The sequence below is a fragment of the Kocuria palustris genome (assembly GCF_016907795.1).
Lineage (GTDB): Bacteria > Actinomycetota > Actinomycetes > Actinomycetales > Micrococcaceae > Kocuria > Kocuria palustris.
The window spans coordinates 2,287,050-2,512,411 of record NZ_JAFBCR010000001.1 but is presented as its reverse complement, the minus strand read 5'-3'; the positions used below and the strand labels follow the sequence as shown (position 1 = coordinate 2,512,411).

Here is a 225,362-nt window from a genome sequence, read left to right as displayed (position 1 = left end):
CCGCAAGACGCTGGGCTATCTGACACCATCAGAGAAGCTCGCAGAGTTCCTTGCGCCCACCGCTTGAATCCGCCGATCCTCAAAGCCGCCTCAGCTTTTTTCGCCGCGGAACTCGACCGCCCCACGACGAGATGATCGCGTTCATCGCCAAGCATCGCGATCGCTTCGGGGTCGAGGCCATCTGCCGCACGCTGGCTGCGACAGACTGTGGGTTCATCACCTCCCGCGCCTACCGGGCCTCTAAGACCAGGCCTGCCTCGACTCGAGCCGTGCGTGACGAGATCCTGGTGGAGGAGCTCCAGCGGATCCACGCGGAGAACTACTCGGTCTACGGGGTGCGGAAGATGTGACACGCGATGCGCCACGCCGGGTGGAGCATCGGCCGCGATCAGGTCGCCCGCCTGATGAAACGGGCGGGGCTGCACGGCGCGCGGCGGGGCCGCAAGCCCGTGACCACCCGCCCCGCACACCAGGCGGATCATCGTCCAGATCTCGTCGAGCGCCAGTTCACCGCGGACGGCCCCAACCGCCTCTGGGTCGCAGACATCACCTACGTCCGGATTCTGGCCGGGTTCTGCTACCTCGCGTTCATCACCGACGTGTTCACCCGCCGAATCGTCGGCTGGGCGGTCTCGACCAGTCTGCACACTGACGCGTTGCCCTTACTGGCTCTCGAGCAGGCCCTCGCGGTCACCGGTGCTTCCCGCAGCCACGGCGGGCTGATCCACCACTCCGATCGCGGTTCTCAGTACGTGTCGTTGGCCTACACCGACGCGCTCGTGACCGCGGGAGTGACCGCGTCGGTCGGCACCGTCGGAGACTCCTACGACAACGCTCTCGCAGAGACCGTCAACGGGCTCTACAAGACCGAGCTGATCTACTCCCGGCCCGTCTGGGAGACGGCCAGCACGGTCGAACTCGCCACGATGGGCTGGGTCAACTGGTGGAACACCCAGCGCCTTCACGAGGCCCTCGACTACCGCACCCCCGCAGACATCGAGGCCGCCTACACTCACCCCACGACGACCGCACCCGCGACCGTCTGACCACGGAACGAAACCCAGGACGCTTCAACCGGGCCGTGGGGCAGACCCCGGTCCCGGGCCGGACCGAGTACCTGGCCACGGAGATCCTTGCCTGGGACGAAGCCTAGGCCGTCACCAAACCCTTCGCCGCGATCGGGGCGGTGCTGTTCGAACACTCCGAGGGCGTGATCACGGCCATCGATGGTGAGGACGATCGGGATGAGTACGAGATCGACCTCGTGGTCGGTAATGAGGTCGTCGAGACCAACGTGTTAGAGGACAGCACTGTCCGTGAGGAAGGCCGGGCCAGTAGCGATGAAGATGCCGTCCGGGAAGCGCAGCAGGCTCAGGTAAGCACCGAGGACGCCACCCGCACCGCCGTGGAGGGCCGCGACGGTCAAGTCCTGGACGAGGCCGAGTTGGACGAAGACGATGGCTCCTTGCACTGGGAGATCGAGCTTGACCAGGCCGAGGGCGGCGATGCCAATATCGACGAGACCATTCCGGGCTGAGCTGCCTAGTCCTGGGACGCGCGCAGCTGTCTCAGCCCAACCCAGACCAGCCCCTGGGGCTTGCGCACCGAGGAGATTGATCCGTCCGGCTCCAGCCTCCGGTCAGCGGCGGGCGCGGTTGTAGGATCGATGTGACTGATCAAATCAGCAGGCTGTCGTCCCGGTCGGGGCGGCGCTGAGAAGGAGGACCCATGAAGGCTCTGACATGGCAGGGGAAGCGCTCGGTGAGCGTGGAGGACGTCCCAGATCCGCGCATCCAGGAACCCACGGACGCGATCGTGCGCATCACCTCGTCCGCGATCTGCGGTTCGGACCTGCACCTGTACGAGGTGCTCACCCCGTTCATGGACAAGGGCGACATCATCGGCCACGAGCCCATGGGCATCGTGGAGGAGGTCGGCTCGGCCGTCACCCACATCAAGACCGGGGACCGGGTGGTGATCCCGTTCAACGTCTCCTGCGGCCACTGCTTCATGTGTACCCAGGGCCTGCAGTCCCAGTGCGAGGTCACCCAGGTGCGGGAGTACAACAACAATGCCCAGTTCCTGGGCTACTCCCGCCTCTACGGTTCGGTGCCCGGCGGGCAGGCCGAGTACCTGCGCGTGCCACACGCCGACTACGGGCCCATCAAGGTCCCGCACACCGGGGAGGACGAACGCTACCTGTTCCTCTCCGACGTGGTGCCCACCGCCTGGCAGGCCGTGAAGTACGCCGCGCCCCCGCAGGGCGGATCCCTGGCGGTGTTGGGCCTGGGCCCGGTCGGGCAGATGTCCGCCCGGATCGGCCGCCACCTGGGCTATGAGGTATTCGCGGTGGACCCGGTCCCCGAACGCCGGGCCATGGCCGAACGCCACGGCGTCCATACCCTGGACTCCGCCGAGGGCGTGGCTGAGCAGCTCAAGGACCTCACCGGCGGGCGCGGGCCGAACTCCGTGGTGGACGCGGTCGGGATGGAGGCCCACGGCTCCCCGGTGGCCGGGTTGGCCCACCAGGCGGTGGGGGCATTGCCGTCCGCGCTCGGACGGAAGGCGATGGAGACGGCCGGGGTGGACCGGCTCGATGCGCTGTACACCGCCATCGAGGCCGTCCGACGCGGCGGGACGATCTCGATCAGCGGGGTGTACGGCGGCATGAAGGACCCCCTGCCGCTGATGACGATGTTCGACAAGCAGCTCCAGCTGCGCATGGGCCAATGCAACGTGCGCCGGTGGACCGAGGACCTGATGCCGCTGGTTGATGACCCCTCGGACCCGCTGGGCGTGCTGGACCTCACCACGCACACCGCCCCCCTGGACCAGGCACCACAGATGTACGAGAAGTTCCAGAAGAAGGAAGACGGCTGCATCAAGGTTGTCCTCAAGCCCTGACTCCTACGCCCGTGTCACCGTCCGGCCCCGTCGGGACCGGACCGTGCCACAGGCGACGATCCAACCGCGCATCGCACCGGCACCAACAGCGCCACGCGTCAGGGGATTCAGGAGGCGACGGCACCGTCAGAAGGCATCCGCATGCCGCTCCAGCTGACTCAACAACCGTTCGTTTGATGCGAGGCGCGACCTGGGCAGAGGCCGTCCCCCAGTGCAACGATGCAGCTCTTGACCGGATCGAAGTAGCCTGCCCTGGGGCGGCATGAGCCGCCCTGGGACCGGGTGGAGAATCGGGGGTCCGAGGCCGCCGCGAGCGGCCCATGAGACCGTCACCGGTTTCCTGGACCCGTTCTTTACTTTGATTGGGTCTCCATCTTAGTGCCGTAGCGCGGCGAACATGCTGATCACTCCCGCCAGGGCAAGCCCGTCGGACCGAGAGCGAGACTGGGCGGACGGCCACGCTCCTGACCGGGCGGAGGCGGGGCAGGTCGTGTCATCCCTGCCTTGCGGAGGTCCGCGTACCGCACCGGCTCGCCGGCAACGGCCTGGCTCAACAGTCGGTAGAACAACAACCCGCGGCTGCGCGAGTTGCGCCGGTTGAACCGGAAGACCCACTCGTCGAGGTAGGCCTGCACGTGAGCCGGGCGCACGGCACCGTGGTGCGTTCCCATCAGCCACCGCTTGGCCATCCCGAAGACCGCGTGCACCGCAGGCAGGACCTCGTGGGCCTGCAGGCCCGATGCCGACACCGAGATCGGCTCGTGGTGGTACAGCCCCCGCGTCGCGGGCGGGTACGACGACCATCCGTCCGTGTGCACGGTGGCGCTGGGGGCGACATGGTCAGTCAGGAACCGGCGCAATGCGCCAGTGTCGGCCGAGTCGATGACGGCCAGCCGTGCACGGCCGAACCCATCACCCTCGCGCTCGACGGCACCGGCGATGAGGGTCTTGCCCAGCGCCCCGCGTCCCCGCACTCCGGGCTGGGGTCCGCCGAGGAAGGCTTCGTCCACCTCGACATCGCCGGTCAGCCGCTCGCGGCCGGGCCGCACCATCACCGAGCGGTAGCGGTGCAGCATCGTCCACGCGGTCTGATACGAGCCCAGCTGCATCTGCTCCTGGATCTCCACAGCCGAGACGCCGGTGCGAGAGCTGCACAACCGCCACGCGGTATCGAACCACACGGTCAGCGGTGTACGCGTGCGATGGAAGATCGTGCCCGCAGTCGCGGAGAACCTCCCGGCGCAGCCGGCACATCGCCACCGGCCGTCCGGGCCCCGCCACCCCCGGGCCGTGGCGCACTTCGGGCAGACGAACCCATCGGGCCAGCGCAGCCAGTCAAGATAATCCGCGCACTGCCAGTCCTGGCCGAACCAGGCCAGGAACTCAGCGTACGAGGCGGGGAAGTCCTTCCCCGCGCGTGCAGCAGGCATGCCCCGAGTCTACGGCACTAAGATGGAGACCCAATCACTTGAAATCCACGCCGGGCATCTCGTGACAGGCCTGATCAGCGCGCAGCGCCGACCACTTCAACGCGACACCCAGGGCCCTACTCCTCGGCCACCCGAGCATCTGCGGCACGCGATTCGATCGTCGCTGGGCACGGATCGGCTGCTGCTCCGCCATTTGGCTCGGCACGAGCCCGGCGAACTCGTCGGTATCTGAGAGAGGCCCTCCGAGCTGAGGAATCGGACAGCTTCGCGCGAATCCCGGCCCGCGTCCTCATGGTCGTGCCGCAGGCCACAGCACTGCGCCTCCGACAGATCGTGCGAGAACGCACGACATCGGGACTGCCGCACGATCAGGTGAAAGTTTGACCTGACCTATGGCTCGGTTTCCAGTTGACGTCGCAGTACCCCTGGATGTTCGCGCTTGACCACGACGACCGAGCTCGATGCGCTCAGGGTCTGATCGACGCCGCGCGAGCCTCCTTCTCCCCCTCGCAGCCGCACCTGGCGATCGGCAAGCTCACCTCGTGGCGCGAGACCGCTGAAGCCATCGCCGCGGGGCTGGGAGAGGAGGTCGTCGAGTGGCTTGACTCTGACGACGAGGACGGCGCGACCTTCATCGTCGAGCGGCCCTGAGCAGTGGGCAGGCACACCTCGGTACCGCAACCGACCAAGAAGTCCGAGTACACCCTGAGGTCCGGATCCTCGTCCGCGATGAAGATATTGCGCAGTTCTGGTTCTGCGTCGACGGGATGACCGTCCATCTCGAACAGGTCCATACGGCCTATCCGATGCAGACCCTGTATCCCGTTCCGGGAGTCGCCTGGGGAATCACGTCCCCAGGCTCTGCGCTACCCTCTGCACCAGGCCCTGGGCGTTCTCCAGGGTGCGCTGCGAGCGCTCCTCCAGGGAAAGGGTCTCCTCCATCTGCCGCACGCCGTCGGGCTTGCGCCGGCCCACGGTGTAGTCGCTGCAGGCGAGGTCCGTGCAGATGTAGGTGCCCACGCTGCTGTACCGGTCCTTGGCCGACTTCGAGCGCTGGATCGAGAACATGGATACCCCGGTGGAGGTGTGCAGGGTCAGGCACAGCTGGCACATCCGCGCCCCGCCGTTGCCCTTCAGCGTCGACTTCTCCATCACCAGCCCGCGCAGGCCGTCGTCGGTCTCGACCACCAGGTAAGCGGCCTTGGGCGACTTGGGATCGGTCCAGCCCAGGATGATCTGGGCGTCCCAGTCGATCTGGTCCAGGTCCTTCGGCACCGCCAGGCGCTGCGCGGCTCCCTTGGAGCAGTTCAGGAAGCTCTTGCGGATCTCGGACTCGGAGTGTGCGTGCACGGGGGTCGGCTCTCTGCGGAAGGAGGGACGGGTGCTCGGAGCACCCGCAGGGCGGCGGCGAACGTATCACAGCCCCTGCAGTTGTGACCGGGAGCACAGCGGACGATAGATTGCGCCCATGGCCGCCGTACCGCCGCTGTTCAGCGATCTCGCCGCCGCCGTCGACCTCGACCCGTCCCAGGCGGCCCCCATCCGCGGTCCGCGCCTGTGGTGGTGCGGACCCCTGGACGTGGAGGGCCTGGCCCTGGGCTCGGCACAGGCCGCCGCCACGGGACTGTCGCATCTCACCGGGCGGGACTTCTCGGTGGATGCCGAGACAGTGGCCGCCTCCTTCGCCTCGATCTCCCACCTGCGCGTCAACGGCCGTCGTCCGCAGACCGCGGGAGCGCTGTCCGGATTCCATGCCACCGCCGACGGCTGGGTGCGCCTGCACGGCAACTACCCGCACCACGCCCGCGCCATCGAACGCGCCCTCGGCGCCTCGGATCCGCAGCGCCTGACGGAGGTGCTGAGCCGTCGTCAGGCTCTGGAGGTCGAGCAGCGCGTGCGCGACGCCGGCGGGGTGGCCGCCGCCGTGCGCACCCCTGAAGCCTGGGCGCGCAGCGCACCGGGACGGGCCGCCGCGCAGGGCCCGTGGCTGCGCTTCCAGTCCTCCGGCATCCCGGTGCGCCGCTGGGCTCCGCCCGAGGACGGCGGCGACGCTCCCCTGAGGGGTCTGCGCGTCCTGGACCTCACCCGCGTGATCGCCGGCCCCAGCGCCTCCCGGCTGCTGGGCGCCCTGGGGGCGGATGTGCTGCGAGTGGACCCGCCGTCGATCCCCGAGCTGCGCGGGCAGCACCTGGACACGGGCTTCCACAAGCGCAGCGTCGTGCTCGATCTGCGCAATCGGCGCGGGCTGCAGACCCTGCAGCGCCTGCTCGACGACGCCCACGTCCTGCTGCTCGGCTACCGCGGCGGGGCGCTGTCCCGCTTCGGCGTGGAGGACGACCAGCCCGTGATCGAGCGCCCCGGGCTGCGCGTGGTCCGTCTGAGCGCCTGGGGCTCGGCCGGTCCGTGGGCGGGCAGGCGCGGCTTCGACAGCATCGTCCAGGCAGCCTCCGGGGTCGCCCACCTCTACCGCTGCCCCGACGGCGCACCCGGTGCCCTGCCCGTTCAGGCGCTGGACCACGCCACCGGCATGGGCGTGGTGGCCGCCGTGGGGGCCCTGCTGGCCTCGGATCACGCCGACGTCGCCCACCTGTCCCTGGCCCGCACCGCCGCACTGCTGCTGGAGCACCCGCAGACCACGGGGCCGCCGCGGCACACGCGCGTGCAGCTGCGCAGCATGCGCACCGAGGAGCACGGCCACCTCCAGTTCGTGCCGCCGGCGCTGCTGCTCGACGACCGCGGGGTGGAGTACACGCAGGGGCCGGGTCGATACGGCGGGTCCGAGGCCTGGTTCCTGGACCGGCCACCGGGTTCCTGACGGCAGCGAGTCCGCTCAGCCCATCGTCGTGCCGGGTTCGCCCAGTCCCGATCCCAGGGATTCGCGGATCGAGTCCATGTGCGTGCGCATGGCCGCCTCGGCGCGCTCGGGGTCTGCGGCGGTGATCGCCGCCAGGATCTCGCGATGCTCCCGCAGCTCGATCTCCTCGCTGAGGTGCCAGCGCAGCTGCGGCAGGACGTGGTGCGCCCGCACCATCTCGTGATGCAGGCCCTCGAGGATGCCGGACAGTCGATGGCTGCCGGAGGCCTGGGCGATGCTCGCGTGGAAGTCCCGGGCGCGCAGCGTCCGCTCGAGCGGCTCGAGTCCCAGCGCATCGCGCTGAGCCTCCCACCGCCGCGTGAGGTCCTCGACCTGCTCGGGATCCGCCCAGCGCGCGCAGCGGGCGGCTGCTCGGGATTCCAGGAGGGTGCGCAGCTCCAGGACCTCACCGAGATCCGTCAGCTCCATGCCCCGGATGCGGTAGCCCTTCTTGGGCAGCACCTCCACCAGGCCCTCGGCGACCAGCAGCTGCAGGGCCTCGCGCACCGGCGTCTTGGAGGCGCCGAAGCGCTGGGCCAGCTCGGGCTCGATCACGCGCTCCCCGGGGCCCGCCGCGCCGTGTTCGCCGCCGTCACCGGCACCCTGATCGAGTGGTACGACTACGCCCTCTACGGCGCGGCCGCAGGGCTGGTGATCGCTCCGCTGTTCTTCGCCGGCACGGACACCGGCGCCACCATGGCCGCCTTCCTGACCTTCGCCGTCGGGTTCATCGCACGCCCTGTGGGCGGACTGGTGATCGGGCATATCGGCGATGCCATGGGACGGCGTCCGGCCATGCTCATCACGATCATCCTCATGGGCATCGCGACCGTCAGCATCGGCGCGCTGCCGACTGCCCAGGCGATCGGCGCCCTGGCCCCCGTCCTGCTGGTGCTGCTGCGCCTGATCCAGGGCATGGGCGCCGGTGCCGAGCTGGCGGGTGCCATGACGATCGTCGCCGAGTTCGCACCGCCGAAGCGCAAGGGGCTCTACACCTCTCTCGTGCTGTCCACTCCCCCGGCCGGCATCGCCCTGGCCACCGCCGCCTTCCTGGCCGCAGCCAGCCTGGGCGATCAGGCCCTGCTCGGCTGGGCCTGGCGGCTGCCCTTCCTGGTCTCGGCCGTGCTGTTCCTGCTGGCGATCTTCATCCGCCGCAACCTGGAGGAGACCCCGGAGTACCGCGCCGCCGTTGAGGACGCGGAGCAGGGGCGCACCAAGCTGCCCGTCATGGAACTGCTGCGCCGCAGCCCGCGCGAGCTGCTCATCGGCTTCCTGGCCATGACCGGGCACAACTGCCTCAACTACGCCATGGCCGTGTTCGCCATCTCCCTGATGACCTCCCCGCAGGTGGGCCTGGAGCGCACCCCGGCACTGCTGGCAGTGACGCTCGGCAGCCTCGTCGGCGTCGTGGCCACGCCGTTCGGAGGCGCGGCCACCGACCGCTTCGGCGCCGCCAGGATCCTCGGACTCGGCTGCGCCATCGGCGCCGCCTACGCCTTCCCCCTGCTGCTCGGGCTCTCCAGCGGCAGCGCCGTCGTGGCCGCCGTGGCCATCGCCGGCGGCTACGGACTGGTCATCGCCCTCACCTCAGGCTCCCAAGGCGCCTTCCTGGCGCAGCTGTTCCCCGCCGCCGAGCGCTACAGCGGGATCGCGATCGCCCGAGAGGTCAACGGCGCGATCGTGGCCGGGCTGACGCCTGCAGCGCTCGTGTGGATCATCGACCTGGCCGGCGGACGCGTGCTGGCCGGTGCCGTCGCCGTCAGCGCCGCCTGCCTCATCTCGCTGCTCGCGGTGATCCTCGGATCCCGCCTCTCCCCCGACCCCCAGACCACAGGAGCCCACTGACATGAACCGCACCCGCCTCTCCCGCCAGGTCCCGCGCTGGTCCGAGCTGCGACCGCTGCTGTCCTTCGAGCGCCCCGGCCTGCCGGATCGGGCGCACCGGCTGCAGCGCGCCGCCGACATCGGCGACCTCCGGCGCATCGCACAGCGCCGTACGCCCAAGGCGGCCTTCGACTACGTCGACGGCGCCGCCCTGTCCGAGCAGACCGCCCGCGGGTCCCGCCGGGCCTTCGACGCGGTCGAGCTGACCCCACGGGTCCTGCGCGGGATCGGCGAGGTGGACCTGCGGGTGCGCATCGCCGGCGGTGAGTCGGCCCTGCCCGTGGGCATCGCGCCCACCGGCTTCACCCGCTTCATGCACAGCGAGGGCGAGGACGCCGGGGCGGCCGCCGCGAGGCGCTTCGACATCCCGTTCAGCCTCTCGACCATGGGCACCCGCTCGGTGGAGCAGGTCGCCGAGGTCTCCGGCGAGGGACGGCGCTGGTTCCAGCTCTACCTCTGGAAGGACCGCCGCGCCTCCGAGGAGCTGGTGCGCCGCGCCTGGGAGACCGGCTACGACACCCTGCTGGTCACTGCCGACACCCCCGTGGCCGGACTCCGCCTGCGCGACACCCGCAACGGCATGACCATCCCGCCCAAGCTGCGCCTGTCCACCGTGCTGGATGCCTCCTACCGCCCGGAATGGTGGCTGAACTTCTTGAGCACGGACCCCCTGAGCTTCGCCTCGCTCTCCGGCAGCGGCGCCTCCCTTCCCGAGGTCATCAACTCGATGTTCGAGCCGACCCTGGACTTCGAGGACCTCGAGTGGATCCGCTCGGTCTGGCCGGGGAAGCTCTTCCTCAAGGGCGTGCTCGGCGTCGAGGACGCCCAGCGGGCCGTGGCCGCCGGCGCCGACGGCGTCGTGGTCTCCAGCCACGGCGGCCGCCAGCTCGACCGCGTGGTCCAGCCGCTGCGTGCGCTGCCGCGCATCCGCGAGGCCCTCGGCCCGGACGCAGAGGTCATCTACGACTCGGGCATCCTCTCCGGCACGGACGCGATCATCGCCCTGGCCCTGGGGGCGGACTTCACGCTGATCGGCCGCGCCTATCTCTATGGGCTCATGGCCGGCGGGCAGGAGGGCGTGGAGCGCGCGCTCGAGCTGCTAGAGCAGGAGATGCGCGTGACCATGCACCTGCTGGGGGTGGCCACGGTCGACGAGCTGCACCCGGGTCTCATCACAGGGGCCTGAGGCTCGACCTCAGGAGACGATGAAGGGGGCCGGTCGGATGACCGGCCCCCTTCAGTGCGCCTGCACGACCCTCGTTCCTCACAGGCCCTTGGTCCGGCGCACCTTCGAGGGGTCGTCCAGATCTGCGGGGTCGTCGAGCTCGGGGTCGTACTCGGGCACGTAGGCCTCCCCGCGCTCGGCGGCCTCCTCGGCCGCCTTCTCCCGGTCCACGCGCTTCCAGTGCAGGCGGCGCTCCACGCGTTCGTTCTGCTCCCGCTGGACCTCCTCGACGGGGCGATCGCGCAGCATGGCCACTGCGCCCACGGAGGAGCCGTCGTACACGACCTTCCCGTGCTCGAGCACGATGCCGCGCTCGCAGATGTCCATGATGAGATCCAGGTCGTGGGAGACCACCACCAGGGTCTTGCCGCGGCGGACCAGATCCTTGATGCGGCGGATGCACTTCTTCTGGAACGGCTCATCGCCCACGGAGAGGATCTCGTCGACCAGGAAGACCTCCGGGTCGGTGTGGATCGCCACCGCGAAGGCCAGGCGCAGGTACATACCCGAGGAGTAGAACTTCACCTGCGTGTCGATGAACTCCCCGATCTCGGAGAAGGCCACGATCTCGTCGAACTTGGCGTCGATCTCCTCCTTGTCCATACCCAGGATCGCGCCGTTGAGATAGACGTTGTCGCGCCCCGACAGATCCGGGTGGAATCCGGCGCCGACCTCGATCAGGCCGGCCACCTTGCGACGGGTGCCCACGCTGCCGGAATCGGGGTGCATGACCCCGGAGATCATCTTCAGCGACGTCGACTTGCCCGAGCCGTTGAAGCCCAGCAGCGCCACGGTCTCACCGTCGTGGATGTCGAAGGTGATGTCGTCGAGGGCCTTGAACTTGTCCGAGAGGTCGTTCTTGCGCCCGCGCAGGATCCACAGCACGGCTTCCTTGATGGAGCGCGTGTGGCGCAGGGTGAACCACTTGACCACGTGATCCACGCGGATGGCCACGGAGTCCTCGGTGAAGACGGCACCGGGCTTCTTGAAGGGAAGAGCGGTCATGGGGATCAGAGCTCCTGGGCGAAGTTGCCCTCGTAGCGGCGGAAGATGCGATCGCCGACGAGCACGGCAGCCACGGACACCAGCAGGGCGAACGGGGTCCAGAACGTCATCAGGTGATCGGCCACGTGCCAGCGCGGCTGCTCGAGCTCCACTGAGGCGAACCAGAACCCGTAGTGGAACAGCTCGACGGCCACGGTCAGCGGGTTGGCGAAGTAGATGTAGTACACCCACTGCGGCAGCTTGTCCTGGACCATGGTGAAGGGGTAGAGCACCGGGGACGCCCACGTGGAGACCATGAGGATCAGGTCCACGAAGTTCTCCGCATCGCGGAAGAAGACGTTGAGCGTGGCGAAGATCAGTCCCAGGCCCAGGGCGAAGATCGCGACGATGAAGAATCCGGCGATCATGCACAGGAACTGCTTGGGCCCCGGGTGCCATCCTGCGGCCAGACATGCGATGAGCAGGATCAGCAGCTGCGGCAGGAAGTGCACCAGGGCCACGAAGAGATTGGCCACCGGGAAGAGCTGCCGCGGCAGGTAGATCTTCTTCAGCAGCCCGCCGTTGTCCGTCATGGACCGCGAGGCATTGCCGAAGATCTCCCCGAAGAGATTCATCAGCACGATCCCGGAGAACAGGTAGATCGCGAAGTTCTCCAGGCCCTTCTCGAGCTCCAGGAAGATGCCCATCGCGATGTAGTAGACGAAGAACTGCACGGCCGGCTTGAGATAGGACCACACCAGGCCCAGCACGGTCCCGCGATAGCGGACCTGGATCTCCTTGTCGACCAGCAGCCTCAGCAGATAGCGGTTCCGGAAGACGTCCAGCAGTCCGCGTCCCTTGCCGGGTGTCATCAGCTCCGGCGCTGTCGTGCTCATCCTTGCTCCTTGCGTCAGTGCGCGCACTGCGGCGCTGGGGCGGCCGTGCGCTGGGATCACGACGACGCCGGGCGCAGCGGCTGGGTGCGCCGCTGCGCCCATCGTCGTGGTGGATCGGTCATGCGCCGCGGATCAGCGCTGGACGTCCACCGGCGGGTTGTCCTCGAAGGTCTTCGCCCACGCCTCGGGCGAGGTGATCTCGCCCAGAGCCTCGCGGTACTGCTCGGACAGCGAGTCCCAGCGCGAGAGCAGCTCGGCGTGCAGCTTGGCGCTGCGGGCGGTGAGCTCGCGCACCGCCTTGGGGTCGCGCTTGTGCCAGGCCGCACCGGTGCCGTCGGCATTGGAGACCACGGCCGAGTCCAGGGTGGCCAGGTGGTACCACTTGCCGTCCTGGTGGGCGACCCACTCCTCGGGATGGCTCTGCGCCAGCTCGCGCACCGGCAGGACCGTCTGCTTGAGCAGGGTCTTGACCGCCCACGGCGGCAGCTGCCAGTAGGCCGGCGGCTTGGGCAGGCCTCGGCGCTTGGGCGGACGACGCCGCTTGGCCGCCGGGAACGCGCCCTGGTCCTGGCTGAACTGGGCGTCCGAGAACTCGGACTTCAGGGAGCGGATCTCCGGCATCCGGGTGCCGATCATCCCGTGCAGGCCCTCGGGGCCGCGCAGGACGTCCTCGATGGCCATCAGCACGCACGTTGCGGCGTAGTACTGCATGGAGACCGTGTGCTTGGTGTCCACGGCCAGGGACTCGCGCACCATGCGCCCGCCGCGCGGGAACGGCGAGTGCAGCAGGGCCGCGATCAGGCGGTTGCGCTCGTGGAAGTAGGCCTGCCAGTCGACGGCGTCGTCCTTGTCCATCCAGGACACGTGCCACACGGCCGCCCCGGGCAGGGAGACGGTCGGGTACCCGGCCTCGGCGGCGCGCAGCGAGTACTCGGAGTCGTCCCACTTGATGAACACCGGCAGCGACAGCCCGACGTCCTGCAGCACCTTGCGCGGGATCAGGCACATCCACCAGCCGTTGTAGTCGGCGTCCCAGCGGCGGTGCAGGTTCGGTCGCGAGCGCAGGCCCGCCTCCGAGAAGTCGATGCCGCCCAGATGCTCGATCGGGCCCCACAGGAAGCGGTAGCGGTCGACGACCTCGGCGTAGCCGTTGAGCACCGGGCGGTTGTACATGTCGAACATGTGCCCGCCCACGATCGTGGGAGTGCGGCAGAAGTCCGCGAAGGCGACGGCGCGCAGGACGCCCTCGGTCTCCAGGAGGATGTCGTCGTCGAGGATCAGGACGTAGTCGGAGGCCGAGCCGTCCGCGCGTCCCTGCACGACCTCGTACATGTTGCGGGAGAAGCCGCCCGAGCCGCCCAGATTGCCCTGGCGGATCATGCGCAGCTTCCCGCCCATGGCCTTCTCGGCCTCGGCGAAGTCGTCCTCGTCCTCCACGAGCCTGTTGCCCTGGTCCACGATGATCAGCTCGTCCAGGACGTCGTCGAAGCCGTCGGCCTCAGCGATCGTGCGGATCGTGTTCACGCAGTAGTCCGGGCGGTTGAACGTCGTGACGCCCAGGGTCACGGTCCCCTGGGGGGCCGTGTCCGGAACCGACCAGGCGGCCGAGTCGAGGACCATGCCCTCCTCATCGGCGATCAGGTCGAACCAGTACCAGCCGCCGTCGCCGAACGGAGCCAGGGTGAGGTCGAACTCGCTGGTCTGCGAGCCGCCGGGCAGCCGCACGTTCTCCACGCGCTGGGAGATGCCGCGGGCGTTCGAGCGGTAGACGATCAGGGAGCCGGCGCCGGTGGTGGCCACGGACAGCACGACCTTCTCGGCGACCGTCCAGCGGCGCCAGTACGACGCTGGGAACGCATTGAAGTACGAGCCGAAGGAGACGCGGCGCCCCGAGCGGATGCGCATGGAGCGCCGGCTCAGGATGTCGTCCGGGTGCTCGGCGACCTCGTCTGACGAGCCGGAGGAGCGCTCCTTCCTCAGCGGCCCGTCGACGTACAGCGGGAGTGCGTCGAGGTCCTTGGCCTCGGGCAGGACCACCCGGGCCACCTCGCGCAGGGAGCCCTGCGACGACGACGGCGCGTTGGTGATCCGGCCCAGGAAGCCCTGGGCGTCCTGCTCGGCGCCGGTGCTGCCGTTCTGCTCGCTCACGCGTCGATGCCTCCGCTCGTGATCCGATCCCCGCCCCGGAAGTGGGGGGCGATCCTGTTGTCCACCATGGACAGCGCCGACCCGATGGCCATGTGCATGTCCAGGTACTTGTAGGTGCCCAGCCGCCCTCCGAACAGGACCGAGGACTCGCCGGCGGCCAGGTCGCGGTAGGCGAGCAGCTTCTCGCGGTCCACCGTGGTGTTGACCGGGTAGTAGGGCTCATCGCCCTTCTCGGCGAAGCGCGAGAACTCGCGCATGATCACGGTCGCGTCCTTGGTGTAGTCCCGCTCCGGGTGGAAGTGGCGGAACTCGTGGATGCGGGTGAAGGGGACGTCGGCGTCCGGGTAGTTCATGACGGAGGTGCCCTGGAAGTCCTCGATCTCCAGGACCTCCTCCTCAAGATCGATCGTGCGCCAGGACAGATCGCCCTCGACGAAGTCGAAGTAGCGGTCCACCGGGCCGGTGTAGATCACAGGGACCTGGCCGACGAGCTTGGACTTCGAGAACTCGTGCGAGTCGTCGAAGAAGTCGGTGTCCAGCCGGACCTCGATGTTCGGATGATCCGCCATGCGCTCGAGCCAGGCGGTGTAGCCGTCGGTCGGCAGCCCCTCGTGGGTGTCGTTGAAGTAGCGGTTGTCGTACGTGTAGCGCACGGGCAGCCGCTTGATGATCTCTGCGGGCAGGTCCTCGGGGGCGGTCTGCCACTGCTTGGCCGTGTAGTGCTTGATGAACGCCTCGTAGAGGGGGCGTCCGATCAGCTGGATGCCCTTGTCGTTGAGGTTCTGCGGGTCGGTGCCCGCCAGCTCGCCGGCCTGCTCGCGGATCAGCTCCCTGGCCTCGCCCGGTGAGTAGGCCGAGCGGAAGAACTGGTTGATCGTGCCGAGATTGATCGGCATGGGGAACACCTCGCCGTTGTGGCGCGTGTACACCTTGTGCACGTAATCCGTGAACGTGGTGAACCGGTTCACGTACTCCCACACGCGCTCGTTCGAGGTGTGGAAGAGGTGAGCGCCGTAGCGGTGCACCTCGATCCCGGTGCGCTGCTCCTTCTCGGAGTAGGCGTTGCCTCCGATGTGCGAGCGGCGGTCCAGGATGACGACCTTCAGGCCCAGCTCATCCGCAGCGCGCTCGGCGACGGTGAGCCCGAACAGGCCCGATCCGACGACCACGAGGTCAGCATTCATGCAATCTCTCCCGTTCCGGTCCGCTTCCGAACCTGCTCGGGCAACGGACCACATCTCACCCGGCGCGACGCAGCGCGACCGGTCGGCGTGGCCCCCACGGTACCGGAGCGATCCTGGGAGCTCCTGTGGGACGCGCATGATGAGGCGCTTGCCACACCCGGCCGTGCGACCGGTCACGGACTGCTCACGGGCTGGGCGGGACGACGGAGACTGACCGTCAGCGCCGATCCGGCGCGACGTCCTGCGTGGTCCAGTCCACGACGTCCTGGCGGAAGAGGGACCCGCCCGCGACCAGGGCGGCCGCCGCCACGAGAAGGGCGAGCCACCGGCTCAGCGGCAGGAGGATCGCCACGGCGATGATCACCGCGAACAGCTGGAAGGTCAGCGCCGCGGCACGGGGCCAGCGCCTGCCAGCCCACAGCGCCATGGAGGTGCGCGCCACCCACAGCCCTCCGACTGCCAGCAGGACGGTGAGCATCAGCGTGGTGACCGCGGAGGCGGCGTGGCCCGTGAACAGCCCGGAGAGCATCCACAGCGCGCCGGCGAAGACCACCACCGACTCGGCGGCCACGATCATCACCAGGGGCACGAGGGCCTGGGGGCGCAGAGGCCGAGCGGCCTCGGCGGTGTCTCGGTGACCGGCGGATGCCACGGGCAGCTCCTGGAAGGGTCTTCGGGGCAGCCGCGGACTCGCGCGGCTCCTTGCCGCATCAGCGTATCGCCGCAGGGCACGGACCACGTCCACGAAGGCCGATCCCGCCCGAAGACCCGGCCGCGTGATCGGCGCTCGCAGCGGGCTTCAGGAAATCTTCGGGGATTCGGGAATTCACCCCCGAGATCCCCGGCCGGAAGGTGTGTGACGAATGTCCCAACCCCTTGTTCACGTGCCGTTCACATGGAAAAGTAGAGGAAATCTTGAACGGGTCGCTGACGACCTGTCACCCGCCCTCCAGGGCACCCCTCACCTCGCCGGGCATTGCCCCTGCCCGGCCGTCGCGTGCCTTCTGAAAGGAGTCGAATCGTCATGGATTGGCGTTCACACGCAGCCTGCCTCGAGAAGGACCCCGAGCTGTTCTTCCCCGTGGGCAACACCGGCCCGGCCCTGCTCCAGATCGAGGAAGCCAAGGCCGTGTGCCGAACCTGCGATGTCATGGACGAATGCCTCTCGTGGGCCATGTCCTCCGGCCAGGACGCCGGAGTCTGGGGCGGCATGAGCGAGGACGAGCGCCGCTCCCTCAAGCGCCGCAACGCCCGCGCTCGCCGCGCTTCCTGATCAGCTCATCGCCTCGTCACGACGAGGCCTCGTACACCGGCACGGTCATCTCGATGACCGTGCCGGTGTCGTCTCCGGGGCGCCAGCTCACCGATCCGTCGAGCTCCCCCAGCACCAGGCTGCGCACGATCCGGCTCCCCAGCCCCGCGGAGGGCATCGACGATCCCTCGGGCTCATCGGCCGACCATCGTCCGCTGCTCATGGAGGGTTCCATGCCCACGCCGTCGTCGGCGATCGTGACGACCAGCTCCGCGCACGGAACCGGACGGCCTTCGGCGCGAGCCTCCCGGCAGGTCGAGGGGTCCGGATCACGGCGCTGCGCGCTGACCTCGATCGTGCCGTCGCGACCGCTCAGCCCGTGCTCCACGGCATTGGTGAGCATCTCGTTGAGCACCAGGGCCATGGCCGTCACCTGCTGACCCGGCAGCCGGCCGAACCTCCCCGTGACGCGCGTGCGCACGGTCTGCCCGGTGGCGGCCAGCTCGGCGATCGCACGGATCTGGCGGCTGAAGTGCTCGTCGAAGTCCACCGAGCCCTCGGGAGTGTGCGACAGCGTCTCATGCACCGCCGAGACGGCCTCGAGCCGTCGCATGGCCTCCGACAGCCCGCGCCGGGCCTCCGGGCTGTCTGCGCGGCGCGACTGCATGCGCATCATGGCCGCCACGGCCTGCAGGCTGTTCTTCACGCGGTGGTGCGTCTCGCGGATGGCGGCGTCCTTGGAGGACAGCTCGCGCTCGCGCCGACGCAGCTCGGAGACATCGCGGCACAGCAGCAGCGCACCGACCCGCTGACCGTCCTCGGACAGTGGGACCGAGCGGAACATCACGACCACGCGGCCCCGGCGGACCTCCGCGTGGCTGGGGACCCGACCGCGCAGCACGCCCATCAGGCCCTCGTCGACCTGCTCCCCCGCGAAGGCTCCGGAGCCCAGCGCCTCCGTGAGCCGCTGCCCGAGCGCGGCCTCCCCGGCGCCCAGTCGGGCGACCGCGGAGACGGCATTGGGGGACATGAAGGAGACGCGGTCGTCCTGGTCCAGTCTGATGACGCCATCGCCCACGCGCGGATTGCCGCGCCGGGGCGACGGCTGGGTGCCGGCCTGAGGCCACTGCCCCGTCCCCGCCATGCGCATCAGCTGAGCGGCGACCTCGCGATAGCTCTGCTCCCCCGGAGAGGTCGTGGTCCCGATGCTGCGCTCCGAGATCAGCGACAGCAGCGCGATCGGCTGCCCGTCGAAGACGACGGTGGTCACTAAGGCCTGGACGTCGGCAGCCAGCCCCGGCAGCAGCCGCTGGCCCGTGTTGCGGTGGGAGCTCACACCGGCAGTGCCCCAGATCTCGCGCAGCAGAGCGCTGAGCGGGGGGCCGAGATGCTGGCCGATCTGGTCAGCAGGGAAAAGGGTCTGCGTGGTCCCCGGCCGGGCGTGATCGAGGATCAGGAAGTCCGTGTCGCGAGCCGGCAGGCGCATGGCGCCCGGAGCGGGCTCGAAGCTGCGATCGGGGAAGGTCAGGTGGACATCGCCGAAGCCCAGATCGGCGAGCATCTGCCACTCGCCCACGAGCAGATGGAGGTGCTCGACGGCCTCCTCGGAGAATCCATCGCGGCTGCTCAGCTCGACGAGGGACACGCGCTCGGGCTCCTTCCGCTGCAGCGGGCGGCATTGCCCGCACAGGATCGTGGCTTCGAGGCTATCACCGGCGCAGCCAGCCTCCCACGGCCCGTCCCAGACGGGTTCCGCGGACGTCCTCGATCTCCTCCGCATCCTGCTCAGGGCCCAGATCTCCGTCCAGGCGGCGCAGCACCGAGCCGGCCAGATCGCGCAGCTGCGCGCGCAGGCTCGACGACGGCGCGGATTCTGCCAGCACGGAGCCGGCAAGGGCCGCCGCATCCACGGTCTTCGGCTCCCAGGACAGGTGGGCGTCCCACTGCCCCGGTGCACCGATGGCCGCCCATGCCTCCTTCAGGGCGGCTCGGGGCGAGCTTCCGGCGGCAGAGCGTCGCACCCGGTTGGCCACGAGCATGACCGGGGCCGGCGTGAGCTCGAGCAGTCCCGGAAGCGCCCGGGCCGCACGCGGGATCCCGAGCACCTCGGCCGAGCAGACTGCCAGCACCAGGTCGGCCTCGGCCAGCGCGGCCGTGGTGGCCGCCGATCGCCGCGGCATCTCGATCTCCGAGACCAGCTCCTCGTCCTCCTCCAGGCTCGCCCCGACGTCGACCACGATCACCGGCGCTGGCCCGCGCGACGGGGCGGCACGGGAGCCGTCGGCGAGCTGAAGAGCCCGGGGCATGTGCTGGCAGGCGCGCAGCAGCCGGCGCACGCTGCCGGCGCGCAGCTCAGGCCAGCGCTCGGGGCGCGTGATTCCGGTCAGCACCATGAGCCGGCCGCGGCCCACCTGGACCTCCACGGCCGCCCGCTCGAGGGCCTCCGGGCTCAGCCGATCCCGGTCCGCGGCTCGACAGGCCAGGGCGACGCCGGCCGTCTCGTCGAGCAGCCCCAGCAGCGCCGCCGTGGACGGGCCCCAGGTGTCCAGGTCCACGAGGGTGGTCTCCACGCCCTGCTGGGCCAGCTCCGCCGCCAGGTTGATCGCCACCGTCGACCGACCCGGGGAGCCGTGCGGTCCCCAGACCACGACCACGCGCCCTCGAGGAGGCAGACCGCTCGAAGCGTCGAGGCCCACCGCCTGCTCGGGCTCCTCGAGCAGGCGGTGCCATGCGGCCTCTGCATCCTCATGATCGGGATCGAGCCGATTGCCGCTTCCCTCGGACTGCCCGGGCGCGGCCCTGCCAGGGTCGACGACGCCCACGACCTCGTCGCCGCCGAGCATCAACGGCGGATCGCCGGGGCGGAAGCGCGGCCCCTCAGCAGCCTCCAGGAGGCGCTGGGCGATCTGTCGCGCCGGAAGCTGGGCAGGGACCTCGAGCGCACCGAGGCGCTGCCAGTCGATGGCATCGGAGGCAGGATCGTGGGCGTCGTGGGCCAGGCGGTCATCCGGCGCGTCCTCTGCCTCCGCCCCGTCGAGCACGGCGACGAGCGGCTCGTGGACGACCACGGCCACCACGGCGCCGTCGCGGTGCAGCGCATCCAGGGCCGGTGCCGTCAGCTCGGGCTCATCGGCGTCCACCAGAACGGCCAGCGCCAGGCCCGAGCGCACCACGGCCAGCAGCTCGACCAGGTCCCCGCAGCGGCGCACGAGCGTCACCGGCCCGTGCAACCGGTCGACCTCCTGTCCGAGCAGATCCGCCTGCTGGCCGAGGCAGGCCAGCGGAAGGCTCATCGTCCGCCGCCCAGGTGCGGCACCAGCGTGATCCTGGATTCGCCGGACAGCGCCCCCACGACCGCCTCCACGTCCGCGGAGTCCACGAGCACCTGGGCGGTGGCGTCGTCGTCAGCGGCCAGCCCGCCGGCGGTTTCCTCCACGCCGGCGAGCTCCGCCCCCTCCAGGATCTGCACCGGTTCGTCCCACTGCCCGCCGGTCCGATCGCGCTGGGAGGCCCAGATGTCCACGTGGTCCCCGGGCTCGGTTCCCGAGGGAAGCGGAGTGGCCAGCGGGATCCCGATGGGACGACGGTCGATGTCCTCCTGCCGCCCCAGGGATTCCGTGGGGATCAGCTGCCCCTCCGGAACGCGCTGGAGCACGACCGAGCCCTCGTGCAGCTGCTGCGCCCCGGCCACATACTGCTCGCCCGTGGACTCCAGCCGCAGGTCGACGGTGCGCAGGTCCTCGGCCGTGACGGTCTGACCGACCTCCAGATCCCGATCGGCCACGGCGAAGGACTCCGTGGCATCGCCGTAGGTCACGGTGGCGGTCGTGGCGGCGATCGCCACCACGACGAGCCCCAGCCCGACCAGCAGCCGCGGCTCGCGCCAGCCGGGACGACGCAGCCGTCCGGCCGTCGCGGTGCTCGAGGCGCCCGAGGCGCTTCGGGATGTCGTGGTCGAACCGGATCTGAGCACGTTCGCCTCCTGGACTCGGCACAGCGCCGCGGGCCGTCCGTGGCGATGCGATCGGCCATGCGCGCTTGCGAGCGGACCGATCCGGTGCTCATCGTGACCCGGCGAGGGCCCGCCCGGGAGACCTCGACTGGAACTGTGGACGACTCGATGACTTCAACTGCGCTCAGACGGCACGAACTGCATGCCTCTCCATGGCAGTGCGCATCATCCGGGGGCGAACTGCCTCAAGGCGGCTCATCCACAGCCTCTGCCCACGTCAGCGCACTGGATGGCACAATGTCCACGGCCGCAGCCGGCCTCGGCCCCGACCCCGGAATCTCAGGAGATCACCATGGCAGAGCCGCAGTTCCTCACCCTGGCCGATGTCGCCGACATTCTGGCGATCTCGGCCTCCCAGGCCCGGGCCATGGTCCGCTCGGGCGAGCTGCCGGCCATCCAGATCGGCGGCCGCGGTCAATGGCGGGTCGAGAAGGCGCGCTTCGAGCAGTGGATCGAGAAGCGTCACCAGGAGACCGCTGAAGCCGTGCGCGCGGGCGCCTCCCTGGACTGAGGCCTCAGGCGCGCCCGGCCGCCGCGGCGTCCGAGACCACGCAGGCGATCGCCGAGAAGGGCACCGTCCGCGTGGCGCGCACCGCCCGACGACGCCGGAACTCGTCATCCGGGTGCATCGCCAGATCCAGGTGATCGCGCCCGGCCCGGTCGATCGTCCCCTCCAGCGCTGCGCCCGGCACGCCGTCGACCAGGATCACCCGCACCCCCGCCCTGGCCTGCGCCAGCGCCCGCACCGCCTGTCCCAGCCCGAGTCGGCTGCGGCGCTGCGGATCGCCGCGACGCCGATCCAGCCCCTCGACCCACAGCACCGACTCCAGCGGGATCAGCAGCTGGACCGCGGAGCCGTCGAGCATGACCCAGCCCATCCCGGCACCGGCCGCCTCGCCGCGCACCGACGAGCCCCCTCGCAGCCCCACGTGGACCGCTGCGCCCTCGCAGCCCAGGAATCGGTCCTGCAGCAGCGCCTCCGCGGTCTCGGCGCGAGTCAGCTCGGCCGCCTCCCGCTCCACGTCCCGGAAGCGCTCGGCCGCCAGCTGCGCTTCCATGTCCGCGAACAGCTCATCCCAGCGCATCGGCTCCCCCGTCTCCCGAACGCCCCGCCCGCGGCAGGCCACTGCGACCGGCCGTGGACCGACCTGCCCGGAGTCTACGAAAGACATCCCTTCACGGCGCTTCATATTGAGAATCATCGTTGATTGACACCTGACGCGCCCTACTGGAAGCTATGAGCATCAACAGTCACCAAATGGCATCAAATGACAGCATCCGAAAGGATCTGACGCTCCGGGCCTCCGGCTCGGGCGGGGTGCGCAGAGCAGGTGACCATGACGCCTGGAGGCAACCATGTCGGTGCAGTGCGCAGCCCGCTTCGCTCCCCCGCCGCCCGTCGAATCCACCGCCGGACTCAGCGCATCCGGCCGGCCTCACGGCTCGTCCGCCCGGCGCGGTCTGGGCACCGGGACCGTCCTGCTCCTGGCCGGCGGTGCCGCCGCGAGCGCCTGGGCGGCCCCCGCCTCCGCAGACGCGCAGGTCGAGGCCCCGGCACCTGACGAGCAGCGCGAGAGCGCCAGCGATCTGCCGGTCCAGAGCCCCCGCACCGCGGTCGGCTCGCCGGTGAGCCCCTTGTGGAGCGCTGCGACGATGCCCGGCGCCCTCGACGCAGCACCCACCGGAGCCGCGACCGCAGAGTCCGCACCCATCGTGCATGCGTCTCCGCCGCAGACCTCGCCGGAGCGGATCCAGGACCGCCTGGCCCAGGCCACGCTGGTCCTGCGCAGCGGAGAGAGCCTGTGGTCGCTGACCGGTCAGCTGCTGGGGCCCCATGCCTCGGCGGCGGAGATCGCCCGGTCCTGGCCTCTGCTGTGGGAGGCCAACGCCGATCAGATCCGGGACCCGGATCAGGTGGCCGCCGGGACCGTCCTGCAGGTCCCGCCGCAGCTGCTGCCCGAGCAGTGAGACCGGCCGGCCCGGTCCGCTCGAGACGCTGTCACCGGCCCGGCCCCGCCCCGCTGCCGTCTCTTCCACCCGCCCTTCCGTCCCTGACTGCCCCAGGAGTCCGCCATGCCCATCACCTCGCACCGCCCGCCGACCCCGCGCACCGGGGATCGCACCGCCGCACCAGGCACGGCCCGCCCGTACGTCTGGCGTCAGCAGCAGCGCACAGCTCCGCGACCGAGCGCCCCTGGCACCGAGCGCGAGCGCGCCACGGCTCTGATCCGAGCCGTCGCCGTCGCTGCCGTCGAGGTCCTGGCCGGCGCCCGGCCCGCCAGGCAGCTCGCCCGCTGGGCCGAGCCGGAGATCGTGGATCGTCTTCATCGCCGAGCCGTCCTCCTGCAGAGGCGCAGAGCTCTGGAACCCGCTGAGGCGCCCGTGCACCGCGTCCATCAGCACTCGGAGGTCCGCAGCCAGCGCGTGTGCGCGGTGGACGCCGGAATCTACGAGGCAGCCCTGGTCATCTGCGACGACGCCCGCTCCCGCGCGGTCGTGGTGCGGGCCGAGCGGCAGGAGGAGGCCTGGCGCATCACGGTCCTGGAGGTCGGCTGAACCATCCCTGCGGGGCCGCCCGAGCACGGAAGAGGGGCCGGGCGGAGGCACTCGCCTCCGCCCGGCCCCTCCGACCTGCCCGGACCGTCCCTCATGGGCGCAACGTCCTCAGTCCTCGGACGACGCCCGCTTCTTGGCCTCGCGCGCGGCCTTGGCCTCCGCGGCACGGCGCTCGGCGCGCGATCGCGGCTGGGCCGGGGCCTCGCCGCCGGAGGCCGCCGGATCCGAGACCGACGACGCGGTCGGAGCCGAGGCCTCTGCCGATCCCCGGGAGGAGGCCTCGGAGGACTTCGCGCCGCTGCGCTCGGTGCGCACCTGGGTGCGTCCGCTCTCACTGGGTGCGGAGTACTGGAGGAACTTGGGCTGCTTCGGCAGCCCGGCCCCCAGCGGTCCGCCGCCGGCGTTGGCGCGCTGCGAGCTGAGATCCACCGAGAAGAGGTAGGTCACCGTCTCCTCGCGGATGCCGTCCATCAGGTTCTGGTACATGATGTGGCCCTCGCGCTGGTACTCGACCAGCGGATCGCGCTGAGCCATGGCGCGCAGCCCGATGCCGTCCTTGAGATAGTCCATCTCGTAGAGGTGCTCCGGCCACTTGCGGCCCAGCACGGAGAGCACCACTCGGCGCTCGAGGTTGCGCATGGCCTCGGAGCCGATCTGCTCCTCGCGCTCCTCGTAGACGACCTCGGCGTCCGAGACCAGCTGCTCCCGCAGGAACTCGGTGCTGAGCTTGTCGCGCCCGCCCGCTTCCTCGATCAGCTCGTCCTGGGAGACCGAGACCGGGTAGACCGTGCGCAGGGCCTCCCACAGCGCGTCAAGGTCCCAGTCCTCGGGGTGCCCCGAGCTGGTCTTCTCGACCACGATCGAGCCCACGACCTCCCGGAGGAACTGCTGCACCTGATCCTGGAGGTCGTGGCCCTCGAGGATCCGGCGGCGGTCGGCGTAGATCGCGGTGCGCTGGCGGTTCAGGACGTCGTCGTACTTCAGGACGTTCTTGCGCTGCTCGGCATTGCGGCCCTCGACCATGTTCTGCGCCGAGGCGATCGCCCGGGAGACGATCCGGAACTCCAGTGCGGTGTCCTCCGCGGCGTTGGCCATCAGGCGAGAGGCGCCGCCGGCGTTGAACAGGCGCATGAGGTCGTCGTTCAGGGACAGGTAGAAGCGCGACTCGCCGGGGTCGCCCTGACGGCCGGCGCGCCCGCGCAGCTGGTTGTCGATGCGACGGGACTCGTGGCGCTCCGTGCCCAGCACGTACAGCCCGCCGAGCTCCTTGACCGTCTCGTGCTCGTCGCCGATCTCCTGCTCCGCGGCCTCCAGGATCTCGGGCCACTTCTGCTCGTAGCCCTCCGGGTCCCGGTCCGGGTCCAGGCCGAGCTCCTTCATGCGCTCCATGGCGATGGCCTCGGCATTGCCGCCCAGGATGATGTCCGTGCCGCGACCGGCCATGTTGGTCGCCACCGTGACGGAGCCCTTGCGCCCGGCCTGGGCCACGATGGCGGCCTCGCGCTCGTTGTTCTTGGCGTTGAGGACCTCGTGCCGGATGCCCCGCTTGGACAGCAGCTTGGAGAGGTACTCGGACTTCTCCACCGACGTGGTGCCCACCAGGATGGGCTGGCCCGTCTCATGGCGCTGCTCGATGTCCTGGACCACGGCCGCGAACTTCACGACCTCGTTCTTGTAGACCAGATCCTCCCGGTCCTCGCGGACCATGGGCCGGTTGGTCTCGATGGCCACCACGCCGAGCTCGTAGGTGTTCATGAACTCGGCCGCCTCGGTCTCGGCGGTGCCGGTCATGCCGCCGAGCTTGTCGTAGAGGCGGAAGTAGTTCTGCAGGGTGATGGTCGCCATGGTCTGGTTCTCGGGCTTGACCTTCACCTTCTCCTTGGCCTCGATCGCCTGGTGCTGGCCCTCGTTGTACCGACGGCCCTTCAGGATGCGTCCGGTGTGCTCGTCGACGATCTGGACCTCGCCCTTGACCACGACGTAGTCCTTGTCTCGGGCGAAGAGCTCCTTGGCCTTCAGGGCGTTGTTCAGGAAACCGATCAGCGGCGTGTTGGAGGTGTCGTAGAGGTTCTCGATGCCCAGCCAGTCCTCGACCTTGTCGATGCCGGGCTCCAGCACGGAGACCGTGCGCTTCTTCTCGTCGGCCTCGTAGTCCTCGTCCAGCTCCAGCCGCTCGACGAGCGAGGCGAAGACCGAGTACCAGCGGTTGGCCTCGCCGGAGGCCGGACCGGAGATGATCAGCGGGGTGCGGGCCTCGTCGATGAGGATCGAGTCGACCTCGTCGACGATCGCGAAGTTGTGCCCGCGCTGCACCAGCTCGTCGACCGACCAGGCCATGTTGTCGCGCAGGTAGTCGAAGCCGAACTCGTTGTTCGTGCCGTAGGTGATGTCCGCGGCGTACTGCTTGCGGCGGACATCCGGGGACTGGCCCGCCAGGATCGTGCCGGTCTCCATGCCCAGGAAGCGGTAGACGCGGCCCATCTGCTCCGCCTGGGAGGAGGCCAGATAGTCGTTGACCGTGATGACGTGGACGCCCTTGCCGGACAGCGCATTGAGGTAGGCGGGCGCGGTGGCCACCAGGGTTTTGCCCTCGCCGGTCTTCATCTCGGCGATGTTGCCCAGGTGCAGCGCGGCCCCGCCCATGAGCTGGACGTCGTAATGGCGCTTGCCCAGCACGCGGTGCGACGCCTCGCGGACCACGGCGAAGGCCTCTGGGAGCATGCGGTCCAGGGACTCGCCGTCCTCGAGGCGCTGGCGGAATGCGTCCGTCTCCGCACGCAGCTCGGCGTCGGTGAACTTTCTGAAGCCGTCCTCGAGCGTGTTGATCGCATCGGCATAGGACCGCAGGCGGCGCAGGACCTTCTTGTCGCCGGTCCGGAGCACCTTCTCCAGGATGGACGCCACTGGCACACGCTCCTTGATCGTGGGGGCTGCGTCGCCGTGGTCGATCCGAGGCACGGCACGGGACCTCCCGCGACGAGCTCCCCGGTCCGAGGCCGTGGGGTCGGCCGGCGACTCAGGACAGTCTACGGCAGGGCGCATGAGCGCAGACGCGACCGGGAGTCCTCCGGTCGCGTCTGCGGTGCGCTGAGCGCGAAGTCCGCACGAGCGGCTTCCAGGCCGAGCCCGCGGCCCGGCGGGGGGGGGTTCCGCTCAGCTGGCCTGGTAGGCCCTCTCCTCCACGGTCTCCGGCTCGGCGACGGAGGCGCTGAGGGAGATCACACCGTATTCCCAGCCCTTTCGGCGGTAGGCCACGGAGGGCTCGTCCGTGGCCGAGTCGATGTAGAGGAAGAAGTCGTGCCCGACGAGCTCCATGCGGTCGATGGCCTGGTCCGCGCTCATCCGCTCTGCCGGAAAGCTCTTGCGGCGGATCTCGACGGGCGGGACGTCCTCGCTCAGCGCGTACTCGGTGTCGAAGGCCTCGGACTCCGCCGCCGAGAGCTCCTCCGGGGACGCGTAGGGGCGGTCGCTGATCGGCAGGACCGGAAGGGCGGCGGTGGCCTCGTGGACGGCGGTGGGGCGGTGGTTGCCGCGGTGGATCTTGCGGCGATCGCGCGCGCGGCGCAGCTGCTCGATGAGCTTGGCGTAGGCGGAGTCGAAGGCCGCCTGCTTGTCATCGCCGCGGGCCTCGGCGCGCACCACGGGTCCGCGGCCGATGACGGTGGCCTCGACACGCATGCCGTCGTGGCCGGGCTGGGGGTTCTCCTTGAGGACCTTGATCTCGATCCGCTGGACCTTGTCGCCCAGCTCCTCGAACCTCGTCACCTTGGTCTCGACGTATTCGCGGAAGCGATCGGAGATGGTGACGTTCCGGCCCTGGATGGTGAGTTCCATGATGTCCTCCCAGTCAGCGGACCGGCTCCCGCAGGACGGGGGACAGTCCGTGGTAGACCCTGCGGAGGCCGACGAGGGCGACCCCCACCCGGGACGAGGGGTCCCGGTAACAGGATATTACCCGGCTCACACCTGCGATTCATCCACCGGCCTCCGGAGATTCGCGCGCCGACCTTGCGGTCTGCGCTGAGGGCGCGCCCACCGCGCCCAGCACGACGGCGCCCCGCACCTCGATGCCGCCCGCCTCGAGCCGGCGCGCCGCCCGGCGCAGTGTGGAGCCCGTGGTGAGGACGTCGTCGACGAGCACCGCCGAGACCGGCACCGGCGAGCGCAGCCGCCGCCCCGGGCGCTGCAGCACGAACGGGTCCTCGGCACGTGCGCGTCCGGCGGCGTCGCGGGTCTTCTGCGACCCCGTCCACGGCGCGGGCCCGAGGTGCAGAGCGGCCCCTGCCGTGCGCGATCGGTGGGCGAGCCACGGCTCGATCCGCGCGCCTGCCGGCAGCAGGCCCTCGCGCCCCGCCCTTGCCAGCAGCTCGCCCACCGGATCGGACCACCGGCGCCGCAGCGCTCGAGCGGACGTGGGGATCGGCACGAGGACCTGATCCGCAGAGTCCTCCCCGAGCCCGGCGCGCACGGCGCGAGCGAGGATCGGTGCGAGCACGGGAAGCAGATCGGACCGCCCGCCGTCCTTGAAGGCCATCAGGCACACCGCCAGCTCGAACTCGTACGACCCAGCGGCCACGACCGGCAGCCCGCCGAGCTGAGCGGCGCCGGTCTCCACCCGGCGCGGTCGCGAGCAGCTTCGGTGCAGCAGGCGACGACAGGGACGGCACACCGACTCCCCCGGCTCCCGGCACACCGCGCACTGGACCGGCACGAGAGGCTCGATCCCTCGAAGGGCGACCTGGCCCGCCCGGGCCAGGCGCAGCCCCAGGGACTTCCCAGAGGCCGCGCTGCTGCTGCGCCCGGACCGGGCTCGACGACTCACGGGCTGGCTCACGGCGGCAGGATCTCTGATCGGCAGAGGACCCGGACCGCCTTCGTGGCGCCCCGCGACTCCCGCGGCCCGCGCAGCGGAGGCGAAACGGCCTGTGGAGCCCGGACGACCCGGCGGCGGCTCAGCCGGCGTAGGCGACGTCCGAGACCTCGTCGGTCTGCGGCGACCAGGCCTCGCCGGTGAGCAGGCGCAGCTCGCCGTCGCTCTCCACGTAGATCTCGCCTTCGCCGTCGCCGCCGGCGATGTTCTGCACGCCGTCGACCACGGTCGGCAGGCTGCGGTGGCGACCCGAGACGTCATAGACCTCCGGCGTGCTGCTGGAGTCCCGCTCGGCTGCCACGACGAAGGCCGAATCGCTGATCCAGGCGGCGTAGGCCGGAGGCTCGACGGCGTCCAGATCCACCAGCTGCGGGTCGTTGAGCCGCACGGGCTCGCCATCGCCGCGGCGGATGATGCCGGCCAACAGGATCCGGGAGTCGTCGCCCTCGTCGGTGAGGATGAGGGCACGGGTGCCTCCGCGGGAGACTCGCAGGCTGGCGATCGGGACGCCCTCCAGCGAATCCGCCTGCACCTGCAGGGCCGGGCGGCCGGGCTCGTCGATGCTCGCGGTGCTGATCGCTCCCTCGTCGTCGGCGGTCCAGGCCCAGCCGTGCTGATCCACGGACGGATCCGTGAGCCCGGAGCCGCTGACGCGGTCCACCGGCCGGGGAGCGGCCGAGGAAAACGTCACCATGGTCTCGGCGTCGTCGGCCAGCGCCGCGAACTGATCCATCTCCCGGCTCATGGCCGGCGCGGCGGGCGAGCGCCCCTCGAGGGCATCAGCGAGCTCGGGCACCGGGCTGATCTGCCCGCCCTGGTGGAACACGAGCTCCTCGTCGCGCAGGGCGATCTGTCGCCCGGGCACGGAGGCGACGGTGGAAGGCAGGTCGGCGGCCTCATCGGGTGCCAGCTCCACGACGGAGTCGTTGACGGACATCGCGACGCTGTCGACCGACTCGAGGTCCTGGAGCGTGAGCATGATCTGCCCGTAGATGCCCTGCGTGGTCTCCAGATCAGCGGTGCTGAAGTCCGGGATGGTCATCTCGACCGAGGCCTCCCCGTCCTGGATGGGCACCGTGGAGCCCTCTGCGAGCTCGGCTCCCTCCGGGATGTGGGAGCGCACGGCACCGTCCAGGTAGGGAGCCGGGCCGTTGATCAGCGCGCGCATCAGCTGCGTGGAGACCACGGGCCGATCCGGGAACCAGCGGGGGTCCGGCACGGCGTATTCGCCGCCCGGCTCCATGAAGTACAGGTTGTAGGGCTGATAGACGTCGTCCAGGTTCGTGGCCGGGATGAGCACGGCGTCCGGGGCCGAGGAGATGCGCCATTCGCCGTCGACCTGGGTGAGCTCGAGATCGAACTCATCGGTCGAGCCGGGCTCCTGCCGGTTCATGATCCCGTTGACGTCGATCTGGGCGCGGGTGTCCACGCTCACGCGGACCTGGTCGTCCTCGAGCCCCTGCTGGATCCCCGCCTCTCCGGAGAACACATAGGTCTGCTGCCCGGGGCGCCAGCTGTCGGCCAGCTCCGGAGCCAGGTACCGGCGAGCCGCGGCGTAGTCCTCCGCGGCGCCCTGTCCGGCTGCCAGGAAGTCGGTCACGATCTGCTCGGGACTCGCCCCGGGGGCAGGAGCAGCGAACTCCGGCTCGGCGGACTCGGTGGTCGAGGACGTTGGCGGCTCGGCCACGTGCACGGGACCGGACGTGGGGATCGACGCGCAGCCGCCCAGCACCAGGGAGCCGACGACGCCCATGGACAGCGCCAGGCGAGCGCGCGAGCCGCGCGCACCTGCTGCCCGCGGATCGGGGATGTCCTGGCTCATGACGAGCTCCTTCCATCGGCGTCGTCGTCATGGGGGCCCTCCGGATCGGCCGGCTCGGAGCCGCGGCGCTCGGGATCGGGCAGCTGCTCCGGCAGCTCGCGGAAGGCCGGGAGCTCGCCGGTGTCATCCGGGAACAGGTCCTCGTAGGACTCGTCCAGGTCGTCCTCCTCGAAGTAGGCGGGCGGCTGATCGGGAGCCGGAGCATCGCGGAAGGCCGTGCCGCCGATCGGCTCATCAGGCAGAGGGGCGCTGCGTCCGCCGTCGAGCGCGCCGCTGCGCATGCCTGAGCCGTCGCCGTGCCCGCCTGTCGGATCGCTCGGCGCGCCGGAGGCCTCGGACCCCACGGGCGTGAAGCGCGGGCCGCCCTCCGAGCGACCGGCCGCCGAGGCCCCCACGAACGTCCCGCCGATCGACTCGTGCGCCGCCCCCGAAGGCGCCGGTCCGGAAGCCTGCGCCCCGTCCTGCTCCGGAGTCCGGGACGCCTCGGGAGCGGTCTGCTCCTCCTCGTCCTCGGCCTCATCGGCCGCGCGACGGATCTGCGCGAGCTGCAGCTGCCCGGTGGAGCGCGAGACCACCGAGTCCTGGTCCAGCGGGATGACGACCATGGTCCCGGTGTCCGTCACCACGCCGACGACCGGCATGGACTCCGGATCCGGCGGCAGCTCGACGGGCGGCTCGTCGTCCTCGGACAGCGGGCGCGACTGCAGCAGCGGCAGGGACAGCCGGAAGCAGGCGCCCTGTCCGGGCGAGCCCCAGGCGTCGAGCCAGCCGCCGTGCAGACGAGTGTCCTCGGCGGCGATCGACAGCCCCAGCCCCGTGCCGCCCGTGGTGCGGGCGCGCGCCGGGTCCGCACGCCAGAAGCGGTCGAAGACCTTGGCCGTCTGCTCCTCGGTGAGCCCGATGCCGTGATCGCGCACCGCCACGGACACCGCGGTGCCCGAGGCGCGCACGACGATGTCGATCGGGCGGCCCTCGCCGTGCTCGATCGCGTTGACCACCAGGTTGCGCAGGATCCGCTCGATGCGGCGCTGATCCATCTGCACCAGGATCCGCTGGCGGTCGGCGTGCACGCGGATCACCGTGTCGGCATTGGCGGCCAGGGGGGCGGCGGTCTCGAGCACCCCGGTGATCTGCTGGATGATGTTGACCCCGGTGATCTCCAGGCGCGCCGCACCGGCGTCGAAGCGGGAGATCTCGAGCAGGTCGGCGAGCAGGACGTCGAAGCGGTCGACCTGGTGGTACAGCAGCTCCGCGGAGCGCCGGTTGACGGGGTCGAAGTCGTCGCGCGCATTGTGCAGGACCTCGGCGGCCATGCGGACCGTGGTCAGCGGCGTGCGCAGCTCGTGGGAGACGTCCGAGACGAAGGTCTGCTGCATGGACGAGAGCTGCTCGAGGCGGGTGATCTGATCCGCGAGGTTGTCGGCCATGCGGTTGAACGATCGGCCCAGCCGGGCGACCTCGTGCGAGCCGTGGACCTCCATGCGGGCATCGAGGTTGCCGTCGGCCAGCGACTCGGAGGACCGGGCCGTGTAGGTCACCGGGCGCACGATCTCGCGGGTCACGTACCAGACCACGCCCGAGACCAGCAGCGCCTGGACCAGCGTGGCCAGAACCAGCACCGCGTGCATGGCATCCAGGGTGCGCTGGGGCTGGGAGAAGTCGTGGACGAAGTAGAGCCCGTACGGCGAGCCCTGCCTCGGCTCCACGACCTGGCCGACGATCACGACGGGCACGGAGGGTCCGTTCTCGTCGATCTGCGCCGAGCCGGACTGCCAGTACATGCCCTCGTCCACGCCCACGCTGTCGGCGACCTCCTCCTGCAGCTCCGCCGGGATGGTCTGCTCGCCCAGCCACGGCTTCTCCGACTGGGGCGGGAGCGAGTCGTCGCCGCTGTCGTCCTCGTCGTGCAGCGGCAGCAGCACCCAGCGGCTGCGCGCCCGGTCGCTGCCGGAGTCCAGCCCGCTCAGGGTGGAGGACACGAGGGTCTGCAGCTGCTCCTGGTCGCCGCCCTCGGAGGCATCGAAGCTGGCCTGCACGCTGCGGTAGTCGGCCTCGGACTGGCTCAGCGCCTGGCCCAGGGTGTCGTTGAACAGCCGCTCGGAGATCTGGTGCGAGAGGAAGCTGCCCGTGACCAGGAAGACGATCAGCGCCCCGACCAGCGCGATCGACACGGCACGGAACTGCAGGGAGTGCCGCCAGCGCCGCAGCACCAGCCGAAGGCGCAGGCGCGCCCCGCCGATGGGTCCGCGGTACCGGCGCCGCCGCCTGCGTGCGGCGCGGGGGTCGGTATGGACGACCGTCTCCTGTCCGGGGACATCGACGACTCCCACAGGAAGCGTGGGTCCCGCCGAGCCCGCCACGGACTCGTCGTCCGGGCGCGCGCCGGCGACCGCGGACGAGCCGTGGGCGCCGGTGGAGGAGGGGTCGGTCATGACGAGGGGGTTCTGGGAGGTTCTCAGCGGTGCTCGTGCCCGGCCCGGTAGCCGACGCCGCGCACGGTGACGATGATCTGCGGGTTCTCGGGGTCGCGCTCGACCTTGGAGCGCAACCGCTGGACGTGGACGTTGACCAGGCGGGTGTCGGCGGCGTTGTGGTAGCCCCACACCTGGCGCAGCAGCATGTCGCGGGTGAAGACCTGCTCGGGCGAGCGCGCCAGGGTAGCCAGCAGCTCGAACTCGAGCGGGGTCAGGGCGATCTCCTCCTGTCCGCGCAGCACGCGGTGGCCGGTGATGTCCACGGTGACGTCGCCGACCACGAGCTCGGTCGAGGTGGCGCGCGAGCCCGGGCGCAGCCGGGCCTTCACGCGGGCCAGCAGCTCGGCGGGCTTGAAGGGCTTGGGGATGTAGTCGTCGGCCCCGGCCTCCAGGCCGCGCACGACGTCGTCGGTGTCCGACTTGGCGGTCAGCATCACGATCGAGGTGTCCGAGAACTCCCGGATCTCGCCGCAGATCTGGATGCCGTCCTTGCCGGGCAGCATCAGGTCGAGCAGCACCACATCCGGCTCGGCCTGGCGGAAGGCCTCCACGGCCTCGGCTCCGTCGGCGCAGAAGATCGTCTCGTAGTCCTCGGCGTTGAGGATGATGCCGATCATCTCCGCCAGTGCTGCGTCATCATCCACCACGAGGATTTTTGCCTTGGCCACCGGATCGCCTCTCTGCTTCGCGACATCTGCCCGGATCCCTGCGGCAGCGCGGCGTGCTGGTCGTGCGAGGGTGGGCTCCCGTCCATCATGTCAGCTCTGCCGCCCGCAGGCGGGCACCCCAGCCGCGGAAGCGTGGCCGATGCGGATCCGCCCGACGACGCGCCCGCTCGAGCTCACGCCTCCCGGGCGGTGTCCTCGAGCCCTCGGGCGATGTCCGCGACGCGGCCGAGCACGGACTGCAGCCGGTCGGGGGCCAGCTCCTCGAGCCCTGGGCCGACCGCGACCATCAGCCGCGACAGCTCCTTCAGCGGCATGCCGACCTCGCTGATCGGCCGGACGATCGCCTCGACCTCGCGCGAGGTCGACGACGGCCGGGACAGGCCCTCGACCAGGTGCGGCAGCAGCAGGCACAGGTCCGTGCCCGAGTCCTGGATCTCGGCCAGCGGCTCCCAGTCGCGAGCGCTGGGACCGGGGGCGGACACCACGATCCGGTCCGCGCCGACTCCCAGGGCCCGCGCCGGCTCCAGGCCCTCCGGAAGCTGCAGCTCGACGCTGAGCGCCCCGGCGGACCGCGCGGCTTCGACCACGCGCTCGAGCCCCTCGCGGACCTCCGACCACGGCACGGCCCGCAGGGTCTGATAGCCGCTGGCGGTGGGGATCCGACCCTCGAGCACGCGCAGCAGCTCGGGCTCGGCCAGGCGCACGACGATCCCCCGCGGGCCGATCGACTGGCGCAGCGCTGAGAGGTGCTCGCCGAGGCCGTCTGCCAGCGAGTCGACCAGGTCCCGGCGAGCGCCGTGATCGCGCAGCACTCGCTCGCCGCCGTGCAGGTGCAGACGGGCGGCCAGGGCGGTCGGGCCCAGCAGCTGCGTGGTGACCGGCTCCAGGTCGCCGTCGGACTCGGCGCCGATGACATCGGCCAGCACATTGAGGTCGCTGGCCAGCAGGGATCGGGCGGCCCGGGATTCCTTGGAGTCGTGGCGCTGCAGGCGCCAGCCGTGCGGCTGCAGGTCGCACCACAGCTCGGTGAGCACGGCGACCGTGCGCGGCAGGTCATCGGCCACGTCCGAGCGCTGGGGCAGCGGCAGCAGCCCGCTGCGATGCGGCGCCCCGAGCTCGCCGCGCATGACCGTGAAGGCCTCCACCGCGCTGGTGCCGGGCAGTCCGCCCACGACCGTGGCGCGCGTGCGCGTCGGCTCCTGAGGCAGGACGGCCGTCTCGGAGGATCGTGCGCTCACCGCTCGGTTCCCGCGCGGTGCTCCTCCGCGATGCGCTCGTGATGGCGGATGACCTCGCTGATGATGAAGCTGAGGATCTTCTGCGCGAACTCCGGATCCAGCTCGGCGTCCTGGGCCAGACGGCGCAGCCGCTCGATCTGCTGGGACTCGCGCTCGGGGTCCCCTGCCGGAAGGTCGTTGGCCGCCTTGAGCTCTCCCACGCGCTGGGTGGCCTTGAAGCGCTCGGCCAGGACGTTGACGAGCACGGCGTCGAGGTTGTCGATGGTGCCGCGCATGGCCCGCAGCTGGGCGAGGACCTCTTCGGTGCCGAGGGACTCGGCCGGGCGCGGGGCGCTGGCGGTCTGATCGTCGGAGCTCATGGTCTCGATCCTAGGTCAGCGGGCGGGCGAGGAGGCCCGGGAAGCGGCCTGGGCGGAGGCGATCGTGGCCTGCCCGAGCACGCGGGTGCCCTGGTAGACGACGGCCGACTGCCCCGGGGCCACCGCGCTCAGGGGCTCGTCGAGCTCGAGCACCAGCTCGGTGCGCAGCTGCCCGTCGTCCTCGGCGTCCTCGAGCCGAGCCCGGCCGGGCAGGGCCTCGCCGTGGGCCCGCACCTGGACCTGGACCTCGATTTCCTCGGAGACCCGGCCCGCGCTGGTCCGGGCATCCTGCTGGAAGCGCTCGAACTCGGGCACGGGGCGACCGGCCCAGGACAGGCGGATGCCCCGGATCTCGTCGACCGCCAGGTGCTCCCGCGGGCCCACCACGACCTCGTCGGTCTTGGGCCGGATCTCCAGGACGAAGCGGGGCTTGCCGTCGGGGGCCGGAGTGCCCAGGTGCAGGCCCCTGCGCTGGCCGACGGTGTAGGCCAGCGCGCCGTCGTGGCTGCCGAGCTGCCGGCCGTCGTCGTCGACGATCGCCCCGGGACGCATCTCGACCCGTTCGGCCAGCCAGCCGCGGGTGTCGCCGTCGGGGATGAAGCAGATGTCGTGCGAATCCGGCTTGGCGGCCACCGACAGTCCGCGGCGCTGCGCCTCCTCGCGCACGAGCGCCTTGGAGGGAGTGGGCGCCAGCGGGAAGAGGCAGTGGCGCAGCTGCTGCTCGTCGAGCACGCCCAGCACGTAGGACTGGTCCTTCGCGTCCTCGGCGGCCCGGTGCAGCTCGGGGCGGCCGTCGACCTCGATCACGGACGCGTAGTGGCCGGTGCACACGGCGTCGAAGCCCAGTGCCATGGCCTTGTCGAGCAGGGCCTCGAACTTGATCTTCTCATTGCAGCGCAGGCAGGGGTTCGGGGTGCGCCCGGCGGCGTACTCGCTGATGAAGTCGTCCACCACATCGGCCTGGAAGCGCTCGGAGAAGTCCCACACGTAGAACGGGATGCCCAGCTTCTCGGCCGCCCGCCAGGCATCGTTCGAGTCCTCCACGGTGCAGCACCCGCGCGAACCGGTGCGCAGCGTGCCGGGCATGCGGTTCAGGGCCAGGTGCACGCCGGTGACGTCGTGCCCGGCCTCGACGGCGCGCGCCGCCGCGACGGCGGAGTCCACTCCCCCGGACATGGCTGCCAGGACGCGCATGGGGATCTCCTCACAGTGCTTCGGGGTGCTCGATGACCGGCGGGTCCGCCGGATCGCCCCTCCAGGGTAGCGGTGCGACGGCAGCCGTGTCCGCCCGGAGCCGCAGCGGGCTGCCCGACGACGGTCGGGCGCCGGCTCAGGCGCCGGAGAGCCCTGCGGCCAGGGCGCGCGCGTGAATCTGCGGCAGGGCCGCGACCAGGGCGTCGACGTCGGCCTCGGTGCTGCCTCGCCCCAGGGTGAAGCGCTGGGCGCCTCGGGCCGTGCGCTCATCCAGTCCCATGGCCAGCAGCACCCGCGACGGACGCGGCACGCCGGCGGTGCAGGCAGACCCGGTCGAGGTGGCGAATCCGGCCGCATCCAGCAGGAAGAGCAGGGAGTCGCCCTCGCAGCCGGGGAAGGTGAAATGGACATTGCCGGGAAGGCGCAGCCCGGAGTGAGGCCGATCCAGCGGTCCCCGCAGCACGGCCTGGGGCACGGCCGCCCGGATGCCGTCGATGAGGCGGTCGCGCAGCTGCGCCAGACGCCGCGCCTGCTCCGGCAGATCAGCCGTGGCCTCCCGCACCGCCGCCGCGAACCCGGCCGCACCGGCAGCATCCAGGGTCCCGGGGCGCAGCCCGCGCTGCTGTCCGCCGCCGTGCAGCAGCGGGCGGATCTGCGCTGCGCGCCCCACCACGAGCGCGCCGCTTCCGACCGGGGCGCCGATCTTGTGCCCGGAGACCGCGATCGTGGTCAGCCCGGGCAGCCGCGAGCTGATCGGCAGGGCCCCCAGCGCCTGGACGGCATCCACGTGCAGCGGGACCTGGAACTCGGCGCAGACCTCCGCCAGCTCGGCGATCGGCTGGACGGTGCCGACCTCGTTGTTCGCCCACATCACGGCCACCAGGGCCACCGATCCCGGATCGCGGGCGAGCATCGCCTTCAGCTGGGCGGGGTCCGTGCGGCCGAGCTCATCGACCTCCAGCACCTCGAGCTGCGCGCCGCAGTGCTGGGAGAGATGCTCGGCTGGCTCCTGGACCGCAGGATGCTCGATGCTCGAGACGATCACCCGGCGTCGGCTCGGGTCCTGCGCGGTCCGGGCCTCCCACAGCCCCTTCACGGCCAGGTTGTCGGCCTCGGTGCCGCCCGAGGTCAGGATGACCTCGACCGGATCGGCCTCCAGGGCTGCCGCGATCGCGTCCCGGGACTCCTCCAGCACGCGGCGGGCGGCGCGCCCGGAGCCGTGCAGCGAGGACGGGTTGCCGCCGCGCAGCAGCTGCTCTTGCACGGCACGGGCCGCCGCCGGCAGGACCGGGTGCGTGGCGGCGTGATCGAGGTAGACGGGCCCGGCGGGCTGGGCGGGGGGCTGCGGATCGGACACGCGGCCAGTGTAGGGAGCCGCCCCGACGGGCTACCGTGACCGATGTGACCTCCGCACCTAGCTCCGTGCCCCCGAACCCCGCCGACGGGGTGCCCGCCCTGCGGCATCCGGTGCGCAGCCTGGCCGGGCGGCGGATCGACTTCCGCCGCGACCTGCTGGTCATGGGCATCGTCAACCGCACCCCCGACTCGTTCTACGACCGGGGCCGGACCTTCGGGCTCGAGGCCGCCGTGGCCGCCGGGGAGCGCCACGCGCAGGACGGCGCGGACTGGGTCGACGTCGGCGGCGTGCCCTTCGCCCCGGGCGAGGCCCTGGATCCGAGGGTCGAGGCCGATCGCGTGGTCCCGGTGATCGAGCAGCTGGCGCAGCTGCGCCCCGGTCTGATCCTCTCGGTCGACACCTTCCACGCGTCGGTGGCCGACGCCTGCCTGGCCGCCGGCGCGCACGTGGTCAACGACACCACCGGGCTCTCCGATCCCGAGATGGCCGAGGCGGTCCGCGACCACGACGCCCACGTGATCGTCACCCACTCCCTGAGCGGTCCCGGCGGCCCCCGGACACCGGTGCCGAATCCGCGCTACGACGACGTGGTCGCCGAGGTGCGCGAGTTCCTGGCCCGGCGGATCGACCACGCGCTGCAGCACGGCATCGCGGCGGACCGGCTGATCATCGATCCCGGCCACGACCTGCACAAGACCACCGTCCACTCGCTCGAGCTGACCCGGCGCCTGGGCGAGATCACGAGCCTGGGCCATCCCACGCTGGCGGCGGTGTCGAACAAGGACTTCGTGGGCGAATCCCTGGGCCTGCCGCGCGAGCAGCGCCTCGAGGGCTCGCTGGCGGCAGCGGTGGTCTGCGCCCTGAACGGCGCCCGGATCTTCCGCATGCACGAGCCCGCCCAGGCACGACGGGCGCTGGACATGGCGGCCACGATCATGGGCCTGCGCGAACCCGTCGAGGCCCGGCACAACATGGAAGGACCACGATGACGCATCCCGATGCGCCGGAGGATATCCGCGGACTCGAGCGGATCTGGCCCGAGCCCGGCTTCCTGAGCCTCGACGAGCTGCGCGAGGACTATGCGCGTACCTGGCCCGATGTCTCCGAGGGCTCCGGGGCCATGATGATCAGCTCGCTCGACGGCTCGGCGGTGCTCGGCGCGGTCTCCGGCGGACTGTCCTCGCCCGCCGATCAGAAGCTCATGGATGTGCAGCGCGGCGTCGTCGACGCCGTGGTGATCGGCGCAGGGACCCTGCGCGAGGAGGGCTACGGGGGCCTGCAGGTCCACGACGATTCCGCCGCCTGGCGCCGAGCCCGCGGCATGAGCGAGCACCCCGTGCTCGTGGTGGTCTCCCGCAGCCTGGACCTCGACCCGGCCTCGGACTTCCTGGCCGAGGCTCCCGTGCGGCCGCTGATCCTGACCGGTGCCGCGTCCTCCGCGCAGCGCAGGAAGGCCCTCGAGCAGGTGGCCGACGTCGAGGTGATCGACGACGGCACCGGCGGCGTGGATCCGCAGGCCGCCCATGAGCTCTTCGCCCGGCGCGGCTGGCAGCGGATCCACAGCGAGGGCGGTCCGACGGTGCTGGCGGCGTGGATGGCTGCGGGGCGGATCGCCGAGCTGCACCTGAGCCTGTCCCCCGTGCTCGCCGGCCGGACCCGGGCTGGCCTGCTGGGCGAGGCGATCGACCCGCAGCGCCTCGAGCTGGCCCAGGTGCTGCGCGACGGCTCGATGCTGCTCACGCGCTACCGGGTCCGGAAGGCCGCGCAGCGCCCGTAGACTCTGGGCCCATGGTGCGCATGCTTCTGGTGGAACCCGAGATCCCCGGCAACACGGGCAACGTCATCCGCCTCTCGGCGGTGACGGGTGCCGAGCTGCACCTGGTCGAGCCGCTGGGCTTCGACTTCGACGACGCCAAGCTGCGCCGCGCCGGACTGGACTACCACGACCTCGCGGGCATGCACGTCCACGCCGATCTCGAAGCCGCGTGGGAGGCGCTGCGACCGCAGCGCGTCTTCGCCTTCACCACCACCGGCACGTCCTCCCACACCGCCGTGCAGTGGCGCGACGACGACGTCATGATGTTCGGACGCGAGTCGGTGGGGCTGTCCGAGCAGCACAAGGCGGACCCACACGTGACGCAGGAGATCCGCATCCCCATGCTGCCGGCTCGCCGCTCGCTCAACCTGGCCAACAGCGTCTCGATCGCCGTCTACGAGGCCTGGCGCCAGAACGGCTTCGACGGCGCCGTGTGAGACGGCGAGCCGCCGCTCAGCACCCGAGCGGCGGCTCCGGCGCACCGACCCGGACGAGCGCTGACCTGCCCGGGGCCGGTGCCGCAGATCAGTCGGCGTCCGCCGCGTTGCCGACCGTGACCTCGACGGTCTTCTCCTGGCCGTCGCGCTCGTAGACCAGCTCGCCCTTCCCGCCTGCCGGGACCTCCCGCACCGCGGCGGTGAGCTCATCGGCATCGAGGGTGGTGTGGCCGTTGAAGCTGCGGATGATGTCGCCCTCCTGCAGGCCGGCGTCATCGGCCGGCGAGCCGTCCTCGACGGAGCGCACGAGCGCGCCCTCCGAGAAGGTCCGGCTCTCGCCGTCGTCGGCCGCGGCCGCCGAGACCCCGGCGCCCAGGTAGCCGTGGGTGGCCTCGCCGGTGTCGATGATCTCCTGGGCGATGCGCTCGGCCTGATCGATCGGGATGGCGAAGCCGACGCCGATGCTGCCTGCACCGGCGGATTCCTCGCCCGAGGCCGAGGCGATCGCCACGTTGATGCCGACGACCTTCCCGTCCACGTCGACCAGCGCGCCGCCGGAGTTGCCCGGGTTGATGGAGGCGTCGGTCTGGATCACGTTGAGGAACACCGATTCCGTCTGGCCCTGCGAGGAGTCGCCCTGGCCGTAGTCGAAGAAGAAGTCCTGCCAGCCGCCCCCGCCCTGGTCCTCCTCCGAGCTCTCGCCCTCGTCTGGGGTCTCGGGCACGGCGGAGGAGGCCACGGCGATCGTGCGATCGGTGGTGGAGATGATGCCGTCGGTGACCGTGCCGGACAGCCCCAGCGGAGCGCCGATCGCGATCGCGGTATCCCCCACGTTCAGATCGGACGAGCTGCCGAGCTCGGCGGGCACGAGCCCGTCCTCGTCGATCTTGATGACGGCCAGATCGGACAGCGGATCCGTCCCGACGACCTCGGCGGTGGTCACCGTGCCGTCCGAGAGCTGGACCTCGATCGACGGGTCGCTGGACTGCCCGTCCATGGTCACCACGTGGGTGTTGGTGAGGATGTGGCCCTCCTCGTCCAGGATGATCCCCGAACCGGAGCCTGCGCTCTGGCCGTCCGACGAGGAGATCGTCACGACCGAGGGCGAGGCCTTGGCCGCGGCGCCGGTGATCTCCGTGACGGAGTCGGTGTCGTTGACGATCAGCTCGCGCGAGGCCGCCGCTGTGGAGGCGGCGTCCGAGCCGGCGACCGTGTCCACGGCCGCGTAGGTCCCCGCCCCCACCAGGGCGGAGAGGATCAGACCGCCGGCGATCAGACCGGCACCGCCGCGGCGGCGGGTCCGCGCATCGGTGCCGCCGGCCTGGTGCCCCGGGCCGAATCCGGAGCCGGCCTGAGAGCCCGCTGCCTGCGGCTGCTGCGAGTACGGGCTGTGCGGCTCCGGCTGTCCGTACGGGCCTGCCGAGGACGCCTCCGCCTGGGGTCGCGTCGACGAGCCGGAATCCTGCGAGCCGGACGAGTACGGCCCTGCCGTCTGCCGCTGATCGCTCCCCTGCTGCTCAGGGTGCTGCTGCCCGGCGCGGGGATCCTGCCCGACGATCGGCTGCGGGGCCGTGCGCGGGGCGTCGCCGTCGGAGCCGGGGACCGGCTCGTGGGGCTGATGCCCCGGCTGCCATCCGGTGCCGCCGTCTCGGCGGTCGTCCGGACGGGGGGTGTCGGCGCCGTTGCTCAAGCCAGTGCTCCTCATGCGAAGTTCTCGTCGATGGATGCGCCCGGACTGTCCGGGAGCTGCTCCGGATCGGGCCGCGCAGGCCGGGCCCGCGCACGCGCATCGCGGCCCACAGTATCCAGCGTATGCCTGGAACACCGCTGGGTGTCGGGACGAGACCCCTGGGAGCCGCCTGTCCGAGCTCTGTGCGTCGACTGCCCTGCCCTCGGGGCGTCGCACCGGGCACCTATACTCGCCGGTGAGTGACCGACACCACGTCGCGGATCCCCTCGTCCATCGGATGCTCCGGTGCGCGCCGCACGCGACCGACCCCACGGAGACCATGCCTCAGCACAGCAGCAGGGCCAGCCGCCGATCCGGTGCCGCACAGCGCAGCATCGTCTGCGCCCTCGGGGCCGTCGCTGTGCTCAGCGCGGCCTCCCCGGCCTGGGCGGAGCCGCCGGTCGACCTGCCCAGCGACGAGCGCATCGTCGACGACTCGGGCGTCCTCCAGGATCCCGCCGGGCTCGAGGAGCAGATCGACGAGCTCACCCAGGATGAGGGCATCACGCTCAGCGTCGTGATCGTCGACGAGTTCACAGATGCCGCCTCCGCCGACGAATGGGTCGAGCAGACCTGGCTCGCCAGCGGGATGGGCAGCTCGGATGCCCTGCTGGCGGTGGCCTCCGAAGATCGGGAGGCGCGCTTCCTGGCCGGCGACGGCGGCGGCATCAGCCTCGACGAGCAGGACAGCATCTATCAGGACGAGATCGTCCCCGAGCTGTCCGACGACGACTGGGACGGGGCGGTGGCCGGTGCCGTCGAGGGCCTCGACCAGGCCGCAGGGGGCACCAGCGGCTCCTCCGACAGCGGCGACGGGGGCCTGTCCTTCAGCCCCGTGCTGCTGGTCCTGCTGATCGGCCTGGCCGCGATCTTCGTCCCGTTCGTCCTTCGCGTGGCCCGGCGAGTGAACAGGCAGCGCGCCGGCCAGCGTCAGCAGCAGGGCGAGGCCCGCCAATCGCGCTACGGCGAGTTCGCCGATGTCCCGATCAAGGAGCTGCGCGTGCGCGCCGGGGAGCAGATCGTCGCCGCCGACAACGCGATCCAGCACTCGGAGCAGGAGCTCGAGTTCGCCCGTCTGCAGTACAGCCAGGCGCAGGTCGCCCCCTTCGAGGAGGCGATCCGGCAGGCCAAGGAGCACATGCGGGCCTGCTTCGCGCTGCAGCAGCAGCTCGACGACCACATCCCGGACACCGAGGACGACCAGCGCTCCTGGCTCACGGAGATCATCGGCCGCACGCGGGATGCGCAGCGGCCTCTCGAGGAGCAGAAGGAGGCCTTCGCCGGGCTGCGGCAGCTGGAGACCCGTCTTCCCGAGGCCCTCGCCCAGCTGAAGGAGGAATCGCAGCGCGTCCGTCCGGAGCTCGACGCCGCCGCCGCCCACATCGACCAGCTCAGCACCCGCTACGCGGACTCGGCGCTGCAGCCGCTGCGCGAGGACCTCGGCCAGGCCCGCGAGCGCCTGCGCTTCGCGGACGACATGGCGGCAGCGGCAGAGGAGGCCGCCCACGGCGACGACCGCTCGAGCGCCGTCGTGCGGCTGCGCGCCGGCGAGGAGGGCGCCGGCCAGGCCGCCGGACTGCTGCGCTCGATCCGGGAGGCCGCGGACGGGCTGAGCGCGGCGGAGACCGGTCTGCGCGATGCCATGGCCCTTGCCCAGCGCGACATCGCCGAGGCCGAGTCCTATGCGGGCGATGGCTCCCGGCCGGATCTGGCGGCCGCCGCGGCCGGGGTGCGCTCCGTACTCGGGACCATCGACCAGCAGCTGAAGGACCAGCGCATCGACCCCGTCGAGCTGCAGCACCGCCTGGATCTCTCCCGGGATCAGCTCGATCGCACGCTGGGAGGGCTGCGCACCGCCGCCGAGCAGGACCGAGCGCTTCGCCGGCGGCTCGACCAGGCCATCGACTCGGCCCGAACCAGAGTGCAGGCCGCCGAGCGCTACATCTGGGGCAACCGCGGCGGCATCGGCCACGAGGCCCGCACCCGGCTCGCCAACGCCCAGAGCTATCTGGAGCGCGCGCAGGAGCTCGCCCAGTCCGATGCGCAGGCCGCTCTCGAGGCGGCGCAGCAGGCCGAGCACCACGCCCAGCAGGCCCTGGACGGCGCCCACACCGACTCTCTCGACTTCTCCCACCGCCGCTCCCCCGGATCCGGCAGCTACGGAGGGGCCGCGCTTGGCGGCATCCTCCTGGGCTCGATCCTCGACGAGGTCATGGACGGCTCGCGCCGCGGCTCCGGCGGATTCAGCGGCGGAGGCTTCAACGGCGGGTTCAGCGGAGGCTTCGGCGGAGGAGGGTTCGGCGGCGGGTCCTTCGGAGGCGGAGGGGGACGACGCCGTTCGAGCGGGGGCTCCTTCGGAGGCGGCGGGCGCCGCTCCGGCGGAGGCGGCGGACGTCGCAGCTCTGGCGGGAGGTTCTGAGGGCTCCGCCCGAACTCTCAGACAGACTCCCTCTCAGCACTGTTGACCAGCAGGCCGCACCGACCATCAGATTCCCAGCACCATCAGCTCCCCATCCACAGGAGGAACCGACATGTCCAAGCAGTCCATCTTCGGGCGCATCGCCCAGCTCACCCGCGCCAACATCAATGCGCTGATCGACCAGGCCGAGGATCCGCAGAAGATGCTCGATCAGATGGTGCGCGACTACACGGAGAACATCCGCGAGGCGGAGGCCGCCGTCGCCCAGACCATCGGACAGCTGCGGATGCTGGAGCAGGATCACGACGAGGACGTGCGCGAGGCCCAGGAGTGGGGCTCCAAGGCCCTGGCGGCCTCGAGCCGGGCGGATCAGTTCCGCAGCAGCGGCCAGAGCGGCGAGGCCGAGAAGTTCGACAACCTGACCAAGGTCGCCATCCAGCGCCAGATGCAGCACGAGTCCGAGGCGCGCGCGGCCGAGCCGCAGATCCAGGCGCAGACAGAGGTCGTCAACCGCCTCAAGGACGGTCTGAACAAGATGCGCGGCAAGCTCCAGGAGCTGTCGAACAAGCGCGATGAGCTCAATGCCCGGCAGAAGACCGTGCAGGCGCAGTCGCAGGTCCAGGATGCACTCAAGGCCTTCGACGTCATGGATCCCACGTCCGAGGTCTCGCGCTTCGAGGACAAGATCCGCCGTGAGGAGGCCCGCGTGATGGGCCAGCAGGAGCTCGCCGCCTCCAGCCTGGACGCCCAGTTCGAGTCACTGGAGGATCTCAGCCAGGAGTCCGAGGTCGAGGCCCGGTTCGCCGCCCTCAAGGCCGGGCGCACCACCGATCACCTCTCCAGCCTGCCCGCGCCCCAGCAGATCGGCGAGATCGAGCACTGAGCCCGCTGGACCCGACGGCCGGCCCGCTCCCCCGAGACACGGGGCAGCGGACCGGCCGTCGGTCTGTCCGCGGCCGATCGGCGCGCGAGGGCCACTGACGAGGGGCCCTTTCGCCGAGCCGAGCCCCCTGACGGGCAGGCCCCGCTCTCTCCTGCCGTCCGCGGCAGCGAGGAGTCGCTTGTGCAGGGCATCGGCAGGATCAAGCCCTGCACAAGCGACCCCTCGCTGCCGATGCGAGTCTCAAGGTGGGTCCATGCGGGGTTCAAGGTGGGCACAGGGTCCGGGCACAGCAGAAGACCCCCGGAACCGACGGTTCCGGGGGTCTTCTTCACTACGTGGTTGCGGGGGCAAGATTTGAACTTGCGACCTCTGGGTTATGAGCCCAGCGAGCTACCGAACTGCTCCACCCCGCGGCGACAGAGAAAGACTATACGCACTTCCCCGAGCCTTCGCAAACCGAGGGTCGCCCGGCGTTCACGGCCCGTCCACCAGCCCGTCGCCGACTGCCTCGCCCGCAGACGCAGGAAGGCCCCGTCGGGGTCGTGCGGTGCACGCCTTCCCGACGGGGCCCTCCTGCGCCTCAGCAGCCGACCGGCTGCCCGATCACTGATCTGCGTTCGGATCCGTGGGACCCGGCGAGGCGCTGGGGTCGATGCCCTCGGCCGTCATGGCCCGCCCCAGGGCGTCGTCGAGACGGTCCTGAGCCTCGCCGTAGGCGGCCCAGTCGCCCTCCTCCATGGCCGTCTGCGAGTCCTCCATGGCATCGGCCGCATCCGACAGCGCCGAGTCCAGGTCGGTGCCGCCGCTCGGAGCGGTGGTCTCGCCATCGGCGGGCTGCTCCTCCTCGGCCGGCTGCTCGCCGTCCTGGCCCTCCGCCGCCTCGGCGGCCTCGGCCTCGGTGACGCCCGCGCCGTCGGTCGTCTGAGCGCCCGAGTCGCCGCCGAAGACCTGGTCCAGGGCCTCGTCGAGCGTGGGAGCGAATCCGACCTCCTCGCCGAAGCTGACCAGCACGCGCCGCAGAGTGGGATAGCCGGACTCGCCCGAGGAGCGGACGTAGACGGGCTGGATGTACATCATGCCGTCGTTGACCGGCAGGGCCAGCATGTTGCCGTTGATCACCTCGGAGCCGCCCTGGCGCAGCAGGTTCAGGGCGGAGGAGACCTCGGTGTTCGAGTTGAAGTTGTTCTGCGCCTGGCCCGGTCCCGGGACCACGGAGCTGCGGGGCAGCTCGAGCAGCTTCAGGTCTCCGTACTCGTCCGACTTCACGCCGTCCTCGCCGGTGCCGGCATCGCCGTTGGCGGCCAGGTAGCCGTAGAGCACGTTGCGGGAGTTCTCCCCCTCGTTCTGCTGCGGGATGAACGGGGTGGTCAGCTGGAAGCTGGCCTCCGACTCCTCCGGCATCTGCATGGAGAGGTAGTACGGCGGGATGGCCGTGGAGGCGTCGGTCGTGGGGTCGTTCGGGATCGACCAGACGTCGTCGCCGGCGTAGAACGAGCCCGCATCGGTGACGTGGTACCGGTTGAGCAGCTCGCGCTGGACCTTGAAGATGTCCTCCGGGTAGCGCACGTGCTCCATCAGCTCGGCCGACATCTCCGAGTACGGCTTGTACGAGGTCGGGAAGATGCCCTGCCAGGCCTTCAGCACGGGATCCTCCTCGTCCCAGGCGTACAGGTCCACGGAGCCGTCGTACGCATCGACGGTCGCCTTGACCGAGTTGCGCATGTAGTTCGCCTGCTCGCTGGGCAGCGCCGCGGAGGCGCCCTCGGCGGTCGCGGTGTCCTCGGTCGCGTCGTCGAGCTCCATGGGCGTGGAGTACGGGTAGGCGTCCGAGGTCGTGTAGGCGTCCACGATCCACTTGACGCGCCCGTCCACGATGGCCGGGTAGGGGTTGCCGTCGACCGTGAGGTACGGGGCGACCTTCTCGACGCGCTCGCGCGGGGTGCGATCGAACAGGACCTGCGAATCGGGCCGCACGGCATCCGAGAACATCAGGTCCGTGGACTGGAACTTGATGGCGTAGGACAGCCGGTTCAGGGGGTTGCCCACGTTGGGGCCGCCCTCGCCGGAGAACGTGGTGCGGACGTCGTCCTCCTCGTCGTCCGAGGTCGACGGGCGATCCAGCTCGAGGTTCGGGTCCTCCTCCGCACCGCCGACGATCGAGTACTCGGGAGACTGCTCGCCGAAGTAGATCCGCGGCTCGTAGTCCTCCGAGATCTCGCCGCCGGCCATGATGCCGCCCTGGATGAACGACGGGGAGCCGTCGGCCTCCACGCGGTCGCCGAAGGCTGCGATCAGGCCGTAGCCGTGCGTGTAGACGACGTGCTGGTTGTACCAGCCGTCGGTCTCACCCTGGTTGAGCTCGCGGGCGGCCAGAACGGTGTCCTGGACCTGGCCGTCGATCTCGTAGCGGTCCACGTTCAGGGTGGAGGGGAAGGAGTAGTACGGGCGGAACTGCTGCAGCTGCGCGAAGGCCGGGGAGACGACGTTCGGGTCGAGCAGACGGATGTTGGACGTGGTCTCCTCGTAGTCGGCCAGCGCGCCCTCCTGCGTCTGCGTGGTCGCGTCATAGGCCTGGGTCTCGGTCTGATCCAGGCCGAAGGCGGCGCGAGTGCCGTCGATGTTGCGCTGGATGTACTCGTCCTCCATCTGCTGCTCGGAGGGCAGGACCTGGAAGCGCTGCACGAGCGACGGGTAGATCCCGCCTGCGACCACGGCGACGATCACGAGCATGGCCGTGCCGATCATGGGCAGGCGCCAGCGGCCCATGACGGCCGAGGCGACGAACAGCGCGGCGACGACAAGCGCAGCAGCGGCCAGGATCCCGCGCACCGGGATCACGGCGTTGACGTCCGTGTACATGGCGCCGGTCCAGCTGCCGCCGGTGTTGTTCAGGGTGGCGTAGCGGTCCAGCCAGAAGTTCACGCCCTGCAGGACCAGGAAGGCGGCGGCCGTGACGGCCAGCTGCACGCGGGCCGCGCGGCTGAAGCTCAGTCCGCGCTCGGAGAGGCGGATGGCGCCGTAGAGGTAGTGGACCAGCAGCGCCGCGATGCCGCACAGCAGCAGCGTGGAGGTCAGGAAGCCGATCAGCAGCTGCAGGAACGGCAGGGTGAAGACCCAGAAGGCCAGGTCCATGCCGAATTCGGGGTCGTCCTGCCCGAAGGGGATCTGGTGGAAGAACAGCAGCACGGTCTCCCACTGGGAGGCGATCGTGGAGGCCGTGAACAGCCCGAACAGCACGGGCACCGCGATCATGGCGATCCGGCGCACGGGCTCGAAGGCCTGCTGGTAGCGCCGCAGGTTGTCATCCGTGGCGTCGGCCGCGGTGATCGGCCGGCTGCGGTAGGCCACGCGCATGGAGATCCACAGCAGAGCAGCCACCAGCGCCGCGGCCACCAGGAACAGCCCCGCGCGGGCGATGTTCTGCGTGGCGAACACGTTCAGGTACCCGAGCTGGTCGAACCACAGGATCTCCGTGTACACCTGCGTGAACGCGACGAACGCGGCGATCAGCGCCACCACGATGATGACGGTCGGCAGCAGGGCTCCGTTGCGCCGGGACTGACGAGCCGCGGGCCCGTCTCCAGCGGGAGTGCTGCCTGCGGGGCCCTTCGGCGGGCGGGGCGGTTCTGCCGGTCCAGCGGTCACGAGATCCTGGGCCTTCCCTGGGGGTAGGAGCGTTCGAGCCGGTCCCGGATGACGCGCTGGTCAGCGCAGCTCGAGCGGGATGGTCGAAGATGTCAGGCGCTCCGACGACAGACGGGGCACCGCCTCCATTGTCAGGCCTGACGAGCACATGGGCAAAGTCGGTGAATCCTCTGGGAACCGGAAGAGCTGCCCGTGCTCAGTCCTGCGCGTCCCCGCAACTGGGCAGGGCGGACAGATCGCCGTCATCGGCCAGGACGGCCAGGGCCTCCTCGGCCTCGTCGAGGGTGTCCACGGCGACGACGGGCAGGCCGTCCGGGGTGTGGCCGCGCACCTCGTCGCAGTTCTCGACCGGCGCCAGGAAGAGATCCGCCCCGGCCTGCGAGGCCCCGATCATCTTCTGCCGGATGCCGCCGATCGGGCCGACGTCGCCCTCGGCGTCGATGGTCCCGGTGCCGACCACGTGGTGGTCTCCTGCCAGCGAGCCCTCGGTGAGCTGGTCGATCAGGCTCAGCGAGAGCATCATCCCGGCGCTCGGACCGCCCACGTCCTCCAGGCCGAAGTCGACCTCGAAGGGGAAGTCGAACTCGCGGTCCAGGTAGACGCCGAGCTGACGGCCGTGGCCCTCGTCGATCGTCTCGACGGAGACGTCGGTGCGGGTGCCGTCGCGCAGCACCGTGAGCTGGGCCGTGTCATCCGGCATGGCCAGGAGGTCGTCGCGCAGGGACTCGAACGAGGCGATGGGCTCGCCGTCGAGCTCGAGCAGCTGGTCGCCGACCCGCAGGGACGACTCCGCGGGCACTCCGGGCTCGATCGCGGAAACGCTCAGGGAGGTCTCGTAGTCGTAATCGAGGTCGTTGAGCCCGGCGGCGATCGCCATGTCCTGTGAGGACTCCATGGCTGCGGTGCCGGAGTCGGTGACCTCCTCCTGCGTGGTCGCCGGCGGGTACATGACCTCCAGCGGCACGACCGCCATCCCCGGATCCGCCCACGAGATCATGGTCTCGAGCACCCGGGGGCTCGAGCCCGGCCCGCCGACCACGTAGACGGTCGAGAAGTCGAGCTGCGAGTCGGTGGGAAAGGTCTCGGCCCCGTCGATCGTCATGATCGGCTGCTCGCCGACCTCGCCGGCGATGTCGAATGTGGGCCCCGGCCGCTCGACCACGTACGGGGTGGGGGTCCAGGCGCACACGATCAGCAGCGCACCAGCCGCGATCAGCGATCCGCCTTCCAGGCCGGGGCGGAGTCGGGGGCGGGACACGGGGATCAGGACCTCGGGATCTTCTCGGGCACCGGCGGGACGGGGCTGCTCGCACTCGACGAGCGGCACCGACCGATCCTAGTCCGACGCGCCCCGACATGCTTCCAGCGAACGGCGGGCCGCGGCCGAGTCGGCGTCGCTACCCTGGGACCACGACGCCCGCGTGCCCAGCGCACGAGGGCCCGCAGCAGACCGCCGGACGCAGCCCGACCAGGGCGGCGCCGACGCCGCACACGCAGCCATCGATCTTCAGAACAGGACCAGGACCATGAGCTCCCAGTCACCGAACGGCGACGACGACCGCGAGGGTCAGGGCCAGGACCCCTTCCAGCAGATGTTCCAGCAGTTCCTGGGGCAGTCCGGGATGTCCCAGGAGGACCTGCAGAAGATGGGCATGCCGACCGATCCCGCCGCCATGCAGGCCATGTTCGCGCAGGTGCAGTCCATGTTCTCGGGCGCTGGCCAGGACGGCCCCGTCAACTGGCAGGCCGCCAAGGACCATGCCCGCCGGGTCGTCTCGGCCGGCGGGGATCCGTCCGTGACCGATGCCCAGCGCAAGGTCGTCGACGACGCCGTCCAGCTCGCGCAGCTGTGGGTCGAGGACCACACGAGCTTCGGGCAGGCTCCGCTGCAGCCGGCTGCGTGGTCGCGCTCCGAGTGGGTCGAGGGCACGTTCGAGACCTGGCGGGAGATCACCGGCCCCGTGGCCGAGTCGATCACCAAGGCGCTGACGGACACCCTCACCCAGCAGCTGCCGGAGGAGGTCTCCCAGATGATGGGCGGGGCCTCGAACATGCTCGCCGGTGCCGGCGGGATGATGTTCGCCATGCAGCTGGGCCAGGCCCTCGGCGGCCTGGCCGCCGAGGTCGTCTCGTCCTCGGACATCGGCCTGCCGCTGGGCGGGGACCGTCCGGCCATGCTCCCGCGCAACGTCGAGGAGTTCGGCGAGGGCCTGGACATCCCCGCTCAGGAGGTCGTGATCTACCTCGCCGTCCGCGAGGTCGTGCACACGCGCCTCTTCCACGCCTCGCCCTGGCTGCGCCCCCACCTCATCGATCTGATCACCCGGTTCTCCCGCGAGATCCACATCGACATGGAGCGCATCGAGGGCCTGGCCGCGGACATCGATCCCTCGGATCCCTCCGCCGTGCAGGAGGCCCTGGGCTCCGGGGTCTTCGTGCCCGAGCAGTCCGCCGAGCAGAAGGCCGTGCTGGGCCGCCTCGAGACGCTGCTGGCGCTGATCGAGGGCTGGGTCGACGTCGTGACGGTGCGCGCGACCGCCAACCTGCCTTCGTCGGCTGCGCTGTCGGAGACCATCCGCCGTCGTCGCGCCTCGGGCGGGCCGGCCGAGCACGCCTTCGCGTCCCTGATCGGGCTCGAGCTGCGCCCGCGCCGCATGCGCGACGCCGCCGCCTTCTGGGAGCGCGTCGAGCAGCGCCGCGGCCTCGAGGACCGCGACGGCCTCTGGGAGTCCGCCGAGCTGCTGCCCACCGACGAGGATCTCGACGATCCGGAGGGCTACGAGTCCCGTCGCGGGCTGCTCACGGCCTCCGAGGACGAGCTCGACGCCGCCCTGCGCAGCCTCCTGGACAGCGAGTCGATGTCCGAGGACGACGCACAGGACTCCGGCTCCTCCGCGGATCAGGATCCCGAGTCGGGCCCCGGCCCGGACTCCGATCCGGACTCGGGAGACAGCGGACGCTGATCCGGCTCCCCCAGGGCCCAGGCCGCTCCCTCGAGGAAGGCCTGGGCCCTGTCCATGTCCGGGTGCAGCGCCTCCAGACGACGGAACTGCGGACCGTGGCCGGCCTCCAGCAGGTGGCACAGCTCGTGGTGCAGCACGGTGTCGAGCACCCATTCGGGGGCGCTGCGCAGGCGATCCGAGACGCGGATCCGACCGGTGGCCGGCGTGGCCGAGGCCCAGCGCGCGGTCTGCCGGGACGTCCACACCACGTCCGTCGGCTGCGCCCGGCCCCCGAGAAGGCGCTCGGAGAGCTCCCGAGCACGGCCCATCAGGTACTCGTCGCGCCCGCGCGCGTTCGAGGCGGCTCGGGTGCGCTCGCGCTGGTCGACCAGGCGGGTGGTCATCTGCTCGGCCCATCGCGCGACCTCGCGGGACGACATCATCGCGGGGACCTGCAGGATGATCCGCTCCCCCGACCAGTGCGCGGAGACCGTGCGGCGGCGGCGCTGCGAGCGCCGGACCTCGACCTCGGGCTCCTCGCGGGTCTCGGCGGAGGCGCCTGCAGCGGCAGCGCTGTCCGGACGATCGGCGGAGTGCTGGCGGGGGCGACGGGCGGCAGGCATGGACCGAAGGCTACCCATCCTCGCCTGTGGACAGCGCTCGAGACTGCTCGAGGCCGCGCAGACTGCAGGCCCGGGGCGCTTCCCGGATCCGCTCGGTGCGCCATCGAGCGCGCTGCCGCCTGCTGAGAGGACTCCCATGCTGCCCACAGCCCCCGTTCCCGCCGCACCGGCACGGCTCGACCCGCTGCTCATGCCCCGCTCCAGCACCACGCACCTGCGTCTGGGCGCGGCCGTGTGCGACGTGCGCGTGCTGCTGCTGGGCCTGAGCCCCCTCACGGCGGCCGCGGCCGTGATGCTGGCCGGGTGCGGGGTGCGCGGCTTCACCGTGGCCGACGACGGCTGGGTCACGTGGGCGGATGCCCGCGCAGGCTCCTTCGACTCGACCGAGGTGGGACTGCCCCGGGACCTGTGCACGCGCCGGCGCATCCGGGCGGCCAACGCGCTGGCGGCCCCGGTGACCTGGACCGATGATGTCCTCACCGACGCCCGACCCGGCCGTGTGGTGCTGCGGGCCTCCCGGCTGCGCGCTGCCGCGCAGGAGGGGCTCCGGCTCGAGGTGCCCGGCGACCATCTGAGGCTGCCGGACGGGGTGCCCCTGGTGGAGGTGCTGCAGCTGCCCGAGCTCGCGGGGCTCAGCGCCGCGGTCCTTGAACAGACCGGCGCCTGGCACCGGCGCCCCTGCCAGCAGTGCCTGCAGCGGATCGCCGAGCACGCCCACCAGGACGGCGCGCAGCAGCTGGACCGGCCTGGGCCGCTGATGGCCATGCGCGCAGCGGCGCCCGCTCATACGGCGTGGGCAGCGGGAATGGTCGTCCAGGCGGTGCTGGCCGCCGCCCTGGAGCCCGAGGAGCCGCACCAGAAGTCGCCGCGGCGGTGGCTGCTCGGTCCCGGGCACCCCTTCAGCACCCGCACCGCCGTGTCCGAGCCGCCCGGATCCGCCTGCGACCTGTGCCGCGTGTGAACTGCGCCCGGCGGATCGGCTGCCGGACGCGGCTCAGCGGGTGAGCAGGAGGTCCTTCAGGAAGCGCGACGGGCGCCGGTTGGCGCGTCCGCCCGGGGTCCGCGAGGCTGAGCACGAGAGCATCAGCTGCTCGCGGGCACGGGTGATGCCGACGTAGAGCAGTCGGCGCTCCTCGTCGATCTCGTCCGAGGTCTCGGCGAACGTGATCGGCATGAGCCCCTCCGACAGCCCCGTCAGGAAGACCGCGTCCCACTCCAGGCCCTTGGCCGAGTGCAGGGAGGCCAGGGTGACCCCCTCGACCGGGGGCGCGTCCTGGGCCACGGCCCGACGACCCAGCTCCTCGGCCACGTGCCGCAGGGTGAACGGGCCGGGGCCCTCCGTCCCGGCGCGCTGAGCGGCCTGGAGCGATTCGGTGTGCGCGGCGGCCAGGCGGTCCGTCATGTCCACCAGCGCCGCCATGGACTCCCACTTCTCCCGCGTGCTGCCCACGGTGCGCGGGGCGTGCTGCGACCAGCCCAGCGAGCGCAGCATGTCCCGGACCTGCTGGGCCACGGCGCCGGTTCCGGACTCCGCCTCGGCCCTTGCCGCGGAGCGGATCTGCACCATGGCCTGGCGCACCTCCGGACGGCGGAAGAACTGCTCGGTGCCGCGCAGCCGGAAGCCGATGCCGGCATCGGCCAGTGCGGTCTCGAAGGCCTGGGCCTGCCCGTTGGTGCGGTAGAGCACGGCGATCTCGGTGGCCGGGACGCCGTCCTGGAGCAGGTCCTGGATGCGCACAGCGGTGCCCTGGGCCTCGGCCTGATCGTCCTGGTACTCGTGCCAGTCCGGGACGGGACCGGCGGCGCGCTGCCCCACCAGGCGCAGGGGCTCGGCCCACAGCCCCTCGGTCGAATCCGGGCCGGCACGACGCGCACTGAGCAGGCGATTGGCCGTGTCCACGATCTGCGGGGTGGAGCGGTAGTCGCGCACCAGGCGGATCACCCGGGCGGATTCGTAGCGCGCCGGGAACTCGAGCAGGTGCCGAGACGTGGCGCCCGTGAACGAGTAGATGGTCTGGGAGGCATCGCCCACCACGCACAGGTCGTCGCGCGGGCCGAGCCAGGCGTCCAGGAGGCGCTGCTGCAGCGGCGAGACGTCCTGGTACTCGTCGACCACGAAGTGCTGGTACTGCGCCCGCACAGCCGCCGCGATCCGCTGGTCCTCCTCGAGGATGCCGGTCATGATGGCCAGCACGTCCTCGAAGTCGATCAGGTTCCGGTCGGTCTTGAGATCCTCGTAGGTCTGCCACAGCCGCTGGATCGTGGTGGCGCTGTGCCCGCCGGGCAGATCCCGGACGGAGCCGGCCGCGGCCTCTCGGGCGATGGCATCCGGGTACATGTCCGGCACGAGCAGCAGCGCCCGGGCGCGCTCGATCTCCCCCGACAGGTCGCGGATCGCCGCGCGGTCGCTGCTCAGGCGCATGGAGCCGGCCGCCTCCGCGATCAGCCGCGCCTTGTGCGTGACCAGGTCCGGGATGGAGCCGCCGACGGCCTGGGGCCAGAAGTACTGCAGCTGGCGCAGGGCCGCCGAGTGGAACGTCCGGGCCTGCACGCCCTCCGCGCCCAGCAGACGCAGGCGATCGCGCATCTCGTGGGCGGCCCGGGCCGTGAAGGTCAGGGCCAGGACCTTCTGGGGGGTGTAGACCCCCGTGGCGATCCCGTAGGCGATCCGGTGGGTGATGGCCCGGGTCTTGCCGGTGCCCGCGCCGGCCAGCAGGCACACCGGTCCGCGCAGGGCCGTGGCGGCCTCGCGCTGCTCGGGATCCAGGCCTTCGAGGATGCGCTCCTCGAGAGGAAGCTGCTCGGTCCCCGGCAGCGCGAACAGTGCCGCGGAGGCGGCGTCCGGGACGATCTCGCGCTCGAGGTGCTCCAGGCTCACCATTCGGCCCCCGTCAGAGGGCTGCCGTTCCAGTGCTCGATCAGGGAGCGGGCGATGGAGATCCGCCCGGGCAGAAGCAGCTCACCGACCTCCGAGGTGCGGCGCAGCTGCTCGCGGGTCACCCAGCGCAGCTCGGCGATCTCCTCGCCGTCCGGGGCGACCTGCCCGCCCTGCAGGCGCGCGGTGCAGCCGATCATCAGCGATCGCGGGAAGGGCCACGGCTGGGAGCCCAGGATGCGGACATCGCCCACGTCCGCCCCGGACTCCTCCTGGATCTCGCGGCGCACCGCCTGATCGATCGACTCCCCCGGTTCCACGAACCCAGCCAGCGTGGAGAAGCGGCCCTCCGGCCAGGCCGCCGCGCGGCCCAGCAGCAGGCGCTCCTGGTCGCTTCCGGGCTCGCCGTCGGTGACGGCCACGATGATCGCGGGATCGGTGCGGGGGAAGTGCAGGGAGGAGTCCTGCGGGCAGACGCGTATCCAGCCCGAGCGCGCGACCTCCGTGACCTCGCCGCAGCGCGGGCAGCGGGGGTGGTCCAGATGCCAGGCCATGGCGGCCTGAGCAGCCACCGCCAGCGCCTCGTCCTCCGGGGACCGGCCGATCATGGACAGGGCCGCCTGACGCAGCCCCTGCCACTGATGTCCCGGGGCAGCGGTGTCGAGCTGAGCCTGGACGGCCGCGATCTGCTGGCCGAGCTCGTCGACCACGCCGTGGGTGGTGTCCTGCAGAGCGGACTGGGAATCGTCCAGGACGCGCACAGTGACTCCCACGCGCTGCTGCGGATCATGCTCCTCGTCCGGCAGCACGGCGGCGGCGGCTACCTCTCCCAGAAAGACCTCCGGCCGGGCGGGATCCGCCGGAAGCTCCGGCAGCTGCGAGCGCTCCAGCAGCACCAGGCGGTCCCCGCGCAGGGGAAGCCGCCCGCCGAGCAGCACGAGCACGAGCCGGGCGCCGCGGCGCAGATCCGTGCGCTCGCGCTCGACCGCGCGCCGGTCCAGCGCCTCCGTGGAGAGCATGGACGAGGGGTCCAGACGATCGAAGCCCGGCCCCGAGGAGGTGCCGGGCGCCTGGTGATCGTGGGCGGAAGGTGCATTGCGGGTCTGGTCTGTAGGCACGCGACCACTGTAGAGCCCGCAGCTGACGACGCATCGCGGCCCGTCGCGTGCCCCGATGCCCCACCGGCAAGCGGTGAAGATCGCCCGGGCCCCGCTGAGCAGGAGGGCGCTGTGGAGCGAGGCGGGACGCGGTCGTCGTGCGCGGGAAGCGACCAGGATGCGCTTGTAGGGTTGCCTGCATGACATCGTCTCTGGAGCACCTCGCGGCCGCGGCGGCCGCGGCCGTCCCCGGGCTGCGCCCTGCGGGTGTGGCCCCCTCCCCCGACGACGACGCCGACTTCCGCTCCGCCGTGGTCGTCGATGCCTCGCAGCGCCGGTGGCGCGTGCGCAGCTCGCTGACCGATGAGGCCTCCATGCGCCTGGCCTCCGAGCACGCCGTTCTCAGTTCGTTCAGCCCGGCGCTGCGCGCCAAGCTGCCGTTCCACATGCCCACCGTCGTGGGCTCGGTCGAGGACCGCGGACGGCGCCTGTTCGTGTACTCGCACCTTCCCGGTGGCCCGGTGCCGATCGACGACCTCATGGACCTGGCCGACGCTCCGCCGGCGCGACCGCAGCCCCCGAGCGCCGAGCCCGTGCCGCAAGCCGCCGCGCAGCTGGGCCAGCTGATCGCCGCGATCCACTCGCTGCCGCGCGCCATGGTCATGGACGCCGATCTGCCCGCCTACAGCTCGGAGCAGTGCCGCCGGCGCCGGCTCAGCGAGCTCGACCAGGCAGCGACCACCGGACGCATCCCCGCGGCTCTGCTGCGGCGCTGGGAGGATGCGCTGGAGGACCGCACGCTGTGGCGCTTCTCCACCCATGTGATCCACGGCGACCTCCACGAGGACAACCTGACCGTGGAGGGCAACCGGATCACGGCCGTCACCGGCTGGTCGGACGTGCACGTGGGCGATCCCGCCGACGACTTCGCCTGGCTGATCGGGGCCAGCGACCCGTCGTTCGCCGCCGCCGTGGTCGCGGAGTACTCGCGGCACACCCCCGCCGAGCCGGACCCGCACCTGCTGCGCCGCGCGCATCTGGAGGCCGAGTTCGCCCTGGCCCGCTGGCTCGTGCGGGGCGTCTCACGGGATCTGCCAGAGCTGGTCGCCGACGCCGAGTCCATGCTGCGCATCCTGGAGAAGGACGTGGAGGCCTACGACCGGGAGCTCTCGGCCGCACGCGGAGCCGAGGCCGAGCAGTCGGTCGAGGCCCGCACCGAGCATGCCCGCACCTCCCGGCAGCGCGCCGAGGAGGCCTCCTTCACGGCCACCGGCCTCCACGGCCTGAACCGGGACTCGCTGTTCTCGGATCCCGCCGACGACGCAGGAGCCGGCGCGGCCGAGCCTCTGGCGGACGACGACTCCCCTGAGCCTTCCGGCGCGAAGGACGAGGGTCCCGCCGCCGACCCGCACACCGGGGCCACCGTGACCCCGCTGCGCCGACCCGGCCCCGGGACGTCGCAGGACTGAGATCCAGGGCCGAGACCGCGGCGGCGTCGGCGTCGGCCACCGCGGAGGACCATGACTGCGGGTTCCGCGCGGCCCGAGGGGCTGCGACCCGGGGCGAGGTCCTCAGCCGAAGGCCCGGCTCACCATCCGCTCGAGCTGCTGCTCATCCGCCAGGTCGTGCGGGCGGATGGTCCGGTCCTCGGAGACGAAGTAGAACGCCGCCGAGACGTCCTCGATCGGCACGCCCTGCAGTCGTGACCAGCCGAGGCGGTAGACGGCCAGCTGCACGGCTCGACGCGCCAGCTCACTCTGGGCCGGCACGGCTCCGGTCTTCCAGTCCACGAGCTCCCAGCGGCCGTCCTCGGTGCGGAAGACGGCGTCGATCCGACCGCGGATGGTGACTCCGGAGATCGGCGTCTCGATGGGGTGCTCGACCGACCACGGCTGCCGGTTTCCCCACTCACCTGCCCGGAAGGTCTCGGCCAGGCGCGGGAGATCGTAGGACTCGTCCACGAAGTCGTCCTCCGCGGGGACCTCGTCCAGGTCGAAGATCGCCGAGGACTGGAAGTGGTCCTCGACCCACGAGTGGAAGGCCGTTCCGGCGCGCGCGGCCATGCCTGGGCGACGCGGCATGGGTCGGCGGAACTGCGCGGCGACCGCCTGCGGGTCACGGCCCAGCTCGACCACCGTGGAGGCCGACAGGTGCGAGGGCAGGGCCAGCTCCTGGACCTCGCTGCGGGTCTCGTGGGCGGCCAGCAGGATGCGCGCCTCCTCGAACCAGCGCTGGATCTGCGGATCCCGGCGGCTCTGCTCGGCCTCCAGGCGCTCGACCTCCGCGTGGTCGGTCTCGGACTGCTCGCTCACCCGGTGAGCGGCGGCCTCCACCCGGGCGCGTCGCCCGGCCTGCGGGGCCGGTTGCCTCTGCACGCCGGGCTGATCCGGGTCGAGGGGAGCCTGGGCCTGCTCGCCGCGCGTCTCCAGGACCTCAGGGCCCTCGAGGGGGTCGTACGGCCAGGCCGCCCACAGGCGACGCGACTGCTCGGGGTTCTTCTCGTCCGCGGCGACATCCTCCCAGCCGACGAGCTCGATGCCGTCGATGCTCCGGTGCTGGTCGTCCTGGGGCAGCTCGACCGACGCGGAGTCGAAGGCCTTCTCCTGGGCGGCCTCCCGCGCGATCTCCAGACCCTGCTGACCGCTCAGCGGCAAAAGCTCCAGGAGGAAGCGCGACGGCGTCCGCCGCGTGGCGGCCGAGCCGGAGAATGCGTTCGAGGACAGGTGCAGGCGGCTCCTGGCACGGGTGAAGGCCACGTAGGCCAGGCGGCGCTCCTCGGCCTCGGCATGCTGGGCGGCGTCCTCCTGGAACTGCGCCAGGGAGTCGCTGAGGGCGTCGAGATCCGAGGTGTCCTCGCTCCACTGCGGAAGGAATGCCCGGTCCCCGCGCAGCGGCCAGGGGACGTCCGAGGGGTTCTTGGTCCAGCGGGTGTCCCGGGTCATGGGGAAGTGCGACTGGTTCATGCCCGGCACGTGCACGTGATCCCATTCCAGCCCCTTGGAGGCGTGGACGGTCAGCAGCTGCACCGCACCCCGAGCAGGCTCTGGCGGGGCGGTGTCGAGCTTCTCCTCGCGGGAGGCGATGTCCAGCCACGCCAGGAACGCCCCGACGTCCTGCGTGGCGCTGGCCGAGCTGAACGACGCCGCCAGGTCCAGGAAGGCGTCCAGGTCGCGGCGGCCCTGCGCGGCTCGAGCGTCCGGGCGGGCGGCGACCTCGATGTCCAGACCGAGGGTCCGCTCGATCACCGAGATGATGGTGGCCAGGTCCTCGGAGAGCCAGGTCCGCAGCTCGGCCAGCTCCTCGGCGAAGGCGATGAGTCGCTGACGGCCGGTCTCGCTGAGGCTGCGTCCGGCTCCGGAGATCCAGTCCGGGCGCGGCAGGGTCTCCACGGCCTCCACGAGGGAGGCGGCGTCTACCCGGTCCGGTTCGACCAGGACGTCCTCCTGGGGCGATCCCTGCACCGCGTCCCCAGGGTCGCCTGGCGAGTCGATGTCCTCGATCAGGCCCATGTCCGCCGCAGCGCTGCGGCGCCGCTCGAGGTGTCCGGCCCAGTCGCCGAGAGCGGCGAGGTCGTGGGCGCCCAGCCGCCAGCGGGCTCCGGTCAGCAGTCGGGCCAGGGAGTCCGAGCGACCGGGATCGGTGAGCACCCGCAGCGTGGCCACGATGTCGACGACCTCCGGGACCTGCAGCAGACCGCCGATCCCGACGACCTCCACCGGGATCCCCCGTGCGATCAGCTCGCGGCGCACGGGCTCGAACTGGGAGCGGCGGCGGCACAGCACCGCCGTGGTGGGAAGCTCCTGGTCCTCGCGGACCCGGGCGCGCGCGGCCAGGATGTCGTCCGCGATGGCGACGGCCTCGTCCTGATCCGAGCGGTGCCGGGACAGCAGGACCTGCCCGCGATCTGCCTCGGGGCGCGGGTCCAGGCCGGGGACCTTCTTCAGCCCCTGTCCGGCGCTGCCGGTGCTCCACGGGGGCGGAGTGCGCAGGGGCTCGGCAGCGCTGTTGGCGACGTCGAGGATCGCGGTGTCGTTCCGCCAGGCGGTGGTCAGGAAGGAGACGGCTTCCTGGGGATCGCCGGGGGCCGGGAAATGGTCGCTGAAGCCGAAGAGCTGTCCGGCAGAGGCTCCGCGGAAGCCGTAGATCGACTGCTGGGGGTCCCCGACCGCCATCACGGAATGGCCCTGGCCGAAGAGCTCGGCGAAGATCTTCATCTGCGCGTGCGAGGTGTCCTGGAACTCGTCGAGCAGCACCACGCGGTAGCGCTCCCGCTCCGAGGCGCCGCAGGTCCGATCCTCCTGGGCAAGACGCGCCGCGTGGCTGAGCAGATCGCCGAAGTCCATGACCTCGGCCTCCTGCTTGGCCTGCTGATAGCGCTGCGCCATGCGGCACAGCACGCCGGTGCGCAGCAGGCGGCCCGCGGCTTCCTGGGTGTCCTTGGTGACCTTCTTCTTCTTGCCCCCCGGTCGCGGCGGGGTCTCGAGCATGGCCTGCCCGAGCCGAGCCGTGTGCCGCCGGATCTCGTCGAGGTCCAGCAGGTGCTCCGCGGCGCCCGAGGACAGCGCGAGGACCTGCTCGACCGCCGTGGACATCTTCAGATCGGACGGGACCTCACCGTCCCAGGACTCCACGACCCGCGAGGCGATCTGCCAGGCCTGGGCCGGGCCGAGCAGCGCGGTCTCCGGCTCCAGGCCGATCCGCAGCCCGTAGGTGCGCACGAGCGCGCTGGCATACGAGTGGTAGGTCAGCACCGTGGGCTCGAGCACGGGCGCGGTGTCCCCCTGGCCGGCGGGGGCGCCGCGGTCCGCGTCGGCCGCTGAGAGCTCGGAGGGGTCCTCCGGTCCGGGCACGACGAGGCCCTGGGAGCGCAGCACACCCAGTCGGCCCCGCACGCGGTCGCGCAGCTCACCGGCGGCCTTGCGGGTGAAGGTCACGCCCAGCACCTGATCCGCGCGCACGATGCCGTTGGCCACGAGCCACACGACCCGGTCGACCATGGTGGCGGTCTTGCCCGAGCCGGCACCGGCGACCACGAGCCGCGGGGTCAGCGGCGCGGCGATCACCTCCGCCTGCTGCTCGGTGGGCCTGTTGCCGCCCAGCGCCTCCGCCAGCTCCTGGGGGCTCCAGCGCGGCTCGACGCCCAGGTACGGGTGCGGGGATCCATCGCCCTTCATCGCCCCGGGTCCTGCAGCGCAGACCGCGGGCTCCGACGCCCCAGCGGGCGAGGACGACGCTGCGGACTCCGGTTCGCCTGACCACGACGCATCCTCGGATGACGACGTCTGGGGGCGGGAGTCGTGCTCGGAGGCCATGCCGGGCTCCTTCTGGGTCTGGTCGTGGTTCGGCTCGTGCGGCGAGCGGCCGCTGGAGGCAGCGGACACGCTCATTCGGTGACCTGCCGTCCCTCGGCGCACAGCGGGCAGATCTCCGGGAGGCTGCAGCCGATCCCGCCGTGGCCCGTGTTCGACCCTGCGGTGTGGCTGGCCAGGAAGCGGTCCCCTGCCACCAGATCCGCAGCGGCCGAGACCAGCTCGCGGACCTGCACGCCGCCTTCCTCGGTGAGCCCGTCCTGCAGCTGCGTGCTGACGTTGACCCTGTCCACGCCCAGCTGGACCAGCAGCGCACCGCCGGGCAGATGCTGAAGGGGCCCTTCCCGCAGCACCAGGGGCTCGCTCGGCTCCGGCTTCTGCCCTTCCGCATCCGTGCTCTGCCGGATGCCGCGCTGCTGCTCCTCGACCATGGCCTGACCGGCACCGGCCGCCAGCGCCGCCTGATAGGCCAGCAGCTGAGGATGCTCGGGCAGATCCTTGGTGGCAGGTGCGCTGCGCCCCGTCTTGAGGTCGACCACCACGAAACGGCCCTGGTCATCGATTTCCAGGCGATCCACCCGACCGCGCAGCAGGGCATCGCGGGCGCGGCCGTGGATGAGGACCTGGAAGCCCCCCTCCACGAGGGCCAGGCGGCGGTGCTCGTCCTTGCGAGCCTGGATCACGTACTGGGCGAATCTGCGAAGCATGGTCTCGGCCCGCTCCTTGAGCAGGTCTGATTCCCAGGTCTCCGGCAGCCCGAGCTCCCTCCACCGGCGGTGGATCTGCGCCGCGAGCTGATCGCCGGTGCCTTCTGGGGACTGCTCTGCGATCGAGTGGACCAGGGTGCCGACCGAGCGCGCCGCATCCGAGGCCTCCTCGGCACGAGCCGTGGCCACATACCAGTCCAGCGGCGAGCGCTGGATGGTCTCGAGGCGCGAAGGAGACAGCGGAACCGGCTGCTGCGGGTCCAGGACCTCCTGCGTGGACGACAGCGGCAGCAGGCCCCACCACTGGTGCGGGGCCGCCCCGTCCACGGGCTCGGGCGAGGAGGCGAAGCGGTGCAGCAGCTGTGCCGCCGCCTCCCTCTGCTCCTGCGAGGCCGTCCCCTGCTGGAGCACCCGGCGCAGCTCGGCGGTCAGGGCCCGCAGCGTGGGAGGACGCGGCGCGGTGTGCACGGGACGTGCCCGGTGGGCGGCCTCCGGGTGCAGCGAGGGATCCCACGGATCCACGATGTCCAGGAACTCCGAGGGGTTCTCCTCCTCGGAAGACACGGCCGTGGCGATCAGCTCGCGCGAGGCACGGGAGACGGCTGTGGCGAACTGCCTCAGCTCGTCGTGGCGGACCTCCGGGAGCCGGGCGGCGGGGCTGGCCTGAGCGGCGACCTCCACGCCGAGCTCGACGGCGTCCGAGAGGCGCTGGGCTCCCAGCAGCTGCCCGCGAAGCGTCGTGTTGGGCCACCTGCCCTCCTGGAGGCCCGCGATGAACACGACCGGCCAGCCGCGACCGGCTGCGGTGGCCGGAGTCATGATCTCCACGGAGGCCCCCGTGGGGGCGCGGGCGGCGAGGGTGTCCATGGGCAGGTCCTGATGCTCCAAGAAGTCCAGGAACTCCTGCGGCCCGGCTCCCGGGCGGTGATCGGCGAAGCGCTCGGCCGTGCCGAACAGCGCGACCACGGCATCGAGATCGCGATCGGCCCGCTGGCCCTCCGGACCGCCGGCCAGGGCGGTGCGCTGCCAGCGTCCTGCCACTCCGGAGGCCTCCCACAGCGCCCAGAGGACCGTCTCGGCGGTGGCCCCGTCGGCACGCAGCGCGGTGCGCCCGGCTTGGAGCATCCGGGCGACACGACGCGCCGGGGCGGCCCTGACGCCTGCATCCTCCATGACGGTGGGGTCCAGCAGCGCCTCCACGAGCAGCTGGTCCGAGCTGCGTCCTCCGCCGCTGCGCAGCTCGTGGGCTCGCAGGCGCTGGCGCAGGCGGCGCAGGTCCATGGCCGAAGCGCCTCCGATCCGGGAGCTGAGCAGCTCGACGGCCTCGTGCGCCTCCAGCACGGCGCTGCTCTGCGCGGTCCCCTCTCCCGTCTCCGAGGCCCGCGGCGCTTCCGGGGCATCGGATCGCAGCGATTCGGGGTCCGGCTGCTCGCGCTCCAGCTCCTGATCGTGCTGGGCCGCCGAGCGCTCCGCCACGATCAGCCGCAGCGCGGACAGCAGGGGACGCACCGCGGACTCGTCCCGGACGGGAGTCTCGGCTGCCGAAGTGGTCACCGGCACTCCGAGAGCCGTGAGGTGGCGCTGCAGGGACTGCAGGCGATCGCTCGAGCGCACGATCACGGCGATGTCCTGCAGCGCCACGCCCTGCAGCAGATGGCGCTCGAGGATGGAGTGGCCGATCCAGCGCGCCTCCTGCGCGGCCGAGCCGAGCAGGACCGCCTGCGGCAGCTCTTCCGCCTCCGGATCGCCCCCCGGCGGCACGGGACGAGGACGGCGGGCCCCCAGGGCGGTCTCGAGAGCGGGGATCCGCTGAGCCGCGCGCTGCCAAGCCAGCTGGATGGCCGGGGGCATGCGGTGCCCGGTGCCCAGGACGCGGCGCGTGAGGGGCCGCTGCGGGGTGCCCAGGCGGTCGTCGAGTCCGCGCAGCAGGTCCGGGCGAGCACCGCGGAACCCCTGCACGACGGTGTCCGGCGACGCCGCGATCACGACGTCCCGGCCCCGGCACAGCACCTCCAGCAGACGGTGGATCGACGGCGTGGCCTCCTGGAGGTCGTCGATCACCACGAGCTCGAGCCGCTGCTGCTCCCGGTGGAGGAAGTCGGGGTGCTCCACGAGGACCCGGCAGGCCTCGCTCACCAGGGCCGCGGGGTCGAAGGCCTCCGGCATGCGCAGGCGGCGCACGCGCAGGTACTCCCGGCGCAGCACGGAGGCGGCGATCCAGTCCGGTCGCTGCATCTGGTGCCCCAGCTGCTCGAGGTCCTCCGGGGACAGCCCGTGCTCGCACACGCGGTCGAAGAGATCGCGGACCTCCTGGCGGAAGCCGCGCGTGCCGACGGCCTCCGAGAGATCCGGCGGCCACACGACGGCGGCGCCGTGGCCGCTGCGGTGACCGGCCATCAGCTCCTTGAGCAGGACGTCCTGCTCCGGTCCCGACAGCAGCTGGGGCGGCTGCTCGACTCCCGGCAGCAGTCCTTCCGCCTGAGCCCGGCGCAGGAGGTCGAAGGCGTAGGCCTGCCACGCCCGCACCGGCGGAGAGGTCATGGTGGTGGCCGCGGTGGCGGTCAGCGTGTCCCTGGCGCGGGCGGCCGCGGCGCGCGACGGGGTGAGCACGAGCAGCCGGTCAGCGGGCAGGCCCTCGCGCAGCCTGCGGGCGGCCAGCGAGAGCAGGGCCGTGGTCCGGCCCGTGCCCGGCGCCCCCAGCACGAGCTGCGGGCCGCAGCCGCCGGCCAGCTCGGCGATCTCCCGCTGATCGCGATCCAGGGCCGAGAGCTCCGGGAGCACGAGCGAGCTGCGCTCGGCCGGGACCAGGCGCCAGGCCGAGCGCGACGCGGAGAGATCGACGACGGGCTCGGGGGGATGCGACGGCCGCTGCTGGGACATGGCCACATCGCACCACAGCGCTCTGACAGCACAAGGCCATCTCGGGCGGCAGGTGCGCCGCGGCCCCCGAGGCCCCGACCTCAGCGGCATCGGCATCGCCATCGGCCGCATCGCGCCGGAACAAGCCGCCGGCCCAGTGCTGTCTGAGCGGCTCCGTACGGTGTCGGCATGGCCAGCAGACCCGATCCGTCCGAGCAGACCGATCCGCTCTTCGATCTCCCGACCCCGTCGGGCAGCAGCCCGGCGAGCCCCTCGCCGCCCGAGGCCCAGGAGGCCCAGCTGTCGCTGTTCGACACCCCCGCGGCATCGACCGGTGCCGGGGATCGGCCGAGCGCACCCGCCGCGAGCGCGGCGCCCGCCGATGCTGTGGCGCCGCGATCCGACCACAAGGCACCGGCCCCGCAGGACCCTGGCACCCCCTGGACCGAGCTGCCGCGAGCGGCTTTCGACCTGGAGACCACGGGCAAGGACGCCCACGAGTGCCGCATCGTGACCGCCTCGCTGCTGCTGATCGATGCCCGGGGCGAGATCCTCCAGCGCTGGGACTGGCTCGCAGATCCCGGCGTGGAGATTCCGGAGGGCGCTGCGGCCGTGCACGGCATCTCGACCGAGCACGCTCGCGAGCACGGCCGTCCGGCGGCGGAGGTGGTCCCGGAGATCGTGGCCGCCGTCGCCGATCTGCTGGAGCGCGGCATCCCCGTGCTGGCCTTCAACGCGTCCTACGACTTCACGGTCCTGGCCGCCGAGGCCCGACGCCACGGGCTGCAGGCCCCGGAGGCCTTCCCGGTGCTGGACCCCTACGTGATGCACAAGCACGTGCGGGTGAGATGGCGCGGCAAGCGCACGCTGGTGGCTCTGTCCGAGGCCTATGAGGTGGACCTGGAGGAGGCGCACACCTCCGGGGCGGACGCCGTGGCCGCCGAGCAGGTCGGGCGTCGTCTGGCCGAGGAGTTCGCCGAGCTGCGCGTGGGCGCCCCGCAGATCCACCGGCAGCAGATCGAATGGTCCGCCGAGCAGGCCGCCGACTTCCAGGAGTTCCTGCGCAGCCGTCGTCAGGACCCCAGCATCGTCATCGACGGCACCTGGCCGGTGCGCGACCTGCAGGGATGATCCCAGCAGGACTGCCGCAGGTCGGGTTCCCGCAGTAGACTTCGGATTCCCCGTCGGCCTTCCGGTCGACAGCAGAGCACAGGAGGTTCCCATGGGACTCGGTGACAAGATCAGCAACAAGGCCGAGGAAGCCTCGGGCCAGGCCAAGCAGAAGCTCGGCGAGGCCACCGGCGATGAGCGCCTGCAGGGCGCCGGCGAGCAGCAGGAGAACTCCTCGAACCTGAAGCAGGCCGGCGAGAACCTGAAGGACGCCAAGGACAACGTCCTGGGCGACAAGAACTGACGCGTCGCCGACGCACAGCGCCCCGGTCCGCTCCGCGATGCGGAAGGGACCGGGGCGCTGTCATGTCCGTGAAGCTGGGCCCGGAGCCGATCAGCCCTGGACGGGCTGCGCCTGGGCGGCAGCCTCGGCTGCCTTGGGCAGCGCGTCGATGATCCGCTGCATGGCGGTCTCGTCGTGCGCTGCGGAGAGGAACCAGGCCTCGAACACCGACGGCGGCAGGTACACGCCCTGCTCCAGCATGGCGCGGAAGAACGGCGCCCAGCGGAAGACCTCCTGGGACTTGGCATCCGCGTAGGTGCGCACCGGGCGGTCCGAGGTCCCGAAGGTCACCGAGAACAGCGAACCGGCGTTCTGGATCGAGTGGTCGACTCCTGCGGCAGACAGCGCCGAGGAGACTTCGCCGCGCAGCTGCTCGGAGAGACGGTCGATCGTCCGGTAGCAGTCGTCGTCGGCCAGCTGCAGCGTGGCCAGCCCGGCGGCCATGGCCACCGGGTTCCCGGACAGCGTCCCGGCCTGGTAGACGGGGCCGGTGGGGGCCAGGTGCTCCATGATCTCGCGGCGCCCGCCCAGTGCCGCCACCGGCAGACCGCCCCCTATGACCTTGCCGAACGTGAAGATGTCCGGCTCCCAGCCGCCCTCCTGCGGCGAGGTCAGGCCCCAGTAGCCAGCGGGGTCCACGCGGAATCCGGTGAGGACCTCGTCGAAGATCATCAGGGCCCCGTTGGCCCGGGTGATCTCCCGCAGGCCCGCGTTGAATCCCGGATCCGGCGGGACCACGCCCATGTTGGCCGGGGAGGCCTCGGTGATCACGGCGGCGATGCGCCCCTCGTGGGCGGCGAAAGCCTCGCGCACGGCCTCGAGGTCGTTGTACGGGAGTACGAGGGTCTCGGCCGCCGTGGCCTCGGTGACGCCGGCCGAACCGGGCAGCGACAGGGTGGCCACACCGGAGCCGGCCTCCGAGAGCAGCGAGTCCACATGGCCGTGGTAGCAGCCGGCGAACTTGATCACGAGGTCGCGTCCGGTCACGCCGCGGGCCAGGCGCAGTGCGGTCATGGTGGCCTCCGTGCCGGTCGAGACCATGCGGATCTCATCCAGCGCCGGGACGCGCTGCACCAGGTGCTCGGCCAGCTCGGTCTCACCGCGCGTGGAGGCGCCGAAGGACAGGCCCTTCTCGACGGCGGCGTGCACGGCCTCCAGCACGACCGGGTGCGCGTGGCCGACCAGCGCCGGTCCCCACGACCCCACGAGATCGACGAACTCGCGGCCATCGGCATCGGTCAGGTACGGCCCGCGAGCCGCCGAGATGTACGGCGGGGTCCCCCCGACGGAGGCGAACGCGCGCACGGGCGAGTTCACCCCTCCGGGGATCACGCGGCGGGAGCGCTCGAAGAGCTCTTCGGAGACGGTCATGGGGTCCTTTCGGAAGCGATGTCTCGAAAGCCGGCGGCGGCGCGGCAGGGCGCGGCCGATGGCTTCCGCTGTGGTCGTCGTGTCGTCTGGGGGCCTGTCAGCTCAGGCCGTTGTCCTCGCGCCACCAGCGGGCCAGGTCGGTTGCGAAATAGGTCAGCACGGTATCGGCGCCGGCGCGGATGATCGAGAGCACCGACTCCTGGGCCGCACCGCGGCGGTCGATCCAGCCGTTGGCCGAGGCCGCCTGGATCATCGCGTACTCCCCGGAGATCTGGTAGGCGGACACCGGCACCGTCGACTGGTCGGCGACCTCCCTCAGGATATCGAGGTAGGACATGGCCGGCTTGACAATGACCATGTCCGCACCCTCGGCCAGGTCCAGCTCGAGCTCCCGGAAGGCCTCGCGCCGGTTGGCGGAATCCATCTGGTAGGTCTTGCGATCGCCGGTCAGCGCCGAGTCGACGGCCTCGCGGAACGGGCCGTAGAACGCCGAGGAGTACTTCACGGCGTAGGACAGCACCACGGTGTCCTGATGACCGGCGGCATCCAGGGCGTCGCGGATGACGCCCACCTGCCCGTCCATCATCCCGGACGGGGCCAGCACGTGGGCCCCGGCCCGGGCCTGGGCCACGGCGGCCTGCGCGTAGATCTCGAGGGTCGCATCGTTGTCGACACGGCCCTGGTCGTCCAGCACGCCGCAGTGCCCGTGGTCGGTGAACTCGTCAAGGCACAGGTCGGCCATCACCAGGAGGTCGTCGCCGACCTCGTCGCGGACCTCGCCCAGCGCACGGTTGAGGATCCCCTCGGGATCGATGAGGCCCGAGCCCCGGGCGTCCAGGATGGCCGGGACGCCGAAGATCATGATGCCGCCGAGCCCGAGCTCGACCGCCTCGGCGGCCGCACGGCGCAGCGAGTCCATGCTGTGCTGCACCACCCCGGGCATGGAGGCGATCTCGACCGGCTCCTGCAGCCCCTCCTTCACGAAGACCGGCAGGATCAGCTGCGACGGGTGCAGGCGGGTCTCGCGCACGTGGCGACGCATGGTCTCGGACTGGCGCAGGCGCCGCGGGCGGTGCGGCAGATCGACGCTGAAGCGGCGGCTCCGCGGAGCCTCGGCTGCTGCGCTGGGATCGATGCGATCGTTCATGTCATTCCTCCTGTGCTGATGGGGCGATGTCCTGGGGTGGGGCGGGCCGCCGGCGCCCCGGCGGAGCGGCCACGGCCCGCTCGAGTGCTTCGATGAGCCCGGACGGCGCCGTGGACTCGGCCACGACCGCCTCGAGGCCCAGTGCGACGACGGCGGTGTGCGTGGGCTCCCCGATGGCCGCCAGCGCGGGCGACGGAGCCCGCACGAGTCCGTCTGCCAGCGCACGGACGGTCGACGGGGCGGTGAGGATCACGCCGTCGATCGCGCCGGCTGCCAGCTCCGAGCGGGCCTGCTCGACGGTGCGCACCGGATCGTGCTGCCCCACGGGTGCTGCGACCAGGGGATCCTCGGCCGGCCACGGGGCCATCCGGTAGGCGTCGCGGCGCCGCACCTGCCAGCCGAGCTCCTGCAGCCCGCGCGTCAGCTCGGGCGAGGCCGCCGCCGATTGGGGCAGCAGCACGGTGCCGGGGCGCACCGGGGCGAGGGCCGCGTCCGGGCCCTCCGGCCGCGCCCAGGTCTCGAGCAGCCCGGCGGCCGAGGCCGTGCCATGGGGCTGCAGATGAACGGGCACGGCATGGCTCTCGAGCTCGGCCGCGGTGGCCGGTCCGACGGCTGCCACGCGCAGCCCGCGCTCGATGCCGGGCTCCAGCAGCTCCCCGAGGCCGCGCCCGTGCGTCTCGAGCGCCAGACGATGCAGGGCGCGCACGGTGTTGGCCGAGGTCACCACGAGCCACAGCGGCTCGGCCCGGTCCGGGGATCCATGGGAACCTGTGGCCGGTGCCGACGAGCGGCCCTCCGTCCAGCTGCCGGGGGGCACTGCTGGCCTCGGCCCCTGCGCCGCCGCCTCGAGCAGCTCGTACAGGTCCTGGCGCTGCTGGCCGGTGACCGGCTGCGCCTCCTGGACGGGCACGAGCACGGGCTCGGCTCCGCGCTCGCGCAGCAGCTCGAGCAGCTCCGCCGCCCGATCCGGGGTGCGAGTCACCAGCACGGACCGGCCCCGCAGCGGGCTGTCTCCGCAGCCGGCCGGGTGCTCCTGCCCCTGCCCCGCCGGCCCGGGCCGGCCCGGGCGCGGTCCCGAGCCTGCCGCCCCGGACGCAGGGGGCCGCGCGCAGGCTCCCGCGCTCGGCGCGCTGAACCGCGCCGAGTCCCGGGACGGGGAGGCCGTGGGCACCGTGCTCAGGCCAGCCCCGCCAGTCGGGCCGCGCCGTCGGCGAGCAGGCCGTCGCCCACGCGGCGCCCGAGCTCCCGGGCGGCGGCCGTGGACAGCTCGTGCGAGGCCTCGGTGCGGCGCATGACCTCGGCCCCGTCCGGGGAGGCCACGGCGACCCGCAGGGTGAGCATGCCGTTCTCGACCGTGGCCAGCGTGCCCACCGGTGCGGCGCACCCGGCCTCGAGCCGTGCCAGCAGCGCGCGCTCGGCGGTCACGGCCCAGCGGGTCTCCAGGTGGTTGATCCGCGCCAGGCCCTGCAGCAGGTCGCTGTCGAGCGCGTCCTGCCCGGGGCGGGCACGCTGCGCGGCGACGGCGTCCTGTGAGGAGCCGGAAGCCTGCTCGGCGAGCTCTGGATCCCTCTCGAGCACCTCTGTGCGGATCTCGAGGGCCAGCGCCCCCTGTCCGGGAGCGGGCAGCACGACCGACGGGTCCAGCGCCTCCGTGATGTGCGCCTGCAGCCCCAGTCGGCGCAGGCCGGAGGAGGCCAGGACCACGGCGTCGAGATCGCCGGGGCCCTCGGGATCCAGCCCGGCAACGCGCGCCAGGCGGGTGGGGACGTTGCCCCGGATGTCCACGATCTGCAGGTCCGGGCGGGCCAGCAGCAGCTGAGCGGCCCGTCGGGGCGAGCCGGTGCCGACCTTCGCGCCGTCGGGCAGCTGCTCGAGGCGCAGGCCGTCGCGGGCGCACAGGGCGTCGCGGGGGTCCTCGCGCTCGGGCACCGCGCCGATGGACAGGCCAGGGGTGGGTGCCGTGGGAAGGTCCTTGAGCGAGTGCACGGCCATGTCCACGCGATCCTCGAGCAGCGCCACGCGCAGAGCCGCCGCGAACACGCCGGTCCCGCCCAGGGTCGCCAGCGACCCTGTGAGGACATCGCCCTCGGTGCGGATGATCTCCAGCTCGTGGGAGACCCCGGCGGCCTCGGCCACCCGGTCCGCCGCCCAGGTGGTCTGGGTGCGGGCCAGCGCGGAACCGCGCGTGCCCACCCTCAGCACGGCGGCCGGCTGCCGCTGGTCCTCGGTGCGCTCCGCCTCGCTCATGTCCTGGCCTACCTGATCGGTCTCGTGGGGCTGCCCGCTCATGCGCGCACCACCTGGCCCGTCTCGTCGAGACCGACCGGGATCGGCTCTCCCTCGGGCCTCTGCGCGATCGTGGGTCGCGGCTCGGTGCTGCCGCGCAGGATCTTGACGCAGCAGTCGGCGGGGCAGTCGTCGAACCAGGTGCCGTCGCTGCACGCGGAGGACCTGGGCTCGCCTGAGCGCCCGGCCATGCGCTGCTCGATCAGGTCCGCGAGTCCGGACACGAACGCCGGATGGGTCCCCGGAGTCGGTGTGCGCGCAAAGCCCAGGCCGCGCTCCTGCGCGGTCTCGCGGGCCTCGGTGTCGAGGTCCCAGAGCACCTCCATGTGATCGGACACGAAGCCGATCGGAACCACGATCACGGAGCCTGCGCCGTCATCCGCCGCCTGCTCGACGGCATCGTTGATATCCGGCTCGAGCCACGGCATGGACGGCGGACCCGAACGCGACTGGAACACCAGATCCCAGCTCAGCGACTCGGGCAGCGACAGCCCCTCGTCCTGCAGCCGCGCCCGAGTGCGCTCCATGACCTTCCGCGAGGCCGCGAGCAGCTGATCCGCGTAGGCCGAGCCGGTCGCGAAGCCCTCCCGCATGGTCTCGGGGCCGGCGGCCAGGGCGTCGGTGTCCGGCACGGAGTGGGCGGCGAACAGGATCCTGAGGGGACCGCGCTCGGCACGCTGGAGCAGGGCCTCGCGCAGCCCGTCGACGAACGGCTCCAGGAACCCGGCCATGTCGAAGTACTGGCGGATCTTGCCCACGACCATCTGCTCGCCGAGCCCGGTCTGCTCGAGGGCCACTCCCCAGTCCTCGCGGTACTGCCGGCAGGACGAGTAGCCGGAGAACGCGGAGGTGGCCAGCACCAGGACCCGACGGCTGCCCTGGTCGTGCAGGGACTGCAGGACATCGGCGACGTAGGGCTCCCAGTTGCGATTGGCCCACGTGATGGGGGTGTCGATCCCGCGCTCGCGCAGCTCCTGCTCGAGCGCGCCCAGCAGCGCGCGGTTCTGCGCGTTGATCGGCGAGACCCCGCCGTTGGCGCGGTAGTGCCCTGCCACGGCCTCGAGCCGGTCATCGGGGATGCCGCGGCCCCGGGTGACGTTGCGCAGGAAGGGGATGACGTCGTCCTGGCCCTCCGGGCCGCCGAACGACGAGAGCACGATCGCATCCCAGTCCGCGGGCTCCTGCGCTCGGGCCCGGGAGAGCTGCGGCGCCTGGGCCGGGTGCGGCCAGGAGTCCACGGCGCGACCGCTGGGGATCGTCACCGCCGACGGCGCGAGCTCCGGCTCCTGCGGCACCGGGGCGCCTCCGGGCGCGGTCATCGCAGCACCTCGGCCAGGTCCGCGGTGCTCACTCGCCGACCGGTGTAGAACGGGGTCTCCTCGCGCACGTGCAGTCGGGCCTCGGTGTTGCGGAAGTGGCGCATGACATCCACCAGGTCCACCAGCTCGGGGGCCTCCAGGGCAAGCATCCACTCGAAATCGTTGAGCCCGAAGCAGGCGATCGTGTTGGCCAGCACCTGCGGGTAGTCGCGGGCCTTCATGCCGTGGTTGCGCAGCATGCGCGAGCGGTCCTCGGAATCCATCCAGTACCAGTCGTACGAGCGCACGAACGGGTAGACGCAGACCCAGGCCTCCGGGGCGACGCCCCGGGCGTAGGACGGCGAGTGGTTGGCCGTGAACTCGGCCTCGCGGTGGACGCCCATGGCGGCCCAGACCTGGTGGGTGCCGGCCAGCAGCGCGGTGCGGCGAGCGCGGCGCAGGGCCAGCTGCAGGGCCGCGGGGTCCTGGCCGTGCAGCCACAGCATGATGTCGGCGTCCTCGCGCTGACCGGAGACGTCGTAGGTGCCGCGGACCACGATGCCCTCGGCCGCCAGCTGCTCGACGAGGGCGTCGAACTCCTGGACGGCGGCCGTCTCCTGCTCGTGGGTCGGCACGGTGCGGTCGTTGTCGCGGGCGTAGACGGACCAGACGGCCCAGTGCTGGGTCCCCTGCTGCTCGACGTCCTGGGACTGCTCGGTGCTCTGAGCGGACATGTGCGTTGCTCCTCTCGTCGGGCTCCGATCGGAATCGCCCGATCGGCGTGCTGTGCTGTGGTGCGCGGGGCTCAGACCCCGTGCGCTGCTGCCTCTGCGGGCGGCGGCTCGGTGACCCCGTGCTCCTGCAGCACGCGGGAGATCTCCCGGCGGGTGTCCGCCACGACGGCGACCAGCCCGGTGCCGGAGAGCCACGAGCCGACCGCTGCGACGTCCTGCATCTGCGCCACGGCCTGGCGGAAGGCTGCGACCTTCTCGGCGTGCCCGGCCGACGGGCGGGCCATGGCCTGCTCCCAGCGCACGACGTCGCCGTCGACCAGGCAGGAGTGCGGCAGCTCGACGCCCAGCAGGTGCGAGGCATCGCGCATGGCCAGGGTCAGCAGCTGGTCGTCCTTGAGCTGCAGCTCCGGCGAGGCCGTGCGCCCCGAGCTGTCGACCCGCCCGTAGGACAGGCGCAGGACATGGCGTCCGTCCGGGAGGGACTCGCGGACCCAGCCCCATTTGGCGCTCACGTGCGTGAGTGCCTTGGCGCGGACGTGCGGGACGCCCTCGGAGACCAGGATGCCTGTGCCGCGGGGCGCGGCATCCAGCTCGGGCTTGTCCACGACCAGCGTGGCCAGGGCGATCTGGGGGCCCAGCTTGGGCTGGAACTCGGAGATCTCCCGGGACTGTGCCCCGAGCAGGCGCACGGCCGTGGGGCCGTCGGAGGCCAGGACCAGCAGCTCGCCGCGGGCGATAGCGGACTTGTCCCCGAATTCCGGCTGGCGCTGCAGGACCATCCAGCCGGGACGGCGCGGATCCCGGTCCACTGCCAGGACGTCGTAGCCGAGCACGAGCTTGACCTCGCGCTGCTTGAGGTCCTCCACGAGGGCCTCAGCCAGAGTGTTCATGCCTCCGCGCAGACCCGCGACGTTGCCTCCCGGAGGTGCTGCCCGGCGCAGGGAGGCCGCCGCGCCGCTGAGGCTGCCGTGCTCGCGCAGGGCCTGGCGCATCCCCGGCGAGACGGTGTCCAGGTCCAGGGCGTCCGGGTGGGCGGAGTGCACCCCCATGGTGAAGGGGGCGACCATCCTCTCCAGCACGGCGGTGCCCATGCGCTGGCGCACGAGCTCCCCGAGGGTGCGCGCCTGCGCCCCGACCCTCGCCGGGCGCTTGAGGTCCGCGCGCGCCCGCCACAGCCCGAAGCGCCCCAGGGTCTCGGCCAGGCCGGGCTCCGAGAGGTCGCCGGGGATGCCCAGGATGCCCGTGCGCTGCGAGGGCCGGGGGCCGTCCGGCAGGGCCGTCCAGGAGCCCAGGGGCTCAGGGGAGATGATCCGATCCCCCAGCCCGAGCTCCCGGGCCAGCTCGGCGACGGCCTCCGAGCGGGTCGCGAAGGAATCCGCGCCGGAGTCCAGCACGAGGTTCTCGACCAGGTGGGAGCCGACGGAGCCGCCGAACTGGGGGCGGGCCTCCACCAGGGTGACGCGCAGCCCGGCCGCGGCGAGATCCCGCGCGGCGCACAGGCCCGCGATGCCTCCGCCGACCACGAGCGCGGAGCGCAGCGGTCCTCGCGCGCGCTGCTGGCCCGAGAGCCCCGACACGGTCTGCTCCACCGCTGCACGTCCTTCCTGCACTGGTGCGCCTGCGCCCAGGCGCCTGCTGATCCGAGTTCCGCTGCGGGGACCGGCCGGTCCGCGGATCGACGACCGCCGGCCCTCATCTGCTTCCAGGATGCCACTGCGCACCGACAACGCAGCCGCCGGGCGGCCACCGCCTGCAACCGGCCCCCTGCTCAGCCGTCGGCGGGCCTGGGCGCCGGCTGCTGGTCGTGGATGTAGGAGACCAGGTCCGTGAGCACCTGGGGATCGGTGCTCGGCGGGACGCCGTGGCCCAGGTTGACCACGTGGCCTGCGGCCTCCGCCCCGGCCGCCAGCACCTCGTCCACGTGGCGGTGCAGCACCTCCGCGGGGGCCGGAAGCAGGGCCGGGTCGATGTTGCCCTGCAGGACCGTGCCGTGCCCGACCCGGCGCACGGCCTCGCTCAGGCTCAGGCGGTGGTCCACGCCGACGGCCTCGGCCCCTGCATCGCGCATGGCGGCCAGCAGATCCCCGGTGCCCGTGCCGAAGTGGATCCGCGGGACCGGCAGGTCCGCCACGGACTCCAGGGCCGCCGCCGAATGCGGGGCCACGTGCTCCTGGTAGTCCCGCAGCGACAGCGATCCGGCCCACGAGTCGAAGAGCTGGACGGCCGAGGCGCCGGCCTCGACCTGGGCGCGCAGGAAGGCGCCCGAGGCGCGCGCCGCCCACGCCGCCAGCGCCTGCCAGGCCCCGGGATCGGCATGCATCATGGTGCGCGGGCGCAGATGATCCCGCGACGGCCCGCCCTCGACCATGTAGGCCGCCACGGTGAAGGGCGCCCCCGCGAAGCCGATCAGCGGGGTCGCTCCGAGCTCGGCGGTCGTCAGCCGCACCGCCTCGCGGATGGGCTCGAGGGCCTCGTCGTCCATCTCGGGCAGGGCATCGATCTCCGCAGCGGTGCGCACCGGGTGCTCGAGCACCGGGCCCTTGCCGGGGACGATGTCCACGCCCACACCAGCCAGGCGCAGCGGGACCACGATGTCCGAGAAGAAGATGCCGGCGTCCACGCGGTGGCGGCGCACGGGCTGCAGCGTGATCTCCGCGGCGAGATCGGGCCGCAGGCAGGCGTCGAGCATGGCGGTGCCCTCGCGGACCTGCTTGTACTCGGGCAGCGAGCGTCCGGCCTGTCGCATGAACCAGACGGGGTGCGAGGCAGCGCGGCGCCCGGTCAGCTGCCGCAGCAGCGCCGAGTCATGGGTGCCGGCGCTGCGCAGCGGGTGCTCCGGGGCAAGGCGCTCGAACCCTCCGCGGAAGCCGTCGGGGGCCGTCTCGTCCGTGATGGGCCGGATCGCTGCAGTCTCAGCTCCGGAGGTCTGTGCTGCGTGGGTCATGGCTCCCATTGTGCCCTCCGTCAGCATGCTGGTTTGGCGACGAGACGTCTGCACGGCCCCCGCAGGCAGGAGGTGGTCCGCGCCACCGGTGCGAGCTTGCGACGTCGCGGTAGGATGAGGGGATTGTGGTCCTGTTCTCCTTGGTGGCATCCCACCGCACCGTTGATCTGAGCACCGTCGCGCGTCTGGCCGACGGTGCTGCCAGCGCTCCCCTGGAGCTCGGCCCCACGGCCGGGCTGAGCGGCTCCGTCTCGCTGTCCACCTGCAATCGCCTGGAGATCTACGGCGAGCTCGACGACAGCACCGGCGCCGCCGGCATCGGCCCCGCTCGCGAGGCCCTCGCCCGGCTGCTGGCCGAGCGCTCCGGAGTGGCCCTCGAGGACGTCCTGGAGTCCATGGACCTGCACGTCGACGAGGACGCCGCCCATCACCTCTTCACCGTCGTCTCGGGGCTCGAGTCGGCCGTCGTGGGCGAGCGCGAGATCACCGGGCAGGTGCGCCGCGCGCTGATCGATGCCCAGCGAGGCGGCACCGCCTCCGGCGGGCTCGTGCGCCTGTTCGAGGAGGCCGCCAAGACCGCCCGAGAGGTCGGCACCAGCACGAGCCTGGGCGAGCGCGGCCGCTCGATCGTCTCGGTGGCACTGGACCTGGCCGACGACGTCACCGACGGCCGCTGGCCCGAGCGCCGCGCGCTGGTCTTCGGCACCGGCGCCTACGCCGGGGCCACCATGGCCGCGCTGCGCGACCGCGGCTGCGCCGACATCGAGGTCCATTCCGCCTCGGGACGAGCAGAGGCCTTCACCGCCAACCGCGGCGGAGCCCCGGTTCCCGTGGACGGCCTGCGCGAAGCCCTCGAGCGCGCGGACGTCGTGATCGGCTGCTCCGGAGGATCCGAGCCGCTGTCGGCCGATCAGCTTCCCGAGGGCCCGCTCACGGTGGTCGACCTGGCCCTGTCGCGGGACTTCGATCCCTCGGTCGTGGACCTGGACGGCGTCGAGCTGATCACGCTCGAGTCGGTCAAGCTCGCGGCCCCCGAGGCCACCGAGGAGTCCGTGGCCTCCGCCCGCCGCATCGTCGCCGAGGCCGCCAAGCGCTTCCGCGACCGCCGGTCCGAACGGGACATGGACGCTGCGATCGTGGCGCTGCGCAAGCACACCATGTCCGTGCTGGACACCGAGCTGGAGAAGGTCCGCCGCCAGCACGGCTGCACCGCCGCCGCCGAGGAGGTCGAGTTCGCCATGCGCCGTATGGTGAAGTCCCTGCTCCACGAGCCCACGGTCCGCGCCCGCCGCATGGCCAAGGAGGGCCGCGCAGAGGACTACCTGACCGGGCTCGAAGCCCTGTTCGGCCTGTCCGTCGATCTTCCCGAGCAGGCGGCGCCCGTGCGCGCCGAGCCCCTCGAGACCCCTGCCCCCACCGGTCCCGGATCCTCCCGCAGCGACGCGACAGGGACCACGGACCCCACCCACTGCGGCCGCGGCCGCACCGATCAGCGAGCCGAGCCGACCCCCGGGCCCCGCACGCACCACGACGCGGCCGACGGCCACAGGCAGCTGCCCCGCGCCGCTGGCTGAGCCCAGGAGCCCCATGCCCACATCCCGTCCTCGCACCACCCGTCTGCCCAAGGAGCAGCGGCGCCGCCAGCTGCTGCAGGTCGCCCTCACCGTCTTCTCGGAGCGCGGCTACCACGGCGCCTCCATGGAGGAGATCGCCGATGCCGCCGGCGTCTCCAAGCCCGTGCTGTACCAGCACTTCCCCGGCAAGCACGAGCTCTACCTGGCGCTCGTGGAGCACAGCCTGGAGCGCCTCGGCGGCGACCTGCTCCAGGCCCTGCAAGGCGCACAGGCCCGCGAGGGGATCACGGTCAACCGCGCGCGCGTCGAGGAGATGCTGCGCGTGTACTTCGACTTCGTGGACTACGACCCGCAGTCCTACAAGCTGATCTTCGAATCGGACCTCATGGCGGATCCGCAGATCGGCGAGCGCTTCGAGGACTTCCACATGCGCGTCGCCGAGGGCGTGGGCAGCGTCCTGGGCCCGAACACCGGAATGAGCCAGGACGCGGCCGTCATGCTCTCGCGCTCGCTGACCGACATGGTCCAGACGGGTGCCGGCTACTGGTCGCGCCACCGCGACCTCATCTCCCGCGAGGAGGCCCAGCTGCTGGTCTTGCGTTTAGCCTGGGGCGGAATCGGAGTGCTCGACGAGGACTGGAAGTGACCCGCTCCTAGACTCGTCAACCAGCAGGAGTCCGGCCGCAGCCCTCGCGGCCCGCAGATCATTCAGGAGGAACCGTGGAGATCAAGATCGGGATGCAGCACGTCGGACGGGAGATCGTCGTCGACTCCCCGCTGGGCGCGCAGGAGGCCACTGACCTGGTCAGCGCCGCCCTGAACGAGGGCACCGTCCTGTCCCTGAAGGATTCCAAGGACAACCTGACGCTGGTGCCGGCCTCCGGGATCGCCTACGTCGAGATCGGCGCGGAGACCAAGCGCCGCGTGGGCTTCATGCCCGGCGTCAGCGCCAGCTGAGCCGCAGCTCGCAGCCAGCGCGCGAGCGCACCCGGGCCGCGTCGCGCTCGCCTCGACCGAGGCAGCGCGCCGCGGCCCCTTCCATGCCCGGGCACACGGCCGAGTACAGTGGTCCCGCAACCGGATGCCCGATCGTCGATGACGAGATCACCCGAAGACCTGCACGATCGGCTCCCACCCCTGGCACGTCCTCCCCTTCCGCCCCGGCCCCGCAAGCGGCCGCGAGCCCCGGAAGCGGTCGCAGCGGCGTGCCCCGTCGCACCTTCGCGCCGCGGACCGCGGCCGCGCGAGCGCGCACGGATGACCACGGGAAGGACCCGAACATGAGCCAGACCGAATCCCCCGAGACCGAGCAGTCTCCCGAGACCGCCCCGGACCAGGGCGAGGCCCAGCTGGAGGCCATCGCCGAGGAGTCCGTGGAGGTGGAGCCCCAGGCCCCCGTCGAGACCCGCACCTTCGCCGACTTCGGCGTCCGGGAGGACATCGCCGAGGCCCTGGCGGAGGCCGGGATCGTCCACCCGTTCCCCATCCAGTCCATGACGCTGCCGATCGCGCTGAGCGGGCAGGACATCATCGGGCAGGCCAAGACCGGCACGGGCAAGACCCTCGGCTTCGGCATCCCGGCGGTTCAGAACGTCGTGGGCCGCGACGACGACGGCTGGGACCGCCTGGAGCGCCCGGGCGCACCGCAGGCTCTGATCGTGGTCCCCACCCGCGAGCTCGCGGTGCAGGTGGGCTCGGACCTGTCCATCGCGGCCAAGACCCGCAACGCGCGCGTGCTGACGATCTACGGCGGCCGCGCCTACGAGCCGCAGATCGAGGCCCTGGAGAAGGGCGTCGAGGTCGTGGTGGGCACCCCCGGGCGCCTGATCGACCTGAACCGCCAGCATCACCTGGACCTGTCCCAGGTCAAGACGGTCGTGCTGGACGAGGCCGACGAGATGCTCGATCTCGGCTTCCTCCCGGACGTCGAGAAGCTGCTCTCGGCGGTGCCGCGCGTGCGCCACACCATGCTGTTCTCCGCGACCATGCCCGGCCCCGTCGTGGCCATGGCACGCCGGTACATGTCCAAGCCCATGCACATCCGCGCCGCCGCCCCGGACGAGGGCTCGACCAAGGCGGACATCCGCCAGGTCGTCTACCGCGCGCACAACCTGGACAAGCCCGAGATGCTGGGCCGCATCCTGCAGGCCGACGGCCGCGGCCGGTGCATCATCTTCACTCGCACCAAGCGCACCGCCGCCAAGGTCGCCGACGAGCTGATCGAGCGCGGCTTCGCCGCCGCCCCGCTGCACGGCGATCTGGGGCAGGGCGCCCGCGAGCAGGCGCTGCGCGCGTTCCGCTCGTCCAAGGTGGACATCCTGGTGGCCACCGATGTCGCCGCCCGCGGCATCGACGTCGACGACGTCACCCACGTGATCAACTACCAGTGCCCCGAGGACGAGAAGACCTACCTGCACCGCACGGGCCGCACGGGTCGTGCCGGGCGCAAGGGCACCGCGATCACGTTCGTGGACTGGGATGACATCCCCCGCTGGCGCCTGATCGACAAGGCGCTCGAGCTCGGGATCCCCGAGCCGGTCGAGACCTACTCCTCCTCGGCCCACCTGTTCGAGGACCTCGGCATCCCCAAGGGCACCAAGGGGAAGCTGCCGCGCTCCAAGCAGACCCACGCCGGTCTGGGCGCGGAGAAGCTCGAGGACCTGGGCGGCCCGGATTCCCGCGGCGACAAGGGCGATTCCCGCTCCTCGCGCGGCGGCTCGAGCGGCCGCGAGGGCTCCCGCAGCGCTCGCTCCGGCGGATCCGGCTCGGGCGAGCGCGAGTCCGGCTCGGGTCGAGGCGGCTCCGGCCGCTCGCGCAGCCGCTCCCGCGGCGGGCGCTCGGAGGACACCGCACGCTCGAACCGCACGGAGCGCTCCGGCGAGGGCTCGCACGACGGGCAGCGCAGCGGCGGCTCCCGCGATGCGGCCAAGGGCGGCTCCTCGGACGAAGGCCGCTCCCAGCGCGGCGGGCGCCGTCGTGGCTCAGAGACGGGCGAGTCCTCGCGCAGCCCTCGAGAGGGCCGCAGCGCAGAGCGCACCCGCGGCTCCGAGACGGCAGCTCCGAACACCGGTGAGGACCGCGCCACGGCGAACGCGCGCCGTCGGCGCCGCCGCCGCTCCAGCGGCGAGCAGCTGACGGGCTCCCCGGCTCGCCTGGTCGACGGCCAGGACTGATCCTCCGGAGCTGATCCGCTCGCGCCGCCTCGGCGCGAGCACCCCTGAGGCGGGCTCTTCAGGGACGCACGACCTGCGTCCCGGAGCCCGCCTCCGCCATGATCCGGCGCAGGGACTGCTCCGAGGTGAGGTTCTCGCCCAGCTCATTCGGCTTGCCGGAGCCGTGGTAGTCGGAGGAGCCGGTGACGATCAGATCGTGCTCGGCCGCCATCTGCGACAGCACCGCCCGAGCTTCGGGCGGATTGTCCCGGTGAGCGATCTCCAGGCCCGCCAGGCCCGCCTCGATCATGGCGTCGAAGACCTCCTGCCCGACCGTCCGCCCCCGCACGCCGGCCAGCGGATGGGCCATGACCGGCACACCTCCGGCCTGGCGCACCAGCCGCACCGCGGTGACCGGATCCGGGGCGTAGTGGCCCACGTAGTAGCCCGAGCGCGGGTGCAGGACCGTGCTGAAGGCCTCGGAGCGGGTCTGCGCGATCCCGGCGGCCACGAGGGCGTCGGCGAGGTGCGGCCGACCCACGGTGGCATCCCCGACGACCTGGTCCAGGACCTGCTCCCAGCTGATGGGATAGTCCTCGGCGATCATCTCCACCATCCGCTCGGCGCGCGTGCGCCGCGAGCGCCGAGCCCTCTGCATGACCTCGTCCAGCGCCCGGTCCTGCGGGTCCTGCAGGTAGGACAGCAGGTGCACCGAGATGCCGTCGTCGGTCTGGCACGAGACCTCGGTCCCGGGCACGAAGGCCACTGCGTGCTCGCGCGCCGCCTCCGCGGCCTCCTCCCACCCGGCGGTCGTGTCGTGATCCGTGAGGGCCACGACGTCCAGACCCGCCTCCGCCGCGCTGCGGATGACCTCTCCCGGCAGCTGGGTGCCGTCGGAGGCCGAGGAGTGGGTGTGCAGATCGATCTTCATGGCCCCATCGTGGCACGGCCCGCAGACGCCGCCATCCCGCTCGGCGGGCGGGCTCAGATCGCCTCGACCCCACCCCCGTCGGAGCCCGGTGGCACCATGGCAGGACGAAGACCGCGCAGCTTCAGGTAACGGCTGCGCCCCGAGCAGCCGGTCCCGGACCGGCAGGACGGAGCGAGCATGACGGATCAGCCCTCGGAGACCACCCCCGCAGCCGCCCGCGAGGCGAGCGCCGGCGCACCGGCAGACACCGGCGCAGAGCCCGGCTCGCAGCCGCTGTCCGAGCGAGTGGACAACAGGACCCACTCCCCCGAGTCCTCGGCCTTCGCCGAGTTCATGGCCTCGCAGTGGGCCCCGGCAGCGGAGAAGGACCTGCCGCGGGAGGAGGTCGCCGATCATGCCGCCCAGCGGCGGCTGCGGATCTCGAAGGAGCACACCGGTCAGCGCCTGGTGATCCCTGCGGGGGCGCCCAAGGTCCGCTCCAACGACACCGACTACCGCTTCCGCCCCCACTCGGCCTTCGCCCACCTCACCGGGCTGGGCGTGGACCACGAGCCGAACGCGGTGCTCGTGCTCGAGCCGGTCGAGCCGGGCAGCGGGGACGACGCCGGTGATCACACCGCGGTGCTGTATTTCCATCCCATGGCCGGGCGGGACACCCGCGAGTTCTACGCCGATGCCCGCAACGGTCAGTTCTGGGTGGGCGACCGGCCCACGCTGCGCGAGATCTCCACCGCCTACGGCCTGCGGACGCGGGATCTGTCGGAGCTGGAGGCCGCGCTGAGCAAGGACGTCGGGGCGGACGGCGTCCAGCTCCGTCTGGTCCGCGCGCAGGACGCGGCCGTGGACGGCATCGTCGACTCGGCCCGGCAGGCGGGCGGCGTGGAGCTGGAGCAGGCTCACCTGCAGGACGACCAGCTCGTGGAGCGGCTCTCCGAGCTGCGGCTGATCAAGGACGAGCACGAGATCGCGCAGCTGCGCGAGTCGGTGGACATGACCGTCCGGGGCTTCGAGGACGTCGTGCGGGCCCTGCCCCACGCCATCGCCAAGCCGCGCGGCGAGCGGCTTGTGGAGGGGGCGTTCTTCGCCCGCGCCCGAGCTGAGGGCAACGACCTCGGCTACGACACCATCGCGGCCTCCGGGGACAACGCGACCGTGCTGCACTGGATCCGCAACACGGGAGAGATCCGCCCGCAGGACATGATCCTGCTGGATGCCGGTGTGGAGGCCGAGTCGCTCTACACGGCGGACATCACCCGCACCCTGCCGGTCACCGGCGAGTTCTCCGAGATCCAGCGCCAGATCTACCAGGCCGTGCTCGATGCCGCCGATCACGCGTTCACGGTCGCGGTGCCCGGCAACCGGTTCCGCGACGTCCACGACGCCGCCATGTCGGTGCTGGCCGCCCGGCTGGAGGAATGGGGCCTGCTCCCGGTCTCCGCCGAGGTCTCGCTCTCGGAGCGCGGCCAGCACCATCGCCGGTGGATGCCGCACGGGACCAGCCACCACCTGGGCCTGGACGTCCACGACTGCGCCCAGGCGCGCCGCGAGCTCTACCAGGACGCGGTGATCGAGCCGGGCATGGTCTTCACGATCGAGCCGGGCCTGTACTTCAAGGCCGAGGACCTGGCCGTCCCGGAGCAGTACCGGGGCATCGGCGTGCGGATCGAGGACGACGTCCTGATCACCGCCGACGGCAATGAGAACCTCTCGGCCGCTCTGCCGCGTCATCCGGACGATGTCGAGTCCTGGATGCAGGGCCTGTTCGAGTCCTCCGAGGCGTCCTCGACCGCGCACTGATCAGCCGACGGTCGCGGGGCCGGTCGCAGCTCCGGCCCCGCGACGGGCGGCCGCCTCCGCAGGCGGACGGCCGTCCGACAGCAGGTCATCTGCCTGCAGAAGCTCAGCTGCGCGGCGCGCCGCCGCTCCACGGGCCGTCGGTCTGGGCGTCCCCACCGGGGGCAGCCTGGTCCGGGCCCTGGCCCTGCTCCTGGCCCTCGGGGTGCCCCCGGTGCGCCTCCTGCTCCTGCGGGGAGACGCGCACGCCGTAGAGCGGGCGGCCGTCCGGGGTCTCATCGGGGCGCGAGACCGGAGCCGACTGCTCCTGCGGCTGCCCGTCGGGGGCGGCGCCCAGATCGCCGACCGGCCCGGCGGCTCCGGGAGCCGGCGAAGCGGGCGCCGCCGCGCGCGGGGCCCTGCCTTGCAGACCGGCCCCCTGGAGCATGCGCTCGGCCTGATCGGCCACATCCGGTCGGGCCAGGACGTCGTAGCGCGTGGCCACGATCGTGGACATGGAGGTGAAGTCGCGGCGTCCGCGCTGGGCGGCGTAGGAGACCACGCCGAGCAGCATCCAGAACGCCGCGCCCAGGGCCACGGTCAACAGGATGGCCAGGGGCCCGCCGCCCCCGAACAGGCTGAGGATCAGCCCGAAGAACAGGCCGAAGAACGCGCCCTGACCCGCGGCCATGAGGGCCACGCGGGGATACGTCAGCCGGCCGGTGACCTTCTCCAGGGTCGCGAGGTCGTGCCCGACGATCGACAGCGCCGAGACCTCGAGCTCCTCGTCCGAGAGGTGGTCCACGGCCCGCTGCGCGTCCGCGTACTTGGTGAAAGAGGCGATCACCCTGCCCTCCGGCAGTCCTGCCCCGGAGATCTGACGTGCCTTCTGCGCTGAGCTGCTCATGGGCTCAAGACTCCCCCATGCAGCTGACCGGAGCCTTGAGACGCAGGTCTCGATCGCGTCCGGCTGAATCCGTGCAGCGACTACCCTGGTGCGGTGAGCAGTTCACTCGAGAAGATCTTCATCGCGCGCCTCATCGGCCTGGACGTGTTCGACCCCCTGGGCGACCGCGTGGGGCGAGTGCGCGACCTCGTCATGATCAGGCGCGACAGCGCCGGTTCGGCCAAGCAGCCGGTGGTCGTGGGCCTGGTGGTGGAGGTCCTGGGCAAGCGCCGCGTGTTCCTGCCCATGACCCGGGTGACGTCCATGGACTCCGAGCAGGTCCTGTGCACCGGCCTGGTGAACCTGCGCCGCTTCGAGCAGCGCGGCTCCGAGATCCTGGTGGTCGGCGAGATGTTCGACCGCACCGTCACCCTGCGCGACGGCAGCGGCACCGCCACCATCATCGACGTCGGCATGGAGCTGGCCCGCTCTGGCGACTGGCAGGTCACGCAGCTGTTCGTGCGCCGCGCCCCCGTCGGCGGCGGCATCATGCGCCGTCGCAGCGGCGAGACGCTCGTCATCGACTGGAACGAGGCCACCGACCAGGAAGCCGTCGGCCATCAGCCGGCGACGCAGTGGGTGAGCTCGCACGAGGACGACAAGCCCGCGGACCTGGCCGACGAGCTGCGCGAGCTGCCCCGCAAGCGCATCCTGGAGATCACCACCGAGCTGCGCGACGACCGCCTGGCCGATGTCCTGCAGGAGATGACCGAGGAGGATCAGGTCTTCGTCCTGACCCACCTGGAGGTCGAGCGCGCCGCCGACGTCCTGGAGGAGATGGAGCCGGACGACGCCGCGGACCTGCTCAACGAGCTGCCGGACCCGGATGCCGAGTCGCTGCTGGGGCTGATGCAGCCCGAGGACGCCGACGACGTCCGCCGCCTGCTCGAGTACGAGGAGGGCACCGCCGGCTCGATGATGACCCCGGTGCCGATCATCCTGGCCCCGGAGACCACGGTGGCCGAGGCGCTGGCCGCGATCCGCCAGGAGGAGGTCTCCCCGGCCATGGCCGCGGCCGTGTTCGTGTGCCGTCCGCCGCTGGAGACGCCCACCGGGCGGTACCTGGGCATGGTGCACATGCAGGAGCTGCTGCGCGTGCCGCCGCCCGAGCCGATCGGCAGCCTGATCGACTCGGCGATCGATCCCGTGGAGGACCTCTCCCCCATCTCGGACGTGGCCCGCGAGCTGGCCACCTACGACCTGACGATCATTCCTGTGATTAACGAGCACCGCCGCCTGGTGGGAGCGGTCACGATCGACGATGTGCTCGATGACCTGCTGCCGGACGACTGGCGGACCTGGGACGACGGAACCCCAGTGAGGAAGGTGGGACGACGCTATGACTGAGAGCCGCACCGAGCGCCGCACTGCCGGCCTGGACACCCCCACCGGCCTGCGCCACGGGATGTGGAACCGGCTGCGTCCCAACCCGGACGCCTTCGGCCAGCTCACGGAGGGCTTCGCCCGGTTCATGGGCACCCCGCAGTTCCTGCTGTGGATGTCCGTCTTCGTGTTCATCTGGCTGGGCTGGAACACGTTCATGCCCGAGGACATGCAGTTCGACCCGCGCGCGCTGAACTACACCTTGCTCACGCTCATGCTGTCCCTGCAGGCCTCCTATGCGGCCCCCCTGCTCCTGCTGGCCCAGAACCGCCAGGACGACCGCGACAAGGTCGTGGCCGAGCGCGACCGCCAGCGCACGCAGGAGAACCTGGCCGACACCGAGTACCTGACCCGCGAGATCGCCGCCCTGCGCATGTCCATGCGAGAGGTCGCCACCCGCGACTACGTCCGCTCCGAGCTGCGCGACCTGTTCGAGGAGCTGCTCGAGGAGCTGAACGAGCCTGAGGGCGCCGACGACGCAGACCCCGAGCCCTCCAGCCGCAAGCGCAAGGGCCGCAAGAAGCAGCGCTCCGGCGAGACCGTGGCCGCCCGCTCGGCCGGTCTCGAGCAACCGAGCGCCCAGCAGCACAGCGCCCAGCAGACGTCGGCCGTGGCGTCGGCGGCGGAGGATCCCGAGAGACCTCGGAGCACAGGTGACCATGACTGAGCAGGACCCCATCGATCCCCGCCTGGCCGCGGCCCTGTCCTCCGTGGAGGACCCCGAGCTGCGCCGCCCGCTGATCGATCTGGGCATGCTGCGCGCAGCCCGGCTCGACCCGGACGGCACCGCGGTCGTCGAGGTCCTGCTCACGATCTCCGGCTGCCCGCTGCGCTCCACGATCGAGACCGACGTCGCGGAGGCCGTGCGCGGGGTCGACGGCGTGCATCGCACCGTGGTGGAGCTGGACGTCATGACCCCGCAGCAGCGCGAGGAGCTCAAGGACAGGCTCGGGCACACGCGCACCATCCCGTTCGCGGACCCGACGTCGCTGACCCGAGTGCACTCGGTGACCTCCGGCAAGGGCGGTGTCGGCAAGTCCACGGTGACCGCCAATCTGGCCGCGGCCCTGGCCGCGCGCGGACGCTCGGTGGGCGTCGTCGACGCCGATATCCACGGCTTCTCGATCCCGGGCCTGTTCGGCATCACCGCCGGGCCCACGAAGGTCGACGAGATGATCCTGCCGCCCGTCGTCGAGGTCCCTGACTCCGCCGCGTCGGAGGACGGAGCCTCCCGCGCCGCCGACGGGCACCGTCGCGGCAGCGTCCGGGCCATCTCGATCGGCATGTTCACGGATCCGGCGAACCCGGTGGTGTGGCGCGGACCGCTGCTGGACCGAGCGGTCGAGCAGTTCCTGGCCGACGTCCACTTCGGCGATCTGGACCACCTGCTGCTGGATCTGCCGCCCGGCACCGGCGACGTCGCGATCGCGGTGGCCCAGAAGCTGCCCGGCTCGGGGGTCCTGGTGGTCTCCACGCCGCAGCAGGCCGCAGCGGGTATCGCCGAGCGCTCCGGGGCCCTGGCGGCCATGACCGATCAGACGGTCTCCGGGGTCATCGAGAACATGTCCGCCATGGTCATGCCCGACGGCTCGTCCTTCGATCTCTTCGGCAGCGGCGGCGGCGAGCAGATCGCCGACTCCCTCACCCGCCGCATGGGCTACGACGTCCCCCTGCTGGGGTCGATCCCCCTGGACATCGCCCTGCGGCAGGCCGGCGACGCCGGAATGCCGCTCGTGTGGTCCGACCCGGAGGCACCGGCCTCCCAGGTCCTGCGCGGTGTGGCCGCACGTCTGGACGGCCCTCGCGGCCTGGAGGGACGCTCCCTGGGGATCACCCCGCGCTGAGCGCTCAGGTGCCCTCCCCACGACGAAGGTCTGCGTCTCAGGTGGCCTCGGGATCGAACGGGGCCTGCTGGGAATCGCCCAAGCGCATGAACGGCTGGGCCTGCGCCGGGAGGTCCTCGCCGGCGGCCGCCGCCTCCTCCTCCCGCCGGCGCTTGCGCTCGGCGCGCGCGGCCTCGCGCTCCTCGCGCTCGCGCTTGCGCTTCTCGGCGGAGTCCTCCTGATCGGCCTCCAGCAGGGCATCGCGCACGATCGTGCGAGGGTCGTACTGGCGCGGGTCGAGCTTGCGCCAGTCGAGGTCGCCGATCTCCGGGCCGAGGGTCTCGCGCAGGTCCTCCTTGGCGCCGCTTGCGTAGCGGCGCGCCCGCTTGACCAGGTCTCGGAGGTTCTCGGCGTACTCCGGAAGCCTCTCCGGACCCAGGACGAGCAGGATCAGGACGATGAGGACGATGGCTTCCCAGCCGCTGATGCCTAACACGTCGTCGAGATTATCAGGGCGTGCACCGGCTCAGGCCCCGATCCCGAGCATGCGCCGCCAGCCGCTGAGCACGGTCTCCCCCGGCGAGGAGGTCTCCTCCGGACGCTGCACCAGCGTGGCCCGGTCCGCGGCCTCGGTGTGGTGCATCAGGCGCACCATCTCCGCGGCCGAGGACTCGCTCTGCAGCGTGTAGACCACGTCGTCGTGGACGATCTGCGCGCGCCACGGGCTGCCCTCGCGCACCCGCACCGGGGTGCCGCTCAGGACCGCCGGGTCCAGACCCGTGGTCGTGGACGGCAGACCCGCGATGCCGTCGGTGGGGTGGTACTGATCGATCCTGCCGCGCTGCTCGGTGATCTGGACATCGCGGCCCTGCGCGTCCTGCAGCTGCATGCGCACAGCGGGCTGACCGGCGATCGTGTCCTCGCTCAGCGAGAGCACCTCGTAGCCGGGCATCCCGGCCAGCGGCAGCGTCCAGCCCTGTGAGCGCAGGACGTCGAGGTCGGAGACCTCCGAGATCAGCAGCCCCGAGGACTGAGCCCACGGCGAGCCCTGCGCCGCGGTGGCGCCCGGAGTCGAGGGCACGCTCGAGCGCGATCCGGCGAACCACCCCAGCAGCAGGATGCCGAGCAGCAGCAGGAGGATCACCGAGACCACGGCCGTGACGAGCCGAGCCCTGGAGAGGAACGTCGGCAGAGCCGTGGAGCTCATGGTCCTCCCCTGGGGCGCTCGCGTCGGATCGAGCGCAGGTCGCGCTCGTGCAGGCCAAGGATCCGAGACGGACCTTGACGGATCCTGTGTGCGCTCTCGCCCTCGACGCCGCTGCCGGCCCGTTCGAGGCGCCGACCCCCGCGTCGCAGGCGGACGGGGGCCGACGGGTAGGATGACCCGAAGTGCACTGCGCAGCCGGTGCCGCCGCGCCCTGATCACGGGCCGCGCGGAATCGGCGGCGCGAAGGCAGCAGGGCAGGACCGAGCAGAGGAACGGGCGGGTGGCGATGAGCAGCGGCAAGGCGACCAGCTGGGCCTACGCCGAGGCCTATCCGCAGGAGGACGACGTTCTGCTGCGGGCCCGCGAGCGCTCCATGGCCCTGCGACTGCGTCCGGTCACCCCCGCGGTGGCCGCCACGCTCACGGTCCTGGCCGCCGCCGGTCAGCCCCGGGCGGCCGTCGAGGTCGGCACGGGAGCCGGCGTCTCGGGTGCCGCGCTGCTGCGCGGCATGCCGGAGGATTCGGTGCTCACCACCATCGACACGGACATCCGGGCCCTGCGCGCGGCCCGCGAGACCTTCCGCGAGATCGGCACGCAGCCGCGCGTGCGCACCATCTCCGGGCGCGCCTCGCTCGTGCTGCCGCGGCTGAGCTCCGCGTCCTACGATCTGGTCTTCCTCGACGCGGAGCCGTCGAACACCCTGCTCTACGTGGACGAGGCCGTGCGCCTGCTGCGCCGCGGCGGCACCCTGATCGTCCAGGACGCCCTCGATCAGGACCGCGTGCCGGATCCCGTGCAGCGCCAGGACTCCACCCGCGTGCACCGCGAGATCCACCGCATGCTGCGCGAGGACGAGCGCTTCGTGTCCGCCATCCTCACTCCGGGATCCGGGCTGTTCGTGGCCGTGCGCCGCTGAGGCGGGCCCCCATGGGAAGGACCCCCGCACCCTGGTTGGGTGCGGGGGTCCTTGTCGATGCTCGTGGGGTTGTCAGCCGGTGACGCCTTCGAGGCAGCCCTTCAGCTCTGCGGCCTCATCGGCCTTGAGCTCGACGACGAGACGACCGCCGCCTTCCAGGGGCACGCGCATGATGAGGCTGCGACCCTCCTTGGTGACCTCCATAGGGCCATCACCGGTCCTGGGCTTCATAGCCGCCATGGAACTCGATCTCCTGTCCGTCGGCACGTTCTTCCAGCATCCATCATATCGGATGCGTCACACGAGGCGTGGCGGGGGTCTCCAGGGGTCCCCGATCACGGCGGATAGTCGCCGCCCTGCGGCAGCGGCGACCACTGCCACAGCACCCCGACCCACACGATCTGCGACAGCGCGCAGACCACCACCAGGCCCCACCGGTAGGCCCTCGACTCGCTCACCGCGACCAGCGGCGCGGCCAGCACGAACAGCGGCAGCAGCAGGCGCGGCGTGGAGGACTGGGGGTGCAGGAAGAGCAGGAGGTAGACGGCATAGGCGTGGACCCACACCTGCAGGCCCAGCGGCAGGGTGCGGCGCACCGCGGTCGTGGTCATCAGCAGCACCCACAGCACCACCAGGACCAGCACGAACAGCCACCCCCAGCCCTCCCCGAGCAGCTGAGCGCCCAAGACCGCCCAGGGCTCGAGCGGCACCAGCGAGGTGCCGCGCCATGCGGTCTCGGTGTCCGTGTACGCGCGCGGCTCCCCCGTGGCCAGCCACGCGATCGCCGGCCAGGCCAGCGCGCAGGCACAGGCCCACAGGGCCAGCCAGAACCAGCGGTCCAGGACCTGGCCGAGCCCGCCCGGCCCCCGTTCCGTCAGCACGCGCACGGCGCGGAGGGCCCAGACGATGCCGAGCGCCGCGGCGAAAGGCACCCCGGCCGGACGCGAGAGGCACATGACCAGGATGGCGACGGCGGCCAGGGCGCTGCGCCTCTGCAGCACGAGCAGCAGCGACAGCGCCAGCAGCGCCAGATGCAGCGACTCCGCGTAGGCCGTCTGCAGGATCGGCGAGACGGCGCACAGGCCCACCACCGCCAGCGCCCATAGGGCATCGCGCTGCCCGAGCAGACGACGGAACAGCGCCGCGATCGTCAGGGCCGCGGCGAAGCTCGCGGCCAAGGAGACCAGGGGCGCGACGATCGACCACGACGCCCCCGTCAGGTTCGTGATCCCGCGGACCAGCAGGGGGAACACCGGGTAGAAGGCCCAGGCGTTCTCCTCGGCGCTGCCGGTCCGGTCGCGAGGGATCTGCGTGGGATAACCGTCGTCGTGGATGCGCTGGTACCACTCGCCGTCCCAGATACCGGCCGTGGCGAAGTAGCCCAGCGGAGTCTCGCCCCACGGACCGTCCGGGGCCTGCCGGTCGATCACGATCAGCACGAGAGCCGACCAGGCTCGGGCCACCGCCCAGAGCAGAAGGACCTGCAGCCACAGCGGCTGACGAGCCAGCCGAGCACCGGCCTCGCCGGCCCAGCCGGCCAGGGCCGAGTGGACCCGCGTGGGACGGACGTCGGCGGCGGCAGTCCCCGCAGCGGAACCGCCCTGTGCAGCGGTGCTGCGCACAGTGCCGCGCATCGACTCGCGACCTGGTCCGTGCTCCGAGCTGTTCTGCGGGCCGGAGGCCTCCGGCCCCGCCGAGTTCACCGGTATACCCCGGGGACGCGCGCCGCGCCGGCTGACCGCCCGGATCGCGGCCCGCCGGAGGTGCGAGCCGCTCGCGCCCGTGCCGGTGCCCAGACCTCGCTGCGGCCTCGGCGCGTCCAGTGCACGGGCGCTGCGGCCGAGGGACCGGAAGAGGGCTCAGCGACCCCCGAACGCCCCAGCTGCCGCACCGCCGCGGCGGTTCCCGCCGCGACGAGCAGGAGGCTGAGCACCATCGCCATGACCGGAGCGCTCACCAGCGACCCGCTCGGCCGTCGTCGTCGAAGTCCCCGAAGGGCGCCTGGTCGTAGCCGCCCAGATCGGCGCGGTGCTCTGCCTCGCGGGTGAAGCGGTCGTGCGCCTCGCGCATGATCCGCACCGCCTCCTCGGCAGAATCGGTCAGGCGCACCAGATCCGGATCATCCGGGGAGACCATCCCCTGTTCCACGAGCGAGCCGCGGATCCACTCGAGCAGCGGTGTCCAGAACGCGACGCCCATGAGCACCACCGGGAAGCGGGTCACCTTGCCGGTCTGGACCAGGGTCAGGCACTCGAAGAGCTCGTCCAGGGTCCCGAAGCCGCCGGGCAGGGCGATGAAGCCGTGGCTGTACTTGGCGAACATGGTCTTGCGCACGAAGAAGTACCGGAAGTTGATGCCCAGGTCGATGTAGGGGTTCAGGCTCTGCTCGTGCGGCAGCTCGATCCCCAGGCCCACGGACGGGGCCTCGACGTCGTGCGCGCCGCGGTTGGCTGCCTCCATGATGCCGGGACCGCCGCCGGTGATCACGGTGTAACCGGCGCGGCCCAGCGCCCGGCCGACCTCACGGGCCAGGTCGTAGTCGGCGGCGCCCTCGGGCACGCGCGCCGAGCCGAAGACGGTCACCGCCGGCCCCAGCCTGGCCAGGGTGTCGAAGCCGTCGACGAACTCCGACTGGATCCGCATGATCCGCCAGGGGTCCGTGCGGGTGAAGTCGTCGTCGTGACCGAAGTCCTGGGGTCCGCCCTGCTCCAGCAGCCGCTGATCCGAGGTGCGACGGTGGGCCTCGCGGCCGCGCAGGACGATGGGCCCCTTGAAGCGCGAGGGTCTGGTGGCGGGGCGCTCGGCCGAGGAGGAGACGGGCTGGTCCTCGCCCGGGAGGTCCTGTGCGGACTCGCGGCGGTCGCTGGCGCGGGGGTCGCTGTGACTCATGACCCCAGGCTATGCCCTAGGACAGCCAGCTCAGCAGGACCCGGCGGCACTGACGGATCGCCTCGGCCGAGACATGCTCGTCGTCCGTGTGGGCCAGCAGGGCGTCTCCGGGGCCGAAGTTCACGGCCGGCACGCCCATGGCCGAGAAGCGGGCCACGTCGGTCCAGCCGTATTTGGGCTTGGGCTCCTGCCCGACGGCTGCCACGAAAGCCGCCGCGGACGCCCGGTCCAGCCCGGGGCGTGCCGCCGGGGAGAGGTCCACGAACTCCAGCTCATGGCCCGGGAACAGCTCCCGGCAGTGCTGCTGGGCCTGCTCGAGGGTCTTGTCCGGGGCAAAGCGGTAGTTGATCTCGACCGAGGCCGCGTCCGGGATCACATTGCCCGCGGTGCCCCCGCTGATGCGGATCGCGTTGAGCCCCTCCCGGTACGCCAGCCCCTCGACCTCGATCGTGGCCGGCTCGTAGTCGGCCAGCACGGACAGCACGTCGGCGAGCTTGTGGATCGCGTTGTCCCCGCGCCAGGCCCGGCCCGAGTGCGCGGCCAGTCCCTGCGGGGCGATCACGAAGCGCAGCGTGCCGTTGCAGCCGCCCTCGACCGTGCCGTCGGTGGGCTCGAGCAGCACCGCGAAGTCCGCCTGCAGCAGGTCCGGGACGCTGCGCTCCAGACGGGCCAGCCCGGACTTGGCCGAGTCGACCTCCTCGTGGTCGTAGAAGACGTAGGTGATGTCCCGGCTCGGCTCCGTGAGCTCGGCTGCCAGGCCGAGCTGCACGGCCACCCCGCCCTTCATGTCGGTGGCGCCGCGGCCGTAGAGCGTGAGATCGCCGTCGTGGTCCTCCCAGCTCGAGGGCACCGTCCCGCGCGAACCCGCGGCGGTGGGCAGCGGCACCGTGTCCAGGTGACCTGCCAACACGACGCGTTCGGCCCGGCCCAGCTCGGTGCGGGCGATGATCGCATCGCCGTCGCGATGCACGCTCAGGTGCTCCAGGCCGCGCAGGGCATTCTCGACCAGGTCCGCCAGCGGCGTCTCGTGATCGGAGACGGACTCGACGTCGATCAGCGCGGCCGTCAGCTCGGCGGGATCGGCGCGCAGGTCCAGGCCGGAGGGGGTGCGGTCGGTGGAGGGCGATTCGGAGCTCGACATGACCTCCACCCTATCCAGGGGCCCGAGCGGCGCCCGGATCGTAGGATGGAGCCATGACTTCCGAGACCACTGCCTCCAGCACCACCACCGAACGACACGCCGCCGGCATCGGCCTGGCCAGCGTCGTCGCCGAGGGCCCCCGCGCCGGGACGATCCTGGACGTCTGGTACCCGGCCCCCGTCCTGGGCCAGGAGCCCGACCGCTCGCTCGATGGCGACCTCCGCCGTTCCGCGCTGCCGGATGCCGATCGCAATGTCACGGTCGAGGTCGTGGACCGCGTGATCGACCTGGATGCCGCTCCGGTCGATGCCGCCGACGTCTACCTGCGCCTGCACCTGCTCTCCCACCGCCTGGTGCAGCCCCACTCGATCAACCTGGACGGCGTGTTCGGCCTGCTGGCCAACGTGGCCTGGACCGACCGTGGCCCCGTGCTGGCCGAGGAGCTGAACCTGGCCCGCCTGCGCATGCGCTCCACCGGTCACGTCAGCGTGCTATCCGTGGACAAGTTCCCGCGCATGGTCGACTACGTCGTGCCCTCCGGCGTGCGCATCGGCGACGCCGACCGCGTGCGCCTGGGCGCCCACCTGGCCGAGGGCACCACCGTCATGCATGAGGGCTTCGTGAACTTCAACGCCGGCACGCTCGGCTCCGCCATGGTCGAGGGCCGCATCTCCGCCGGCGTGGTCGTGGGGGATCACACCGACATCGGCGGCGGCGCCTCGATCATGGGCACGCTCTCCGGCGGCGGCAAGCAGCGCATCCGCCTGGGCGAGCGCGTGCTGCTCGGCGCCAATGCCGGCGTGGGCATCTCCCTGGGCGATGACTGCATCGTCGAGGCCGGCCTCTACCTCACCGCCGGAACGCGCGTGCAGGTGCTCGAGGACAGCCCGCAGGAGGCCCGCACCGTGAAGGCGCTCGACTTGTCCGGGGTGTCGAACCTGCTCTTCCGACGCAACTCCACCAGCGGCGCCGTCGAGGCCCTGCCGCGCGGGGGCCGCACGGTGGAGCTGAACGACGCCCTGCACAAGAACTGATCTGCGCGCGCCGGAGCCGGGCTGGCTCCGGCGCGCTCCACCGCGCCCTGTTCATCGGGGGCTGGGCGCAACGCATCCAGCTGAAGGAGAAACATCCGCATGCGCATCCTTGTCACCGGGGGGACCGGGTACATCGGCTCGCACACCGTCCTGGCACTGCTCCAGGCCGAGCACGACGTCATCGTGCTCGACAACCTGGCCAACTCGTCGAAGACGAGCCTCGAGCGCGTCCACCAGCTCGCCGGCCGGGAAGTGCTGGGCTTCGAGGAGGTCGACCTGCTCGATCAGCCGGGGCTGCACCGCGTATTCGAGCAGTGGAAGCCGGAGGCCGTCATCCACTTCGCCGGTCTGAAGGCCGTGGGCGAGTCCAATGAGAAGCCGCTGTGGTACTACTCCAACAACGTGGGCGGCACGCTGAACCTGCTGCACGCCATGGAGGACAGCGACTGCCGCACCATCGTCTTCTCCTCCTCCGCGACCGTCTACGGCGACGTCGAGACCATGCCCCTGACCGAGAAGGTCGACAAGGACGCGACCAACCCGTACGGGCGCACCAAGGAGCAGATCGAGGACATCCTCGCGGACATCGCCGCCTCCGACGATCGCTGGAACGTGGCGCTGCTGCGCTACTTCAACCCGGTGGGCGCCCACGAGTCCGGGATCATCGGCGAGGACCCCACGGGCATTCCCAACAATCTCATGCCGTTCGTCGCCCAGGTGGCGGTCGGACGCCGTGAGAAGCTCATGGTCTTCGGCGGCGACTACCCCACCCCGGACGGCACCGGCGTGCGCGACTACATCCACGTGGTCGACCTGGCCGACGGCCACGTCCGCGCCCTCGAATGGCTGGCATGCAACGGCGGCGCCAAGATCTGGAACCTCGGCACGGGCCGCGGCTACTCCGTGCTCGAGGTCCGCGAGGCCTTCGAGAAGGCCTCCGGGGTCGAGATCCCCTACGAGATCGTCGACCGCCGCCCCGGCGATGTGGCGATCAACTATGCCGACCCCGCCTCCGCCCTGGCGGATCTGGGCTGGTCCGCCGATCGCGACATGGACACCATGTGCCGCGACCACTGGAACTGGCAGAAGAACAACCCCATGGGCTACGCCTCCTGAAGCCACCCCGCCCGGTGCGCGCGAGCGGGCACGACGACGGCGGGCCGCCTCCCAGCTCGGGAGGCGGCCCGCCGTCGTCTCAAGGACCTGCTCGGTGAGCGGCGCGGGCCCGGGAGCCTCAGCAGCCCGGGCCCGCGCGTCCGATCACTTGGTGGGGTAGTCGCGCGCGCCCTCGCCCACGTAGAGCTGGCGCGGACGCCCGATCTTGGTCTCGGGGTCCTGGACCATCTCGCGCCACTGGGCGATCCAGCCCGGCAGGCGCCCGATCGCGAACAGCACCGTGAACATGCGCTCCGGGAAGCCCATGGCCTTGTAGATGAGGCCGGTGTAGAAGTCGACGTTCGGGTAGAGCTTGCGCTCCACGAAGTAGTCGTCCGCCAGGGCCTTCTCCTCCAGGCGCATGGCGATGTCGAGCATCTCGTTGTCGCCGCCCAGGCGCTCCAGGATGTCGTGGGCGTAGCCCTTGATGATCTTGGCGCGGGGATCGTAGTTCTTGTAGACGCGGTGCCCGAAGCCCATGAGCTTCACACCGTCTTCCTTGTTCTTGACCTTCTCCATGAAGTCCTCGGGCGACAGGCCCTGGTTCTGGATCTGGTCGAGCATGGCCAGCACGGCCTCGTTGGCGCCGCCGTGCAGCGGGCCGTAGAGGGCGTTGATGCCCGCGGAGACCGAGGCGAACATGTTGGCCTCGGAGGAGCCCACCAGGCGCACGGTGGAGGTCGAGCAGTTCTGCTCGTGATCCGCGTGCAGCATCAGCAGGATATCCAGGGACTTGGCCAGCGCGGGGTCGATCTCGAGGTCCTCGGCCGGGACGCCGAAGCACATGCGCAGGAAGTTCTCCGCGTAGGACAGCTCGTTGCGCGGGTAGAGCATGGGCTCGCCGATGGACTTCTTGTAGGCGTAGGCGGCCAGCGTGGGCACCTTGGCCAGAAGCCGGATCGTGGAGATCTCGACCTGCTCGGGATCATGCGGGTCCAGCGAGTCGTGGTAGAAGGTGGACAGCGCCGAGACCGCCGAGGACAGCACCGGCATGGGATGGGCCGAGCGTGGGAACCCGTTGAAGAACATCTTCAGGTCCTCGTGGACCATGGTGTGGGTGGTGACCCGGTGCACGAAGTCCTCGTACTGCTCCTGCGTGGGCAGCTCGCCGTAGATCAGCAGGTAGGCGGTCTCCAGGAAGTTGGAGTGCTCCGCGAGCTGCTCGATCGGGTAGCCGCGGTAGCGCAGCACACCGTTCTCGCCGTCGATGTAGGTGACCGCCGAACGCGCGTTCGCGGTGTTCATGAAGCCGGGGTCATAGGTGACCGCACCGGTCTCCTTGCGCAGGGCGCCGATCCCGATGCCCTCGTTGCCCTCGGTGGCACCCAGGACGGGCAGCTCGAGGGGCGCGCCCTCGGAGATGCTCAGCTGGGCCGTGCGGCCGTCCTTGCCGGACTCGGTCATGGGTCTCCTCCATAGTCTGTGAGCCCATGGGGCTCACCTGGTCCCGTCGCGCACCGGTCAGCTGCCGGGGCGTCGGGTCATGGGAGCCGGCGACGTCGCTGTCGCGCGGCGGAAGGTCACGGAGCGTGTGCAGACACGCCATCGAGTGCCAATCTACTCGCACGGCGCCTGCCCCCGCCAATCTGGGGCGCGCCCTGCCAGCCCTCGGCGGGATCGAGCCGCAGCTCAGCCGGAGGCGGCCTGCAGCCGGGCGACGGCGGCGTCGATCCGCTCGTCCGAGGCCGTCAGCGCGATCCGGATGAAGCCTGCCGCGGCATCGCCGTAGAAGACCCCGGGGCCCACCACGATGCCCAGCTCGGCGAACTCGCGGACCAGGTCCCAGGTGTCCTGCGCCGAGCAGCCGTCGCGCCGGCACCACAGGTAGAGTCCGGCCTCCGAGTGCTCGATGCTCAGCCCGAAGGCCTCGACGGCGCTGCGCAGACGCTCCCGACGAGCCCGGTAGAGCGCCTTCTGCGCGACCACATGGGCGTCGTCGTCGAGCGCGGCGCGCATGGCCGCCTGCACGGGGGCCGGCACGATCATGCCCGCGTGCTTGCGGGAATTCACGAGCCCGGCGACGATCTGGGCGTCGCCGGCCACGAAGGCCGCGCGGTAGCCCGCGAGGTTCGACTGCTTGGACAGCGAGTAGACGGACAGCAGCCCCGTGAGGTCTCCCCCGGACACGCGCGGATCCAGCACCGAGGGCACAGCCTGGCCGCCCTCCTCGCGATCCCACTCGCCCCAGCCCAGCTCGGCATAGCACTCGTCCGAGGCCACGACCGCGCCCAGCTCGCGAGCCCTCTCCACCGTGGCGCGCATGGCCTCGACGTCGGCGACCGCGCCCGTGGGATTGCCCGGCGAGTTCAGCCAGATCAGGCGGACCCGCTCCAGCACGTCCTGCGGCAGCTCGTCCAGGTCCTCTGCGGCCACGTGCTCCGCACCGGCCAGCTGCGCCCCGATGTCGTAGGTGGGGTAGGCGGCCGAGGGACGCACGACGACGTCCCCGGCGCGCAGTCCCAGCAGCAGGGGCAACCAGGCCACGAGCTCCTTGGAGCCGACCGTGGGCATGATCTGCTCGGGGTCCAGTCCGGGCACGCCGCGACGGCGGTCGTACCAGCGGGCGATGGCCTCGCGCAGCGCGGGGGTGCCGTGGGTGGTCGGGTAGCCGGGGGCGTCGGAGGCCGCGGCCAGCGCGTCCTGGACCACCAGCGGCGTGGGGTCCACGGGCGTGCCGATCGACAGATCGACGGTCCCCTCCGAGTGCTCGGCGGCGATCCGCCGGTACGGCGCCACCGACTCCCAGGGGTACTCCGGCAGATCCAGGCCGAAGGCGCGGGGCTGCAGCGTCATGGCCAGCTCAGTCCTGGTTCTGCGGGGGCAGGGCGGCGATGCCCGGGTGGTCCTTGCCGGTGTTGCCCAGGCGCGCGGCTCCGCCGGGCGAGCCGAGGTCGTCGAAGAACTCGACGTTGTACTTGTAGTACTCGGCCCACTCGTCCGGGGTGTCGTCCTCGTAGTAGATGGCCTCGACGGGGCACACGGGCTCGCAGGCTCCGCAGTCCACGCACTCGTCGGGGTGGATGTAGAGGCTGCGCTCGCCCTCGTAGATGCAGTCGACGGGGCACTCTTCCACGCAGGCCTTGTCCTTGACATCGACACAGGGCTGAGCGATCACATACGTCATGGTGGCGACGGTCCTTTCTCGCGGAGTTCTCCGCCCATTCTACGGGCGAGCGCCCGGTGGTCCGCCCCGCGCGTCATACGCCGATACTGTGAGGCCCATGACGTCCCAGCCTCAGCAGGACCCCGCACGGAGCATCGCCCTGAGCCGCTTGGCCGGCGCAGCGCTCGGCACCCGGTTCAGTGTGCGCTATGCGCTGCCAACCGGGGACCCGTCCGGCAAGGGACGCACGGACGCGATCGGCACGCTCGTCTCCCGGCACGACGATCCCCCCGCCGTGACCCTGCAGACCCGCAGCGGGCCCGTGCGGATCCCGCTCGAGCTGGTCAGGCTCGCCCGCGAGGTCCCGCCCCCGGTGCCGCGCCGACGGCCCCGCTGACGTCCTCAGGGCTGACGAGCGGCTCGGCGTCGAAGGCCTCCGCCGCGTGCGCGGCCAGTGCCCGGCGCACCTCCGCACGACGCCGGCGCCACCAGCGGCCGACCAGGACCACCGACAGCAGCGTCACCACCAGGATGCCGCCGAACCACAGCAGCCCGGCCAGCCCGATCGCCGAGGTGGTCGACAGGACCACGAGCGGCGAGTCCTGACGGCCGAAGGCCAGCACGAAGGCGGCTGCGTAGGCCACGATCCCGGGCACCGCGGCGGCCCAGATGCGCCGCGTGGTGGTCCCCGACCACACCGACAGGCTCAGCAGGAGGGCCAGCGCCAGCGGGGCGCCCCACGGGATCCACACGCCGTCGCCGAAGCGGGCGATGTTGCCGTGCACCGCCGTGCCGACCACGCCCGCCAGCATGCCGCTGACGATCGCGATGGTCGCCGAGACCGGCACGGACGCCTGATCCACCGACGAACGGCCGCGTCTGCGGCCCTGCTCATCCCATTCGCCGTTCATCGAGCAGGCTCCCGCGGCGCGAGCCTGGCGGCGTCGCCCCCGATGAGACGGAAGGTCTCGGCCTGCGGCATGGTCTGCGGCACCCGGTTCGAGAGCTCGTAGCGCGGATCCGCCGGATCATCGCCCGTCTCGATCTGGGTGGCATGGGCGCGCATGGCCGCGTGGCGGGCCGCGCGCGAGGCCTCGTCGGCGTGCACCACAGCCTGCGGGCGCTCATCCTGCGGATCCGGTTGGCCCTCGATCGCCCAGGCCAGAGGCCTCAGGGCCGGCTCAGCGCCGGACTCGTCCTCGACCACCTCGAGCGCTCGTACCAGCACTCGCGCGGTGCGCACGTGATCGGGGTGGCCGTAGCCGCCGTCGTCGTCATAGCTCAGGACCGCATGCGGGCGGATCTCGCGCAGGGCCGCTGCCACGTGGGCGGCGGCCTGATCCACGCCGGCCGCCGTGAGCGCCTTCGGCGAGACGTCCTCGGCGGGCTGGGCCCGGCCCTCGGGGCTCCAGGACATGCCGGAGTCCATGAAGCGGTCCCCGCCGCCCGGGAAGCCCGTCTGGGCGTCCAGGGCGGGCGACTGGCCCGCGTAGACGTGGTGCTCCACGCCCAGGGCACGGCAGGCCGCGGCCAGCTCGCCCTCGCGATAGGCGCCCAGGGCGGTGCCGTCGTCGTGGTTGTCCGGGTGCCCGACCTCCAGGTGGGCCAACTCCGGGATCATCACCTCGCCGCGCTCCCCGCGGGTCATGGTGATCAGGTGGACCTGCGCCCCGGCCTGGGCCAGCGAGGCCAGGGCCAGCCCGGAGGCCAGCGTCTCGTCGTCGGGATGCGCGTGCACCGCCACCACGCGGGCCTGCTCGGGGGCCGTGCCGCGCGGCAGCAGCGAGTCCACGGCATCCGGGCGGATCAGCGTGCCGGGCTCCGGGTACGACGGCGGCGCCGAGGTCTCCCCCGGCGCCGGCGTGTCGTGGTGCTGATCAGGCACGGTTGCGCTGGCGCGCCTGGCGCACGCGCTCGTTGGACTCCAGGATCACCTTGCGGATGCGGATGGCCTCCGGGGTGACCTCCACGCACTCGTCCTCGCGGGCGAACTCGAGGCACTCCTCCAGCGTCATCTGGCGCGGCGGGGTGAGGTTCTCGAAGTTGTCGGCCGCGGCCGAGCGCATGTTGGTGAGCTTCTTCTCCTTGGTGATGTTCACCTCCATGTCATCGGCGCGCGCGTTCTCGCCGATGACCATGCCCTCGTAGACCTCCTCGGTCGGCTTCACGAAGATCGTGCCGCGCTCCTGGAGGTTGATCATGGCGAACGGAGTGGCCACACCGGCGCGGTCCGAGATCATGGAGCCGTTGGTGCGGTACTCGATGGGGCCGAACCAGGGCTCGTAGCCGTCCGAGTAGGAAGCGGCGATGCCGGCGCCGCGGGTCTCCGTCATGAAGGTCGTGCGGAACCCGATCAGACCGCGGGCGGGCACCACGAACTCCATGCGCACCCAACCGGTGCCGTGGTTCGTCATGGTCTCCATGCGGCCCTTGCGGGTGGCCATGATCTGGGTGATCGCGCCCAGGAACTCGTCCGGGGTGTCGATGGTCATGCGCTCGACCGGCTCGTGGACCTTGCCGTCGATCTCGCGGGTGACGACCTGCGGCTTGCCGACCGTGAGCTCGAAGCCCTCGCGGCGCATCTGCTCCACCAGGATCGACAGGGCGAGCTCGCCGCGGCCCTGGACCTCCCAGGCGTCCGGGCGCTCGGTCGGCAGCACGCGCAGCGACACGTTGCCCACGAGCTCCTTGTCCAGGCGGTCCTTGACCTGGCGGGCGGTGACCTTGGCGTTCTTCACGCGACCGGCCATGGGCGAGGTGTTGATGCCGATGGTCATGGAGATCGCGGGATCGTCGACCGTGATGACCGGCAGCGGCTTGGGGTTCTCCGGATCGGTCAGCGTCTCGCCGATCGTGATGTCCTCGATGCCCGCCACAGCCACGATCTCGCCGGGGCCGGCCGACTCGGCCGGGACGCGGTCCAGGCCCTTGGTGGCCAGCAGCTCGGAGATGCGCACGTTCTTCAGGGAGCCGTCCTTGCGCGCCCAGGCCACAGTCTGGCCCTTCTTCAGCGTGCCCGAGAAGATGCGCAGCAGGGCCAGGCGGCCCAGGAACGGCGAGGCGTCCAGGTTGGTCACGTGGGCCTGCAGCACGCCGTCGTCCTCGTAGGACGGAGCCGGGATGTGCTCCATGATCGTCTTGAACAGGGGCTCGAGGTCCTCGCTGGCCGGCAGGTTGCCGTCGCCGGGGAACTCGGTGTCGGCGCGGCCGGCCTTGCCGGAGGCGTAGACGACCGGGACGTCGAGCACGGCGTCCAGGTCCATGTCCGGGTAGTCCTCGGCGATGTCGGAGGCCAGGCCGAGCAGCAGGTCCATGGTCTCGGAGACGACCTCCTCGGCGCGGGCGTCGGGTCGGTCGATCTTGTTGACGACCACGATCACCGGCAGCTTGGCCTCGAGGGCCTTGCGCAGCACGAAGCGAGTCTGCGGCAGCGGCCCCTCGGAAGCGTCCACGAGCAGCACGACGCCGTCGACCATGGACAGGCCGCGCTCGACCTCGCCGCCGAAGTCGGCGTGGCCCGGGGTGTCGATCACGTTGATCGTGATGACCTCGCCGTTCGCCGACGGGCCCTCGTAGAACACCGTGGTGTTCTTGGCGAGGATGGTGATGCCCTTCTCGCGCTCGAGATCGCCCGAGTCCATGACGCGCTCGGCGACCTCGCCGTGCTCGGAGAACGTGTTCGTCTGCCGGAGCATGGCGTCGACGATCGTGGTCTTGCCGTGGTCCACGTGGGCCACGATCGCGACGTTGCGGAGGTCGGTGCGCTGGGCAGTGCTCATACGAGTGGGGTCTCTCTTCAGACGATGGCGTGCTCCCGCCCCTTCTGCCAGGACGGTGCTCGGTTCCGGCCCGTAGCCGGCGGGGGTCGCGACAAGGGTCGCGGAAGTCCGCCGACGAGTCTAGCGCGCAAGTCCAACCCCTCCCCCGGGACGTCGCGCACCTCACACGCCGATGTCGCCGTCGCAGCGCTCGCACGGCGCTCTGCCCGTCGCCGGCACCCGCTCCGGCACCGGCCCGCACATCGAGTGGCCGCTTCTGGCCCCCTCTCCCACCGAGTGGCCGTTCCATCACCGGTTCCGCGGGCAACGGTGAGCTTCTGGCCACTCGATGCATGAACGGTGAGAGATCGGCCGCTCGACGCGACAGGATCAACGCGTGGCTTGGGAGGCGCTTCCCTGTCCGTGCGATCCGTCTCCTCGGCACAGCGGCTGAACAGCTGAGCGTGCGACACACACCGAGGGACGACGCCTGCGCCCCGGCTCGGCCTCCACACGGACAGCTCGCGGAGGACGCCGTCGACGTTTCGGTAATCCCTGGGCGCATGCCGCAGCGTCATCAGGTTCCCCAGCCCCTTGCAGGGCGCATCTTCGCTCGCCCGGAGGCAATGGCCGTCGGCCTCACTTCATGGCAGCTGCGAGCGCGTGGCCTCGGGGATCTGGCGATCCCTGAGGCCATCGGCGGCCTCCGCTCGGCCAGACGCCCGAGCCGAACTGATCCAGCTCGCCCGGGCACAGCGCGAAGCCATGCCCGGCCATGTCATCAGCCACCAGTCGGCGGCCGTGCTCTGGGGCTTCCGCCGGCGCTGCGCAGTCTGGAGCTGCTCGAGCGCGACCTGAGCGAGCTCGCGGGGACCAGGGGACGGCGTGCTGTGCTGCGAGCCCTGGAGCGAGCGCGGCGGGGCGGGGCGTCGACTCCGAGCCCGAGACGCGGCTGGGCCTGATGCTGGAGGACCACGGGTACGGAGGCTTCCGACCCGACCTCGAGCTGCGCGGCCCCGACGGATACCCGGTCCTGCCTGACCTCGCTGACCCCGTGCTGCGGATCAGCATCCAACACGACGGCACTCACCATGATCAGCAGGGCCAGCGCGAACGGGATGTGCGACGACAGCGTGCCACGGCCCAGAACGGGTGGAAGGAGATCCGACTCACGGCGCGCGATCTGGTGGAGCAGGAGCTCCTCGCCGGGCGCTGGGTCCCTCGCGCTGTCGCCCTCGTGGCCAGTGCTGCTGCAGGCCTCTCGGCCTGAGAATCGACTCAGTCGTCGCTGCGTCGCGGGCGACGACGCGCCATGACGAAGCCCTGAGGGTGCCGCTCGTGCACCGGCTCCCGTCGGATCGCGGCCGTCGTCGCCCATCCCGTGCGATGCAGCATTTCGGCGATCTCGACAGGCTCCCGCAGATGCTTGGGCATCGTGTGCGCCGTCCCGTAGGCCCGTGCGCCGGGCGCCTGACCCGTGCCCGCATGGAAGGCCGTCAGGAGCCTGCCGTCGTCGCGGGTCACACGGGCCAGCTCCGCCAGCGCATCGTGCAGCGATGAAACATCGTGGTGGATCAGCGAGTACCAGGCCACGACGCCGTCGAAGCTCGCGTCGTCGAAGGGCAGCTCCGCGAGATCCGCCACATGAAGCTCGGCTCCGGGCATCGCGGAACGGGCCTCGGCGAGCATTGCCGGGGAGAGATCGATGCCGACGGCCCTCAGCCCGAGCTCCTGCAGCGGACCCAGCATGCGGCCGGTCCCGCACCCGGCGTCCAGCACCCGATCGCCGCCCGCCTCCTGGACCTCTTCGGCGAGGACCCGCAGCAGCGCACGGTCGAGTGGCTGCTCAGCTCGCAGATCCGGCAGGGCCGCGGCATAGGCCGGTGCCACCTCGTCGTAGATCGCTCGGATGGTCTCGCGATCACGCACGGAGCGTTCCTCCTGTCTCTGGGCTGCGTCGACCGGCATTGGGTGCGCTACCGAGTGGCCGATTCCCCACGGAACCCGCATCGAGGGGCCGATCCTTCACCGGTTCGACGTCGAATCGGTGAAGGATCGGCCAGTCACGGCGGAACAGGTGAGGAATCGGCCAGTCGCGGGGCAGGCGGTGGTCGGGTGGGCGGGGCCGGCGCGGCCCGGTGGGGCGCGGTGGGACGTCGCGGTGGGACGCGTGCGGCGGTACGGCTCGGGACAGAACGCAGCCGAGGATGCACGTGATCCGGTGCGGGTCACAGGCCCCGGAAGGACTCCACGATCTCGGCGGCGGGGCGGGCTCGGCACGCGGGGAAGCCCGTGCCGGCCCACAGGTGCACCAGCTCCCGCTTCCCCGCGGCAGCCGCGGCCTTGCGGATCGGCGACGTCAGCGAGTTGACCTGCGGATAGCCCGCGATCTCGTGCTCGGCCATCGCCTCGGTGAACGGCGTGGACAGCGCCCGAGCAGGGCGACCGGAGAACGCGCGCGTCACCACGGTCTGCGCCGACGACGGATCGCCCGCCGCAGCCAGCACTGCCTCCCGATGGACCGCCCCGGTGCCGGCCTCCTCGGCGGCGAGGAAGAGGGTGCCCACCTGCACGGCGTGGGCCCCCGTTTCCAGCAGCCGAGCCGCCTCCGCGCGGAAGGAGATGCCGCCCGCCGCGATGACCGGCAGCTGCGGATGGGACGACGCCAGCGCCGCCAGCGTCTGCTCCAGCAGCTCCGGCAGCGGGGTGGTCCCCGGCGCAGTGTCCTGCGCGAGCGTGAAGCGATGCCCGCCGGCGTCGGGGCCCTGCAGGACCAGGGCGTCGGGGCCGAAGGCCGCGGCCTCCACCGCCTCCTCGGACGAGGACACCGACAGCAGCACAGTCGTGCCCGCATCCTGCAGCGCCCGGATCGTGGCCGCCGGCGGCAGGCCGAAGGTGAAGCTCACGACAGGCACCGGATCCTCGACCAGCAGGGCGATCTTCTGATCCCAGCCGTCGTCCGAGTAGTCGGGAAGCGGGCGCGCCGCGGCCTGCTCCCCCATCTCGGCATCGAGCGCAGCGACCGCCTGCACCCACCGCGAGCGGAAGTCCGCGAGCTGCTGCGTATCGGTGGGCGAGGACTCCGCCACGAACACGTTGACGCCGAACAGACGCTCGACGTCACGCAGCCCCGACCGCACCGCCGCGATCTGCTCGGCGAGCGCCTCGGCCGACTGATACCCGGCAGCCAGCATCCCCAGTCCGCCTGCGCGCGCGACCGCGATCGCCAGCCCCGGGCTCGACGGCCCGCCGGCCATGGGCGCTGCGATCAGCGGCACCTCGAGGGCATCGAGTGCGGACGGACGGGCGGCCGGAGCATCCATCGACATGGGGGGACCTTTCAGGCGAGTAGCGTGGTGGCTGATCGAACGTGCCGTGAATCACTCTAGGGGCCACGCCATGGAGCCAGGATGCTGAGCGACCTCTCGTGGGGCGCTCTGGTGCTGGCTGCCGCGGCGATCCTGATCGGCTCCGCGCTGCAGCGGCTCTCGGGCACCGGCGTGGGGCTGGTGGTGACCCCGGTGCTCTCCCTGCTGCTCGGACCCGTGGCCGGGGTGATGCTGACGAATGCGGTCACCACCGTCTCCGGATTCACGATCATGCTCTCGGTCCGCAAGCGCGTGGACTGGCGCCGCGCGGGGATCGTGATCGCCGCTGCCCTGCCGGGGGCGGTTCTGGGCGCTCTGCTGGTGCTGTGGCTGGAGGCCTCCTGGCTGCAGATCGGCATCGGCGTGCTGGTGCTCATCGCCCTGTCGCTCACCGTCGCCACGCCGGAGCTGCCGCATGTCACGAATCGCGCCGCGCTGCCCGTGGCCGGAGCTGTCGGCGGCCTGCTGAACACCACCGCAGGAGTGGCCGCCCCGGCCATGGTCATCGTCTCGCGGCTCACCCGCTGGGAGCAGAAGGCGTTCGCGGCGTCGCTGCAGCCGATCTTCATGTCCATGGGACTGATGTCGGTCGTGCTCAAGTCCCTGATGGGCGCCACCGGAGACCAGGGACTGCCCCCGTGGTGGGTCCTGCCCGCGGTGATCGCCCTGGTGCTCGGCGGGGTGGGAGTCGCCGCCGCCCTCGAGTCCCGCGTGACGCCCGAGCGCGCCCGCACACTGGCGCTGATCCTCGCCGGTCTCGGCGGGGCGGCCGCCGTGGTCAAGGGAGTGCTCGGGCTGCTCTGAACGACGACGGCCACCCAGCAGTCCGCCGGAGGCCGCACCGGAGCCCGCGACCACGACCGACGCCACAGGCCGTCATACCCCGGGATGACCTGACAACTGTCCCGGATAGGCCGTCGGTCCGATGTGCCGCAGGCCTGGAGGGCGCAGTCTTGGACCATGAGCACATCGCCTGAGTCTTCTGCCCCGTCCGGCCACACCCACCAAGCCATCCCGCACACCCCCTGGCAGCCCCCGCGCGAGCTCGCGGTGGCCGCCCGGAACGTCTCCAAGACCTACGGCGACGGCGAGCTGACCGTCACCGCCCTGGACTCCGTCTCCCTGGACATCGAGCGAGGGACCTTCACCGCCGTCGTCGGGCCCTCGGGCTCCGGCAAGTCCACCCTGGTGCACTGCCTGGCCGGTCTGGACTCCCCCGATCGTCGCCCGGAGACCTCCATCGTGGTGGGCGGCCGGGACATCGTCTCCCTCAACGACAAGGAGCTCACCGAGTTCCGTCGCGAGCACGTGGGCTTCGTGTTCCAGGCCTTCAACCTGGTCCCCGTGCTCACCGCGCGGCAGAACATCGAGCTGCCCCTGACCCTGGCCGGGCACCGACCCGATCCCGAGCTGCTGGCCCGGATCACCGACAGCCTGGGCCTCGCCGAGCGCCTGGACCACCGCCCCGACGAGCTCTCGGGCGGTCAGCAGCAGCGCGTGGCGATCGCCCGCGCGCTGATCACGAGCCCGGACGTCATCATCGCCGACGAGCCCACCGGAGCCCTGGACACCGACACCACCACCCAGGTCCTGCAGCTGCTGGCCGACACCGTCCACCAGCAGGGCCACACGGTCGTCGTCGTGACCCACGACCCCCGTGTGGCGGACTTCGCGGACCGCACCGTGCGCGTGCAGGACGGGGCGATCGTCTCGGACGAGTCCCGCGCCGGCCGCCCGGTCGCCGACGGCAGCAGGGCAGGGGGTGTGCGCTGATGCGCCGCATCGTCCTGAGCCGACTGCGCCTGCAGTGGACCCGCTACGTCCTGATCCTGCTGGCGATCGCCGTCTCGGCCGCCTTCGCGACCGGGTCGCTGATGCTCGGCACCACCATGCAGCACTCGATGGTCTCGACCATCGCCGACTCGACCCGCAACGCGGATCTGGTGGTGAGCGAGGACTGGGAGAACAGCACCTATGCAGAGACCGAGGAGACCGAGGCCTCCGATCCCGAGGACCCCGAGTCCCTGTACGGGGCTGACTACGTCTCCAGCGGAGACATCAAGCAGCTGCAGGACATCGACGGCGTGGAGACGGTGTGGGCCCCGACCGGCACCGCCGTCGACGTCGAATCGAACGACAGCTCCTCCCCGGTCCTCTACATCGGCACCGCGCCGGAGGATCCCCAGATCTTCCCCTGGGAGCTCGACGAGGGCTCCATGCCCCAGGGCGAGAACGAGATCGCGCTGAACACCAAGCGCGCCGAAGACCTCGGCGTGGGCGTCGACGACACGATCACCCTGTCCGTGCAGTCGGCGGAGGAGCAGGGCATGTCTGAGGATCAGATGATCCCGTCCGGCGGGGACGCCGAGGTCACCGTCACGGGCATCGTGGGCGCCGAGAGCGGCGCGGACATGTACATGGCCTGGGTCTCGCCCGACGTCATGAGCACCATCTCCCCGTTCGACACCGACATGCTGCCGGTCTCCTCCAGCACCCAGATCGCCCTGGCCGACGGCGCGGACCTGGAGACCGTGCGCGCGGACATCCAGGATCAGCTCGAGTCCCTGCCCGGCGACACCGCCTTCCTGGTGCAGACCCCGCAGGAGCAGACCGAGGACGCCCTCGAGGACATGGCAGGCGCCGCCGCCGGTCTGTCCGCCTTCCTGCTGGCCTTCGCCATGCTGGCCGTGCTGGTGGCCTTCCTGGTGATCACCACGACCTTCGGAGTGCTCACGGCCCAGCGGGCCCGCGAGCTGGCGCTGCTGCGCTGCCTGGGTGCCACCGGCGGCCAGATCCAGCGCTCGGTGCTGCTCGAGGCGCTCGTGCTCGGGCTCGTCTCCTCGGCGATCGGTGTAGCGGCGGTGGTCGGTGCGGGCTTCGCGCTCGAGCCGCTGCTTCCCGCCACCGCCCCGATCGACGTCGCCGTGGCCCCCAAGGACATCGTCCTGGGCCTGGTGATCGGCATCCTGGTGACCGTGCTGGCCTCGCTCGGGCCCGCGCGCCGGGCCATGGGCGCCTCCCCGCTGGACGGCATGCGAGGCTCCCGTCGCGCCGAGCGGATCCCGTGGGTGCGCTCCGGGTTCGGGCTGCTCGTCCTGATCCCCTCGGTGATCGCCCTGGCATGGGCCGCCTTCACGCACGACCACCCCGCCGTGGGCGTCGTGAGCGGGATCGGCGCGGGCGTGGGCCTGATCCTCACCTCGCGGCTGTGGATGCCGGCGATCGTCGGCGTGCTGGGACGGATCCTGCCCGGCGGCGTCCCGTCACGGCTGGCAGCCGCGAACGCGATCCGGCACAAGTCCCGCACCACGACGACGGCCACCGCGCTGCTGATCGGCATCACGCTGGTGACCACCGTGCTCACCGGCCACGCCGTGGCGCAGAAGTCGGTGCTCGATGACCTGGACCGCTCCATGCCGGTGGACATCACCGTCTCCCAGCAGGTGGACCAGGACACCCTGCAGCAGATCGAGGACGTCGACTCGGTGGTCTCCGTCGAGCAGACGGACGACGTCGTGGAGGTGGATCTCGAGCGCGGCATCGGCTCCACGGAGACCACGACCGCAGCACAGGAGATCGCCGAGCTCACGGACACCGAGGCCTACGAGATCGCGGCGAACGGCATGCAGAAGGCCATGATGGTCGACATCCTCAACGTGATGCTCTGGGTTGCGCTGGGCCTGCTGGCCGCCGCCGTGGCGGTCTCCGTCCTGGGCATCACGTCCACAATGTCGCTGTCGGTGCTGGAGCGCACGCGGGAGAACTCGCTGCTGCGGGCCCTGGGGCTCTCACGCGGTCAGCTCGGTGCCATGATCCGCCGCGAGGCGCTGGTCATCTCCGCCGCGGCCGGCGTCGCGGGAGCGGTGGCCGGCTGGCTGCTGGGCACCGGCGTGGTCTCCGCGATGGTCCCCGACACCATCCCCGTGGCGATCACGGTCCCGTGGGGCGGTCTGCTCGCGGTGGCGATCGGCGTGCTCGTCGTGGCCCTGGTGTCCTCGGCCCTGCCGGCCCGCCGCGCCACACGGGTGGCCCCCGTGGAGGGTCTGGCATCGTTGGACTGATCCGGTCCGCGTCCGCGGCCGGGGCCCGATCCGTCGGGTCCCGGCCGTGGCCGTTGCCCTGAGCGCTCTCCGCTGTCCTGTCGACGCGGCCGCCTCGAGGCCCGTCGCCCCAGTGCCGACGCGATGCCCATCCGCTCGATACCCCCGAGGTCCCATGCAGCTGCATCACCGCGTGGCCGACTGGCTGCGCACCCACTCCGTCTGGGCCAATGCCCTGTTCCTGCTGGCGCTGGCTGCCTTCACCACGCTCGTGACCGTGAGCTCGCCGGCGCAGATGGCCTGCTCGCTGGCGCTCATCGCCGTGCTGGTCCTGCGGCCCCTGCGCCCCGCCCTATCCGCCGCGCTGTTCGCCCTCCTGTCCGTGATCGCCACGGTGGTGCTGGGGGTCTTCCCCCTGGGCATCGGCCTGCTCGGCGTGCCCTGGCTGCTCTACACCGTGGCCTCGCGCTGCCGCCGTCGCACCCGTGTGTCGGTGCTGGCGCTGGCCCTGCTGGTGGCTGCGATCGTCAGCGCCAGCTGGCCCGGATGGCGCCTGGGCGGTCCCCTGTCCTTCGGCATCGCCGAGGTCACGACCACCGAGTGGGCCATCGGCGCCGCCACCCAGGGGATCATGATGATGCTGATCATCGTCGCCGCGTACCTGGCCGGCGATCTGCATCGTGTGACCCTGCAGCGTCGGGAGGCCGAGGCGCACCGCGCCGACGTCCTCGCCGAGAGGGCGCACCGCCTGGAGGTCGAGCGCGATCAGGAGGTGCGCCTGGCCGCACAGGACGAGCGCACCCGCATCGCCCGGGAGATGCACGATGTGGTGGCCCACTCGCTGTCCGTCGTGATCGCCCAGGCCGACGGCGCCCGGTACGCCGTGCGCAGCGATCCCTCAGTGGCCGCCGACGTCCTGGCCACGATCGCCACGACCGCTCGCGGGTCGCTCAGCGAGATGCGCAGCCTGCTGGGCGTGCTGCGCACCGAAGGCGAGGAGGCCGAGCGCGCTCCGGTCCCCACCGTGCAGGACCTCCCGGCGCTCGTGGACTCGGTGCGCAGCGCCGGTCTGCAGATCGATGTGGAGACCTCCCCGGAGCCGCTGCCGGAGCTGGCCTCAGGACCCTCCTTGGCGTCCTACCGCCTCGTGCAGGAGGGCCTGACCAACACGCTCAAGCACGCCCCGGATGCCTCCCGGGTCAGGGTCGAGCTCCGCCACGACGGCGCGGAGCTGACCGTCCGCGTCACCAGCGACGGCCTGGGCGCGGAGTCCCCCGAGCCTCCCCGCCCGGGGCACGACGGCGGCGGACAGGGCCTGCGCGGCCTGCGCGAGCGCTTCGGTCTCTACGGCGGGACCATCCAGGCCGGCCCCGACCCCGCATCGCCCGGACGATGGCTGCTCGCCGGTCGCCTGCCCGCCGAGGCCCGGAACGTGCCAGCCGCCTCGTCCGAGGCATCCGACCAGCAGGACGAACGAGACCAGCCGACCGCACGGGATCAGCCGGCCGAGAAGGGTCCGCATCTTCCACGTGATCCGCAGGCCACCGACCCGCAGCACGGCACCCCCACGACCACCGAGGAGGGCACCCGATGACCGATCCCCTGCGCATCCTGCTGATCGACGACCAGCCCCTGATCCGCAGCGGCATGGCCATGCTGATCGGCTCGCAGCCCGACCTCGTCGTGGGCGGCGAGGCCGGGGACGGCCAGGCGGCCGTGGACCTCGTCGCGCGCCTGGCCGCGACCGGTGAGGCGCCCGACGTCCTGCTCATGGACATCCGCATGCCAGGCATGGACGGCCTGGAGGCCACCCGTCGCATCCTGGCCGAGCATCCGCAGGTCACGGTGGTCCTGCTGACCACTTTCGATCTGGACGAGTACGCGCTCGAGGGCATCCGAGCCGGGGCTTCGGGCTTCCTGCTCAAGGACGCCGAGCCGGAGGAGCTGCTCGGCGCCCTGCGCACCTGCGCCCGCGGCGACGCCGTGATCGCGCCGTCGACCACACAGCGCCTGATGCGCCGGTTCATCGACCCGCCGCAGCGCACCGTGGCCGATGACCCCCGCCTCCAGGCCCTGACGCCCCGCGAGCAGGAGGTCTTCGGGCTTGTGGGCCGCGGGCTGTCGAACCACGAGATCATGGAGGCGCTGGTGCTCTCCGAGCCGACCGTGAAGACACATGTCTCCCGCGTGCTCGCCAAGACAGGAGCTCGCGACCGCGTGCAAGCCGTGGTGCTGGCCCACGAGCTCGGGCTGGTGGGCTGAGCAGGAACGCGGAAGGGCCCCGTCGCCGTCCCGGAAGGAGACGACGACGGGGCCCGGTGCGGGACCGCGCTCAGACCTCCAGGAGGTCCTTGCCGGGGATCGCGTCGAGCAGTCGGCGCGTGTACTCCTGCTGCGGGTTCTCGAACACCGAGTCCACGGTGCCGGTCTCCACGAGCCTGCCCTTCTCCATGACGCAGACGTCGTGGGCGATCTCCCGCACCACGGCCAGGTCGTGGGTGATGAACAGGTAGGTCAGACCGAGATCCTGCTGCAGCTGGCCGAGCAGCTGCAGGACCTGCTCCTGGACCAGGACGTCGAGGGCCGAGACGGCCTCGTCGCACACCACGATCTCCGGATCCAGTGCGAGCGCCCGGGCGATGGCCACGCGCTGGCGCTGACCGCCCGAGAGCTCGTTCGGGTAGCGATCGCCGAGCTGGCGCGGCAGCGCCACGCGGTCCAGCAGGTCATGGACCTTCGCCCGGCGCGAGGCGGCATCGCCCACCTTGTGCACCTTCAGCGGCTCCTCGATGCAGCGGAAGACGCTGCGCATGGGATCCAGCGAGCCGTAGGGGTCCTGGAAGATCGGCTGCACCTTGCGGCGGTAGTCGAACCACTGTCGGCCCTTGAACCCGCTGATGTCGTGGCCGTCCACGGTCACGGTCCCGGAGGTGATGTCCTCCAGTCCCAGCAGCATCTTGGCGATCGTGGACTTGCCCGAGCCGGACTCCCCCACGATCGCGGTCGTGCGTCCGCGGCGCACCGTGAAGGAGACGTCGTCCACGGCGCGGAACTCGGAGGACCGGCCCCACGAGCCGCGGATCTTGTACTCCTTGACCAGATCCTTCACCTGGATGAGCTCCGGGGCGGCGCTGTCCACGCTCGCTGCGAGATCATCCGGGGACAGCGACGGAACCGCCGCCACCAGCTCCTTGGTGTAGGGATGCTGCGGGTCGCGCAGCAGGCTCAGCGCGGGGCCGGACTCGACCACGCGGCCCTTCTGCATCACGATCACCCGGTCCGCGCGCTCGGCGGCCAGGCCGAGGTCGTGGGTGATCAGCAGCACCGCGGTGCCGAGCTCGCTGGTCAGCCGCCCCAGGTGATCCAGGATCTGGCGCTGGACGGTGACGTCGAGTGCGGAGGTCGGCTCATCGGCGATCAGCAGCTGCGGGCGGCACGAGAGCCCGATGGCGATCAGCGCGCGCTGGCGCATGCCGCCGGAGAACTCGTGCGGGTACTGCTTCATGCGCCGCTCGGCATCCGGCAGCCCGGCCTCCTCCAGAGCCCGGACCACGTCGGCGTCGCCGTGCGGCTTGTCATTGGCCTTGAGCGTCTCGCGGACCTGCGCGCCGATGGTCCACACCGGGTTGAGGTTCGACATGGGGTCCTGCGGGACCATGCCGATCTGCGAGCCGCGCAGCGCCTCCAGCCGCTTGGCCGACGGATGCGTGATGTCCTCCCCGTCGAAGAGGATCTGCCCGGAGGACACGCGCCCGTTCGAGGCCAGCAGCCCGATGGCCGCCAGCGCCGAGGTGGACTTGCCCGAGCCGGACTCGCCCACGATCGCGACGGTCTCCCCGCGCATCACCCGGATGTCCGAGTCGGCCACGGCCTGGACGTCACCCGTGCCGGTCTTGAAGGTGATGCCCACCCCCTTCATCTCCAGCAGCGGCGTCTGCCCCTGCTGGCGCTGCCCCGAGGCGTCTGAACCCGCGTTGAGGATCTCGTGGGCCTTGAGGCTGACCATCCGGCCCGTGCGGGTCAGCGGCTCCTGCCCGGGGGCCCAGGGCCCCTGGGTCTCGGCCCGGTGCTTCCCGCCGCCGTCGGGCTGGGGGCTGTTCGCCGAGGTGCTCACTTGGTCCTCCCCTTGGGGTCGAGGGCGTCGCGCAGCGAGTCGCCCATCATGATGAAGCTCAGCACGGTGATGGAGAGCATGAGCGAGGGCCAGAACAGCGTCTCGGGGTTGGTGCGCAGCTGAGGCCGCGCCGCCGAGATGTCATTGCCCCAGGAGATCGCCTCCGCGGGCAGCCCGATGCCCAGGAACGACAGCGTGGACTCGGCCACGATGAACGTGCCCAGCGAGATCGTGGCGATCACGATGACGGGCCCGGCGGCGTTGGGGATCACGTGCTTGAACAGGATGCCGAGCCGGCTCATGCCCAGCGAGCGCGCCGCGGTCACGAAGTCCGCATTGCGCACCGAGATCACGGAGCTTCGAGTGATGCGCGCGATCGACGGCCACCCGAAGATCACCAGGGTGATCGCCAGCGTGGTCACGCCGCGGTTCTCCCGCATGAGCGGGACCTGCATGAACACGATCGCGCCCAGGATCAGCGGCAGCGCGAAGATGATGTCCATGAAGCGGGAGATGATCGCGTCGATCCAGCCGCCGAAGTAGCCGGCCAGCGCGCCCAGCAGCCCGCCGATGAGCACGACGCCGAGGGTGGCGCCGAAGCCCACCATGATCGAGGGGCCCGTTCCGTGGACCACGCGGGCCAGGATGTCGCAGCCCTGGTTGGTGTAGCCCAGCGGATGTCCGGGGGCGGGGCCGCCGTTGGAGTTCGACAGCTCGCACCCGGCGTTGGGTGCAGCCGAGGTGAACACCCCGGGGAACGCGGCCACGAACAGCACGAAGAGCATCAGCACGGCGGAGACGAGGAAGACCGGGTTGCGGCGCAGGGTCGACCAGGCGTCGCGCCACAGGCTCGAGGGCTTGCCCTCGAGCTGGTTCTCGATGCCGGCGCGGCCCTGATCCTCCACCACCGGTGCCACGAAGTGATCCGGCAGGTAGACCTCGTGCGAGCCCATCACGCGAGGCGACGGGTCCAGGGTCTCGTGCACCGAGCCCTGCGGGGAATCCGGGTTCTGGTTCTGGTTCTGCTCAGGCATATCGGATCCTCGGGTCGAGCACGGCGTAGAGCAGATCGACGACCAGGTTGGTGATCAGGAAGATGACCACCACGAGCGTCACGATGGAGACCACCATGGCGCCGTCGCCCAGGTTGATCGCCTTGTAGAGCTGATTGCCGATGCCGTTGACGTTGAAGATTGACTCGGTGACGATCGCCCCTCCCATCAGCGCGCCCAGATCGGCGCCCAGGAAGGTCACGACCGGGATCAGGGAGTTGCGCAGCACGTGCACAGTGATGACCCGGCGGCGCGGCAGGCCCTTGGCCGTGGCGGTGCGGACGTGGTCGGACTCGCGGTTCTCGGCGATCGAGTTGCGGGTCAGCCGCAGCACGTAGGCGAAGGACAGCGCTCCCAGCACCAGCGCTGGAAGTATCAGCTCGTTGAGCGGTGCGCCTCCCGAGACCGTGGGTCTGGCCAGCCCGAAGTGGATGCCGATCACGTACTGGGCCACGAAGGCGAGCACGAACACCGGCACCGCGATCACCAGCAGGGAGACGACGAGCAGGGTCGAATCGATCCAGGTGCCCTTGCGCAGGCCGGCGATCACGCCGAAGAGGATGCCGAAGACCGCCTCGAAGATCACGGCGAGCGCAGCCAGCTTGATCGTGGTGGGGAACGTGTCGGCGATGACCGACATGATCGGGCGTCCGGAGAAGTTGTCGCCCAGGTCCAGGGTCACGACGCCCTTGAGGTAGAGCAGGAACTGGATCAGGAAGGGCTTGTCGAGGTTGTACTGGGCCTCGAGCGCGGCCTTGGTGCCCGGGGTGCACCCCTTCTCGCCGCACAGGGCGGCGGTGGGATCGCCGGAGGTGGCGAACATCAGGAAGTAGACGAGGAAGATGGCTCCCAGGAAGACCGGGATCATCTGGAGGAGGCGGCGGACGAGGTACCAGGCCATGTCAGCGGGCACCTCCCGTCGTACGGAGATGCCGGAGGGCCGGCGCGTGGTGAGTCATGATGCGAGAGGCTCCTGGAACGATGCGGCTGCGGGAAAAGCGCGACCGGGCCGGAGCTGCTCAGCGGCTCCGGCCCGGTCGCGAGGCATCAGGCCCGGGTGACCTTGGTGTAGTCGATCTCGCCGTTCCAGGTCAGCGACACGTTGTCCACGGCCTCGCTGTAGCCGCTGGTGCGGTTCGGGTAGTACAGCGGGATCGCGGGCAGATCCTCGAGCAGCATGTCGTCGGCCTCCAGGAAGGCCTTGTTCGCCTCGTCGTCCGAGCTGGCGGCCAGGCCCTCCTTGAGCTTGTCGTCGAACGCCTTGTTCTCGTAGTGGGCGTCGTTCGACGAGCCGTCCGTGGCGTACTGCGCGGAGAGGAAGTTGTACAGCGACGGGTAGTCCGCCATCCAGCCCGAGCGGAAGGCCGAGGTGAGCTTGCCGTCGTTGGCCTCGGTGCGCAGCTCCTTGAAGGTCGGGTACGACTTGCCCGCAGCCTCGATGTCGAGGTTGTTCTTGATCATGTTGCAGACAGCGTCGACCCACTCCTTGTGGCCGCCATCTGCGTTGTAGGCGATCTCGAACGTGTTGCCGTTGTAGGGCTCGATGCCCTCGGCCTGGTCCCACAGCTTCTTGGCCTCGTCGGCGTCGAACTCGGCGTTGGCCGTGTTCTTCAGGGCGTCGGCGTCGTAGCCGGCCACGACCGGCGAGGTGAAGTCCACCGCGGGAGTGTTCTCGCCCTTGAAGATCACCTCGATGAGCTCCTCGCGGTCGATCGCCTTGGAGATGGCCTGGCGGCGCAGCTTGCCGGCCTCTCCGGACCAGCCCTCGAGGTAGTACGGGATGCCGAACGTGTAGTTGCCCGCGTACTCGCGATTGGTCAGGCGCCCGGAGAGGTCGTCCTCGGAGACCTCGATGTTCGACGGCGGGATGACGTCGAGCAGATCGAGGTTGCCGCCCACGAGGTCGGTGTAGCCGGCCTCGGCGGTCTGGTAGATCTTGAAGGTCACGGCGTCGTTGGCCGCCGGCGTGGAGCCGTCGTAGTCCTCGTTCTTGACCAGCCGCATCTCCTGGTCGTGGACCCAGGCGCCCTCGCCGTCCATCTTGTAGGGGCCCCAGCCCACGGGGTTCTCGCCGAAGGCCTCCATGTCGTCGAAGGCCGAAGGCGGCATGGGGGCGTAGGAGGAGTAGCCCAGACGGTTGCCGAACGTGGAGTCGGGGCCCGAGAGGGTGACCTCCAGGGTGGTGTCGTCCACCGCCACCAGGCCCTCCATCTCGTCCTCCTCCGAGCCCTCGGCGGAGACCTTGTCGTAGCCCTTGATGGTCTCGAAGAAGTAGGAGCCCTGCTGGGCGTTCTTGGCGGCAGCGCCGTAGTTCCAGGAGTCCACGAAGCTCTGGGCGGTGATGTCCTCGCCGTTGGTGAACTTCTTGCCGGACTTGATCTTGATGGTCCACACGGTGTTGTCGTCGTTGGCCTCGATGGACTCGGCCAGCTCGTTGACAGCCTCGGAATTGTCGTCGTAGCTGATCAGGCCCACGAAAATCAGGGTGACCACGCGGCCACCGCCCTGCTCGGTGGTGTTGGTGGGGACCAGCGGGTTCTCGGGCTCGGTGCCGAAGGCCGTGATGGGGCCGTCGCTGTCCTCGCCGCCGCCTCCGCCGCAGGCGGTGAGGACGAGGGCAGAGGCCGAGGTGAGGGCGAAGGCGCCCAGCAGTCCGCGGCGGGAGAAGGAAGGGTTCATGGTGACCTCCTGTGGAGAGTGCTGGTGGGGCTCTGCCGTCGCTGATGTGATCCGAGACACCCCTGAATGTAAGACAGGCTACAGCTCGCATCCAGCATTTCTGAAGATTTCAGGGACGCTCCCACGCATACCCCCGCGCCACCACCCGCTCCGTCTGCCAGATCGCCCCGTCGGAGCCCGACTGTCCAGCGCTGGAGCGGTTTCGGCCCCTGGATCGGACGCTTTGATTCCGACCGGCATTCTCGGCAGACATCGGCGTGTCGCCGGACATGGCCGGCTCTTGTGGCGCGTGACATGTCACGTTATTCTCGGGTGCATGAGCGAAGACCCGCGGTTCTACCTCGACAAGGCCGATCCCGCCTCCTGGAAGGCCCTCAACGGCCTCTCCCGGCAGGTGGCCGATTCACTGGCGGAGGCCGGCCTGTCCAGGGTCGTCGCCGAGCTGATCAACGTGCGAGTCTCCCAGCTCAACGGCTGCGGGTTCTGCCTGGACATGCACGTGAAGCTGGCGCGTCGGGCCGGTGTCACGGATCGTCAGCTGGCCGTGCTGACCGCTTGGGAGGAGACCGAGCTGTTCGACGACGTCGAATGCGCCGCGCTCACCGTGGCCGAGATCGCCGCCGAGCTGCCCGATCAGGTCACCCGCCGCTCGCGCCTGGAGGCCGCCCGCGAGGTGCTGACCGACGCCCAGTTCTCGGCGGTGCAGTGGGCGGCCATCACCATCGGGACCTTCAACCGCCTCTCCATCCTGTCCGAGTACCCCGTCCAGGAGCGCGCACTGGACCGCAAGAAGAAGGCCGAGGCACGCCATGACTGAGCTGAGCTTCCGCAACGACGACGGCCCCCAGCGCTACGAGGCGCTGTCCGGGGACGCCATCGCCGGCAAGACGTACTGGGTGGATGCCTCGGAGGCCGAGAAGCCCGAGCGCATCTTCTTCCACACCGAGGTCGACGACACCTTCGAGGGTCAGGGCGTGGCCTCCCAGCTGGTGCGCTTCGCCCTGGACGACGCGATCGAGCGCGGCTTCCGGATCGTGCCGGTGTGCCCGTACGTCAAGGCCTGGCTGAAGAGGCACGACGACTATGCGCAGCACGCGGTCGCGGTCCGCCCGCGCCATCTGGAGGCGGTCCAGGCGCGCCAGCGACGCAGCTCCTGAGCCGACGCACTCGGAAGCTGTCAGGGAACGCAGTGCGCGAGGGCGCCCGCACCGGTCATGGTGCGGGCACCCTCGTCGTGCAGTCGGGTCTTCCGGCAGCTTCTGCGCCGGGTCGGCTCACCAGGCCGGCAGCTGCGGGGCCTCGTCGACGCCCTCGGGCAGGTAGATGCCCTCGGTGCGCCCGCGCGAGAGCCAGTCGAGGATGCCCTCGCGGTCGCCCTCCACGCGCAGGGAGCCGTCGCCGACGACCCACTCGTCGCCCTCGTCGGTGACGATGGTCAAGCCCGGAGAGTCCTTCACGGACAGGTTCAGCACTCCGGCGGTCACGGCGTTGAGCAGGGAGTCGGGATCGGCCTCCTCGACCTCCCACTGGGTGTCCAGATCGGCGTGGTGGACCACGACCTCCGCGATCAGCACGGCGGGGATGGAGGTGGCCGGGAAGCGCTTGGGGCCGATGCCGACCTCCTCGGCCTTCAGCTCACCGGTCAGGACCTCGGCGTCGGCGATGAAGGCCTCCAGCGCGGCGCGGGACTCGGCCTTGAGCTCCTCGCGCGGCTTGGCGGCCAGCTGCTCGATGGCCTCGGTGCGCTCCTGCCTGGACTCGAAGAGCTTCTGCTCCTCACCGGTCTCCGCCCACTCCAGCAGGCGCTTGAAGCGACGGGCCGCGACCGCCACGTGGGCGATGACCATGGCGCGATTCCAGCCCTCGCAGTGGGACGGCTTGTCGAACTCGCCGTCATGGAAGGACTCGACGGTGGACAGGTACTGCTCGGACTCCCGCCCCAGGCGGGAGAGGTCCGAGCGGACGCGGGCGGGGTTCAGGACGGGATGGATGGCGCTCATGCGCTCAGGCTATCGGCCTCGTGTAAGGCGCAACACATGGAGGCCGCGGCGGCACCCGAGCTCCCCTGCGCGCCAGGAACCTCCCGTACCCTCAGGAGCATGGTTCCGCATGACACTGCCCAGTTCGGCTCGCGCCGCTCCGACTCCTCCGCGCCCACGCCGGCCATCCTCGACACCCCGGAGGCCGGCTCCCTGCCCGCCCAGGGGACCACCACCCCGGCAGAGCCCGCCGTGGCCGACGAGCCGACCGTCCAGCCGTCGGCCTCCGCCCCCAGCACCACCTACCTGCTGGTCGACGGCGAGAACATCGACGCCACCCTGGGCATGTCCCTGCTCGAGCGAAAGCCCAAGCCGGAGGAGCGGCCGCGCTGGGAGAAGGTCATGAAGGGCGCCCGCAAGCTGTGGCGCCAGGACACCAATGGCCTGTTCTTCCTCAACGGCTCCAACGGGCACCTGCCCTTCAGCTTCGTGGCCGCGCTGCGCGGCTTCGACTACCAGGTCATCCCCCTGGCCGCCCCGCCCAAGGTCAAGGTCGTCGACGTCGGCATCCAGCGCATGCTCAAGGCGATCCTTAATCAGGGCCACGGCGACGTCATCCTGGCTTCCCACGACATCGACTTCCACGACGAGATCGAGGCCCTGCTCGACGACGGCCGCCGCGTGGCCGTGCTGTGCTTCCGCGAGCTGCTCTCGGCCGGGCTGCACGAGATGGAGGACAAGGGCCTGCAGATCGTGGACCTGGAGGACGACTTCGAGGCCTTCAAGGCCCCGCTGCCGCGCCTGCGCATCATCGAGCTCGACGCCTTCGATCCGTCGCGCTACCTCTGATCCGCTGCTGCTGATCCGCACCGCCTGAGGAGAGTCGTTGGCCGTTGCCCTGCTGCTGACGGTGATCGCCGGGCTCGCCACGGGCCTGGGCGGTCTGGCCGTCTTCCTCACCAACCGCACGAACGGGTCGTTCCTGGCGCTGAGCCTGGGCTTCTCCGCGGGAGTGATGCTCTACGTCTCGTTCGTGGAGATCCTGGCCGAGGCGAGCGACCTCCTGAGCGCTGCCTGGGGTCCCGGTCGCGGGACCTGGGGCATGGTCGGGGGCTTCTTCGCAGGCATCGCGGTGATCGCCGTGATCGATCGGCTCGTGCCGCATCAGGCCAATCCGCACGAGTTCGCCTATCAGCCCGGCGATGCCGAACCCGACGCCGCGTTCGCAGCGCCCGCAGCCGACTCCCGGCTGCTGCGCACCGGCATGCTGACCGCCCTGGCCATCGCGATCCACAACTTCCCGGAGGGCTTCGCGACCTTCGCCGCGGCCCTGGGCGACCCGTCGGTGGCCGTGGCCATCACGGTGGCGATCGCCCTGCACAACATCCCCGAGGGCATCGCCGTGGCCGTGCCCGTCTTCCAGGCCACCGGCTCCCGCGCCCGCGCGATCGGCCTGTCCTTCCTCTCCGGGCTCTCGGAGCCGCTGGGCGCGGTGATCGGCTTCCTGCTGCTGCACCCGTTCCTGACCGATGCCCTGTTCGGGGCCTCTCTGGCCGCCGTGGCGGGGATCATGGTCTTCATCTCGCTGGACAAGCTGCTGCCCACGGCCGAGAAGTACGGCGGGCACCATCTGTGCGTCTACGGCATCGTGGCCGGGATGGCGGTCATGGCCGTGAGCCTGGCGATACTGGGCTGAGCAGGCGGAGTGCTCAGCGGCCGCGGCCGGTGGGGTCCTCCGGGTCGTAGATCTCGCCCTCGTGCAGGCGGCCGTCGTCGCCGCGGTACTGGTAGGTGTCCGGCCCGCTGCGCCGCGGGGCCTGCGAGCCGCCGCGCACGGGGCGGCCGTAGGGATCGCGGCCCGGAACGGCACCGGGACGCTGCTCGACCACGACGACGTCGCGCCGCCTGGGCTCGAACGCGCCCATGAGCATGCTGACCAGCGAGATCACGAGCGAGCCGAGCACGGCCGCCGGCCAGAAGGACTCGACCGCCCAGTAGCCGCCGAAGACCTCCATGACGGTGGAGACCGCCAGCAGCATGGCGGCGTTGATCACGATCAGGAACAGCCCGAACGTCAGGATGATCAGGCAGCCGCTGAGCAGCTGCAGCACGGGCTTGACCACGGCATTGAACGCACCGAGCACGGCGGCCACGATCACGATCACCAGGATCTGGGTGCCGAGGGTCGCGGTGTTCAGGTGGATGCCGGGCACCAGGGCGGTGGCCAGGGCCACCGCGAGCGAATTGACGAGCCATCTCCAGAGCATGGACCCGTTCTACCCGCTCCAGCTGTCCGGAAGCTGAGGCAGGGACGCGCTGACGTCGGCGTTCGCGCCGCGCGCAACAGCGGACCCGTCGTCCCAGCCTGCCGCCCGGGCAGCGTGACCCAGGCCTCTGATGGAGAGGTCGGATCGGGTAGGTTTGAAGGCGATCACGCACCGCATGACGTCGAACGAAGGAGTCACGACTCATATGCCCAAGATCATCTGGACCAAGACCGATGAGGCCCCGCTGCTGGCCACCTACTCCTTCAAGCCGATCGTGGAGGCGTTCGCCACCACCGCCGGCGTGGAGGTCGAGACCCGTGACATCTCGCTGGCCGGTCGCATCATCGCCCTGTTCCCGGAGCGCCTGACCGAGGACCAGCGCCTGGACGACGCCCTCGCCGAGCTCGGTGAGCTGGCCAAGACGCCCGAGGCGAACATCGTCAAGCTGCCGAACATCTCGGCCTCCGTCCCGCAGCTCAAGGCCGCGGTCAAGGAGCTGCAGGCCGCCGGCTTCGACATCCCGGACTACCCCGAGGACCCGCAGACGGACGAGGAGAAGGACGTCCGCGCCCGCTACGACAAGGTCAAGGGCTCGGCCGTGAACCCGGTCCTGCGCGAGGGCAACTCGGATCGCCGCGCCCCCAAGGCCGTGAAGAACTACGCCAAGAAGAACCCCCACAAGATGGGCGCGTGGTCGAAGGACTCCAAGACGAACGTCGCGACCATGGACGCGAACGACTTCCGCGACAACGAGCAGTCCGTCGTGATCCCCGCCGATGACACCCTGACCATCCGCCTGCGCACGCAGGACGGCGAGCAGGTGCTCAAGGAGTCCGTGCCGGTGCTCGCGGGTGAGGTCGTGGACTCGACCAACATGTCCGCCCGCGCCCTGGACGGCTTCCTGGCCGAGCAGGTCCAGCGCGCCAAGTCCGAGGGCGTGCTGTTCTCCGTGCACCTGAAGGCCACCATGATGAAGGTCTCCGACCCCATCATCTTCGGCCACGTGGTCCGCGCCTTCTTCCCCACCCTGTTCGAGGTCTACGGCGATCAGCTCGCCGCGGCCGGCCTGTCCGCCAACGACGGCCTGGCCTCGATCCTCTCGGGCGCGGAGCAGCTCGACGCCGATGTCCGCGACGGCATCAAGGCAGAGATCGAGAAGGGCCTGGCAGAGGGCCCGGCACTGGCCTATGTGAACTCGCACAAGGGCATCACGAACCTGCACGTGCCCTCGGACGTCATCGTGGACGCCTCCATGCCGGCCATGATCCGCACCTCGGGTCACATGTGGTCCAAGGACGACACTGAGGAGGACACCCTGGCCGTGCTGCCGGACTCGTCCTACGCCGGCGTCTACCAGGCCGTGATCGACGACTGCCGCGCCAACGGCGCCTACGACCCCACCACCATGGGCACCGTCCCGAACGTGGGCCTCATGGCGCAGAAGGCCGAGGAGTACGGCTCGCACGACAAGACCTTCGAGATCCCCGCCCCGGGAACCGTCGAGGTCGTGAACTCGGCGGGCGAGGTCCTGATGTCCCACGAGGTCGAGCAGGGCGACATCTGGCGCGCCTGCCAGGCCAAGGACGCCCCGATCAAGGACTGGGTCCAGCTCGCCGTGCGCCGCTCGCGCGAGTCCGGCATGCCGGCCGTGTTCTGGCTCGACGAGTCCCGCGCCCACGACCGCAACCTCATCGAGAAGGTCGAGAAGTACCTGGCCGAGGAGGACACCGAGGGACTGGATCTGCGCATCCTGAGCCCGGTCGAGGCCACCAAGTTCACGATCGATCGCCTGCGCAAGGGCGAGGACACCATCTCGGTGACCGGCAACGTGCTGCGCGACTACCTCACGGACTTGTTCCCGATCCTGGAGCTGGGCACCTCCGCCAAGATGCTCTCGATCGTCCCGCTGATGAACGGCGGCGGCCTGTTCGAGACCGGGGCCGGCGGCTCCGCACCCAAGCACGTGCAGCAGCTGGTCGAGGAGAACCACCTGCGCTGGGACTCGCTGGGCGAGTTCCTGGCGCTGGCGGCCTCCTTCGAGCACCTGGCCTCGCGCTACGACAACCCCAAGGCGCAGGTCCTGGCCGACGCCCTGGACGAGGCCACCGGCCGCTTCCTGGAGGAGAACAAGTCGCCCTCGCGCAAGGTCGGCGAGATCGACAACCGCGGCTCGCACTACTACCTGGCCCTGTACTGGGCCCAGGCTCTGGCGCAGCAGACGGCCGACTCCGAGCTGGCCGCGGCGTTCTCGGACGTCGCCCAGCGCCTGTCCGACGGCGAGGAGAAGATCGTCGCCGAGCTGCTCGGCGTCCAGGGCTCCCCGGCGGACATCGGCGGCTACTACCGCCCCGAGGACGAGAAGGCCTTCGCGGTCATGCGTCCCTCGGCCACGCTGAACGAGGCGATCGACAGCCTCAAGAAGTGATCTCCCGCCTCTGCTGATGCACCGGATCAGACTGCGGCCCCGCTCACCGATCGGTGAGCGGGGCCGCAGTGCGTCGCAGGGCCTTTCCGGCGGATCACGCGCCTCCCATGACTCGATGCAGCTCAGCCCGCCGCGCTGATCTGCCAGTTCACGCCCCAGCGGTCCTGCAGCCACACGAAGGCGGGGCTGAAGGGGTACTCCCCCAGCGGCATGAGCTCGGTGCCGCCGTCGAGCAGGATCTCGTGCGCGGCGCGGACCTGGTCCTGCGTGTCGAGCTCGACGAACATCGACACCGCCGGGGTCAGCGGGAAGCCGTGGTCGAAGGCGCTGTCGAAGGCCCGCACGGTGGTCCCCGCCACGCGGATCAGGCCCTGGGAGATCGTGCCCGCGACCTCGTTCTCGTCGTCCTCGGACCACCGCGACAGCTCGAGCACCTCTGAGTCGGGGAATGCGCTGACCCACGTGCTCAGGGCGGTCTCCGCCTGTCCGTGGTTCTCGCCGAAGAACATGATGAAGGGGCTCAGTCGTGCTGCCATGGGGTCCTCCTGGGAGGTGATGCTCGGGTGCTGGTTCTCGGGATCAGTGTGGCATCGGTGCGGCTGCGCTCCGTCATGCGCTTCGGCGCGGCAGTCCCGTCCACGGCTCGACGGACGTCGATCCGCTCAGCTCGCCACGAGCAGCGCCCCGGGGCGGACCTCGGCCCGGACCTGGACAGCGCGGCCCAGCAGATCGCCGTCGGCCTGCAGCAGAAGCGGGCTCCGCGCTCGCAGCTCGACGGACAGGGCGCAGTCGTAATGCAGGGCGCGCGCCCGATGGGGTCGTCGGATCAGCCCGAGCCAGCCGATGCTCGCCCAGTCGCGCAGGGACTGAGGCGCCGCTCGCAGCAGCTCGAGGTCCCCGGAGTCCGTGCGCACGTGCGGGAAGACGCGGATGGCCAGCGGGATCCGCGGCGCGCTGCCGATCAGCACGGACCAGGCGAGCAGCTCGAGCTCGGGACCGTCGTCCACGCGCATGCCGAGGGTGTGCAGGGGCGAGCGCAGCCTGGCGGCACCGCGCAGCAAGTAGGCCGGCCAGCCGGTGCGGGATTTGAGCGCCTCGTCCGTGGCGGCCACGACGGCGGCGTCCTCGCCCAGGCCCGCGACCGCCAGGAAGACGTCGTCATGCCGCTGCTGATCGGCGTCGCGCCAGCTCAGGAGGCCGACGTCGTGAGGAGTCGGGTCAGCTGCGAGCGCATGGCGCAGCGCAGCGTCGAGCGCTTGCACCGTGCGCGGAGCACGGATGCCCAGATTGCGGGCGAAGAGATTGGCGGTGCCCGTCGGGACGATGCCCAGGACGGCCTCTGAGCCGATCAGGCCCGAGGCGGCGCTGCGGACGGTGCCGTCGCCGCCGGCGACGATCACCCGAGCCGCGCGGTCGGCCACGGCCCGGGCGGCCTGCTGCGCGCCGGGGCGCTGCGAGGTGGTCGCCTCGAAGCGCACCCGCAGCCCGGCCGCGGCCGCTCGCTGCCGCATCAGGGGCTCGATCGCAGCGGCATGGCGCCGCAGCGGATGCACGATGACGACGACGTCCGCACGATCGCTCACGGAGAGCCGCTTCCGACGACGGCCGCATGCCTCGGCACGACGACGGCCGCGTCCCGCACAGGCGAGGACGCGGCCGTCATGGAGATGCTCCGCGGATCGATCAGCGCGCTCAGCGCAGCGTGGACTTGATGCGCTCGCGCTCCTTCTCGAGCTTGCGCACGCGACGGTTCACGGCGAACAGTCGCACCGAGCCGACCAGGGCCATGACCAGGGCGCCGGCGATCGCGGCGAGCAGCATGGCCACGCCGGTGGGCATGGAGGAGGTCCAGGACATGAAGTGGATCGTGGCGTCCTCCATGTTCTGGAGGATGAAGATCAGCAGGACGATCAGCACCAGGATGCCCACGATCAGCGCGGCCCACACGCCGGCGCCCGGGCCGGAGCTGTGGCCGTCGAGCTCGGGATCGGTCGGCGGGGCCTGGCGCGGAGCCTGCTGGGGCGCAGGCGCCGGCTCCTGCGCGGGACGAGGCTGCTCCGGCTGCTGTCCGGGCACCTCGGAGGCGGACACGCCGGCCGGGCTGGTCTCCGGGCTCCAGGTCGGCTCGGGAGGGGTGTTCTGCGACATGGGGGTCTCCTCGTTCTCAGGGCGGCGGGACCGGAAGGGGACGCACGGCCGCCGCGCATTCCGTGGGCCCAATCTACGGGATCATCACCTCGCTGACGGCCTGACATCGGGCTTCACCAGAACCTTGTGATGTCGGACTCGCTTCCTAGGGTCATGGGAGTCCGCTTCCCCGGCCCGTTCTCGTCCCCGCATCCGCCGGAGCGCCCTGATGGAGGCCCGCAGTGACCGTTCGTTTCCTGCACACCAGCGACTGGCAGCTGGGCATGACCCGGCACTACCTGGCCGGTGAGGCTCAGCCGCGCTTCACCGCCGACCGGGTGGACACCGTGCGCACCCTCCTGGCGCTGGCCCTGGAGCGCGAATGCTCGTTCGTGGTCGTGGCAGGAGACGTGTTCGACCATGCCAATCTCAGCCCTCAGGACATGGGCCGGGCGCTGGAGGCCATGCGCTGCGAGCTGCCGGTGCTGCTGCTTCCGGGCAACCACGACCCTCTGGGCACGGGCTCGCTGTGGGACTCGCCCGCCGTGCGCGACGGCCTCCCGGACAACGTCGTGCTGCTGCGGGACTCGGATCCCGTCCAGGTGCTCGACGGCGTCCAGGTGGTCGGGGCGCCGTGGCGGACCCGCAAGCCGGACGCGGATCCCGTGGCTCCTGCGCTGGAGGGCCTGGAGACAGATGGGACCGTCCGCGTGCTCGTCGGTCACGGCATGCTGGAGGAGCTGGATCCGGATGCCTCCTCCCCCGTCACCGTCAGGCGGGCACCGCTGGAGGCAGCCTTGGCGGACGGGCGGATCCACTACGTCGCACTGGGCGATCGCCACATCCGCTGGCCGCAGGACGGACGCGGGGCCATCCAGTACTCGGGGGCCCACGAGACCACCAGCTTCCGGGAGACCGGTCTGGGCCTGGTGCTGGAGGTCCAGATCGATTCGCAGGCCCCGGCCGGGTCCCAGGTCACGGTGCAGGACCACCAGGTCGGGCGGTGGCGCCACGTGGTGATCGAGCGCGAGCTCGACGGCCCGGAGGACCTCGAGGCGCTGGCCGCCGAGCTGGATGCTCAGACGCCCAAGGAGCGGACCATGGTCAAGACGGCTCTGCGGGGAGCCCTCACGGTCGGGCAGGCGGCGCAGCTGGAAGAGCTGCTCGAATCCCAGGGGGCGCGCTTCGCGTCGCTGGAGGCCTGGGACCGGCACACGGACATCGTGATCCTGCCCAGCCAGGAGGAGATGCAGGAGATCTCGCTGGGCGGCTTCGCCCAGCAGACCCTCGAGGAGCTTCGGGAGAGGGCCTGGCAGCCCGAGCGGGAGCGCGCTGAGGACGGGTCGCCCGAGCCGATCGCGGCGGATGAGCTCACCGAGCAGGCCGAGCAGGAGGAGATGCTCCGCGAGCCGGCGCCGCCTGCTGAGCACGAGACCGCCCAGGATGCCCTGCGCCTGCTGGTGCGGCTGAGCGGAGGACAGCGCGCATGAGGATCCACCGCATCGCCGTCGACAGCTTCAAGGGAGTCCGGGACCGCACGGTCGAGTTCCCGGACACAGGGATCACCGTGCTGCAGGGGCGCAACGAGTCCGGGAAGTCGTCCCTCATCGAGGCCTTCGACCTCCTGCTGGAGATCCCGGACAGCTCCGGGGCCAAGGCCGTCAAGGCGGCGGATCCCGTGGGCGATGACCTGGGGATCGCCGTGGAGGCGGAGTTCACCCTGGAGGGCCACCGCCTGCTGTACCGCAAGCAGTGGCTCAAGGCCAAGAAGACCACCCTGCGCTTCCTCGAGGGACCGCGCGCCGGGGACACGCTCTCGGGGCGGGAGGCCCACGACACCGTCATGGCCCTGCGCGAGCGCTCCGATCAGACGCTGTGGTCGGCGCTGCGCATGCTGCAGGGCTCGGCCGCGGGCCGGGAGAGGCTCACCGACTCCTCGGCGCTGAAGTCCGCCCTGGAGCAGGCCAGCGGAGGCAGCGCCCAGAGCGAGTCCGGTTCGAGCCTGCTCGCTCTGGCCCAGGCCGAGCGCGAGCGGTACTGGACGGCCGGCGGCAAGGAGAACGCCTCCACCAAGGCCGTGCGCGACCGGCACCGTGAGGCCGTGGCCGACCATGAGCGAGCCGACGCCGAGCTCGCGAGCCTCGTGGAAGCCGAAGAGCGCCTGGAGCGGGACGAGCGCGCGCTGACCGCCGCCCAGCGCACCCTCGCGTCAGCGGAGGAGGACGCCGAGCAGGCCAGAGTCTCGGCCGCCGCGCTCACTCAGCTGCAGACCCGCAGGGAGCAGGCCGCAGCGGCGGCGGAGGCGGCTTCATCGCGCACCGAGCAGCGTCGATCCGATCTCGAGCAGCGCGAGCGGCTGCGCACCCGGGCACAGGAGGCTCACCAGCGTGCCGCGCAGCTGCGTACGGAGGCAGAAGCGCTGCAGGTCAAGCTCGACTCCGCGCAGGAAGCAGCGCAGCAGCACCGCACCGAGCTCGAGAGCGCTCGCACTGCGGAGGAGCAGGCCCGGGGCCGAGTCCGCGCGCTGCGCACCGCCCAGCGCCTGGTCCAGCACCGGCAGCGCCACAGCGAGCTGGCACAGCAGCTGCACGAGCTCGAGGAGATCGCCCAGCAGCTCGAGGCGCTGGGTCAGGCCCCTGACTCCCCCATCGGCGCCGCCGACGTCGAGCGGATCGATGCCGCCGAGCGGGCCCTGGCGACCGCTCGAGCGCAGGTCGCAGCCGGTTCCGCCGAGCTGACGGTGACCGCCCTGGGAGGCCCCCGCACGGTGCACCTGGGCGACGAGTCGATCGAGCTGCTCGATCAGCAAGCGCAGACCCGCGCCGTGACCGAGCAGATCGATCTCGAGCTGCCGGGGCAGCTGCGGGTGAGCGTGGTCCCCGAGAAGGGGCGCGAGGACCGCAGCCGGGCCGCGAACGACGCTCAGGAGGCCCTGCGTCAAGCGCTGGTCCGGTGGGAGGTCGCCTCCCCGCAGGAGGCCCGCGATCTGCTGCGCGAGCAGACGGAGGCGCAGCGCGAGCGCACCGCGCTGGTACAGCGCCGCCGCAGCGTGCTCGCCCAGCACGACGAGGCCGAGCTGCGCCGCGAGCACGAGCGGCTTGCCTCCTTGCTGGCCGATTCGGAGCGGCCCGCGGACTCAGATCCTCCGGCCATGACCGGATCGGCGCAGGAAGCCGCAGATGCCCTGCAGGAGGCGGAGGAGGCCGCCGAGGACGCCCGCAGCACGCTGGAGACCGTGCGCGACGACGTCTCCGGCGCAGAAGCGGCCCTGTCAGCCCGGCGGGAGGAGCTGGGTGCCGCGCGGGCCGCGCTGGACGCGCAGGCGGAGTCCGCGCAGCGCGACGAGCAGCAGCTCGCCCACGAGCGCGAGCAGATCGCCGACGACGCCGTGGAGGCCTCGCTTCAGGAGGCCATCGACGAGCTCGCGCGGGCCCAGGAGCAGGCAGCCCAGCTCGAGCGGCAGTGGCAGGACCAGGACGGCGAGCACAAGCGCAGCCAGTACGAGGCGCGCATGCGCCGCCCAGAGGCACTGCGCCGGGTGCTGGATCAGGCCCGCGATCAGCGCGCCCAGTCCCGGGGTGCTCTGATGGCATTGGACCGAGACCAGAAGCAGTCCGATTTCGACACCGCGCTCACCCGGCGCCGCGCGGTCGCTCAGGAGCTGAGCAGCCATCTGCGGCGGGCAGCGGCCGCCAAGCTGCTGGCCGACACCCTGGAGCGCTTCCAGGCGGAGGCGCATCGCCGCTACACGGAGCCGTTCCGCCAGCAGCTGGAGCGGCTGGGGGCCCACGTCTTCGGCTTAAGCTTCCGGGTCGAGGTCGACGAGGATCTGGAGGTCACCCGCCGCTTCATGCACGGGACCTGGATCGACGAGTCGTCGCTGTCCACGGGCGCCCGCGAGCAGCTCGCCGTGCTGGTGCGCCTGGCCGTGGCCACCCTGGTGGATCCGGTGGAGGGAGTGCCGGTGATCTTCGACGATGCCCTTGGCCACTCCGACCCCGAGCGTCTGGCCAGCCTGGCCGCGGCTCTCGAATCGGCCGGACGCCGGGCTCAGGTCATCCTGCTCACCGCCACGCCGGAGCGCTTCGCAGCGGTCGCAGGCACGGCCGAGGTCCGGATCGGCGACTGAGCGCAGCGCGCTCTCCGATGATCCCGGACGGCAGCGACTGCGAGTCCCGGTCCAGCACGGAAGGCCGGGACTGCGACTCCCGGCCCCGGACGGCAAGACCTCCGGGGCTCGGCCGCAGACGCGGGCCGGACTGCGCTGAGTGCGCCAGCAGGCTCAGGCGGCGAGCTCGCCGATCCTGAACTCCGCGAGCTGCTCGGCCACCCGATCGCTGCCCTCGTGCTGGCCGGTGAAGGCCTCGGTGCCGTCGCTCCCGCACAGCGACTCGATCGCGCCCTCACCCCCGGGATGCTGGGCGATCCAGTCGCTGAGGTCGTAGACGCCGCCGTCGATCGCGGCCCAGCAGGACTCGGCGCCGTCGTGCTCGGCAACCTCATCCATCGTGTAGGTCTCAGCCTCGGACTCGGTGGCGGCCGAGGACGACTCCTCGGCGCTGGTGCCCCCAGGGTCGTTCGTGGCCATGGCCCCTGACCACGCGGCCTGGGCGCCCGTGTGACCGGTCTGCACGGCGAAGATCAGCACGGCCGCGCCCGTCAGAGCGCTCAGCGCGCCCAGGACCGTCGGCAGCGCACCTGCGCCCGAGCCCTCGACCTCGGCGCGTTGCTTCCGGTCGGCGAGGACCCGGCTGATCCACCAGGCCGTCGTCAGCACGAACAGCGCGATCGAGGCCGCGAGCAGGCGGTTCGCGGCGTCGGCGTGCTGCTGCGGCATGCCGACCTGCTGGGCGAAGGCGTCGCCGGAGATCAGGGCCAGGATGACCCCGGCCAGCCCGAGCGCGGCGCCGATCACGGACAGGCCCAGGACGCGTCGGCGCACGGCTGGCACCACCGCCGCGACGATCAGCAGGATGGCCGTCAGCGGCAGCACCACGACCGGAAGATGCACCACGAGCGGATGCAGAGGAAGGTCGCCTACGGCGGTGAACGGACTGGTCTGCAGGGAAATCTGCGAGTTCATGCTTCCACGGTACGGGAAAAAGATGACGCGTCCCTCAAATTGTCGGACTCAGTGGAGTGAGACCCCGAACGTCGCTGACGCGGGAAGCTTCCGTGACGGGTCAGGAGCGCTCGTCTGCCAAGGCTGCGGGCGCCTCCGAGGCCTGCGTCGAGTCGCTCGCCTCCGCTGTGCTGCGACCCGCCACCGGTGCGGGGCGGCGCCGGCGTCGGGTGGTCCCGCTGATCCAACGGGCCAGGGCGCCGCGGGAGGCACGGGCCTGCTCGGCAGCCGCCGACGACAGCCCGTCCTCCGGCGAGGAGGCGATCAGCGCGTTGACGAAGCGCACGTCTGGGTTGGGATCCACGAGCAGGGCCTTGACCAGCAGCGTGGCCGGCAGGGCGAGCAGCGCCCCCAGCGGGCCGAGCACGAGCGACCACAGCAGCACGGAGACGAACGAGACCATCGGGGTGACTCCCACGGCGTCGCCGGTGAACTTGGGCTGGATGAACGACTGCATGACCAGGTTGATCACGCTGAAGCCCAGGATCACGGCCAGCGCATCGAGCCAGCCGCCCTCGAGCAGGCCCATCATGGTCGGCGGGATCATGCCGATGACGAACCCGATGTTGGGGATGTAGTTCGTCACGAAGGCCAGCACCGCCCAGACACCGGCCAGCGGGATCCCCAGGGCCCACAGGTAGCCCAGGTCCATGAGCGCCACGATCAGCCCGAAGACCGTCGTGACGATCCAATACCTGCGCACCCCGGCGGCGAAGCTGAGCAGCGCGCGGCCCACCAGGGGCTTCTGCAGCAGGATCACGCCCATCCGCCGGCGGATGGTCATGGAGTCCAGGGTGAGGAAGAAGATCGCGGTGATGACGATCGCCAGCATGGTGGCCACTCCGGACACGTTCGAGGCCACATCGAGCAGCCATTCCGTCGAGAAGCCCACGATGTCGGGCACATTGGCTTCGATGTTGGCCGCCATGGTCTCGGTCGTCACGCCGAACTGCGCGAGCCACTGCATGAGGTCATCGCCCAGCGCGGCGAACTCTCCGGAGTAGCCGGGCAATGCCGTCAGCAGCGCGAAGATCGCCCATCCCATGGAGTAGAAGAAGGCCAGCAGCGCGATCAGCACCACTGCCAGAGCGGTGATTGCGGCCAGCCAGACCGGCCACCGCAGCCTTCGCACGAGCCAGGCGTGCAGGGGGTGGACGATGATCACCATGTTCAGCGCGAAGAAGACCGGGGCGATGAAGCTGGCGTAGCGGCTGATCCCCTCCAGAGCCAGCAGTGCCGCCGCCACCCCGACCAGCATCAGCACCAGACGACGCGACCCGGCCTCGCCCCCGCGCATCGAAGCGGCTGTGTCGAGGGTCGGCCCGGTCACCTCTTCCTGTCCCTGTGGCTGTCCGTCATCAGGGGATCCGTCGCGTGCGGCCTCGAAGGCCTCGACCGGGGTCAGGGTGGTGCGGTCCTCGGCAGGCACCCCCGTCTCCGGGGATTCCTGGACCGGCTGCTCGTCCAGCAGATCCGCGAGACCGGCGGGCTCATCGGCCGGATGATCCGTGGCCGTGGGTCCTGTGGATTCAGGTGATCCGGCACTCGAGTTCGACCGCACAGACGACGCTGTTCCGGGCTCACCGAGCGTCGAGCGGTCGGTCTTGCGGGTTCCGTGCGGCTCAGCCGGGGACATCGAGGCTCCTGTGGGGCAGCGGCGCCGCGGCTGCGACGCACGGGCGGCCCTGCGGCCGTCGAGCAGATCCTAGACCCGGCTGATGTCGCGTAGATGTCCGAGCGGCCGCATCGCCGCTCCCCTTCCAGCGACTGGCCGATTGCCCACCGCTCCTGGATCCGGTGGCCGCTTCCTCACCGCAAGCCGCCGGAACCGGTGACGACTCGGCCTGTCGGTGGCGGTGCGGTTCGGATTCGGCCACTCGAGGGATCAAGGGAAGCTGCTCGACGGCGCCCTGTGGAAGATGGGAGCACGCCGCGAGGCCACTCGATGGCGGGAGGGGCTGCATCAGCCCGTCGATGGCGATGCTGGGCGGATTCGGGCAGTCGGGTGGGGGCTCAGGGCCCGGGCGCACGCAGATAGGGTCGGGCCATGACCGAAGCTCATGCTGACTTCCCCGCCCAGCACCTGCCGGATCTTCCTCTGTCCACGCCTGCGGTGGTGGTGGATCGTCGGATCCTGGATGCCAATATCGCTCGGGTGGCCGACTCGGCGGTTCGACGCGGCCTGATGCTGCGCCCGCATGCCAAGACGCACAAGATCCCGGAGATCGCCCGCCGGCAGATCGACGCCGGTGCGGTGGGCCTGACCGTGGCCACGATCGGCGAGGCGGAGGTCTTCGCCGGTGCCGGCATCGAGGACCTGTTCATCGCCTATCCCCTGTGGGTCGACATGCGCAAGGCCGTGCGGCTGAAGCTGCTGGCGGAGAAGACGCGGCTGCGCATCGGCACGGATTCGGTTGAGGCCGTCGAGCAGATCGCCCGCGAGCTGGGCGATGCGCCGCTCTCGGTGTCCCTGGAGCTGGACAGCGGCCACCACCGCAGCGGCGTGCTGCCCGACGACGCCCTGCCGATCGCGCAGCGCGCCCGGGAGCTGGGCGTGCGACTGGACGGCCTCTTCACCTTCCCGGGGCACAGCTACGCACCGGGCGAGCAGTCCTCGGCGGCAACCCAGGAGAGCGCGATCCTTGCAGGCACTGCCCGAGAGCTGCGCGAGGCCGGCCACGAGATCGTGCACGTCAGCGGCGGCTCGAGCCCCACCGCCGAGGTGGAGGAGCCCACGGCGGCGCAGGAGATCCGCCCGGGCGTCTACGTCTTCGGCGACGCCCAGCAGCTCGAGCTCGGGCGCATCGGCATCCAGGACGTGTCCCTGTCGGTCACGGCCACCGTCATCTCCCGCCACGACCACGAGGAAGCGGAGGACGACGGACCGTCGCTGCGCCGGATCGTGCTGGACGCGGGCTCGAAGGTCCTCGGCAGCGACCGCCCGGCGTGGGCCACCGGGTACGGGCGCCTGCCGAACCACCCGCGGGCGCGGATCACGGCGCTGTCCGAGCACCACGCGACCGTCGTCTTCCCGTCCGAGGACGCGCTGCCGGCCATGGGAGAGCAGCTGCGCGTGATCCCCAACCACGTGTGCCTGACCCTGAACCTCATCGGCTCCGTCACGGTGATCGACGGCGGGGCCGTGCTGGGCTCGTGGAAGGTCGCCGCCCGCGGGCTCAACAGCTGAAGCGCTCGAACCCGACGACGACGCCTGCGCTCAGGCGAACGCGCTGAAGCCCGTCAGGTCTCGGCCGATCAGCAGCGCCTGCACCGACTCGGTGCCCTCGTAGGTGTGGATCGCCTCGATGTCCGCCAGGTGGCGCATGACCCCGTTGTCGATCAGGATGCCGTTGCCGCCCATGAGGTCGCGGGCCTCGGCGGCGATCGCGCGGGCCGTGCGGGTGTTGTGGTATTTCGCCAGCGAGGCCTGAGTGGGCCGCAGATGCCCTCCGGCCTCGGAGGCGGCGAGCTGGGAGCAGTACAGCTGCATGGACGTGAGCATGGACAGCATGCGGGTCAGCCGCTCCTGCACGAGCTGGTGCTCAGCCAGGGGCTTGCCGAACTGGCGTCGCTGCTTGGCGTAGGACAGCGCGGACTCGAAGCAGCCGGTCGCGTGGCCCAGCGCGGACCAGGCCACCCCGGAGCGGGTCGCGTAGAGCACGCGCGAGGCGTCGCGGAAGCTCGTGGAGCCGGGCAGCACGGCATCTGCGGGGACCTTCACATCCTCCAGGCGGATCAGCGCCTGGTCGATCGCGCGCAGAGCGCCCTTGCCCTTGATGACCTCGGCGCGGTAGCCGAGCGTCTCCTGCGGGATCAGGAAGCAGCGCACCGAGCCGGTGGCCCCGGGCACGCCCTCGGGCACGGAATCGTCGACTACGCGCGCCCACACGAAGCTGATCCCGCCGGCGGCCCCGTTGCCGATCCACTTCTTGGCCCCGCGCAGCGTCCATCCCTCGGCCGTGCGCTCGGCGACGGTCTCCAGCTGCGCGGAGTCCGAGCCGTGATCCGGTTCGGTGAGCGCGAAGGCGCCGAAGACCTCGCCTGAAGCCAGCGGCTTCGCCCAGCGCTGCTGCTGCTCGGGGCTGCCGTGCAGGATCAGGCTGCGCAGGGCCAGACCGCCCTGCACCGCCACGATGGTGCCGAGCGAGCCGTCGATGCGGGAGAGCTCCATGTTCACGAGCCCGGCCCCCAGCGGGGACATCTCGCTCAGCAGGGGGTGCTCGAGCCCGTCGACGAACAGGTCGGCGGCCCCCAGCGCGGCAACAGCCTCGAGCGGGTACTCGTGGGCGTCCCACGCCGCGGCCATGCGCTCCTGCAGCCCGGTGCCCACCTCCCGAGCCCGTTCCAAGAGCTCGCGGTCGGCCTCCGGGATCTGCGTGAAGAGGCTGTAGTAGTCGATGTCCAGGGCGTGGGTCACCGAGTACTCGGGCTCGGTGGTGCCGGGAAGCGGGGTCTCAGTCATGGCCCCACTCTAGCGATACTGCGTCTCAAATGGAATGAGACGCAGTATCACATCAGCTCAGAGCTCTGCGCACCTTCTCGACGACAGCGTCGACATCGACCCCGGAGTCCGACGACGACGGCGCCGTGGCCACCACGACCGTCACCGCATCCGCCGCAGAGCTGTCCGCCCGACTGCCTCCATCGAGCACGCCTGGACCGCCGTGCGCGCCCGGACCGCCGTGGCCATCGCCGTCTTCGCCGGTTTCGCCGCCGAGCCCCGCCGAGCCGGTCGCCAGCCGGGCGCGCAGATCCTTGAGGGCTGCGCGCAGCGACTCGACGGCCGCGTCGACGGCTTGCGGCTGCTGGGCATGCTCATCGCGCAGCAGAGAGCGCAGCGCGTGATTGTGCGCCGCGGTCACGGCGGCGGCGAAGACCACGGTGCCCAGGGAATCCGCCTGCGGCAGGTGGGCGCGCAGGGTCTGGACGAACAGCCGCTCGTAGCGCCGCTCGGTGACGATCTCGCGCTCGCGCAGAGCCGCCACGGAGCGGACCACGCCGTAGCGTCGCCGGGCCGCCGGAAGGTCTCGAGCCAGGTGGGACAGGACCTGCAGGGAGGCCTCGCACACGACCGCGTGCGGATCGGCGCCGTCCTCCGCGAGCCGCTGGAGCATCCAAGCCTCGATGCGCTCGAGCAGCGGGGGGTGATCGGCGAAGACCGCGTCCTCCTTGCCACCCACCTGACGGAAGAAGGTGGCTCGGGAGATGCCCGCCGCGGCGGCGATGTCCGCCACGCTCGTGGCTTCGAACCCTTCGCGCTCGAACAGCTCGACGGCCCAGCGCACCGACTGGGTGCGCAGGTCGTCCTCGGCGGGTTCCGCAGCGCGTACGGGATCGACTGAGGGCTTCGACGACGGGGCGACTGGGCGCGAGCGCCCTCCTGCCGCAGAGGTCTCGTTCACGGGCTGCTGCTGCGCGGGGTCCATGGCCTCGGGACGCTACCAGCCCCGCCGAGGATCAGTCCGCCGAGCGCACCGCCTTCAGGATCTCGTCGTGCGTGTGGCCACCGCCGGCGCCGCCCTCCACATGGCGGGGACGACGCTCGCGGACGGCGATCTCCCAGCGCGAGGAGCGCTGCAGCGCAGCCTCCAGATCGTCGATCGAGAGGTAGTCCTCCGGATCGAAGCCGCGAGCCCGGGCTTCCTCGGGGTCGATGTCCGCGTGGCCGACGAACAGCAGCGTGCCTCCCGGGGCGACTGCGCCGAGCAGCGCGATGAGGTTCACGCCCTCAGGCTGCGACGGCAGGGCCGGGTAGAACACCGAGACGAGGTCGAAGCCATCCTCGGGCAGCTCGACGTCGTCGAGCCCGGAGTGGATCCACTCGGCCTGCACACCGGCGGCCTCCGCCGCGGCGCGGGCGTGCTCGAGGGCCACCCCGGAGATGTCCAGGCCGGTGACCTGCCACCCCTGTTGGGCGAGCCAGACGGTGTCGGCACCCTCTCCGCAGCCGACGTCGAGCGCGGTGCCGGGCTCGAGGTCTGCGACCTCGGCCACGAGCGCCTGGTTCGGCTGGCCGCTCCAGCGACGCTCGGCGGGCGAGTAGATCGCATCCCATGCCTCGGCGGTGTTCCCGTGGCGCAGCAGCTCGAGGTCCTCTCCGCCGCCGTGGTCATGGTCGTGGGAGTGGCTGTGCGGCTGCGGGGTGCTCATCGAATCGCTCATGACCACGATTATGAACCGCGACGGGTGCGGGCCGGACCGCCGGGGCCGCCCGCACCCGTCGCCGCGCTCAGTGCGGGTGGTGCCCGCCGTCGTGCCCGGACGATCCGTGACCGGCGTGGAAGGTCATGATGTCCCGCGGCAGGACCGTGAAGGGGCGCATCATCGTGTGATCCTCGTGATCCAGGATGTGGCAGTGGTACATGAAGCTGCCAGAGGCCCCCTCGAAGTGCCCGGCCACGCTGAGCCACTCGCCGGCGTTCATGGTCCACGTGTCCTTGGGCGCGCGCACCAGGTCGTCGAACTCCTCCGGCGGCACGGGCCTTCCCACCAGCGGGGCCGTGGTGCGCGCCCGCACCGGATCCCACGAGGCCGGGTCGATCCGGCGGCGGCCGATGGCCTGGAAGTCGGCCATGTGGATGTGCATCGGATGCGCCGGTCCGCCCAGGTGCAGGAAGTGCCACACGGCCCAGTCCCCGCGGTTCAGCCGGATCGTCGTGGCGTCGTCGAAGAGCTTGGCCACCGGGCGCAGCGAGCGGACCGCTCCGCCGTGCTCCACGACCTGGATGAGCTCGCGCTCCGGCAGAGTCTCGCCCGCCGGGATCTCCGCCAGCTCCCACATCTCCGGGTGCACCCCGCCGGCCGGTCCTGGCGGGATGACCCCGACCCAGAGGTGCTCGTGGTGCTCCACGATCTCGTGGCCGGCTCGCAGACGCCCTCCCTCCAGGTGCTCATACCTTCGGAACGAGCGGTCGAGCACCGCCGGCGGCTCCCACGTCTCGCGGCCGCGCCCGCGAGCGCGGCCCACGCGCAGCTGCAGGATCGACGCCTCAGCGTCGCCAGGCACGGCGTGCAGCACGCCGTCCTCGTTGCGCAGCTCGACGGGCGTCTCGTCGAGCCCGCGCAGGTCCACGAGCACGTCCAGCCGCTCGCCGGGCCCGAGCACGACCGTGTCGCCGAAAGGCCGGTGAGGGGCCGGCAGCAGTCCGGCATCCGCACCGATCACGACCAGGCGCCCGCTCAGCCGCGAGGCGGCCTTGCGCGCCGCCCGCACCTGCGCATCGCCCGAGGCCCACTGGGCATCCCGGGAGCCTTCCGTCCTTGCCGGATCGCGGCGCGGGTCGTGCAGCGCGAGCCGCAGGACCCGGGAGTTCGAGGCATTGAGCAGCCGCAGTCGATGCCAGCGCGGCTCGACGTCGACGAAGGGCCAGATCCTCCCGTTGACCAGGCTGTACGGCCCGACGATCGGGACCTCCCCGGGCTGCCCGCCGGGCGTGAAGGTGAATCCCGCCTGCTTGTAGAGCATCCGTCCGGTGAGGCCCCCTGGCCCACGGCCCGCAGGAGACGTCTCGAGATTGCGGTCCCCGATCATCAGCGGGATCTCGCGCTCCCCGTCGGGAAGCCCCAGGGAGCGCTCGTTCCTGTCGCGGATCAGCCAGAACCCGGCCAGTCCCGCGTACACGTTGAAGCGAGTCACGGCCATGGCATGGTCGTGGTACCACATAGTCCGGGCGCTCTGCCGGTTCGGATAGCGGGTACGGGCGGTATCGCCCAAGGCCAGGACGTTGTGCGCCCAGCCGTCGTCATGGCCGTTGGTCAGCGCGCCGTGGACATGGACGGAGATCCAGCCGCGCAGCTGCTCGGTGCCGGGCAGGGCAGGAAAGGCCCTCGGTCCGCTGCCGCGCGATGCCGACCAGCCGCCGGGGCTCACGGCTTCGGTGAGGTCGCCGTTGAACGGGAGCCCAGGTTCCGACCGCTGCGGGACGCGCACGACGTCGTAGGGCAGCGCAGCCGGGGCGCCCTTGCGGTCGCCCAGGCTGTTGACCCAGTCGATCTCGAGGGCCTGGTCGCGCTCGACCTCGATCGTGGGCCCCGGGCAGGAGCCCTCCCATCCCCAGATCTCGGTCTCCGGCAGCTCGGCATGCAGCCTGGTCCGCACCACGTCCGCGCGGATCTCCAGACCGCGCCCCGACGGACGCCGCGAGGCCCGCAGCACCGGCGGGATCGGGAGCCGGTCGACGAACTTCTTCAGGATCAGGTTCGACGGCACGGGGCCGCCGGCCCGGGAGGGCGCCGGCCGGGCGGTCTCGGGGCGGACGGCCTCCGGGGGAGTAGCCTCCGGAGCAGGTGCCTGCGGGCCCGGCTCCACGTCCCTCAGGGGCGGAGCCGAGCCGGTGGCGGCCAGGAACGCGTACTCGAGGGTGCCCGGCTCGGGCAGAGTCGCGGCAGGATCAGGAGCTGGTGCGGAGGAGTCGGCGGCGGGGCGGTCGGCAGAGGCGGATCGATCGGACATGGCAGTGTCCCTTCGGCGAGGTGAGCGGCGTGCGCTTCTCACCCTTCTTCGTGATTCATGATCGCACAATATTATCGACTGCAATGTTGTGCGATCGGAACCTTCGGAGGGTGCTCCCGGCCTCGGTGGCTCCCGGAGTCAGCGCCCCGGCCGGGCTCGGCGTGCCCGCGCATGTGATCCTGGCGGCCTGCCAGGCGGCAGCGGCATCCGGCAAGCTGCGCCACGCGGACGTGGTCGAGCTGAATCCTGCCTTCGACGTGGACTCCCGCACGGCGCGCACCGCCGCGCGGCTGATCCACACGATCCTCAGCGAGGCAGCGCGGACCCGGTGAGACCGCTGGCGGCGAGCTCGCGGTCGAACTCACCGGCCAGGTACCGCTGGTGGATCTCCGCGGCCACGTGGAACGGACGGGCTGGGGCATGCCAGCCGTGGAAGTCGATCACGATCGGCTCCCCGCGGTGCATGGTCATTCGCGTGGAAGTGCCGTTCGAGCGCAGCCGTCGACCGTCGCGCAGGACCACTACCACGGCGCCTGACCAGTAGAAGCTCCTGTCGACCTCGAGATGGTCCACCGCCGGCCAGGGAATCTGGCGAGTGCGCCCCATCCTGCGCACGACCAGGCCACGCGAGGTGACGGTGAAGCGCCACAGCTGCGACATCCACAGCAGCGTGCACAGCCCCACTGTCGGCAGCACCATCACAGCGACCAGGACGATGCCCGTTCGCCAGCTCCCGTTGGCCAGCACGATGGTCGGCACGATGCCCGCCAGTACGAGGAGCATGCCGATGCACAGCGCCGCGAGCACCCGGAACAGGACATGGCAGCGCGCGGAGTAGAACACGAAGCCCCCGTCGACGCTGCCTTGGTCCCTCTGTGCGGATGCCATAGTCCGAGTTTACCTCAGCAAATTCCACCCTGCCATGCGTGCGATGCCTACGCTGGCCCCATGCACAGCACGGAGCAGCTCGCGATCCTCGAGGAGGACGGGCTGCTGATCATCCCCTCGAACCCTCGCCGCACCGCCCTGAGGCTTCTGGGCGGTCTGATGGTCTCGGCCGTCGGGGCGCTGCTGTGCGCGCTGGCCGGGCGCGGGCTGGAGTCCGTCACACAGATCTTCCTGCGGCCCGGACTGTGGCTCGGTGCCGTGCTCGTGGTCCTCGGGTGCCACGCGGTGCGACGCGCTCTGGGCATCCGCCGCTGCGGCCTCCAGCTGATCCTCACGGACGAGTCCCTGATGCTCGAGCACAGGCCGGAAGGCACCTGGTCCACTCTGCACCGGCTGCGCTGGGACGAGATCATCGCCTTCGCCCCGGCCCACGGGTCGCTGCCCGGGGCGGCCGGGCACGTTCTCTACACGCTGCGCCCGGCAGCGGCCCGACGGATCGACGAGCAGCGCGCCGCCCTGGACGATCCGGCGCACCGCCCCAGCTGGGCCGAGCGCGCCACGCAGATCGAGTCGGGCCGCGGAGCCATCCCCGCGCAGATCGGCGACGGACCGACGCAGCTGCTGGAGACCCTGCGTGCCGCCCACCGCCGGTTCGGCTGAGTCCTCAGCTCGAGTGCTCGGCCTCCCGCCGACGCCGCAGCCCGACCAGCACGTCATGAAGCGCCTCCCGCTCGGAGGAGTCCAGCTCGATCCCGAGCTCGATGGCGGCGTCGACGGCCTCGCGCGCAGTGATCTCCTGGTGCTGCGTCGGCTTCCCGTCGGCGCGCACCACCCGGGTGGTGTCCGTGATGGAGACGTGGCCCTCATCCGTCCAGCGGTTGGCCATCAGCATCACGGTGAACGGGCCAGGGGCGAGGCCGCCGGAGGTGATCTGGTCCCCGGTGTGCATGTCGACCGGGCGCACGGGCAGTCTGTCGGAGACGTGCTGGAACTCGCCGTCGCGGTGCAGCGCCCAGCCCGTGGACGCCCCCCCCACCCCCCACCAGGCTCAGCTCGAAGAGCCGGCCGCCCTCGTCGCGCACCGCGCCGTCGCGAAGGGGCATGGGGCCGCGGATGCTGAAGCCGAAGCCGGGATCGGCGAACCAGGCGCCGTCGTCGAGCCGGACCTCGAGCGAGGTGTGCGTGCGCGCCCGATCCGGGGAGCCCACGCGGCCCAGGTGGCGCGTGACCTCGAATCCCAGGTGCTCGAGGGCCGCGGCCATCAGCTGCCCGTGGGCGAAGCAGTAACCACCGCGGCGTCGTTCGATCAGCTGCCGCTGCACGGCCGCCGGCGCCGCACCGGGGTAGGTGCCCAGCAGGATGTCGACGTTCGTGAACGGCAGCGTGCGCACGTGCGCCTGGTGCACGGCCTCGAGCAGCTCGAGGCTCGCGGGGCCGGGTTCGATGCCGATCCGCTGCAGATAGGCGGGGATGTCGAAGTCCTCGGTGCGCCACGAGGATCCGGTGAGGTCGGCGGGCATGGTGCTCCTTTACGAGCCGCGCGCCGACGCTCGTCGGCGCGCGTCGGCCCTGAGCCGAGCCTAGGCCAGACGGGGCTCCCCGGTCCGCGCTGGCTCCTCCGACGCCCTCCGGCTGGAATGATGGACGGATGTCCCCTTCGAGCACCCCTTCCTCCCACGCCACCGCACCGCCGCCGGAGAGCACAGAGACCGCATCGAGCGGCCGTCGCTCCGGCGCCGTGCTGGTCGCCTCCCTGATGCTCTTCTCGATGTTCTTCGGCGCCGGGAATCTGATCTTCCCGCCGATGCTCGGCGCTCAGGCGGGCTCCAGCACGACACCGGCCCTGCTCGGCTTCCTGAGCACCGGCGTCCTGCTGCCGGTCCTGGCCATCCTGGCCATCGCCGTCACCGGACGCGATCTGCAGGATCTGGCCAACCGCGGCGGGCGGGTCTTCGGCGTCGTGTTCACCGTGCTCGTGTACCTGTCGATCGGCGCGTTCTACGCTCTGCCGCGCACAGGGTCGGTGAGCTACGAGACGGCCGTCGCCCCCTACCTGGGCGAGGAGTCCCTGTGGATCGCCGTGGCGTTCAGCGCCGTGTTCTTCGGGATCTCGCTGCTGCTGGCCTTCGACCCCAGCGGGATCGTGGACCGGCTCGGACGCTTCCTGACCCCGGCGCTGCTGATCCTGCTCGTGGTGCTGATCACGATGGCTGTGCTGCGTCTGAGCGCCCCCGGCCACGGCCCCACCGAGGAGTACGCCTCCGCCCCGTACGTCACGGGCTTCCTGGAGGGTTACAACACCATGGACTCGCTGGCCGGTCTGGCCTTCGGGATCATCGTGGTGGCCAGCCTCCGGGCCAAGGGCGTCTCCGACGGCCCCGCGATCGTGCGCGGAGTCAGCCTGGCCGGCGTGATCGCCGGCGTCCTGCTGGCCGCCGTCTACATCGGCCTGGCGATCGTGGGGCTGCGGATGCCCGAGGGCCAGGCCCACCCCGACGGCGCCGCGCTCCTGGCCGAGGCCGCCGTCCAGGTGCTGGGCGGACCCGGGGCCGTGGTGTTCGGGCTGATCGTCGTGCTGGCCTGCCTGACCACCTCCGTGGGGCTGATCGGGGCCACCTCGGAGTTCTTCCACAAGCTGGTCCCGGCCCTGTCCTACCGGGTGTGGGCGATCCTGTTCACGGTCATCGCGTTCCTGGTCTCCACCGCCGGGCTGGAGACGGTGCTGGCCATCGCCGGGCCGATCGTCGGCTTCCTCTACCCGGCAGGCATCACGCTGATCCTGCTCACCCTGATCGAGCCGCTCACGCGCCGGCGCCTGAACCTGACGTTCCGCCTGGCCCTGGCGGTGGCCATTGTGTGGGCCGCGCTCATGACGCTGAGCGATCTGGGTGTGGGCGCCGACCCGATCGAGACGCTGATCGGCTGGACGCCTCTGCACGCGCAGGGCATGGGCTGGGTCGTGCCCACGGTCGTCGCGGCCGTCGTCGGGTTCGTCGTGGACCTGGCCCGCGGGGCCTCCGACCCCGTTCCGGTGGGCGGCGAGTCGCAGGAGGCCGCTCAGGAGCGGGTCGACGCCGCCTCCTGAGTCAGTCCGCCAGGTTCGAGAGCGCGGTGCGGAAGGCCTGCTGCGCGGACTCTCCGAAGGGCACGAAGACGACCTCGTCGATCTGCTGCCCCACCTCCGCCCGCATCGCCTCGGACGTCTCGACGGCGATGCGGGCGGCGTCGTCCATGGGCCAGCCGTAGACGCCGGCGGAGATCGCGGGGAACGCCACGGTGCGCGCGCCGATCTCGGCGGCGACGCGCAGGGACTCCCGATAGCAGGAGGCCAGCGTCTCGGACTTGTCGATGGTCTTGGCGTAGGTGGGCCCCACGGTGTGGATGACCCAGCGCGCGGGCATCTCCCCGGCCGTCGTGGCCACGGCCTGGCCCGCGGGGAGGCCGTCCGGCAGCTGATCGGCGCGCAGCTGCTTGCACTCCTGGAGGATCGACGGGCCGCCGGCGCGGTGGATCGCGCCGTCCACTCCCCCGCCGCCCATCAGGGACGAGTTCGCCGCGTTGACGACGGCATCGACGTCGATGGTGGTGATGTCGCCTGGCTGAATACGAAGCTCCATGACGTCGAGCCTACGCGCAGCGCCGGGTGCGGACCCTGCTCAGTCGATCAGCTCGTGCAGCAGGTGCTCGAACTCCTCCGGCTTCTCCGAATGCACCCAGTGGCCCGCGCCCTGGACCGTGCGCAGCTCGACGCGCGGGAAGAGCTGGGACATCAGCGGCAGCTGGGCCTCGCTGACGTAGCCGGACTCCGAGCCGGCCACCCACAGCACGGGGCCGTCGAAGCTCTGGTTCGTGACGGGGAAGCCGCCGATCTCCTCCAGGGACTGATACAGCAGCTCGAGGTTCGGCTGCCACCCCCAGGCGCCGTCCGAGTAGCGCAGATTCTGCAGCAGGAAGAGGCGCACCGAGTCCTTGGGGATGGCCTCAGCCAGCTTGGCATCGGCGTCGCCGCGGTTCTTCACGTTCGCCAGGTCCAGCTCCCGCAGGCTGCCCAGCAGGTGCGGGAACACGCCGCCGTCCTCCCAGGAGCGCCCCGGCGAGATGTCCACGACCATGAGCCGCTCGATCAGCTCCGGGTGGCGCAGGGCGATCAGCATGGCGACCTTGCCGCCCATGGAGTGGCCCACGAGCATGATCTTCCGGTCGCCGGCCTTGGCACGCAGGGCCTCTGCGACCGTGTCCGCCATGTCCTCGTAGGAGAACTCCTCGGTCCACCCCGAGGTCCCGTGGTTCGGCAGGTCCACCAGCAGGCTCGTGCACTGGGCCGAGAGGTCCTTGGCGAAGCGCGTGAAGTTCTTGCCGCGCCCCATCAGCCCGTGCAGGAACGCGACGACGACGGGGCCATCGCCCACGGTGGAGATCGTGACGGACTCGGCGGCTTCAGACAGTGCGGACATGGGATCGACGATAGCCGCGGGTGACGACACCCGAACGGTGCACGAGGCCACGGACCCCTAGGGTGAGAAGGCCCTCGACGCCGATGCCCAGGACAGCGCCATGACCATCCCGCCCTCAGCCGCCGCACCGCATGAGCCCCTGCAGGCTCCCCGCACCACCCGAGGGAGGCTGCGCCTGATCGGGCCGGGGATCGTCCTGGCGCTGTCGAGTGTCGGCGCCTCGGACATGATCACCACACTGAACTCGGGCGCCGAGCACGGGCTGGCCCTGATCTGGGTGTTCACGGTCGGCATCCTGCTCAAGTTCGTGCTCTCGGAGGCCGTGGCCCGCGTGCAGATGAGCGGCGACCGCTCGCTGATGTCGCACATGTCCACCGCCGGCGGGCGCCTCTTCCCAGTGGTGTTCCTCGTGGCCGAGCTGCTCGTGGGGCTGTTCTTCGGCGCCAGCGTGGTTTCGGTGTGCGCCATGATCCTGCAGAGCCTCATCCCCGGGCTGCCGTTCTGGCCCACCGCGATCGTCGTGCTGGCCTCGGCCATGGTCATGCTGTGGGTCGGGCGCTACGGGTTCGTCGAGAAGGTCATGATGGGCTTCGGCATCCTGATGTTCTTCGGCATCGTCGCTCTGGCGATCACCACGGCCCAGGGTCAGGAGGCTCAGGAGATCGCCACGCAGACCCTCGTGCCCGTCATGCCCGGCGGGTCCCTGATCACCGTCCTGTCGCTGATCGGCGGCGTGGGCGGAGCCACCGGGATCCTTGCCTACTCGTTCTGGATCCGGGAGAAGGCCTGGCGCGGCGTGCAGTGGAAGGCCACGATCCGCACGGATCTGCTCATCAGCTACGGCGTGGTCTTCGTGTTCGCGGTGGCCATGACGATGGTCGGGGCGTTCCTGCTCTACGGCCAGGGCTTCACCATCTCGGACAACGGCGCCATGTTCGCCATGGCGGACTCACTCGGGGCCTCCCTGGGCGGCTTCGTGCGTCTCGTCTTCCTGCTCAGCTTCCTGGCGGTGGTCTACACGAGCGTGCTCGGCGGCTTCTCGGGCATCGCCTACGTGACCGCCGACTGCCTGCGCGTGCTGCGCCGCTACCCCCATCAGGACGCCCCGGGGCTGGACATGTCCTCCAAGGCGCCCGAGTTCCGCATCGCCCTGATCTACCTGACGATCTGCGCCCTGGCCATCATGGGCACCGGCCGGCCGGTGACGCTCGTGCTCATCTACGCGGCGATCAGCGCCTTCATCCTGCCGGTGCTGGCCATCGCCCTTCTGGTGCTGCTCAACCGCCGTGGGATCCACGAGACGCTGCGCAATCGCGCACCGGCCAACGTCCTGCTCTCGGCGTGCTTCCTGCTCTTCGGCTTCCTGGCCGCCATGCAGGTCGTGGAGTCCGTCGGCGGACTGCTGGCCTGAGCGCCCCGCTCGGCCCGGTGACGAGCGCCGGACAGCGCCCGTATCGTCAGTCGTCCGCGGGCTGCAGGTCGATTCCCGCAGCCCTGGCGATCTCGCCGTAGGCCCTTGCCAGATCCTCCAACGACGAATGGGCGTTCAATCCGCTCGGATTGGGCGCGACGAACAGCCGCGTCACTTCCCAGGGGCTGTCCTGCTCACCTGTGTCCGCCTTGGGCTGCCCGAAGGCGACTCGGTAGGCGGTGATCCCGACGACGGCCACGACGGCCGGGCGGTGCCCTGCGACGGTCGCGGCCAGCCGGTCCTGCCCTGTGCGCAGCTGCTCGCGGGTCAGCTCATCGGCGCGAGCCGTGGCCAGCGGCCAGAGGTTCGTGATGCCGATCCCGCGCGAGGTCAGCTCCGCCAGGTCGTCGTCGCTGAATCCGTCGGACGCTTCGATGAGGTGCCGGGTGATCCCCGCGCGATGCAGCGCCGGATAGAAGCGATTGCCCGGGCCGCTGAAGTGCGCGCCGGTGGCCGCGGAGCGCAGGCTCGGATTGATGCCCACGAACAGCAGCCGCAGAGGGTCGGGCAGCAGGTCCGGGACCTCCCGTCCGTAGTGCTCCTCCAGCTGCACCCGTGTGAATCCCATGGCCCCAGGCTATGACCTCGAAAGGGCGCGGATTATGCGGCTGCAAGCACCTGATTGTTATCGGAAGGTGATCGGATTCCCAGGTTGAGGGCCCAGACATTCAGGTTCGTCTCCCTATGGTGGGGACTCCCCCGGCGGTCCCGAGGAAGCACTGGAAGAAGTGGGGCCGCCTGATCGCACGGAGGTGTGAGATATGCGCAAGAGCATCCGCCGAACCCTGGCCGTCCCCATGCTGGCCGCTGCGGCAGTGGCCGGCTCGGCCGCGGCAGCCAACGCCGCCCCGGCCCAGGAGTCCGCCCCCGCCGCCGAGCAGACCGGCACCGGAGTCATCACCGCTGACGGCCAGCCGACCACCAACGGCGACTACCGCCAGGATCTGGCTGCGGTCGTGACCTTCCCGCAGGCCGATCCGACCGTGCAGGACTACGTCCAGATCACCTTCCACGGGGTGCCCACGGGTCCGCTGGTGCCGCTGGATGAGAACGGCCAGGCCGAGGTGCCGCTGTACATGTCTCCGGGCTCGTACTTCGTGGGTGCGAACTACGTGGAGGACGGCCAGGAGGTCACCGACTCCGTCCAGCTGCCCGGCTTCACCGCCACGGCTCCGCTGCCCGGCGAGGAGGACGCACCCGTCGTGCCAGTGCAGTGATCGGCTGACGTCCTCAGCGCACGAGACCCGCGCCGTCCCCCTCAGGGCGGTGCGGGTCTCGTCGTCTCCGGCCCTGGGCCCCGCATCCGGCCGAGCCCTCCCCTACCCTGCTGTCCATGACTGCTCCTCCGAATCCGCCGCAGCCGCTGCTGAGGCTCAGTGCCAACCACCTGCGCCCTGCCGATGAGACCGATGGCCTCGGCAAGGTGCTGGCCTGGAACCCGGTCCAGCTGATCACCGGCGGATTCGGGTACCTGGCCGAAGGAGGCCACCTGCTGATCTGGCCGAACGGCGTGAGCTTCGAACCGCACTCCATGAACCTTCCCGGCGGGCAGTGGTGGGCTCCCGCTGAGACGATCCGCGTCGTGCGCACCTTCTCCCAGCAGGCGCTCAAGGGCCTGGAGATCGAGCTGCAGGACGACACCACCCGCAGGTTCGTCGTCGGCGACCGCGAGAACGTCCTGGAGACGCTGCGAGCGCTGGGCCTGCCGACCGGCTGAAGCAGGCGGCGCCGGGGACCAGCCGCCCCTGCTCACCCCACGCCTAGGGGCCCGTGCTGGTGAAGCGCTCGCGGAAGCCGCTCGGCGTCACCCCGAGCTGCCGCAGGAAGGCGCGGCGCATCGTCTCGTCCGACCCGAATCCAGCTCGCCTGGCCACTGACGTCAGCGGCATGTCGCTGTGGATGATCTCGCGGGCGGCGTCGACCCGCGCGGCCTCGAGCCACTGCATGGGCGACAAGCCTGTCTGCGCCCTCACCAGCCGGTGCAGCTGCCGAGAGCTCACCCCCAGGCGCTCGGCCATGGACGCCACGGAGTGACTGCGCTCCGGATGCTCGAGCACCTCGCCCATCACCGTCTGGAGCCCCGCATCGCCCACGGTCGCCTGTCGCAGGGCGGAGGAGAACTGCGCCTGTCCGCCCGAGCGCTGCATGAACACCACGAGCTCGCGGGCGGCCTCACGCGCCGCAGCCGCCCCCAGATCCTCCTCGACCAGAGCCAGGGTGAGGTCCAGTCCCGCGGAGATGCCCGCCGAGGTCGCGATGCGTCCATCACGCACGTGGATGACGTCGGGCTGGACGTCGAGCAGGGGGAACCGGTCCGCCAGCGCCTGCGCATGGCGCCAATGAGTGGTCACGCGGCGTCCGTCGAGCAGTCCGAGCCGGGCCAGCACGAACGCTCCCGTGCAGACCGACGCCACCCGGCGGGCGCTCTGAGACAGGTCCCCCGCCAGCTGCAGCAGCTCGTCCTCGATCGGCTCGGCGACCAGCCGGTCCCCGCCGACGACGATCACCGTGTCCGCAGCGCCTTCTGCGCTGGGCGACTCCGTGAGAACCTCGAGCCCCGCCGACGAGCGCACCCGGCCGCCGGCGGCGGAGACCAGACGCGTGCAGTACAGCTCCCCGGACGGATCGGCGACGCGCAGGACCTCCAGCGGACCTGTGGCATCCAGCAGGGTCATGCCGTCGAACACCACGATGTCCACGCGGCGCATCGGAGGCGCACCGTCGGCGGTCATGTCCGATTCCGAGGGGATACAGGCTGATGGAACATGGCCCGATCCTATGCGGCGGACCAGGGTGGATATCAGCATCTTCACCGCACCGAAAGGATGGATCCCATGCCCGAGATCATCGCCGGCATCACCATTCCCGACAGCGCCGTCGCCCGGGAGGCCACTGAGCTGGTCCGCGACGTCGAGTCCGATCTGCTGTATCACCACAGCCGTCGCGTGTTCGTCTTCGGCTCCCTGCGCGGGCACGCCCTGGGCCGCGGATTCGACGACGAGCTGCTCTACATCTCCGCGATGTTCCACGATCTCGGGCTGACCGAGAAGTACCGCTCCGACGACATGCGCTTCGAGATCGACGCCGCGAACGTCGTGCGGGACTTCCTCACCGGCCACGGCTACAGCCAGCACGACGCCGAGGAGGCCTGGGCCTCGATCGCGCTGCACACGACCCCCATGGTCCCGCTGCACATGTCCCCGCTCGTCGAGCTGGTGACCCGCGGCGTGGAGCTCGACGTGATGGGCGTGGACTACCACGAGCTCACCGACGCCCAGCGCGAGGAGATCACCTCCGTGCACCCCCGCCCGCGCTTCAAGGAGGGCATCATCGAGTCCTTCGCGCAGGGCTTGTTCCACCGCCCGCAGACCACGTTCGGCAACGTGAAGGCCGATGTCCTGGCCGATCAGATGCCGGGCTTCGAGCGCGGCAACTTCGTCGACGAGATCCGCGGCTCCGACTGGCCCGAGTGATCGCTCGCTTCACCTGAACCGCATGACGACGGATCCCCGGCGCAGCAACGCGCCGGGGATCCGTCGTCGTAGGTCACCGTCGACCGATTGAGCCGGTCGGGATGCTCACTCCGTGGAGTCGGCGCTCGAGGACTCCTCGGTGAGCCCGGCGTAGTCGGTCTCGGAATCTCGCCACACCGAATGGATGTGCGGCTCGGAGGTGGCCACGCCGTTCTGCATGGCGAGCTCGATCCACACGCTGGGGCCGTCGATGCGGATGTAGTCGCCGGCCTGAGAGAAGTCGGTGCTCCCCGAGAACAGGACGTAGGTGTCTTCGAGCTGCGACTCGTACTTCTCCATGTACTCGGCCGCCTCGTCCTCCGGCAGGTCGTCGACGTAGGTCGCGATCGCCTCGAGCACTAGCTGCTGCTGCTCCTCGGACAGCTCCGAGACCTTCACGCCCTCCTCCTCGGGGAACTCGCCGTCCTGGCCCGGGCCGAGCAGCAGGTCGGACTGATCGGTGGCGGCCTCGGCCAACTGCTCCTCGGTCAGGGACTCCGCCAGCGCGGAGAGCGCGTCCGTCTCCTGGGACAGCGGGTCGTAGGTCTCGCCGTCGAACGTGAACTCTCCCGTGGGCTCCGTGCCGCGGAAGGACGGGGTCGCACTGACCAGCTCACCGTCGGTGTAGGTGTTGGACACCGCGAGGTGGTGCCCGCCGAACTGCAGCTCCCAGGTGCCGCTGTCGGTGACCTCGCCCAGGAAGGCCATGTAGTAGTTCTCCGAGCCGTAGTCCGTGCCTCCGTAGTTCTCAGCCAGATAGTCGTCGGCGGCCAGGATGGACATGACCTCGTCGTAGCCCTCGTCGTCCTCCCCTCCGAGCGCGGCGGCCATCAGCTCCTCCAGAGCCGCTCGCTGCTCGTCGTCCAGGGTCGAGATCTGCAGTCCCACCCGACCCGACGACGAGGCCGAGTCCCCGCCGGGGCCGCCGCCCATGCCGTTCTGGAGCAGCTGCTGGGGGAAGTTCGACCAGTTGGTCGCATTGGCGTAGCTGTAGTCCTGGTTCAGCTCGGCCAGCTGATCCTCGTCCAGGGTGTCCGCGGAGGCCTGAGCCAGGAGCTGGACCTCGGCGGAGCTGTCGGCGGACGACGAATCGGTCGCGGTCTCCTCTGTCGAGGTCGGATCGGCGCTGGCCTCCGCCGCGGTCGAGACGCTGTTCGCAGCGCTGTCGGAGGACGTGTCCGAGGCCTGGCCGACGGTGCCGCAGGCGGTCGTGGCCAGCAGGGCGGCGACGCTGATCCCGGCGGCTCCCACCCTCAGGCGGCTCCAGCGAGAGGCGGGCCCGTTGGAGTGGTCGGCGGTGGTGATGGTCTGGGCTGCGCTGTTGTCGGTGCTGTTCATGCCCCCGAGTCTGAGCGGGCTCGCTATGCCGAGGACCGCCCGAAGCTGTGCCGGGTCTGTGGCTGCGGGTCAGCGAGCGGCGGCCGGGTGATCGTCGTCCAGGAATGCAGCGGTGGGCACGAAGAACAGCGAGCCGATGGTGGCCGTGGAGAAGTCCAGGATGCGGTCCGTGGTGCCCTCCGGCTCCCCCACGAACATGTTGCGCAGCATGCGCTCGATGATCGCCGGGTCCCTGGAGTAGCCGATGAAGTAGGTGCCGTGCTCATCGTCGCCGATCGAGCCGAACGGGCGGTTGTCGCGCACGATCTTGAGATCGCGGCGTCGTCGTCCGTGATCGAGTTCAGGTGCACGTGGGAGTCCTGGGGCTTGCGCTCCTCGGGCAGCTCGATGTCCTCGGCCTTGGTGCGCCCGATCGCATCGTCCTGCTGCTCGACGCTCAGCGCGTTCCACGCCTGCATGTCGTGGAGGTACTTCTGCACGATGACGTAGCCGGCCCCCGCGTAGTCCGGATCATCGGCGGAGTCGATGCTCACCCAGTCCTGGGCCGTCTGGCCCTCCGGATTCTCGGAGCCGTCGACGTAGCCGAGCAGGTCGCGCTCGTCGAAGAACTTGAAGCCGTGGGTCTCGTCGACCACCTCGGCGTGACCGCGCAGCCGATCCCTCACCATGCTCGCGAGCTCGCAGCACACGTCCATGTTCTTGGCCCGCAGATGCAGGAGCAGATCGCCCGGCGTGGACGGCGCCCGGTGGCGCGCGCCCTGGATCTCCTGGAACGGATGCAGGCCCTTGGTGCGGGGAAGATCCCAGAGCCGATCCCACAGCCGGGGGCCGATGCCGGCCACGGCTTGCAGGCTGTCGTCGGGACGACGGAAGGAGACCGAGCGGGGCGACGATGTGCTGCAGCGGCATGGGGGCCACCGCGGGGTCTGCGCCGGGTCTGAGGACAAACCTATCGCGGGGTGCTCGCGTGTGACCCGGCCCACGCACAGACGGCACGACTCGTAGACTCGCTCCATGACCGAGACCGAGCAGACCTACGACACCATCCTCGTCGAGACCCGCGGGCGGGTCGGGATCATCACCCTGAACCGCCCCAAGGCCCTGAACGCCCTGAATTCGCAGGTACTGGCCGACGTCCTGCACGCCGCCCGAGCCTTCGATGCCGACCACGGGATCGGCGCGATCCTGCTGACCGGCTCGGACAAGGCCTTCGCCGCGGGAGCCGACATCAAGGAGATGGCCGATCGCGGCTTCGCCGAGATGTTCGCCACCGACTGGTTCGCCGGCTGGCAGGGCCTGGCCGAGATCCGCACCCCCACCATCGCCGCCGTGAGCGGCTACGCCTTGGGCGGCGGCTGCGAGCTGGCCATGCTCTGCGATCTGCTGATCGCCTCCGAGACCGCCAGGTTCGGCCAGCCGGAGATCAACCTGGGCGTGCTGCCCGGCATGGGCGGGTCGCAGCGCCTGACGCGGGCGATCGGGCGCCCCAAGGCCATGGACATGGTCCTCACCGGGCGCCAGATGGATGCGCAGGAAGCGGAGCGCGCCGGGCTCGTCTCGCGCGTGATCCCCGCCGACGAGTTCCAGGACAACTCCCTGGAGATCGCGCAGACCATCGCCTCGAAGTCGCTGATCGCGACCATGGCCGCCAAGGAGGCGGTGCACACAGCCCTGGAGACCCCGCTGTCACAGGGGCTGGTCGCCGAGCGGAGGCTGTTCCACGGCCTGTTCGCCACGGAGGACCAGAAGGAGGGCATGGCCGCGTTCATCGAGAAGCGCGACCCGGAGTTCAAGCACCGCTGAGCTGCGGCGCTCGCCCAGCGGTCGGAGAACGACGAAGCCCGCCGTCCCCGACAGGGGCGGCGGGCTTCATCATGCCGCGACCGGCGAAGCGATGCTTCGGATCAGGCCTCGGTGGTCGTGGCCGGGCGGGCACCCAGCTCGGAGTCCATGCGCAGCAGGCCCGAGCCGTCGTCGCCGACGAGGCGGATGCGGCCGATGATCTCGTCGACCGTCGACTCCTCCTCGATCTGCTCCGAGGTGAACCAGTTGAGGATGGGGCGGGAATCGAAGTCGCCGGCCTCCTCAGCAGCGCGGTAGAGGTTCTGGATGGCCTCCGAGACCTTCTGCTCGTGCTTGAAGGCGGCCTCGAAGAGATCCAGAGCGGACGGGTCGGCGAACTGCGCCGGGGCGTTCAGGCTGCCGATCTGGACGTGGCCGTCACGGGCATCGACATGGTCGATGAACTTGTTGGCGTGGACGATCTCCTCATCGGCCTGGTGGCGGAACCACGCGGCCATGCCCACGAGGTCCATGCGCTCGGCCTCGACAGCCAGCTGGCGGTAGACCAGCGAGGCCTCGAACTCGAGAGTGATCTGATCGTTGAACTTGGCTTCCATCTGCTGTGAAATCTTCATAATAAGGACTATAGGAGAGGTGGCTTCAGAAAGCTAGATCATGCGCTGTGAAACGCATTGCTGAGCTGAGGCTCAGCTTCCCGTGGTGAGCCTCAGCTCAGTGAGGCATCCCTATTCCCATGTTCTCGAGGATGCGCACCGGCGTCGCACCAAGCGTCAGGCTCCCGGCTCGTCGAAGTGAGTTCCGCATCGAGGCTCCCTATGGTGAATGGGGCGGCTGATTCCCCCGGCGCACCGTGTCCGGAGGTGAGCAGCCGTCTGCACGCCTGAAAGCACTCGTCCTCCAGGAAGGAACTCTCATGGCAGGCTCCACCGCACCGCCGCCGCACGACACCGCCGACGACGCATTCAGACGCAAGGCCGTCGAACAGGACAGTCCCCGTCACTCCGCCGTCAACTGGCCCGTCTTCATCGGGGCCTCCGCCATCATCGTCGCCTTCGTGGCCTGGGCCGCCATCTGGCCCTCGGCAGCCGAGACCGCAATCTTCGGGTCGATGGCCTGGATCGCCGAGAACTTCGGCTGGTACTACGTGCTGACCGTCACGGTCGTCGTGGTCTTCGTCATCGTGGTCGCGCTCTCGCGCGTGGGGCAGACGAGGATGGGCCCGGACCACTCCAGGCCCAAGTACAACCTCTTCACGTGGACGGCGATGCTCTTCGCTGCCGGCATCGGCGTGGATCTCATGTTCTTCGGGATCTCCGGACCGGCCACGAATCTCCTCACTCCCCCGGATGTCGCGCCGATGTCCGATGAAGCCGCCAGGATGGCTCCGCTGTGGACGATCTTCCAGTACGGCATTCCCGGCTGGGCGCTCTACGCGCTGATGGGCATGGTCGTCGGCCTCGTGTCCTATCGCTATCACCTCCCGCTGAGCATCCGCTCGGCTCTGGCACCCATCTTCGGCAAGCGCATCCACGGCGGTGTCGGCCACGCCGCAGAGATCGGCGCCGTGATCGGCACGATCTTCGGCATCTCGGTGTCGCTGGGCATCGGCGTGGTCTTCCTGAACTATGGGCTCGCGGCGATCTTCGGCGTCCCGACGACCGTGGGCGTGCAGGTCGCTCTCATGGCCGTCGCCGTGGTCATCACCGTCGCCTCCACGGTCTCCGGCGTGGACAAGGGGATTCGTCGCCTCTCCGAGCTGAACGTTCTGCTGGCAGTCACCCTGATGCTGTGGATCCTCTTCACGGGCCGCACGCATGAGCTGCTCAACGCCCTGGTGCAGAACATCGGCGACTTCTTCTCCCGCTTCCCGGGAATGCTGATGAACACGTTCGCCTACACCGACGGGACAGCCGCCTACCCCGCCGATCAGTGGATGGCGGACTGGACCCTGTTCTTCTGGGCCTGGTGGATCGCCTGGATGCCGTTCGTCAGCCTCTTCCTGGCCCGCATCTCCCGCGGCCGGACCCTGCGGCAGTTCGTCTTCGGCGTGCTGCTCATCCCCTTCGCATTCATCCTGCTGTGGGTCTCGATCTTCGGCAACGCCACCTTGATGAATGCCGAGGATCAGGACTTCCTCGACTTGACGATGACCCTGCCCGAATCCGGATTCTTCAACCTGCTCGAGCAGCACCCCGGGGCCTTCTTCACGATTCCGCTGGCGCTGCTGACCGGGCTGTTCTTCTATGTGACCTCCGCCGACTCAGGATCTCTCGTCCTGGCGAACATGTCCTCCAAGACGACGGACACGGACTCCGACGGCCCTCCGTGGCTGCGCATCGTCTGGGCGGTCATCACCGGCGTGCTGACGCTGGTCATGCTGTTCATCGACGGCGTCTACACGCTGCAGGCAGCCACAGTGGTCGTGGGACTGCCGCTGTCGCTGATCGTCTGGATCGTGATGGCGGGGCTCTGGAAGATGCTGCGCACGGAGCAGATCAACCTCGACTCGAGGCAGGCAGCTCTGCCCGCCCTGCTCACCAGCCGAGTTCGCGAGACCGGCCAGCAGGTCACCTGGCGGCAGCGCCTTCACGACCGGATGTCCTATGCCTCCGCCGCCGATGCGCAGGCATTCGTCGAGCACACCGCGGCACCGGCGGTGGAAGAGGTCGCCGAGGAGCTCTCCGAGCTCGGGCTGTCGGTGGCCTGCCACCGCGGCGAGCACCCCGACAGCGGCATCTGCTTCGTGGACCTCGTGGTCTCCTTCCCGGAGGCCGAGGACTTCAAGTACCAGGCCTACCCCGTGGCCCACTCGCTGCCGAGCTTCGCTGCGAACCTGTCAACCGTGCGCGATGTCTACTACCGGATCGAGATCTTCTCGACCCACGGATCGCGCGGCCGCGACATCATGGGATACACGAAGGACCAGGTCATCGCTGATGTCCTGGATGTCTACGACGCCCACATCGCCTACCTGCACCTCAGCGGCGACGGCGGCGGGATCGCCACAGGCGCGGTGGTCGGAACCACCCCTGAGACCTGGGTCGACACCGATCAGATCCCCACCGTCGCCCCTCGGCTAGATTCCTCCGCCGAGACCGTGAACACCGCTACCCAGAAGGAGCGCCATGACTGAGTCCAGCTCGACCCTGTACATCGACGGAGAGTGGGTGCCCTCTTCCGACGGCGGGACCCGCACCATCACCTGCCCCGCCGACGGCACCGAGGTCGGCGTCGTCGCCGAGGCCACCGGTGAGGATGTCGAGCGCGCCATCCTCGCCGCCCGCAAGGCGTTCGAGGCCCGCACCTGGGTGGACACTCCCGCCGCTCAGCGCGGCGACTTCCTGATCCGCGTCTCGGACGCCCTGCTCGAGCGCAAGGACGAGTTCGCCCGTGCCGAGGCCCTCGACACCGGCAAGCGCCTGGTCGAGGCCGAGGGCGACATGGACGACATCGCGGCCTGCTTCCGCTACTTCGGAAAGATCGCGGACCAGAGCCCGGGCCGCCTGGTGGACGCGGGCGACGACACCGTCATCTCGCGGGTGGTCCACGAGCCCGTGGGGGTCTGCGGCATGATCACCCCGTGGAACTTCCCCCTGCTTCAGGCGGCGTGGAAGATCGCCCCCGCACTGGCGGCCGGCAACACCTTCGTGCTCAAGCCGGCCGAGCTGACCCCGCACACGGCGATCCTGATCGTGGATGTGCTCGACGAGCTGGGGCTGCCCGCCGGAGTCGCGAACCTGGTCCTCGGCGACGGCGCAGTCGTCGGTGCCCCGCTGTCGAGCCACCCGGAGATCGACCTCGTCTCCTTCACCGGAGGCCTCGTCACCGGCCGGAGGGTCGCCGAGTCGGCGGCCCGCGGCGTGAAGAAGGTCGCCCTGGAGCTGGGCGGCAAGAACCCCAATGTCGTGTTCGCCGATGCCGACTTCGACGCCGCCGTGGACAACGCCCTCAACGCCGCGTTCACGGACTCCGGGCTCGTCTGCTCGGCGGGCACACGCCTGATCGTGCAGGACTCGATCGCGGAGCGCTTCGTCGACGAGGTCGTCCGCCGCGCCGGCGACATCGTCATGGGCGGTCCGTTCGACGAGAAGGCCGAGACCGGCCCGCTGATCTCCAAGGAGCACCGCGACAAGGTCACCGACTACGTCCAGCGCGGCATCGAGGCCGGCGCCCGCCTGCGGGTCGGCGGCCACTGGGGCGGCAAGGAGCATGAGGATGGGTACTTCTACGCCCCGACCGTGCTGGACCAGTGCGATCGGGAGAACCCCGCGGTGATCGAGGAGGGCTTCGGCCCCGTCATCACGGTCGAGACGTTCTCCACCGAGGACGAGGCCATCGAGACCGCCAATCACACGGAGTACGGCCTGGCCGGAGCGGTGTGGACCTCGGATGCCGGAACGGCCAACCGCGTGTCCCGTCGTCTGCGCCACGGCACGGTGTGGATCAACGACTACCACCCCTACCTGCCGCAGGCGGAGTGGGGCGGCTTCAAGTCCTCCGGCGTGGGCCGCGAGCTCGGCCCCACGGGCCTGGAGGAGTACACCGAGGCCAAGCACATCTACCAGAACACCGAGCCCGCCGTGACCGGCTGGTTCCCGCAGAAGTGACCGCTTCCATGTCCCGCACTCAGCAGAAGGAGGACCGCGTGCTCGAAGAGCCCGTGTCGGAGAACCTGATCACCGAATACGACTACATCATCGTGGGAGGCGGGTCGGCCGGCGCCGTCGTCGCCGCCCGCCTCAGCGAGGACCCGGACGTCTCCGTGGCCCTGGTCGAGGCCGGGGACCACGACCTGGACCACGAGATGGTCCTGCAGCTCAACCGCTGGCCGGAGATGCTGGAATCCGGGCTCGACTGGGACTACCCGATCGAGCCGCAGGAGAACGGCAACTCGTTCATGCGCCACGCCCGCGCCAAGGTGCTGGGAGGCTGCTCGTCGCACAACTCCTGCATCGCCTTCCACCCTCCTGCGGAGGACATGGACCTGTGGGAGCAGATGGGCGCCGAGGGCTGGAGCGCCGAGACCATGCTCCCGCTGATCAAGCGCCTCGAGACCAACACCTCCAGGACCTCGCAGCGCCACGGCACCGACGGGCCGGTCCACTTGATGGACGCGCCCCCGAACGATCCCGTGGGCGTAGCCCTGCTCGAGGCCTGCGAGCAGGCGGGGATCCCCCGAGCCACGTTCAACGACTTCGAGACCGTGGTCAACGGCGCCAGCTTCTTCCAGGTCAACCGCCAGGCGGACGGGCGCCGCGCCTCGTCGTCGGTGTCGTACCTGCATCCGGTCCAGCAGCGCGACAACCTGGAGATCCTCACGAACCGCCAGGTGATGCAGGTGCTGTTCGACGACGAGCAGCGGGCCGTGGGCCTCGAGTACATCGACAATTCCTTCGACCGCTCTTCGATCATGCGGGCCCGCAAGGAGGTCATCCTCTCCGCAGGCGCCATCGACACCCCCAAGCTGCTGATGCTCTCGGGCATCGGCCCCGCAGATCATCTGCGGGAGGTCGGCATCGACGTGCGCGTGGACTCCCCGGGCGTGGGCTCGAACCTCCAGGATCACCCGGAGGCGGTGATCTCCTGGGAGTGCACGCAGCGCATGACCCGCGACACCACCCAGTGGTGGGAGATCGGGATCTTCTCACCCACCCAGGAGGGCCTGGAGCTGCCGGACCTGATGATGCACTACGGCTCCGTGCCCTTCGACATGCACACCCGCCGTCAGGGCTACCCCACCTCTCCGGAGTCGTTCGCCCTGACTCCGAACGTCACGCACGCGAAGTCGCGAGGCACCGTGCGGCTGCGCACGATCGACTACCGGGACAAGCCCAGGGTGGATCCACGCTACTTCACGGACGAGGAGGGCTACGACATGGCCGTGGCCGTGGCCGGGATCCGGAGGGCGCGCGAGATCGTCTCCCAGTCGGCCATGGACGCCTACCGCGGCCGCGAGCTCTTCCCCGGCGAGGAGGCCCAGACCGACGAGGAGATCGCCGACTACGTCTCCAAGACCCATAACACCGTCTACCACCCGGCCGGCACCTGCCGCATGGGTGCGCTGGACGACGACCTGTCCCCGCTGGATCCCCAGCTGCGGGTCAAGGGCGTGAAGGGACTGCGCGTGGTCGACGGCTCGATCATGCCGCAGCTGGTCGCGGTGAATCCGAACATCACCACCATGCTGATCGGCGAACGCGCGTCGGACATCATCCGAGGCTCCTGAGCTCCGATGGGCTGAGTCAGCCGCCGGCCTGAGGCGAGAGCCCCGCAGATCCGGTGATCTGCGGGGCTCTCGAATGACGCAGCGCCTCGAGCCGTCCGAGGACGGCTCGAGGCGCTGCGCGCTGTGCGGCGTCGGCTCAGCCCTTGAGGCGGTCGATGTGCTCGGACGCCTGCGCCTTGGTCAGATCGGTCGGAACGGACTCCCCCGCCTGCTTGGCCAGGGTGTCCAGATAGGACTTCTGGGACTCGGTCATGGGCTCGTCGCCGCTGACCCACTCCTCCGGGTCCTTCTCCAGGGACGAGGCGCCGCCGGCGTCGCCGGTGGCGCCCATCATCTCCGCGCCGCCCTCGGTGTCGTCCGTGACGGGCGTGTAGAGCTCGTCGTCGCCCTGCGTGTTCTCTGACATGGGAACCTCCTGGATCTGCGGCCGCCCGCGAGGGCGACCGGTTCGGGACATCGGCGCGCATCGCGGGCTCGGGCCTGCGCCTGTGCGCCTGATCTCATCATGGCACCGCCCACCGACGGGACGTCAGCCCCGCGAGGTCGGGCCGCGGAGGATCGGGCCCGCAGCTCGCAGACGCACCGCGGCCCCGGCCTCAGGGAGAGGCCGGGGCCGCGGTGCGCGCGGGATGCTGCGGATCAGAAGGTGCCGAAGTTCTGCGTGGCGTAGACGTTGCCGTCGGCGCCCTCCGCCAGACCGAAGCCGGCGGCGTTGAACTCGGGATTCATGATGTTCGCCTCATGCGAGGGGCTGTTCATCCAGAAGTCCACGAAGTACGAGGCCGTGGCCTCGACGGAGCCCTGGGAGCCCACGCTGTAGGCGATGTTCTCGGCCATGCCGGTCGAGCCCGCGGCGCTGGTCTGCGCGATGAACGACGGGTTGTGCGACGGCGCGCCGGCGGCGGCCTGCTGGCCCGACCAGTCGGTGCTCATGGCGTCGAGCTGCCCATTGCTCGACAGCGGCGACAGCCCGGCCTGGGAGCGGTGCTCGTTCATCTGGGCGAGGACCTCCTGGGAGACCTGTGCGGAGAACGATGCATCGGAGGCCGGCGCGGCCTCGGGGGCCGGAGCCTCACCGGCCGATGTCTGAGCCTGGGTCTCGGCACCCGAGACGGAGACCGCGGCCTGCGCGGGAGCAACGGCGGCGCTGGTGCCGGCGAAGGCGAGCGCGGCGGCTGCGGCGTAGCGAGTGGTCTTCTTCTTCATGGCGTGCTCCTCAGCGGATGTCGATGCGGGCGTGCTGCCCGGAGTCCGCCAGAGAACCTAGGAGGTCACGCAAGACCCGCTCAAATCGCATTCGTTATCAAACCGTGATTGTACCGTGATGGAATTGTAACCTGAACAGTGGCTGAGTACGGCACATCCCTGCCATGACAGGGATGATGTCCTCGCCCACCTCGATCGTCATCGTAAAGCTGGGAGTTCCCCCAGAATCGGTGAGCTCGGCTGCTCGCACCCCGCCTCGCGAGCAGTCCGCGCTGCCGCACGGGTTCTGCTCAACCTTGCGTCGCGATGCTCGCGTGAGCCGCGCCGCAGGTCGTCCAGCCCCTAGGCTCCGAAGAACCCTCCACCCGGTCGTCGCCGTCTTGGCCCTGATCGGATCGGACGCGACCACGACCCGGTGCCACCGCACCGGCGGAGGCGGATCCGCGGCCCCACCCGGCCGACCGTTCGAGGAAAGACGAGCCCCGTGCGCGCACTCACCAAGCTGTCCGCCGACCCCGGACTGGAGCTGCTCGACCACCCGGAGCCGGGCTGCGGCGCCTGGGACGTGAAGATCCGCGTGCTGCGCGCCGGCATCTGCGGCACCGATCTGCACCTGGCCGACTGGGATGACTGGGCCCGCTCCACGGTGGACCCGCCCCTGGTCATCGGCCACGAATTCTACGGCGAGATCGTCGAGGTGGGCTCGGAGGTCACGAGCGTCGCCGTCGGCGATCGAGCCTCGGGTGAAGGCCACATCGTGTGCGGGACCTGCCGCAACTGCCGGGCCGGGCACCGTCACGTGTGCATCGCGATCGAGGGCCTGGGCGTGAACCGCGACGGCGCCTTCGCCGACTACGTCGTCCTGCCGGCCATGAACGTGTGGGTCCACCCGCCGCAGCTGGATCCGGACCTGGGCGCGATCTTCGATCCCCTGGGCAACGCCACGCACACCGCGCTGCAGTGGCCCATGGTGGGCGAGGACGTCGTGATCACCGGCGCCGGGCCGATCGGCGTGATGGCCGCGGCGATCGCCCGTCATGCCGGGGCGCGCTATGTGGTGGTCTCGGATGCCAGCGACTACCGCCTGGAGCTCGCCCGCAATGCCGGAGCGGACGTCACGATCAACGTGACGCGGCAGTCCCTCGCCGACGCGCAGGACATGCTCGGCATGAAGGAGGGCTTCGACATCGGCATGGAGATGTCCGGAGCCGGGCCCGCGGTCTCGGACATGATCAGCAACATGAACCACGGCGGCCGCATCGCCCTGCTGGGGCTGCCGCATCAGTCCTACGACCTGGACTGGGGCAAGGTCATCACCCACATGATCACGCTCAAGGGCATCTACGGACGCGAGATGTTCGACACCTGGTATGCGATGTCGCAGATGATCGCCACCTCGGAGCGCTTCCGCTCGGCCGTCTCGCAGGTCATCACGCACCGCTTCCCCGCCGAGCAGTGGCAGGACGCCTTCGAGACCGCCCGCTCCGGCCAGTGCGGCAAGGTCATCCTGGACTGGTCCTGACCGCACCCGCCCCTCACCGACGACGACACCCCACCACCGACCCCGAAGGAATCACCATGTACGGCACCCTCAAGGACGAGCTGAGCGCCACGCTGCAGGAGATCCGGGACTCCGGGCTCCACAAGGACGAGCGCGAGTTGACCTCCCCGCAGTCCGCCCACATCACGACCCTGAAGTCCGAGGCGCTGAACTTCTGCGCCAACAACTACCTGGGCCTGGCCGATGACCCGCAGATCATCGGCGCCGCCAAGACCGCCCTGGACGACTGGGGCTTCGGCATGGCCTCGGTCCGCTTCATCTGCGGCACGCAGAACCTGCATATCCAGCTCGAGGACAAGCTGTCCGAGTTCCTGGGCACCGAGGACACGATCCTCTACTCGTCGTGCTTCGACGCCAACGGCGGCGTCTTCGAGGTGCTCTTCGGCGCCGAGGACGCGATCATCTCGGACGAGCTGAACCACGCCTCGATCATCGACGGGGTGCGGCTGTCGAAGGCCCAGCGCTTCCGCTACAGGAACGCGGACATGGCGGATCTGCGCGCCCAGCTCGAGGCGGCGGCCGATGCGCGCCGGAAGGTCATCGTGACCGACGGCGTCTTCTCCATGGACGGCTCCTACGCCCCGCTGGATGAGATCTGCGACCTGGCCGAGGAGTTCGGCGCCCTGGTCTTCGTGGACGACTCGCACGCGGTCGGCTTCATCGGCGACGGCGGGCGCGGCACCCCCGAGCTGTTCGGCGTGATGGATCGCGTGGACATCCTCACCGGCACGCTCGGCAAGGCCCTGGGCGGAGCATCCGGCGGCTATGTGGCCGCCCATCAGGAGATCGTGGACCTGCTGCGGCAGCGCTCGCGCCCCTACCTGTTCTCGAACTCGGTGGCCCCGGCGGTCGTCGCGGGCTCCCTGTCCGCGCTCGAGCTGGTCGAGTCCTCGGCGGACAAGCGGCGCACGCTGCAGGCCAACACCGAGCTGTTCGACTCGCTGATGCGCGAGGCCGGCTTCGACGTCCTGCCCGGAACCCACCCGATCCGCCCGGTCATGTTCCCCGGCGACGACGGCGCCCGCCAGGCGACCCAGATCGCCGATCGCATGCTCGAGGCCGGCGTCTACGTGATCGCCTTCAGCTTCCCGGTCGTGCCGCGGGGCAAGGCGCGGATCCGCGTGCAGCTGTCCGCATCGCACTCGGAGCGCGACGTCCGGGATTGCGTGCAGGCCTTCATCGACGCGCGCGACGCCGTGGCCTGAGGCCTCCGCGCGCAGCGCCCCGCACCAGAGCGCATTGACAGGCGGACCCGACGAGCTCGAGCTCGTCGGGTCCGCCTGTCGCTGTCGGGACAGGGATCTCGTCGTCGTGCTCAGGCCACCTGCCGGCGTCGGGCCGCCTGATGCCGGCCGTGCACTGCGTGGTAGAAGACGCCGGCCACGACCACCACGACCGCCAGCCCCGCGTACATGGGGCCGTAGCCGGTCGCCGAGAGGATGGCGCCCAGCAGCACCGGGCCCAGCCCGATCCCCACATCGGCCAGCAGCAGCAGCGTGGAGATCCCGGTGCCGAGCTTGTCGGCAGGCACGGCGCTCACGGCGATGGCCTGGGCGGCCGGCATCAGCGTGCCGTAGCCCAGGCCGGTGAGCGCACCGGCCACGACCACCTGCCAGTCCTGCTGGGCCGCGGACAGCACGACCAGCGCCAGGACGAAGCACACGATGCCGAACCACACGACGATGTTGTCCCCGCGCTGGTCCTGGACGCGACCCAGCACGAAGCGCATCACGAGCATGGCCAGGGCGTAGGCCACGAAGAACAGTCCGGCGCCGGTGGCGACATCGCGCTCCACGGCATAGGCGTTCAGGTAGGTGATCACCCCGGCATAGCTCAGTCCGATCAGCACCATGAACAGCCCGATCGGCACGACGGCCGGATGCAGGATCTCCGAGAGCGAGAACTCGGCCTTCCGCGCGGCGACGGCCTCGTCGTGCTCCTCGGCCTCCTCGTCCGTGCGCGCTGCAGTGCCCTCGGCAGGACGGCGCAGGAACAGCGCCAGCACCAGTCCGATGGCGGTGGCCGCCAGCGCGACGGCGAACAGCATCCTGTAGCTGTACGCGCCGACCAGGAAGAGCCCCAGCGCCGGCCCCACGGCCGTGGCCAGCGTGGTGCCCAAGGCGAAGAAGCCGGTGCCCTCGGCGCGACGGGCTGCCGGGATCACCGACTGCACGATGGCCATCACCGCCGTGGAGGCGAAGGCGTAGGCGAATCCGTGCAGGATGCGCACCGCGATCAGCAGGGGCAGCGAGGCGGTCGGGAGGTAGAGAGCGCAGGCCAGGATCGTCACTGCAAGGGCCGCGAGCATCACGCGACGGCGCCCCAGCCGATCGACGATGAAGCCGGTGACCAGTCGCGCGACGGTCGCCCCCACCACGAAGGAGCTCGAGGCGAAGCCGCTGGCGGCGTCGTCGGCGGCGAACTCGCGCACGGCGTACAGCGCCATGGTGGTGACCAGCAGGTAGAAGACGAGGTACTGCGAGAAGTTGACCAGCCAGGCCAGCACGAAGGCCGGGGTGATCAGGGGCTGAGCGCTCGGGTGGTCGATGCGCGGGATCTCACCGGTGGCGGCGGACAAGGGTCATCTCCTGGGATCGAGGTTTGTATGATGCAAATCTAGCACTGAGTTTGCACGATACAATCACTCTCGTCGAGAGCACGCCGTGAGAAGGGGCACCGCATGGCCGAGAAGAGCGGCAGCCGGACGCTGAAGGCGCTGATGTACGAGCACATGCTGATGTCCCGGCATGCCCTGCAGGGCTCGGCCCCGCGTCTGCGCCCGGAGACCCTGGAGCGCAGCGCGGCCGTGCTGCTGGCGCGCCTCCAGGCCTCCGGGCCGATGTCCGTGGGCGAGCTCGCTGAGGCCTTCGACCTGGACGTCTCCACGGTGCACCGCCAGGTCGCCGCAGCCATGAAGTCCGGGCTGATCGAGCGGGTCGAGGACCCCGACGGCGGCTCGGCCCGCAAGCACCGCCCCTCCCCCGAGGGCGCGAACCGGCTCCGCGAGGACTTCCGTGGCCGCACCGACTCCGTGGCCGCCGTGACGGCCGAGTGGGCGGACGAGGACGTCGAGCAGCTGACCCGCCTGATGCGCCGCTTCAACGAATCGGTCGAGGCCATCCGCGCCCAGCCCTGGCCGCGCCCCGATCCCGAGTGAGCCGCGACCGCCCGGTCCCTGCGGACTGGAACTATGCGGAGACCACGACGTCCGAGAGCTCGAGCCAGTCGGCCATCGAACGCAGCTGCGCTGCCAGCGCCTCCCGCGCCGCCCCCGGCGCCTCGGGCTCCCAGGTCAGGCGCTGCACGCGCAGGGCATCCGCGGCGCGGTCGGCCTTCAGGTCCGCGCGGGCGACCAGCGTGTCCCCGTAGACGAACGGCAGGACGTAGTAGCCGTGCAGCCGCTGAGCTGCGGGCGTGTAGATCTCCAGGCGGAAGCGCATGCCGAACAGCGCCTCGGTGCGCTCGCGCTGCCACACCAGCGAGTCGAACGGGCTGACCAGAGCCTCCACATGGGCTCTGCGCGGCCGTCGGGCCTCGGCATGCAGGTAGGCCGGGCCCAGGCCGCGGACCGTCACCTCCTCCAGCTCACCGGCCGCCACCAGATCGACGACGGCGGCGCGGGACTCGTCGGCGCGCAGCCGGAAGTGATCGCGCAGGGTGCGCAGGCTCGCCACCCCGTGGGCGCGGGCGGCGATGCGGATCAGCTCCACATGGGCCCCATGAGCGTCCATCTGCCGCGAGCGCTCGAGCAGCTCGGGAGGAAGGATCCGCTCGGGCAGGACGTAGGCGCGCTCGAACTGCTGGTTGCGCCCGCTGCTGATGATCTGCCCGGACCAGAACAGGAACTCCAGCGCGGTCTTGACCGCCGACCAGTTCCAGCCCCAGCCGTCGCCGCGGCCGGGGACCTGGTGCTCCACGAGCGCGTCGCACTGCCGGGCGGTCAGGGGCCCATGGGATGCCACCACGGCGAGCACCCGCTCCACGAGCTCGGGCTGCTCTTGGGCGATCCGGCGGATGCCGCCCCAGGCCTCGTCACGAGCGCGGTCGCGGCGGAAGGCCAGCAGCGGCCAGGTCTGCAGCGGGATCAGGCTGGCCTCGTGCGCCCAGTACTCCACGAGGCGCCGGGGCGAGCGGTCGCGCAGGCGGTCCAGTCGGGCGCGGTCATAGGGCCCGAGCCGGGAGAAGAACGGCAGGTAGTGGGAGCGGGTGAGCACGTTGACCGAATCCACCTGGACCACGCCCACGCGATCGATCACCCGGTTCAGGTGCCGCGCCGTGACAGCGCCCGGAGCCGGGCGCGGGTCCAGGAAGCCCTGGGCGGCCAGGGCGATGCGGCGGGCTGCCGCAGGAGTCAGCTCGGTCATCGGGTCCCCTGGTTCAGCGCGGACTCCAGCTTCTCCAGGGTCTTGGCGCACGTGCGCTGCCCGATCAGCCCCTCCCGGGCATGGGCCGTGGCTTCGAGGCCGTGCTGCGACCACACGACCTGCAGGACGCAGGGATTCATCCCTGCCGCACCCGAACCGGCCATGCCGGTCATGAGCACGACCGGTCGGTCCGGGGCCCATCCCCACTCGGCTCGACCACCGAAGACCTCCCGCAGCACGTGCTGGACCAGCTGCTGATCCAGCGCCACCGGCAGCTGGGCCCGCGCCCCGTCCAGGTGCGTGAGGTGGCGGGTGCCGACCTGCGCACCGAACGCACCTCCCGAGCGGCCTCCGACGGCACCGGGGATCCCGGCCCCGACCCCGCCGCCGAAGCCTCCGCCCGCACCGCCGAGCTGGGCGAGCCGCCCCTCCAGGCGCGCCTCGACCTCTGCCAGGGGCAGCACCGGAGAGGGCACCTGCGGTCGAACCGAACGTCGGCGGCGAAGCAACGGCAGCAGGATCAGCAGCACTCCCCCGACCCCGAAGAACAGGGCACCGACCAGCATGATCGCGACCATCACCCAGTCCCCCGCGTCGCTCGGCCCACCGCTCAGCCCGCCGGCCAGCATCGCCAGGCACCCCAGGCCCATGCCGATGGATCCCACCCCTATGAGGATCGGGGTGGCGGGGTGATCAGTGCCCAGCAGCTGCGTCAGCCCGATCAGCGCGCAGCCGCCGAAGAAGGCGATCACGACCAGGCCGAGCATCACGGGACCGAAGAGCAGGACGAAGACACCGGCCGCCACAAACAGCAGGGAGATGACGAGCAGCAGGATGGCCTTGAGCCGGCCGGGCTGAGATCCGCCCATCGCTCAGGACCCCGACGGCCAGGTGTCGCGGACGGGTGCTCCGCCTTCGACCACGTCCTCGGACCTGCCGGTGAAGCGGGTCCAGGAGTCCTGCGGCCGGTAGCCGAGCTCGACCATGGTGTTCGTGATGTCCCAGCGCCGGTTGGGGTTCTCGGAGATCGCGTAGTACGCCCCGAAGCTGCGATCCGCCTCGATCGCGCAGCGCACCACCTGGACGCAGTCGTCGGGCGAGAGCCACATGGCGTGCAGCAGCTCGTCGTCGGCCTCCAGCGGATCCTGGGCGTACCAGCCGATGCGCAGGGCGATGAACTCGAGGCCGAACTCGTCGTGGTAGTAGCTGCCCAGCGCCTCGCCGAAGACCTTGGAGACCCCGTAGAGCGAGTCCGGTCGAGGCAGCGTGGTGGGCAGCACGGGCCACTGCTCGTTCCGGTCCCACATGCCGAAGGCGTGATTGGACGACGCATAGACCACGCGGCGCACCCCGGCCTGCCGGGCCGCTTCCAGCACGCTGCGGGTGCCCACGATGTTGGCGTCCAGGACGTCGTCCCACTCGGCCTGCGGGGCCGATGCCCCCGCCAGGTGCACCACGGTGTCCACGCCGTCCATCAGGGCCAGCATCTCGTCCAGGTCGGTGATCTGCGCTGGGCGCAGCACGCGCTCCTGCTCCTCGTTCCTGGGCGTGCGCCCGTGCTGGATGATCTCGTAGCCGGGGCCCTGCTCGTTGAGCCGCTCGGCCAGCAGCAGCCCGATCCCGCCGGTGGCACCCGTGATCAGGAGGCGGCGGCTCGGGGCGGAGGACTCTGATGGCGTGGTCATGGCCCCATCCTCCCCCTGCGCATGGATCGGCGCACGCGCCGCAGCAGGGTCGTGCTCGGATCCTGGTCGCGCTCCACCGACGGCTCGTCGGAGGCGCCGTCGATCACGGCCTGCGCCGCCGAGGGCTCCACCCCCGCGTAGAGCATCGCGTCCAGGGCCAGGAGGCGGATCATCCGCACGGTGGGATCGCACTGCCGAGCGGGGTCCAGCTCGGACAGCGCGGCCGGGAAGTCGTCGACGACGCCCTGGCGGGCGCTGCGGCTCGCGGGGTCCTCAGCCAGGCGCTCGATCAATCCCGCGAAGCGCTTCAAGGAGGCGCCATGGGCCACCCGGGACGACGGGTCCGCGGTGATCGCCAGGCGCACGGCCATAATGGCGTCATCGCCCAGCAGGTCCAGATGACCGGCGTTCTCGGTCATGACCACCAGGGGGCGCCTCCCGGAGCGGCGGGTCAGCGAGTGCCGGGCCACGCGCTGGCTGCGCTCGCGCGCCGAGGCCACATCGGCCAGGTCGTCGCGCGTCTCGCGCAGGCCCGCGAGCGCGTCGACGGCCGCGGCCTCGTCGTCGCCCGCCAGGGCCTCGGCGGCCCGGCGCAGACCGGAGCCAACGGACGACAGGGCCTCAGACTCCGCGGCTCGCAGCAGCTTGAGCGGATCCGGGGTGAACAGCAGCTGCGTGAACACGAGCGCGACTCCCGCCCCGATCAGGGCGTCGATCAGCCGCTCAGGGCCGGCGCTGCCGTCGGAGATCGACACGGTCAGCACGGCGGAGGCCGCTGCCTGGGCCACGAGCAGCCGGGAGCCGCCGGCCAGTGTGGAGATGCTCAGCGACACGAGGACCGCGATGCCCAGCGCGAGCGCCAGATCGGAGACGACCAGCAGGGTCAGCTCCCCCACCACGATCCCGAGCACGACGCCCAGCAGCAGCTTCAGGGCGTTGAGGCCGCGCTCGCCCAGATCCGTGTTCAGGGACACGACTGCGGCGATCGGGGCGAAGAACGGCTCCGAGTGGCCCCCGAGCCAGCGGGCGAGCAGGAAGGCGATCAGCGCGGCGGCGGCCAGCTGCAGGATGGTCCACCCGTCCTCGCGCAGCCGATCGCGCACCTCAGCTCTCCAGCTCACCGCACCTCACCCGTCCTCCTCGGCGCCCTGCGCCAGCGGCCTCAGGCCATCGCCCTGCCCTTGGTCTCGGGCAGGGACTTCCACACGAAGCACACGCCCAGCAGCGCGAAGGCCGTGTACAGACCGTAGGCCAGATCCAGGCCGATGCCCGCCAGGACGGGGAAGGTCAGCGTGATCAGCCAGTTCATCAGCCAGTTCACGGCCGTGCACACGGCCACGGCGACGGTGCGGAGGTCCGAGTCGAACAGCTCGCCGAGCATGAGCCACATGACCGGTCCCCAGGTGATGCCGAAGGAGATCGCGAAGCCGTTCATGCCGATCAGGGCTGTGAGCGCAGCCCCGCGAGGCAGAGCGCCCTCGGCGCCGCCGCCCTGGGCGAAGGCGATGGCCATCGCGGCCATGGAGGCGACCATGAACGCGCCGCCGACGATCAGCATGCTCCGGCGCGGGACGCGGTCCATGATCAGGATCGCCACGACCGTGGCCGCGATGCTCAGCCCGGCGGTGAGCATGCTGACCTGGAAGGAGGCGTCGACGGGCACGCCCACCGACTGCCAGATGGTGTTGGAGTACATCTTCACGACGTTGATGCCCACGAGCTGCTGGAAGGCGGCCAGCAGGATCCCGGGCCACACGATGCCTTGGAGCCCCAGCCGGCTGCCGCGCAGATCCTTCAGAGACGCGCTCTCGGATCGGTCCGTGAGCTTCTCGCGGATGCGCTCGAAGCGGCCCTCGATGTCGTCGCCGCCGGCTCGCTCGATGAAGGCGCGGGCCGAGTCGTGATCGCCCAGGCGCACGGCATCGGGCGGGGACTGCGGCAGGCGCAGCGAGATCAGCACGTAGGACAGCGCCAGGACGGCGACGACGGCGAACATCCAGCGCCAGGCCTCCATGCCCCACAGCTGGGCCGATTCGGAGCCTGCGGCCCGGGCGAACAGGTACCCGGAGACCAGGCCCAGGAACTGCCCGAGCACGATCGCCATCTGCCAGAAAGTGCCCATGGTGCCGCGGATGCGCGGCGGGGAGACCTCGCTGACATAGGCCGGGACCACTGCGCTGGCGGCGCCGATGCCCAGGCCTGTGCAGATGCGGAAGACGAGGATCAGCCAGAAGCCGTCGGCGAGCTGAGTGAGAACCGAGCCCGCGAGCATCAGGGTGCCGGCCAGGGTCATGACCCGGGTGCGCCCGATCCGCTCGGAGACATCGCCCGAGAACCAGGCACCCGCAGCCGCCCCGATCATCGCGATCGAGGTGATCAGCCCCGTCTGGAACGAGCTGAGCTCCAGCGACGGCGCGATGCCGTTGATCGCCGAGTTCATGGTCGACATGTCGAAGCCGAACAGGAAGCCGCCGATCACCGCGCCGACCGCGAGCACGGCGATGAAGGCGGTCTGATGACGGGCGGCGGGCCTCGCCTGGGCGGGCGCAGAAGAAGGCACGGGGAACCTCGCTGACAGGGGGGGAAGGAAGGGTGCTGTCCTTCACCGTATCCACGCTCCGGATCCCCCGCGCGCCCGAGGTGAGCCGGATCTCAGCCGCGCAGTCCTGCGGCTGCCCGGTGGAGGGCGTCTGCGGAGACCGTGAGCACGGCGTCACGGTCGTCTCCACGAGCTTCCAGATCGCGGGCTGCGTCGGGACCTAGCTGGCCGCCGGCGTCTACGGCGCGCTCAGCGCCTCCGGCACGGCGAGGAACCGCGCCCCGTGGGGATCGTGAGCCGCTCGTCGATCAATCGCATGGTGGTGGGAAGCCGTCTGCGCCGGCACAAGGACAGCAGGACGCTGGTGGAGACCAGCCTGTGATCAGGCGGCCCGCATGGCGCGGGGCTCAGCGCAGCAGCCGGCTCAGCAGCCGGTGGGCGCCGCGGCGGCCCATCCGCTTGCCGAGGGCCTCGGGGCCGCGCTGGGCCGCGCGGGCGTCGCCGCGCATCCGTCGTGCCTTGAACAGCCAGTTCAGCATGGTGTTTTCCTCCTGCGCGTCGTCGGTCCGGCGCGGAATCAACGGCAGGTGCCGTGGTAGCGGACCGCGTGGTCCGGCTCAGCCTACGGACCCCGTCCGACGGGCGGGAGACCCTCAGTCGCCGCGCATGTCCTGGGCGAGCATCACCACGATGCCGCTGGGCCCGCGCAGGTACGTCAGGCGGTAGACGCCCTGGTAGTCCGCCACCCCGCGCAGCGGGTGGCAGCCGTGGGCGGCCGCCTTCTCCAGGGCGGCGTCGAAATCGTCGACCTGGAAGGCGACCCGGTGCATGCCCAGGTCGTTCGGCTGGGTCGGCGGCATGGGGCTGGCAGGCGGGTGGATGTACTCGAACAGCTCCAGGACGCCGCGTCCGTCGGGAGTGGACAGCACGGCGATCCGCTCACACATCCACAGCGGCTGGGCATGCCGCCACGGTCGCCGAGGCAGCCGCGATGGCCTCCTGGACGTCCTGCTTCGTGGCGAGCGCCCGAGAGATATCGGGGTACTCGGTGCTGTTGCGGACCTGTCGCATCCAGTCGAACTCCGCCAGGGCATCGTCGGACACATACGCAGCGGCGGCCGCGCCGGTGTTCACGTGCGCCCCGCCCACCGGCCGAACACGCAGACCGTGGTGAGCCAGCACGGCTGCCAGCGCCTTGCGCGCGGCGTCGGGGTTGGCGCTCACCCGCTCGAGCCTGCGCGCCTGCAGCCTCTGCTCGATCTCGGCCGGTCGTTCAGTCATGGATCTCGCCTGTCATCACGTCGATGACCGGACGCTGGCGGATGGTCTCGACGAAGGGAATGGTCACGGGTGCGCTCGAGATCTCGCTGCGACGTCTGAGCAGGCCTGTAGCGTGCGCAACGACAGACTGCACTGACGAAATCTCGTGAAGGGAATCCGATGACCGAGACCACGCAGGACCGCACGCCCACGCAGGACCCAGCGGAGGACGGGGCCTTCTTCCCGTCTCCGTACTCACTTTCCCAGTACACCGCTCCCACCACGGACTTCGACGGACTTGCCACCGAGGAGCAGTACCGCGGCGGCCGCTGGAAGGTCCTGGTGATCGCCGCCCACGAGCGCTACATGCGCATGCGCAACGGGACGTTCTTCTCCACCGGCAATCACCCCGTCGAGACCCTGCTGCCGCTGCACCACATGGCCCAGGCCGGCTACGGCATCGACGTCGCCACGCTCACGGGCGGGCCCGGCAAGTTGGAGTGGTGGGCCTACCCGTCGCAGGACCAGGCTGTGGCCAGCACCTGGGAGGCCACCAAGGAGTCCTTCAAGACCCCGCGCGCGCTCGCGGACGTCATCGCTGACGGGCTCGACGACTACGCCGCGATCTTCATCCCCGGCGGCCACGGCGCCATGACGGGCCTGCCCGACAGCCCCGAGCTGCGGTCGGCACTGGACTTCTTCATGGAGCAGGACCGGCTCATCATCACCCTGTGCCACGGCCCCGCCGCCCTGCTGGCCGCGGGCGTCGACCGCGAGAAGAACCCCTTCGCGGGTCGCCGCATCACCGCCTTCCCGGATTCCCTGGACCTGGGGGCGAACATCGAGATCGGCTACCTCCCCGGGCAGATGCCGTGGAACCTGGGCGAGCAGCTCACCGCCGCCGGTCTCGAGATCGTCAACGACGACATGTCCGGAGCGACCACCCGCGACGGCAATCTGCTGACCGGCGACAGCCCTCTGGCCGCGAACCAGCTCGGCAAGGAGTCCGCGCTCGCGCTGCTGGAGTCGTTCGGCGACTGAGCCGTCCCCTGGAGTCGGCACACCATCGCAGCTCCTGCACCGAGCCCGCCCCGGAGCCTCTTCCGGAGCGGGCTCGGCCATGAGGCCCCCGGCCCTTCAGCTCCGCGCGGTGACTCGGGCGATGAAGCCGAGGATCTCCTCTTCGGCCTCGGCGCGAGTCAGCGGCTCGTTGTGCACCTCGTGGCGGACTTCGGGGAAGACGCGGGTGCGGACGTCGTTATGGCCGCTGTCCCGCAGTCGATTGGCCACGTGGAACGCGCCTTCGCCGAAGTTGGCGACAGGATCCTGCTCCCCCGCCAGGATCAGCACCGGCAGATCCACGGGCAGAGCGGCGTAGAAGGAGTCGTCGTTCGCCTGGTCGTAGAGGTCCACGAACCCCTTGAGGAACCGTGCGCTCAAGGGCGCCCCGAAGTTGTTGAAGGGGTCGCGGCCGTGGTCGGCCACCACGTCGGCGTCCAGGGCCACCCAGGCCGTGGGTCCCGCGTCCTGGCCGAAGCGGGCCAGGAAGCCGTCGAAGAGCTGTCCCACCAGAAGATCCGGCGCCGGCTCGGCACGGCCCTCTCCGGCGGACAGGCGGGCGAGCATGTCCCGGTCGAGCGTCGACTCGATGCCGCGCATCTGCGCCGCGATGCCGCCCAACGCCAATCCGGCCAGCTCGACATCCGGCTGCGCGGCCAGGACGCGGGCGATCATCGAGCCCCAGCTGTGCCCGAACACGGCCACCGGGACCCCGGGCAGCTCCTGCCGCACCCTGGCCAGCAGCGCCAGCTCGTCGTCGACGACCACACGGGCGGCGTCGTCGCCGGCATCCGCCCAGATCCCGGACCGCATGGCCGTGCGACCATGCCCGCTGTGATCGCCCGCCGCCACCGCGAACCCCTCGTCCAGCAGCGCGCTGATGAGGTGGAGGTAGCGCCGCGAGTGCTCGCCGAGGCCGTGGACGATCTGCACGATCGCCTTGGGCTCGGCGATCGGCGTGTGCAGCCATGCCTGGATGGTGTCGCGACCATTGGCCGACGCGAACTCGATCTCCTGCAGTGCCATGGGTGTCCCCTGCGCTGGATGCGCCGCCGGTCGGCGCTGGGAGCCTCAGCATAATTCGGCGCGTCCTGACAGTTCCGGTGGAATGCAGCCGCCCCGCAGTTCACTGCCGGGCGCTGCCGCCGTCCACCGCACGGGCCAGATCGGTCATGGCCAGCTCGCCGTGGACCCCCGCGCCTGCCATGAGCCCGGCTGCGGCGGCCGAGACCACCATGGTCATGGGCTGGCTGGCGTTGCCTGCGCTCCAGATCCCCGGGATCGGTGTCATCCCCTGCGGGTTCGTGGGGATCTGCCGCCCGAAGGGCGTCTCCCCGGGGCAGGCCGCGGAGTTCTCCACCATGACCCCGCACGCGCTCGAAGCCCACCGCGGGCCGGCCGAGGTCCTCACGATCTTCGATCACGACGGCGAGCAGGCGCACCTCCCTGGACGGCCCCAGGGCTGAGGCTCGCCAGACCGGATCAGCCTCTGGCGAGCTCGGGCCGCTGACGCATGCCGTGCGTCGCCACGCGCCGAGTAGCGTTGGCTCCATGAACACGATCTTCGATTCAGTGCGCGGCCTCGGCTTCCGACGCGGACCGCAGCGGCTCGCCGGAGGCATCGGCGGCGCGATCGCCGCGCGGCTCGGGATCAACGTGTGGGTGGTCCGCGCGCTGCTGCTCGCCTCGTTCCTGCTGCCTGTGCTGGGCGTGGGCGCCTACGCGCTCGTGTGGGTGCTGACCCCTTGGCAGGACGGCAGCATCCCGCTTGAGCGGGCTCTTCGAGGCTGACGACCGTGGTCCTGGCCTCGCGAGTGCTATCGCTGCTCAGCGCCGCACTGTGGGTCCTGAGCCTCACCACGCCCGTCCTCGATTCACGGGACAAGGACGGCATCTCCATGATCCAGACCGCCTTAGGCGGCACCGAGAGCGGGCTGAAGGCGGACTGGCCGCTGTTCGCCGCGCTCGGTGCGGCCGTGATCCTGTGCGCGCTCAGTGCCTGGATCGGCCGCTCGCGCCGGTGGGCCCTTGCGGCGCTGATCGTCGCGGCGGTGTGGGGCGTCGTCCTCTGGCACATGATCGACACCGCGCCGTTTGCGCTCTGGGACGGCATGGACGCACAGGGCCGACCTACCGGCGGCATGGTCGTGGCGGAGCCCGCGGCCGGTGCCGCCCTGTGGGGCGCAGGCATCGTCGCACTGGGGCTGGCGGGACTACTCCGGCTGGCGGTGCGGCGGCCTCAGGCGACTCGCGCCGACTGACCCGTCAGCCCGGTCCTTTGGACCGGGATGGCAGCGAGATCGGGGGACGATGCAGTTCGCTCCCACCACCGCAGGAGGAGTCGTCCTTGCACGTCATCAGCGATGAACAGCGCCTGAGGCAGCACAGCTCGGGACCGGTGTGCGTGCTGGCCGAGCCTGACCAGCAGGAGCTGATCCGCCAAGCCGCCTCCCTCGGCGGTCTCGAGCTTCCCGACCTGCAGCACCGGCACCGTCGTCCGCGCGCCGCGGTGGAGAAGGGCCAAGCAGCGCCTGTGCTGATGGTGCTCCAGGACCAGCACGAGCATCGCCCCGTCCAGATCGTCTCGAACGATGACGTCTCGCTGCTGGTGGGCCACCCGGAGGGCCTCGCCGTCGCGCGCCCCGCCGTGGAGGCCTCGCCGGAGCACGGCCGCGCCGGACTGGTGGCCGCGGTGACCGCGGTCGCCCAGCAGGCCGAGGACGCCCTGGAGAGGATCGACGACGACAGCCGGCAGCTCGGCGACGAGACGCTGGGGTTCGCCTCCGCAGCACGACGACGGGAGCTGGGCCGACTGCGCGCCGAGTTGTTCCGCCTCGGCGAGACGCAAGCCGCGCACCGCAACATGCTCATCGCCCACGACGAGCTCTCGGATCTGCTCGAGCAGCAGCATCGCAGCCGCCTGAATCAGGCCGCAGCCACCTTCGGGGCGAACCAGTCCACCGCAACGCGCCTCTACGCGATGGACGGCGACGTCCTGGACGAGCAGGCGACCGTCGTCTCGGAGCGCCTCACCGTGGTGGCCACGATCTTCCTGCCGCTGACCCTGGCCACCGGCTTCTTCGGCATGAACTTCCAGCGGATGCTCGACCGTCTGGACTCACTGGCCTCCTTCCTGCTGCTCGGACTCCTTGCCCGTGCCGTCCTGACGGTGCTCACCGTGTTCGGGCCGCGCCTGCTGAACCGCCAGACCTGAGTCGGCTTCTGCCCCAGGGCAGTTCGGCGGGAACGACCTCGAGCACCCGGAGCAGGAGAACATCTGCCGCGCTCATCGTGAGGACAGTTCCTGTCCTCACGATGAGCGCCCGCACTATGCCCCCTCCAGCGCCTGCAGGAGCTGAGCGCTCGTCGGCCCGAGACCCTGATCTGGGCAGCTCCTGACTCGACTCCGCGAGGGCTCGACAGCCCACTAGGTACATCTCATACTTAGATACATGACAAACACCGATCCGCTGTGGCCGACCCCCTGGGTGCGTGCCGCCATGGGCACCGCCCTGCTGGCGGTGCTGGCCGAGGAGCCGCTGCATGGATATGCGATCGCCGAACGGCTCGCCGAACGCGGGCTCGGCTGCCCCAGGGGCGGCTCGCTCTATCCGCTGCTGAACAGCCTCGAGCAGCAGGGCGCCATAGCGGCGTCGTGGTCCCAGGGCGACAGCGGCCCCGGTCGGCGCACCTACCGCCTCACCGACGTCGGACGAGAGCGCCTGTCCAGGGAGCGCGACGACTGGCATCGCCTGGTCGCAGCGCTCGAGCCCTCTTCTCCCGCAGCCCGCTCTCAGGAGGACGCACGATGACCGCGCAGAGCGATTTCCAGGCCGCCGTCGACAGGGTGGGCACCGCCCGCGGCGCTGAGGAGGATCAGGACTGGGCGCTGACCGCAGGTGGTCGGCTGCTGATGGAGGAGGTGCTGGAGCGTCGCATCGTCGAGGCCCTCGACGAGGTCGCCGAGCAGGTGGCCGCGGCACAGGAGCCTGCGCAGGAGCTGTTCGGCGACCCGATGACCTGGGCGCGTGGGCAGAAGGCCGCCTGGCGCGAGCAGGGCGTGGCCCTGAAGGCGCCGCCGACGACCAGCCCGCGCGACTTCGCGGTCGAGACGCTGATCATCGCGAGCTTCTACGCCGGCCTGTTCCTGCTCTACGAGCTGATCACCTGGTCCTGGGCCGACCCGCTGAGACTGTCCTTCCTGCTGGCGCCGCTTGCTCTGGCGCTGACGTCGCGGACGATCGCAGCCGTCCACACCGCGGTGACGGCGGCTCGATCGCACACCGCCGGAGTCCTGGCCGCGGTGGCCGCAGCGCTTCCCGGCATAGCGCTGAGCGTGGGCGTCTTCGCGCTCGGCAATCCCGTGACGCTTCCCGGCACGGCCATGCTGGGCTTCCTGGGCGCGGTCGTCGCCTATGCGCTGCTCGCCTGGGCCACCGCACTGGCCTGGCCCGCGCGGCCCGCCAGGACCGCAGCCCCTCACGACGACGCCTCCTGGTACGACGCCCTGGGCGCTGCACTGCGCAGCCGCGGGGACCTCACGGATTCGCGGGTGAAGGAGATCCTGGCCGAGGCGCGATCCCATGCCCAGGAGGCCGCCACCTCGCCTGCCGAGGAGTTCGGGGCGGCGGAGGCCTACGCGCAGCGGTTCCCGCCGAATCGGGCAGTGGCGGCTCGACGCCGGGCCTGGCTGATGACCGGCGTGGCCGGGCTCGCGCTGCTCACCGGCGTGCTCAGCCTGATCGATGGGCAGCTGCGGCCGTGGACTGTGCTGTGGCTGCTGCTGGTCGTGGTCATCGCCGCGCTGGAGTGGCGCAGGGCGCGCAAGCTGAGCTGATTCCATCCCGCCGGCGCCGATCATCAGGCCCGTTATGACGAGATTCTCCGCCGGCTCGCCCCGCGAGGGATCCCCGTGATGCTGGCCCACCCCGGCTGGGCGCTCAAGGCGCCGCGCGGCGCCCCGACCCTGCTGGGTCGCTCCCCCGAGGCCGCCGATCCGCAGCTGGCGCGGCGGCTGTGGGACGAGGCGGTCCAGCTCACGGGGACCGACCTGGACTGAGCTGACGCTCCTCGTCTCCAGACCTGCTGGCCCGGCCGCCTCACGAGGCTGCGCAGAGTCCCGATGGGGACCGCAGCAGATCTGCTTGACTGCCTTCATGACGATCTTCGCTGGGCGCTTCTCCCACCTCGACAGGCCAGACCCGCTGGATGCCGAGCGCGTGATCGAGCAGTGGCGCCCCACCGGGGGCACATGGCTCTGACCGCGCACGGGCGTTCGCAGAATCTTCTCGCTCCGGACCTCACATCTCACCCATCCCGCGCGTCTTCAGGGCGATGACGATGAATCAGCCCTTCGATCAAGCAGTCCAGCGGCACGGCGAGACCGTGCTGCGGGTCTGCCGCGCCGTGCTCGGGCCCGGCCCCGACTCCGACGACGCCTGGTCCGAGACGTTCCTGGCCGCGCTGCAGGCATGGCCCGAGCTGCGCCAGGACACGAACGTGGAGGCCTGGCTGGTGCGAGTGGCCCACCGCAAGGCGATCGACATCACCCGGGTCCGCGGGCGGCAGGCGATCCCCGCCGACGAGCTCCCCGAGCGAGGCGCCTCACAGGAGCTGCCCGGCGACGACGGGCGCGAGGTGTGGACGGCCGTGGCCGCACTGCCGCAGCGGCAGCGCCTGGCGATCGCCTATCACTACCTCGGCGGCCTTCCTCATGCTGAGACCGCACGGATCATCGGCGGCGGCGCAGATGCGGTGCGCCGAGCGGCCTCCGACGGCCTCAAGAACCTGCGTCTCGGCATGGGCGCGGACCACCCCACGAGAGGAGCCTCCCGATGACCGAGAAGACCCCGACGCCCTGCCCCGGCGACGACCTCGCGACCGAGCGGGACACGCTGTTCCCGATCGAGTCCTCTGCGGTGGCGGATCTGCGATCGCGCCTTTCGGCGCAGGCCGGCGAGCGGGGGCTGGTCGACGTCGCCTATCGCACCCTGGAGACCCCCGTGGGTCCGCTGCTGCTGGCAGCGACCGAGACGGGGCTGGTGCGTGTGGCCTTCGAGCGCGAGGGCTTCGACGCCGTGCTGGAGTCGCTCGCGCAGCGGATCAGTCCGCGGGTGCTGGAGGCGCCGCGCCGCCTGGATGCTGCGGCGGTGGAGCTCGACGAGTACTTCGAGGGCCGCCGGCACAGCTTCGACGTGCCGCTGGACTTCGCCCTGACCTCGGGGTTCCGCCGCAGCGTCCAGACCAGCCTGCCGGGCATCGACTACGGGCGCACCCGGTCCTACAAGGAGATCGCAGAGCTCGTCGGCAGCCCCCGGGCGGTCCGCGCGGTCGGCACGGCGTGCGCGACCAACCCGCTGCCGGTCGTGCTGCCCTGCCACCGCGTGCTGCGCTCCGACGGCGGCCTGGGCGGATACATCGGCGGCCTCGAGGCCAAGACGGCGCTGCTCTCGTTGGAGAAGGCTGCCTGAGCGCTTCAACGGGCGCCCCTCCGCGACGCGGACCTCACTCCGGACGAGTCCGCCCCTCCTCGACCTCTCGGACCAGCGCGGCGCAGGCGTCATCGGGCATGCCGGCCATCTCGCGCATCTGCCGCAGCGCCGCGTGCTGCTGCTCGCGAGGCAACGATGACGTCACGCGCGCATCCGGCTGCGCGGCGCAGGTCTGCGCATCAGCTGTCCGCGCCGCCTGGAGGTCCTGCGCGAATGACTCGATCTCGGCGGCATCGAAGAGCACATAGGCGAGCTGATAGGGATTCGTCCCGTCGCTTCCGGTCACGACGAGCGCGGCGCCCTGATCCTGGAGCACTCGGACATCCACCGACTCGATGCCCCAGAACTGCGCCTGAGCGCCGACGACCGGAACTTCTCAGCCCCCTCCGACACAGCCAGTCTTTAGAGCTCCATGAGGCTCTCATCCGGCACGTCATTCGCCCTGGCCAGGGCCTCGAGCATCGGCGGCGTTAACGACGGAGGCGCACCGTACTTGGTGCGGGTCTTCTCGACCCGTCGGGCCCGCTACTTCTCGGTGCGTCCGAAAATGAGGTCCTGGAGTCCCATGCGCTTCACGCTAGCAATCGGTCGTGTCGCCGTGCCTTGATGTCGTCAGTGAATTTGCTCGGCCATCACCGCGGTGACCTCGCCGATGGCGCAGTCGGCGGCCGACGGAGCGCAGAACGTGCTGGTGGCCGCGACGTCGGATCTGGCGCCGTGCAGCTACGTGGGGCCGTCGGGCTTCAAGGCGCTGCGCGGCACACCGACCCTGCTGGGCCGCTCCCCCGAGGCCTCCGATCCGCAGCTGGCCCGGCGACTGTGGGAGGCGGTCGCGCAGCTCACGGGAGCCGCCCTGAGCTGATGCCGGATCCGGCGGAGGCCCTGCGCGACCTGCCATCAGGGCCGCGCAGGGCGATCACCGCTGCTCGAGCAGCTCCACCACCGACGTCGAGAGGAACGGATCGCCCCCGTAGAGGGAGCCCGTCTCTCCGGAGTCCAGACGCTCTCGGACCTGGTCGTAGGACGCCTCCGGCAGCCGGTAGAAGAACACCCGCGGCATGATCTCGTAGGCCGAGTCGATATAGGACTCGGTGAAATCCTGCAGCGTCTGGCTCTCATCCAGCTTCTGCTTGTTCACGTACAGGAACAGCGGCCGGGTCAGCGGCTGATACTCACCGGACTGGGCGTTCTCCAGGCTGGGCTCCACGCCGTCGACGGCCACCGTGGACAGCTGCGACCTGGCCTCGTCATCGGCGGAGAGGTAGTTGCCCGCGCCCATGAAGCCCAGGCCGTTCGGCTCCTCAGCGATCCACTCGGTGAGCTCGTCGAGATCATCGGTGGACTCGTAGTCCTCGCGGATCTCACCGGCCTCGCCGGTGACGCTGTGGGTGAAGTACTCGAAGGTCCCGGAGCCGTCGTCGCGGCCGAACAGCTCGATCCGCTCATCCGGCAGGTCCGCACGCAAGTCGGACCAGCGCTCGATCGACGAGTCCGGCCCCCAGATCTGCTGCAGCTCCTCGAGGCTCAGATCCTCCACGGCGTCGTTGTCCAGATTGCGCACGACGGACAGCGCATCCAGGCCGATGGGGACTTCGATGAACTCGACCCCGTTGTCCTCGCACTGCTGGAGGAACTCCTGTGTGATCGCCTCGGAGGCGTTGTTGATGTCGGTCTCGCCGCTGCAGAAGCGCTCGAAGCCGTCGAGGGTGCCTTCGGCCTCCATGTCGATGCTGGTGCCGGTCTCCTGGGCCACCAGCTCGGTGATCGGGTACACCGTGGCCGAGCCGCCGATGGTGAGGGTCTCGGCGTCGTCCGAGGATCCGCAGGCCGCCAGGGTCACGGTGAGGCCGCTGACGAGCAGCGCGGCGGGCAGTCGGCGTCGCATCATTGGCTCCTGTCCTGCGCGGCGTCATCGGCGGGCCCGGTCTGCGGCTGCTCACCCGTGTCGCGCAGGCGGCGGAAGTCCGAGACCAGGTCGTCCAGGAAGATCTTGACGCCGGCCCACTTGTGGCTGGTCTGAGCCAGGTGCTCCGGAAGGCGGTCGATCTGCTGATGCTGCTGAGCGAATCGGCGCTGCTCCTCGAGCTCCTCGCGCAGGCTGCGCAGCGAGGCCTCGGCCTCCAAGAGGATCTGCTCCAGCCTGGCCTCGACGGGCGTGGCGGCCTCGGCGTCCGGGGTGCTGGTGTTCTGGGGCATGTCGGTCATCGTTGTCTCCTGGGAGCGGTCGGGCGGACGGTCAGAGCACGACCGTCAGGAAGATGAGCACGGCGGGCACCACGACGAACACGCCCAGTACCCACGCGACGACGAAGAGCTTGTTCCGGGCCCCCAGCTCGCCGAGCAGCGCCGCTCCCTTGAGCGGGATCACCCGCAGGAAGGGAACGCCGAAGATCAGCGCGGTGGCCAGTACGTTGAACAGCAGGTGCACGAGCGCGGCCTGCAGGGCGAACTGCGCCTCGACGCCGGAGAAGGCGAAGGCCGCGATCAGCGCCGTGACGGTCGTGCCGATGTTGGCGCCCAGGGTGAACGGGTAGATCTGCTTCACGGAGAAGGTGCCGGAGCCGGCCAGGGGCACCACCAGCGCCGTGGTCGTCGACGAGGACTGCACCATGATGGTGATGAGCATGCCGGAGAAGATGCCGGTGATCGGGCCGCGGCCGATGGCGCTGTGCAGGACCTGCTTGGCCCGGCCCACCATGACGACTTTCAGCAGCGAGCCGATGAAGTTGATCACCGACAGGATCAGTCCGATGCCGATGAAGATCAGCAGGATGCCGCCCCACGGCTGCGGGATCCATTCGGCCAGCATGCCGATGAGATCGGCAAGCGGCTCGGTCACCGCGGTGACTCCCGCCCCGATTCCGCCGAAGATCACGGCGACGATTCCGCCGTCGCTGCCCGCCATCTGCTCGGAGAGCCACCCGGAGGACTTCTCGAGGATGCCGGTGAGCATCTCCAGGGGCAGGAAGATGACCACCGCGAACAGGTTGAACATGTCGTGCACGCTGGCTGCCGCGAAGCCGCGGCGGAAGGACTCCTTGTCGCGCACCATCCCGAGCGAGACCAGCGTGGAGGTCAGCGTGGTGCCGATGTTCGCGCCCATCAGCATAGGGATGCAGATCTCCATGGGCAGACCGCCCGCTGCCAGGCCCACGACGATCGAGGTGGTTGTCGACGACGACTGGATCAGCCCCGTGGCCAGCACGCCGATCATCAGTGCGATGAGCGGGTTCTCCGCGAAGGCGAACAGCTCCTCGGCCTGACCGCCGGTGGCCGATTTGAAGCCGTCGCCGATGACGTTGACCGCGGTGATCAGGATGTAGATCCCGACGGCCACGGCGATCCAGTTGCCGTACTCGAGGGCCTTCCCGCTCAGCCCGAAGCGCTCCAGCGGGCTGCGCAGCTGCGCGGCCTCGTCCTGATCGATCGTCTCCGACGCGAGCTCATCGGCGGTCTGAGTGCTCATGGGCGCTCCAAGGTTCTGGCCGGCCGGGAGCCGGCCGCTGCTGGCGAGGGAGTCTGCGCAGTCGCAGACACGCATGGACCCTAGCCGCGCCCGGTGTCCGCCCGGCTGGCGGCAGGTGAACGTCAGGTAGCCGAGGTGATGACCGTGGTCGCGGAGGGCACATAGCTGATCGAATAGGCCACACGACGGCCAGCGCCCCTGGAGGTGATCTCCACGGGATCTCGCTGAGCTGCGGCGATGTCATCGCTCTGGCGGTTACGGAACTGCGACAAGGTCACACTGGTCATGGCGTCATGAGTACAACTTGTACACGTTGTACTCAATCGTCTTCGGGTCGAGCGCACTGCGCCTCTGCTCGAGTGCCCTCATGACGATCTGCGCCATGCGCTCCCCCTGCCTCGACCTCCCGAACCAGCGCGGCGTAGGCGTCATCGGGCATGCCGGTCATCTCGCGCATCTGCTGCAGCGCCTCGAGCTGCCCCTCTCGAGGCAGCGATGACGTCATGCGCGCATCCGGCCGCGCGGCGCCCTGGTCCTGGAGCACTCGGACATCCACCGACTCGATGCCCCAGAACGGCGCCTGAGCGCCGACGACCGGGACTTCTCACCGTTCTTCTGCTTGCCGATCTCACGGCTGAGGATACTCAGCCTGTCCGGGAACAGCACGGCCACCTGCTCGCGCTGCTGGGCGATGAAGCAGCCCACCGACACCCGCGTGGGATCTGCCCCCTCCGGCACTGCCAGGCGATAGAGCTCGAGGAGGCTCTCATCCGGCACGTCATTCGCCCTGGCCAGGGCCTCGAGCATCGGCGGCGTCAACGACGGGTGCGGCCGGGGACCGATGAGTCGATCGGGTACCCGCTGACCGGGCCCTGGGCGTTCGGCTCCCAGCCGAGCTCCGGAGCCACGTGCTCGGCGAAGCTGCCCAGCAGGTTGAGGTTCAGCTCCGGACCCATGTGGGCGGGGATCGTGAGCATCAGGGTGTCCGACTCCATGACGGCGGCGTCGGCCTTGAGCTGCTCGACCAGCCGGTCCGGCTCGCCGACGTAGGACTTGCCGAAGGTGCTGCGGAAGCCGTCGATGATGCCGATCTGGTCCTGGCCCTCGCGCTGCAGCTGCCCGTACAGCGCCTGGTCCTCGGCGGTGACGATCGGGAAGATGCTGCGGCTCACGCTGGTGCGCGGAGTCCGGCTGTGGCCTGCAGCCTTCCACGCCTCCCGGTACTGCTGCAGCTGCTCGGCCTGGAGGTCCGAGAATGCGGCACCGGTGGCCTCGGTGAGCAGGGTCGAGCTCATGAGGTTCACGCCCTCGCGCCCGGCCCACTCGGCCGTCTCGCGGCTGCCGGCGCCCCACCAGATCCGCTCGTCCAGACCCGGCGAATGCGGCTCGACGCGCAGCCGCATGCCCCGTCCGTGCTGGGCGGGATCGGCGTCGACCATCGTCTCCCCTCGCACGGCCGCCATCAGCTGATCGAACTTGGGACGGGCGATATCGGCACCGCGCGGGTCGGTGGAACCGGTGTAGCCGAAGGCCTCCCAGCCGCGCAGCGCCGGCTCGGGCGATCCGCGGCTGATGCCGATGGCCAGGCGCTGATCGCTGAGCAGATCCAGCGCCCCCAGCTCCTCGGCCAGGTAGAGGGGGTTCTCGTAGCGCATGTTCGTGTTATGGCTCTCGTTTTCTCGGTCCGCGTCCCTCTACAGGTACCGGCAGACCTGGTCTGGGCTGCATGTGTCGGGGTCCGGGTGCGCGGCGTCGTGCCGGAGGTCGGCGATGGTGCCGTGCAGGGCGGTGAGCTGGGCGATCTGCTGCTCGATCTCGGCCAGGCGCGCGTCGAGGAGGTCTCGCACGTGCTCGCAGGGCGCGTGGCCGCTGTCGCGGATGTCGAGGATTTGGCGGATCTGGGCGAGGGTGAGGCCTGCGGCCTGGCCACGGTGAACGAAGTCGATCCGGGCGACGGCGTCGGGCGCGTAGTCGCGGTACCCGGATGGCGTCCGGTCGGCCGGGGGCAGCAGTCCCTGCTCTTCGTAGAACCGGAGCGTCTTCGAGGTGGTGCCCGCGCGTTCGGCGAGTTCTCCGATGCGCATTGCGGCCTCCGATCATTCGGCAGGGGCCACGCTTGACCTTCCCCTGCACTGGAAGGTCCAGTATGGCTGAAACGGAACAGAAGTCCAAGCCTTGACGGGAGCAGCGATGCCTACGAAGTACGATCTCGCCATCATCGGATCGGGCGGCGGAGCGTTCGCCGCCGCGATTCGCGCGACCATGCTCGGGAAGTCGGTGGTGATGATCGAGCGTGGCACGCTCGGCGGCACCTGCGTGAACACGGGCTGCGTGCCGTCGAAGGCCCTCATCGCCGCCGCCGATGCACGGCACGTCGCCGCCGACGCCGCCGACCGGTTCCCGGGGATCGCGACGACGGCAGGCCCAGTGGACATGCCCGCGCTGATCGCCGGGAAGCAGGCGTTGGTCGAGACGATGCGGGGCGAGAAGTACGCCGACGTCGCCGATTCATACGGGTGGCACGTCCGGCGGGGAGACGCCGGGTTCGCGGGCACCCCGGACGCGCCGGTGTTGGAGGTCACCGCCGCAGACGGAGCGGTCGAGACGATCGAGGCCGAGCACTACCTGGTCGCCACCGGTGCGCGGCCGTGGGCTCCGCCGATCGACGGCCTGGACGAGGCCGGGTACCTGACCTCGACCACGGCGATGGACCTGACCGAGGTCCCCGAGTCGATGCTGGTGCTCGGCGGCGGCTACGTTGCCCTGGAGCAGGCGCAGCTGTTCGCCCGCCTCGGCTCCCAGGTCACCGTGCTGGTGCGGTCCCGGCTCGCGTCGAAGGAGGAGCCGGAGGTGTCCCGGACACTGCAGGAGGTGTTCGCCGACGAGGGCATCCGGGTGGTCCGCCGCGCGGTGCCGACCCGGGTGTCCCGGGACGCGGCGACCGGGCAGGTCGTGGTTACCGCGGACGTGTCCGGCGGCTCGCAGGAGTTCCGCGCCGACCAGGTGCTCGTCGCCCTCGGACGCCGTCCCGTCACCGACGGCTTGAACCTCGATGCGGTCGGGGTGAAGACCGGGGACTCCGGCGAGGTGGTCGTCTCCGACCATCTGCAGTCGTCGAACCCGCGGATCTGGGCCGCGGGCGACGTGACCGGGCACCCGGAGTTCGTCTACGTCGCGGCCCACCACGGCACCCTCGTTGCCGAGAACGCGTTCGCCGACGCCGACCGGTCCGTCGACTACTCCCATCTGCCGCGGGTGACGTTCACCGGACCGGCGATCGGCGCGGTCGGGATGACCGAGAAGGAGGTCGTCGCCGCGGGGATCCGCTGCGACTGCCGCGTGCTGCCCCTGGAGTATGTGCCCCGGGCGGTGATCAACCGCGACACCCGCGGGTTCATCAAGATCGTCGTGAACGCCGATACGAGCGAGATCCTCGGCCTCACCGCCGTCGCCAAGGACGCCGGGGAACTCGCCGCCGCAGGCGTCCACGTGCTCGGCAAGACCATCGCCGAAGTCGCCGACGCCTGGGCCCCCTACCTGACCATGACCGAAGGCATCCGGATCGCCGCGAAGTCCTTCACCACCGACCCGTCACTGCTCTCGTGCTGCGCATGAACGGCAACGCATGCAATCGGGGAGATCTCATCCGGAAGAGGTGCAGACGATGAGCGCCGATCACGACCGCGACGAACGGCGCGCCGGTCCCATCGTCGCCGCAGGGACCGGGCTGCTCCTACTGGCATGCTGCGCGCTTCCGTTGCTGCTCTGCTGCGGCCTGCCGCTCATCGCGGCGGGCGGAGCACTCGCAGGCGTCGGAGGGCTCCTCGGCAATCCCTGGATCATCGGTGCCGGGATCGCCGTCGCGATGGCCGTCACGGCCGGGATGCTCGTCAGGCTACGGCGGCGGCACCGAGGCCGCAGGACTGGCTGCTGCGAAAATCCTTCGACTGCTGATCGGAACCGGTAGCTCGATCGGATCCAGCCATCACCGCCAACGGGGCCACCTCGGCATCCCGCGGCCCTTCCAGGTCTCCACGAGACCGGCGACCCAGCGGACGGACGCGAAGAGTCCGTAGCCGGCCCCGGCGAGGCCCATGGAGACCACGAGCCAGCGACCGATCCCGAGCCACACGCTCCCGTCCACGTCGAGGGCCCACTGAGCGCCCGTGATAAGCCCGGCGACGGCCATCCAAACACCCGCGACGATCACTGCGACCGGCAGCAGCGCGAGGCACATCGACGCGGCTACAGACCAAAGCTGACGGGCCTCCAGCTTCGCCGTTGTGGCGATGATCTTTTCGGCCCGCTCGTTCGCGGCGTCAATCTTGGCTGTTGCCACGGCCCCGGCGTCGGCAGCGGCCCTCTCGATCGACTGCACAGCCTGATCCCGGGCCGTGCTGATCGCACTCGTCGCCTCGGCGCTGGCTTGGGTGATCGACTCCCGCCAGGCCTTCTGCGCACCGTTCGCGGCCCGCTCGAACTTAGCCCGGCTCTCATCGAGATGCTTGGCGGCAGCCTCGGACTTAGAGGCTGAGCCCTTCAGACTCTCCCCGTTGAGGTTCACGCTCATACCCGCGAGAGTGGACGCGATTCCGGCGAGCAGTTCGCTGTTCTCGTTCGACTCCGGCGGCGGCGACGTTGAGGTCAGCTGATGCGAGATCGCGGAGAGCTGCTTTTCCTGCTCCTCGCTGTCCACCTTCACGAACCCCGCGAGCTTCTTCTGCTGCTCGGTCAGCGTGGCGATCCTCGTATTCTGCGCCTCGACGGCGGCGAGGATCGAGGTCAACAGCTCCAGCGTCTCCGGACTGCCGAGCGGTTGCGGCGACTGCACGGGCCCGTTCTGCTGCTTCGGCCTGTCGAGTGCTGCGCTCATGTTCCTGCTCCTTCTGCTGCTGGTGGTAGTCGAAGAACGCCTGCGCGCCCTCCGGGGTGAAGTCCGCCGAGAGTGCGCTCGTGCGCTTGCGGCGCTCGGCACGCCCGGACTCGCCGCGGCGGTCCTCGATGTAGAGCGTCCAGGTCTCCTGCCCGGCGCGTTTGCCCTTCTTGCTGACGGGGCTGTGCAGCCGCATCCGTGGCACCCGATCCCCGTCATCACCGAGCTGCTGGTTCTGCTCCTCGATCACCGAGGCCAGACCGGCCTTGTCCACCGCGCGGGGATCGGCCAGCGCCGCACTCATCCGGTCGCCCATCTCGCGGTCGAGCGACCCCTCGGCGAAGTCTTCGCGGCGCAGCTCCCAGTCCTTCGGCGCGTGCTCCAGCCGCTTCACGACCGAGAGCCCGTGCTCACGCATCAGCTCGTCGTTCGCCGACTGCACGCCCTTCTGATTCCCGGCCTTGCGGTCGTGGAACGTGCGATAGTCCGAGAGCGCCTTTCCCGTGCGGTTGTTGTGATTGAGAACCAAAATATGGTTGTGCGGCTTCTTTCCCCGCCCATCCACATGACTGACGACGAGGCAGTCGGAATCCGGGTGCATCTTCTTGGCGAGCTGGTAGCCCAGGTCGTTCACCCGCTGCACGTGTTCGGGGTTCTTCGGGTCGAACTCCTCGTCGCTGAACGACTGGCGGTAGTGCAGCGCCTCGACCTCGCGCGTCGTGTTCTGCGTGAGCGCCCGAGCGCGCGCCGAGAACGCGCCGGGGCCTCCCGGCACATCGCACGTGATCGCGACGCCCCGCTCGTCCTCCTTGCCCCGGATATAGCGCACCGTGTCGGCGGCGCTGGCGCTCGGGCTGTAGTGCGTCGTGCTCATGACGCCGTCCGATCACCGAGCAGGGCGCGGACCTCGCGCAGCAGCTCGATCAGCTCGGGCACCTCCGACGACAGCGCCACCGCCTCACCGGCACGTGCTCGGTGGTCCAGGTCGTTGACGTTGATCGCCAGCGGGCGGATCTGCGCGGCCAGCTCGCGCGCGTCCGCCGACACCTGCGCGCGCGCCTCGACGCCGAGCAGGTGCGCGGCCACGGCGGCGTCCAGCTCCTCGCTCCGAGAGGCGTGGAGGGCATCGCGCACGACGGCCCGCACCCACGTGCTCGGAGCCAGCCCGAGCCGCTTCGCACGAGTGCGAAGCGCCGCGAGCGTGGCCTCTCCGAAGTCGGTATCGAGCTTCGCGCGGCCCCCACGACGACGCTTCGCGCCGCCGTGACTCTGCCGCACAGCCTCCGCATCAGCCCGACCCGTGTTCACCTGGGAGTCGGTCTGCTGCTCCACCTGTACGCCAGAGTGGCAAGCAGTAGGCATGTCGGACACATCGCTGACGCTCGTGTCCTCCATGCCTGCTTGCGAGGGGCCTCCGGCCCCCTCGACCCCCTGGAAGAGCGCGTCCAGTTCGGTGCTCATGCGGCACCTCCGATCAGTGCCAGCGGCACGTCCGGACTCCGCACGGCGAGCCCGCTCAGCAGCTCCGCGACCGCGCCGTCCGCGTCGTGGTCGGCCGAGGTCTCCGGACCGTAGGTCAGTTCCCGCGACCCGGCGTTCCGGTGGTACGCGTTCCCGTACATGCCGGGCGTGTGCGCGGCGGCCGGAACGCTGCACTGATGCCACTCGTAGGGCTCGATCCTTCCGATGTGCTGCACGAGGTAGCGGTTGATCTCGTCGGCACGGTAGACCTTCACGACCGAGGCCAGGCGGCGGATGAACTGGTCCAGCGCCTCGTCCACGTTGCCCTTCTGACGGGCGTAGTAGAAGAACTCGACGGGCTCGATCGTCGCCGTGATGACGATGAGACGCGGGGCCACCTCGCCCTTGTTCTTATAGCGCGCCTTCGCCGGGGAGGCGTTGTACGGATCGAGCAGCAGCAGCCAGTCGTTCGCGTCCATCGCCGAGGCGCGCAGATCGTCGAGCAGCAGCACTTCCTCCCCGCGCCAGTCATCGAGGGGGTTCCCCGTGGCGGCCCGGTAGACCTGCCACCGCTCGCCGTGGGCGTTCGCCGCGTTGATCGCCTCGGTGATGAAGTCCGTGGCGAACCGGGTCTTGCCGATACCGGCATCCCCGTGCACGAATACCACGTGCGTCGAGAACTCACCGGCGCGGAGCTTCGCCGCCGCCCGGTACGCGCGGCGTTGACCGTAGGCGGACAGGGCATCGTCGATCTCCCGCTGATGCCGCGAGTAGATGTCGAACAGTTCATCGGTAAGCATGATCTGATCGCGCGTGATCTCGCCCTGGAGCACGCGCTCGCGCATGTCCTCGAAGTTCTCGGCGACGACCTTCTTCTTCACGTGGGCGCGACCCTTGAGCCACGTCTCCCGGCGCTGGGCGTCGATGCCGAGGTAGTCCGGCCCGCGCACCGTGGCGACCTCCGAAGGCGCGTACTGGTGCTTGTCCGCGTACTTCACGTGCGTCAGGTACGAGAGCATGTTGTCGAAGGCGTACCGCCCGCGACCGGGCTTCTCGACGTACTGCGGTTCGACGCCGATGCCAAACGCGAGCCGATCCAGAGGCGCGCTCTTCGCGCGGCTGGCGAACTTGATCACCGCGTGCAGGTGATCCGGCTTCGGCTCGACCACGAGGGTCTTCTCGGTGTCGCTCCAGACCTCGCGCTCGTCCTTGTCGTGCACGATGCCGTAGGCCTCGACGACCTCACAGCCGATCGCCTCGAGCCGCTGCACCACGTAGGCGAGGATCGCCCCGGCTCCCTGCTGGAGCAGCGCGGCCCCGTTCGCGTCCTCGGCGGCCCAGGTCCAGTACGACGGATCGAGGTACTGCGTGAGCCCGATGCTCGTCGGGTTGTTCTCCTGCTTAGCCACGGCGACCACCGCCCAGGACGTCGGAAGGAGCGTGCGGCGCCTTAAATGACCCCCTATTGACCCCCAAATGATCCTGCGGGGTCACGCGGTGGAGCGAAGGCGAAACCGGCAGCTGACCAGGCATGTTGTTGCATGGCGCGGCAATCGACAAGCCCTTGCCGCGCCCGTAGGAACGGATGAGGCTTCCAGAACTCTTGGAGTGCGGAGCACGGATGAGGACGGGCATCACGACGACGGGCAGCCCGCCTCCGGCGGATGCCAGGCCAGGCCCATCGGTCGGGCTGGTCAGGTCAGCGGGAGCGGTGGCGCTGGTGCGTTCGGCGGCGTTCATCGGGCACCACCCTTGCGGTAACGCTTGATGACGGCCTGATGCGTGACGCCGAGGGCGTCGCCGATCTTGGCCCAGGTCACCCCGTCGGCGCGGGCATCGGCGACGGCCATCTCGACGGCCTCCTCCAGCACGGAGCGGAGCACGCCGAGGTCGTAGAGGTGCGCTTCGCTGTCGGCGAGGGTGGGGTCGCCCACACGCCAGCGGAAGCCGTTCACGTGGGCGAAGGCGGCGGAGTTGGCGCTCATCAGCGATCACCACCCATCACGGCGGCGACCGCGGCCCGCTGGCGCGGAGTCAGCGGCGTGCGGGCCAGGCGCTCACCAGCTCGGCGACCGGCGGCGAGGGCGGCAGCGATGACGGGATCGAGCCCATCAGCCTGCGGATCGGGGGTCGAATCCTGGTCGAGCCCAGGGCAGTCCAGCGCAGATGCGCGGGGAGCGTCGATAACGACAGACATCGGAAGTCCTCAAACATGAGTGTGCTTCCGGTTCCCCGCCACGGTAATTGGGCTGTTTGACCGGCTACTCATCCGGGAGTAGTACCGCCAGCTTCAAAGTCTGGCCCCCGGTGGGATCTTCTTGTCTGCAACCATCCTCCCACGAGTCGATTCACCAGTCCACTGACGAGTCGACTCGCGTGTCAGTCGCGACGCGGCTCTATACGAATGAGGTCGGGGTCGAACTTCACGTGACCGGGCGCGATGGGCTCGATGGTCACCGTCACCAGCTCGTCCACGAGCATCCGGCGGCGGTCCACGTCCAACGTCTTCCACTTCGCCTCGACCACCTCGCGGCGCTCCGCGGTGCCGACCGGCTCGTCCACGTCCGCGAGCAACTTCGCCGCCACCGACACCGAACGGTCGAGCAGCTCCGCGTCGATCTCATCGATGCGGGCCTTCACGTCGTTGATCGCCGCCGTGATCTCCAGGACCGGCTGATGGATGTCACGCAGCAGCGGGCTCAGCTCCTTCACCCGCTCGACCAGGGCGTTCCGCTCCGTCAGCAACTCCTCGTGATCTGGCCCATCGTCCTCCTGCGGCATCACGAGGTTGTGCACATCCACCGAGGACAAGCGGGTGAGCACCGCCTCGGTCACCATCGCATCGACGGGCTCGCGCTGGCGGGTGAGATGGAACTGCTCGCCGCAGCGGTACGTCGGCTGCTTGCGACTGTTCGTCCCGGAGACGAGCGTCGCGCCGCACTTCCCGCACAGCCCGATCGTGGACAGAAGGTACTTCGGCTGGTTACCCTGCCTCGCCGACCTTCGCACGTTGTCCTCCAGCTTCGCCACCGCGGCCCGCCACGTTTGCTCGCCGACGATGGGCGGGAACGCGTCGCCCTGCACCGGGTACAGCTCGCCCGACGCGTAGTGCTTGATGTAGCCAGCGTAGAGCGGGTTCGCCAGGAGGTAGCGCACGGCATCGACGGAGAACTCCGACCCGCGGGCGGTGAGATGACCGGCACCGTTCAGATCCTCGCGGATTCGCCGGATCGACAGCGACGGCTCGCCGAGGAACGCGGCGAAGGCCCGCCGGACGGCGTCGGCCTCCTCCGGGATCAGCTCGCCCTCTCGCGTCCACCCGAACGCCTTCCAGGCGCTCGTCGGGATGCCCTCGAAGCGTCGGCGCTCGTTCGACCTGATCTGACGCTCCGCCTTACGCCTGGCCTCGAACCGGGCCAGTGCCGCGAGCATCGTCGCTCGGAACTCACCGTCGGCCGTCGAGAGGTCGATCTCGCCGTCCACGGTGACGACCCGCAGCCCCAGGTCAATCAAGGTGTTGAGGTCCTTCGTGCTGCGCAGCAGCCGGTCCATGTCCACGGCGACCACCATCGAGAAGCGGCCCGCGCGGGCGTCGTCCAGCATCTCGGCCCAGCGGGTGCCAGCGCGGCGCTTCTTCGTCGCCGACACGGCGTTGTCCTCGTAGACCTCGACGACGTTCCAGTCCTTGGCCTCGGCCAGCGCCCTGATCTTCCTCAGCTGCGTATCGACCGTCCAGCGGTCGCCCTTGCGGTCCATGGAGGCGCGGACGTACGCGGCCACCTCGTTCGTCTTCCTCAGCGCTACCAGTTCGACCATGCAACCAAGCTTACGGAACGAGTGTCACAACCGCGACATGCTCTAGCGCATGTCGATGACGCCGGTGCCCACCTCGATGCGCCGCGTCCGCGCGGCGATGGCACTGAGCAGCGGCACCGGAGCCGCACCCTGCCGCGCGAAGTGGTGGACGCGGAAGTACGCGCCGTTGACGCCCGTCTCGTCGGCGCCCTCGGCGATCTCGACGGCGTCGTGGAGGACCTGACGCGCGTCGGGATCGCCGGGGCCGCGCCCGGAGCCGTAGTGACCGAAGCTGAGGAATCCGAATGCCTTCATGCCCCCGTCAACCTGGTGGACGTGTCACGTATTCCCGGGGTGCTCGAGCCGACTCTTGACCGCGCCCTCGGGCACTCGCACGATGAGTGGGCAGCCTCAGCGCTCCCCTGCCGTTTCGCCATCTCCGGCCCTGCGGGCGGGCAAGGATGCTCTCCGATGGATCACGCCACTCCCATCAGCGCCCCTGCACGCCACGGAGGAGCAGCTGAGGCCGCGCCGGCGTCGCGGCCCCTCTTCGACGCGCACCTGCACATCATCGATCCCGCTCACCCCCTGGTGGAGAACAACGGATTCATGCCCGCGCCCTTCACCGTCGACGACTACCGCGCGCACCTATGGGCTGGGTATCGCCGGCGGCGCGGTCGTGTCCGGATCGTTCCAGGCCTTCGACCAGGGGTATCTGATCGACGCGCTGGCCGCGCTGGGCCCCACATTCGCGGGGGTCACGCAGATCCCCAGCGACACACCCGACGACGACGTCCGGGCACTGCACGACGCCGGCGTCCGAGCCGTGCGGTTCGACATCGCGCGCGGCGACTCCGCGGACCTCGACGACCTGGAGACCCTGGCCCGCCGCGTCCACGACCTCGAGCGCATAGCGCAGTCGCTGAGCCCGGAGCAGGTCTCCGCCGTGTTCTGGGACAACGCCGCCGATCTCTACCTCGGGTCCGCGCACTGATCTGTCGGAACTGGCAGACGGCCGCGACGGGGGTCTGCGACGATGGCGGGGAACACGAGCGCGCATCTTCAGAACAGGAGCCCGTCATGACCGCACCTCGCCGTGCCCTCATCGTCATCGACGCCCAGCAGGAGTACTTCGATGGCCTTCTGCCGATCCAGCACCCGCCCCGCGAACAGTCGCTCGCTCGCATCCGGTCGACCATCGAGGCCGCTGAGAGCGCCGACCTCCCCGTGGTCCTGGTGCAGCACGAGCTGCCCGAGGGCGCTCCGATCTTCGCCTCCAGATCGGCCACCGTCGGGAACCACCCTGAGATCGCGGCCTTCGAGGACCGGGCCGCCAAGCGCGTCAGCAAGCAGTTCTCCAGCGTCTTCGCCCAGACCGGACTGGCGGAGTGGCTGCGCGAGCAGGACGTCGACACCGTCACCCTGGTCGGCTACATGACCAACAACTGCGTCATCGGCTCGGCCGTCGGCGCCGAGCCGCTCGGATTCGCCGTCGAGGTCCTCTCCGACGCCACCGGCGCGATCGACATCGCCAACGACGCCGGCCGCGCCTCCGCCCAGCAGGTGCACGAGACGCTCATGGCCCTGCTGCACTCGAACTGGGCCGCCGTCGCTGACACTGACGCGTGGATCGCTGCCATTCAGGCCGGCCAGGCTCTGGGCAAGAGCGATCTCGTCACCTCTGCTGCAAACGGCCGCGCCGACGGCTGAGGACCCGAGGTCATCATGTTCCCGCAGCACCCCGTTCGGCGGAACCCCGGAGGCACCCGAACAGCGTCAGCGCACTGCGTCCCTCGATGAAGCCCTGACGGCAAAGCGCATGCCGATGGAGAACAGGCCGCTGCTGCGCCGCATCACCTCGACGATCGGGATCAGCGGATACGAGCTCACGACCGGATACATCAAGGCCATCCGCGGCGACGGCGGCCCCGCCCTGCACATCCACCCCGGATACACCGGCGGCTTCTCCTCGGAAGGCGAAGCTATGGAAGCCGCCGGAGACGTCGAACGATGGTTCTACGAGCGTCGCAAGCTGTGGTCTGTCCTGCACCCGGTGCATAGCATCGGCGACGGGGCCGGCGCTAGGAACCGCCAGAACTCAAGACCCGCGCACTTCTGCCCGAACTGCTTCCTCGGAATCGGCACCTGGGTGATCTGCGGGCCCTGAACCAGGCCTTTCAATCCTGATGGATCGCTCTGTTCGCAGCTGTCACGCCCTGGCCACTGCATCGAGTGCCGCGTACGCAGCCCGCATCTCCTCGGTCACGTCGTCGCCCAGGGATTCGATCTGGCGGAGCGTCGGCTGGCGACCGTTGATATGAGGGATGCATCTCGTCGCAGCCTCGATATCGGCAGCTGGGACCTCGCGCGCGAGCACGATCTCGAAGGTCTCCGCGGCGAAGACGAGAAACACTGCGGTGTCGAAGCCGAAGCTGCGGAACGGGCTGAATGTGCCCGCCCGTCCGACCTTGCGCGCCCCCATGGCCTTGACCTGGATCTTTTGACCATCGAGCGAGGTCACATCGTGCGATTTCGTCGAGTTGGGTTCGAGCACGCCTCCCCGAGCCGCCAGCACGATCTGCTCAGCGATGTCACCCAGCGGCTTGTTGTTGGTGCGCACCAGACCCCTCCCTCGGAGTTCGGAGACGATGGTTGCCTCCAGCTGCAGCAGATCCTTCACGCGCAGCGCTGAGAGGTCTGACGGCTCCGTCGTCGCCGCATCTCCCGAACGTGGACTCAAGGTTGGGGCCGTATCGGATTCCGGCACTGACGGATGTGTCGCGACTATGAGTTGATCCTCGTCCTCGGTCAGATCGATGTGCATCTCGCAGTTGGGCACGAGAACACCGCGCACCTGATTCTCCGAGTTCTCACGATCGACGACGAAACCGAGCCTCTCGAAGACTGCCCGAGCGGCCCGGCTCGCATACGTGGTCACCTGGGGCACTCCGTTCCGCCGGGCATGATCGAGAACCGCCGAGACCAGAGCACGCGCCACCCCGCGCTCACCAGCGTCCGGGTGGACGAACAGCATGTCGAGAAGGCCGCCGTCGCAAAGGTCCGCGAACCCGACGATGCGGCCCTCCAGCTCGGCTACGATCGTCCATGCTCGCTCGCGGCGCTCATTCCATGACGCCAGGTCGACGTCGCCGCCCTGGGCCCAGGCCTCGATCGGCGCCGGATCGTAGAAGCGCGCCGCAGTGCCGCGGATCGCCCTGTCGAAGACGTGGCGGGTGGAGTGGGCATCGTCTGGCCGGTACTGCCGGACGATGATCCCGGCAATAGGGCGACCGGGGTCCGTCGGGAGCTTCCGAGCCACGCTGCTTCGAGTGGAGTGATCGCTGCGATCTGCTCGGCAGCCCGGTCCTGCGCGAGCTCAAGGTCGAAGTGAGCCTGCAGATTGAGCCAGAACTGGAGGTCGATACCGAAGTACCGCCCAAGCCGCAGCGCTGTGTCAGCAGTGATCGCCCGCTTGCCGTGCACGATCTCGTTGATGCGCCGCGGTGGGACGCCGATGGAGACAGCCAGCTTGTGCTGCGTGATCCCGAAGCCTTCGATGAAGTCCTCCATGAGGACCACACCGGGGTGGATGGGATCCCGCTTGTCAGTGATAGTCGACGAGTTCGACATCCTCAGCACCTCCATCGTTCCGGGGGAAGCAGATCCGCCACTGATCATCGACTCGAATGCTGTGCTGCCCCGACCGGTCGTGTTCCAGCGACTCCAGCCGATTGCCGGGAGGCACACGCAGCGAGTCGAGAAAGCGGGCGGCGTGGATCTGCGTCAGCTTTCCAAGGACGGCCTTCTGGACACGGGGATCAACCGATGGCAACTTGTCGCCATTCCAGAGCCGCTCAGTCGCCTTGTTGGCGAAGGACCTGATCACGCGACCAGCGTGGCAGGCTTAACGCATCGCATCAATGACGTCAGAAGTTAAACCGAAACTCCACGGCGTTTCGCAGCTGGAGTGAGCCTTCGGAGGACAAGAGTGGGCTTTGTTACTCCCCCTTGGGCCAATTGTGTCGCACTTGGCCGTCCCGACGGTCAACTGAGAACCCGTTTGACGAGCGGGAGCGCATATCGCCAGTCGTCGCCGTCTTGATCAAAGAGATCGGCGTCCTCGAACCAGGTTGCGTCCGCCTCCGGATGAGGGCCAATCAAGCCCACACTTCCATCGCCAAACCGATAACACGCGGCGGCGAGGTCGCCTGTCTCGTAATGGGCGTAGGCCTCAGCGCCGTCCCCAGGCAACCGCGCGCCTTCTTGAAAGTAGGTCCATCGTAACGTGTCGCCCCACGTGACTGCCACCACATCATCCGTACTATCTTTCACAGGGAAGTCGGGAACGCCCACCTCCCCCTCGACGGATTCACTGAAAAAGCCGAAGCCCTCGCTTCCTGCGAGATATGCACCCATGCAGATGCCGAGGTAGCTACCGCCGGTAGCCACAAAGTCACTCACCCCGCGGATGAAATCCGCAGGAAAACTCTGGGCAGCGGCACGAATATCGTCCCCACCGCCGGGCTGAGCGTAGAGAGCGACTCCAGAAAGGGCACTTGATTTGAGAGGGAATTCTTCATGCGGGCCGATAAACGCAACGTCCATACCAAGCGGTGATTGCGACAGTCGCTCAGCAAGAGTTTCCGAGCATCCTGCGCACCCCGCCGGGCCGCGGTACACGAGGGCGATCCGCGCATCCGGAGTCTCGTCGTCGTTCCTGCTGATTGGTGCACATCCGTTCGCTAGCCCAGCGAAAGGGACCGTCAGCAGCCCCGCGAGGACCGACCGGCGCGACCGTCCAGCAGGTGATTCGAACGTACCCATACTTCAATGCTAGGTGGGCTTGGTCTACTGCCCAAAGCGACCGGTGCAGCCTGCTCCTGGCCTCTGATCGTTGAACGCGGCCCGAGGTCAGGGGCTGCTGCTCGGATGGGTGACATTGGATCGTCACGCAGCCTGGTCGGCTGGCTCAAAGTTCGTCTGCAGGTCTGGTTTCGACGCCGGGGAGCGGTGACCGGCTCTTCGCACACGAGGATGTGGGGCTCGCAGTAGCGCGGGTCCTTGGGTTCGACCCACGAGTACGTGAATCGGCCCGGGTTGATGCCGCTGCTGTTTGAGTCCGGAAGGATGGACAGCAGCGGCATCAAACCCGGGCCGATTCACACCCTGACGGCTAGGTCCGAACCCCGCACTGCGACGCGGTTTCATCATCCCGCGCCGGGTCGCACCACGAGCGGATCCCGCAGTGACGGATCCCGCTGCGGCACCTCCGCGTACCGATCCTCACGATGAAGACACCCCATGACGAGGTGGTTGAGCCTGTGACTGCTATCCAGCCGCGACTTTTGAGTTGACCCATGGCGGGCTGCCGTCGTCCTCGACGAGGAGACGTTTACCCATTGGGTGTGTCCGTTCTGGGGTCAGGCGAACTATCGCAGGGCTTCGCCGAGGCGAGCGGCGGGCGTGAGGTCGGCGGCGAGACCGCCGCCGGTCGCAGCCCGGGCAAGAGCGCGACCCAGCGCAGGTGCCTGCTTGAACAGATTGTGACCGGCCACAAAAAGGACAGAGCCTGCCTCCCACACGGCCACGCCGTCCTCGCTCCACGGGAGGTCGGTCACCCAGCAGTGAAGAAAGTCGCGCGGCTCCGGGTGGAGACCGGGCAGCGCCCGTGTCACATATTCGCGCGCGCGTTCGTCCAGCGATCGAATCGCTGCAGGGTCGATGAACGTTCCGTCGTCGCGGACGCCGACGGTGTCGCTGAGTCCGACCGAATAACTGCTGTTGCCCGGTAGCGGCGTCGCGTACACGCCGACTTCGCCGAAGACGCCGCTGCTGTCCTGCAGGCACGCGACTCGTGCCGGGGCGGCGGCTTTCACATCGAAGGTCAGCCGGACGTGCGCGGCAAGGCGAACCGGCAGCGACAGGCCGACGCTGCGGGCCAGGCGGGCGGTTTCGCGGCCGGCGCACACGACCACCTTGGAGAAGACAGCCCGGTCGGTGACGCTGCGCACCTCGACCGTCCCGTCGGCGCGGGGATCGATGGAGATGACTTCCGCGGTGGTGACGGCATCTGCGAGGGCACCCGCGAGTGCCGTGATCGCGGCGCGGGTGCGGATCGCGCCGCCCGACTCGTCGAGCACCGCTGGCCCCGAGTACCCAGCGAGCAGCGGCATTCGCTGGGCGAGCTCGGCGGCATCGATCTCGTGCGCTTCCACGCCGCCGACCTGCTCGAGCACCCGCAGCCGCGCCAGGGCGCTGTCGCCGATCGCCACGACACCGTCTGATGAGACCAGCTCGACGTCGAAGTGTTCGGCCCACTCATCCCATATACCGCGGCTTTCGCGCGCGAAAGCGACGAGTCGCGGGTCGTCGTGGGCATGCCGGAAGATCCGCGACTCGCCCGCGGACTGACCCCCGCCGGGCAGACCGGCCTCGTACAAGCGCACCGGCACGCCCTGCTCCCGCAGCGCGTACGCCGTCGACAGACCGACGATCCCGCCCCCGATCACTGCTACCTCGGGTGAACGCGTCGGGGCAACGTCGTCAGTTCCTGTCATCGCGGTTCCTCGATCTGTTAAGGATGTGAGATAGACCTCAAAAGTAAGGGGCCGCTACCACGACGTCAACGGGCTGTGTCAGCCCGAAGTCACCGCGCGCAACGACCCCTCACGTCGGGGTCAGTACTCCCGGTCTGTGGTGTCAGGCGGGAAGTTTGGAGCCCAACACGTCGAGCTTCTCGATCGTCGGTTCGGAGAACAACGCACCGGTCTGCTCGCCGAGAGCTACCGCAACAGGGCCGGACAGGTGAGCGTCACGTCCGGCGTCATCGGGGAACACATCGAAGATCCCGAAGGAGGAGGGCCCGAGGCGGATCGCGAACCACGCGGTGGTCGCCGGCTCTTCCTCAACAAGCGCACGGCCGCTGTCAAGGAACTCCTTCACGTCCTCCTCCTTGCCGGGCAACGCGTCAAACCTCACCAGCAATCCCTTGGTCACACTCATGATGTCTCCTCTTCCTTTTCTTCCTTTGTCGTGGTGCCCGCGAGTTGGGACACGATCGCCTCGGAGAACGCCGGCAGGTCCTCCGGCGAGCGGCTGAGAACCCGGGCCGATTCACTATGGCTATGGTAATCGCCTCTATGTCGTACCAAAAACGAGCGTAGCAGCTCGTTGAGGAATCCCTCAGCGGGCATTCATTCGGGCAGGACTTACGTCCGCCAAGAACTTCAGCCCCACCATCCACCGCCGACCTATTGCCTCCTCAGCGGTCCGGGCCTGCATCGGAGTCCTCTGCACGCGATGTGTCGTCATTCTGCACCGCGTCGTGGACCGCGCTGTCATTGTTCTCTGCGCGGCGTGAGCGGCGCCGCGCCTCGCGCCGTGCGCGCTCCCGGTAGCTATAGGCGGCCTCGAGCACCGACTCTTCACTTTCGAAGCCAGACCCAATCGCACCCGCGATCGTCGCAGCGGCGGTCGCGAACAGGGTCACCAGGAGATACTCGCCCAGTCCGTATTCGTCTCCGGCGTACTGGCTGAACACCTCCGGAGTGAAGACGATCAGCGCGGCAGTCAGGTTCAGGACGAACAGCCCCGCATAGCCGCACGTCAGCCCAATAGCGAGGGTCAAGACAGTCGACGCGTTGAACAGCACCGTTCGCTCACGTTCCTGCGGCGGCAGATCTTTGGCTCGTTCCCAGAGGTGGTGATAGACGATGAGCCAAGTGATCATCACCGTAATTGAGGCAACGACGACGGCGACCAGCTGCCACGCTGCCATGGTGAGTGCGAGTTCCCACAGCGTGGTGTTCAACAGATAGAACGCGCTGAACGCGAACGCTCCCACCAATGCCCCTCGGAGACCGGAGACCAGCCGCCACGGACGATTATCCCGGACCATTCCCACGAGCAGCCGAAGACGCCCGCGGTTCGCGAAGATACGGACGTCGACCCCGTCTTGGTTTGGGGTCGTCCACTCGAAGGCACCGCCCAGAGCCGGGACCCGTGACCGCCGATGCGCCTGGGACCCGTTCTTCGGAGTGGTCCCGCCGCGCATGTCCCCAATGAGCTGTGTCACCACCTCTGAAACTCGCCTTCGTAGGCTCATGGCCCCGAAGGCCGGCAGTGAAACCACCGCCAGGTTCCGACTGTGGTCGGCGTCAGCGACGACGGGGCGCCGGTCGATCATCAGTGGGAGGTCGGTCACGCATACCGCGAGGTCCCAGCCATGTTCCCGCTTACGCTCGGCTGCCAGGTCCATCATCTCAAACCGCTTCTCGTCACTGGGAGGCAGTCTCTCTCGGTGCACCTCCACTCTCCAGTGACCGTCAACGAGCTGCTCGGCGAGTAGGCCAGGCAGTTCCCGTTCGAGATGCTTCGCGACTGTCAGGGCGGTGGCGACGGGGTCGGCTATCACCCCGACCACTACCTCCCCCGTCGGGCTTTGCGTCGTCCCGATGGGTTCACTCTTGTGAGTCGTCAAAAGTCGACTCCTTCCGCGTTGTCAGTTCGCGTGCTCCTGCCGGCTTCTCTGAATCGGCCCGGTTTCTCCGCCGCTGCTTTTGTGGGTGCGGGCTGACTCTCGGGTGAGGGCCTCGTTGTGCAGCGTCTCGAACTCTATCGGGGTCAGCATCCCGAGGGAGCCGTTGAGGTGCCGGTTGTTGTACCAGTCGACCCAGCCGGCAGTCGCGAACTCGACGTCCGCGAGGGTCCGGTAGGGGCCGGCGTGGAAGACGATGGCCCGGACGCACTCGGTCTTGTAGAGCCCGTTGATCGTCTCCATCAGCGCGATATCGAAGGCATCTCCGATGGTCCCGATCGACGGGGTGATGCCCTCGAGGTCGAGGTGCTCGGTGTACCGGATCGACGTGTACTGCGATCCGCAGTGGCGTCATGACGAGATCGGTGCGCAGCTCCAGGACGCGTGCCAGCCCACGATCCGCTGAGCGAAGACGTCCACGACGAACGCGACGTAGACGAACCCCGCCCAGGTGCCGACGTAGGTGAAGTCGGTGACCTAGACCAGGTTCGGGGCGGTAGCGGTGAAGTCGCGATTCAGTAGGTCACCGGCTCGCTTCCCGTCAGGATCGGCGATCGTCGTGCGGAGCTTCTTCGCCCGCCGGATACCTTCGCGGCCGAGGGTGCGCATCGCCCGGTCCACCGCCCCACGGGACGTGCCGGCCAGGCCTTCCAGGCGGCGCAGCAGCGCGACCCACTTCCGCCGTCCGTAGAGGCCCTCGGGCGTCATCGGGGCCTGCCCGGTGACGGGGTTGGCCCTCCAGGCGAGGTCGCGGACCTTGTCCTCGACCAGGGCGTCTGTGACGGTCCGATCGGCGAGGCGGGTTCCGTGATCGACCTCGGCCTGCGCGAGCCAGCGCCGCGCGGACTCCAGCGAGGCGCCTTCCTGCCGGGCGAGCGCGGCAGTGAGGGTGGGGTTACTCCTGGAGGTGCTCCCTGACGAGCCGCACGCACCTGGCGCGCAGCTGGGGATCGATCTTCTTCGGCATGCTGTCCATCCTTCCGGACTCAAACAGCAGCGGCATCAAACCCGGGCCGATTCACAGTGCCCGCGGGATGCCGGCGAGGTCGTAGTCGTGGGGTGTCGCGTACTCGAGGCAGCAGTGCCGTCGACGACGGTTGTAGGACACCTCGATGTACTCGAAGATCGCGTTCGCGAGCTCGATCTCGCCACCCTGGGCTCGGGCCCCGACCTACACGGGATCATGGAAGCGCGCCACCTTGCCTCGGACCGCCCGACGGAGCTGTCCGCGACGATCGCCTGCAAGCCTCTCCAGACGGTTGGTTCCCCGGCGGGATCCTCAGGTCCTCGACATCCCGATCACGGCGCCGCGCAGAGGGGCCCCTGCAAGTGACCATCACGCCATCTTGTACAAGATGTACCATCAGGACATGACTTCCGTAACGCTCTCCGACTTCCGCAGCCGCCAGGCCGAACTCATCGCCGCAGCACAGCGCGAGCCCGTCGAGATCACCTCGCGCGGCGCTGGTCGTCGCGCGGTCGTCGTGTCCCCGGAGTTCTACGATCGCGCACTCCAGGCATTGGAAGATCAGGCCGACATCCGTGCTGCGGCGGCCGCGCGTGAAGAGACCGAGCGCGTCTCCCATGAGGAGCTGGTCGCCGAGCTCGGACTCTGATCCGTGGCGTATCGCGTCACCTACGTCGCCTCGGCGGCGAAAGCCCTTCGGAAGCTCGACCGTCAGACCGCCCGACGTATTCTCGAGGCACTCAACGCCCTTGCTGATGACCCTCGCCCACCCGGTTGCATCAAGCTTCAGGGCGGCGAGGGCGAGTTGCGCATCCGAATCGGTGACTACCGAGTCGTCTATGACGTCGTGGACGATGAGCTGGTCGTGCTGATCCTCCGGGTCGGGCACCGCAGAGAGGTCTATCGATGAGCGGCGACGGATCTCGGAGCATCGCTGACGCGCGCCGGAGCGCCCAGACCATAGGCCTCGCCAGCGACTCCACCCGGGCCCTCATCGCCCATCTCGCCGCGTAGCATCACCTCGAGGGCAATGTCCCCTGGGCACCGTCGCCCCCCCCCCCCCCCCCCCCCGCAGCACGGCGGCTGGCGACCAGTTCCTGACGGAGTTCGCAGAGAAACTCACCCGGTCGCGAGGGTGAACGGCGACTCGCTCACACGTTGAACCGGAACTCCACCGCGTTCCGTAGCCGAATAACCTTCGAGCAAGCGTCTCCTGGCGGATCGTGCCCGGCCCCACCTATGTGCCAACCTTGCCCCGGCGGCGATCACGTGAAGCCGGACTCTACGGGCTCGTCGATCCAGTACCGGGCCGAGTGCTGCCAGCCTTTGCGCGTCTTCGGCGCAGGAGAGGCCGCTAGGGCTAGGATCTTCAATCAAGCTGTAGCTTCACACAGCCGCCGCATCACCCCGATCCCTCAACATTCGTTTGGAGGTATCAGACACATGAGTGCACTAACCACACCGTTTTCCAATCCAATTTGGCAAGGGCTCGCCCGCGAGACAGATCTAGCCGCACAACTCATTCACTCGGGCGCAAACGAGATCGGCCGCGCCGACTATGCAAACCAAGGAGGATATACGGCAGCTCAGTTTGGATTCTCAAATGGACTAGAAAGACTCGGGAAGCTCATCCTCACTTGTGATCACCTCCTGTCCCATGGCCGACCCCTGAATGATAAGCAACTTCGCTTAAAAGGTCACTCGATTTCGGATATCTCCGACGAGGTTGCGAGAGTCGGAGACAGGAGAGGGCTAGAGCTCAGATACGAGCGACCGGCAAGTCCTATAGCAGCCGGTACATTAGCTAGTTTCGACGATTTTGCGTCCGCCAGCCGTGGCCGCTACGCCAACCTCGCTTCTTTGACGGGGAATCGGTCACCTCACGAACCCACCGCGCACTGGTGGGACACGGTTTGCGAGCCAATACTTGACGAGCACTTTCGTGGCACAAAACGAGAGGAGCGCGCCCGCGCAAAATCACGACAAGTCGGGGCCATTCTCGCCGACTTCAGCGTTACGATCCATTTCCACGAGGACGGCTCGTTAGTTACTGACCCGACTCAGGCGAGTTTCATGACCCACGAGCGCCAGATAACTCAGAAGTGGGGTCGGTTTTACTCTCTCAGCCATGCTCGATGGATGAGTGAAATTTTTACAGAACTGACATATTTTGCTGGATATACTGCGGGTACCGAGTACCTATTCGGCCATCATGAGCGACTACAGTCTCTCAGAGTGCCCGACACATATCTGAAGAACAGAAAAACCTGGCCTCTTCAGTAAGCGGAACTGAGGATTTCGTCGAAGTCTATGCACTGAAACGGGATTTCACTGACGTGCCGTAGCCAAATTACCTCTGGCAATAGCTACTCGCGCGGTGGCGAGCGTACGCCGCTCATGATGCGCCATCACCCGCCTATCCTAGGCAAGAGGATGGCCACAGAAGCGCGCGGGGGGGGGGGGGGGGGGGGGGGACCGAGGGAATGGCATTGAGCCCGTCGCAGGGCCGCCCACCGGGACTGCACCCGGCGCTGTCGATTCGCCAAGGGTTCGCGCTCCTTGAAGAGGCCGGGTCAGTGCGCAACCTCCTTCACGACTCCGTGGAAGCGATGCGAAGCCTTCGCTTCGTCTCCCTGCACGGTGAAGGCATGTTACCTCTGGATAGCATCGGCGTGGAGAAGGCCCGGCGAAACGGAAGTCCACCACGTCCCCGTTCATCAATCAATCACCAGGCCTGCCCCGCAATGACTCATGATGTTTCCGGTCATTGTTAGTCCGCCAATCTCGCTTGATCGCGCATCGAACCGGACACCAGTGCCACCGACAACCATAGCGATCTCAACGGTCACAAGCGGAAATGAGATCGTATCCTCGAGACTAAGGATCCTGGGGTGCTTCGCGCCTAGGCTCTCCGCGGAGTCCCACTGCTTGAACCGGATTCGGACATCATCGCCGTTCGAGTAGCGCACCCGTAGATAGCTCCCGTTGGGCGGACTCTCGACATCTAGCGGATCACCCGCAATATCCCAATCATTCGCCAGAAGTTGAGCACGACGCTCATGCGAAGCGGTCAGCATGCGCATGTTAAGGAGAAGGTAGCCGTCCTCATCGCGCTCAAACCAGATCAGGGGCTCACCTCTAAAGACGACCATATGAGGCGTCTCGTGATAGTAATTGCCGCCCACAATCGCGACGACCTCACGTCGCATCCACTCGAACCGGCCTCGTACTGTGGCAGATTGCGGCCCGGTCTTGAGCTCTCGGCATTGCTCGACAGTCAGAGCGTCCGCCTTGGCATGGTGATTCGCGCAGAGAGCGAGCATCCCACTTGGGTTGTGATGCCTCTCCACATGCCATGGCGGATCGAAGTGGTGATATTCCAGATAGGGATTTCCGCACCCACCCACAGGGCAACCGAACCCGACCTCACGCCGCAACTGCCGCCGCACATCCGTGGGAGGTCTACGCTGAATCTCTTGCATGTTTGGGATCTCCTACTAGCCAAACTGGGCGAATCTCCACCGCCTCGGTACCGAGCAGCTCGCGCGTCTCCTCCATGAGGCCGGAGGCACGCATCAGCACGTTGCCGTCCACGCGGTCGACCTCCACGAGGATGTCGAAGTCACTACCAGGACGCGCATCGCCCCGCGCAACCGATCCGAAAAACACCGGGCTCGTCGCGCCGTACTTCGCGGTCAGACGGTCGAGCTCGTCGCGGCGCGACTCGATGAGCTCTCGCAGAGCCAGAGCCTCCGCGGCCACGGCGCTGATAGGCATGCCCTCAGGTTACGCGGGCACGCCTGCGCCGCCAGACGTTAGACATTGAACCTAAACTCCACCGAGTTCCGGCACATAGGTACATCTGAACACGGGGTTCACGTGCGCCCTCTCCCCACGGTCAGTGCTCGCTACTGATCAGGGGACACAGGCTCACCCTCGACGTGGGTCAGCCTGCTGGACGCCACGAAGGCGGTAGCGCGCCATCACGGCGGCAGGGAACCCGGCTGAGACGCCACATACTAGGGATCTGAAGAGGGCTCGACCATGCCAGCGGTCGGCCCCTATTCCTTCGCGAGCACGGCGTTATCCGTCAGGCAGAAGTCATCGTTGATCTTGATGACCAGCGCAACGAGTAGGCGGAGCGCTGTTAGATACGTGTGGCGGTGAACGCGGTCGTCGTCACCGTCTGCCTGTGATCCATGGAGGTAGCGGTTGCGCAGGCTAGGTCCGTTGCTGAACTCCTTATCGTTAAGGAAGTAGTTGAAGTAGCTGACCTCCGCGGCGCTGAGCAGCGTTGATCGATGCGCCAGCCATCCGGCGCTCACCATCTCGTCAATGGCTTTCTGGCCGGCCGCCGAGTGATGGAGACAGCTCGTCACCTCGCACTCCCAGAGTTCCTTGAGCACATGCAATTGTGTCGCGCTTGCAAACGCAATTCGGTCACGATCTCCGGTCAGGATGCCCTTCTCGACCAGGAAGTCGATGTTGCGCTGTTGGTACTCGTGGAACTGGTCGTAGGCGATGTCATTGGCGATGACCAAGTGGAGGAAGCTCTCTGCCTCCAGATCGCTGCTGATGTGCACCAATCCGGATTGGTCCGAGAAGAGCAGGTGCTGAATTCCTTGGATGTCTGCGTTGTTGGCAACGTAGGCGTACTTATCCACAACCTGACTCGGGATGTCGCTGTAGGAAAGCTGCTCCGATGTGATTGTCAGCAGCTCCGGGTCAACCTCGCCGTAGTCGACATGCAGCGTGAACTGCTTGAGGACGCTCTCCATCTCTGAGAACAGATGGCGGCTCTTCTCAAGGTAGGTAGCGGTCGGGCTGGAGGCGCGGTACTTCAGCCCCTTGGCACCGAACTCCTGCTCAAGGTAGTCCGTGAAGAACCAAGCGATGACCGACTCGAGCTCTATACCTTCGGAGCTGAGGAAGCGCTCGTACATCAAGGTCTGGAGCAAGGACGCCTGGTCCTGGAGCCTGAACGCCGCCCCCGTCCGGTAGTCGCCCTTGCCCGGCGTACCCATGAACCGCTCGAAGACGCCAAGTTGCGCTCCGTAGGAAGGGAGTTCCAGGAGCATGTGGTCGTTGGCGAACTGGAACAGGTGAACGAAGTTATTCAGGATAGTCGGGTAGTCGAGGTTCTCCGTGAGCCAGGTTCGACTGTAGGAGTACTTGCCAACCATGCCGTCCAAAGACTGGACGACCTCTTCGACCTGATCGGCCGAGATGCCCACTTCGCAGCCGGTCTTGATCCCCTCCGTGGACTCGAACATCTTCTTCGTGAGCGCATCTGCCTTGCGACGAGCCTTTAGCTTCAGTCGTGCATCGACGCCGGTGTTCTTGTTAGCTCGTGCGGATGCGATCAGCTTGACGAAGTTGAGGTTGGGCTCTTCCTCATCGAGGTAGCGGTCAAACAGGCCACGCTGATCCGCGGGAGTGAAGCTCTTCGGAAGATGGATTGGATCCCGCCCCTCGGACTGGAGGAACTTCCGCGCAAGCAGCTCAGCATTGCGCGGCCCAGCGAGTAGCAGGGCCCGAATCTCCTGGTCGTAGGCACGCACGAGTGCCTGGCATGAGAGCAGATCGTGCGGGTGGAAACTCTGCTTTTGAAGTGCAGCAAGCACGATCGAGTCAGTGCAGCGCTCGAAGACCTTGTTCTTTCCGAGGAGATCGAGGACGTCTGTGCGGTACTGAAAGTCAACGTCCTGAACGAGCGTTGAGAAGGTGGCGTCAGTCACTTTGCCGAAAAACCTGCCGATGACTTTCCGGATCTCGGGGACGTGCGCCAGAGGCGCGTCTCGCTCTGCTTCGGCCAGGTCCTTCGGGAGAACTTTGTGTTCTAGGAACAACGCGAGATGATGCAACTCAACGATGTCGTTTATGCCTTGATCGCCACGAGTAGCATCGAATTCACGGACGAGCTCTAGGAGGCGGTCGGCCTGCCAGAAGGTTCCGTAGTCGCTGAGGCCGAAGAACTTCAGTCTCTTCTCTGGTCCGCTTTCCGACACTCGAATCTCCCTCCCGGTAGGCGTCACTCTATACAGTTCGGGGGCGCCTAGTGGCACGAATTTGAAGTTGTTGCCTGATCGTGCAGCAGTCCCCTTGGGCGGAGCCGTCGTCCACGTCGATCGTTGCGCCGGCTCCTCGTTCTGTCGTGGAAGCGAGCCGAACTAGCGGCGCATCACCCCGAGGCGGACACGACCTACGTCTCCATGGGCATAATCCCGCGCCCCATCGGGCTCCTCCCCACCGCGGAGCGGCGCACGACGGACGATGCACAACTACGCGGGTAGGTCCCTTGCAAAAGCGCCGGGCACTAGTCCTGACTCAACACTCGACAAGAATCATCAACGAATCTCACTAGTTATTGAAACGGAACTCCACCACGTTTCGGACACCGCAAACCTCACAGACTTTACGCCATTCAACACCCCCTCCGGCCGCCTAGCCCACACGGCCACTCGGTCCTGTCCAATCGGGCACTGTCCTGAGTGGAGTGATGAGGGTTCAGACCAGCTTTTCTAGTCCGTCTAAAGGGTTGGGGGCATATTCTCCCATTGGGGCTGAGAGAAGGTAATCTGCCGCCTCGGACGGGTCGTTCTTGAATATTCCCAAGAGTTCATCGCAACCACGAATGTAGCTTTCTCTCGCGTAATCCGATCCAAACTCTGCTGTGTCGCCATGCTTACGGAGTTTCAATAGAGCGTCATGCAATTGGCGGAGCTGAATATGGCTGGGCTTCAGGCCTGAAGGCAACGTCGCAATCTCCCGCGCGGCGGCTCTGACATCATCAAATATGTTCATGTGTTTCATGCTACAGCGGTGGGGACTGCCGCACCGTTAGGTGACAGTTGGGGTGTCAGGCCGCGAGGCTCACGGCGGGGTTCATGATGGTCTCGTATTCGATGGGGGTCAATCGACCCAGACGGGCCTGTCGACGGCGGCGGTGATACTTGCGTTCGATCCAGGTAACGATCGCGATCCGGAGCTCGTCGCGGGTCCGCCACCGCTTCCGGTCCAGGACGTTCTTCTGCAGCAGGGCGAAGAAGGACTCCATCGCGGCGTTGTCCCCAGCGGCACCGACTTTCCCCATCGACCCGATGAGGTGATGACGGTTCAACGTCTGCACGAATTTGCGTGACCGGAACTGGGATCCTCGGCCCGAATGCACGATGCAGCCAGCGACGCCACCGCGGCGGGAAGCGGCGTTGTCCAAAGCGTTCACCGCCAGCCGTGCCTTCATACGGTCGCTGATCGAGTAGCCGACGATCCGGGCTGAGAACACGTCCTTGATGGCACAGAGGTAGAGCTTTCCCTCATCAGTCCAGTGCTCTGTGATGTCGGTCAGCCACAGTTCGTTGACGTCATCGGCGGAGAAGTCCCGCTTCACGAGATCGTCGTGGACCGGCGGCCCGGGACGCTTTCCGTTCTTGCCGCGATTCTTCCCGAACACGGACCACCACTGGTTGTCCCGGCAGATGCTCCATGCCGTCCGCTGGCACATCACTTCGCCGGCCTCGGCGGCTTCGCCGGCCAGGAACCGGTAGCCATACTCGGGGTCATCGACGTGGGCGTCCAGTAACGCGTTGGCGCGGTAGGCCTCAGTCAGCTCAGCCTGGGTGACCTGCTGGTGGCGCCAGCGGTAGATAGGGCTGGCGGGAGAGCTTCAGGACCCGCAGGGACACCGCGACGGGGATGCCGTCAGCGGCGAGCTCACTCACGAGCGGGTAGAACCTTTTCCCGGCAGGTTCGCCTAAGAAAGGTAGGCGGTGGCGCGGCGGAGGACCTCGTTCTCCTGCTGGAGCAGCCGGATCTGCTTGCGGGCCTCACGCAGCTCGGTCGATTCCTCCCGTGTCCTGCCGGGGCGGTTGCCGTCGTCGATATCGGCTTGGCGGATCCATTTGTGCAGCGTCATCTCGTGGACTCCGAAGTCCTTCGCGATCTGCGCGATCGTGATGCCGTCCTCACGGGACCGGGCCACTCGCACGACGTCTTCACGGAACTCCTGGGCGTAGGGAGCGGGCATGATGCACATCCTTCCAGGCCGCCCAACGGGCAAGCCAGATCAGATGTCACCTCTCCGTGCGGCAGTCCCGGTCGCCCTCGGGTTGGAGCCGCTGCAACTACAGTCAACCAATGACTCCGCCGAACACTCAGCGCCTCCGCTTCCGTCGCATGCAGCCCACTGACATCGATCCGATGGCCGACATGCTTGGCGATCCCGAAGTCATGCGCTTCTACCCCGCGCCGAAAACTCGTGAACAGGCAGCCCGATGGATCACCTGGAACGAAGAGAACTACGCGAAACACGGCTACGGCCTGTGGATCGTCGAAACGAGTGACGGGGAGTTCGTCGGCGACTGCGGCCTCACCTGGCAGGACGTGAATGGCGCACCCAAACTCGAGGTCGGCTATCACGTCGTCGCTGCGAAGCAGGGCAGCGGTTACGCCACCGAAGCCGCCATGGCGTGTCGCGACTATGCACGTGACGTTGTCGGCTGCCCCGAGCTGGTTGCAATCATCCACCCCATGAATGAGGCATCGGAACGAGTCGCCCGGAAACTCGGCATGCATCGACGTGACGTCGATCAAGGCGGAAACATCCCTGTGCGAACGGTCCTCGGGATGACGTTCGAGTCGTAGCGAGCGAAGAGCAAAAGCGCTGCACCCCTCAAGGGATCCGGCGCTTCGCCCAAGAGGTTAAAGCGGAACGCGACTAGACGTTAAACCGGAACTCCACCGAGTTCAGTCACGAAACAACCTGCGCCAGTGCACGCCTCGTGGACCCCGTCAGGCCATTTCGACGCAGCCCCCCCCCGGCAGCACTCATCAGCTTCTAGGAGCACAGATGTTGAAGCACCTCTCGGCTGGTAGGTAGACTGGTCTACTTACCAGCCGAGAGGTGCGAGATGAGTCAAGGAACAGCGCGGGAGCGGCTGCTCGACGCTGCGGCGAGACGCTTCTACGAGGACGGCGTGCACGCAACAGGGATCGACACGATCACGTCTGAGGCCGGTGTCGCGAAGAAGAGCCTCTACAACAACTTCTCGTCCAAGGAGGAGCTCGTTCGCGCCTACATCGACGCCCGCCATGAGGAGTGGCTCGACCTCCATCGGAAACGCTCTGCGAAGGCTTCGACAGCCGCGGACCGGGTCGTGGCGGTCTTCGACGCCTACATCGACCACGCGGACGACGCCCACGGCCAAGGCTTTCGAGGTTGCGGGCTGCTCAACGCGGCCGCCGAGTTTCCGGCCGGCCACCCCGCCCGCTCGTCAGTACGCGCGCACAAGGAGCAGGTGGAGAAGATTCTCGCCGAGAACCTGGAATCCATCACCACCGAAGCCGAGGCACTGGAGCTGGCCGAGCACTTCAGCTTCCTTCTCGAAGGAGCCGTCGCACGGTCCGGCCTCGAGGGCACCCCTGCGCGCCTGGAGCACGCCCGCGCCATCGCATCGCGGATGCTGGCCGCGCTGTGAAGCGAGGCTTCCCCACCGGCGTCATCGCGGTCCTCGCCGCCGCCTTCCTGTGGGGCACCACGGGGACTGCCGCGACGTTCGCACCGACAGTCGGGCCGCTGGCCATGGGCGCGGCAGCACTCGGCATCGGCGGCATCCTCCAGGCAGCCATCGCCGCACCCTCGCTCCGCCGGGAACGGCCCGCACTGTCTTTGCAACGTGGGACAGTGCTCGCCGGAGCCGGAGCCGTGCTGATCTACCCGCTGGCCTTCTACAGCTCGATGCATCTGGCCGGTGTCGCGGTCGGCACGGTCGTGTCCCTCGGCTCTGCCCCGATCGCCTCGGGCCTCTTGGAGCGGGCGATCGAGCGACGCAGACTCAGCGGCTGGTGGGTGCTCGCCGCAGCGCTCGGCATCGCTGGCAGCGCAGTGCTGTGCGCAGCGAAGATGCACGACGCGCCGAGCGAGACGCTCCCCACGGTCGCCGGCGTCATCCTCGGCCTGGTGGCAGGCGTGACCTACGCCATGTACTCCTGGAGCGCTCACCGCCTCATGGACCGCGGTGTCGGGCGCGCCGCCGCGATGGGCGCTGTCTTCGGCCTGGGCGGCATCGCCCTCATGCCCGTACTCCTGCTGACCGGCGCACCGCTCATCGCTTCCGCCCAACCCATGATGGTCGGAATCTACATGGCACTGGTCCCGATGTTCCTGGGCTATCTGCTCTTCGGGTACGGCCTCACGCGCGTCACTCCAAGCGCCGCGACAACGCTCACGCTCGCTGAACCCGCGATCGCCGCGCTCCTGGCCGTGGTCATCGTCGCTGAGCGCCTCCCCGCCATCGGATGGGCTGGACTCGCGGGCATCTGCGCCTCACTCCTGGTCCTCTCGCTCGCACCTGCGACACAGGCGTGTGCCGCCGAACCGTCGCGTTCGCGCGAGCTCCCGATACGTCAGGAAGCTTGAATCAGTCAGCCTGAGATAGACATCGGGCAAGACCTGGAGATGCGCCCCAGTACCGGGATGAAATCACTGGGCACGGCCCAATAAGGTCCGTGGAGAGGTTAGATGGCGAAACGAAATTCCACCACGTCCCCGTCCTGCATGACGTAGTCCTTGCCCTCCATGCGCACCTTGCCGGCGGCCTTGGCATCGGCCATGGAGCCTGCGGCCACGAGGTCGTCGAAGGACACGATCTCGGCCTTGATGAACCCACGCTCGAAGTCCGTATGGATGACGCCGGCCGCCTGGGGAGCCGTATCGCCCTTGTTGATCGTCCAGGCACGGGCCTCCTTGGGGCCGGCGGTGAGGTAGGTCTGCAGCCCGAGGGTCTCGAAGCCCACACGCGCCAGCTTGTCCAGGCCGGCCTCGTCCTGCCCGGACATCTCGAGCATCTCGGCGGCCTCCTCGTCGGAGAGCTCCACGAGCTCGGACTCGAGCTTGGCATCCAGGAACACGGCCTCGGCCGGGGCCACGAGCTCGGCGAGCTCGGCCTGGCGCTCGGCCGAGCCGAGCACGCCCTCGTCGCAGTTGAAGACGAAGATGAACGGCTTGGCCGACAGCAGCGTGAGGTCACGGATCTGATCGAGCTCCAGCGAGTCCTTGCGGGAGTAGATCGTGTGCCCCTCGGAGAGCACCTCGTAGGCCGCCTGATAGGCCGAGAGCTTGGCGGGGTCCGCCTTCTTGATCTTGACCTGCTTCTCCAGGCGCGGGATCGCGTTCTCGAGGGTCTGCAGGTCGGCGAGCACCAGCTCGGTGTTGATGGTCTCCATGTCGGAGGCGGGATCGATCTTCCCGTCCACGTGGACCACGTCGGGGTCGTCGAAGGCGCGGACCACCTGGGCGATGGCGTGCGCCTCGCGGATGTTGGCCAGGAACTGATTGCCCAGCCCCTCCCCCTCGGAGGCGCCCTTCACGATGCCCGCGATGTCCACGAACGACACCGTGGCCGGGAGGATCTTCTGCGACCCGAAGATGCCCGCGAGCGCACCCAGTCGCTCGTCCGGAAGGCTGACCACGCCCACGTTCGGCTCGATCGTGGCGAACGGGTAGTTCGCCGCGAGCACGGTGTTGCGGGTCAGCGCATTGAACAGGGTCGACTTGCCGACGTTGGGGAGACCGACGATTCCGATAGTAAGAGCCACGGGAGGACACCCTACCGGCGACAGGCTCGGCGGTCCGCCCAGCGGCCGAACATCACAGTCCGATCACAACCCCTTGCGATCGCGAATCACGACTACCAACGTAGGTGCCATCGCAAATCGCGATGCAGGACACACCGAAGAGGTGAGCACGATGAACAGCAAGCAGATCCGCAGCACCACCATCGCCACCGCAGCGGCCTCCCTGCTCTTCCTGGGCTCGGGCGTCGCGGCACAGGCCGCATCTGCGGGCCCCACCACCGACCCGTACGAGGCCGACCAGGCTGACGCCGCCGAGAAGTGCGACGGACTGACCGGCCAGGAGGCCTTCGAGAAGAAGGCCGATGACCTGCCGGACGCCGACGACGGCCACTACACCTGGACCGCCGACAGCGGCATGGCCGACACCGAGCACTACACCCCCTGCGACGGCCTTTCGGCCATCACCGTCAGCTACGCCACCGACGAGGGCCTGCCGGCCGGCAGCCCGGGCTACTCCATCGTGATGCTCTTCCACGACGGCGAGTACCTGGGCACGGACACCGCCGAGGCCTACGAGTGGACCCCGGAGATCGAGCGGGTGGACGAGGACACGCTGGACGTCGAGTACCCCTACGGCCACCGCGACAACGCCGTCGGCCCCGAGGGCACCACGGAGTCCACCTTCACCTGGGACGAGGCGTCCGATTCCGTCGAGCACTCGGGCGAGTTCCCGGACACCTTCTGATCCCCTCTCCGCCGCCCGCTCCCTGGGCGGGCGGCGGCCTTTCTGAGCAACGGAACCCAGACGCTTCAGCACGATCGACCCTCACGAGGTGAGACTCATGAACCGCACCCAGCTCCGAGACTCCGTCATCGCCGGCGCAGCGGCCTCCGCTCTGCTGCTCGGCACCGGCACCGCAGCCCATGCCGCCGACGTCGCCCCACCTCAGAACCAGCCCTCACAGTCCTGCTCCGACCTCACCGGAGAGGAGGCCGTCTCCGTCTGGGGCGCCCTCGTCCTCAGCGCCGACGACAGCACGGAGATGCTCGACCATGCCGACACCTCCGGCTACGACCGCTGCGCCGACCTGTCGTGGATCGTCGTCCCGCACGGCGGCACCGCCTCCTCGGCCAACAGCGTGATGCTGTTCCACCACGGCATCTACAAGGGCACGGCCACGGCCGAGCCGCAGGCCTTCGTCCCGCAGATCGAGCGGATCGACGACGGCGCGATCTCCATCACCTACCGGTATCTGGAGGGTGACGAACCCAACGCAGCACCCCAGGGCCGCGCCGAGTCGACCTTCACCTGGAACGACGCGACCGACTCCGTCGACCACGAGGGCGAGTTCCCGCCGACCGCCTGACCTGCGTCGACAGATCTCAGATCTCGGCTCCAAGGCCACGGGGTCCCGCACTCGCATGAGTGCGGGACCCCGTGACTTTGACGACACCCGGGCGCAGTTCAGCGCGAATGGACTCCATGCCAGCTCTCGGAGCACCCACCCCGTCAACCATCTCGCGTCACCGCGTCCTCCACTCCGCATATGATCCCCCCACCCGCACGACGCGTCTGCAGTGGATGATCCCGGCAGGGACCCGCGTGACGAGCGAATCGCGCTCCAGCAGGAATCCGCAGATCCTGTTCACGTTCCGCGACGGTGCCTCGAGCACCAGCGGGGCCGGCCGGATGACGAACACGGTGGTGATCCGCAGCATCGCCGGCGGACGCATCGTCGAGCCCGGAAGCCTCCCCCTCGACTCCTCCGCGGTCAAGGATCTTCGAGGCGTCAGTCCCGACGGCATCTACTGATCCCGTCGGGCTCGTCCCGCACATATGGGTCATCTGTCATGGTCAGGTCGTGACACCTCATGACGGCGGACAGCGCCCCGCGCGGTGGACCATGGAGGCATGCGAACAGCACCCGATGCCCCAGACCCCCGCGCGGAGCCCGTCGCTCCTCCGGCTGTCGAGCTGACCGACCTGCATAAGAGCTTCCGCACACGCTCCGGCCGGGTCGCGGCCGTCGACGGGCTGGATCTCACGATCGCCCAAGGCGAGATCGTCGCCCTGCTGGGCCCCAACGGCGCCGGCAAGACCACAGCGCTGGACATGGTGCTGGGCTTCACCGACCCCACGTCCGGAACCTGCCGCGTCCTGGGGCTTCCCCCGCGCCAGGCCGTCAACCAGGGACGGGTGTCGGCGGTGCTGCAGAGCGGAGCCCTGCTGGATGACCTGACCGTGCGCGAGACCGTGGCCATGGTCGCCACGCAGCATCCCCGCCACCTTCCCATCGACGAGGCCCTGGAGCGCGCCGGGGCCTCCGGCATCGCCCGCAGGAAGGTCTCCAAGTGCTCGGGAGGCGAGCAGCAGCGTCTGCGCTTCGCCCTGGCCCTGCTGTGCGAACCCGAGCTGCTCGTGCTCGACGAGCCCACCGCCGGCATGGACGTGACCGTGCGACGCGAGTTCTGGGCCTCCATGCACCAGGAGGCCCAGCGGGGGCGCACGATCATCTTCGCCACCCACTACCTCGAGGAGGCGGAGCAGTTCGCCGACCGCATCGTCGTGGTGAGCGCCGGGCGCATCATCGCCGACGGCACGACCGAGCAGATCCGCGCCCTGGGCGGGCTGCGGCGCGTCACCTGCCGCTGGGACCCCGCCGACGGCGACCCCGCCTCCGTGCTGAGCCGTCTTCCGGAGGGCGTGCAGATCGAGCAGACCCCGGAGCGCACCGTCTTCAGCGGCGCCGATACCGACATGATCGCCCGCACGCTGCTGACCACGACCCGGGCCAGCGACCTGCTGATCGTCCAGGCCGGCCTCGAGGAGGCCTTCGTGGGACTGACCTCGACAACCGCCGACGACGACGCCTGAGCGTCCCCGGACAGCCGTCCACCCGCATGAAGGAGCCCTCGTCATGACCACCTCCACCGCACACGGCACGCAGGCAGCGCCCTCGCCTGTCTCCACAGCTCGACGCAGCCCCGTCCTGGCCGTCCTGCGCTACGCCGCCTACGACCTGCGACGGAATCTGCGCATGGTCGAGAGCCTGTTCTTCGTCATCGTGCTGCCGTCGGCGCTGTACCTGATGTTCGGGGCCCTCACGGAGTTCGGCGACTTCCCCGCCGGCTCAGGCAATGTCGCAGGGACGATCGCCGTCTCCATGGCCGTCTACGGCGCCACGGTGGCCACGACCAGCATCGCCGGCACCGCAGCCGTCGAGCGCTCCAAGGGATGGGGCCGGCTGCTCGGGCTGACCCCCATGCGCCAGGCGGAGTACGCCGCCGCCAAGGTCCTGGTGGCGCTGGCCATCGCAGCGCTTCCGGTGATCGTCGTCTTCATCGTGGCTGCCCTGACGGGCGCCGACATCGGCCCGATCGGCATCTGGTTCTCCACCGGGCTGATCACCGTGGCGGCCTCGGCCATGTTCGCGCTCTACGGGCTGACCTTCGGGCTGCTCTTCCGCTCGGAGTCCGCCGTCGGGGCCGCCTCGGGCATGCTCGTGGTGCTCGCGTTCTTCGGCAATCTGTTCATGCCGCTGTCGGGCACGCTGCTGGAGATCGCCAAGTTCACTCCCATGTACGGGCTGAAGGGACTGGCGTCGTGGCCGCAGATGGAGGGGATGACCACCGGGATGAACGCTGCACAGGAGGACAGCCTGCTGGGGCTTCTGGTCAATGTGCTCGCCTGGACCGCGATCTTCGCCGTCACCACCCTGCTGGCGGCCCGACGCTCGACGGCACGGGCATGACCATCTCCCCCGTCGAGACCACGCGCGACGAGCGCATCGGATCGACCCTCTACGCCTCCATCTGGCTGATTTTCCTGGCCTTCCCCGTGGTCGGTCTGCTGCGCAGCGCACACGGCCCGGCGGCCATGGCCGTCGGCGTCGGGCTCCTGCTGCTCTTCGCCGTCGTCTACGTCCTGTCCTGGTGGGAGCCGGGCGCCCTGAGCCGCCTGCCGCGCATCCCGGCCACCCTCATGTGGCTGTTCGGTCTGACTCTGTGCCTCGCCCTGCTGACCCCCTTGCTGGGCGGGTCGGTGCTGGGGTGCTTCCCCTTCCTGGTGGCGCTGCTCGCATTCCGCCTCCCCTCGGTGCGCGCCCGCGTGATGTGGATCCTGGTGCTCGACGCGCTGACGGCGGCCCTGCTGATCTGGGTGTGGCCTCAGCACCTGTTCTGGGCCGTCCCGGTCATCGCCACGTCCTCGGTGCTGATGGCCGTGCTGGCCTCCGTGATCGACCGCGAGGAGCGCACACGCGACCTGGCCGAGCAGCTGCGCCTGGCACAGCAGCGGGAATCGCTGGGACGCGACGTCCACGACCTGCTGGGGCACTCGCTGACCGTCATCACGGTCAAGACCGAGCTCGCTCGCCGGATGGTGGAGCGCGACCCGCAGCGCGCGATCGCCGAGCTCGACGAGGTGCTCGCCCTGTCCCGCGAGGCCGCCGGTGAGGTGCGGCAGGCCGTCGGCGGGCTTCACAGCCCCGAGTGGGCGGCGCAGCTGCGCACGGCTCGCACGGCCCTGGACGCGGCCAAGATCGAGGCACGGCTGCCCGGCCCTGCTGGTCTGCCGGCCGGGCAGCAGACCCTGCTGGCCTGGTGCCTGCGCGAGGCCGTGACCAATGTGATCCGCCATGCCCAGGCCACCGTCTGCACGGTGGAGGCCGGACCCGGCAGACTGGTCGTGGAGGACGACGGCGTCGGAACCGATCCGGGCGCGGGCACGGGCAACGGCCTGCGCGGCATGCGCGAGCGCGTGCGCCAGGCAGGCGGCGAGCTGATCCTCAGCGCCGCCGACGCCTCCCCCGATCGACCCGGAACCCGACTGGAAGTGCGGCTGCCATGACCGAGAAGATCCGCCTGCTGCTGGCCGATGACCAGGCGCTGGTCCGCGGCGCCCTGGCCGCGCTGCTGGCGCTCGAGGGGGACCTGGAGATCGTGGCCCAGACTGGCTCGGGAACGGAGGTCGTGGACCTGGCGCGCGAGCACCGGGCCGACGTGGCGCTGCTGGACATCGAGATGCCCGGGCTCGACGGCATCGAGACCGCCGCCGCCCTGCGGGACGCGGGGATCGGGTGCCGCAGCCTCATCGTCACCACGTTCGGGCGCCCCGGGTACCTGCGCCGGGCGCTGGAGGCCGGGGCGAGCGGATTTGTCGTCAAGGACACACCCGCCGAGCAGCTTGCCGCCGCGGTGCGCACCGTCCACGGCGGCGGGCGCGTGATCGACCCCTCCCTGGCCGAGGAATCGCTGATCACCGGCGGCAGCCCTCTGACCGAGCGCGAACGCGACGTCCTGCGCATCGCCCTTGACGGCGCCTCCGTGAAGGAGATGGCCGCCCGCCTTCACCTGTCCCAGGGCACGGTGCGCAACCACCTGTCCTCGGCGATCGGCAAGACGCATACGGCCAATCGCGCCGCGGCAGCACGGGCGGCGCAGGACAACGGGTGGCTCTAGAAGGCCCCCTCCCCGCATCGTCATAAGTGCGCCAGCCCACGACCGCCTCCTATGATCCAGTCAGCAGCTCATCAGCAGGCTGAGCACCTCGATCTGGAGGCTCCCTAGACACGCCGCTCCCCCGCCCTGCCCCTCACTGCACTCGCCCTGGCGCTGACACTGTCCGCCTGCGGCTCCGATGACAAGACCGAGCAGCCCGCCCCCGAGACCGTGACCGAGACAGCCACGGAGACGGAAACCGAGACCGTCACGCGGGCGGCGCCCGCCGAGGAATCTGCGGAGCCGACGGAGGACACCTCCTCAGATGATCCTCCGCGAGCCCGGAGGCCCCGCAGCAGGAGGAGACCGAGAATCTCACCTCGCGGGGCAACATCCCCAAGCAGGTCGGCGAGGAGGCGCGCCTGATCGCCCCCTCCGGTCAGGATGCGCTGACCTTCACCGTGACGGGCCTCGAGCCCGACTACACATGCACCGCCGTCCGCGCGGCCGGCTCGGCAGACACTGCCGACTCGGAGGAGACCTACTTCGTCAGGCTCGACATCACGGCGAGCGGCGGCTCCGCCGAGGAGCAGGCGGCTACCGCGGTGCGCACTGCCCACGGTGATGCGCGGGTGATGGGCCCCTCGCTGGCCAAGAAGGCCGTCTGCGCACCTCCTCAATAAGATGCGTATTCACACAGCGACTTCTAAGATCTAGGGAGCAGCCTGAGAATCGGCTGATTCCCCAGATCTGGAGGCACTTCTTGTCCCGTCGCTCCCCTGCCCTTGCCCTCGGCACGCTCGCTCTGGCCCTGGCCCTGGCCCTGGCCGCCTGCACCCCTGAGGCATCCGACGACTCCGCCGAGCAGGCGGCTCCCGAGACCGTGACGGTCACGCAGACGGTTCCAGCCGAGGACCAGTCCTCCACGGAATCGTCGTCCGAAGCCGAGGAGGACTCCGCATCGTCATCGGACGATCCGGAGCGCACTGACCGCGGCAACATCTCCAAGGAGGTCGGCGACGAAGCCGGCCTCACCACCCCGTCGGGTGACCCGGTCGTCGACTTCACGGTGACCGACATCCAGACTGACTTCCAGTGCACTAACGCGTATGCAGAGGGCCCGGAGAACGGTTCGTTCGTGAAGGTCGACATCGAGGCAACCACTGGTTCCACTGAGGCCCTGGAGGAAGCCTTCTACATTGACTCGTTCTCCTTCACCCCCTTCCAGTGGAAGTTCGTTGATTCTTCCGGTCACACGGCAAATGAGATCGCCACCGGCCCCACCTTCGGCTGCCTCGAGGGAGCCGAAGCCATCCCCTCCGATATCGGGCCGAAGGAGAATGTCGCTGGTTCACTCATCCTCGACATCCCGGAGAACTCGGGCACTCTGATCTTCGAACCTGCAGGCGCAGGTGGCGGCTGGGAGTGGAGCCTCTGACCGACTGAGGGCTCTCGTCGCAGCGCGGCTCCGTCTGAGGACGGGGCCGCGCTGTGCTGTCGGAGAGGGTTGAGAATCTGAGTCGCATGGAACAGACCTCCTCGCTCGGCATCGTCCTCCCCCTGCTGCTCTTCGTCGCGGGTGCGGTGGCCGGGCTGGCCGTGGGCTGGCTGCTGGCCTCCCGTCGTGCGGCCGGTGGAGCGGACGCCCGGGAGCTCGAGAGCATGCGGCAGGACAACGCCGAGCTGCAGCGCCGCCTTGCTGCGGCCCAGGAGAGCTCCCGGCTGCAGACGGAGCGCGTGGCGGCGCTGGAGGAGCGCTCCGCCCAGGACCAGGACGTCCTCACCGCACTGGCGCCGCTGGCCGATCGGCTGCGCGGGGTCCAGGAGCACGTGACCCGGCTGGAGAAGGATCGCTCGCAGCAGTTCGGGGAGGTTTCCCGGGCGCTCGAACAGGCGCGGGAAGCGGACGCCGAGCTGCAGCGCGTCACGGGAACACTGGCCGGATCCCTGCGCTCCAACTCCGCCCGCGGCACCTGGGGCGAGGTCCAGCTGCGCCGCGTGGTGGAGGCCGCGGGGATGCTGCGCCACGTCGACTTCCAGGAGCAGGTCCACGTGCAGACCGAGGACGGCGCGCACCGTCCGGACATGGTCGTGAAGCTGCCCGGGGGGCAGCGGCTGATCGTGGATGCCAAGGCCCCCATGACCTCGTACCTGCGCGCCCAGGACCTCGGCCACGACGGCTCGGAGCAGACCCTCGCCGCCCGGACCAAGCTGCTCAAGGGCCATGCCGATGCCCTGCGAGCGCACGTGGACGCCCTGGGCTCCAAGAAGTACTGGACCTCGACCGTCGGCTCCCCCGAGCTCGTGCTGTGCTTCGTGCCCGTGGAGTCGGCGCTGTCGGCCGCGCTGGAGGCGGATCCCTCGCTGCTGGATCATGCTGCGGCGCGCAGCGTGGCCCTGGTGTCGCCGGTGTCCCTGCTGGCCTCGCTCAAGGCGGTCGCCTTCTCCTGGCGCCAGGAGTCGCTGGCCCAGGACGCCTCGCAGCTGCTGCAGCTGTCGCGGGACCTCTACGACCGGCTCGGCACCGTGGGCGGGCACCTCAGCGCCATGGGCGGGTCCATCCGCCGTTCCGTGGAGAGCTACAACAAGCTCGTGGGCTCGCTCGAGACCCGCGTGCTGCCCACGGCTCGTCGGCTCAACGACCTGGATGTCACGGCACCGGCCGACGACCGCCTGGAGACGGCCACGGTCGAGTCCACCCCGCGAGCGATCACCGCCCCGGAGCTGCTGGCAGATACCCAGGAATCGCATGACTCATCCGGCCGTTGAGCTCTGAGTCCCCGTCCACGCGAGACTCTCTGGGTCCCACCGCGCCGACGCTGTCAGGCGCGCGACGGCCGGATCGATGAGCTGACGCACCAGGTCCTGGGCCACGTGGACGTCCGTGTGATCTCGACATGCAGGCACACTCTTTGCGAGCTTCGCGTATCTCGGGCCCCAGCTGCCCGGCACCGTGAAGTGCTCCGGGAGAACGAGTCCACGGACTGCCGCCTCCCTGGTCAGTGCGCGCTCCAGCCTCTCTCCGGCGATGCTCTGCGTCGTGGCGATGAGCACCAGGTCGACCAGGTCCTTCTCACGGCTCGAAGGCCTCCCCTGATAGAGCGACAGCGTGGCGCAGACCTTGTCCGCGATCTGATCTGTCAGCGGATAGAGCCGATAGTCGCTCGCGTGGGGAAGCCTCTGGATCCCGAGTGAATGAGCCGGCCTTCTGCTTTCTGTCTCGTCCGTGATGACAGCTCCTACGACGAGGTCGACATGGATGGAGCCCTTGCCGGTGGCGCCGATGTACACGTCGAAGGTGACCCGGCAGCCCTCTGTGTAGACCTGTTGAGTCCCTTCGAGGGCCGTGGTCCTGCCGACGTATTCGAACATGAAGAGGTCGTCGATCTCCGTCTCTGCCTGTTTCCTCAGCTCTTCCACGGCCGCATCGAGCGTGACGCCGCGCCGGAGAAGGTCGATGTCAGTTGTCGATCTGGCCGATGCGACCCGGGCGAGCAGACTCGCACCTCCTTTGAGGACCCATCTGTCATCGTCGGGCGAAGCGAAGATCCTGCTCAGGAAGCGATCGAAGTACTCCAAGCGAATGCGCTCAGCCACATCCAGCGACGGGTCTTCCGCATGAGCCTTCTGCGCGGCGCTCTTGATGGCCGCCTCGACGGCCCGTGGGGATGAATAGCGCTCTTGACTCATGACCTCGGCTATTCGTCCTCAGGCGGCTGTGGACCGCGCTCCTCCGGCGATCGGCCCGCAATGGGCTGCCCAACCAGCTCCTGGACCGCCTTCGAACGCGCGAGCGCTCCGGCCGCCTGCACATCCCGCAGCTGTGCCAGCACAGGCTGCATCGATCGCTGGATCTCGAGACGAGCTGCTCGCACCGGGGCCATCGCCTCGGCCGAGGCCCGCACAGCGGATCTGATTGCCGCCTCGTACTGGTGCCCCGGGAAAGCTTGCGCCATGGACTCTTCCATCATCTCGGTCATGCGACGCGTCGCTTCGGTCCACGCTCGATTCGCAATGACCATGTTTCCGAGCGCCGGCACTGCGGCGATCTCTGCAGCCGTCGTCTCCAGATCCAGCCCTGCCAGACTCAGCAGGTCATCCAGCAGACCTTCTCCATCGCCGGCCGCGTGACCGTTGCGTGCAGCCAGCGGCGCCAGGAGCTGAGTCAGCCGCTCCGTGTCCAGCTCGGATCGGCGCACAGCGTCCCTGAGCGCATCGGCGACGGTGCTCAGGTCCTCCCGTGCCTCGACGAGGTCCGCGATGGTGCGCTCGCGGGTTGTCACCGGCAGACCGTCGCGAAGCGTCACGTCCTGGGCGGGCAGCTCGCGGCAGCGGTACCGGAGGTCTCGACGCTGCGTCTGCTTGCGACCGGCCACCGTGAGCTCCATGGCCACCGGCCGGAAGTCCGCGATGCCGTGCACGACCGCAGCTGAGGCACCGGAGACCACAGCACCCCAGGGGCGGTTCTGCAGCCGCCGCCATGCCGGGTCGGCAGGCTCGGTGGCCAGCCAGGCTGCCCGCAGCTCCTCGTGCTCTGGGGCCGACGCCCCGCCGTCCCGGTAGACCCCGTGAGCCACGCGGACCAGGTGCCCGCCTTTGACCAGGCGGGACAGGGTCATCGCTGGCACGCCGGCAGCGCGGGCCTGAGCTGACGTCACGAGCCCCCACTGGGCAGCCACGAGCTCGTCGAGAGCCAGAAGAGCTTCACCCTGCTTCATGCTTGGATATTAACTCTCAGAACGTTACTTTCCAAGAAATGAATCTGCCCATGACCGAACGACCCCCGATACCAGCTGGCACCGGGGGTCGTTGCGGAGAATGCGTATCAGCGGGCCGGGCGTGCGCCCCGGCCGCCGAGACTGCGGGAGGCGTCGCCGTCTGCCGTCAGACGCGCACGCAACTCCTTGGGAAGCGAGAAGAGGATGTCCTCCTCGGCCGTGACGACTTCCTCCACGTCGGCGTAGCCGTAATCGGCCAGCAGGGCCATGACGTCACGGACCAGGACCTCCGGCACAGAGGCCCCCGAGGTCACGCCCACGGTGCGCACGCCCTCGAACCAGGACTCGTCCACCTCGTTCGCGTTGTCCACGCGCTCGGCG

Annotated in this window: 210 protein-coding genes, 1 tRNA gene, 9 pseudogenes and 1 other annotated feature (2 of these 221 cut by a window edge); of the genes and pseudogenes, 91 read left to right on the top strand and 129 right to left on the bottom strand. The window is 70.1% G+C overall.

The features are described from left to right. The 4 genes and pseudogenes from JOE55_RS11215 to JOE55_RS11195 all read left to right on the top strand — a co-directional run. A protein-coding gene (locus tag JOE55_RS11215) for an IS30 family transposase (protein WP_204781924.1) crosses the window boundary here: on the top strand, positions 1–67 show its 3' end. 1,091 nt of this gene lie to the left of the window's left edge; 67 of the gene's 1,158 nt are visible here — the last part of the coding sequence; its start codon lies off the left edge, out of view; its stop codon occupies positions 65–67. A 25-nt stretch (positions 68–92) separates the two neighbouring features. Continuing rightward, positions 93–200, top strand: a sequence feature (AL1L pseudoknot). Continuing rightward, positions 93–1,046 (top strand): annotated as a pseudogene (locus JOE55_RS11205) (IS3 family transposase); the annotation flags it as partial. It overlaps the preceding feature by 108 nt. Before the next feature lie 140 nt (positions 1,047–1,186). Next, positions 1,187–1,537: a hypothetical protein gene (locus tag JOE55_RS11200; RefSeq protein WP_204782954.1), complete on the top strand. Its 351-nt coding sequence runs from the start codon at positions 1,187–1,189 to the stop codon at positions 1,535–1,537. 191 nt (positions 1,538–1,728) lie between these two features. Then, positions 1,729–2,904, top strand: coding sequence for a zinc-dependent alcohol dehydrogenase (locus JOE55_RS11195; protein ID WP_204782953.1), 1,176 nt, complete (start codon positions 1,729–1,731; stop codon positions 2,902–2,904). Between the two features lie 404 nt (positions 2,905–3,308). Here the strand turns inward: JOE55_RS11195 and JOE55_RS11190 are convergent, their stop codons facing one another. Then, a complete protein-coding gene (locus JOE55_RS11190) occupies positions 3,309–4,334 on the bottom strand; it encodes an IS1595 family transposase (protein ID WP_204782952.1) in 1,026 nt (341 codons plus the stop codon). A gap of 429 nt (positions 4,335–4,763) precedes the next feature. On the opposite strand from JOE55_RS11190, the gene JOE55_RS11185 reads away from it, so the two are divergent. Continuing rightward, complete coding sequence (locus tag JOE55_RS11185) at positions 4,764–4,985, top strand: hypothetical protein (RefSeq protein ID WP_204782951.1); 222 nt, start codon at positions 4,764–4,766, stop codon at positions 4,983–4,985. Between the two features lie 195 nt (positions 4,986–5,180). Here the strand turns inward: JOE55_RS11185 and JOE55_RS11180 are convergent, their stop codons facing one another. Further along, the gene (locus tag JOE55_RS11180; RefSeq protein ID WP_204782950.1) at positions 5,181–5,684 is read right to left on the bottom strand and encodes an FBP domain-containing protein; all 504 of its coding nucleotides are present in this window, start codon (positions 5,682–5,684) and stop codon (positions 5,181–5,183) included. Between the two features lie 118 nt (positions 5,685–5,802). Here JOE55_RS11180 and JOE55_RS11175 point away from each other — a divergent pair, with 118 nt between their 5' ends. Further along, positions 5,803–7,149, top strand: coding sequence for a CoA transferase (locus JOE55_RS11175; RefSeq protein ID WP_204782949.1), 1,347 nt, complete (start codon positions 5,803–5,805; stop codon positions 7,147–7,149). A gap of 15 nt (positions 7,150–7,164) precedes the next feature. On the opposite strand, the gene JOE55_RS13210 is transcribed toward JOE55_RS11175, so the two are convergent. Beyond that, a complete protein-coding gene (locus JOE55_RS13210; RefSeq protein WP_280613915.1) occupies positions 7,165–7,743 on the bottom strand; it encodes a GntR family transcriptional regulator in 579 nt (192 codons plus the stop codon). A gap of 24 nt (positions 7,744–7,767) precedes the next feature. On the opposite strand from JOE55_RS13210, the gene JOE55_RS11165 reads away from it, so the two are divergent. Continuing rightward, a complete protein-coding gene (locus tag JOE55_RS11165; protein ID WP_338125477.1) occupies positions 7,768–9,033 on the top strand; it encodes an MFS transporter in 1,266 nt (421 codons plus the stop codon). A 1-nt stretch (position 9,034) separates the two neighbouring features. After that, on the top strand, positions 9,035–10,258 hold the full coding sequence (locus JOE55_RS11160; RefSeq protein ID WP_024290854.1) for an alpha-hydroxy acid oxidase: 1,224 nt from the start codon (positions 9,035–9,037) through the stop codon (positions 10,256–10,258). A gap of 78 nt (positions 10,259–10,336) precedes the next feature. Here JOE55_RS11160 and JOE55_RS11155 read toward each other — a convergent pair whose 3' ends face one another. From JOE55_RS11155 to JOE55_RS11135, 5 genes are all read right to left on the bottom strand, one after another. After that, a complete protein-coding gene (locus tag JOE55_RS11155; protein WP_024290855.1) occupies positions 10,337–11,302 on the bottom strand; it encodes an ABC transporter ATP-binding protein in 966 nt (321 codons plus the stop codon). A 5-nt stretch (positions 11,303–11,307) separates the two neighbouring features. Continuing rightward, positions 11,308–12,177 (bottom strand): ABC transporter permease, encoded by an 870-nt coding sequence (locus JOE55_RS11150; protein WP_058871312.1) that lies wholly within the window; start codon positions 12,175–12,177, stop codon positions 11,308–11,310. Positions 12,178–12,309: 132 nt separating this feature from the next. Further along, positions 12,310–14,325 (bottom strand): glycosyltransferase, encoded by a 2,016-nt coding sequence (locus JOE55_RS11145; protein ID WP_053447098.1) that lies wholly within the window; start codon positions 14,323–14,325, stop codon positions 12,310–12,312. Then, a complete protein-coding gene (gene glf / locus JOE55_RS11140; protein WP_204782947.1) occupies positions 14,322–15,509 on the bottom strand; it encodes a UDP-galactopyranose mutase in 1,188 nt (395 codons plus the stop codon). The genes JOE55_RS11145 and glf overlap by 4 nt, the downstream gene beginning before the upstream one ends. 217 nt (positions 15,510–15,726) lie before the next feature. Further along, a complete protein-coding gene (locus JOE55_RS11135) occupies positions 15,727–16,161 on the bottom strand; it encodes a hypothetical protein (RefSeq protein WP_058871314.1) in 435 nt (144 codons plus the stop codon). A 372-nt stretch (positions 16,162–16,533) separates the two neighbouring features. Here JOE55_RS11135 and JOE55_RS11130 point away from each other — a divergent pair, with 372 nt between their 5' ends. Continuing rightward, on the top strand, positions 16,534–16,782 hold the full coding sequence (locus JOE55_RS11130; RefSeq protein ID WP_006215304.1) for a WhiB family transcriptional regulator: 249 nt from the start codon (positions 16,534–16,536) through the stop codon (positions 16,780–16,782). A 16-nt stretch (positions 16,783–16,798) separates the two neighbouring features. Here the strand turns inward: JOE55_RS11130 and JOE55_RS11125 are convergent, their stop codons facing one another. The 3 genes from JOE55_RS11125 to JOE55_RS11115 form a co-directional block, all read right to left on the bottom strand. Continuing rightward, the gene (locus JOE55_RS11125) at positions 16,799–18,406 is read right to left on the bottom strand and encodes a sensor histidine kinase (RefSeq protein WP_006215305.1); all 1,608 of its coding nucleotides are present in this window, start codon (positions 18,404–18,406) and stop codon (positions 16,799–16,801) included. A 64-nt stretch (positions 18,407–18,470) separates the two neighbouring features. Further along, positions 18,471–20,054 (bottom strand): CpaE/TadZ family protein, encoded by a 1,584-nt coding sequence (locus tag JOE55_RS11120; RefSeq protein WP_204782946.1) that lies wholly within the window; start codon positions 20,052–20,054, stop codon positions 18,471–18,473. Further along, positions 20,051–20,734 carry an SAF domain-containing protein gene (locus JOE55_RS11115; RefSeq protein WP_024290862.1) on the bottom strand — a complete coding sequence of 228 codons (684 nt, stop codon included), beginning with the start codon at positions 20,732–20,734 and terminating at the stop codon, positions 20,051–20,053. The genes JOE55_RS11120 and JOE55_RS11115 overlap by 4 nt, the downstream gene beginning before the upstream one ends. A 331-nt stretch (positions 20,735–21,065) precedes the next feature. On the opposite strand from JOE55_RS11115, the gene JOE55_RS11110 reads away from it, so the two are divergent. Beyond that, positions 21,066–21,284, top strand: coding sequence for a helix-turn-helix domain-containing protein (locus JOE55_RS11110; RefSeq protein WP_024290863.1), 219 nt, complete (start codon positions 21,066–21,068; stop codon positions 21,282–21,284). 4 nt (positions 21,285–21,288) lie between these two features. Here the strand turns inward: JOE55_RS11110 and JOE55_RS11105 are convergent, their stop codons facing one another. Continuing rightward, positions 21,289–21,858 carry a hypothetical protein gene (locus JOE55_RS11105; RefSeq protein ID WP_024290864.1) on the bottom strand — a complete coding sequence of 190 codons (570 nt, stop codon included), beginning with the start codon at positions 21,856–21,858 and terminating at the stop codon, positions 21,289–21,291. A gap of 271 nt (positions 21,859–22,129) precedes the next feature. Between JOE55_RS11105 and JOE55_RS11100 the strand changes: the two genes are divergently transcribed. After that, positions 22,130–22,741 carry a LysM peptidoglycan-binding domain-containing protein gene (locus JOE55_RS11100; protein ID WP_204782945.1) on the top strand — a complete coding sequence of 204 codons (612 nt, stop codon included), beginning with the start codon at positions 22,130–22,132 and terminating at the stop codon, positions 22,739–22,741. 105 nt (positions 22,742–22,846) lie between these two features. Beyond that, positions 22,847–23,329, top strand: a complete 483-nt coding sequence (locus JOE55_RS11095) for an Rv3235 family protein (protein WP_061712732.1) — start codon at positions 22,847–22,849, stop codon at positions 23,327–23,329. 108 nt (positions 23,330–23,437) lie between these two features. Here JOE55_RS11095 and secA read toward each other — a convergent pair whose 3' ends face one another. The 10 genes from secA to JOE55_RS11045 form a co-directional block, all read right to left on the bottom strand. After that, entirely contained in the window at positions 23,438–26,233 is a 2,796-nt protein-coding gene (gene secA / locus JOE55_RS11090) for a preprotein translocase subunit SecA (RefSeq protein ID WP_024290867.1), read from the bottom strand. A gap of 249 nt (positions 26,234–26,482) precedes the next feature. After that, positions 26,483–27,163, bottom strand: a complete 681-nt coding sequence (hpf, locus tag JOE55_RS11085; RefSeq protein WP_024290868.1) for a ribosome hibernation-promoting factor, HPF/YfiA family — start codon at positions 27,161–27,163, stop codon at positions 26,483–26,485. 139 nt (positions 27,164–27,302) lie between these two features. Further along, on the bottom strand, positions 27,303–28,163 hold the full coding sequence (locus tag JOE55_RS11080) for a phosphoribosyltransferase family protein (protein ID WP_204782944.1): 861 nt from the start codon (positions 28,161–28,163) through the stop codon (positions 27,303–27,305). Between the two features lie 118 nt (positions 28,164–28,281). After that, positions 28,282–30,021 (bottom strand): LpqB family beta-propeller domain-containing protein, encoded by a 1,740-nt coding sequence (locus tag JOE55_RS11075; protein WP_024290870.1) that lies wholly within the window; start codon positions 30,019–30,021, stop codon positions 28,282–28,284. Continuing rightward, complete coding sequence (mtrB, locus tag JOE55_RS11070) at positions 30,018–32,453, bottom strand: MtrAB system histidine kinase MtrB (protein WP_204782943.1); 2,436 nt, start codon at positions 32,451–32,453, stop codon at positions 30,018–30,020. Before mtrB ends, JOE55_RS11075 begins: the two co-directional genes overlap by 4 nt. A 23-nt stretch (positions 32,454–32,476) precedes the next feature. Then, positions 32,477–33,163, bottom strand: a complete 687-nt coding sequence (gene mtrA / locus JOE55_RS11065; RefSeq protein WP_006215317.1) for an MtrAB system response regulator MtrA — start codon at positions 33,161–33,163, stop codon at positions 32,477–32,479. Positions 33,164–33,336: 173 nt separating this feature from the next. Continuing rightward, the gene (locus JOE55_RS11060; RefSeq protein ID WP_204782942.1) at positions 33,337–34,401 is read right to left on the bottom strand and encodes a uroporphyrinogen decarboxylase/cobalamine-independent methonine synthase family protein; all 1,065 of its coding nucleotides are present in this window, start codon (positions 34,399–34,401) and stop codon (positions 33,337–33,339) included. Further along, the gene (locus JOE55_RS11055; protein WP_006215319.1) at positions 34,398–34,760 is read right to left on the bottom strand and encodes a chorismate mutase; all 363 of its coding nucleotides are present in this window, start codon (positions 34,758–34,760) and stop codon (positions 34,398–34,400) included. Before JOE55_RS11055 ends, JOE55_RS11060 begins: the two co-directional genes overlap by 4 nt. 15 nt (positions 34,761–34,775) lie before the next feature. Next, positions 34,776–35,954 carry a tRNA 2-thiouridine(34) synthase MnmA gene (mnmA, locus tag JOE55_RS11050; protein WP_024290873.1) on the bottom strand — a complete coding sequence of 393 codons (1,179 nt, stop codon included), beginning with the start codon at positions 35,952–35,954 and terminating at the stop codon, positions 34,776–34,778. 136 nt (positions 35,955–36,090) lie between these two features. Continuing rightward, on the bottom strand, positions 36,091–37,311 hold the full coding sequence (locus tag JOE55_RS11045) for an aminotransferase class V-fold PLP-dependent enzyme (protein ID WP_204782941.1): 1,221 nt from the start codon (positions 37,309–37,311) through the stop codon (positions 36,091–36,093). A 35-nt stretch (positions 37,312–37,346) separates the two neighbouring features. On the opposite strand from JOE55_RS11045, the gene folP reads away from it, so the two are divergent. The 3 genes from folP to JOE55_RS11030 are packed head-to-tail and all read left to right on the top strand — an operon-like array spanning position 37,347 to position 39,564. After that, positions 37,347–38,300: a dihydropteroate synthase gene (folP, locus tag JOE55_RS11040; protein ID WP_204782940.1), complete on the top strand. Its 954-nt coding sequence runs from the start codon at positions 37,347–37,349 to the stop codon at positions 38,298–38,300. Further along, complete coding sequence (locus JOE55_RS11035) at positions 38,297–39,088, top strand: dihydrofolate reductase family protein (RefSeq protein ID WP_204782939.1); 792 nt, start codon at positions 38,297–38,299, stop codon at positions 39,086–39,088. The genes folP and JOE55_RS11035 overlap by 4 nt, the downstream gene beginning before the upstream one ends. 11 nt (positions 39,089–39,099) lie before the next feature. Then, positions 39,100–39,564: a tRNA (cytidine(34)-2'-O)-methyltransferase gene (locus JOE55_RS11030; RefSeq protein WP_024290877.1), complete on the top strand. Its 465-nt coding sequence runs from the start codon at positions 39,100–39,102 to the stop codon at positions 39,562–39,564. Positions 39,565–39,652: 88 nt separating this feature from the next. On the opposite strand, the gene JOE55_RS11025 is transcribed toward JOE55_RS11030, so the two are convergent. Continuing rightward, on the bottom strand, positions 39,653–41,254 hold the full coding sequence (locus JOE55_RS11025; RefSeq protein ID WP_204782938.1) for a S1C family serine protease: 1,602 nt from the start codon (positions 41,252–41,254) through the stop codon (positions 39,653–39,655). Positions 41,255–41,573: 319 nt separating this feature from the next. Here JOE55_RS11025 and JOE55_RS11020 point away from each other — a divergent pair, with 319 nt between their 5' ends. Continuing rightward, positions 41,574–43,712, top strand: coding sequence for a TPM domain-containing protein (locus JOE55_RS11020; RefSeq protein ID WP_204782937.1), 2,139 nt, complete (start codon positions 41,574–41,576; stop codon positions 43,710–43,712). Positions 43,713–43,824: 112 nt separating this feature from the next. Beyond that, on the top strand, positions 43,825–44,595 hold the full coding sequence (locus JOE55_RS11015; RefSeq protein ID WP_204782936.1) for a PspA/IM30 family protein: 771 nt from the start codon (positions 43,825–43,827) through the stop codon (positions 44,593–44,595). Positions 44,596–44,931: 336 nt separating this feature from the next. Here JOE55_RS11015 and JOE55_RS11010 read toward each other — a convergent pair. From JOE55_RS11010 to JOE55_RS13460, 3 genes are all read right to left on the bottom strand, one after another. Continuing rightward, positions 44,932–45,008: transfer RNA gene (locus tag JOE55_RS11010), tRNA-Met, on the bottom strand. Between the two features lie 190 nt (positions 45,009–45,198). Next, the gene (locus JOE55_RS11005) at positions 45,199–48,240 is read right to left on the bottom strand and encodes a UPF0182 family protein (protein WP_204782935.1); all 3,042 of its coding nucleotides are present in this window, start codon (positions 48,238–48,240) and stop codon (positions 45,199–45,201) included. A gap of 196 nt (positions 48,241–48,436) precedes the next feature. After that, a complete protein-coding gene (locus JOE55_RS13460) occupies positions 48,437–49,567 on the bottom strand; it encodes a S16 family serine protease (protein ID WP_204782934.1) in 1,131 nt (376 codons plus the stop codon). A gap of 199 nt (positions 49,568–49,766) precedes the next feature. Here JOE55_RS13460 and JOE55_RS10995 point away from each other — a divergent pair, with 199 nt between their 5' ends. After that, the gene (locus JOE55_RS10995; protein ID WP_239546630.1) at positions 49,767–51,203 is read left to right on the top strand and encodes a zinc-dependent metalloprotease; all 1,437 of its coding nucleotides are present in this window, start codon (positions 49,767–49,769) and stop codon (positions 51,201–51,203) included. On the opposite strand, the gene JOE55_RS10990 is transcribed toward JOE55_RS10995, so the two are convergent. Continuing rightward, positions 51,140–51,805, bottom strand: a complete 666-nt coding sequence (locus JOE55_RS10990) for a M48 metallopeptidase family protein (protein WP_204782932.1) — start codon at positions 51,803–51,805, stop codon at positions 51,140–51,142. The two genes, JOE55_RS10995 and JOE55_RS10990, sit on opposite strands and share 64 nt — an antisense overlap. 136 nt (positions 51,806–51,941) lie before the next feature. On the opposite strand from JOE55_RS10990, the gene JOE55_RS10985 reads away from it, so the two are divergent. Further along, positions 51,942–52,766, top strand: coding sequence for a hypothetical protein (locus tag JOE55_RS10985; protein ID WP_204782931.1), 825 nt, complete (start codon positions 51,942–51,944; stop codon positions 52,764–52,766). A 33-nt stretch (positions 52,767–52,799) separates the two neighbouring features. Here the strand turns inward: JOE55_RS10985 and JOE55_RS10980 are convergent, their stop codons facing one another. Both JOE55_RS10980 and nudC read right to left on the bottom strand, forming a co-directional pair. Further along, positions 52,800–54,686 (bottom strand): ATP-dependent helicase, encoded by a 1,887-nt coding sequence (locus JOE55_RS10980; protein WP_204782930.1) that lies wholly within the window; start codon positions 54,684–54,686, stop codon positions 52,800–52,802. Beyond that, on the bottom strand, positions 54,680–55,798 hold the full coding sequence (gene nudC, locus JOE55_RS10975) for an NAD(+) diphosphatase (RefSeq protein WP_338125476.1): 1,119 nt from the start codon (positions 55,796–55,798) through the stop codon (positions 54,680–54,682). Before nudC ends, JOE55_RS10980 begins: the two co-directional genes overlap by 7 nt. A 179-nt stretch (positions 55,799–55,977) precedes the next feature. Between nudC and JOE55_RS10970 the strand changes: the two genes are divergently transcribed. Then, entirely contained in the window at positions 55,978–57,246 is a 1,269-nt protein-coding gene (locus JOE55_RS10970; RefSeq protein ID WP_204782929.1) for a macrolide 2'-phosphotransferase, read from the top strand. A 102-nt stretch (positions 57,247–57,348) separates the two neighbouring features. On the opposite strand, the gene JOE55_RS10965 is transcribed toward JOE55_RS10970, so the two are convergent. Together JOE55_RS10965 and JOE55_RS10960 are read right to left on the bottom strand one after the other, a co-directional pair. Further along, entirely contained in the window at positions 57,349–61,164 is a 3,816-nt protein-coding gene (locus tag JOE55_RS10965; protein ID WP_204782928.1) for an ATP-dependent helicase, read from the bottom strand. Then, complete coding sequence (locus JOE55_RS10960; protein ID WP_239546628.1) at positions 61,161–64,673, bottom strand: ATP-dependent helicase; 3,513 nt, start codon at positions 64,671–64,673, stop codon at positions 61,161–61,163. The genes JOE55_RS10965 and JOE55_RS10960 overlap by 4 nt, the downstream gene beginning before the upstream one ends. Before the next feature lie 168 nt (positions 64,674–64,841). Between JOE55_RS10960 and JOE55_RS10955 the strand changes: the two genes are divergently transcribed. Continuing rightward, complete coding sequence (locus JOE55_RS10955; RefSeq protein ID WP_338125475.1) at positions 64,842–65,783, top strand: 3'-5' exonuclease; 942 nt, start codon at positions 64,842–64,844, stop codon at positions 65,781–65,783. A gap of 91 nt (positions 65,784–65,874) precedes the next feature. Continuing rightward, positions 65,875–66,066, top strand: coding sequence for a CsbD family protein (locus JOE55_RS10950; protein WP_006215798.1), 192 nt, complete (start codon positions 65,875–65,877; stop codon positions 66,064–66,066). A gap of 90 nt (positions 66,067–66,156) precedes the next feature. Here JOE55_RS10950 and hemL read toward each other — a convergent pair whose 3' ends face one another. The 8 genes from hemL to hemE form a co-directional block, all read right to left on the bottom strand. Next, positions 66,157–67,476 carry a glutamate-1-semialdehyde 2,1-aminomutase gene (gene hemL / locus JOE55_RS10945; RefSeq protein WP_061712712.1) on the bottom strand — a complete coding sequence of 440 codons (1,320 nt, stop codon included), beginning with the start codon at positions 67,474–67,476 and terminating at the stop codon, positions 66,157–66,159. Positions 67,477–67,573: 97 nt separating this feature from the next. Continuing rightward, positions 67,574–68,623 (bottom strand): porphobilinogen synthase, encoded by a 1,050-nt coding sequence (gene hemB / locus JOE55_RS10940; protein ID WP_082803584.1) that lies wholly within the window; start codon positions 68,621–68,623, stop codon positions 67,574–67,576. 1 nt (position 68,624) lies between these two features. Further along, positions 68,625–69,611: a uroporphyrinogen-III synthase gene (locus JOE55_RS10935; protein ID WP_204782926.1), complete on the bottom strand. Its 987-nt coding sequence runs from the start codon at positions 69,609–69,611 to the stop codon at positions 68,625–68,627. A gap of 188 nt (positions 69,612–69,799) precedes the next feature. Then, positions 69,800–70,870 carry a hydroxymethylbilane synthase gene (gene hemC / locus JOE55_RS10930; protein WP_204783284.1) on the bottom strand — a complete coding sequence of 357 codons (1,071 nt, stop codon included), beginning with the start codon at positions 70,868–70,870 and terminating at the stop codon, positions 69,800–69,802. A 38-nt stretch (positions 70,871–70,908) separates the two neighbouring features. Continuing rightward, a complete protein-coding gene (locus tag JOE55_RS10925; protein ID WP_006215791.1) occupies positions 70,909–72,228 on the bottom strand; it encodes a ferrochelatase in 1,320 nt (439 codons plus the stop codon). Continuing rightward, entirely contained in the window at positions 72,225–72,941 is a 717-nt protein-coding gene (gene hemQ / locus JOE55_RS10920) for a hydrogen peroxide-dependent heme synthase (protein WP_006215790.1), read from the bottom strand. Before hemQ ends, JOE55_RS10925 begins: the two co-directional genes overlap by 4 nt. Before the next feature lie 71 nt (positions 72,942–73,012). Continuing rightward, positions 73,013–74,530, bottom strand: coding sequence for a protoporphyrinogen oxidase (hemG, locus tag JOE55_RS10915; RefSeq protein WP_006215789.1), 1,518 nt, complete (start codon positions 74,528–74,530; stop codon positions 73,013–73,015). A gap of 179 nt (positions 74,531–74,709) precedes the next feature. Beyond that, complete coding sequence (gene hemE / locus JOE55_RS10910) at positions 74,710–75,894, bottom strand: uroporphyrinogen decarboxylase (RefSeq protein WP_204782925.1); 1,185 nt, start codon at positions 75,892–75,894, stop codon at positions 74,710–74,712. A 116-nt stretch (positions 75,895–76,010) separates the two neighbouring features. Between hemE and JOE55_RS10905 the strand changes: the two genes are divergently transcribed. The 4 genes from JOE55_RS10905 (at position 76,011) to JOE55_RS10890 (ending at position 80,632) form a co-directional block, all read left to right on the top strand. Further along, positions 76,011–77,459, top strand: coding sequence for a glutamyl-tRNA reductase (locus tag JOE55_RS10905; RefSeq protein WP_204782924.1), 1,449 nt, complete (start codon positions 76,011–76,013; stop codon positions 77,457–77,459). A gap of 13 nt (positions 77,460–77,472) precedes the next feature. After that, complete coding sequence (locus JOE55_RS10900) at positions 77,473–78,105, top strand: TetR/AcrR family transcriptional regulator (RefSeq protein WP_204782923.1); 633 nt, start codon at positions 77,473–77,475, stop codon at positions 78,103–78,105. A gap of 74 nt (positions 78,106–78,179) precedes the next feature. Further along, positions 78,180–78,416, top strand: coding sequence for a DUF3107 domain-containing protein (locus JOE55_RS10895; protein ID WP_024290898.1), 237 nt, complete (start codon positions 78,180–78,182; stop codon positions 78,414–78,416). A gap of 323 nt (positions 78,417–78,739) precedes the next feature. After that, the gene (locus JOE55_RS10890) at positions 78,740–80,632 is read left to right on the top strand and encodes a DEAD/DEAH box helicase (protein ID WP_239546626.1); all 1,893 of its coding nucleotides are present in this window, start codon (positions 78,740–78,742) and stop codon (positions 80,630–80,632) included. A gap of 58 nt (positions 80,633–80,690) precedes the next feature. Here JOE55_RS10890 and JOE55_RS10885 read toward each other — a convergent pair whose 3' ends face one another. Beyond that, positions 80,691–81,542 (bottom strand): PHP domain-containing protein, encoded by an 852-nt coding sequence (locus JOE55_RS10885; protein ID WP_137801973.1) that lies wholly within the window; start codon positions 81,540–81,542, stop codon positions 80,691–80,693. 177 nt (positions 81,543–81,719) lie between these two features. Between JOE55_RS10885 and JOE55_RS10880 the strand changes: the two genes are divergently transcribed. Next, a complete protein-coding gene (locus JOE55_RS10880) occupies positions 81,720–83,339 on the top strand; it encodes an aminopeptidase P family protein (RefSeq protein ID WP_024290901.1) in 1,620 nt (539 codons plus the stop codon). A 103-nt stretch (positions 83,340–83,442) separates the two neighbouring features. Here the strand turns inward: JOE55_RS10880 and JOE55_RS10875 are convergent, their stop codons facing one another. Next, entirely contained in the window at positions 83,443–84,222 is a 780-nt protein-coding gene (locus JOE55_RS10875) for a YflT domain-containing protein (protein ID WP_204782921.1), read from the bottom strand. 93 nt (positions 84,223–84,315) lie between these two features. Here JOE55_RS10875 and JOE55_RS10870 point away from each other — a divergent pair, with 93 nt between their 5' ends. Genes JOE55_RS10870 through JOE55_RS10860 form a run of 3 tightly spaced genes read left to right on the top strand, consistent with a single transcriptional unit; the run spans position 84,316 to position 87,488 of the window. Continuing rightward, positions 84,316–85,608, top strand: a complete 1,293-nt coding sequence (locus JOE55_RS10870) for a magnesium transporter MgtE N-terminal domain-containing protein (protein ID WP_204782920.1) — start codon at positions 84,316–84,318, stop codon at positions 85,606–85,608. Then, a complete protein-coding gene (locus tag JOE55_RS10865) occupies positions 85,601–86,311 on the top strand; it encodes a DUF1003 domain-containing protein (RefSeq protein ID WP_204782919.1) in 711 nt (236 codons plus the stop codon). Before JOE55_RS10870 ends, JOE55_RS10865 begins: the two co-directional genes overlap by 8 nt. Then, positions 86,304–87,488 (top strand): P-loop NTPase, encoded by a 1,185-nt coding sequence (locus tag JOE55_RS10860; protein WP_024290904.1) that lies wholly within the window; start codon positions 86,304–86,306, stop codon positions 87,486–87,488. The genes JOE55_RS10865 and JOE55_RS10860 overlap by 8 nt, the downstream gene beginning before the upstream one ends. A gap of 37 nt (positions 87,489–87,525) precedes the next feature. Here JOE55_RS10860 and JOE55_RS10855 read toward each other — a convergent pair whose 3' ends face one another. After that, entirely contained in the window at positions 87,526–87,963 is a 438-nt protein-coding gene (locus tag JOE55_RS10855) for a twin-arginine translocase TatA/TatE family subunit (protein ID WP_058871344.1), read from the bottom strand. 30 nt (positions 87,964–87,993) lie between these two features. Then, the gene (locus tag JOE55_RS10850) at positions 87,994–88,674 is read right to left on the bottom strand and encodes a hypothetical protein (protein ID WP_006215779.1); all 681 of its coding nucleotides are present in this window, start codon (positions 88,672–88,674) and stop codon (positions 87,994–87,996) included. Between the two features lie 286 nt (positions 88,675–88,960). On the opposite strand from JOE55_RS10850, the gene JOE55_RS10845 reads away from it, so the two are divergent. Beyond that, positions 88,961–89,590 carry an O-methyltransferase gene (locus JOE55_RS10845; RefSeq protein WP_040561587.1) on the top strand — a complete coding sequence of 210 codons (630 nt, stop codon included), beginning with the start codon at positions 88,961–88,963 and terminating at the stop codon, positions 89,588–89,590. Between the two features lie 72 nt (positions 89,591–89,662). On the opposite strand, the gene JOE55_RS10840 is transcribed toward JOE55_RS10845, so the two are convergent. From JOE55_RS10840 to dapE, 4 genes are all read right to left on the bottom strand, one after another. Then, positions 89,663–89,830, bottom strand: coding sequence for a DUF3117 domain-containing protein (locus tag JOE55_RS10840; protein ID WP_081609586.1), 168 nt, complete (start codon positions 89,828–89,830; stop codon positions 89,663–89,665). 95 nt (positions 89,831–89,925) lie between these two features. Next, a complete protein-coding gene (locus JOE55_RS10835) occupies positions 89,926–91,224 on the bottom strand; it encodes a hypothetical protein (RefSeq protein WP_239546624.1) in 1,299 nt (432 codons plus the stop codon). A gap of 319 nt (positions 91,225–91,543) precedes the next feature. Beyond that, positions 91,544–92,479, bottom strand: a complete 936-nt coding sequence (locus tag JOE55_RS10830; protein WP_024290909.1) for an LOG family protein — start codon at positions 92,477–92,479, stop codon at positions 91,544–91,546. Positions 92,480–92,495: 16 nt separating this feature from the next. Beyond that, positions 92,496–93,620, bottom strand: coding sequence for a succinyl-diaminopimelate desuccinylase (gene dapE / locus JOE55_RS10825; RefSeq protein WP_204782918.1), 1,125 nt, complete (start codon positions 93,618–93,620; stop codon positions 92,496–92,498). A gap of 53 nt (positions 93,621–93,673) precedes the next feature. On the opposite strand from dapE, the gene dapD reads away from it, so the two are divergent. Next, positions 93,674–94,654 (top strand): 2,3,4,5-tetrahydropyridine-2,6-dicarboxylate N-succinyltransferase, encoded by a 981-nt coding sequence (gene dapD / locus JOE55_RS10820; protein ID WP_204782917.1) that lies wholly within the window; start codon positions 93,674–93,676, stop codon positions 94,652–94,654. Positions 94,655–94,753: 99 nt separating this feature from the next. After that, positions 94,754–95,770: a UDP-glucose 4-epimerase GalE gene (gene galE, locus JOE55_RS10815; protein WP_204782916.1), complete on the top strand. Its 1,017-nt coding sequence runs from the start codon at positions 94,754–94,756 to the stop codon at positions 95,768–95,770. Positions 95,771–95,914: 144 nt separating this feature from the next. Here the strand turns inward: galE and JOE55_RS10810 are convergent, their stop codons facing one another. From JOE55_RS10810 to fdxA, 3 genes are all read right to left on the bottom strand, one after another. After that, on the bottom strand, positions 95,915–97,213 hold the full coding sequence (locus JOE55_RS10810) for a citrate synthase (RefSeq protein ID WP_204782915.1): 1,299 nt from the start codon (positions 97,211–97,213) through the stop codon (positions 95,915–95,917). Positions 97,214–97,438: 225 nt separating this feature from the next. Further along, positions 97,439–98,602, bottom strand: a complete 1,164-nt coding sequence (gene dapC, locus JOE55_RS10805; RefSeq protein WP_204782914.1) for a succinyldiaminopimelate transaminase — start codon at positions 98,600–98,602, stop codon at positions 97,439–97,441. A gap of 7 nt (positions 98,603–98,609) precedes the next feature. Then, positions 98,610–98,933, bottom strand: a complete 324-nt coding sequence (gene fdxA / locus JOE55_RS10800; RefSeq protein ID WP_006214921.1) for a ferredoxin — start codon at positions 98,931–98,933, stop codon at positions 98,610–98,612. 97 nt (positions 98,934–99,030) lie between these two features. On the opposite strand from fdxA, the gene JOE55_RS10795 reads away from it, so the two are divergent. Beyond that, entirely contained in the window at positions 99,031–99,309 is a 279-nt protein-coding gene (locus tag JOE55_RS10795) for a putative acetyltransferase (protein WP_204782913.1), read from the top strand. On the opposite strand, the gene JOE55_RS10790 is transcribed toward JOE55_RS10795, so the two are convergent. From JOE55_RS10790 to typA, 3 genes are read right to left on the bottom strand one after another with little or no spacing between them, the layout of a single operon-like run. Then, complete coding sequence (locus JOE55_RS10790; RefSeq protein ID WP_006214922.1) at positions 99,257–99,823, bottom strand: hypothetical protein; 567 nt, start codon at positions 99,821–99,823, stop codon at positions 99,257–99,259. The genes JOE55_RS10795 and JOE55_RS10790 overlap by 53 nt on opposite strands. Next, a complete protein-coding gene (locus JOE55_RS10785; protein WP_204782912.1) occupies positions 99,820–100,797 on the bottom strand; it encodes a PIG-L family deacetylase in 978 nt (325 codons plus the stop codon). Before JOE55_RS10785 ends, JOE55_RS10790 begins: the two co-directional genes overlap by 4 nt. Continuing rightward, a complete protein-coding gene (gene typA / locus JOE55_RS10780) occupies positions 100,790–102,691 on the bottom strand; it encodes a translational GTPase TypA (RefSeq protein WP_204782911.1) in 1,902 nt (633 codons plus the stop codon). Before typA ends, JOE55_RS10785 begins: the two co-directional genes overlap by 8 nt. 940 nt (positions 102,692–103,631) lie before the next feature. On the opposite strand from typA, the gene JOE55_RS10775 reads away from it, so the two are divergent. Next, positions 103,632–103,940 (top strand): hypothetical protein, encoded by a 309-nt coding sequence (locus tag JOE55_RS10775; RefSeq protein WP_204782910.1) that lies wholly within the window; start codon positions 103,632–103,634, stop codon positions 103,938–103,940. Positions 103,941–103,948: 8 nt separating this feature from the next. Here JOE55_RS10775 and JOE55_RS10770 read toward each other — a convergent pair whose 3' ends face one another. Continuing rightward, a complete protein-coding gene (locus JOE55_RS10770) occupies positions 103,949–104,599 on the bottom strand; it encodes a methyltransferase domain-containing protein (RefSeq protein ID WP_204782909.1) in 651 nt (216 codons plus the stop codon). A 299-nt stretch (positions 104,600–104,898) separates the two neighbouring features. Next, positions 104,899–105,999, bottom strand: coding sequence for an NAD(P)H-dependent flavin oxidoreductase (locus tag JOE55_RS10765; RefSeq protein WP_239546620.1), 1,101 nt, complete (start codon positions 105,997–105,999; stop codon positions 104,899–104,901). Between the two features lie 81 nt (positions 106,000–106,080). Between JOE55_RS10765 and JOE55_RS10760 the strand changes: the two genes are divergently transcribed. The 5 genes from JOE55_RS10760 (at position 106,081) to JOE55_RS10740 (ending at position 112,340) form a co-directional block, all read left to right on the top strand. Beyond that, entirely contained in the window at positions 106,081–106,842 is a 762-nt protein-coding gene (locus tag JOE55_RS10760; protein WP_204782907.1) for a sulfite exporter TauE/SafE family protein, read from the top strand. 156 nt (positions 106,843–106,998) lie between these two features. Next, on the top strand, positions 106,999–107,811 hold the full coding sequence (locus tag JOE55_RS10755) for an ABC transporter ATP-binding protein (RefSeq protein ID WP_100244710.1): 813 nt from the start codon (positions 106,999–107,001) through the stop codon (positions 107,809–107,811). Next, positions 107,811–110,099 (top strand): FtsX-like permease family protein, encoded by a 2,289-nt coding sequence (locus JOE55_RS10750; protein WP_204782906.1) that lies wholly within the window; start codon positions 107,811–107,813, stop codon positions 110,097–110,099. Before JOE55_RS10755 ends, JOE55_RS10750 begins: the two co-directional genes overlap by 1 nt. 154 nt (positions 110,100–110,253) lie before the next feature. Then, a complete protein-coding gene (locus tag JOE55_RS10745; RefSeq protein ID WP_204782904.1) occupies positions 110,254–111,672 on the top strand; it encodes a sensor histidine kinase in 1,419 nt (472 codons plus the stop codon). Continuing rightward, positions 111,669–112,340: a response regulator gene (locus JOE55_RS10740; RefSeq protein WP_204782902.1), complete on the top strand. Its 672-nt coding sequence runs from the start codon at positions 111,669–111,671 to the stop codon at positions 112,338–112,340. The genes JOE55_RS10745 and JOE55_RS10740 overlap by 4 nt, the downstream gene beginning before the upstream one ends. Before the next feature lie 70 nt (positions 112,341–112,410). Here the strand turns inward: JOE55_RS10740 and JOE55_RS10735 are convergent, their stop codons facing one another. The 4 genes from JOE55_RS10735 to JOE55_RS10720 form a co-directional block, all read right to left on the bottom strand. Beyond that, positions 112,411–113,997, bottom strand: a complete 1,587-nt coding sequence (locus JOE55_RS10735) for a dipeptide ABC transporter ATP-binding protein (RefSeq protein ID WP_231861065.1) — start codon at positions 113,995–113,997, stop codon at positions 112,411–112,413. A gap of 191 nt (positions 113,998–114,188) precedes the next feature. Then, positions 114,189–115,226, bottom strand: a complete 1,038-nt coding sequence (locus tag JOE55_RS10730; protein WP_144421608.1) for an ABC transporter permease — start codon at positions 115,224–115,226, stop codon at positions 114,189–114,191. Then, positions 115,219–116,145, bottom strand: coding sequence for an ABC transporter permease (locus JOE55_RS10725; protein WP_006214935.1), 927 nt, complete (start codon positions 116,143–116,145; stop codon positions 115,219–115,221). The genes JOE55_RS10730 and JOE55_RS10725 overlap by 8 nt, the downstream gene beginning before the upstream one ends. Positions 116,146–116,291: 146 nt before the next feature. Next, on the bottom strand, positions 116,292–117,923 hold the full coding sequence (locus JOE55_RS10720; RefSeq protein ID WP_204782900.1) for a peptide ABC transporter substrate-binding protein: 1,632 nt from the start codon (positions 117,921–117,923) through the stop codon (positions 116,292–116,294). Between the two features lie 316 nt (positions 117,924–118,239). On the opposite strand from JOE55_RS10720, the gene JOE55_RS10715 reads away from it, so the two are divergent. Together JOE55_RS10715 and JOE55_RS10710 are read left to right on the top strand one after the other, a co-directional pair. After that, the gene (locus JOE55_RS10715) at positions 118,240–118,740 is read left to right on the top strand and encodes a carboxymuconolactone decarboxylase family protein (RefSeq protein ID WP_024290934.1); all 501 of its coding nucleotides are present in this window, start codon (positions 118,240–118,242) and stop codon (positions 118,738–118,740) included. Next, on the top strand, positions 118,733–119,080 hold the full coding sequence (locus JOE55_RS10710) for a GNAT family N-acetyltransferase (RefSeq protein ID WP_204782899.1): 348 nt from the start codon (positions 118,733–118,735) through the stop codon (positions 119,078–119,080). The genes JOE55_RS10715 and JOE55_RS10710 overlap by 8 nt, the downstream gene beginning before the upstream one ends. Positions 119,081–119,197: 117 nt before the next feature. Here JOE55_RS10710 and JOE55_RS10705 read toward each other — a convergent pair whose 3' ends face one another. After that, complete coding sequence (locus JOE55_RS10705) at positions 119,198–119,923, bottom strand: maleylpyruvate isomerase family mycothiol-dependent enzyme (protein WP_204782898.1); 726 nt, start codon at positions 119,921–119,923, stop codon at positions 119,198–119,200. 99 nt (positions 119,924–120,022) lie between these two features. Here JOE55_RS10705 and JOE55_RS10700 point away from each other — a divergent pair, with 99 nt between their 5' ends. Together JOE55_RS10700 and zupT are read left to right on the top strand one after the other, a co-directional pair. After that, positions 120,023–120,751 (top strand): PIN domain-containing protein, encoded by a 729-nt coding sequence (locus JOE55_RS10700; RefSeq protein WP_024290937.1) that lies wholly within the window; start codon positions 120,023–120,025, stop codon positions 120,749–120,751. Positions 120,752–120,788: 37 nt separating this feature from the next. After that, positions 120,789–121,598 carry a zinc transporter ZupT gene (gene zupT / locus JOE55_RS10695; protein WP_204782897.1) on the top strand — a complete coding sequence of 270 codons (810 nt, stop codon included), beginning with the start codon at positions 120,789–120,791 and terminating at the stop codon, positions 121,596–121,598. A 13-nt stretch (positions 121,599–121,611) separates the two neighbouring features. On the opposite strand, the gene JOE55_RS10690 is transcribed toward zupT, so the two are convergent. After that, positions 121,612–122,169, bottom strand: a complete 558-nt coding sequence (locus JOE55_RS10690) for a phage holin family protein (RefSeq protein WP_204782896.1) — start codon at positions 122,167–122,169, stop codon at positions 121,612–121,614. A gap of 205 nt (positions 122,170–122,374) precedes the next feature. Here JOE55_RS10690 and JOE55_RS10685 point away from each other — a divergent pair, with 205 nt between their 5' ends. Continuing rightward, complete coding sequence (locus JOE55_RS10685) at positions 122,375–124,594, top strand: NADP-dependent isocitrate dehydrogenase (RefSeq protein ID WP_204782895.1); 2,220 nt, start codon at positions 122,375–122,377, stop codon at positions 124,592–124,594. Between the two features lie 122 nt (positions 124,595–124,716). Here the strand turns inward: JOE55_RS10685 and JOE55_RS10680 are convergent, their stop codons facing one another. From JOE55_RS10680 to JOE55_RS10670, 3 genes are all read right to left on the bottom strand, one after another. Continuing rightward, positions 124,717–125,130, bottom strand: a complete 414-nt coding sequence (locus tag JOE55_RS10680) for a VOC family protein (RefSeq protein ID WP_204782893.1) — start codon at positions 125,128–125,130, stop codon at positions 124,717–124,719. Between the two features lie 126 nt (positions 125,131–125,256). Further along, positions 125,257–126,177, bottom strand: coding sequence for a diacylglycerol kinase family protein (locus JOE55_RS13455; RefSeq protein ID WP_204782892.1), 921 nt, complete (start codon positions 126,175–126,177; stop codon positions 125,257–125,259). A gap of 109 nt (positions 126,178–126,286) precedes the next feature. Beyond that, positions 126,287–126,742 carry a lipopolysaccharide assembly protein LapA domain-containing protein gene (locus JOE55_RS10670; RefSeq protein ID WP_204782891.1) on the bottom strand — a complete coding sequence of 152 codons (456 nt, stop codon included), beginning with the start codon at positions 126,740–126,742 and terminating at the stop codon, positions 126,287–126,289. 221 nt (positions 126,743–126,963) lie between these two features. Here JOE55_RS10670 and JOE55_RS10665 point away from each other — a divergent pair, with 221 nt between their 5' ends. Beyond that, positions 126,964–128,211 carry a metallophosphoesterase gene (locus JOE55_RS10665; RefSeq protein ID WP_204782890.1) on the top strand — a complete coding sequence of 416 codons (1,248 nt, stop codon included), beginning with the start codon at positions 126,964–126,966 and terminating at the stop codon, positions 128,209–128,211. Next, a complete protein-coding gene (locus JOE55_RS10660) occupies positions 128,208–130,850 on the top strand; it encodes an AAA family ATPase (RefSeq protein WP_204782889.1) in 2,643 nt (880 codons plus the stop codon). The genes JOE55_RS10665 and JOE55_RS10660 overlap by 4 nt, the downstream gene beginning before the upstream one ends. Positions 130,851–131,003: 153 nt before the next feature. On the opposite strand, the gene JOE55_RS10655 is transcribed toward JOE55_RS10660, so the two are convergent. Together JOE55_RS10655 and JOE55_RS10650 are read right to left on the bottom strand one after the other, a co-directional pair. Next, a complete protein-coding gene (locus JOE55_RS10655) occupies positions 131,004–131,804 on the bottom strand; it encodes a cytochrome b5 domain-containing protein (protein ID WP_204782888.1) in 801 nt (266 codons plus the stop codon). A gap of 100 nt (positions 131,805–131,904) precedes the next feature. Next, positions 131,905–133,479, bottom strand: a complete 1,575-nt coding sequence (locus JOE55_RS10650; RefSeq protein ID WP_239546618.1) for an AI-2E family transporter — start codon at positions 133,477–133,479, stop codon at positions 131,905–131,907. Positions 133,480–133,890: 411 nt separating this feature from the next. Between JOE55_RS10650 and JOE55_RS10645 the strand changes: the two genes are divergently transcribed. Beyond that, entirely contained in the window at positions 133,891–135,030 is a 1,140-nt protein-coding gene (locus tag JOE55_RS10645) for an alanine racemase (protein WP_204782887.1), read from the top strand. A gap of 30 nt (positions 135,031–135,060) precedes the next feature. Here JOE55_RS10645 and JOE55_RS10640 read toward each other — a convergent pair whose 3' ends face one another. The 4 genes from JOE55_RS10640 to JOE55_RS10625 form a co-directional block, all read right to left on the bottom strand. Then, entirely contained in the window at positions 135,061–136,305 is a 1,245-nt protein-coding gene (locus JOE55_RS10640; protein WP_204782886.1) for an acyl-CoA dehydrogenase family protein, read from the bottom strand. A gap of 52 nt (positions 136,306–136,357) precedes the next feature. After that, positions 136,358–137,269, bottom strand: a complete 912-nt coding sequence (locus JOE55_RS10635; protein ID WP_204782885.1) for a TetR/AcrR family transcriptional regulator — start codon at positions 137,267–137,269, stop codon at positions 136,358–136,360. Between the two features lie 31 nt (positions 137,270–137,300). After that, positions 137,301–138,005, bottom strand: coding sequence for a class I SAM-dependent methyltransferase (locus JOE55_RS10630; protein WP_239546616.1), 705 nt, complete (start codon positions 138,003–138,005; stop codon positions 137,301–137,303). Positions 138,006–138,072: 67 nt separating this feature from the next. Then, positions 138,073–140,295, bottom strand: a complete 2,223-nt coding sequence (locus JOE55_RS10625) for a multicopper oxidase family protein (protein ID WP_204782884.1) — start codon at positions 140,293–140,295, stop codon at positions 138,073–138,075. 110 nt (positions 140,296–140,405) lie between these two features. Between JOE55_RS10625 and JOE55_RS10620 the strand changes: the two are divergent. Then, positions 140,406–140,627: pseudogene (locus JOE55_RS10620) on the top strand (arginase family protein); the annotation flags it as partial. Here JOE55_RS10620 and JOE55_RS10615 read toward each other — a convergent pair. Next, the gene (locus JOE55_RS10615) at positions 140,602–141,183 is read right to left on the bottom strand and encodes a PH domain-containing protein (protein ID WP_204782883.1); all 582 of its coding nucleotides are present in this window, start codon (positions 141,181–141,183) and stop codon (positions 140,602–140,604) included. The pseudogene JOE55_RS10620 and the gene JOE55_RS10615 overlap by 26 nt on opposite strands. Before the next feature lie 60 nt (positions 141,184–141,243). Here JOE55_RS10615 and JOE55_RS10610 point away from each other — a divergent pair, with 60 nt between their 5' ends. Further along, positions 141,244–141,843 (top strand): hypothetical protein, encoded by a 600-nt coding sequence (locus tag JOE55_RS10610; protein ID WP_204782882.1) that lies wholly within the window; start codon positions 141,244–141,246, stop codon positions 141,841–141,843. Positions 141,844–141,847: 4 nt separating this feature from the next. On the opposite strand, the gene JOE55_RS10605 is transcribed toward JOE55_RS10610, so the two are convergent. Together JOE55_RS10605 and JOE55_RS10600 are read right to left on the bottom strand one after the other, a co-directional pair. Further along, entirely contained in the window at positions 141,848–142,069 is a 222-nt protein-coding gene (locus JOE55_RS10605; protein WP_204782881.1) for a hypothetical protein, read from the bottom strand. Beyond that, on the bottom strand, positions 142,047–142,703 hold the full coding sequence (locus tag JOE55_RS10600; RefSeq protein ID WP_204782880.1) for an arylamine N-acetyltransferase family protein: 657 nt from the start codon (positions 142,701–142,703) through the stop codon (positions 142,047–142,049). The genes JOE55_RS10605 and JOE55_RS10600 overlap by 23 nt, the downstream gene beginning before the upstream one ends. A gap of 128 nt (positions 142,704–142,831) precedes the next feature. Between JOE55_RS10600 and brnQ the strand changes: the two genes are divergently transcribed. Beyond that, entirely contained in the window at positions 142,832–144,268 is a 1,437-nt protein-coding gene (brnQ, locus tag JOE55_RS10595) for a branched-chain amino acid transport system II carrier protein (protein ID WP_204782879.1), read from the top strand. A 1-nt stretch (position 144,269) separates the two neighbouring features. Here the strand turns inward: brnQ and JOE55_RS10590 are convergent, their stop codons facing one another. Next, positions 144,270–144,800, bottom strand: a complete 531-nt coding sequence (locus tag JOE55_RS10590) for an O-acetyl-ADP-ribose deacetylase (RefSeq protein ID WP_204782878.1) — start codon at positions 144,798–144,800, stop codon at positions 144,270–144,272. Positions 144,801–144,839: 39 nt separating this feature from the next. Beyond that, on the bottom strand, positions 144,840–145,637 hold the full coding sequence (locus JOE55_RS10585; protein WP_204782877.1) for an alpha/beta fold hydrolase: 798 nt from the start codon (positions 145,635–145,637) through the stop codon (positions 144,840–144,842). Between the two features lie 100 nt (positions 145,638–145,737). On the opposite strand from JOE55_RS10585, the gene JOE55_RS10580 reads away from it, so the two are divergent. Beyond that, positions 145,738–147,048: an Nramp family divalent metal transporter gene (locus JOE55_RS10580; protein ID WP_204782876.1), complete on the top strand. Its 1,311-nt coding sequence runs from the start codon at positions 145,738–145,740 to the stop codon at positions 147,046–147,048. A 46-nt stretch (positions 147,049–147,094) separates the two neighbouring features. Here JOE55_RS10580 and JOE55_RS10575 read toward each other — a convergent pair whose 3' ends face one another. After that, positions 147,095–147,676, bottom strand: a complete 582-nt coding sequence (locus tag JOE55_RS10575) for a mismatch-specific DNA-glycosylase (protein ID WP_204782875.1) — start codon at positions 147,674–147,676, stop codon at positions 147,095–147,097. Between the two features lie 193 nt (positions 147,677–147,869). Between JOE55_RS10575 and JOE55_RS10570 the strand changes: the two genes are divergently transcribed. Beyond that, positions 147,870–148,325 (top strand): hypothetical protein, encoded by a 456-nt coding sequence (locus tag JOE55_RS10570; RefSeq protein ID WP_053447028.1) that lies wholly within the window; start codon positions 147,870–147,872, stop codon positions 148,323–148,325. 116 nt (positions 148,326–148,441) lie between these two features. Further along, positions 148,442–148,825 (top strand): hypothetical protein, encoded by a 384-nt coding sequence (locus tag JOE55_RS10565; RefSeq protein WP_204782874.1) that lies wholly within the window; start codon positions 148,442–148,444, stop codon positions 148,823–148,825. A gap of 43 nt (positions 148,826–148,868) precedes the next feature. Here JOE55_RS10565 and JOE55_RS10560 read toward each other — a convergent pair whose 3' ends face one another. Next, the gene (locus JOE55_RS10560; RefSeq protein WP_204782873.1) at positions 148,869–149,840 is read right to left on the bottom strand and encodes a GlxA family transcriptional regulator; all 972 of its coding nucleotides are present in this window, start codon (positions 149,838–149,840) and stop codon (positions 148,869–148,871) included. A gap of 102 nt (positions 149,841–149,942) precedes the next feature. Between JOE55_RS10560 and JOE55_RS10555 the strand changes: the two genes are divergently transcribed. After that, a complete protein-coding gene (locus tag JOE55_RS10555; protein WP_204782872.1) occupies positions 149,943–150,581 on the top strand; it encodes an HD domain-containing protein in 639 nt (212 codons plus the stop codon). A 105-nt stretch (positions 150,582–150,686) separates the two neighbouring features. Here the strand turns inward: JOE55_RS10555 and JOE55_RS10550 are convergent, their stop codons facing one another. The 3 genes and pseudogenes from JOE55_RS10550 to JOE55_RS13610 form a co-directional block, all read right to left on the bottom strand. After that, positions 150,687–151,958 carry a DUF3500 domain-containing protein gene (locus tag JOE55_RS10550; protein ID WP_239546614.1) on the bottom strand — a complete coding sequence of 424 codons (1,272 nt, stop codon included), beginning with the start codon at positions 151,956–151,958 and terminating at the stop codon, positions 150,687–150,689. A 69-nt stretch (positions 151,959–152,027) separates the two neighbouring features. Next, positions 152,028–152,261 (bottom strand): hypothetical protein, encoded by a 234-nt coding sequence (locus JOE55_RS13365; protein ID WP_338125474.1) that lies wholly within the window; start codon positions 152,259–152,261, stop codon positions 152,028–152,030. Between the two features lie 71 nt (positions 152,262–152,332). After that, a pseudogene (locus JOE55_RS13610) lies at positions 152,333–152,974 on the bottom strand (Dyp-type peroxidase); the annotation flags it as partial. Between JOE55_RS13610 and JOE55_RS10540 the strand changes: the two are divergent. Beyond that, complete coding sequence (locus JOE55_RS10540; protein ID WP_204782871.1) at positions 152,973–153,761, top strand: enoyl-CoA hydratase; 789 nt, start codon at positions 152,973–152,975, stop codon at positions 153,759–153,761. The pseudogene JOE55_RS13610 and the gene JOE55_RS10540 overlap by 2 nt on opposite strands. Positions 153,762–153,862: 101 nt before the next feature. Here JOE55_RS10540 and JOE55_RS10535 read toward each other — a convergent pair whose 3' ends face one another. After that, a complete protein-coding gene (locus JOE55_RS10535) occupies positions 153,863–154,375 on the bottom strand; it encodes a ferritin (protein WP_204782870.1) in 513 nt (170 codons plus the stop codon). 299 nt (positions 154,376–154,674) lie between these two features. Between JOE55_RS10535 and betT the strand changes: the two genes are divergently transcribed. From betT to JOE55_RS10520, 3 genes are read left to right on the top strand one after another with little or no spacing between them, the layout of a single operon-like run. Then, the gene (gene betT / locus JOE55_RS10530; RefSeq protein ID WP_204782869.1) at positions 154,675–156,894 is read left to right on the top strand and encodes a choline BCCT transporter BetT; all 2,220 of its coding nucleotides are present in this window, start codon (positions 154,675–154,677) and stop codon (positions 156,892–156,894) included. Continuing rightward, a complete protein-coding gene (locus JOE55_RS10525) occupies positions 156,887–158,368 on the top strand; it encodes an aldehyde dehydrogenase family protein (RefSeq protein WP_204782868.1) in 1,482 nt (493 codons plus the stop codon). The genes betT and JOE55_RS10525 overlap by 8 nt, the downstream gene beginning before the upstream one ends. Positions 158,369–158,376: 8 nt before the next feature. Then, on the top strand, positions 158,377–159,987 hold the full coding sequence (locus JOE55_RS10520) for a GMC family oxidoreductase (RefSeq protein ID WP_204782867.1): 1,611 nt from the start codon (positions 158,377–158,379) through the stop codon (positions 159,985–159,987). Positions 159,988–160,123: 136 nt separating this feature from the next. Here the strand turns inward: JOE55_RS10520 and JOE55_RS10515 are convergent, their stop codons facing one another. Beyond that, positions 160,124–160,393: a DUF3072 domain-containing protein gene (locus tag JOE55_RS10515; RefSeq protein WP_171004084.1), complete on the bottom strand. Its 270-nt coding sequence runs from the start codon at positions 160,391–160,393 to the stop codon at positions 160,124–160,126. A gap of 233 nt (positions 160,394–160,626) precedes the next feature. Then, positions 160,627–161,193, bottom strand: coding sequence for a CAP domain-containing protein (locus tag JOE55_RS10510; protein WP_204782866.1), 567 nt, complete (start codon positions 161,191–161,193; stop codon positions 160,627–160,629). A gap of 484 nt (positions 161,194–161,677) precedes the next feature. Between JOE55_RS10510 and tdh the strand changes: the two genes are divergently transcribed. Then, on the top strand, positions 161,678–162,715 hold the full coding sequence (tdh, locus tag JOE55_RS10505) for an L-threonine 3-dehydrogenase (protein ID WP_204782865.1): 1,038 nt from the start codon (positions 161,678–161,680) through the stop codon (positions 162,713–162,715). 56 nt (positions 162,716–162,771) lie between these two features. Further along, complete coding sequence (locus JOE55_RS10500) at positions 162,772–163,959, top strand: glycine C-acetyltransferase (protein WP_204782864.1); 1,188 nt, start codon at positions 162,772–162,774, stop codon at positions 163,957–163,959. A gap of 110 nt (positions 163,960–164,069) precedes the next feature. Here the strand turns inward: JOE55_RS10500 and JOE55_RS10495 are convergent, their stop codons facing one another. Beyond that, a complete protein-coding gene (locus JOE55_RS10495) occupies positions 164,070–165,332 on the bottom strand; it encodes an MFS transporter (protein WP_204782863.1) in 1,263 nt (420 codons plus the stop codon). Positions 165,333–165,434: 102 nt separating this feature from the next. On the opposite strand from JOE55_RS10495, the gene JOE55_RS10490 reads away from it, so the two are divergent. Then, complete coding sequence (locus JOE55_RS10490; protein WP_024290977.1) at positions 165,435–165,911, top strand: MarR family winged helix-turn-helix transcriptional regulator; 477 nt, start codon at positions 165,435–165,437, stop codon at positions 165,909–165,911. Positions 165,912–165,942: 31 nt separating this feature from the next. Here JOE55_RS10490 and JOE55_RS10485 read toward each other — a convergent pair whose 3' ends face one another. From JOE55_RS10485 to JOE55_RS10455, 8 genes and pseudogenes are all read right to left on the bottom strand, one after another. Further along, on the bottom strand, positions 165,943–167,118 hold the full coding sequence (locus tag JOE55_RS10485) for a winged helix-turn-helix domain-containing protein (RefSeq protein ID WP_204782862.1): 1,176 nt from the start codon (positions 167,116–167,118) through the stop codon (positions 165,943–165,945). Then, complete coding sequence (locus tag JOE55_RS10480) at positions 167,115–167,987, bottom strand: ABC-2 family transporter permease (RefSeq protein ID WP_204782861.1); 873 nt, start codon at positions 167,985–167,987, stop codon at positions 167,115–167,117. Before JOE55_RS10480 ends, JOE55_RS10485 begins: the two co-directional genes overlap by 4 nt. A 3-nt stretch (positions 167,988–167,990) precedes the next feature. Next, positions 167,991–168,803, bottom strand: coding sequence for an NAD-dependent epimerase/dehydratase family protein (locus JOE55_RS10475; RefSeq protein WP_024290980.1), 813 nt, complete (start codon positions 168,801–168,803; stop codon positions 167,991–167,993). After that, positions 168,800–169,924: an FUSC family protein gene (locus JOE55_RS10470; protein WP_081749294.1), complete on the bottom strand. Its 1,125-nt coding sequence runs from the start codon at positions 169,922–169,924 to the stop codon at positions 168,800–168,802. The genes JOE55_RS10475 and JOE55_RS10470 overlap by 4 nt, the downstream gene beginning before the upstream one ends. A gap of 41 nt (positions 169,925–169,965) precedes the next feature. Further along, positions 169,966–171,363 carry a sugar porter family MFS transporter gene (locus JOE55_RS10465; RefSeq protein ID WP_204782860.1) on the bottom strand — a complete coding sequence of 466 codons (1,398 nt, stop codon included), beginning with the start codon at positions 171,361–171,363 and terminating at the stop codon, positions 169,966–169,968. A gap of 386 nt (positions 171,364–171,749) precedes the next feature. Beyond that, the gene (locus tag JOE55_RS13355) at positions 171,750–171,881 is read right to left on the bottom strand and encodes a hypothetical protein (protein WP_006215416.1); all 132 of its coding nucleotides are present in this window, start codon (positions 171,879–171,881) and stop codon (positions 171,750–171,752) included. A gap of 114 nt (positions 171,882–171,995) precedes the next feature. Then, positions 171,996–172,280 (bottom strand): annotated as a pseudogene (locus tag JOE55_RS10460) (VOC family protein); the annotation flags it as partial. A gap of 1 nt (position 172,281) precedes the next feature. Continuing rightward, positions 172,282–172,623 carry a hypothetical protein gene (locus JOE55_RS10455; protein WP_204782859.1) on the bottom strand — a complete coding sequence of 114 codons (342 nt, stop codon included), beginning with the start codon at positions 172,621–172,623 and terminating at the stop codon, positions 172,282–172,284. A 159-nt stretch (positions 172,624–172,782) separates the two neighbouring features. Here JOE55_RS10455 and hchA point away from each other — a divergent pair, with 159 nt between their 5' ends. Then, on the top strand, positions 172,783–173,643 hold the full coding sequence (hchA, locus tag JOE55_RS10450) for a glyoxalase III HchA (protein ID WP_204782858.1): 861 nt from the start codon (positions 172,783–172,785) through the stop codon (positions 173,641–173,643). A gap of 96 nt (positions 173,644–173,739) precedes the next feature. On the opposite strand, the gene JOE55_RS10445 is transcribed toward hchA, so the two are convergent. Further along, entirely contained in the window at positions 173,740–174,687 is a 948-nt protein-coding gene (locus tag JOE55_RS10445; RefSeq protein WP_204782857.1) for an alpha/beta fold hydrolase, read from the bottom strand. Positions 174,688–174,787: 100 nt separating this feature from the next. After that, on the bottom strand, positions 174,788–175,024 hold the full coding sequence (locus JOE55_RS10440) for a hypothetical protein (RefSeq protein ID WP_162138730.1): 237 nt from the start codon (positions 175,022–175,024) through the stop codon (positions 174,788–174,790). Positions 175,025–175,212: 188 nt separating this feature from the next. Between JOE55_RS10440 and JOE55_RS10430 the strand changes: the two genes are divergently transcribed. From JOE55_RS10430 to JOE55_RS10395, 8 genes are all read left to right on the top strand, one after another. Further along, entirely contained in the window at positions 175,213–175,452 is a 240-nt protein-coding gene (locus JOE55_RS10430; protein WP_006215424.1) for a PspC domain-containing protein, read from the top strand. 5 nt (positions 175,453–175,457) lie between these two features. Then, on the top strand, positions 175,458–175,922 hold the full coding sequence (locus tag JOE55_RS10425; RefSeq protein ID WP_204782856.1) for a hypothetical protein: 465 nt from the start codon (positions 175,458–175,460) through the stop codon (positions 175,920–175,922). A gap of 86 nt (positions 175,923–176,008) precedes the next feature. Beyond that, entirely contained in the window at positions 176,009–176,875 is an 867-nt protein-coding gene (locus tag JOE55_RS10420) for a CorA family divalent cation transporter (protein WP_204782855.1), read from the top strand. A 238-nt stretch (positions 176,876–177,113) separates the two neighbouring features. Further along, on the top strand, positions 177,114–177,473 hold the full coding sequence (locus tag JOE55_RS10415) for a PadR family transcriptional regulator (protein WP_204782854.1): 360 nt from the start codon (positions 177,114–177,116) through the stop codon (positions 177,471–177,473). Continuing rightward, the gene (locus JOE55_RS10410) at positions 177,470–178,498 is read left to right on the top strand and encodes a hypothetical protein (protein ID WP_204782853.1); all 1,029 of its coding nucleotides are present in this window, start codon (positions 177,470–177,472) and stop codon (positions 178,496–178,498) included. Before JOE55_RS10415 ends, JOE55_RS10410 begins: the two co-directional genes overlap by 4 nt. Before the next feature lie 78 nt (positions 178,499–178,576). Further along, a complete protein-coding gene (locus JOE55_RS10405; RefSeq protein ID WP_204782852.1) occupies positions 178,577–178,720 on the top strand; it encodes a hypothetical protein in 144 nt (47 codons plus the stop codon). A gap of 281 nt (positions 178,721–179,001) precedes the next feature. Continuing rightward, the gene (locus JOE55_RS10400; RefSeq protein WP_204782851.1) at positions 179,002–179,499 is read left to right on the top strand and encodes an RNA polymerase sigma factor; all 498 of its coding nucleotides are present in this window, start codon (positions 179,002–179,004) and stop codon (positions 179,497–179,499) included. Continuing rightward, the gene (locus JOE55_RS10395; protein ID WP_204782850.1) at positions 179,496–180,131 is read left to right on the top strand and encodes a methylated-DNA--[protein]-cysteine S-methyltransferase; all 636 of its coding nucleotides are present in this window, start codon (positions 179,496–179,498) and stop codon (positions 180,129–180,131) included. Before JOE55_RS10400 ends, JOE55_RS10395 begins: the two co-directional genes overlap by 4 nt. A gap of 34 nt (positions 180,132–180,165) precedes the next feature. On the opposite strand, the gene JOE55_RS10390 is transcribed toward JOE55_RS10395, so the two are convergent. After that, on the bottom strand, positions 180,166–180,468 hold the full coding sequence (locus JOE55_RS10390) for a hypothetical protein (protein WP_204782849.1): 303 nt from the start codon (positions 180,466–180,468) through the stop codon (positions 180,166–180,168). Between the two features lie 324 nt (positions 180,469–180,792). Between JOE55_RS10390 and JOE55_RS10385 the strand changes: the two genes are divergently transcribed. Beyond that, positions 180,793–181,014, top strand: coding sequence for an SDR family NAD(P)-dependent oxidoreductase (locus tag JOE55_RS10385; RefSeq protein ID WP_204782848.1), 222 nt, complete (start codon positions 180,793–180,795; stop codon positions 181,012–181,014). Between the two features lie 54 nt (positions 181,015–181,068). Here JOE55_RS10385 and JOE55_RS10380 read toward each other — a convergent pair whose 3' ends face one another. The 8 genes from JOE55_RS10380 to JOE55_RS10345 form a co-directional block, all read right to left on the bottom strand. Further along, the gene (locus JOE55_RS10380) at positions 181,069–182,040 is read right to left on the bottom strand and encodes a PstS family phosphate ABC transporter substrate-binding protein (protein WP_239546612.1); all 972 of its coding nucleotides are present in this window, start codon (positions 182,038–182,040) and stop codon (positions 181,069–181,071) included. Continuing rightward, positions 182,037–182,357 carry a hypothetical protein gene (locus JOE55_RS10375; RefSeq protein WP_204782847.1) on the bottom strand — a complete coding sequence of 107 codons (321 nt, stop codon included), beginning with the start codon at positions 182,355–182,357 and terminating at the stop codon, positions 182,037–182,039. The genes JOE55_RS10380 and JOE55_RS10375 overlap by 4 nt, the downstream gene beginning before the upstream one ends. 31 nt (positions 182,358–182,388) lie before the next feature. Beyond that, positions 182,389–183,618: a Na/Pi symporter gene (locus JOE55_RS10370; protein ID WP_204782846.1), complete on the bottom strand. Its 1,230-nt coding sequence runs from the start codon at positions 183,616–183,618 to the stop codon at positions 182,389–182,391. A 122-nt stretch (positions 183,619–183,740) separates the two neighbouring features. Continuing rightward, a complete protein-coding gene (locus JOE55_RS13195) occupies positions 183,741–183,905 on the bottom strand; it encodes a type II toxin-antitoxin system Phd/YefM family antitoxin (protein ID WP_239546610.1) in 165 nt (54 codons plus the stop codon). Positions 183,906–183,937: 32 nt separating this feature from the next. Continuing rightward, positions 183,938–184,123 (bottom strand): hypothetical protein, encoded by a 186-nt coding sequence (locus tag JOE55_RS10360; protein WP_204782845.1) that lies wholly within the window; start codon positions 184,121–184,123, stop codon positions 183,938–183,940. After that, positions 184,120–184,425: a hypothetical protein gene (locus JOE55_RS10355; protein WP_204782844.1), complete on the bottom strand. Its 306-nt coding sequence runs from the start codon at positions 184,423–184,425 to the stop codon at positions 184,120–184,122. Before JOE55_RS10355 ends, JOE55_RS10360 begins: the two co-directional genes overlap by 4 nt. An 8-nt stretch (positions 184,426–184,433) precedes the next feature. Then, a complete protein-coding gene (locus JOE55_RS10350; RefSeq protein ID WP_204782843.1) occupies positions 184,434–185,273 on the bottom strand; it encodes an LLM class flavin-dependent oxidoreductase in 840 nt (279 codons plus the stop codon). 39 nt (positions 185,274–185,312) lie between these two features. After that, on the bottom strand, positions 185,313–185,702 hold the full coding sequence (locus tag JOE55_RS10345) for a heavy metal-responsive transcriptional regulator (RefSeq protein ID WP_042529932.1): 390 nt from the start codon (positions 185,700–185,702) through the stop codon (positions 185,313–185,315). 106 nt (positions 185,703–185,808) lie between these two features. Here JOE55_RS10345 and merA point away from each other — a divergent pair, with 106 nt between their 5' ends. Next, entirely contained in the window at positions 185,809–187,233 is a 1,425-nt protein-coding gene (gene merA / locus JOE55_RS10340) for a mercury(II) reductase (RefSeq protein ID WP_061225165.1), read from the top strand. 370 nt (positions 187,234–187,603) lie between these two features. On the opposite strand, the gene JOE55_RS10335 is transcribed toward merA, so the two are convergent. From JOE55_RS10335 to JOE55_RS10300, 8 genes and pseudogenes are all read right to left on the bottom strand, one after another. Continuing rightward, entirely contained in the window at positions 187,604–188,491 is an 888-nt protein-coding gene (locus tag JOE55_RS10335; protein ID WP_420870993.1) for an ABC-2 transporter permease, read from the bottom strand. A gap of 460 nt (positions 188,492–188,951) precedes the next feature. Then, positions 188,952–189,365 (bottom strand): annotated as a pseudogene (locus tag JOE55_RS13605) (relaxase/mobilization nuclease domain-containing protein); the annotation flags it as partial. Continuing rightward, positions 189,362–189,952, bottom strand: coding sequence for a hypothetical protein (locus JOE55_RS10325; protein ID WP_035123391.1), 591 nt, complete (start codon positions 189,950–189,952; stop codon positions 189,362–189,364). The pseudogene JOE55_RS13605 and the gene JOE55_RS10325, both read right to left, overlap by 4 nt. Next, the gene (locus JOE55_RS10320) at positions 189,949–191,370 is read right to left on the bottom strand and encodes a Rep family protein (protein ID WP_053446999.1); all 1,422 of its coding nucleotides are present in this window, start codon (positions 191,368–191,370) and stop codon (positions 189,949–189,951) included. Before JOE55_RS10320 ends, JOE55_RS10325 begins: the two co-directional genes overlap by 4 nt. A 318-nt stretch (positions 191,371–191,688) precedes the next feature. Continuing rightward, the gene (locus JOE55_RS10315) at positions 191,689–191,937 is read right to left on the bottom strand and encodes a helix-turn-helix domain-containing protein (protein WP_035123395.1); all 249 of its coding nucleotides are present in this window, start codon (positions 191,935–191,937) and stop codon (positions 191,689–191,691) included. Further along, positions 191,937–192,149, bottom strand: a complete 213-nt coding sequence (locus tag JOE55_RS10310) for a hypothetical protein (RefSeq protein ID WP_053446998.1) — start codon at positions 192,147–192,149, stop codon at positions 191,937–191,939. The genes JOE55_RS10315 and JOE55_RS10310 overlap by 1 nt, the downstream gene beginning before the upstream one ends. Positions 192,150–192,331: 182 nt before the next feature. Beyond that, positions 192,332–193,768, bottom strand: coding sequence for a recombinase family protein (locus JOE55_RS10305; RefSeq protein WP_061225161.1), 1,437 nt, complete (start codon positions 193,766–193,768; stop codon positions 192,332–192,334). Between the two features lie 42 nt (positions 193,769–193,810). Next, a complete protein-coding gene (locus JOE55_RS10300; protein WP_204782841.1) occupies positions 193,811–194,062 on the bottom strand; it encodes an LLM class flavin-dependent oxidoreductase in 252 nt (83 codons plus the stop codon). A gap of 364 nt (positions 194,063–194,426) precedes the next feature. On the opposite strand from JOE55_RS10300, the gene JOE55_RS13190 reads away from it, so the two are divergent. The 3 genes from JOE55_RS13190 (at position 194,427) to JOE55_RS10285 (ending at position 195,914) form a co-directional block, all read left to right on the top strand. Beyond that, entirely contained in the window at positions 194,427–194,741 is a 315-nt protein-coding gene (locus JOE55_RS13190; protein WP_239546608.1) for an amidohydrolase family protein, read from the top strand. A gap of 86 nt (positions 194,742–194,827) precedes the next feature. Beyond that, the gene (locus JOE55_RS10290; RefSeq protein WP_204782840.1) at positions 194,828–195,457 is read left to right on the top strand and encodes an isochorismatase family protein; all 630 of its coding nucleotides are present in this window, start codon (positions 194,828–194,830) and stop codon (positions 195,455–195,457) included. Positions 195,458–195,572: 115 nt separating this feature from the next. Then, entirely contained in the window at positions 195,573–195,914 is a 342-nt protein-coding gene (locus JOE55_RS10285; protein WP_204782839.1) for a hypothetical protein, read from the top strand. 42 nt (positions 195,915–195,956) lie between these two features. Here JOE55_RS10285 and JOE55_RS10280 read toward each other — a convergent pair whose 3' ends face one another. The 9 genes and pseudogenes from JOE55_RS10280 to JOE55_RS10245 form a co-directional block, all read right to left on the bottom strand. Next, positions 195,957–197,066, bottom strand: a complete 1,110-nt coding sequence (locus JOE55_RS10280) for a GNAT family N-acetyltransferase (protein WP_204782838.1) — start codon at positions 197,064–197,066, stop codon at positions 195,957–195,959. Then, positions 197,066–197,377 (bottom strand): annotated as a pseudogene (locus tag JOE55_RS13185) (HigA family addiction module antitoxin); the annotation flags it as partial. The pseudogene JOE55_RS13185 and the gene JOE55_RS10280, both read right to left, overlap by 1 nt. Further along, on the bottom strand, positions 197,352–197,633 hold the full coding sequence (locus tag JOE55_RS10275; protein WP_204782837.1) for a type II toxin-antitoxin system RelE/ParE family toxin: 282 nt from the start codon (positions 197,631–197,633) through the stop codon (positions 197,352–197,354). The pseudogene JOE55_RS13185 and the gene JOE55_RS10275, both read right to left, overlap by 26 nt. A 158-nt stretch (positions 197,634–197,791) precedes the next feature. Then, positions 197,792–198,571, bottom strand: a complete 780-nt coding sequence (locus JOE55_RS10270) for a BPL-N domain-containing protein (RefSeq protein ID WP_338125473.1) — start codon at positions 198,569–198,571, stop codon at positions 197,792–197,794. A gap of 605 nt (positions 198,572–199,176) precedes the next feature. Then, complete coding sequence (locus JOE55_RS10265) at positions 199,177–200,304, bottom strand: NAD(P)/FAD-dependent oxidoreductase (protein WP_204782835.1); 1,128 nt, start codon at positions 200,302–200,304, stop codon at positions 199,177–199,179. A 142-nt stretch (positions 200,305–200,446) separates the two neighbouring features. After that, positions 200,447–200,749 (bottom strand): putative quinol monooxygenase, encoded by a 303-nt coding sequence (locus JOE55_RS10260; protein WP_204782833.1) that lies wholly within the window; start codon positions 200,747–200,749, stop codon positions 200,447–200,449. A 259-nt stretch (positions 200,750–201,008) separates the two neighbouring features. After that, complete coding sequence (locus JOE55_RS10255; RefSeq protein WP_239546606.1) at positions 201,009–202,226, bottom strand: hypothetical protein; 1,218 nt, start codon at positions 202,224–202,226, stop codon at positions 201,009–201,011. A gap of 84 nt (positions 202,227–202,310) precedes the next feature. Then, positions 202,311–203,153, bottom strand: a pseudogene (locus JOE55_RS10250) (IS3 family transposase); the annotation flags it as partial. A 148-nt stretch (positions 203,154–203,301) separates the two neighbouring features. Beyond that, positions 203,302–203,427, bottom strand: a pseudogene (locus JOE55_RS10245) (IS3 family transposase); the annotation flags it as partial. 226 nt (positions 203,428–203,653) lie between these two features. Between JOE55_RS10245 and JOE55_RS10240 the strand changes: the two are divergent. Both JOE55_RS10240 and JOE55_RS10235 read left to right on the top strand, forming a co-directional pair. Beyond that, positions 203,654–203,899: a type II toxin-antitoxin system prevent-host-death family antitoxin gene (locus tag JOE55_RS10240; protein WP_204782832.1), complete on the top strand. Its 246-nt coding sequence runs from the start codon at positions 203,654–203,656 to the stop codon at positions 203,897–203,899. 3 nt (positions 203,900–203,902) lie between these two features. Beyond that, positions 203,903–204,160, top strand: coding sequence for a type II toxin-antitoxin system RelE family toxin (locus tag JOE55_RS10235; RefSeq protein ID WP_024291016.1), 258 nt, complete (start codon positions 203,903–203,905; stop codon positions 204,158–204,160). Between the two features lie 1,807 nt (positions 204,161–205,967). Here JOE55_RS10235 and JOE55_RS10230 read toward each other — a convergent pair. From JOE55_RS10230 to JOE55_RS10210, 5 genes and pseudogenes are all read right to left on the bottom strand, one after another. Then, entirely contained in the window at positions 205,968–206,732 is a 765-nt protein-coding gene (locus tag JOE55_RS10230; RefSeq protein ID WP_204782830.1) for a hypothetical protein, read from the bottom strand. Further along, positions 206,713–207,027 carry a nucleotidyltransferase family protein gene (locus JOE55_RS10225; protein WP_129702494.1) on the bottom strand — a complete coding sequence of 105 codons (315 nt, stop codon included), beginning with the start codon at positions 207,025–207,027 and terminating at the stop codon, positions 206,713–206,715. Before JOE55_RS10225 ends, JOE55_RS10230 begins: the two co-directional genes overlap by 20 nt. 284 nt (positions 207,028–207,311) lie before the next feature. Next, entirely contained in the window at positions 207,312–209,258 is a 1,947-nt protein-coding gene (locus JOE55_RS10220; RefSeq protein ID WP_338125472.1) for a hypothetical protein, read from the bottom strand. A 499-nt stretch (positions 209,259–209,757) separates the two neighbouring features. Beyond that, positions 209,758–210,054, bottom strand: coding sequence for a hypothetical protein (locus JOE55_RS10215; protein WP_204782827.1), 297 nt, complete (start codon positions 210,052–210,054; stop codon positions 209,758–209,760). 55 nt (positions 210,055–210,109) lie between these two features. Then, positions 210,110–211,276: pseudogene (locus tag JOE55_RS10210) on the bottom strand (IS3 family transposase). A gap of 110 nt (positions 211,277–211,386) precedes the next feature. Between JOE55_RS10210 and JOE55_RS10205 the strand changes: the two are divergent. From JOE55_RS10205 to JOE55_RS10195, 3 genes are all read left to right on the top strand, one after another. Continuing rightward, positions 211,387–211,893 (top strand): GNAT family N-acetyltransferase, encoded by a 507-nt coding sequence (locus JOE55_RS10205; protein WP_204782826.1) that lies wholly within the window; start codon positions 211,387–211,389, stop codon positions 211,891–211,893. Positions 211,894–212,159: 266 nt separating this feature from the next. Then, on the top strand, positions 212,160–212,726 hold the full coding sequence (locus JOE55_RS10200; RefSeq protein WP_204782825.1) for a TetR/AcrR family transcriptional regulator: 567 nt from the start codon (positions 212,160–212,162) through the stop codon (positions 212,724–212,726). After that, entirely contained in the window at positions 212,723–213,667 is a 945-nt protein-coding gene (locus JOE55_RS10195) for an EamA family transporter (RefSeq protein WP_204782824.1), read from the top strand. Before JOE55_RS10200 ends, JOE55_RS10195 begins: the two co-directional genes overlap by 4 nt. A gap of 98 nt (positions 213,668–213,765) precedes the next feature. Here JOE55_RS10195 and ychF read toward each other — a convergent pair whose 3' ends face one another. Next, positions 213,766–214,845 carry a redox-regulated ATPase YchF gene (gene ychF, locus JOE55_RS10190; protein WP_204782823.1) on the bottom strand — a complete coding sequence of 360 codons (1,080 nt, stop codon included), beginning with the start codon at positions 214,843–214,845 and terminating at the stop codon, positions 213,766–213,768. Between the two features lie 151 nt (positions 214,846–214,996). On the opposite strand from ychF, the gene JOE55_RS10185 reads away from it, so the two are divergent. The 10 genes from JOE55_RS10185 (at position 214,997) to JOE55_RS10140 (ending at position 223,032) form a co-directional block, all read left to right on the top strand. Further along, complete coding sequence (locus JOE55_RS10185) at positions 214,997–215,569, top strand: LppP/LprE family lipoprotein (protein ID WP_204782821.1); 573 nt, start codon at positions 214,997–214,999, stop codon at positions 215,567–215,569. A gap of 97 nt (positions 215,570–215,666) precedes the next feature. Further along, positions 215,667–216,191 (top strand): LppP/LprE family lipoprotein, encoded by a 525-nt coding sequence (locus JOE55_RS10180; protein WP_204782820.1) that lies wholly within the window; start codon positions 215,667–215,669, stop codon positions 216,189–216,191. Positions 216,192–216,427: 236 nt separating this feature from the next. Next, complete coding sequence (locus JOE55_RS10175; RefSeq protein ID WP_204782819.1) at positions 216,428–216,637, top strand: hypothetical protein; 210 nt, start codon at positions 216,428–216,430, stop codon at positions 216,635–216,637. A gap of 99 nt (positions 216,638–216,736) precedes the next feature. Further along, the gene (locus JOE55_RS10170) at positions 216,737–217,699 is read left to right on the top strand and encodes an ABC transporter ATP-binding protein (RefSeq protein WP_239546604.1); all 963 of its coding nucleotides are present in this window, start codon (positions 216,737–216,739) and stop codon (positions 217,697–217,699) included. Between the two features lie 43 nt (positions 217,700–217,742). Next, positions 217,743–218,576: an ABC-2 transporter permease gene (locus JOE55_RS10165; protein WP_204782817.1), complete on the top strand. Its 834-nt coding sequence runs from the start codon at positions 217,743–217,745 to the stop codon at positions 218,574–218,576. After that, positions 218,573–219,673: a sensor histidine kinase gene (locus JOE55_RS10160; protein WP_204782816.1), complete on the top strand. Its 1,101-nt coding sequence runs from the start codon at positions 218,573–218,575 to the stop codon at positions 219,671–219,673. Before JOE55_RS10165 ends, JOE55_RS10160 begins: the two co-directional genes overlap by 4 nt. Next, complete coding sequence (locus JOE55_RS10155) at positions 219,670–220,284, top strand: response regulator transcription factor (RefSeq protein ID WP_204782815.1); 615 nt, start codon at positions 219,670–219,672, stop codon at positions 220,282–220,284. The genes JOE55_RS10160 and JOE55_RS10155 overlap by 4 nt, the downstream gene beginning before the upstream one ends. Positions 220,285–220,724: 440 nt before the next feature. Next, the gene (locus JOE55_RS10150) at positions 220,725–220,946 is read left to right on the top strand and encodes a hypothetical protein (protein WP_204782814.1); all 222 of its coding nucleotides are present in this window, start codon (positions 220,725–220,727) and stop codon (positions 220,944–220,946) included. Between the two features lie 200 nt (positions 220,947–221,146). Continuing rightward, positions 221,147–221,701: a hypothetical protein gene (locus JOE55_RS10145; protein WP_204782813.1), complete on the top strand. Its 555-nt coding sequence runs from the start codon at positions 221,147–221,149 to the stop codon at positions 221,699–221,701. Positions 221,702–221,787: 86 nt separating this feature from the next. Further along, on the top strand, positions 221,788–223,032 hold the full coding sequence (locus JOE55_RS10140) for a DNA recombination protein RmuC (protein ID WP_204782812.1): 1,245 nt from the start codon (positions 221,788–221,790) through the stop codon (positions 223,030–223,032). Here the strand turns inward: JOE55_RS10140 and JOE55_RS10135 are convergent. The 3 genes from JOE55_RS10135 to JOE55_RS10125 form a co-directional block, all read right to left on the bottom strand. Then, positions 223,018–223,953, bottom strand: coding sequence for a nucleotidyl transferase AbiEii/AbiGii toxin family protein (locus tag JOE55_RS10135; RefSeq protein WP_204782811.1), 936 nt, complete (start codon positions 223,951–223,953; stop codon positions 223,018–223,020). The two genes, JOE55_RS10140 and JOE55_RS10135, sit on opposite strands and share 15 nt — an antisense overlap. 8 nt (positions 223,954–223,961) lie before the next feature. Then, entirely contained in the window at positions 223,962–224,981 is a 1,020-nt protein-coding gene (locus JOE55_RS10130) for a type IV toxin-antitoxin system AbiEi family antitoxin domain-containing protein (protein WP_239546602.1), read from the bottom strand. A 107-nt stretch (positions 224,982–225,088) separates the two neighbouring features. After that, positions 225,089–225,362, bottom strand: partial view of a 4-hydroxy-3-methylbut-2-enyl diphosphate reductase gene (locus tag JOE55_RS10125; protein WP_204782809.1) — the final stretch only. Its footprint extends 809 nt past the window's final position; only the last 274 of its 1,083 coding nucleotides appear in the window; the start codon falls outside the window, past its right edge — the gene reads right to left on this strand; its stop codon occupies positions 225,089–225,091.

Coding starts and splice junctions, on each gene's coding strand:
- JOE55_RS11195 (WP_204782953.1), top strand. CDS start 1,729: ATGAAGGCTCTGACATGGCAGGGGAAGCGCTCGGTGAGCGTGGAGGAC.
- JOE55_RS11190 (WP_204782952.1), bottom strand. CDS start 4,334: ATGCCTGCTGCACGCGCGGGGAAGGACTTCCCCGCCTCGTACGCTGAG.
- JOE55_RS11185 (WP_204782951.1), top strand. CDS start 4,764: ATGTTCGCGCTTGACCACGACGACCGAGCTCGATGCGCTCAGGGTCTG.
- JOE55_RS11175 (WP_204782949.1), top strand. CDS start 5,803: ATGGCCGCCGTACCGCCGCTGTTCAGCGATCTCGCCGCCGCCGTCGAC.
- JOE55_RS11160 (WP_024290854.1), top strand. CDS start 9,035: ATGAACCGCACCCGCCTCTCCCGCCAGGTCCCGCGCTGGTCCGAGCTG.
- JOE55_RS11155 (WP_024290855.1), bottom strand. CDS start 11,302: ATGACCGCTCTTCCCTTCAAGAAGCCCGGTGCCGTCTTCACCGAGGAC.
- JOE55_RS11150 (WP_058871312.1), bottom strand. CDS start 12,177: ATGAGCACGACAGCGCCGGAGCTGATGACACCCGGCAAGGGACGCGGA.
- glf (WP_204782947.1), bottom strand. CDS start 15,509: ATGAATGCTGACCTCGTGGTCGTCGGATCGGGCCTGTTCGGGCTCACC.
- JOE55_RS11130 (WP_006215304.1), top strand. CDS start 16,534: ATGGATTGGCGTTCACACGCAGCCTGCCTCGAGAAGGACCCCGAGCTG.
- JOE55_RS11120 (WP_204782946.1), bottom strand. CDS start 20,054: ATGAGCCTTCCGCTGGCCTGCCTCGGCCAGCAGGCGGATCTGCTCGGA.
- JOE55_RS11110 (WP_024290863.1), top strand. CDS start 21,066: ATGGCAGAGCCGCAGTTCCTCACCCTGGCCGATGTCGCCGACATTCTG.
- JOE55_RS11105 (WP_024290864.1), bottom strand. CDS start 21,858: ATGCGCTGGGATGAGCTGTTCGCGGACATGGAAGCGCAGCTGGCGGCC.
- JOE55_RS11100 (WP_204782945.1), top strand. CDS start 22,130: ATGTCGGTGCAGTGCGCAGCCCGCTTCGCTCCCCCGCCGCCCGTCGAA.
- JOE55_RS11095 (WP_061712732.1), top strand. CDS start 22,847: ATGCCCATCACCTCGCACCGCCCGCCGACCCCGCGCACCGGGGATCGC.
- hpf (WP_024290868.1), bottom strand. CDS start 27,163: ATGGAACTCACCATCCAGGGCCGGAACGTCACCATCTCCGATCGCTTC.
- JOE55_RS11075 (WP_024290870.1), bottom strand. CDS start 30,021: ATGAGCCAGGACATCCCCGATCCGCGGGCAGCAGGTGCGCGCGGCTCG.
- mtrB (WP_204782943.1), bottom strand. CDS start 32,453: ATGACCGACCCCTCCTCCACCGGCGCCCACGGCTCGTCCGCGGTCGCC.
- JOE55_RS11055 (WP_006215319.1), bottom strand. CDS start 34,760: ATGAGCTCCGACGATCAGACCGCCAGCGCCCCGCGCCCGGCCGAGTCC.
- mnmA (WP_024290873.1), bottom strand. CDS start 35,954: ATGCGCGTCCTGGCAGCCATGTCCGGGGGAGTGGACTCCGCCGTCGCG.
- JOE55_RS11035 (WP_204782939.1), top strand. CDS start 38,297: ATGACGCATCCCGATGCGCCGGAGGATATCCGCGGACTCGAGCGGATC.
- JOE55_RS11030 (WP_024290877.1), top strand. CDS start 39,100: ATGGTGCGCATGCTTCTGGTGGAACCCGAGATCCCCGGCAACACGGGC.
- JOE55_RS11020 (WP_204782937.1), top strand. CDS start 41,574: ATGCCTCAGCACAGCAGCAGGGCCAGCCGCCGATCCGGTGCCGCACAG.
- JOE55_RS11015 (WP_204782936.1), top strand. CDS start 43,825: ATGTCCAAGCAGTCCATCTTCGGGCGCATCGCCCAGCTCACCCGCGCC.
- JOE55_RS10995 (WP_239546630.1), top strand. CDS start 49,767: ATGAGCTCCCAGTCACCGAACGGCGACGACGACCGCGAGGGTCAGGGC.
- JOE55_RS10990 (WP_204782932.1), bottom strand. CDS start 51,805: ATGCCTGCCGCCCGTCGCCCCCGCCAGCACTCCGCCGATCGTCCGGAC.
- JOE55_RS10985 (WP_204782931.1), top strand. CDS start 51,942: ATGCTGCCCACAGCCCCCGTTCCCGCCGCACCGGCACGGCTCGACCCG.
- JOE55_RS10980 (WP_204782930.1), bottom strand. CDS start 54,686: ATGGTGAGCCTGGAGCACCTCGAGCGCGAGATCGTCCCGGACGCCGCC.
- JOE55_RS10970 (WP_204782929.1), top strand. CDS start 55,978: ATGACATCGTCTCTGGAGCACCTCGCGGCCGCGGCGGCCGCGGCCGTC.
- JOE55_RS10965 (WP_204782928.1), bottom strand. CDS start 61,164: ATGAGCGTGTCCGCTGCCTCCAGCGGCCGCTCGCCGCACGAGCCGAAC.
- JOE55_RS10960 (WP_239546628.1), bottom strand. CDS start 64,673: ATGTCCCAGCAGCGGCCGTCGCATCCCCCCGAGCCCGTCGTCGATCTC.
- JOE55_RS10955 (WP_338125475.1), top strand. CDS start 64,842: ATGGCCAGCAGACCCGATCCGTCCGAGCAGACCGATCCGCTCTTCGAT.
- JOE55_RS10950 (WP_006215798.1), top strand. CDS start 65,875: ATGGGACTCGGTGACAAGATCAGCAACAAGGCCGAGGAAGCCTCGGGC.
- hemL (WP_061712712.1), bottom strand. CDS start 67,476: ATGACCGTCTCCGAAGAGCTCTTCGAGCGCTCCCGCCGCGTGATCCCC.
- hemB (WP_082803584.1), bottom strand. CDS start 68,623: ATGAACGATCGCATCGATCCCAGCGCAGCAGCCGAGGCTCCGCGGAGC.
- hemC (WP_204783284.1), bottom strand. CDS start 70,870: ATGAGCGAGGCGGAGCGCACCGAGGACCAGCGGCAGCCGGCCGCCGTG.
- JOE55_RS10925 (WP_006215791.1), bottom strand. CDS start 72,228: ATGACCGCGCCCGGAGGCGCCCCGGTGCCGCAGGAGCCGGAGCTCGCG.
- hemQ (WP_006215790.1), bottom strand. CDS start 72,941: ATGTCCGCTCAGAGCACCGAGCAGTCCCAGGACGTCGAGCAGCAGGGG.
- hemE (WP_204782925.1), bottom strand. CDS start 75,894: ATGGGAGCCATGACCCACGCAGCACAGACCTCCGGAGCTGAGACTGCA.
- JOE55_RS10900 (WP_204782923.1), top strand. CDS start 77,473: ATGCCCACATCCCGTCCTCGCACCACCCGTCTGCCCAAGGAGCAGCGG.
- JOE55_RS10890 (WP_239546626.1), top strand. CDS start 78,740: ATGAGCCAGACCGAATCCCCCGAGACCGAGCAGTCTCCCGAGACCGCC.
- JOE55_RS10885 (WP_137801973.1), bottom strand. CDS start 81,542: ATGAAGATCGATCTGCACACCCACTCCTCGGCCTCCGACGGCACCCAG.
- JOE55_RS10880 (WP_024290901.1), top strand. CDS start 81,720: ATGACGGATCAGCCCTCGGAGACCACCCCCGCAGCCGCCCGCGAGGCG.
- JOE55_RS10875 (WP_204782921.1), bottom strand. CDS start 84,222: ATGAGCAGCTCAGCGCAGAAGGCACGTCAGATCTCCGGGGCAGGACTG.
- JOE55_RS10865 (WP_204782919.1), top strand. CDS start 85,601: ATGACTGAGAGCCGCACCGAGCGCCGCACTGCCGGCCTGGACACCCCC.
- JOE55_RS10860 (WP_024290904.1), top strand. CDS start 86,304: ATGACTGAGCAGGACCCCATCGATCCCCGCCTGGCCGCGGCCCTGTCC.
- JOE55_RS10850 (WP_006215779.1), bottom strand. CDS start 88,674: ATGAGCTCCACGGCTCTGCCGACGTTCCTCTCCAGGGCTCGGCTCGTC.
- JOE55_RS10845 (WP_040561587.1), top strand. CDS start 88,961: ATGAGCAGCGGCAAGGCGACCAGCTGGGCCTACGCCGAGGCCTATCCG.
- JOE55_RS10840 (WP_081609586.1), bottom strand. CDS start 89,830: ATGGCGGCTATGAAGCCCAGGACCGGTGATGGCCCTATGGAGGTCACC.
- JOE55_RS10835 (WP_239546624.1), bottom strand. CDS start 91,224: ATGCGCGGCACTGTGCGCAGCACCGCTGCACAGGGCGGTTCCGCTGCG.
- JOE55_RS10830 (WP_024290909.1), bottom strand. CDS start 92,479: ATGAGTCACAGCGACCCCCGCGCCAGCGACCGCCGCGAGTCCGCACAG.
- dapE (WP_204782918.1), bottom strand. CDS start 93,620: ATGTCGAGCTCCGAATCGCCCTCCACCGACCGCACCCCCTCCGGCCTG.
- dapD (WP_204782917.1), top strand. CDS start 93,674: ATGACTTCCGAGACCACTGCCTCCAGCACCACCACCGAACGACACGCC.
- galE (WP_204782916.1), top strand. CDS start 94,754: ATGCGCATCCTTGTCACCGGGGGGACCGGGTACATCGGCTCGCACACC.
- JOE55_RS10810 (WP_204782915.1), bottom strand. CDS start 97,213: ATGACCGAGTCCGGCAAGGACGGCCGCACGGCCCAGCTGAGCATCTCC.
- dapC (WP_204782914.1), bottom strand. CDS start 98,602: ATGACGCTGCAGCCCCGCGCCTTCGGCCTGGATCTGCCGGAGTACCCC.
- fdxA (WP_006214921.1), bottom strand. CDS start 98,933: ATGACGTATGTGATCGCTCAGCCCTGTGTCGATGTCAAGGACAAGGCC.
- JOE55_RS10795 (WP_204782913.1), top strand. CDS start 99,031: ATGACGTCCCAGCCTCAGCAGGACCCCGCACGGAGCATCGCCCTGAGC.
- JOE55_RS10790 (WP_006214922.1), bottom strand. CDS start 99,823: ATGAACGGCGAATGGGATGAGCAGGGCCGCAGACGCGGCCGTTCGTCG.
- typA (WP_204782911.1), bottom strand. CDS start 102,691: ATGAGCACTGCCCAGCGCACCGACCTCCGCAACGTCGCGATCGTGGCC.
- JOE55_RS10775 (WP_204782910.1), top strand. CDS start 103,632: ATGCTGGAGGACCACGGGTACGGAGGCTTCCGACCCGACCTCGAGCTG.
- JOE55_RS10765 (WP_239546620.1), bottom strand. CDS start 105,999: ATGTCGATGGATGCTCCGGCCGCCCGTCCGTCCGCACTCGATGCCCTC.
- JOE55_RS10760 (WP_204782907.1), top strand. CDS start 106,081: ATGCTGAGCGACCTCTCGTGGGGCGCTCTGGTGCTGGCTGCCGCGGCG.
- JOE55_RS10755 (WP_100244710.1), top strand. CDS start 106,999: ATGAGCACATCGCCTGAGTCTTCTGCCCCGTCCGGCCACACCCACCAA.
- JOE55_RS10750 (WP_204782906.1), top strand. CDS start 107,811: ATGCGCCGCATCGTCCTGAGCCGACTGCGCCTGCAGTGGACCCGCTAC.
- JOE55_RS10745 (WP_204782904.1), top strand. CDS start 110,254: ATGCAGCTGCATCACCGCGTGGCCGACTGGCTGCGCACCCACTCCGTC.
- JOE55_RS10740 (WP_204782902.1), top strand. CDS start 111,669: ATGACCGATCCCCTGCGCATCCTGCTGATCGACGACCAGCCCCTGATC.
- JOE55_RS10735 (WP_231861065.1), bottom strand. CDS start 113,997: ATGAAGGGGGTGGGCATCACCTTCAAGACCGGCACGGGTGACGTCCAG.
- JOE55_RS10730 (WP_144421608.1), bottom strand. CDS start 115,226: ATGCCTGAGCAGAACCAGAACCAGAACCCGGATTCCCCGCAGGGCTCG.
- JOE55_RS10725 (WP_006214935.1), bottom strand. CDS start 116,145: ATGGCCTGGTACCTCGTCCGCCGCCTCCTCCAGATGATCCCGGTCTTC.
- JOE55_RS10720 (WP_204782900.1), bottom strand. CDS start 117,923: ATGAACCCTTCCTTCTCCCGCCGCGGACTGCTGGGCGCCTTCGCCCTC.
- JOE55_RS10715 (WP_024290934.1), top strand. CDS start 118,240: ATGAGCGAAGACCCGCGGTTCTACCTCGACAAGGCCGATCCCGCCTCC.
- JOE55_RS10710 (WP_204782899.1), top strand. CDS start 118,733: ATGACTGAGCTGAGCTTCCGCAACGACGACGGCCCCCAGCGCTACGAG.
- JOE55_RS10705 (WP_204782898.1), bottom strand. CDS start 119,923: ATGAGCGCCATCCATCCCGTCCTGAACCCCGCCCGCGTCCGCTCGGAC.
- JOE55_RS10700 (WP_024290937.1), top strand. CDS start 120,023: ATGGTTCCGCATGACACTGCCCAGTTCGGCTCGCGCCGCTCCGACTCC.
- JOE55_RS10690 (WP_204782896.1), bottom strand. CDS start 122,169: ATGCTCTGGAGATGGCTCGTCAATTCGCTCGCGGTGGCCCTGGCCACC.
- JOE55_RS10685 (WP_204782895.1), top strand. CDS start 122,375: ATGCCCAAGATCATCTGGACCAAGACCGATGAGGCCCCGCTGCTGGCC.
- JOE55_RS10680 (WP_204782893.1), bottom strand. CDS start 125,130: ATGGCAGCACGACTGAGCCCCTTCATCATGTTCTTCGGCGAGAACCAC.
- JOE55_RS10670 (WP_204782891.1), bottom strand. CDS start 126,742: ATGTCGCAGAACACCCCTCCCGAGCCGACCTGGAGCCCGGAGACCAGC.
- JOE55_RS10660 (WP_204782889.1), top strand. CDS start 128,208: ATGAGGATCCACCGCATCGCCGTCGACAGCTTCAAGGGAGTCCGGGAC.
- JOE55_RS10655 (WP_204782888.1), bottom strand. CDS start 131,804: ATGAACTCGCAGATTTCCCTGCAGACCAGTCCGTTCACCGCCGTAGGC.
- JOE55_RS10650 (WP_239546618.1), bottom strand. CDS start 133,479: ATGTCCCCGGCTGAGCCGCACGGAACCCGCAAGACCGACCGCTCGACG.
- JOE55_RS10645 (WP_204782887.1), top strand. CDS start 133,891: ATGACCGAAGCTCATGCTGACTTCCCCGCCCAGCACCTGCCGGATCTT.
- JOE55_RS10640 (WP_204782886.1), bottom strand. CDS start 136,305: ATGACTGAGACCCCGCTTCCCGGCACCACCGAGCCCGAGTACTCGGTG.
- JOE55_RS10635 (WP_204782885.1), bottom strand. CDS start 137,269: ATGGACCCCGCGCAGCAGCAGCCCGTGAACGAGACCTCTGCGGCAGGA.
- JOE55_RS10630 (WP_239546616.1), bottom strand. CDS start 138,005: ATGAGCGATTCGATGAGCACCCCGCAGCCGCACAGCCACTCCCACGAC.
- JOE55_RS10625 (WP_204782884.1), bottom strand. CDS start 140,295: ATGTCCGATCGATCCGCCTCTGCCGACCGCCCCGCCGCCGACTCCTCC.
- JOE55_RS10615 (WP_204782883.1), bottom strand. CDS start 141,183: ATGGCATCCGCACAGAGGGACCAAGGCAGCGTCGACGGGGGCTTCGTG.
- JOE55_RS10610 (WP_204782882.1), top strand. CDS start 141,244: ATGCACAGCACGGAGCAGCTCGCGATCCTCGAGGAGGACGGGCTGCTG.
- JOE55_RS10605 (WP_204782881.1), bottom strand. CDS start 142,069: ATGGCCAACCGCTGGACGGATGAGGGCCACGTCTCCATCACGGACACC.
- JOE55_RS10600 (WP_204782880.1), bottom strand. CDS start 142,703: ATGCCCGCCGACCTCACCGGATCCTCGTGGCGCACCGAGGACTTCGAC.
- brnQ (WP_204782879.1), top strand. CDS start 142,832: ATGTCCCCTTCGAGCACCCCTTCCTCCCACGCCACCGCACCGCCGCCG.
- JOE55_RS10590 (WP_204782878.1), bottom strand. CDS start 144,800: ATGGAGCTTCGTATTCAGCCAGGCGACATCACCACCATCGACGTCGAT.
- JOE55_RS10585 (WP_204782877.1), bottom strand. CDS start 145,637: ATGTCCGCACTGTCTGAAGCCGCCGAGTCCGTCACGATCTCCACCGTG.
- JOE55_RS10580 (WP_204782876.1), top strand. CDS start 145,738: ATGACCATCCCGCCCTCAGCCGCCGCACCGCATGAGCCCCTGCAGGCT.
- JOE55_RS10575 (WP_204782875.1), bottom strand. CDS start 147,676: ATGGGATTCACACGGGTGCAGCTGGAGGAGCACTACGGACGGGAGGTC.
- JOE55_RS10570 (WP_053447028.1), top strand. CDS start 147,870: ATGCGCAAGAGCATCCGCCGAACCCTGGCCGTCCCCATGCTGGCCGCT.
- JOE55_RS10565 (WP_204782874.1), top strand. CDS start 148,442: ATGACTGCTCCTCCGAATCCGCCGCAGCCGCTGCTGAGGCTCAGTGCC.
- JOE55_RS10560 (WP_204782873.1), bottom strand. CDS start 149,840: ATGACCGCCGACGGTGCGCCTCCGATGCGCCGCGTGGACATCGTGGTG.
- JOE55_RS10555 (WP_204782872.1), top strand. CDS start 149,943: ATGCCCGAGATCATCGCCGGCATCACCATTCCCGACAGCGCCGTCGCC.
- JOE55_RS10550 (WP_239546614.1), bottom strand. CDS start 151,958: ATGAACAGCACCGACAACAGCGCAGCCCAGACCATCACCACCGCCGAC.
- JOE55_RS10540 (WP_204782871.1), top strand. CDS start 152,973: ATGACCGAGACCGAGCAGACCTACGACACCATCCTCGTCGAGACCCGC.
- JOE55_RS10535 (WP_204782870.1), bottom strand. CDS start 154,375: ATGAAGATTTCACAGCAGATGGAAGCCAAGTTCAACGATCAGATCACT.
- betT (WP_204782869.1), top strand. CDS start 154,675: ATGGCAGGCTCCACCGCACCGCCGCCGCACGACACCGCCGACGACGCA.
- JOE55_RS10525 (WP_204782868.1), top strand. CDS start 156,887: ATGACTGAGTCCAGCTCGACCCTGTACATCGACGGAGAGTGGGTGCCC.
- JOE55_RS10520 (WP_204782867.1), top strand. CDS start 158,377: ATGTCCCGCACTCAGCAGAAGGAGGACCGCGTGCTCGAAGAGCCCGTG.
- JOE55_RS10515 (WP_171004084.1), bottom strand. CDS start 160,393: ATGTCAGAGAACACGCAGGGCGACGACGAGCTCTACACGCCCGTCACG.
- JOE55_RS10510 (WP_204782866.1), bottom strand. CDS start 161,193: ATGAAGAAGAAGACCACTCGCTACGCCGCAGCCGCCGCGCTCGCCTTC.
- JOE55_RS10500 (WP_204782864.1), top strand. CDS start 162,772: ATGTACGGCACCCTCAAGGACGAGCTGAGCGCCACGCTGCAGGAGATC.
- JOE55_RS10490 (WP_024290977.1), top strand. CDS start 165,435: ATGGCCGAGAAGAGCGGCAGCCGGACGCTGAAGGCGCTGATGTACGAG.
- JOE55_RS10485 (WP_204782862.1), bottom strand. CDS start 167,118: ATGACCGAGCTGACTCCTGCGGCAGCCCGCCGCATCGCCCTGGCCGCC.
- JOE55_RS10480 (WP_204782861.1), bottom strand. CDS start 167,987: ATGGGCGGATCTCAGCCCGGCCGGCTCAAGGCCATCCTGCTGCTCGTC.
- JOE55_RS10475 (WP_024290980.1), bottom strand. CDS start 168,803: ATGACCACGCCATCAGAGTCCTCCGCCCCGAGCCGCCGCCTCCTGATC.
- JOE55_RS13355 (WP_006215416.1), bottom strand. CDS start 171,881: ATGCTGAACTGGCTGTTCAAGGCACGACGGATGCGCGGCGACGCCCGC.
- JOE55_RS10455 (WP_204782859.1), bottom strand. CDS start 172,623: ATGACTGAACGACCGGCCGAGATCGAGCAGAGGCTGCAGGCGCGCAGG.
- hchA (WP_204782858.1), top strand. CDS start 172,783: ATGACCGAGACCACGCAGGACCGCACGCCCACGCAGGACCCAGCGGAG.
- JOE55_RS10445 (WP_204782857.1), bottom strand. CDS start 174,687: ATGGCACTGCAGGAGATCGAGTTCGCGTCGGCCAATGGTCGCGACACC.
- JOE55_RS10440 (WP_162138730.1), bottom strand. CDS start 175,024: ATGGTGGAGAACTCCGCGGCCTGCCCCGGGGAGACGCCCTTCGGGCGG.
- JOE55_RS10430 (WP_006215424.1), top strand. CDS start 175,213: ATGAACACGATCTTCGATTCAGTGCGCGGCCTCGGCTTCCGACGCGGA.
- JOE55_RS10415 (WP_204782854.1), top strand. CDS start 177,114: ATGACAAACACCGATCCGCTGTGGCCGACCCCCTGGGTGCGTGCCGCC.
- JOE55_RS10410 (WP_204782853.1), top strand. CDS start 177,470: ATGACCGCGCAGAGCGATTTCCAGGCCGCCGTCGACAGGGTGGGCACC.
- JOE55_RS10405 (WP_204782852.1), top strand. CDS start 178,577: ATGCTGGCCCACCCCGGCTGGGCGCTCAAGGCGCCGCGCGGCGCCCCG.
- JOE55_RS10400 (WP_204782851.1), top strand. CDS start 179,002: ATGAATCAGCCCTTCGATCAAGCAGTCCAGCGGCACGGCGAGACCGTG.
- JOE55_RS10395 (WP_204782850.1), top strand. CDS start 179,496: ATGACCGAGAAGACCCCGACGCCCTGCCCCGGCGACGACCTCGCGACC.
- JOE55_RS10380 (WP_239546612.1), bottom strand. CDS start 182,040: ATGATGCGACGCCGACTGCCCGCCGCGCTGCTCGTCAGCGGCCTCACC.
- JOE55_RS10375 (WP_204782847.1), bottom strand. CDS start 182,357: ATGACCGACATGCCCCAGAACACCAGCACCCCGGACGCCGAGGCCGCC.
- JOE55_RS10370 (WP_204782846.1), bottom strand. CDS start 183,618: ATGAGCACTCAGACCGCCGATGAGCTCGCGTCGGAGACGATCGATCAG.
- JOE55_RS13195 (WP_239546610.1), bottom strand. CDS start 183,905: ATGACCAGTGTGACCTTGTCGCAGTTCCGTAACCGCCAGAGCGATGAC.
- JOE55_RS10360 (WP_204782845.1), bottom strand. CDS start 184,123: ATGACGTCATCGCTGCCTCGAGAGGGGCAGCTCGAGGCGCTGCAGCAG.
- JOE55_RS10355 (WP_204782844.1), bottom strand. CDS start 184,425: ATGCTCGAGGCCCTGGCCAGGGCGAATGACGTGCCGGATGAGAGCCTC.
- JOE55_RS10350 (WP_204782843.1), bottom strand. CDS start 185,273: ATGCGCTACGAGAACCCCCTCTACCTGGCCGAGGAGCTGGGGGCGCTG.
- JOE55_RS10345 (WP_042529932.1), bottom strand. CDS start 185,702: ATGCGCATCGGAGAACTCGCCGAACGCGCGGGCACCACCTCGAAGACG.
- merA (WP_061225165.1), top strand. CDS start 185,809: ATGCCTACGAAGTACGATCTCGCCATCATCGGATCGGGCGGCGGAGCG.
- JOE55_RS10335 (WP_420870993.1), bottom strand. CDS start 188,491: ATGAGCGCAGCACTCGACAGGCCGAAGCAGCAGAACGGGCCCGTGCAG.
- JOE55_RS10325 (WP_035123391.1), bottom strand. CDS start 189,952: ATGAGCACCGAACTGGACGCGCTCTTCCAGGGGGTCGAGGGGGCCGGA.
- JOE55_RS10315 (WP_035123395.1), bottom strand. CDS start 191,937: ATGAGCGCCAACTCCGCCGCCTTCGCCCACGTGAACGGCTTCCGCTGG.
- JOE55_RS10310 (WP_053446998.1), bottom strand. CDS start 192,149: ATGTCTGTCGTTATCGACGCTCCCCGCGCATCTGCGCTGGACTGCCCT.
- JOE55_RS10305 (WP_061225161.1), bottom strand. CDS start 193,768: ATGGTCGAACTGGTAGCGCTGAGGAAGACGAACGAGGTGGCCGCGTAC.
- JOE55_RS10300 (WP_204782841.1), bottom strand. CDS start 194,062: ATGAAGGCATTCGGATTCCTCAGCTTCGGTCACTACGGCTCCGGGCGC.
- JOE55_RS10290 (WP_204782840.1), top strand. CDS start 194,828: ATGACCGCACCTCGCCGTGCCCTCATCGTCATCGACGCCCAGCAGGAG.
- JOE55_RS10285 (WP_204782839.1), top strand. CDS start 195,573: ATGGAGAACAGGCCGCTGCTGCGCCGCATCACCTCGACGATCGGGATC.
- JOE55_RS10270 (WP_338125473.1), bottom strand. CDS start 198,571: ATGGGTACGTTCGAATCACCTGCTGGACGGTCGCGCCGGTCGGTCCTC.
- JOE55_RS10265 (WP_204782835.1), bottom strand. CDS start 200,304: ATGACAGGAACTGACGACGTTGCCCCGACGCGTTCACCCGAGGTAGCA.
- JOE55_RS10260 (WP_204782833.1), bottom strand. CDS start 200,749: ATGAGTGTGACCAAGGGATTGCTGGTGAGGTTTGACGCGTTGCCCGGC.
- JOE55_RS10240 (WP_204782832.1), top strand. CDS start 203,654: ATGACTTCCGTAACGCTCTCCGACTTCCGCAGCCGCCAGGCCGAACTC.
- JOE55_RS10230 (WP_204782830.1), bottom strand. CDS start 206,732: ATGCAAGAGATTCAGCGTAGACCTCCCACGGATGTGCGGCGGCAGTTG.
- JOE55_RS10225 (WP_129702494.1), bottom strand. CDS start 207,027: ATGCCTATCAGCGCCGTGGCCGCGGAGGCTCTGGCTCTGCGAGAGCTC.
- JOE55_RS10215 (WP_204782827.1), bottom strand. CDS start 210,054: ATGAACATATTTGATGATGTCAGAGCCGCCGCGCGGGAGATTGCGACG.
- JOE55_RS10205 (WP_204782826.1), top strand. CDS start 211,387: ATGACTCCGCCGAACACTCAGCGCCTCCGCTTCCGTCGCATGCAGCCC.
- JOE55_RS10200 (WP_204782825.1), top strand. CDS start 212,160: ATGAGTCAAGGAACAGCGCGGGAGCGGCTGCTCGACGCTGCGGCGAGA.
- JOE55_RS10185 (WP_204782821.1), top strand. CDS start 214,997: ATGAACAGCAAGCAGATCCGCAGCACCACCATCGCCACCGCAGCGGCC.
- JOE55_RS10180 (WP_204782820.1), top strand. CDS start 215,667: ATGAACCGCACCCAGCTCCGAGACTCCGTCATCGCCGGCGCAGCGGCC.
- JOE55_RS10170 (WP_239546604.1), top strand. CDS start 216,737: ATGCGAACAGCACCCGATGCCCCAGACCCCCGCGCGGAGCCCGTCGCT.
- JOE55_RS10165 (WP_204782817.1), top strand. CDS start 217,743: ATGACCACCTCCACCGCACACGGCACGCAGGCAGCGCCCTCGCCTGTC.
- JOE55_RS10160 (WP_204782816.1), top strand. CDS start 218,573: ATGACCATCTCCCCCGTCGAGACCACGCGCGACGAGCGCATCGGATCG.
- JOE55_RS10155 (WP_204782815.1), top strand. CDS start 219,670: ATGACCGAGAAGATCCGCCTGCTGCTGGCCGATGACCAGGCGCTGGTC.
- JOE55_RS10140 (WP_204782812.1), top strand. CDS start 221,788: ATGGAACAGACCTCCTCGCTCGGCATCGTCCTCCCCCTGCTGCTCTTC.
- JOE55_RS10135 (WP_204782811.1), bottom strand. CDS start 223,953: ATGAGTCAAGAGCGCTATTCATCCCCACGGGCCGTCGAGGCGGCCATC.
- JOE55_RS10130 (WP_239546602.1), bottom strand. CDS start 224,981: ATGAAGCAGGGTGAAGCTCTTCTGGCTCTCGACGAGCTCGTGGCTGCC.